The organism is Photorhabdus asymbiotica (assembly GCF_003634575.1).
Classification (GTDB): Bacteria; Pseudomonadota; Gammaproteobacteria; order Enterobacterales; family Enterobacteriaceae; genus Photorhabdus; species Photorhabdus asymbiotica.
Genome location: NZ_RBLJ01000005.1, coordinates 1 through 230,686 on the forward strand (window position 1 = coordinate 1; position 230,686 = coordinate 230,686).

The 230,686-nt window shown below is 42.6% G+C and carries 210 protein-coding genes, 2 tRNA genes, 3 rRNA genes, 5 pseudogenes and 1 riboswitch (1 of these 221 cut by a window edge); of the genes and pseudogenes, 113 read left to right on the forward strand and 107 right to left on the reverse strand.

The window, feature by feature from the left end:
• Window positions 1–68: 68 nt before the first annotated feature.
• The 7 genes and pseudogenes from BDD30_RS24390 to BDD30_RS19655 all read left to right on the forward strand — a co-directional run.
• A pseudogene (locus BDD30_RS24390) lies at window positions 69–203 on the forward strand (hypothetical protein); the annotation flags it as partial.
• 376 nt (window positions 204–579) lie between these two features.
• The gene (locus BDD30_RS23785) at window positions 580–771 is read left to right on the forward strand and encodes a hypothetical protein (RefSeq protein ID WP_339977782.1); all 192 of its coding nucleotides are present in this window, start codon (window positions 580–582) and stop codon (window positions 769–771) included.
• Window positions 772–875: 104 nt separating this feature from the next.
• Window positions 876–1,091 (forward strand): hypothetical protein, encoded by a 216-nt coding sequence (locus tag BDD30_RS23790; RefSeq protein WP_170152971.1) that lies wholly within the window; start codon window positions 876–878, stop codon window positions 1,089–1,091.
• A gap of 156 nt (window positions 1,092–1,247) precedes the next feature.
• Window positions 1,248–1,466, forward strand: a complete 219-nt coding sequence (locus BDD30_RS23795; protein ID WP_249039947.1) for a hypothetical protein — start codon at window positions 1,248–1,250, stop codon at window positions 1,464–1,466.
• Window positions 1,467–1,564: 98 nt separating this feature from the next.
• Window positions 1,565–1,852: a DUF1240 domain-containing protein gene (locus BDD30_RS19645; RefSeq protein ID WP_339977477.1), complete on the forward strand. Its 288-nt coding sequence runs from the start codon at window positions 1,565–1,567 to the stop codon at window positions 1,850–1,852.
• Between the two features lie 177 nt (window positions 1,853–2,029).
• Window positions 2,030–2,236, forward strand: a complete 207-nt coding sequence (locus BDD30_RS19650; RefSeq protein WP_012776601.1) for a hypothetical protein — start codon at window positions 2,030–2,032, stop codon at window positions 2,234–2,236.
• Between the two features lie 17 nt (window positions 2,237–2,253).
• Window positions 2,254–2,334: a hypothetical protein gene (locus BDD30_RS19655; protein ID WP_249039937.1), complete on the forward strand. Its 81-nt coding sequence runs from the start codon at window positions 2,254–2,256 to the stop codon at window positions 2,332–2,334.
• A gap of 278 nt (window positions 2,335–2,612) precedes the next feature.
• On the opposite strand, the gene metA is transcribed toward BDD30_RS19655, so the two are convergent.
• Window positions 2,613–3,554: a homoserine O-acetyltransferase MetA gene (gene metA, locus BDD30_RS19660; protein ID WP_012776600.1), complete on the reverse strand. Its 942-nt coding sequence runs from the start codon at window positions 3,552–3,554 to the stop codon at window positions 2,613–2,615.
• Window positions 3,555–3,824: 270 nt separating this feature from the next.
• Between metA and BDD30_RS19665 the strand changes: the two are divergent.
• A pseudogene (locus tag BDD30_RS19665) lies at window positions 3,825–3,947 on the forward strand (IS30 family transposase); the annotation flags it as partial.
• A gap of 190 nt (window positions 3,948–4,137) precedes the next feature.
• Here the strand turns inward: BDD30_RS19665 and rrf are convergent.
• From rrf to BDD30_RS19685, 4 genes are all read right to left on the reverse strand, one after another.
• Window positions 4,138–4,253: ribosomal RNA gene (gene rrf, locus BDD30_RS19670) — 5S ribosomal RNA — on the reverse strand.
• 135 nt (window positions 4,254–4,388) lie between these two features.
• A 23S ribosomal RNA gene (locus tag BDD30_RS19675) occupies window positions 4,389–7,410 on the reverse strand.
• A gap of 189 nt (window positions 7,411–7,599) precedes the next feature.
• Window positions 7,600–7,675: transfer RNA gene (locus BDD30_RS19680), tRNA-Glu, on the reverse strand.
• A gap of 82 nt (window positions 7,676–7,757) precedes the next feature.
• Window positions 7,758–9,302 (reverse strand): 16S ribosomal RNA (locus BDD30_RS19685).
• The 16S, 23S and 5S rRNA genes sit together here with 1 tRNA gene alongside, the layout of an rRNA operon.
• A gap of 582 nt (window positions 9,303–9,884) precedes the next feature.
• Between BDD30_RS19685 and purH the strand changes: the two genes are divergently transcribed.
• Together purH and purD are read left to right on the forward strand one after the other, a co-directional pair.
• Entirely contained in the window at window positions 9,885–11,474 is a 1,590-nt protein-coding gene (gene purH, locus BDD30_RS19695) for a bifunctional phosphoribosylaminoimidazolecarboxamide formyltransferase/IMP cyclohydrolase (RefSeq protein ID WP_041381496.1), read from the forward strand.
• A 21-nt stretch (window positions 11,475–11,495) separates the two neighbouring features.
• Window positions 11,496–12,779 (forward strand): phosphoribosylamine--glycine ligase, encoded by a 1,284-nt coding sequence (purD, locus tag BDD30_RS19700; RefSeq protein ID WP_012776596.1) that lies wholly within the window; start codon window positions 11,496–11,498, stop codon window positions 12,777–12,779.
• An 18-nt stretch (window positions 12,780–12,797) separates the two neighbouring features.
• Here the strand turns inward: purD and BDD30_RS19705 are convergent, their stop codons facing one another.
• The 6 genes from BDD30_RS19705 to nudC all read right to left on the reverse strand — a co-directional run bounded on the left by BDD30_RS19705 (window position 12,798) and on the right by nudC (window position 17,246).
• The gene (locus BDD30_RS19705) at window positions 12,798–13,439 is read right to left on the reverse strand and encodes a DUF1481 domain-containing protein (protein WP_041381495.1); all 642 of its coding nucleotides are present in this window, start codon (window positions 13,437–13,439) and stop codon (window positions 12,798–12,800) included.
• A 65-nt stretch (window positions 13,440–13,504) separates the two neighbouring features.
• Entirely contained in the window at window positions 13,505–13,777 is a 273-nt protein-coding gene (gene hupA / locus BDD30_RS19710) for a nucleoid-associated protein HU-alpha (RefSeq protein ID WP_012776594.1), read from the reverse strand.
• Window positions 13,778–13,963: 186 nt separating this feature from the next.
• Window positions 13,964–14,554 carry a YjaG family protein gene (locus tag BDD30_RS19715; RefSeq protein ID WP_012776593.1) on the reverse strand — a complete coding sequence of 197 codons (591 nt, stop codon included), beginning with the start codon at window positions 14,552–14,554 and terminating at the stop codon, window positions 13,964–13,966.
• A 76-nt stretch (window positions 14,555–14,630) separates the two neighbouring features.
• Window positions 14,631–15,299, reverse strand: a complete 669-nt coding sequence (gene nfi, locus BDD30_RS19720) for a deoxyribonuclease V (RefSeq protein WP_012776592.1) — start codon at window positions 15,297–15,299, stop codon at window positions 14,631–14,633.
• Between the two features lie 5 nt (window positions 15,300–15,304).
• On the reverse strand, window positions 15,305–16,369 hold the full coding sequence (gene hemE, locus BDD30_RS19725) for a uroporphyrinogen decarboxylase (RefSeq protein WP_041381494.1): 1,065 nt from the start codon (window positions 16,367–16,369) through the stop codon (window positions 15,305–15,307).
• A gap of 109 nt (window positions 16,370–16,478) precedes the next feature.
• Window positions 16,479–17,246: an NAD(+) diphosphatase gene (gene nudC, locus BDD30_RS19730; protein ID WP_041382657.1), complete on the reverse strand. Its 768-nt coding sequence runs from the start codon at window positions 17,244–17,246 to the stop codon at window positions 16,479–16,481.
• Between the two features lie 105 nt (window positions 17,247–17,351).
• Between nudC and BDD30_RS19735 the strand changes: the two genes are divergently transcribed.
• The gene (locus BDD30_RS19735) at window positions 17,352–18,014 is read left to right on the forward strand and encodes an HAD family hydrolase (protein ID WP_012776589.1); all 663 of its coding nucleotides are present in this window, start codon (window positions 17,352–17,354) and stop codon (window positions 18,012–18,014) included.
• 105 nt (window positions 18,015–18,119) lie between these two features.
• On the opposite strand, the gene BDD30_RS19740 is transcribed toward BDD30_RS19735, so the two are convergent.
• Genes BDD30_RS19740 through BDD30_RS19750 form a run of 3 tightly spaced genes read right to left on the reverse strand, consistent with a single transcriptional unit; the run spans window position 18,120 to window position 21,369 of the window.
• Entirely contained in the window at window positions 18,120–19,589 is a 1,470-nt protein-coding gene (locus tag BDD30_RS19740; protein ID WP_041381493.1) for a gluzincin family metallopeptidase, read from the reverse strand.
• Window positions 19,577–20,131 carry a DUF6817 domain-containing protein gene (locus tag BDD30_RS19745; protein WP_012776587.1) on the reverse strand — a complete coding sequence of 185 codons (555 nt, stop codon included), beginning with the start codon at window positions 20,129–20,131 and terminating at the stop codon, window positions 19,577–19,579. The genes BDD30_RS19740 and BDD30_RS19745 overlap by 13 nt, the downstream gene beginning before the upstream one ends.
• Entirely contained in the window at window positions 20,128–21,369 is a 1,242-nt protein-coding gene (locus tag BDD30_RS19750) for an MFS transporter (protein WP_012776586.1), read from the reverse strand. Before BDD30_RS19750 ends, BDD30_RS19745 begins: the two co-directional genes overlap by 4 nt.
• Before the next feature lie 283 nt (window positions 21,370–21,652).
• Window positions 21,653–21,778, forward strand: a riboswitch (TPP riboswitch).
• 108 nt (window positions 21,779–21,886) lie between these two features.
• Between BDD30_RS19750 and thiC the strand changes: the two genes are divergently transcribed.
• From thiC to BDD30_RS24820, 10 genes are all read left to right on the forward strand, one after another.
• The gene (thiC, locus tag BDD30_RS19760; protein WP_012776585.1) at window positions 21,887–23,824 is read left to right on the forward strand and encodes a phosphomethylpyrimidine synthase ThiC; all 1,938 of its coding nucleotides are present in this window, start codon (window positions 21,887–21,889) and stop codon (window positions 23,822–23,824) included.
• Window positions 23,808–24,479 carry a thiamine phosphate synthase gene (gene thiE, locus BDD30_RS19765; protein ID WP_012776584.1) on the forward strand — a complete coding sequence of 224 codons (672 nt, stop codon included), beginning with the start codon at window positions 23,808–23,810 and terminating at the stop codon, window positions 24,477–24,479. The genes thiC and thiE overlap by 17 nt, the downstream gene beginning before the upstream one ends.
• On the forward strand, window positions 24,469–25,218 hold the full coding sequence (locus tag BDD30_RS19770) for a HesA/MoeB/ThiF family protein (RefSeq protein WP_012776583.1): 750 nt from the start codon (window positions 24,469–24,471) through the stop codon (window positions 25,216–25,218). Before thiE ends, BDD30_RS19770 begins: the two co-directional genes overlap by 11 nt.
• Window positions 25,215–25,415, forward strand: coding sequence for a sulfur carrier protein ThiS (thiS, locus tag BDD30_RS19775; RefSeq protein WP_012776582.1), 201 nt, complete (start codon window positions 25,215–25,217; stop codon window positions 25,413–25,415). Before BDD30_RS19770 ends, thiS begins: the two co-directional genes overlap by 4 nt.
• 1 nt (window position 25,416) lies before the next feature.
• Complete coding sequence (locus BDD30_RS19780) at window positions 25,417–26,184, forward strand: thiazole synthase (protein WP_012776581.1); 768 nt, start codon at window positions 25,417–25,419, stop codon at window positions 26,182–26,184.
• A gap of 14 nt (window positions 26,185–26,198) precedes the next feature.
• On the forward strand, window positions 26,199–27,323 hold the full coding sequence (gene thiH / locus BDD30_RS19785) for a 2-iminoacetate synthase ThiH (protein WP_012776580.1): 1,125 nt from the start codon (window positions 26,199–26,201) through the stop codon (window positions 27,321–27,323).
• Window positions 27,324–28,017: 694 nt separating this feature from the next.
• Entirely contained in the window at window positions 28,018–28,497 is a 480-nt protein-coding gene (locus BDD30_RS19790) for a hypothetical protein (protein ID WP_012776579.1), read from the forward strand.
• Between the two features lie 383 nt (window positions 28,498–28,880).
• On the forward strand, window positions 28,881–29,357 hold the full coding sequence (locus tag BDD30_RS19795; RefSeq protein ID WP_012776578.1) for a carbohydrate binding domain-containing protein: 477 nt from the start codon (window positions 28,881–28,883) through the stop codon (window positions 29,355–29,357).
• Window positions 29,358–29,664: 307 nt separating this feature from the next.
• Window positions 29,665–30,150, forward strand: coding sequence for a hypothetical protein (locus tag BDD30_RS19800; protein WP_012776577.1), 486 nt, complete (start codon window positions 29,665–29,667; stop codon window positions 30,148–30,150).
• A 133-nt stretch (window positions 30,151–30,283) separates the two neighbouring features.
• Window positions 30,284–30,409: a hypothetical protein gene (locus BDD30_RS24820; RefSeq protein WP_282958057.1), complete on the forward strand. Its 126-nt coding sequence runs from the start codon at window positions 30,284–30,286 to the stop codon at window positions 30,407–30,409.
• Here the strand turns inward: BDD30_RS24820 and BDD30_RS19805 are convergent.
• From BDD30_RS19805 to BDD30_RS19825, 5 genes are read right to left on the reverse strand one after another with little or no spacing between them, the layout of a single operon-like run.
• Complete coding sequence (locus BDD30_RS19805) at window positions 30,369–30,950, reverse strand: DUF1349 domain-containing protein (protein WP_012776576.1); 582 nt, start codon at window positions 30,948–30,950, stop codon at window positions 30,369–30,371. The two genes, BDD30_RS24820 and BDD30_RS19805, sit on opposite strands and share 41 nt — an antisense overlap.
• A 14-nt stretch (window positions 30,951–30,964) precedes the next feature.
• The gene (locus BDD30_RS19810) at window positions 30,965–32,116 is read right to left on the reverse strand and encodes an MFS transporter (protein WP_012776575.1); all 1,152 of its coding nucleotides are present in this window, start codon (window positions 32,114–32,116) and stop codon (window positions 30,965–30,967) included.
• Between the two features lie 60 nt (window positions 32,117–32,176).
• Complete coding sequence (locus BDD30_RS19815; protein ID WP_012776574.1) at window positions 32,177–32,809, reverse strand: HAD family hydrolase; 633 nt, start codon at window positions 32,807–32,809, stop codon at window positions 32,177–32,179.
• A 13-nt stretch (window positions 32,810–32,822) separates the two neighbouring features.
• Window positions 32,823–33,884 (reverse strand): zinc-dependent alcohol dehydrogenase, encoded by a 1,062-nt coding sequence (locus tag BDD30_RS19820; RefSeq protein ID WP_012776573.1) that lies wholly within the window; start codon window positions 33,882–33,884, stop codon window positions 32,823–32,825.
• Entirely contained in the window at window positions 33,884–35,134 is a 1,251-nt protein-coding gene (locus tag BDD30_RS19825) for a class-III pyridoxal-phosphate-dependent aminotransferase (protein WP_012776572.1), read from the reverse strand. Before BDD30_RS19825 ends, BDD30_RS19820 begins: the two co-directional genes overlap by 1 nt.
• A gap of 656 nt (window positions 35,135–35,790) precedes the next feature.
• On the opposite strand from BDD30_RS19825, the gene BDD30_RS19835 reads away from it, so the two are divergent.
• Window positions 35,791–36,987: a multidrug effflux MFS transporter gene (locus BDD30_RS19835; protein WP_012776571.1), complete on the forward strand. Its 1,197-nt coding sequence runs from the start codon at window positions 35,791–35,793 to the stop codon at window positions 36,985–36,987.
• Window positions 36,988–37,123: 136 nt separating this feature from the next.
• Here BDD30_RS19835 and malT read toward each other — a convergent pair whose 3' ends face one another.
• The gene (malT, locus tag BDD30_RS19840) at window positions 37,124–39,838 is read right to left on the reverse strand and encodes an HTH-type transcriptional regulator MalT (protein ID WP_012776570.1); all 2,715 of its coding nucleotides are present in this window, start codon (window positions 39,836–39,838) and stop codon (window positions 37,124–37,126) included.
• Window positions 39,839–40,260: 422 nt separating this feature from the next.
• On the opposite strand from malT, the gene malP reads away from it, so the two are divergent.
• From malP to BDD30_RS24410, 6 genes are all read left to right on the forward strand, one after another.
• Window positions 40,261–42,663 carry a maltodextrin phosphorylase gene (malP, locus tag BDD30_RS19845; RefSeq protein WP_012776568.1) on the forward strand — a complete coding sequence of 801 codons (2,403 nt, stop codon included), beginning with the start codon at window positions 40,261–40,263 and terminating at the stop codon, window positions 42,661–42,663.
• A gap of 9 nt (window positions 42,664–42,672) precedes the next feature.
• Window positions 42,673–44,760 (forward strand): 4-alpha-glucanotransferase, encoded by a 2,088-nt coding sequence (gene malQ, locus BDD30_RS19850; RefSeq protein ID WP_012776567.1) that lies wholly within the window; start codon window positions 42,673–42,675, stop codon window positions 44,758–44,760.
• Window positions 44,761–45,715: 955 nt separating this feature from the next.
• Entirely contained in the window at window positions 45,716–46,000 is a 285-nt protein-coding gene (locus tag BDD30_RS24395) for a hypothetical protein (protein ID WP_012776566.1), read from the forward strand.
• A 72-nt stretch (window positions 46,001–46,072) separates the two neighbouring features.
• Window positions 46,073–46,480, forward strand: coding sequence for a Tox-REase-5 domain-containing protein (locus BDD30_RS24400; protein WP_049795178.1), 408 nt, complete (start codon window positions 46,073–46,075; stop codon window positions 46,478–46,480).
• A gap of 12 nt (window positions 46,481–46,492) precedes the next feature.
• Window positions 46,493–46,630 carry a hypothetical protein gene (locus BDD30_RS24405; protein WP_012776564.1) on the forward strand — a complete coding sequence of 46 codons (138 nt, stop codon included), beginning with the start codon at window positions 46,493–46,495 and terminating at the stop codon, window positions 46,628–46,630.
• Window positions 46,631–46,803: 173 nt separating this feature from the next.
• Window positions 46,804–47,214 carry an Imm52 family immunity protein gene (locus BDD30_RS24410; RefSeq protein WP_012776563.1) on the forward strand — a complete coding sequence of 137 codons (411 nt, stop codon included), beginning with the start codon at window positions 46,804–46,806 and terminating at the stop codon, window positions 47,212–47,214.
• A 511-nt stretch (window positions 47,215–47,725) separates the two neighbouring features.
• On the opposite strand, the gene BDD30_RS19870 is transcribed toward BDD30_RS24410, so the two are convergent.
• A complete protein-coding gene (locus BDD30_RS19870) occupies window positions 47,726–48,604 on the reverse strand; it encodes an arginase family protein (RefSeq protein ID WP_012776562.1) in 879 nt (292 codons plus the stop codon).
• A 289-nt stretch (window positions 48,605–48,893) separates the two neighbouring features.
• Here BDD30_RS19870 and BDD30_RS19875 point away from each other — a divergent pair, with 289 nt between their 5' ends.
• Complete coding sequence (locus tag BDD30_RS19875; RefSeq protein WP_012776561.1) at window positions 48,894–50,909, forward strand: LTA synthase family protein; 2,016 nt, start codon at window positions 48,894–48,896, stop codon at window positions 50,907–50,909.
• 191 nt (window positions 50,910–51,100) lie between these two features.
• Here BDD30_RS19875 and malG read toward each other — a convergent pair whose 3' ends face one another.
• The 3 genes from malG to malE all read right to left on the reverse strand — a co-directional run bounded on the left by malG (window position 51,101) and on the right by malE (window position 54,886).
• Window positions 51,101–51,991: a maltose ABC transporter permease MalG gene (gene malG / locus BDD30_RS19885; protein ID WP_012776560.1), complete on the reverse strand. Its 891-nt coding sequence runs from the start codon at window positions 51,989–51,991 to the stop codon at window positions 51,101–51,103.
• Between the two features lie 12 nt (window positions 51,992–52,003).
• On the reverse strand, window positions 52,004–53,560 hold the full coding sequence (gene malF / locus BDD30_RS19890; protein WP_012776559.1) for a maltose ABC transporter permease MalF: 1,557 nt from the start codon (window positions 53,558–53,560) through the stop codon (window positions 52,004–52,006).
• Between the two features lie 126 nt (window positions 53,561–53,686).
• Window positions 53,687–54,886, reverse strand: a complete 1,200-nt coding sequence (malE, locus tag BDD30_RS19895) for a maltose/maltodextrin ABC transporter substrate-binding protein MalE (protein WP_012776558.1) — start codon at window positions 54,884–54,886, stop codon at window positions 53,687–53,689.
• Window positions 54,887–55,270: 384 nt separating this feature from the next.
• Between malE and malK the strand changes: the two genes are divergently transcribed.
• The 3 genes from malK (at window position 55,271) to malM (ending at window position 58,744) form a co-directional block, all read left to right on the forward strand.
• Window positions 55,271–56,380, forward strand: coding sequence for a maltose/maltodextrin ABC transporter ATP-binding protein MalK (malK, locus tag BDD30_RS19900; RefSeq protein WP_041381491.1), 1,110 nt, complete (start codon window positions 55,271–55,273; stop codon window positions 56,378–56,380).
• Between the two features lie 36 nt (window positions 56,381–56,416).
• Window positions 56,417–57,703, forward strand: coding sequence for a maltoporin (locus BDD30_RS19905; RefSeq protein ID WP_012776556.1), 1,287 nt, complete (start codon window positions 56,417–56,419; stop codon window positions 57,701–57,703).
• A gap of 120 nt (window positions 57,704–57,823) precedes the next feature.
• Window positions 57,824–58,744, forward strand: a complete 921-nt coding sequence (gene malM / locus BDD30_RS19910) for a maltose operon protein MalM (protein WP_012776555.1) — start codon at window positions 57,824–57,826, stop codon at window positions 58,742–58,744.
• A 78-nt stretch (window positions 58,745–58,822) separates the two neighbouring features.
• Here malM and waaB read toward each other — a convergent pair whose 3' ends face one another.
• From waaB to BDD30_RS19945, 7 genes are all read right to left on the reverse strand, one after another.
• Window positions 58,823–59,896: a lipopolysaccharide 1,6-galactosyltransferase gene (gene waaB, locus BDD30_RS19915; protein ID WP_012776554.1), complete on the reverse strand. Its 1,074-nt coding sequence runs from the start codon at window positions 59,894–59,896 to the stop codon at window positions 58,823–58,825.
• A gap of 10 nt (window positions 59,897–59,906) precedes the next feature.
• Window positions 59,907–60,686 (reverse strand): PIG-L family deacetylase, encoded by a 780-nt coding sequence (locus BDD30_RS19920; RefSeq protein ID WP_012776553.1) that lies wholly within the window; start codon window positions 60,684–60,686, stop codon window positions 59,907–59,909.
• A 90-nt stretch (window positions 60,687–60,776) separates the two neighbouring features.
• A complete protein-coding gene (locus BDD30_RS19925; protein ID WP_012776552.1) occupies window positions 60,777–61,559 on the reverse strand; it encodes a hypothetical protein in 783 nt (260 codons plus the stop codon).
• A complete protein-coding gene (locus BDD30_RS19930) occupies window positions 61,552–62,190 on the reverse strand; it encodes a nucleotidyl transferase family protein (protein WP_012776551.1) in 639 nt (212 codons plus the stop codon). Before BDD30_RS19930 ends, BDD30_RS19925 begins: the two co-directional genes overlap by 8 nt.
• Window positions 62,191–62,471: 281 nt before the next feature.
• Window positions 62,472–63,632 carry an aminotransferase class V-fold PLP-dependent enzyme gene (locus BDD30_RS19935; protein WP_012776550.1) on the reverse strand — a complete coding sequence of 387 codons (1,161 nt, stop codon included), beginning with the start codon at window positions 63,630–63,632 and terminating at the stop codon, window positions 62,472–62,474.
• Window positions 63,614–64,288: a hypothetical protein gene (locus BDD30_RS19940; RefSeq protein WP_012776549.1), complete on the reverse strand. Its 675-nt coding sequence runs from the start codon at window positions 64,286–64,288 to the stop codon at window positions 63,614–63,616. The genes BDD30_RS19935 and BDD30_RS19940 overlap by 19 nt, the downstream gene beginning before the upstream one ends.
• Window positions 64,289–64,299: 11 nt before the next feature.
• On the reverse strand, window positions 64,300–65,178 hold the full coding sequence (locus tag BDD30_RS19945) for a hypothetical protein (RefSeq protein WP_012776548.1): 879 nt from the start codon (window positions 65,176–65,178) through the stop codon (window positions 64,300–64,302).
• Window positions 65,179–65,608: 430 nt separating this feature from the next.
• Between BDD30_RS19945 and BDD30_RS19950 the strand changes: the two genes are divergently transcribed.
• Complete coding sequence (locus BDD30_RS19950) at window positions 65,609–65,746, forward strand: hypothetical protein (RefSeq protein WP_211338303.1); 138 nt, start codon at window positions 65,609–65,611, stop codon at window positions 65,744–65,746.
• 244 nt (window positions 65,747–65,990) lie between these two features.
• Here the strand turns inward: BDD30_RS19950 and BDD30_RS19955 are convergent, their stop codons facing one another.
• From BDD30_RS19955 to fkpA, 22 genes are all read right to left on the reverse strand, one after another.
• The gene (locus BDD30_RS19955; RefSeq protein ID WP_012776546.1) at window positions 65,991–66,320 is read right to left on the reverse strand and encodes a type II toxin-antitoxin system PemK/MazF family toxin; all 330 of its coding nucleotides are present in this window, start codon (window positions 66,318–66,320) and stop codon (window positions 65,991–65,993) included.
• Window positions 66,320–66,577, reverse strand: a complete 258-nt coding sequence (locus BDD30_RS19960) for an AbrB/MazE/SpoVT family DNA-binding domain-containing protein (protein ID WP_012776545.1) — start codon at window positions 66,575–66,577, stop codon at window positions 66,320–66,322. Before BDD30_RS19960 ends, BDD30_RS19955 begins: the two co-directional genes overlap by 1 nt.
• 232 nt (window positions 66,578–66,809) lie before the next feature.
• Window positions 66,810–67,013, reverse strand: a complete 204-nt coding sequence (locus BDD30_RS19965; protein ID WP_012776544.1) for a helix-turn-helix domain-containing protein — start codon at window positions 67,011–67,013, stop codon at window positions 66,810–66,812.
• Between the two features lie 134 nt (window positions 67,014–67,147).
• A complete protein-coding gene (locus BDD30_RS19970; protein WP_012776543.1) occupies window positions 67,148–67,429 on the reverse strand; it encodes a helix-turn-helix domain-containing protein in 282 nt (93 codons plus the stop codon).
• Window positions 67,416–67,739, reverse strand: a complete 324-nt coding sequence (locus BDD30_RS19975; protein WP_041381490.1) for a type II toxin-antitoxin system RelE/ParE family toxin — start codon at window positions 67,737–67,739, stop codon at window positions 67,416–67,418. Before BDD30_RS19975 ends, BDD30_RS19970 begins: the two co-directional genes overlap by 14 nt.
• Before the next feature lie 371 nt (window positions 67,740–68,110).
• Complete coding sequence (gene rpoC / locus BDD30_RS19985) at window positions 68,111–72,331, reverse strand: DNA-directed RNA polymerase subunit beta' (protein WP_041381489.1); 4,221 nt, start codon at window positions 72,329–72,331, stop codon at window positions 68,111–68,113.
• Between the two features lie 130 nt (window positions 72,332–72,461).
• Window positions 72,462–76,490 (reverse strand): DNA-directed RNA polymerase subunit beta, encoded by a 4,029-nt coding sequence (rpoB, locus tag BDD30_RS19990; RefSeq protein WP_012776541.1) that lies wholly within the window; start codon window positions 76,488–76,490, stop codon window positions 72,462–72,464.
• Between the two features lie 338 nt (window positions 76,491–76,828).
• Complete coding sequence (gene rplL, locus BDD30_RS19995; RefSeq protein WP_012776540.1) at window positions 76,829–77,194, reverse strand: 50S ribosomal protein L7/L12; 366 nt, start codon at window positions 77,192–77,194, stop codon at window positions 76,829–76,831.
• 63 nt (window positions 77,195–77,257) lie between these two features.
• Window positions 77,258–77,755, reverse strand: a complete 498-nt coding sequence (rplJ, locus tag BDD30_RS20000) for a 50S ribosomal protein L10 (RefSeq protein WP_012776539.1) — start codon at window positions 77,753–77,755, stop codon at window positions 77,258–77,260.
• A 309-nt stretch (window positions 77,756–78,064) separates the two neighbouring features.
• On the reverse strand, window positions 78,065–78,766 hold the full coding sequence (gene rplA, locus BDD30_RS20005; protein WP_012776538.1) for a 50S ribosomal protein L1: 702 nt from the start codon (window positions 78,764–78,766) through the stop codon (window positions 78,065–78,067).
• Between the two features lie 3 nt (window positions 78,767–78,769).
• Window positions 78,770–79,198, reverse strand: a complete 429-nt coding sequence (gene rplK, locus BDD30_RS20010) for a 50S ribosomal protein L11 (protein ID WP_011144821.1) — start codon at window positions 79,196–79,198, stop codon at window positions 78,770–78,772.
• Between the two features lie 154 nt (window positions 79,199–79,352).
• On the reverse strand, window positions 79,353–79,898 hold the full coding sequence (nusG, locus tag BDD30_RS20015) for a transcription termination/antitermination protein NusG (RefSeq protein WP_012776537.1): 546 nt from the start codon (window positions 79,896–79,898) through the stop codon (window positions 79,353–79,355).
• Window positions 79,899–80,282 carry a preprotein translocase subunit SecE gene (gene secE / locus BDD30_RS20020; protein WP_012776536.1) on the reverse strand — a complete coding sequence of 128 codons (384 nt, stop codon included), beginning with the start codon at window positions 80,280–80,282 and terminating at the stop codon, window positions 79,899–79,901.
• A gap of 274 nt (window positions 80,283–80,556) precedes the next feature.
• A complete protein-coding gene (tuf, locus tag BDD30_RS20025; RefSeq protein WP_012776534.1) occupies window positions 80,557–81,741 on the reverse strand; it encodes an elongation factor Tu in 1,185 nt (394 codons plus the stop codon).
• A 70-nt stretch (window positions 81,742–81,811) separates the two neighbouring features.
• Window positions 81,812–83,920 carry an elongation factor G gene (fusA, locus tag BDD30_RS20030; protein WP_012776533.1) on the reverse strand — a complete coding sequence of 703 codons (2,109 nt, stop codon included), beginning with the start codon at window positions 83,918–83,920 and terminating at the stop codon, window positions 81,812–81,814.
• Between the two features lie 80 nt (window positions 83,921–84,000).
• Complete coding sequence (gene rpsG, locus BDD30_RS20035; RefSeq protein WP_012776532.1) at window positions 84,001–84,471, reverse strand: 30S ribosomal protein S7; 471 nt, start codon at window positions 84,469–84,471, stop codon at window positions 84,001–84,003.
• Between the two features lie 96 nt (window positions 84,472–84,567).
• Complete coding sequence (gene rpsL, locus BDD30_RS20040; RefSeq protein ID WP_011144815.1) at window positions 84,568–84,942, reverse strand: 30S ribosomal protein S12; 375 nt, start codon at window positions 84,940–84,942, stop codon at window positions 84,568–84,570.
• A gap of 136 nt (window positions 84,943–85,078) precedes the next feature.
• Complete coding sequence (gene tusB, locus BDD30_RS20045) at window positions 85,079–85,366, reverse strand: sulfurtransferase complex subunit TusB (protein WP_012776530.1); 288 nt, start codon at window positions 85,364–85,366, stop codon at window positions 85,079–85,081.
• A 20-nt stretch (window positions 85,367–85,386) separates the two neighbouring features.
• On the reverse strand, window positions 85,387–85,746 hold the full coding sequence (tusC, locus tag BDD30_RS20050) for a sulfurtransferase complex subunit TusC (RefSeq protein ID WP_012776529.1): 360 nt from the start codon (window positions 85,744–85,746) through the stop codon (window positions 85,387–85,389).
• A 9-nt stretch (window positions 85,747–85,755) separates the two neighbouring features.
• Window positions 85,756–86,151 carry a sulfurtransferase complex subunit TusD gene (tusD, locus tag BDD30_RS20055; protein ID WP_012776528.1) on the reverse strand — a complete coding sequence of 132 codons (396 nt, stop codon included), beginning with the start codon at window positions 86,149–86,151 and terminating at the stop codon, window positions 85,756–85,758.
• Window positions 86,151–86,873, reverse strand: a complete 723-nt coding sequence (locus BDD30_RS20060) for a helix-turn-helix transcriptional regulator (protein ID WP_036773599.1) — start codon at window positions 86,871–86,873, stop codon at window positions 86,151–86,153. The genes tusD and BDD30_RS20060 overlap by 1 nt, the downstream gene beginning before the upstream one ends.
• A 288-nt stretch (window positions 86,874–87,161) precedes the next feature.
• Entirely contained in the window at window positions 87,162–87,926 is a 765-nt protein-coding gene (gene fkpA, locus BDD30_RS20065; RefSeq protein WP_041381488.1) for an FKBP-type peptidyl-prolyl cis-trans isomerase, read from the reverse strand.
• 251 nt (window positions 87,927–88,177) lie between these two features.
• Between fkpA and BDD30_RS20070 the strand changes: the two genes are divergently transcribed.
• Complete coding sequence (locus BDD30_RS20070; protein WP_041381487.1) at window positions 88,178–88,396, forward strand: protein SlyX; 219 nt, start codon at window positions 88,178–88,180, stop codon at window positions 88,394–88,396.
• 477 nt (window positions 88,397–88,873) lie between these two features.
• Here BDD30_RS20070 and BDD30_RS20075 read toward each other — a convergent pair whose 3' ends face one another.
• From BDD30_RS20075 to kefG, 6 genes are all read right to left on the reverse strand, one after another.
• Window positions 88,874–89,188 (reverse strand): YjeO family protein, encoded by a 315-nt coding sequence (locus BDD30_RS20075; RefSeq protein ID WP_012776524.1) that lies wholly within the window; start codon window positions 89,186–89,188, stop codon window positions 88,874–88,876.
• Complete coding sequence (locus tag BDD30_RS20080; protein WP_012776523.1) at window positions 89,185–89,889, reverse strand: hypothetical protein; 705 nt, start codon at window positions 89,887–89,889, stop codon at window positions 89,185–89,187. The genes BDD30_RS20075 and BDD30_RS20080 overlap by 4 nt, the downstream gene beginning before the upstream one ends.
• A 214-nt stretch (window positions 89,890–90,103) precedes the next feature.
• Window positions 90,104–90,688, reverse strand: a complete 585-nt coding sequence (gene slyD, locus BDD30_RS20085) for a peptidylprolyl isomerase (RefSeq protein ID WP_041381486.1) — start codon at window positions 90,686–90,688, stop codon at window positions 90,104–90,106.
• An 88-nt stretch (window positions 90,689–90,776) separates the two neighbouring features.
• Window positions 90,777–90,980: a YheV family putative zinc ribbon protein gene (locus tag BDD30_RS20090; protein WP_012776521.1), complete on the reverse strand. Its 204-nt coding sequence runs from the start codon at window positions 90,978–90,980 to the stop codon at window positions 90,777–90,779.
• 11 nt (window positions 90,981–90,991) lie between these two features.
• The gene (kefB, locus tag BDD30_RS20095) at window positions 90,992–92,797 is read right to left on the reverse strand and encodes a glutathione-regulated potassium-efflux system protein KefB (protein WP_012776520.1); all 1,806 of its coding nucleotides are present in this window, start codon (window positions 92,795–92,797) and stop codon (window positions 90,992–90,994) included.
• Window positions 92,798–92,800: 3 nt separating this feature from the next.
• Window positions 92,801–93,352, reverse strand: a complete 552-nt coding sequence (kefG, locus tag BDD30_RS20100) for a glutathione-regulated potassium-efflux system ancillary protein KefG (RefSeq protein ID WP_041381485.1) — start codon at window positions 93,350–93,352, stop codon at window positions 92,801–92,803.
• A 121-nt stretch (window positions 93,353–93,473) separates the two neighbouring features.
• Between kefG and BDD30_RS20105 the strand changes: the two genes are divergently transcribed.
• Complete coding sequence (locus BDD30_RS20105; protein WP_041381484.1) at window positions 93,474–95,399, forward strand: ABC transporter ATP-binding protein; 1,926 nt, start codon at window positions 93,474–93,476, stop codon at window positions 95,397–95,399.
• A 378-nt stretch (window positions 95,400–95,777) separates the two neighbouring features.
• On the opposite strand, the gene BDD30_RS20110 is transcribed toward BDD30_RS20105, so the two are convergent.
• The 8 genes from BDD30_RS20110 to BDD30_RS20145 all read right to left on the reverse strand — a co-directional run bounded on the left by BDD30_RS20110 (window position 95,778) and on the right by BDD30_RS20145 (window position 100,510).
• Window positions 95,778–96,671: a LysR family transcriptional regulator gene (locus BDD30_RS20110; RefSeq protein WP_041382655.1), complete on the reverse strand. Its 894-nt coding sequence runs from the start codon at window positions 96,669–96,671 to the stop codon at window positions 95,778–95,780.
• A gap of 568 nt (window positions 96,672–97,239) precedes the next feature.
• Window positions 97,240–97,641 (reverse strand): DUF1240 domain-containing protein, encoded by a 402-nt coding sequence (locus BDD30_RS20115; RefSeq protein ID WP_041381483.1) that lies wholly within the window; start codon window positions 97,639–97,641, stop codon window positions 97,240–97,242.
• A 47-nt stretch (window positions 97,642–97,688) separates the two neighbouring features.
• Window positions 97,689–98,090 carry a DUF1240 domain-containing protein gene (locus BDD30_RS20120; protein WP_012776515.1) on the reverse strand — a complete coding sequence of 134 codons (402 nt, stop codon included), beginning with the start codon at window positions 98,088–98,090 and terminating at the stop codon, window positions 97,689–97,691.
• Between the two features lie 16 nt (window positions 98,091–98,106).
• The gene (locus tag BDD30_RS20125; RefSeq protein ID WP_041381482.1) at window positions 98,107–98,508 is read right to left on the reverse strand and encodes a DUF1240 domain-containing protein; all 402 of its coding nucleotides are present in this window, start codon (window positions 98,506–98,508) and stop codon (window positions 98,107–98,109) included.
• Between the two features lie 47 nt (window positions 98,509–98,555).
• On the reverse strand, window positions 98,556–98,957 hold the full coding sequence (locus tag BDD30_RS20130) for a DUF1240 domain-containing protein (protein WP_012776513.1): 402 nt from the start codon (window positions 98,955–98,957) through the stop codon (window positions 98,556–98,558).
• Between the two features lie 47 nt (window positions 98,958–99,004).
• The gene (locus tag BDD30_RS20135; RefSeq protein WP_012776512.1) at window positions 99,005–99,406 is read right to left on the reverse strand and encodes a DUF1240 domain-containing protein; all 402 of its coding nucleotides are present in this window, start codon (window positions 99,404–99,406) and stop codon (window positions 99,005–99,007) included.
• Window positions 99,396–100,082, reverse strand: a complete 687-nt coding sequence (locus tag BDD30_RS20140) for a hypothetical protein (protein ID WP_231849176.1) — start codon at window positions 100,080–100,082, stop codon at window positions 99,396–99,398. Before BDD30_RS20140 ends, BDD30_RS20135 begins: the two co-directional genes overlap by 11 nt.
• A 227-nt stretch (window positions 100,083–100,309) precedes the next feature.
• On the reverse strand, window positions 100,310–100,510 hold the full coding sequence (locus BDD30_RS20145) for a hypothetical protein (protein WP_041382653.1): 201 nt from the start codon (window positions 100,508–100,510) through the stop codon (window positions 100,310–100,312).
• Window positions 100,511–100,900: 390 nt separating this feature from the next.
• Between BDD30_RS20145 and BDD30_RS20150 the strand changes: the two genes are divergently transcribed.
• The 5 genes and pseudogenes from BDD30_RS20150 (at window position 100,901) to murP (ending at window position 105,634) form a co-directional block, all read left to right on the forward strand.
• Window positions 100,901–101,380 carry an Hcp family type VI secretion system effector gene (locus tag BDD30_RS20150; protein ID WP_012776510.1) on the forward strand — a complete coding sequence of 160 codons (480 nt, stop codon included), beginning with the start codon at window positions 100,901–100,903 and terminating at the stop codon, window positions 101,378–101,380.
• Window positions 101,381–102,095: 715 nt separating this feature from the next.
• Window positions 102,096–102,535, forward strand: a pseudogene (locus BDD30_RS24415) (DUF1016 N-terminal domain-containing protein); the annotation flags it as partial.
• 33 nt (window positions 102,536–102,568) lie between these two features.
• Complete coding sequence (locus BDD30_RS24420; RefSeq protein WP_249039952.1) at window positions 102,569–103,165, forward strand: PDDEXK nuclease domain-containing protein; 597 nt, start codon at window positions 102,569–102,571, stop codon at window positions 103,163–103,165.
• An 81-nt stretch (window positions 103,166–103,246) separates the two neighbouring features.
• Window positions 103,247–104,152 (forward strand): N-acetylmuramic acid 6-phosphate etherase, encoded by a 906-nt coding sequence (gene murQ, locus BDD30_RS20165; protein ID WP_041381481.1) that lies wholly within the window; start codon window positions 103,247–103,249, stop codon window positions 104,150–104,152.
• Window positions 104,153–104,182: 30 nt separating this feature from the next.
• Window positions 104,183–105,634, forward strand: coding sequence for a PTS N-acetylmuramic acid transporter subunit IIBC (gene murP, locus BDD30_RS20170; RefSeq protein ID WP_012776506.1), 1,452 nt, complete (start codon window positions 104,183–104,185; stop codon window positions 105,632–105,634).
• 23 nt (window positions 105,635–105,657) lie between these two features.
• Here murP and tauD read toward each other — a convergent pair.
• The 3 genes and pseudogenes from tauD to BDD30_RS20185 form a co-directional block, all read right to left on the reverse strand.
• A pseudogene (gene tauD, locus BDD30_RS20175) lies at window positions 105,658–106,212 on the reverse strand (taurine dioxygenase); the annotation flags it as partial.
• A gap of 78 nt (window positions 106,213–106,290) precedes the next feature.
• Window positions 106,291–107,055 (reverse strand): annotated as a pseudogene (tauB, locus tag BDD30_RS20180) (taurine ABC transporter ATP-binding subunit).
• A gap of 195 nt (window positions 107,056–107,250) precedes the next feature.
• On the reverse strand, window positions 107,251–107,859 hold the full coding sequence (locus BDD30_RS20185) for a LysE family translocator (protein WP_012776504.1): 609 nt from the start codon (window positions 107,857–107,859) through the stop codon (window positions 107,251–107,253).
• Window positions 107,860–107,961: 102 nt separating this feature from the next.
• Between BDD30_RS20185 and BDD30_RS20190 the strand changes: the two genes are divergently transcribed.
• The 3 genes from BDD30_RS20190 to BDD30_RS20200 are packed head-to-tail and all read left to right on the forward strand — an operon-like array spanning window position 107,962 to window position 110,047.
• A complete protein-coding gene (locus BDD30_RS20190) occupies window positions 107,962–108,942 on the forward strand; it encodes a hydrolase (RefSeq protein WP_012776503.1) in 981 nt (326 codons plus the stop codon).
• Window positions 108,939–109,157 carry a YheU family protein gene (locus BDD30_RS20195; protein WP_012776502.1) on the forward strand — a complete coding sequence of 73 codons (219 nt, stop codon included), beginning with the start codon at window positions 108,939–108,941 and terminating at the stop codon, window positions 109,155–109,157. Before BDD30_RS20190 ends, BDD30_RS20195 begins: the two co-directional genes overlap by 4 nt.
• A 20-nt stretch (window positions 109,158–109,177) precedes the next feature.
• Window positions 109,178–110,047, forward strand: coding sequence for a phosphoribulokinase (locus BDD30_RS20200; protein WP_012776501.1), 870 nt, complete (start codon window positions 109,178–109,180; stop codon window positions 110,045–110,047).
• 125 nt (window positions 110,048–110,172) lie between these two features.
• On the opposite strand, the gene BDD30_RS20205 is transcribed toward BDD30_RS20200, so the two are convergent.
• Complete coding sequence (locus tag BDD30_RS20205) at window positions 110,173–110,580, reverse strand: OsmC family protein (RefSeq protein WP_012776500.1); 408 nt, start codon at window positions 110,578–110,580, stop codon at window positions 110,173–110,175.
• Window positions 110,581–110,901: 321 nt separating this feature from the next.
• On the opposite strand from BDD30_RS20205, the gene crp reads away from it, so the two are divergent.
• Window positions 110,902–111,534 (forward strand): cAMP-activated global transcriptional regulator CRP, encoded by a 633-nt coding sequence (gene crp, locus BDD30_RS20210; RefSeq protein ID WP_004240730.1) that lies wholly within the window; start codon window positions 110,902–110,904, stop codon window positions 111,532–111,534.
• A 48-nt stretch (window positions 111,535–111,582) separates the two neighbouring features.
• On the opposite strand, the gene argD is transcribed toward crp, so the two are convergent.
• Together argD and BDD30_RS20220 are read right to left on the reverse strand one after the other, a co-directional pair.
• Entirely contained in the window at window positions 111,583–112,794 is a 1,212-nt protein-coding gene (gene argD / locus BDD30_RS20215; RefSeq protein ID WP_012776498.1) for a bifunctional acetylornithine/succinyldiaminopimelate transaminase, read from the reverse strand.
• A 121-nt stretch (window positions 112,795–112,915) separates the two neighbouring features.
• On the reverse strand, window positions 112,916–113,491 hold the full coding sequence (locus BDD30_RS20220; protein WP_041381480.1) for an aminodeoxychorismate synthase component II: 576 nt from the start codon (window positions 113,489–113,491) through the stop codon (window positions 112,916–112,918).
• Window positions 113,492–113,732: 241 nt separating this feature from the next.
• Between BDD30_RS20220 and BDD30_RS20225 the strand changes: the two genes are divergently transcribed.
• Window positions 113,733–114,083, forward strand: a complete 351-nt coding sequence (locus BDD30_RS20225; RefSeq protein ID WP_012776496.1) for a YcgJ family protein — start codon at window positions 113,733–113,735, stop codon at window positions 114,081–114,083.
• Between the two features lie 94 nt (window positions 114,084–114,177).
• On the opposite strand, the gene ppiA is transcribed toward BDD30_RS20225, so the two are convergent.
• Entirely contained in the window at window positions 114,178–114,747 is a 570-nt protein-coding gene (gene ppiA, locus BDD30_RS20230; protein WP_012776495.1) for a peptidylprolyl isomerase A, read from the reverse strand.
• Window positions 114,748–115,054: 307 nt separating this feature from the next.
• On the opposite strand from ppiA, the gene yihA reads away from it, so the two are divergent.
• Window positions 115,055–115,681 (forward strand): ribosome biogenesis GTP-binding protein YihA/YsxC, encoded by a 627-nt coding sequence (gene yihA / locus BDD30_RS20235; protein ID WP_041381479.1) that lies wholly within the window; start codon window positions 115,055–115,057, stop codon window positions 115,679–115,681.
• A gap of 85 nt (window positions 115,682–115,766) precedes the next feature.
• On the opposite strand, the gene spfP is transcribed toward yihA, so the two are convergent.
• A complete protein-coding gene (gene spfP / locus BDD30_RS25150; protein WP_438361642.1) occupies window positions 115,767–115,814 on the reverse strand; it encodes a small protein SpfP in 48 nt (15 codons plus the stop codon).
• A gap of 627 nt (window positions 115,815–116,441) precedes the next feature.
• On the opposite strand from spfP, the gene BDD30_RS20240 reads away from it, so the two are divergent.
• Complete coding sequence (locus tag BDD30_RS20240; protein WP_041381478.1) at window positions 116,442–117,758, forward strand: RCC1 domain-containing protein; 1,317 nt, start codon at window positions 116,442–116,444, stop codon at window positions 117,756–117,758.
• A gap of 63 nt (window positions 117,759–117,821) precedes the next feature.
• Here the strand turns inward: BDD30_RS20240 and polA are convergent, their stop codons facing one another.
• From polA to BDD30_RS20255, 3 genes are all read right to left on the reverse strand, one after another.
• On the reverse strand, window positions 117,822–120,611 hold the full coding sequence (polA, locus tag BDD30_RS20245; RefSeq protein WP_012776492.1) for a DNA polymerase I: 2,790 nt from the start codon (window positions 120,609–120,611) through the stop codon (window positions 117,822–117,824).
• 377 nt (window positions 120,612–120,988) lie between these two features.
• On the reverse strand, window positions 120,989–121,612 hold the full coding sequence (gene dsbA, locus BDD30_RS20250; RefSeq protein ID WP_041382651.1) for a thiol:disulfide interchange protein DsbA: 624 nt from the start codon (window positions 121,610–121,612) through the stop codon (window positions 120,989–120,991).
• A gap of 20 nt (window positions 121,613–121,632) precedes the next feature.
• The gene (locus BDD30_RS20255; protein ID WP_012776490.1) at window positions 121,633–122,625 is read right to left on the reverse strand and encodes a serine/threonine protein kinase; all 993 of its coding nucleotides are present in this window, start codon (window positions 122,623–122,625) and stop codon (window positions 121,633–121,635) included.
• Between the two features lie 396 nt (window positions 122,626–123,021).
• Between BDD30_RS20255 and mobA the strand changes: the two genes are divergently transcribed.
• Entirely contained in the window at window positions 123,022–123,615 is a 594-nt protein-coding gene (gene mobA, locus BDD30_RS20260) for a molybdenum cofactor guanylyltransferase MobA (protein WP_041381477.1), read from the forward strand.
• Window positions 123,612–124,133, forward strand: coding sequence for a molybdopterin-guanine dinucleotide biosynthesis protein MobB (mobB, locus tag BDD30_RS20265; protein ID WP_012776488.1), 522 nt, complete (start codon window positions 123,612–123,614; stop codon window positions 124,131–124,133). Before mobA ends, mobB begins: the two co-directional genes overlap by 4 nt.
• Window positions 124,134–124,213: 80 nt before the next feature.
• On the opposite strand, the gene BDD30_RS20270 is transcribed toward mobB, so the two are convergent.
• The 6 genes from BDD30_RS20270 to BDD30_RS20295 all read right to left on the reverse strand — a co-directional run bounded on the left by BDD30_RS20270 (window position 124,214) and on the right by BDD30_RS20295 (window position 130,909).
• On the reverse strand, window positions 124,214–125,632 hold the full coding sequence (locus tag BDD30_RS20270) for an amidohydrolase family protein (RefSeq protein ID WP_012776487.1): 1,419 nt from the start codon (window positions 125,630–125,632) through the stop codon (window positions 124,214–124,216).
• 415 nt (window positions 125,633–126,047) lie between these two features.
• Window positions 126,048–126,221, reverse strand: coding sequence for a hypothetical protein (locus BDD30_RS20275; RefSeq protein WP_387795422.1), 174 nt, complete (start codon window positions 126,219–126,221; stop codon window positions 126,048–126,050).
• 121 nt (window positions 126,222–126,342) lie between these two features.
• Window positions 126,343–127,257: an Rpn family recombination-promoting nuclease/putative transposase gene (locus tag BDD30_RS20280; RefSeq protein WP_012776485.1), complete on the reverse strand. Its 915-nt coding sequence runs from the start codon at window positions 127,255–127,257 to the stop codon at window positions 126,343–126,345.
• A 165-nt stretch (window positions 127,258–127,422) separates the two neighbouring features.
• Window positions 127,423–128,775, reverse strand: a complete 1,353-nt coding sequence (gene gorA / locus BDD30_RS20285; protein ID WP_121302794.1) for a glutathione-disulfide reductase — start codon at window positions 128,773–128,775, stop codon at window positions 127,423–127,425.
• A gap of 110 nt (window positions 128,776–128,885) precedes the next feature.
• Window positions 128,886–129,728: a 23S rRNA (adenine(2030)-N(6))-methyltransferase RlmJ gene (locus BDD30_RS20290; RefSeq protein WP_012776483.1), complete on the reverse strand. Its 843-nt coding sequence runs from the start codon at window positions 129,726–129,728 to the stop codon at window positions 128,886–128,888.
• Window positions 129,729–130,390: 662 nt separating this feature from the next.
• Window positions 130,391–130,909, reverse strand: a complete 519-nt coding sequence (locus BDD30_RS20295; RefSeq protein ID WP_012776482.1) for an Hcp family type VI secretion system effector — start codon at window positions 130,907–130,909, stop codon at window positions 130,391–130,393.
• Between the two features lie 927 nt (window positions 130,910–131,836).
• Here BDD30_RS20295 and tssB point away from each other — a divergent pair.
• The 22 genes from tssB (at window position 131,837) to BDD30_RS20410 (ending at window position 159,195) form a co-directional block, all read left to right on the forward strand.
• Window positions 131,837–132,334, forward strand: a complete 498-nt coding sequence (gene tssB, locus BDD30_RS20300) for a type VI secretion system contractile sheath small subunit (protein WP_012776481.1) — start codon at window positions 131,837–131,839, stop codon at window positions 132,332–132,334.
• A gap of 23 nt (window positions 132,335–132,357) precedes the next feature.
• On the forward strand, window positions 132,358–133,836 hold the full coding sequence (tssC, locus tag BDD30_RS20305; RefSeq protein WP_012776480.1) for a type VI secretion system contractile sheath large subunit: 1,479 nt from the start codon (window positions 132,358–132,360) through the stop codon (window positions 133,834–133,836).
• A gap of 6 nt (window positions 133,837–133,842) precedes the next feature.
• A complete protein-coding gene (tssE, locus tag BDD30_RS20310) occupies window positions 133,843–134,283 on the forward strand; it encodes a type VI secretion system baseplate subunit TssE (protein WP_012776479.1) in 441 nt (146 codons plus the stop codon).
• 2 nt (window positions 134,284–134,285) lie between these two features.
• The gene (tssF, locus tag BDD30_RS20315; protein ID WP_012776478.1) at window positions 134,286–136,115 is read left to right on the forward strand and encodes a type VI secretion system baseplate subunit TssF; all 1,830 of its coding nucleotides are present in this window, start codon (window positions 134,286–134,288) and stop codon (window positions 136,113–136,115) included.
• Window positions 136,079–137,131, forward strand: a complete 1,053-nt coding sequence (gene tssG, locus BDD30_RS20320; protein ID WP_041381476.1) for a type VI secretion system baseplate subunit TssG — start codon at window positions 136,079–136,081, stop codon at window positions 137,129–137,131. The genes tssF and tssG overlap by 37 nt, the downstream gene beginning before the upstream one ends.
• Window positions 137,132–137,137: 6 nt before the next feature.
• A complete protein-coding gene (gene tagH, locus BDD30_RS20325; RefSeq protein WP_012776476.1) occupies window positions 137,138–138,424 on the forward strand; it encodes a type VI secretion system-associated FHA domain protein TagH in 1,287 nt (428 codons plus the stop codon).
• On the forward strand, window positions 138,424–138,978 hold the full coding sequence (tssJ, locus tag BDD30_RS20330; protein WP_012776475.1) for a type VI secretion system lipoprotein TssJ: 555 nt from the start codon (window positions 138,424–138,426) through the stop codon (window positions 138,976–138,978). The genes tagH and tssJ overlap by 1 nt, the downstream gene beginning before the upstream one ends.
• Window positions 138,979–138,980: 2 nt before the next feature.
• On the forward strand, window positions 138,981–140,333 hold the full coding sequence (gene tssK / locus BDD30_RS20335) for a type VI secretion system baseplate subunit TssK (RefSeq protein WP_012776474.1): 1,353 nt from the start codon (window positions 138,981–138,983) through the stop codon (window positions 140,331–140,333).
• The gene (icmH, locus tag BDD30_RS20340) at window positions 140,333–141,103 is read left to right on the forward strand and encodes a type IVB secretion system protein IcmH/DotU (RefSeq protein WP_012776473.1); all 771 of its coding nucleotides are present in this window, start codon (window positions 140,333–140,335) and stop codon (window positions 141,101–141,103) included. The genes tssK and icmH overlap by 1 nt, the downstream gene beginning before the upstream one ends.
• 10 nt (window positions 141,104–141,113) lie before the next feature.
• On the forward strand, window positions 141,114–143,753 hold the full coding sequence (gene tssH / locus BDD30_RS20345) for a type VI secretion system ATPase TssH (protein WP_012776472.1): 2,640 nt from the start codon (window positions 141,114–141,116) through the stop codon (window positions 143,751–143,753).
• Entirely contained in the window at window positions 143,750–144,550 is an 801-nt protein-coding gene (locus tag BDD30_RS20350) for a Fis family transcriptional regulator (protein WP_012776471.1), read from the forward strand. Before tssH ends, BDD30_RS20350 begins: the two co-directional genes overlap by 4 nt.
• A complete protein-coding gene (gene vasI / locus BDD30_RS20355) occupies window positions 144,547–145,194 on the forward strand; it encodes a type VI secretion system-associated protein VasI (RefSeq protein ID WP_012776470.1) in 648 nt (215 codons plus the stop codon). Before BDD30_RS20350 ends, vasI begins: the two co-directional genes overlap by 4 nt.
• A 5-nt stretch (window positions 145,195–145,199) precedes the next feature.
• Entirely contained in the window at window positions 145,200–146,627 is a 1,428-nt protein-coding gene (gene tssA, locus BDD30_RS20360; protein ID WP_041381475.1) for a type VI secretion system protein TssA, read from the forward strand.
• Window positions 146,624–150,169, forward strand: a complete 3,546-nt coding sequence (tssM, locus tag BDD30_RS20365) for a type VI secretion system membrane subunit TssM (protein ID WP_012776468.1) — start codon at window positions 146,624–146,626, stop codon at window positions 150,167–150,169. The genes tssA and tssM overlap by 4 nt, the downstream gene beginning before the upstream one ends.
• A gap of 52 nt (window positions 150,170–150,221) precedes the next feature.
• Window positions 150,222–151,568 carry a VasL domain-containing protein gene (locus BDD30_RS20370; RefSeq protein WP_012776467.1) on the forward strand — a complete coding sequence of 449 codons (1,347 nt, stop codon included), beginning with the start codon at window positions 150,222–150,224 and terminating at the stop codon, window positions 151,566–151,568.
• A 33-nt stretch (window positions 151,569–151,601) separates the two neighbouring features.
• Window positions 151,602–153,566 carry a type VI secretion system Vgr family protein gene (locus BDD30_RS20375; protein ID WP_012776466.1) on the forward strand — a complete coding sequence of 655 codons (1,965 nt, stop codon included), beginning with the start codon at window positions 151,602–151,604 and terminating at the stop codon, window positions 153,564–153,566.
• 2 nt (window positions 153,567–153,568) lie between these two features.
• Window positions 153,569–154,564, forward strand: coding sequence for a DUF4123 domain-containing protein (locus tag BDD30_RS20380; protein WP_012776465.1), 996 nt, complete (start codon window positions 153,569–153,571; stop codon window positions 154,562–154,564).
• 33 nt (window positions 154,565–154,597) lie between these two features.
• Complete coding sequence (locus BDD30_RS20385) at window positions 154,598–155,908, forward strand: hypothetical protein (protein WP_012776464.1); 1,311 nt, start codon at window positions 154,598–154,600, stop codon at window positions 155,906–155,908.
• Between the two features lies 1 nt (window position 155,909).
• A complete protein-coding gene (locus BDD30_RS20390) occupies window positions 155,910–156,602 on the forward strand; it encodes a hypothetical protein (RefSeq protein ID WP_012776463.1) in 693 nt (230 codons plus the stop codon).
• A gap of 614 nt (window positions 156,603–157,216) precedes the next feature.
• Window positions 157,217–157,474: a hypothetical protein gene (locus tag BDD30_RS20400; RefSeq protein ID WP_041381474.1), complete on the forward strand. Its 258-nt coding sequence runs from the start codon at window positions 157,217–157,219 to the stop codon at window positions 157,472–157,474.
• Window positions 157,475–157,529: 55 nt separating this feature from the next.
• Complete coding sequence (locus BDD30_RS20405; protein WP_147408143.1) at window positions 157,530–158,387, forward strand: hypothetical protein; 858 nt, start codon at window positions 157,530–157,532, stop codon at window positions 158,385–158,387.
• Window positions 158,388–158,748: 361 nt separating this feature from the next.
• Window positions 158,749–159,195, forward strand: a complete 447-nt coding sequence (locus tag BDD30_RS20410) for a hypothetical protein (protein WP_012776460.1) — start codon at window positions 158,749–158,751, stop codon at window positions 159,193–159,195.
• Here BDD30_RS20410 and BDD30_RS20415 read toward each other — a convergent pair.
• On the reverse strand, window positions 159,152–160,183 hold the full coding sequence (locus BDD30_RS20415; RefSeq protein ID WP_041381472.1) for an IS630 family transposase: 1,032 nt from the start codon (window positions 160,181–160,183) through the stop codon (window positions 159,152–159,154). The genes BDD30_RS20410 and BDD30_RS20415 overlap by 44 nt on opposite strands.
• Before the next feature lie 45 nt (window positions 160,184–160,228).
• Between BDD30_RS20415 and BDD30_RS20420 the strand changes: the two genes are divergently transcribed.
• Window positions 160,229–160,816 carry a hypothetical protein gene (locus BDD30_RS20420; protein ID WP_041381471.1) on the forward strand — a complete coding sequence of 196 codons (588 nt, stop codon included), beginning with the start codon at window positions 160,229–160,231 and terminating at the stop codon, window positions 160,814–160,816.
• 297 nt (window positions 160,817–161,113) lie between these two features.
• Window positions 161,114–161,263, forward strand: a complete 150-nt coding sequence (locus BDD30_RS23800) for a hypothetical protein (RefSeq protein ID WP_158307049.1) — start codon at window positions 161,114–161,116, stop codon at window positions 161,261–161,263.
• 61 nt (window positions 161,264–161,324) lie between these two features.
• On the opposite strand, the gene BDD30_RS23950 is transcribed toward BDD30_RS23800, so the two are convergent.
• Window positions 161,325–161,471: a hypothetical protein gene (locus tag BDD30_RS23950; protein ID WP_012776458.1), complete on the reverse strand. Its 147-nt coding sequence runs from the start codon at window positions 161,469–161,471 to the stop codon at window positions 161,325–161,327.
• 619 nt (window positions 161,472–162,090) lie between these two features.
• On the opposite strand from BDD30_RS23950, the gene BDD30_RS20435 reads away from it, so the two are divergent.
• The 10 genes from BDD30_RS20435 (at window position 162,091) to BDD30_RS20475 (ending at window position 172,427) form a co-directional block, all read left to right on the forward strand.
• Entirely contained in the window at window positions 162,091–162,783 is a 693-nt protein-coding gene (locus tag BDD30_RS20435) for a hypothetical protein (RefSeq protein ID WP_012776457.1), read from the forward strand.
• A gap of 295 nt (window positions 162,784–163,078) precedes the next feature.
• Complete coding sequence (locus BDD30_RS20440) at window positions 163,079–163,348, forward strand: type VI secretion system PAAR protein (RefSeq protein WP_012776456.1); 270 nt, start codon at window positions 163,079–163,081, stop codon at window positions 163,346–163,348.
• Window positions 163,349–163,520: 172 nt separating this feature from the next.
• A complete protein-coding gene (locus BDD30_RS20445) occupies window positions 163,521–165,491 on the forward strand; it encodes a type VI secretion system Vgr family protein (protein ID WP_012776455.1) in 1,971 nt (656 codons plus the stop codon).
• Window positions 165,491–166,417 (forward strand): DUF4123 domain-containing protein, encoded by a 927-nt coding sequence (locus BDD30_RS20450; protein WP_012776454.1) that lies wholly within the window; start codon window positions 165,491–165,493, stop codon window positions 166,415–166,417. The genes BDD30_RS20445 and BDD30_RS20450 overlap by 1 nt, the downstream gene beginning before the upstream one ends.
• A gap of 22 nt (window positions 166,418–166,439) precedes the next feature.
• Window positions 166,440–168,038: a hypothetical protein gene (locus BDD30_RS20455; protein ID WP_012776453.1), complete on the forward strand. Its 1,599-nt coding sequence runs from the start codon at window positions 166,440–166,442 to the stop codon at window positions 168,036–168,038.
• Window positions 168,039–168,093: 55 nt separating this feature from the next.
• Entirely contained in the window at window positions 168,094–169,071 is a 978-nt protein-coding gene (locus BDD30_RS20460; protein WP_231849172.1) for a hypothetical protein, read from the forward strand.
• 186 nt (window positions 169,072–169,257) lie between these two features.
• Window positions 169,258–169,386, forward strand: a complete 129-nt coding sequence (locus BDD30_RS25120; protein ID WP_387795244.1) for a hypothetical protein — start codon at window positions 169,258–169,260, stop codon at window positions 169,384–169,386.
• A 4-nt stretch (window positions 169,387–169,390) separates the two neighbouring features.
• The gene (locus tag BDD30_RS20465; protein WP_387795243.1) at window positions 169,391–169,693 is read left to right on the forward strand and encodes a hypothetical protein; all 303 of its coding nucleotides are present in this window, start codon (window positions 169,391–169,393) and stop codon (window positions 169,691–169,693) included.
• Window positions 169,694–169,793: 100 nt separating this feature from the next.
• Window positions 169,794–171,296, forward strand: a complete 1,503-nt coding sequence (locus tag BDD30_RS20470; protein WP_012776450.1) for a hypothetical protein — start codon at window positions 169,794–169,796, stop codon at window positions 171,294–171,296.
• Between the two features lie 153 nt (window positions 171,297–171,449).
• Window positions 171,450–172,427 carry a hypothetical protein gene (locus tag BDD30_RS20475; RefSeq protein WP_231849171.1) on the forward strand — a complete coding sequence of 326 codons (978 nt, stop codon included), beginning with the start codon at window positions 171,450–171,452 and terminating at the stop codon, window positions 172,425–172,427.
• A gap of 202 nt (window positions 172,428–172,629) precedes the next feature.
• Here BDD30_RS20475 and BDD30_RS20480 read toward each other — a convergent pair whose 3' ends face one another.
• The gene (locus tag BDD30_RS20480; RefSeq protein ID WP_012776448.1) at window positions 172,630–173,358 is read right to left on the reverse strand and encodes a LuxR family transcriptional regulator; all 729 of its coding nucleotides are present in this window, start codon (window positions 173,356–173,358) and stop codon (window positions 172,630–172,632) included.
• Window positions 173,359–173,863: 505 nt separating this feature from the next.
• Here BDD30_RS20480 and BDD30_RS20485 point away from each other — a divergent pair.
• Window positions 173,864–174,451: an inclusion body family protein gene (locus BDD30_RS20485; RefSeq protein WP_121302796.1), complete on the forward strand. Its 588-nt coding sequence runs from the start codon at window positions 173,864–173,866 to the stop codon at window positions 174,449–174,451.
• A gap of 385 nt (window positions 174,452–174,836) precedes the next feature.
• Here BDD30_RS20485 and BDD30_RS20495 read toward each other — a convergent pair whose 3' ends face one another.
• Window positions 174,837–175,565 (reverse strand): LuxR family transcriptional regulator, encoded by a 729-nt coding sequence (locus BDD30_RS20495; RefSeq protein WP_012776445.1) that lies wholly within the window; start codon window positions 175,563–175,565, stop codon window positions 174,837–174,839.
• Window positions 175,566–176,045: 480 nt separating this feature from the next.
• Between BDD30_RS20495 and BDD30_RS20500 the strand changes: the two genes are divergently transcribed.
• The 12 genes from BDD30_RS20500 (at window position 176,046) to BDD30_RS20560 (ending at window position 191,520) form a co-directional block, all read left to right on the forward strand.
• Window positions 176,046–176,561, forward strand: coding sequence for an AidA/PixA family protein (locus BDD30_RS20500; RefSeq protein ID WP_012776444.1), 516 nt, complete (start codon window positions 176,046–176,048; stop codon window positions 176,559–176,561).
• A 36-nt stretch (window positions 176,562–176,597) separates the two neighbouring features.
• Entirely contained in the window at window positions 176,598–177,149 is a 552-nt protein-coding gene (locus BDD30_RS20505; RefSeq protein WP_012776443.1) for an AidA/PixA family protein, read from the forward strand.
• A gap of 667 nt (window positions 177,150–177,816) precedes the next feature.
• Window positions 177,817–178,338 carry an AidA/PixA family protein gene (locus BDD30_RS20510; protein WP_012776442.1) on the forward strand — a complete coding sequence of 174 codons (522 nt, stop codon included), beginning with the start codon at window positions 177,817–177,819 and terminating at the stop codon, window positions 178,336–178,338.
• 30 nt (window positions 178,339–178,368) lie between these two features.
• On the forward strand, window positions 178,369–178,941 hold the full coding sequence (locus BDD30_RS20515; RefSeq protein WP_012776441.1) for an AidA/PixA family protein: 573 nt from the start codon (window positions 178,369–178,371) through the stop codon (window positions 178,939–178,941).
• 754 nt (window positions 178,942–179,695) lie between these two features.
• Window positions 179,696–180,292: an AidA/PixA family protein gene (locus BDD30_RS20520; RefSeq protein ID WP_012776440.1), complete on the forward strand. Its 597-nt coding sequence runs from the start codon at window positions 179,696–179,698 to the stop codon at window positions 180,290–180,292.
• Window positions 180,293–180,990: 698 nt separating this feature from the next.
• Window positions 180,991–182,658 carry a ShlB/FhaC/HecB family hemolysin secretion/activation protein gene (locus BDD30_RS20525; RefSeq protein WP_012776439.1) on the forward strand — a complete coding sequence of 556 codons (1,668 nt, stop codon included), beginning with the start codon at window positions 180,991–180,993 and terminating at the stop codon, window positions 182,656–182,658.
• A 61-nt stretch (window positions 182,659–182,719) separates the two neighbouring features.
• Window positions 182,720–187,162 carry a hemagglutinin repeat-containing protein gene (locus BDD30_RS20530; RefSeq protein WP_012776438.1) on the forward strand — a complete coding sequence of 1,481 codons (4,443 nt, stop codon included), beginning with the start codon at window positions 182,720–182,722 and terminating at the stop codon, window positions 187,160–187,162.
• A gap of 306 nt (window positions 187,163–187,468) precedes the next feature.
• The gene (locus tag BDD30_RS23285) at window positions 187,469–187,690 is read left to right on the forward strand and encodes a hypothetical protein (protein ID WP_147408144.1); all 222 of its coding nucleotides are present in this window, start codon (window positions 187,469–187,471) and stop codon (window positions 187,688–187,690) included.
• A gap of 511 nt (window positions 187,691–188,201) precedes the next feature.
• Window positions 188,202–189,197, forward strand: coding sequence for an inner membrane protein YhjD (yhjD, locus tag BDD30_RS20545; protein ID WP_041381468.1), 996 nt, complete (start codon window positions 188,202–188,204; stop codon window positions 189,195–189,197).
• Between the two features lie 55 nt (window positions 189,198–189,252).
• On the forward strand, window positions 189,253–189,459 hold the full coding sequence (locus BDD30_RS20550) for a 2-hydroxymuconate tautomerase family protein (protein ID WP_012776434.1): 207 nt from the start codon (window positions 189,253–189,255) through the stop codon (window positions 189,457–189,459).
• Between the two features lie 412 nt (window positions 189,460–189,871).
• Window positions 189,872–190,630, forward strand: a complete 759-nt coding sequence (locus BDD30_RS20555; RefSeq protein ID WP_012776433.1) for a 2OG-Fe dioxygenase family protein — start codon at window positions 189,872–189,874, stop codon at window positions 190,628–190,630.
• The gene (locus BDD30_RS20560) at window positions 190,630–191,520 is read left to right on the forward strand and encodes a LysO family transporter (protein WP_012776432.1); all 891 of its coding nucleotides are present in this window, start codon (window positions 190,630–190,632) and stop codon (window positions 191,518–191,520) included. Before BDD30_RS20555 ends, BDD30_RS20560 begins: the two co-directional genes overlap by 1 nt.
• Before the next feature lie 321 nt (window positions 191,521–191,841).
• Here the strand turns inward: BDD30_RS20560 and BDD30_RS20565 are convergent, their stop codons facing one another.
• The 7 genes from BDD30_RS20565 to dppA all read right to left on the reverse strand — a co-directional run bounded on the left by BDD30_RS20565 (window position 191,842) and on the right by dppA (window position 200,204).
• Window positions 191,842–193,326 (reverse strand): insulinase family protein, encoded by a 1,485-nt coding sequence (locus tag BDD30_RS20565; RefSeq protein WP_012776430.1) that lies wholly within the window; start codon window positions 193,324–193,326, stop codon window positions 191,842–191,844.
• A gap of 142 nt (window positions 193,327–193,468) precedes the next feature.
• Window positions 193,469–194,203, reverse strand: a complete 735-nt coding sequence (locus tag BDD30_RS20570; RefSeq protein ID WP_041381467.1) for a HAMP domain-containing protein — start codon at window positions 194,201–194,203, stop codon at window positions 193,469–193,471.
• 234 nt (window positions 194,204–194,437) lie between these two features.
• Window positions 194,438–195,457 carry a dipeptide ABC transporter ATP-binding subunit DppF gene (gene dppF, locus BDD30_RS20575; RefSeq protein ID WP_012776428.1) on the reverse strand — a complete coding sequence of 340 codons (1,020 nt, stop codon included), beginning with the start codon at window positions 195,455–195,457 and terminating at the stop codon, window positions 194,438–194,440.
• A complete protein-coding gene (gene dppD, locus BDD30_RS20580) occupies window positions 195,454–196,434 on the reverse strand; it encodes a dipeptide ABC transporter ATP-binding protein (RefSeq protein WP_012776427.1) in 981 nt (326 codons plus the stop codon). The genes dppF and dppD overlap by 4 nt, the downstream gene beginning before the upstream one ends.
• A 12-nt stretch (window positions 196,435–196,446) precedes the next feature.
• Entirely contained in the window at window positions 196,447–197,349 is a 903-nt protein-coding gene (dppC, locus tag BDD30_RS20585; protein ID WP_012776426.1) for a dipeptide ABC transporter permease DppC, read from the reverse strand.
• A gap of 11 nt (window positions 197,350–197,360) precedes the next feature.
• Entirely contained in the window at window positions 197,361–198,380 is a 1,020-nt protein-coding gene (gene dppB / locus BDD30_RS20590; RefSeq protein WP_012776425.1) for a dipeptide ABC transporter permease DppB, read from the reverse strand.
• Between the two features lie 216 nt (window positions 198,381–198,596).
• The gene (gene dppA / locus BDD30_RS20595) at window positions 198,597–200,204 is read right to left on the reverse strand and encodes a dipeptide ABC transporter periplasmic-binding protein DppA (protein ID WP_012776424.1); all 1,608 of its coding nucleotides are present in this window, start codon (window positions 200,202–200,204) and stop codon (window positions 198,597–198,599) included.
• A gap of 921 nt (window positions 200,205–201,125) precedes the next feature.
• Here dppA and BDD30_RS25125 point away from each other — a divergent pair.
• Window positions 201,126–201,527 (forward strand): type II toxin-antitoxin system RelE/ParE family toxin, encoded by a 402-nt coding sequence (locus tag BDD30_RS25125; protein WP_012776422.1) that lies wholly within the window; start codon window positions 201,126–201,128, stop codon window positions 201,525–201,527.
• Between the two features lie 382 nt (window positions 201,528–201,909).
• Here BDD30_RS25125 and BDD30_RS20605 read toward each other — a convergent pair.
• From BDD30_RS20605 to glyQ, 3 genes are all read right to left on the reverse strand, one after another.
• Window positions 201,910–201,986, reverse strand: a tRNA-Pro gene (locus BDD30_RS20605).
• Window positions 201,987–202,172: 186 nt separating this feature from the next.
• A complete protein-coding gene (glyS, locus tag BDD30_RS20610) occupies window positions 202,173–204,242 on the reverse strand; it encodes a glycine--tRNA ligase subunit beta (RefSeq protein WP_012776421.1) in 2,070 nt (689 codons plus the stop codon).
• Window positions 204,243–204,251: 9 nt separating this feature from the next.
• On the reverse strand, window positions 204,252–205,166 hold the full coding sequence (gene glyQ / locus BDD30_RS20615; RefSeq protein ID WP_012776420.1) for a glycine--tRNA ligase subunit alpha: 915 nt from the start codon (window positions 205,164–205,166) through the stop codon (window positions 204,252–204,254).
• Between the two features lie 195 nt (window positions 205,167–205,361).
• Here glyQ and BDD30_RS20620 point away from each other — a divergent pair, with 195 nt between their 5' ends.
• The 3 genes from BDD30_RS20620 to BDD30_RS20635 all read left to right on the forward strand — a co-directional run bounded on the left by BDD30_RS20620 (window position 205,362) and on the right by BDD30_RS20635 (window position 208,998).
• Window positions 205,362–205,919 (forward strand): DNA-3-methyladenine glycosylase I, encoded by a 558-nt coding sequence (locus BDD30_RS20620; RefSeq protein WP_012776419.1) that lies wholly within the window; start codon window positions 205,362–205,364, stop codon window positions 205,917–205,919.
• Between the two features lie 809 nt (window positions 205,920–206,728).
• Window positions 206,729–207,982, forward strand: coding sequence for a valine--pyruvate transaminase (locus BDD30_RS20630; RefSeq protein ID WP_012776418.1), 1,254 nt, complete (start codon window positions 206,729–206,731; stop codon window positions 207,980–207,982).
• Between the two features lie 695 nt (window positions 207,983–208,677).
• A complete protein-coding gene (locus BDD30_RS20635; RefSeq protein WP_012776417.1) occupies window positions 208,678–208,998 on the forward strand; it encodes a YceK/YidQ family lipoprotein in 321 nt (106 codons plus the stop codon).
• 68 nt (window positions 208,999–209,066) lie between these two features.
• Here the strand turns inward: BDD30_RS20635 and BDD30_RS24825 are convergent, their stop codons facing one another.
• Both BDD30_RS24825 and BDD30_RS20640 read right to left on the reverse strand, forming a co-directional pair.
• Entirely contained in the window at window positions 209,067–209,189 is a 123-nt protein-coding gene (locus BDD30_RS24825) for a hypothetical protein (protein ID WP_269450443.1), read from the reverse strand.
• Between the two features lie 72 nt (window positions 209,190–209,261).
• Complete coding sequence (locus BDD30_RS20640; protein WP_012776416.1) at window positions 209,262–210,551, reverse strand: YidR family protein; 1,290 nt, start codon at window positions 210,549–210,551, stop codon at window positions 209,262–209,264.
• Window positions 210,552–210,685: 134 nt separating this feature from the next.
• Between BDD30_RS20640 and BDD30_RS20645 the strand changes: the two genes are divergently transcribed.
• On the forward strand, window positions 210,686–211,303 hold the full coding sequence (locus tag BDD30_RS20645) for a trimeric intracellular cation channel family protein (RefSeq protein ID WP_012776415.1): 618 nt from the start codon (window positions 210,686–210,688) through the stop codon (window positions 211,301–211,303).
• Here the strand turns inward: BDD30_RS20645 and ligB are convergent.
• Complete coding sequence (gene ligB / locus BDD30_RS20650; RefSeq protein WP_012776414.1) at window positions 211,297–213,033, reverse strand: NAD-dependent DNA ligase LigB; 1,737 nt, start codon at window positions 213,031–213,033, stop codon at window positions 211,297–211,299. The two genes, BDD30_RS20645 and ligB, sit on opposite strands and share 7 nt — an antisense overlap.
• Window positions 213,034–213,345: 312 nt before the next feature.
• Between ligB and BDD30_RS20655 the strand changes: the two genes are divergently transcribed.
• The 9 genes from BDD30_RS20655 (at window position 213,346) to BDD30_RS24445 (ending at window position 221,585) form a co-directional block, all read left to right on the forward strand.
• Window positions 213,346–213,606: a type II toxin-antitoxin system CcdA family antitoxin gene (locus tag BDD30_RS20655; protein WP_081461551.1), complete on the forward strand. Its 261-nt coding sequence runs from the start codon at window positions 213,346–213,348 to the stop codon at window positions 213,604–213,606.
• Window positions 213,606–213,929, forward strand: a complete 324-nt coding sequence (locus BDD30_RS20660) for a CcdB family protein (protein ID WP_012776412.1) — start codon at window positions 213,606–213,608, stop codon at window positions 213,927–213,929. The genes BDD30_RS20655 and BDD30_RS20660 overlap by 1 nt, the downstream gene beginning before the upstream one ends.
• Before the next feature lie 510 nt (window positions 213,930–214,439).
• Window positions 214,440–214,640, forward strand: a complete 201-nt coding sequence (locus BDD30_RS20665; RefSeq protein WP_231849170.1) for a type II toxin-antitoxin system RelE/ParE family toxin — start codon at window positions 214,440–214,442, stop codon at window positions 214,638–214,640.
• Window positions 214,641–214,759: 119 nt separating this feature from the next.
• Entirely contained in the window at window positions 214,760–214,834 is a 75-nt protein-coding gene (locus BDD30_RS20670) for a hypothetical protein (RefSeq protein ID WP_249039953.1), read from the forward strand.
• Window positions 214,831–215,109, forward strand: coding sequence for a helix-turn-helix domain-containing protein (locus tag BDD30_RS20675; RefSeq protein ID WP_012776410.1), 279 nt, complete (start codon window positions 214,831–214,833; stop codon window positions 215,107–215,109). The genes BDD30_RS20670 and BDD30_RS20675 overlap by 4 nt, the downstream gene beginning before the upstream one ends.
• 643 nt (window positions 215,110–215,752) lie before the next feature.
• Window positions 215,753–216,082 (forward strand): hypothetical protein, encoded by a 330-nt coding sequence (locus BDD30_RS20680; protein WP_012776409.1) that lies wholly within the window; start codon window positions 215,753–215,755, stop codon window positions 216,080–216,082.
• A gap of 379 nt (window positions 216,083–216,461) precedes the next feature.
• Entirely contained in the window at window positions 216,462–218,087 is a 1,626-nt protein-coding gene (locus BDD30_RS24435) for an RCC1 domain-containing protein (protein WP_012776408.1), read from the forward strand.
• 1,269 nt (window positions 218,088–219,356) lie between these two features.
• On the forward strand, window positions 219,357–219,818 hold the full coding sequence (locus BDD30_RS24440) for a hypothetical protein (RefSeq protein WP_249039948.1): 462 nt from the start codon (window positions 219,357–219,359) through the stop codon (window positions 219,816–219,818).
• 1,305 nt (window positions 219,819–221,123) lie between these two features.
• The gene (locus BDD30_RS24445; protein ID WP_231849168.1) at window positions 221,124–221,585 is read left to right on the forward strand and encodes a hypothetical protein; all 462 of its coding nucleotides are present in this window, start codon (window positions 221,124–221,126) and stop codon (window positions 221,583–221,585) included.
• A gap of 292 nt (window positions 221,586–221,877) precedes the next feature.
• On the opposite strand, the gene BDD30_RS20705 is transcribed toward BDD30_RS24445, so the two are convergent.
• Entirely contained in the window at window positions 221,878–222,315 is a 438-nt protein-coding gene (locus BDD30_RS20705; RefSeq protein ID WP_012776405.1) for a type II toxin-antitoxin system HicB family antitoxin, read from the reverse strand.
• Between the two features lie 31 nt (window positions 222,316–222,346).
• A complete protein-coding gene (locus tag BDD30_RS20710; protein ID WP_036778383.1) occupies window positions 222,347–222,529 on the reverse strand; it encodes a type II toxin-antitoxin system HicA family toxin in 183 nt (60 codons plus the stop codon).
• A 274-nt stretch (window positions 222,530–222,803) separates the two neighbouring features.
• Here BDD30_RS20710 and gmk point away from each other — a divergent pair, with 274 nt between their 5' ends.
• The 3 genes from gmk to spoT are packed head-to-tail and all read left to right on the forward strand — an operon-like array spanning window position 222,804 to window position 225,892.
• Window positions 222,804–223,427 carry a guanylate kinase gene (gene gmk, locus BDD30_RS20715; RefSeq protein WP_012776404.1) on the forward strand — a complete coding sequence of 208 codons (624 nt, stop codon included), beginning with the start codon at window positions 222,804–222,806 and terminating at the stop codon, window positions 223,425–223,427.
• 54 nt (window positions 223,428–223,481) lie between these two features.
• A complete protein-coding gene (gene rpoZ / locus BDD30_RS20720) occupies window positions 223,482–223,757 on the forward strand; it encodes a DNA-directed RNA polymerase subunit omega (RefSeq protein ID WP_011144672.1) in 276 nt (91 codons plus the stop codon).
• Window positions 223,758–223,774: 17 nt separating this feature from the next.
• On the forward strand, window positions 223,775–225,892 hold the full coding sequence (gene spoT, locus BDD30_RS20725; protein ID WP_012776403.1) for a bifunctional GTP diphosphokinase/guanosine-3',5'-bis pyrophosphate 3'-pyrophosphohydrolase: 2,118 nt from the start codon (window positions 223,775–223,777) through the stop codon (window positions 225,890–225,892).
• 22 nt (window positions 225,893–225,914) lie between these two features.
• On the opposite strand, the gene BDD30_RS20730 is transcribed toward spoT, so the two are convergent.
• From BDD30_RS20730 to BDD30_RS20745, 4 genes are all read right to left on the reverse strand, one after another.
• Window positions 225,915–226,340, reverse strand: coding sequence for a hypothetical protein (locus BDD30_RS20730; protein ID WP_041381465.1), 426 nt, complete (start codon window positions 226,338–226,340; stop codon window positions 225,915–225,917).
• Window positions 226,341–226,375: 35 nt separating this feature from the next.
• Complete coding sequence (locus BDD30_RS20735; RefSeq protein ID WP_012776401.1) at window positions 226,376–226,867, reverse strand: CaiF/GrlA family transcriptional regulator; 492 nt, start codon at window positions 226,865–226,867, stop codon at window positions 226,376–226,378.
• 129 nt (window positions 226,868–226,996) lie between these two features.
• A complete protein-coding gene (locus tag BDD30_RS20740; RefSeq protein ID WP_012776400.1) occupies window positions 226,997–228,337 on the reverse strand; it encodes a hypothetical protein in 1,341 nt (446 codons plus the stop codon).
• A gap of 147 nt (window positions 228,338–228,484) precedes the next feature.
• Window positions 228,485–230,686 carry the 3' portion of a fimbria/pilus outer membrane usher protein gene (locus BDD30_RS20745; RefSeq protein ID WP_231849167.1) on the reverse strand. Its footprint extends 534 nt past the window's final position, so only the last 2,202 of its 2,736 coding nucleotides appear in the window; its start codon lies beyond the right edge, outside the window; it ends in the stop codon at window positions 228,485–228,487.

Below are 230,686 nucleotides of genomic sequence, written 5' to 3' on the forward strand. Positions count from 1 at the left end.
ATCTTGATTATATTCTATGGACTGAACAAAAATAAAACAGCAAGTCAAGAGAAAAATTATTCGTCCAATACCTGCCAGAGAAACTAGATGCTTTAAAAAAATGGTGTGAGCGGTTGGATATGCTAGCGGGTAATTATGAGAATATGGTTTTAATCAGTAGTAAAAGCACACAGGATTATTTCTACAACGTTAAATTTAGGTGATGATGCTAAAGGCTTCCTGCTGTTCTATACCCTATGGATTTCAAGATGCATCGCGACGGCAAGGGAATGAATCCCCGGGAGCATAGATAACTATGTGACCGGGGTGAGTGAGTGCAGCCAACAAAGAGGCAACTTGAAAGATAACGGGTATAAACGCAGAGACTTGTAATCTCCCTTATATAAAGTTTTGACGTTAAATACGCACTCTATACACCAATAATTAACAGTAAAGGTGAACAGATCGCGCAGTTGAGAGGGAAAAAATACTTTTTAAGGAGTATATTCTGGCAGGAATTAAATTGTTTTTGTTGACCCTGCTTGTTATATAAACCAAGATGTCAAAATAATTAACATTAAACTGGTGTAAGGAGGACACATGACATATAAGAAATATGATCCCAGTGTGGAAGGTTACATGGGGGATTTTTTAAGGGGGAATGTGGGGATTAATCAGCTAAAGCCTCAACATGAATTTTTTGATGCTATAGGGTTAGAAAAGGTATTAAGTGATAATACCATATATATTGCCCTTCTCATTCCAGAAGAAGCGGTGGAGTATTCTAAGTGATATCAATCCTTTTTCACCAACAAAGCCAAAAATAAAATTAAATAATTACCATGAGAAGGTTTTTACTGTTACCGATTCCATTTCACCTTTTACCGGAAATATACATGATTTTTTTTGGATTTTCCGCGATTGTCCGAGAGTTTAAAAGTATAGGGATCACCGCAACGGAATATTTCGATAAAAATGGCAAGTGTTATATAAAAATATCAGGTCATGCAGGTCCTAGACGTATTATTACCGGAACACGATACGGTGCTAACAATCCTAAAATGTTGGCGATGGGTATAGAACAACAAGGTCTTAATTCAAGTTATTGTTAAAGGAGTTAAATTCTGCATTATCTTTTCTGTTATGTATCGAACGATTGAAGCTGTTTTTAAAGATGAATATACCTTAGCGGATTTTATTGGCAACATAACTGTTGACATGGCTAAAACTGCCGTTATAGCAGCTACTTCTTGGGCTGTGGGTTCATTTTGACTACTACAGCTATTTTAGGTGGTAGTATTATTGCCGTTGCTGGAATAGTTATTCTTATTGGATTTGGAGTTGCTGTTGGTTTAGAAATTCTCGATACAAAATATGGAATAAGTAAAAAGTTAATAGAGTTAATAAAAGAGGAAATGAAAAGAAAACCAAAGTCACCAGAAGGAAATTTACAACATGTATTTAACAGCTTAGGTAAAATAAAGTGAATAATAAGTATGTAAAAATCACATACGGAACAATATTATTGCTAGTAGTCACATCTATAATGTACTTAGTGAGTGACTGTGTTTTTTCATTAATTTTAATGAAAGAAAAAATAATATTTTCTGGCCCTATTGTTATGTATTTCATTTCCTTTAATATTCTATGCTATATCAGGTTCTATTTTTTCTTTGTTTTTGATCGATTGCCGAAACTTAATAAGCTGATTATCAGATATTTAACTATGCTGATGATTGCATCATTTATCGTTAGTTTTCCTATCTCTCTTTATGTTAACTATAAGTTAAAAAATGATGGTTATTTAACATGTGACAAAATATCGTGGATGTCACCAACAACTTACGTGAAAAATTTATCACTTTGTGAATGAAAGCTTTTGTAAATATTCCGTCCTCATGTTTTCCTATGTTTAGCCTCTGAAATTTAGAGGCTTTTTTATTATTTATCATGATGTTAAATCGTGTTTTAAACACATAAAAATTTATCACAAAACACCGCGGAAAAATTACCTGAATTGCGCCAGCAAAAAACCGATCTGACTAGTTAAATGCATTCCCTTCTCACTAAGGCGGAATACGAAAAGCGTTCGATAAGCGATGACAAAGCAAAACAATTTGACGAACTACGCCCCCTGAATGCTGAAATTGCCCGCTATGAGGTACTTGCTGGTGAAGAACGTTCCCGAATGAGTAATCCTGTTCAGAGAGGTGATCGCCTCAGCAATAAGGAGAATAGATTATTGCGAGCAGCCTAGGAATACATCCCTCAGAAATTTGGCCGAACCAATATTTTGATGATAATGGGCATTCCATCAAACGAATTATTCGAAAATTTTCTACTGAACAGCCCTGATATGATTAAACCATGTTCTGAGGATTACTATATATTCCTGAATCATGAAACCAAAAATGCGTCATCGTTGATGTTCTCATCTTATGCCGCATTTACGCGATTTTATGGCTATTCATGTATATACCCATTATCTTTCAAGTTACCTCTTTGTTGGCTGCACTCACTCACCCCAGTCACAGAGTTATCTATGCTCCCGGGGATTCGCTCCCTGGCCGTCGCGATGCATCTTGAAATCCATAGGGTATAAATACTTATATTAAATACAAAATAATGACATCTTAATCATATGAATTTATTAAATTTATATCAAAATTAATCAGATCATATGGAGTGATCTGATACACATAATAATTCAGCCAGTTGGAAAATAATAAATGCCCATGGCTACGCCATGATGCCAGCGGCTTTCTTTCTGGATTATTATCCGGGAAATAATTTACTGGGATCTTTGGATCTAAATCTGCTGCTAAATCACGTAAATATTCACTAGCCAATGTTTCACTATCATACTCAGGATGGCCGGTGACAAATACCATACGTTTATCTTTACTGGCCAACAAGTATGCCCCTGCTTCTTCAGAGCTGGAGAGAACTTCCAAATCAGTATGTTCACGAATAATATGCTCAGGAAAGTCTGCATAGCGGGAATGAGGGGCAAAAAAAGATTCATCAAAACCACGAGTCAATAATGCCAGAGGGTCCAAAGTAGAGTGAGAATAAACACCGGATAATTTCACTTCTCTGGTAAATTTAGGCAAACCATACAAAATATTCAACGCAGCTTGTACAGCCCAACAGATAAACAAAGTAGAAGTCACATGCTCCTTTGCCCAACTAATTATTCTTTCGATCTGTCCCCAATATGCCACATCTTCAAATTCAACTAATCCCAACGGAGCACCAGTGACAATTAAACCATCAAAATTTTGGTGCTTTATCCGTTCAAAATCACAATAAAAATTGTCTAAATGCTCAGCAGGCGTATTCCTACACTTGCGGTTATCTACTCTGAGCAGTTGAATGTCTACCTGTAAAGGCGAATTGGATAACAATCGTAAAAATTGATTTTCAGTCTCAATTTTCTTTGGCATCAAGTTAAGCAGCAATACCTTTAACGGACGTATATTTTGAATATTTGCACGAGTAGATGTCATCACGAACACATTCTCATTTCGTAAAAAATTCACTGCGGGTAGTTCATCCGGTATACAAATTGGCATGCTATGACCTCAATTTTTATCCATTTATACGCTTAGACTTCTAGACAGCTAAATCTAACTAAGTATTAACCGAATGTCGAGGCTTTACAAGTAAGCTGAAATTATTTCATTTTTGGTCATATCATGATGTTCAACATGACAAAAGTTAACAAATTTTTAATATTTAAAATTAAAAATAATTTACAATATATTTTTTACATAGAAAAATTATAAGGTAGGTTGATTCAATTCCAGGGTAAAACATCCCAGGATTCAATGATAGAAAGCCGTAAAATAACGCCGGAAGTGAGAAAATGGATAAAGCGGTTAATTTGGAAAGAATTAAGTCCTGAACAGATCGCTGATTATTTGAAGCAACATAAAGGGATATTTTTGCATCATGAGACGATTTATATGGCTCGACAATGTTAGCCTCATTCAGACTGGATAACCATGGCAGGATGAACGCGGGGAGACAAGAATCGCAGAGCAAGATGGATTCGTCCGCTCACCTGGCCCCATACGGATCGCAGTAGTAACCCGGTATCCCCCCCAATACGCAAAAAACCCCCAGCACACGCTGAGGGTTTCCATGGTATATCAAGCCTGGCAGTGTCCTACTCTCGCATGGGGAGACCCCACACTACCATCGGCGCTACGGCGTTTCACTGCTGAGTTCGGCATGGGGTCAGGTGGGACCACCGCGCTATCGCCGCCAGGCGTATTCTGTTTTACTCCGACCGTTGCGACGCTCTCTCCCGCAACCACCGGAACCAATCTCTGAACAAGCTGAAATTCATCTCTCTTCTGACAGCTGTCCACTGTCTTCTGACACCAAAACACCTTCGGCGTTGTAAGGTTAAGCCGCTCGGTTCATTAGTACTGGTCAGCTCAATGCATCGCTGCACTTACACACCCAGCCTATCCACGTCTTCGTCTTAAACGTTCCTTCCGTGACTCAAGTCAAGGGAAGACTCATCTCAAGGCAAGTTTCCCGCTTAGATGCTTTCAGCGGTTATCTCTCCCGCACTTAGCTACCGGGCTATGCCATTGGCATGACAACCCGTACACCAGCGGTGCGTCCACTCCGGTCCTCTCGTACTAGGAGCAGCCCCTTTCAATCTTCCTACGCCCACGGCAGATAGGGACCGAACTGTCTCACGACGTTCTAAACCCAGCTCGCGTACCACTTTAAATGGCGAACAGCCATACCCTTGGGACCCACTTCAGCCCCAGGATGTGATGAGCCGACATCGAGGTGCCAAACACCGCCGTCGATATGAACTCTTGGGCGGTATCAGCCTGTTATCCCCGGAGTACCTTTTATCCGTTGAGCGATGGCCCTTCCATTCAGAACCACCGGATCACTAAGACCTACTTTCGTACCTGCTCGAGCCGTCACTCTCGCAGTCAAGCCAGCTTATGCCTTTGCACTAACCTCACGATGTCCGACCGTGATTAGCCAACCTTCGTGCTCCTCCGTTACTCTTTGGGAGGAGACCGCCCCAGTCAAACTACCCACCAGACACTGTCCTCAGCCCGGTTCACGGGCCCAAGTGAGAACATCGAACATTCAAGGGTGGTATTTCAAGGTCGGCTCCATGCAGACTGGCGTCCACACTTCCTAGCCTCCCACCTATCCTACACATCAAGGCTCCATGTTCAGTGTCAAGCTATAGTAAAGGTTCACGGGGTCTTTCCGTCTTGCCGCGGGAACACTGCATCTTCACAGCGAGTTCAATTTCACTGAGTCTCGGGTGGAGACAGCCTGGCCATCATTACGCCATTCGTGCAGGTCGGAACTTACCCGACAAGGAATTTCGCTACCTTAGGACCGTTATAGTTACGGCCGCCGTTTACTGGGGCTTCGATCAAGAGCGTCGCCTTGCGGCTAACCCCATCAATTAACCTTCCAGCACCGGGCAGGCGTCACACCGTATACGTCCACTTTCGTGTTTGCACAGTGCTGTGTTTTTAATAAACAGTTGCAGCCAGCTGGTCTCTGCGACTGGCTTCAGCTCCAGAGGTCAACTCCTTCACCTAATGCCAGCGTGCCTTCTCCCGAAGTTACGGCACCATTTTGCCTAGTTCCTTCACCCGAGTTCTCTCAAGCGCCTGAGTATTCTCTACCTGACCACCTGTGTCGGTTTGGGGTACGATTCAATATGACCTGATGCTTAGAGGCTTTTCCTGGAAGCCGGGCATCAACCACTTCACCGCCGTAGCGGCTCGTCATCACGCCTCAGTGTTCACAGAAGAGCGGATTTGCCTGCTCCTCCCACCTACCCGCTTAAACCGGGACAACCGTCGCCCGGATGGCCTAGCCTTCTCCGTCCCCCCTTCGCAGTCACATTCAGTACAGGAATATTAACCTGTTTCCCATCAGCTACGCTTTTCAGCCTCACCTTAGGGGTCGACTCACCCTGCCCCGATTAACGTTGGACAGGAACCCTTGGTCTTCCGGCGAGCGGGTTTTTCACCCGCTTTATCGTTACTTATGTCAGCATTCGCACTTCTGATACCTCCAGCAGGCCTCACGGCGCCACCTTCCACGGCTTACAGAACGCTCCCCTACCCAGCGACACTTACGTGTCGCTGCCGCAGCTTCGGTGCATGGTTTAGCCCCGTTACATCTTCCGCGCAGGCCGACTCGACCAGTGAGCTATTACGCTTTCTTTCAATGATGGCTGCTTCTAAGCCAACATCCTGGCTGTCTGGGCCTTCCCACATCGTTTCCCACTTAACCATGACTTTGGGACCTTAGCTGGCGGTCTGGGTTGTTTCCCTCTTCACGACGGACGTTAGCACCCGCCGTGTGTCTCCCGTGATACCATTCTTCGGTATTCGCAGTTTGCATCGGGTTGGTAAGCCGGGATGGCCCCCTAGCCGAAACAGTGCTCTACCCCCGAAGATGAACTCACGAGGCGCTACCTAAATAGCTTTCGGGGAGAACCAGCTATCTCCCGGTTTGATTGGCCTTTCACCCCCAGCCACAAGTCATCCGCTAATTTTTCAACATTAGTCGGTTCGGTCCTCCAGTTAGTGTTACCCAACCTTCAACCTGCCCATGGCTAGCTCACCGGGTTTCGGGTCTATACCCTGCAACTCATTTCGCCCAGTTAAGACTCGGTTTCCCTGCGGCTCCCCTATCCGGTTAACCTTGCTACAGAATATAAGTCGCTGACCCATTATACAAAAGGTACGCAGTCACCCCACCCCAAAACGCTCCACTGCTTGATTGTTGTGTTGGGCGTCGCTACCGCTCCGCCAACCGCGCATCAGTGATGCCGTTATGCATTTTGTGCACCACGCAAAGCGAAACGCTTTGGTGGTGGGGCTCCCACTGCTTGTACGTACACGGTTTCAGGGTCTCTTTCACTCCCCTCACCGGGGTTCTTTTCGCCTTTCCCTCACGGTACTGGTTCACTATCGGTCAGTCAGGAGTATTTAGCCTTGGAGGATGGTCCCCCCATATTCAGACAGGCTTTCTCGTGTCCCGCCTTACTCGTCGAACTCACAGCCACCCCCACTTCAAGTACGGGGCTATCACCCGCTATCGCCGGCCTTTCCAGACCGTTCCTCTGAGACGGTGGCTGATGCTGGTTCTGGGCTCCTCCCCGTTCGCTCGCCGCTACTGGGGGAATCTCGGTTGATTTCTTTTCCTCGGGGTACTGAGATGTTTCAGTTCCCCCGGTTCGCCTCATTAACCTATGAATTCAGTTAATGATAGTGCACCGCAGTGCACTGGGTTTCCCCATTCGGACATCGCCGGCTTATCACGCTTCATATCAGCTCACCGACGCTTTTCGCAGATTAGCACGTCCTTCATCGCCTCTGACTGCCTAGGCATCCACCGTGTACGCTTATTCGCTTAACCTCACAACCCGAAACTGTCTCGGATTGTGCAGCTTGAGAGACTCGTCAATAATACCTCGGTGATATTATCAACAGTTTCAATTTTTCAGCTTGTTCCAGATTGTTAAAGAGCTTATATCGCTAAACCGATTCTTAAAATCCGCTTAAAGATACATCAACGACCACGCCTTTCACCCGTCGTCCCGCAAGGTGGCGTCCCCTAGGGGATTCGAACCCCTGTTACCGCCGTGAAAGGGCGGTGTCCTAGGCCTCTAGACGAAGGGGACCCGATAGTCAGCTTCGCAGACGCACCCGTGCTCTACTTTCATCAGACAATCTGTGTGAGCACTGCACTCAACGCATCTCAGGTAAGGAGGTGATCCAACCGCAGGTTCCCCTACGGTTACCTTGTTACGACTTCACCCCAGTCATGAATCACAAAGTGGTCAGCGCCCCCCTCGCGGTTAGGCTACCGACTTCTTTTGCCACCCACTCCCATGGTGTGACGGGCGGTGTGTACAAGGCCCGGGAACGTATTCACCGTAGCATGCTGATCTACGATTACTAGCGATTCCGACTTCATGGAGTCGAGTTGCAGACTCCAATCCGGACTACGACAGACTTTGTGTGTTCCGCTTGCTCTCGCGAGGTCGCTTCACTTTGTATCCGCCATTGTAGCACGTGTGTAGCCCTACTCGTCAGGGCCATGATGACTTGACGTCATCCCCACCTTCCTCCGGTTTATCACCGGCAGTCTCCTTTGAGTTCCCACCTCAACGTGCTGGCAACAAAGGATAAGGGTTGCGCTCGTTGCGGGACTTAACCCAACATTTCACAACACGAGCTGACGACAGCCATGCAGCACCTGTCTCAGAGCTCCCGAAGGCACAACCTCATCTCTGAGGTCTTCTCTGGATGTCAAGAGTAGGTAAGGTTCTTCGCGTTGCATCGAATTAAACCACATGCTCCACCGCTTGTGCGGGCCCCCGTCAATTCATTTGAGTTTTAACCTTGCGGCCGTACTCCCCAGGCGGTCGATTTAACGCGTTAGCTCCGGAAGCCACAGCTCTAGGCCACAACCTCCAAATCGACATCGTTTACAGCGTGGACTACCAGGGTATCTAATCCTGTTTGCTCCCCACGCTTTCGCACCTGAGCGTCAGTCTTCGTCCAGGGGGCCGCCTTCGCCACCGGTATTCCTCCACATCTCTACGCATTTCACCGCTACACATGGAATTCTACCCCCCTCTACGAGACTCTAGCCAACCAGTCTTAGATGCCATTCCCAGGTTGAGCCCGGGGATTTCACATCTAACTTAATTGACCGCCTGCGTGCGCTTTACGCCCAGTCATTCCGATTAACGCTTGCACCCTCCGTATTACCGCGGCTGCTGGCACGGAGTTAGCCGGTGCTTCTTCTGCGGGTAACGTCAAAATTTAACCCTCTTCAGGCCAAACCCTTCCTCCCCGCTGAAAGTACTTTACAACCCGAAGGCCTGCTTCATACACGCGGCATGGCTGCATCAGGCTTGCGCCCATTGTGCAATATTCCCCACTGCTGCCTCCCGTAGGAGTCTGGGCCGTGTCTCAGTCCCAGTGTGGCTGGTCATCCTCTCAGACCAGCTAGGGATCGTCGCCTAGGTAGGCCATTACCCTACCTACTAGCTAATCCCATCTGGGTTCATCCGAGGGCGTGAGGCCCTTTCAGGTCCCCCACTTTGGTCTCGCGACATCATGCGGTATTAGCCACCGTTTCCAGTGGTTATCCCCCGCCCTCGGGCAGATCCCCAGACATTACTCACCCGTCCGCCGCTCGTCAGCAAAAGTGCAAGCACTTTCCTGTTACCGCTCGACTTGCATGTGTTAGGCCTGCCGCCAGCGTTCAATCTGAGCCATGATCAAACTCTTCAATTTAAAGTTTGATGCTCAAAGAATCGTCCTGTTAGTTCGTAATGAATTAACTGTTGTTCACTCTTCAAGACTTTAAAACGTATTTTTTGTGATACCGTCTTGTGAGTGCCCACACAGATTGTCTGATTAATTGTTAAAGAGCAGGCCAAATCAAAAATTAATATTCTCGGTCAGCCGGGCTGCGTATATTACGCCGTTTGCCCGCAGAGTCAAGCCCTTATTGGCTTTTCTCTGCCTGGCCTGACAACGTTTATCAGCGTTGTGTCGGTCAGTGGTGGCGCATTATAGGGGATTCTTCGGTGCTGGCAATAATTATTTTGAAAAAAATTTATCGTTTGATTAATTCCACAGCAAAGCTCTACTTTATACCTACTTACCAACAGATTTATCCACATATGGCTAGTTGAATGAAAATTTATCGAGCATCACGCAAACGTTTTCGTTACAATTCGGTGGTTAAAATCATCAAGTGATTTTATCTGACTATATTGAAATGTTATTGCAGTACTCATTTTTTCTGTCCTGATATAGTGGGTTCTTCCCAATAACATGTTACTGCCTCATAAAATCCAAGGGATCAAACCAATGCAACAGCTTCGTCCAATCCGCCGTGCCCTGCTGAGTGTTTCCGACAAATCAGGGATTGTTGAATTTGCGAAAGCCTTATCTGAACGCGGTGTTGAATTACTCTCTACTGGTGGTACAGCCTATTTACTCGCTGAGTCAGGTCTGAAGGTTACTGAAGTTTCAGATTACACTGGCTTTCCTGAAATGATGGATGGTCGCGTTAAGACATTGCATCCTAAAGTACATGGCGGAATCCTTGGTCGCCGCGGGCAAGATGATGAAATCATGACGCAGCATCAAATCTCACCGATCGATATGGTGGTTGTGAATCTATATCCATTTGCTCAGACCGTTGCTAAACCAAATTGTACTTTGGCTGATGCTGTCGAAAACATTGATATCGGCGGTCCAACTATGGTTCGCTCTGCGGCTAAGAATCATAAAGATGTAGCGATTGTAGTTAATAGTAATGATTATGAAAAAATCATTGAAGAGATGGATAACAATCAGGATTCACTAACACAATCAACCCGTTTCAATTTAGCAATCAAAGCATTTGAACACACTGCTGCTTATGACAGCATGATTGCTAACTATTTTGGCAAACTGGTTGCTCCTTATTATGGTGATACAACTCAACCATCAGGACGTTTCCCTCGTACTCTGAATTTGAATTTCATTAAAAAGCAGGATATGCGTTACGGTGAGAACAGCCATCAGGACGCTGCTTTCTATATAGAAGAGAATCTCTCTGAATCATCTATTGCAACTGCAACTCAGTTACAAGGCAAAGCGCTTTCTTATAACAATATTGCAGATACAGATGCAGCTCTGGAATGCGTTAAGGAATTCGTAGAGCCAGCATGTGTGATTGTTAAGCATGCTAATCCATGCGGTGTAGCAATTGGTAAAGATATTCACGAAGCCTATGATCGCGCATTCAAAACAGATCCAACCTCTGCTTTTGGTGGCATTATTGCTTTTAACCGCGAAATTGATACTAAAACCGCACAAACCATTATCGACCGCCAATTTGTAGAGGTGATTATCGCTCCCTCAATAAACGAAGAGGCATTACCATTACTGGCTACCAAGCAAAACATCCGTGTTCTGATATCTGGTAAATGGGAAACCCGCATTGCTGGCCTTGATTTCAAACGTGTTAACGGTGGTCTGCTGGTACAAGATCGTGATCTTGGTATGGTAACAGCCAATGACCTGCGTGTAGTTTCCAAACGCCAGCCAACTGAGCAAGAAATGAAAGATGCTCTGTTCTGCTGGAAAGTCGCTAAATTTGTTAAATCCAACGCAATTGTTTACGCAAAAAATGATATGACCATCGGAATTGGCGCCGGCCAGATGAGCCGTGTCTATTCTGCAAAAATTGCCGGGATTAAAGCAGCTGATGAAGGTTTAGAAGTTCAGGGATGCGCAATGGCATCTGACGCATTTTTCCCATTCCGCGATGGTATTGATGCAGCTGCCGCTGTCGGCGTGAGCTGTGTTATCCAACCTGGTGGTTCAATCCGCGATGACGAAGTCATCGCAGCAGCTGATGAACACGACATTGCCATGATCTTCACTGGTATGCGCCATTTCCGCCACTAATCGATAACAGGAGTTAACTCAATGAATATTTTAATTATTGGTAGCGGTGGACGCGAGCATGCTCTGGCATGGAAAGCGGCGCAATCTCCTTTAGCTGATAAGATCTATGTTGCTCCGGGAAATGCAGGGACGGAGCTGGAAAATCATCTAGAAAATATTGATATCTCAGCAACAGATATCGACGGCCTGTTGGCATTTGCACAAAGCCATGATATCGAGCTGACTATCGTTGGCCCTGAAGCACCACTGGTAATGGGTATTGTCGATGTATTCCAAAACGCGGGACTGACTATCTTTGGCCCAACTCAGGCAGCCGCTCAGTTAGAAGGTTCAAAAGCATTCACCAAAGATTTTCTGGCACGCCATAAAATCCCAACTGCTGCTTATCAGAATTTTACAGAAATCGAACCTGCTCTCACCTATCTGGATAAAGTCGGCGTTCCCATTGTCATAAAAGCAGATGGACTCGCCGCCGGTAAAGGTGTGATTGTTGCTATGACACGGGAAGAAGCACGGTCCGCAATAAAAGATATGCTAGCCGGAAATGCATTTGGTGATGCCGGCCACCGAATTGTTATTGAAGAGTTTTTAACTGGCGAGGAAGCGAGTTTTATCGTTATGGTCGATGGTAAGAATGTCATTCCTATGGCGACCAGCCAAGATCATAAACGCGTAGGTGACGGTGATACTGGCCCAAATACTGGCGGAATGGGCGCCTATTCACCAGCACCGGTAGTCACCGATGAGATCCACCAGCGTATTATGGAAGAGGTTATTTATCCTACCGTTAATGGTATGGCTGCTGAAGGTCATGTCTATACGGGCTTTCTTTATGCTGGGTTGATGATCAATCAGGATGGAGAGCCAAAAGTGATTGAATTTAACTGCCGCTTTGGTGATCCGGAAACCCAACCGATTATGATGCGTATGCATTCCGATCTGATTGAACTTTGTCTGGCTGGTGCAAAAGGCGAGCTTGCTGGTAAAACATCTGATTGGGACAAACGCCCGGCTCTGGGCGTGGTGCTGGCTGCAAACGGGTATCCCGCTGATTATCACAAAGGTGATATTATTCATGGCTTGCCTCAACAGGAAAATGGAAGCAACAAAGTTTTTCATGCAGGCACAGCATTGCAGGATAATAATGTTATTACCTCAGGTGGGCGTGTTCTATGTGTTACAGCATTAGGAGAAACCATTGCTAATGCACAGAAAAATGCTTATCAGCAGGCAGAACAGATTACATGGAATGGCTGTTTTTACCGCAAAGATATTGGATATCGGGCCATTAATCGGCTGAAGTAACCCCAAAACTGACGGAGGTCAAAGGCTATCCTTCGTCGGTTCCCAACGGCAAAAATCATTATTTGCCACCAACAGTAATTCACGGCCAGCAGAAGCTTCCAACCAGGCAATTGTTAATTGGCCGTAACTGTTTTTTTCGCGCTGTTCAAGCCATGACTTCGCATAAGGCTCAAACTCAACGGAAACCGTTTCACCCGAACAAGTAGTGACCTTGCCGTTATTCCAGTGACCTTGCATTAAGCGCACATTGCCTACTATCAGCGCATCACTTAATTCAAGAATCCGCTTGGCGTCAAACCGCATACGAACAATATCATCATTGGAAAGTCGTTCACGACGTGTTTTTAACCGCTTCTGCATAAAAATCACATCGCCGAATTTATCCAAACGAAGTTGTTCAGCCAGTGGATTCTCATCATTCAGAATTTCACGGCGAATTTGGCGCAAATCCCCCTGCTTATATTCGTAAAAAGTGACGATGGTATTTTCATTACGGTAAGGGCTATAAACACTCATCAGAACCAGAGGTTTATTATTTTGATCGTTGAGGCGCCACAAGCGAACAACACCATCATCTGCGATGAATCCACTTGCACTAAAAAGAGGTTCTTTAAGTTGATTGGTACAGGCGCTGAGCGCGAAGACGAATCCTAGTGTCATCAGCCCCTGACGAACCAACAAAAGGGGATGAACACCCCTTCTATTTTTTCTTTTTTGCAACGAAATTATTTAACTGCGTCTTTCAGCGCTTTACCAGCAGAGAAAGCAGGTACATTTGCAGCCGCGATTGTAATTTCTTTACCGGTTTGAGGGTTACGACCAGTACGCTCTGCACGGTGGTTAACTTTGAAAGTACCAAAACCAACCAGCTGTACTGAATCACCCGCTTTCAGGGATTCGGTGATTGCATTCAAAGTTGATTCCAAAGCAGCTTTTGCCTGAGCTTTAGTCAGGTCTGTACTTTCTGCGATTGCATCAACTAATTCAGTCTTATTCATAGATTATCCTTACAGTGTGTTTATCGTTTGCAAAGCATCGAGTGCGACGGATATGCCGAATAACAGCACCCCTGCATACACGCACCGATAGCCACTTCTTTTCACCCCCCAAATGTAGAACAGAGTGGGGGCAAAAGTGAAGCCTTTGAACATGGCATTTAAAGCATTAAATCACGTTTTTTCACTTTACTGCGTTAAATTTATACCAATGTTGCTAATTGCTGACTCCCGGAGGTCAGCTTTCAATCCTTTAATCAACTCAATATCCCGCTCTTCACAGCCGGCTAATAAGCGATAAATCTCCCATTGAATATCCCATTCTTCTTCAATGGCAGGTAATTCTTTCAATTCTTCATCGGTCATTTCTTTCCCGGCCCGCGTCATTTCAAGCATAGCAACAGTACGAATTGAAATTTCACTCACTGCAATGGCATGCATCAATGTTTCACCGCTCAGACGAGAATGGATAATTTCCCCTAATGCAATACACGCATCAATTGCCGGGTATACACCGTAAATATCGTAATCGTCTGCTGATGGAATAATCTGCTCTAACTTTTCCAGCTGATTATCAAAATTAACCTTAGCATCTTTTACAACTAATATTTCCCACACCAGATCCAAAATACGGCGGTAAAGAACAGGTTCTGCAAACCCAGTCTGACAACAGAACATTTGGTAATTTGGATACATCCGTTCGCATAAACTCGCCATAAAGGTCAAATGCTGCCAACTTTCAAGTTTTTCCAGCCGTAAATGTATCGGGTTTCGTAACATTATTTCTTACTCATTATGCATAATGTGCTCCGCAGTTTACCTGAAATTCAGGAATATCCACACGTTTACACCCAATTTAAGGATTTTTCTGCATTATTTGTTTAAAAAAAGCCCTATTTGAGGCTATACCATCCGCCCAGCGGGTTGTTTCCGGCAGACGATAGCCTTTCACACAACGCTCCACCCATAGCAACGCACTATTAAGACTGATTTTATGCCCTGTGGAAATATACAATGGATTACAACGTTTTTTACTTCGCCATACCCAACCAATCTGTTCCTCTTTATCCATTAGAGGCTGACAACTGCCAGGCTGCTCACCCAATGGCTCACTTTCACCACATAAACGACGTTTTGCCACACCGATTGTCGGAACATTCGTCAGTAAACCAAAGTGGCTGGCAACACCTAAACGGCGTGGATGAGCAATACCATGACCGTCCACCATCACCAGATCAGGTGTATGTTTCAGCAACTGCCAGGCAGCCATCAATGCAGGATATTCACGGAAAGAGAGTAAGCCAGGAATATAAGGCAGCGTAGTTTCAATTCTGGCCATCTGATATTCCACCAGCTCAAGCTCAGGGTAAGAGAGAACAACTATCGCTGCGCGGGTAATTCTTCCCTGCTGTTCAAAGCCCACATCAGCACCAGCAATCAGTTTTGGTGAGGAAAAATCATCATAACAGATAACCTGCTGAGCCTTTTCTATTTGTTCCTGACGTAATGCTTTTGTGTTGATCATATTTTTTACTGATGATATTTAGCTGAAAGTTTATGTACCGCCTCAACAAATACACCAGCGTGTTCTGGCAGTACATCCTGATGGATACCATGACCAAGGTTAAAAACATGACCAGAACCCACACCAAAACCTTGCAAAATTGTTAAAACTTCCTGTTCAATCCGTTCTGGAGAAGCATATAGCATGGATGGGTCCATATTGCCCTGCAAAGCCACTTTATTCCCCACACGACGACGAGCATCGGCAATATCTGTCGTCCAATCCAAACCAAGAGCATCACAACCGGTTTCAGCCATTGCTTCCAACCATTGCCCACCACCTTTGGTAAACAGTGTTACCGGCACACGACGACCTTCATTTTCACGGATCAGACCATCAACAATCTGATGCATATAACGCAAGGAAAACTCACGATAATCCCGGCCAGTCAGCACTCCTCCCCAGGTATCGAAAATCATCACAGACTGAGCGCCGGCTTTAATTTGGGCATTAAGGTAAAGGATGACGCTATCTGCCAGTTTATCTAGCAATTGATGCATTACAGCCGGTTCGGCATACATCATTTTTTTAATTTTAGTGAATGCCTTGCTACTACCTCCTTCCACCATATAAGTCGCCAACGTCCACGGGCTACCGGAGAATCCAATCAAAGGAACCTGACCCGCCAGTGTCTTACGGATCACACGTACTGCATCCAACACATAGCTCAACTCCATTTCAGGATCAGGAATTGGCAGTTTTTCCACATCGGCACGACTTAAAATGGGAGATTTAAAACGCGGGCCTTCGCCTGCCTCAAAATAGAGCCCTAACCCCATTGCATCAGGAATAGTGAGAATATCAGAGAAGAGAATCGCCGCATCTAGCGGATAACGTCGTAAAGGTTGCAAAGTGACTTCGCAAGCAAGTTCAGTGTTTTTACATAAAGAAATAAAATCACCGGCTTCAGCGCGAGTAACTTTATACTCAGGCAAGTAGCGGCCAGCCTGACGCATCATCCATACAGGTGTAACATCAACGGGTTGGCGTAGTAAGGCTCGCAAATAGCGGTCGTTTTTCAACTCATTCATGACAGGCTCCATTTATTTATTGGCCGCAATATTATCTGACTGCAATGATTAGGACATCCATTGTAACATGACAGATAAATCTCTCCCGTTGAATCGCGCCAACTATACATTACGCATTTCGGCACAGCACAACCGTATCTTCAATCAACCGACGGGCAATAGTATTGTGTGGTGGAATCAGTGGCAATTGGTCATAGTGATACCAATCTGCACTAATCAATTCTTTCGGATCATGACAAATTTCACCACTTTCATAATCAGCCAGAAACGCCATCATTAATGAATGAGGGAAAGGCCATGGTTGGGAAGCGACATAACGTAAGTTGCGAATTTTAATATTACTCTCTTCCATTACCTCACGGGATACTGCTTCTTCGAGTGTCTCACCAACTTCAACAAACCCAGCGAGCACAGTATGTATACCGCTACGATGGTGCTGATGTTGGGCCAATAAAATCTGATCATCACGACGAATACCGACAATAATACAAGGCGCAATTTGCGGATAATAACGCTCGTGACAGTGGTGACACAGACAAGCCCATTCACTGACACTATGGTGCATTTCATTACCGCAATAACCACAATATTGGTGAGAGCGATAAAATTCCGCCAATTGAACACCCCGGCCAGCTAATTGAAACAATCCGCGCTCACTTGAAATAATTTCCCGTAGCGAAACCATATTGGAAGACATTTTTTGACGAATAAGCCAAACTTTCTCCCCCTGCCACTCACCAATAGGCAAGGCTATTTTTCCTTGCAATGACCATTGAGCCGCTATTCCAAAAGGTAATTCACCTTTAGGGAGCCAAATACGATTCTCATTGCTGATAATCCACCAGCCTCGTTCTATACCTGTTACTTGTTGTTGCATCATCATTATGACATCTTACTGGTTATAAATATCTGTATAAATCATACGCTTTTTAGTTAAAAAAGCGTGTTCTTGTTACTTATTTATCACGAGGAACACGATACCATGTCACAACTGCTTGCAGTATTTGATCTAGATGACACCTTAATTTCCGGTGATTCCAGCGCTATATGGACAGAGTTTCTATGGGAAAAAGGTATCATTACTGATCCAAGTTTTATCGAAGCAGATAAAAAAATGATGGCTGATTACAACGCTGGTTCACTGGATATGAGTGGTTATCTGGCATTTAGCCTGCAAACACTGCATAAAGTTCCACAGGAACAAGTTGATCTTTGGCTGGCTGAATTTATTAATGAAAAAATCAAACCTCGATTTTATCCGCAAGCCAAAGCGCTTATTACTGAGTATCAACAGCAGCAAGTCCCAGTTATGATCATCTCAGCCACAGTCTCTTTTATTGTGAAAAAGATTGCTATCGAATTAGGTATTCACACTGCTCTGGGCATTGATATGGTGGTGGAAAATGGCTGTTATACCGGCCAAATAGACGGTATTGCGACTTTTCGGGAAGGTAAAGTAAAACGGATAAAACAGTGGCTGGAACAACAAAATAATTATCCTGAAATTATTCGTTTTTACAGTGATTCAATTAATGATCTGCCAATGTGCCAATTTGCTGATGAGGTAATTACGGTCAATGCCGATGCCCGTTTAAAAGCCGAAGCACAACAACATGGCTGGCAACAATTAACCTGGTCATTGTAAATACTTTCAATCAGTAAGGGTTGTAGTTTTCATAATCCCTTCTATACTACTGTTTACTTTCTTGTCGGAGTGCCTAGCGTAAGCTGCTTTGCCGTATTATATTAATTAGATAATCATTGAGTGTATTGCGTTATTTAACATCTCTGCATTCGTATAGTAATCCAAAATACAGGTTGGAGGTATAGTGGCCGACAAGGAGTGTGCCACTATATTATTCAGAGGATATAGGCTGTATGCCCCTTCCCTCCCACCTGAAATGATGTGCTCAAGATAAACAGGCTTAGTTTGTATGGTAGGATAATTGAAGAAACACGGAGAGCCGTTTATCAATTTCTCAGGAGTAAGATCGGATATAGCCACGCCACTGTGAAGATAAAAATCGATAAACGCGAATTCTATCTGACGCATCTCATCAAGAACATCCATACAAATAAAATTATCGAAAACCATTTTCTGTGATTCGTTCATAGCCGTATTGCAAACCAGTTCATTTAAAAAAATATGTTCAGATAACTGACTTGGTATTTCAATAGTTGCGCGGAAATCACTGTGATAAAGACCTCCATTAATGCTAGACATACCGATACTAATCAGATGACCAATTTCATGAACCACCGTTTTTATTTCAGCGATTCCCAGTGGTTGATGAAATAAGGCAGATTTTAGATAAGTGGTTGATACAGAGCTATCAAAAATTTCGTCACAGGATATTGCTGTCACTGTACATTGTATTTGACATACTTGTATGACAAAACAAAATGAACGATCATTATGAGTTGATACACGAATAACATACCTATTCATCGACTCATGCTCAATACTAAAATGTGCCTGGCTATGCTTATTAAAGTAAGTGAAAATCAACCCGAGTATTTCAGACAAGTGAAAATTAAAACATGGCAACGATAGTCTATTTACTAGATTTTTCTGGTACATACGGAATGTGGCTGGATCAGTGAACTGTTTTACATCAATTCCAAAGTGATCACAAAGAGCTTTTAATGAACTTATAAGTTTATGATAATAGATTTCCAAAGTGTTCTTAACATTCTCAGGATCCTTATTGAAAAGATAATTACATTTATATGAAGCAAAATCTTTATACCCTAACCTTTGCACAAAATAATTTCTTGCTCCAACCATTTTATCTATAAGATAAAAAATTTTATTTAAAACTTCCTTATTCACATCATTAATCGAGTGTTTAACTTCATATGCTATATGTAGATTATCTATATTATTGCAATCGGAAAAAAATGATTTAAGGTGATGCTTATCTGTAGATATAAAATTCATACCACTAATATCAGACAGTAATTTATCAGTTAAAAACCTAATAATATTTTTCAGATTTTTAATTTCATTAAAAACATTAACATTACCATTATATATTCCATGCCCAATATAAATATCTTTGGCGAACCCCTCCCAATTTGGAATATGAATGACACAATCCGCTAATTTTTTCTCAAGTTGGCTGAATGTCAAGAAAAAATTATTATGAGATATCTGTTCAAGAATATATTTATCATGCAAAATAGCCATTTCTGAATGAATAGAATTTATGTTCTGCATGATAAACTCCAAAACCTATTAAAATCAATTTGTATACCATGACAACAATAAGATAATATCGGGAATAACTTCTTAAGATGTTCCCTTGCATCTTGGTATGTAAAAATGCCTTTCTTTTCTACACACCATATTATCTGTTCAAGTATGTCAGCGACAATAATGTTAGCCAAATTAGAGAATATATCTTCAGGAATTGAAATATCTTCAGTCTGAGATCTTAGTGTTACAACATCATCATTCTTTGATATATTATCATAATTTTTTACATAATGAACTTCCCCATAATAATAAATAAGTAGTTCAACATCTTTTCCAACAATTTGTCGTAATTGTTCTCTATCTTTATAACTTGCACCGGAGTTATTATATATTGAATTTTCATCATATATAGAATGTAACATTCCTGCATTACATACTGATTCTTCACAACCATATTTATTTAACAATTTAGCAGTATTAACCAAGTGTGACGAATGATGACGATCGTATATCTTGTCTTTATCAATTTGGTAAAACTTTTTAACTTTTGTCAATATGCTCATAAATCACCATAATTTTTATCATAAATAGAATCTATTTCTTCTTTATTTTTACTAAGTAAATCATCAAACATAGGAATATATTTCAGTAATAGAGCAACAACACATATTAGAAAACCACCAATAAGAAGTACAATAGAATAATTCCATTTTTCTATTATCATAGAGAAAAGGATGAAACCAAAAGGATTTCCTAACCCAATAAAAGCAGTATGAATGGTCTGTATTTTTACTCTATGTCTTTCAGGTATAGCAATGGAACGACTGGATTCTATACTGATATTATTCAGTACAACAGATACTCCAATTAAAAAAGCCAAAAGACACCATACAATATGGCTGATGAAGAAAGATAAACCGACCAAACATAATCCTATCATGAAAAATGAGAAAATAACGGTACGTACTTTACCGTATATTTTTTCAAAATAGGATTGGAAAAATACTGAAGCACAGATTGCACCAATAGCAGCACTCGCTTCTATTATTCCGATCACAATAGCACTTGAATGTTTTACTGACTCTACAAAATATGGAATAACAAGAGAAGAAAACGGAACCAGAATCATATTCACTAACAGTGATGAAAGGGCCCAATACGGCTCAAAACGATAACGAAAGAAAAGTCTTAGGCTGTTAAGTGCAGAAGAAGGATTATATTCCTTCTTCTGTAAGATCCCTATCCCCCGATTGTTTATTCCATATAAAATGTATACGGATAGGACAATTAACCCACATAACGTCCATGTCATATTAATTATCCCTATAACTTCATATCCTGCCATTCCTAAACCGATACCAAACACATTCAGAGACGCCTGCAACAAAAATGTCTTACGATATGCCTCATCAAGTTCATGTTTACTGACAATAAATGGGATATAAGCATTCACAACAGGAGAATAAAGAGCATCGATTAAGCCAAGTATAATACTAATGATGAAGAAAAAATATATTGACCCATCGTAACTAATGTTATAAAGGTAATATATTGTTAAAAAAAGAAATATAAGATTGAGTGCAACGAGAATTTTTTTCTTATCAAGATGGTCAAAAAGGTGTGACAGAACAAGCCCTGAAATAGTTCTTGAAAGAAAATAAACAAAAAGAAAATACGAAGACAATATTAGATGGTTACTCTTAATAAGACTTAAAGTGACCAGAGCTACAATTATTCGTGAACTCAAAATATATAATGCTTCCGAAGATCGTATTTTCCAAAAATCATCATTTAACTTCACTGGGAATAATCCTATTCATTTCTCGCTGATACTATCTTCGATAGCATGCCCGATTAAAAAAATTTTTCCATTTGTTCACTAAAAAATTAATAAACATGAGAAACTGATCACAAAATAATCAAAGCCATGAAAGACTGATCACAAAATAATTTTGTGATTACTATCAATATCCGTTTAAAAACCCAAGCACAACAACATGGCTGGCAACAATTAACCTGGTCATTGTAAATACTTTCAATCAGTAAGGGTTGTAGTTTTCACAATCCCTTCTATACTACTGTTTACTTTCTTGTCGGAGTGCCTAGCGTAAGCTGTTTTATCGCAGCATACACAGGCTGAGACCGTTAATTCGGGATCCGCGGAACCTGATCGGGTTAAGACCCGCGAAGGGAACAAGAGTAATCAATCGCTGTCGGCTCACTCGGTTTTCTTACCAAGAGTCCATCCAGCCACCAATTATTACTCCCTGCGAGCTCCAGACAAGCAACTTTCCCAATAACACTGTTAGGAATTTGCTATGTCTCATAATACTGTTATCCCTACAACCGATATCTCGCCAAAACCCAATCCGGCACGCCCACGTAAAGCACAACGCGATGCCGCTCAAGAATTTATTAATTCTATTCAAGGGGTGACATTCCCAAAGTCACGACGAATTTATCTTCAAGGTTCCCGTGACAATATCCAAGTTCCAATGCGTGAAATTCTGTTATCTCCCACGTTAATCGGTGGAACCAAAGAAGAACCTCAGTATGAGGAAAACGAAGCTATCCCGGTTTATGATACTTCCGGCGCTTATGGCGATCCTGATGCCAAATTGGATGTACATGTTGGATTAACTAAACTGCGTCAACAATGGATCAACGAACGCCAGGATGCTGAACCGGTGACTACCCTCAGTTCCGATTTTACCCAACAACGTCTGGCAGATGTCGGTCTCGACCATTTACGTTTCCATCATCGCCCTCACCCATTAAAAGCCCGTAAAGGCAAATGCGTTACTCAGCTACATTATGCCCGTAAAGGCATCATCACACCGGAAATGGAATTTATCGCACTACGGGAAAATATGGGCCGCGAACGTATCCGCGGTGATGTATTACACCAACAACATGCTGGTCAAAGTTTTGGTGCTCAATTGCCGGAAAACATTACGCCAGAATTTGTCCGCCAAGAGGTCGCCGCTGGCCGGGCAATCATTCCCGCCAATATCAATCATCCTGAATCAGAGCCGATGATTATTGGTCGCAATTTTCTGGTGAAGGTTAATGCCAATATCGGTAACTCTTCTGTAACGTCATCCATTGAAGAAGAAGTGGAAAAACTAATCTGGTCCACTCGTTGGGGAGCAGATACAGTAATGGATCTCTCTACTGGCCGTTATATCCACGAAACTCGCGAATGGATCTTACGTAACAGCCCGGTTCCTATCGGTACAGTCCCTATTTATCAGGCACTGGAGAAAGTCAATGGCGTAGCGGAAAATCTCACCTGGGAAATATTCCGTGATACCTTGTTGGAACAAGCAGAACAAGGGGTAGATTACTTCACCATTCATGCCGGTGTATTACTGCGCTATGTACCGATGACAGCCAAACGTCTCACTGGGATCGTTTCCCGTGGTGGCTCCATTATGGCGAAATGGTGTCTATCTCATCATCAAGAAAACTTCCTCTACCAACATTTCCGTGAAATATGTGAAATCTGTGCCACCTATGATGTTTCTCTATCATTGGGAGATGGCCTGCGCCCAGGTTCTATTCAAGATGCCAATGATGAAGCCCAGTTTGCAGAGTTACATACATTAGGTGAACTAACCAAAATTGCCTGGGAATATGATGTTCAGGTAATGATCGAAGGCCCCGGACATATCCCTATGCAAATGATCCGCCGCAATATGACGGAAGAATTGGAACATTGTCACGAGGCCCCTTTCTATACCCTTGGTCCACTGACGACAGATATTGCACCGGGTTATGACCATTTCACATCTGGTATCGGTGCCGCCATGATCGGCTGGTTTGGCTGCGCTATGCTCTGTTATGTCACACCAAAAGAACACCTCGGCTTGCCAAATAAAGAAGATGTTAAACAAGGGCTGATTACCTACAAGATTGCCGCCCATGCCGCCGATCTCGCCAAAGGTCATCCGGGGGCACAAATCCGCGACAATGCTATGTCCAAAGCGCGTTTTGAGTTTCGTTGGGAAGACCAGTTTAACCTGGCGCTCGATCCCGATACCGCACGGGCCTATCACGATGAAACCCTGCCACAAGCCTCCGGCAAGATTGCGCATTTTTGTTCCATGTGCGGGCCAAAATTCTGCTCGATGAAGATTTCTCAGGAAGTTCGCGATTATGCTGCCGGTATGGAACAGATGTCTGAAGAATTCCGCGCTCGCGGCAGCGAGTTATATCACAGTGCAGGAGGTGCATCCCATGAACAATCTGCCTAACTCGCCATTCGCCTCAACTGAATACAAATTGGGTCTGTATCCGGTCGTGAATTCGCTAGAGTGGATTTCCCGTTTGTTAAAAGCAGGCGTCACCACAATTCAGTTGAGAATTAAAGATCTGCCAGAAGCTCAGGTGGAAGAAGATATTCAGCAAGCCATTCTGCTCGGTCGTCAGTATAACGCTCGTTTATTTATCAACGACTACTGGCAACTAGCAATAAAGCATGGCGCTTACGGTGTTCATCTGGGACAAGAAGATTTAGTTACCGCTGATCTGAACGCCATCCAAAAAACAGGATTGCGGTTAGGAATTTCTACCCACGATGAACAAGAGCTGGCACGAGCAAAATCTCTGCGCCCGTCTTATATCGCTCTCGGCCATATTTTCCCAACCACGACTAAAGTGATGCCATCTTCCCCACAAGGACTGAAGGCACTGAAACGTCAGGTAGAAAACACACCAGATTATCCCACTGTCGCTATCGGGGGCATCTCTCTTGAACGCGTACCGGATGTCATTGCAACGGGAGTTGGCGGTGTGGCGCTGGTCAGTGCGATCACTCAAGCAAAAGATTGGCGTCAGGCAACGTCACAACTACTTCAACGGGTTGAAGGCATTGAGTCGAAGGTATTAAGAGGTTCTTATGCTGAATGATCAAGAATTTATGCGTTACAGCCGACAACTACTGTTGGAAGATATTGGCCCTGAAGGGCAGGAAAAACTGAAATCCAGCAGTGTACTGATTGTTGGTCTGGGGGGGTTAGGCGCTCCTGCATCTCTCTATCTGGCTGCTGCGGGTGTGGGAACAATTTATCTCGCTGATAATGATCAATTGCATATCTCCAATTTACAACGGCAAATACTCTACCGTACTGAAGATATCCCTTCCGCAAAAGTAGAGCTTGCAGCCAATCAACTCAATGCGCTAAATCCACTGATAAAAACAACAGTATTTAATCAACGTCAGGATGTGGAATCCCTGACAAAAATCGTGAAACAGGTCGATTTAGTTCTCGACTGCTGCGACAACATGGCAACCCGTCACGCTATCAATGCCGCTTGTGTGGCAGCGCGAAAACCATTAATCAGCGGTAGTGCGGTCGGATTCAGTGGCCAACTGATGGTGTTTGAACCCCCTTACCCTCACGGCTGCTATACCTGTCTCTACCCTGAGCAAGAAGAACCCCAGCGAAATTGCCGGACTGCGGGTGTATTAGGTCCAGTCGTTGGTGTTATCGGCACATTGCAGGCACTGGAAGCCATCAAAATGTTAACCGGGCTTCCCTCTCCATTAAGCGGCAAACTCCGGTTGTTTGATGGTAAACAACAAAGCTGGAGCACATTACAACTCAGCCAGTCACGGCAATGCCCAATTTGCGGGGATATAGCATGAAAATTACGGTAAACGACCAAACAATAGAGATTACCGCTCCTCTGGTTGTACAACAATTGCTGGAACAACTTGGGCAGATGCAACCGGGAACATCACTAGCCATTAACCAAACCATTATTCCGCGTTCTGAGTGGAATACGTATCCGGTTAATGATGGGGACAGTATCCTTTTATTTCAGGCGATTGCAGGAGGTTGATATGTTAAAAATCGCTGATACTACATTTAATTCCCGTCTGTTCACCGGTACCGGTAAATTTGCTAATTCAGATTTAATGATTCAAGCGATAAAAGCCTCTGGCAGTCAACTCGTCACTATGGCAATGAAACGCATTGATCTACAGCGAGGCAATGACGCTATTCTGACACCACTGCAAAAACTCGGTGTTAAATTACTGCCGAATACTTCTGGAGCAAAAACTGCCGAAGAAGCACTATTCGCTGCCCGTCTGGCCCGTGAAGCGCTGGCAACAAACTGGATAAAACTTGAGATCCATCCTGATGTGAAATACTTATTGCCAGACCCGGTCGAAACACTTAAAGGCGCTGAAATGTTGGTCAAAGACGGGTTCGTCGTTCTGCCATATTGCAGTGCTGATCCGGTTTTGTGTAAGCGTCTGGAAGAAGTGGGTTGTGCTGCGGTCATGCCTTTAGGCGCGCCAATTGGCTCTAATCAGGGACTACTCACCCGAGATTTCCTGCGAATCATTATTGAGCAAACACAAGTACCCGTCATTGTTGATGCAGGAATCGGCGCACCAAGCCATGCACTGGAAGCGATTGAACTAGGTGCGGATGCTGTATTAGTTAACACCGCTATTGCCGTTGCACGTAATCCAGTGAAAATGGCTCAAGCCTTCAGAGTGGCAATTGAAGCGGGTGAGCTATCCTATGAAGCTGGCCTGGCAAACCCAAAACAACATGCTGTTGCATCCAGCCCATTGACTGATTTTCTGGGGGTATTCTAATGACCAATAATCTTATGAATAATAGTTTCAGTCACCGCTGGCGACAATTAGATTGGGATGACATTACCCTACGCATTAATAGTAAAACTTCTCAGGAAGTTGAACAGGCATTGAGCAACAGCAAATTAAATTTAGATGATTTAATGGCACTCCTCTCACCAGCAGCGAAACCATACATAGAACCGCTGGCACAACGTGCACAAAAGCTGACTCGTCAACGTTTCGGTAATACCGTTGGTTTTTATGTACCACTTTACCTCTCCAATTTGTGTGCCAATGATTGCACTTATTGCGGGTTCTCAATGAGTAACCATATTAAACGCAAGACACTAAATAAAGATGAAATTATTGCAGAATGTCAGGCAATTAAAGCCCTGGGTTTTGACAATCTGCTATTAGTCACTGGAGAGCATCAAAACAAGGTAAGTATGGATTATTTCCGTCGTTATCTGCCACTTATCCGCGAACATTTCAGCTCAATAATGATGGAAGTCCAGCCCATGACACAGGAAGAGTACTCAGAATTAAAAACTTTGGGGCTAGATGGTGTGATGGTTTATCAGGAAACTTATCATGAACCAACTTACCTGTTGCATCATCTACGGGGTAGAAAACGGGATTTTCACTGGCGATTAGAAACACCCGATCGCCTTGGCCGTGCAAAAATCGATAAAATTGGTTTGGGAGCACTGATTGGTCTTTCTAATCATTGGCGGACAGACTGCTATATGGTGGCAGAACATTTATTCTTTCTGCAACGCACATACTGGCAGAGCCGTTACTCTATTTCATTCCCACGTTTGCGACCTTGTGCCGGAGGTATTGAACCTGCATCGCTGATAAGTGAAGCAGAACTGGTACAACTGATTTGCGCTTTTCGTCTATTTGCACCAGAGGTAGAACTTTCTATTTCTACTCGTGAATCCCCATTCTTCCGCGATCACGTCATACCGTTGGCAATCAACAATGTCAGTGCCGGTTCGAAAACTCAACCCGGTGGTTACGCAGATAATAGCCATGAAGAATTAGAGCAATTTACTCCGCATGATAACCGTTCTGTCTATCAGGTCGCGGACGCATTAATTAAAGCCGGGTTACAACCTATTTGGAAAGATTGGGATGGTTATTTAGGTCGATAATCTAATTTTCTTTCTTCTCAAATAATTCAATTTTAGATAAAAGCCTTTTACAGGCAATAACTTCAGGGAATAGATTTAGTATAAACAACTGTCTGGTACTGATACCAGACAGTCATATACCCGTCATCTTTCAAGTTGCCTCTTTGTTGGCTGCACTCACTCACCCCAGTCACATAGTTCTCTATGCTCCCGGGGATTCGCTCCCTTGCCGTCGCGATGCATCTTGAAATCCATTGGGTATATATAATAATTCCCCAGATCATGATTAACCATAAAATAATTTACATTTAAAATATCCCTCCTGAATATAAAATAAAATATTCCATCTCTATAAATATAACCAATATTGTAAAATTTATTTCAATCATTAATAGCCTATTGTAATAAGACCATTTTATACATAGTTTTTCCCGCCACACATATATATCCCTCACAAATATAAGAATATAAGAATATAAGAATATAAGAATTCAATTTATACCTATATCGAATAAAGAGAAAATACTATATTTAATGTATATGTCTGAGTATATCTAAATTTTTTATTATTTATTCTCTATTAATTTATACAAAGTATAATTCTTAATTAATAAAAAACACGATTGAATATTTCCCTGTCATTGATAAAGTGCACACCGAGCAATAAAATGCTTAATAAAAATCAAATTTATTACCATTCAAAGAGAACTAATATATGAATATAAAAGAAATCCTGGATAATATAGACTATTCTGGTCAGGTAAATTCAAATAAAGAATTGGTTAATGGTTCATTTAATGAAGGATATAAAGGCTGGATAATCCCAAACCCTGAAAAGATAAAAATCTTATCTGAGAATGGAATTAATTTTCTCAGAATCCAGAATGATCCTAGTTTTGAGGCCGTTTTTCAAATTATAGAAGGATTGGAACCCAACGTTAAATATAAACTGACAGGTAAAGCACGCCTATCAAAATGGAAGATATATGATGGTTCACTAGCTATTTTTGGTTTACACAATGATACACTCGGTCCTGTAACTTTTGTTACAGACACTCAGTATTTTAAAACCGGTACTGTAGAATTAAGTGCAGATGCAGAGGGGCTTCTGCGTGTTTTCTTGATAAAAACCCAAGTTGAGGACATATCAGCAGTAACCGCTGATTTTACTGGTTTCATTTTTGAGAAAGCTTAATATAGCTAGCTTTGATATCGTTTGACATCTTAATGCCTGAAGCTCACTACTCCGGGCATTTTAATAATGTAGTTTCAATACTACAGCCATAGATATTACCTCATTATTCACTCTACTTTTTCTCTCAATGTGACTAATATTTCAACATAACATTTCTGCAACAATGAACTTTGCCACGAGCAACAAATTATTAGCCTACAGAAACACCTATCATGATAAGCGCTTATAACTCATTTATTCTTTTATTAATTCATACAAATTACAACTCACCACCAACAAAAAATACAATTGAGTATTATCCCATTATTGATAAAGTGCCCCCCGAAAAACAAAGCGATTCAAGAAATTAAATTCATTTCTATTTATTTAAAAAGGACTAATATATGAACGTACAAGAAATCCTGAATAACGAAGACTATTCTGATAATAAGAAACACTCTTATAAAGAACTGGTTAATGGCTCATTCGAAGAGGGATATAACGGTTGGAGAATCCCCGCCCCTGAATCAGTAGAAATTTTATCTGAAAATGGCATTCACTTTATCAGAATTCAAAGTGTTACTGGTTCTGGCGTCATTGATCAAATTATAGAAGGATTGGAACCTAACACTAAATATAAGCTAATAGGTACAGCGCGCGTGTCAGCAGAATGGGCCTCATCCGCTTATTTTGGTTTACAGAGTCGCACCGATGGCCCTAACTCTTTTGCTGTAAACAGCACCAATTTTACAACTGGCTCAATAGAATTAAGCACAGACCAAGAAGGACTTTTACGCGTTTATTTATTGAAAGACCAAGTTGGCCATCGCCCAGATGGAGAAACCGCTGACTTTACCGGTTTTGTTTTAGAAAAAGCTTAAATATTTAACTTCAAAGTAGTTTGACATTAAAACACACCCGGAACAGGAAGCTCCGGGTGTTTTAATATTGGTTAAGAAAATAAAATCATAAATTAATATTTTGATTGAAATATAGTTCAATTATTTTAAAATAAATTCCCATCGAAATAATTTAGCCATCTCATTTATTTTTACATTAATTATCACAAAATTAATATTCAATCAAAAAACATGATTGAATATTTTTTCATTATTGATAAAGTGTTTGCAGGAAAAAATTATTAAGCAAAATTAAATTTGATTGTTATTCATTTAAAAGGACTAATATATGAATATAAAGAAAATGCTACATAGCGCAGATTATTCTGATACAAAAAACGCTAATAAAGAACTGGTCAATAGTTCATTTAACGAAGGATATCGTGGCTGGAGAATTCCAACCCCTGAAACTGTAGAAATTTTATCTGAGAATAGCATTAATTTCCTTAGCATCCAAAGCTATTCCAGCTCTGGTGTCATTGATCAAATTATAACAGGGTTGGAGCCGAACGTTAGATATAGACTGACAGGTACAGCACGCTTATCGACAAAACAAATACCACAAAGGGCTTTATCAGCTTATTTTGGTCTACAGAATCGCACATTTGGCCCCGAATCTTTTGTCGTAAATAACTTCAATTTTACGACCGGTTCAGTTGAATTAAATACAGATGAAGAAGGGCTTTTACGTGTTTACATGCTGAAAGACCAATTTGTAGGACTTCCAGAAGAAGCAACCGCTGACTTTACCGGTTTTATTTTAGAAAAGGCTTAAGCATTTGACTTTGATATATCACACCCGCAGCACATTGCTCCGGGTGTTTTAAAGCCTACCTCAATATACCCAATAGATTTCAAGATGCATCGCGACGGCAAAGGAGCGAATCCCCGGGAGCATAGATAACTATGTGACCGGGGTGAGTGAGTGCAGCCAACAAAGAGGCAACTTGAAAGATAACAGGTATAGACGTAATTCTTCGAAAATAGCCCTAACTAACTTAAATCATGCAATGGTTTTTTTATTGGCGGTGTAAGCCTGAAATCAGAAAACCGCACTTGTAATCCGTGCCGTTCTGGAGAACAACACATTGCGCCAATAAAGACGCGTTGTTTACCCTTAAAAAAAGGAGATAGTCTTAATAGTGGCCATAGTAAACCATCAATAGAATATTGAAGTCTTAAATACCCTTCTTCACAGGTCAGGCGTAACCAGAACTTATTGCAGTTACCGGGAAATATTCCCATAGACCAATCAGAATGATTACGTGTTAATACACTGCCAATCGTGGCCTGACCATCAGAATATTCAACCCCCCCCTTCAGCCAATGTTTTTCATCGACTAATAACATAACCCCCGCTTGATCATATAAATGTTCAAAACATCCTTCAATACAGAGTTGAAAGGTGAAATCATCCTCAATATAACGACCAAAAACATGACCATTATGACGTTCAAAACCATACCATGTTTGTTGCCAAAAGTCGGTTTTATGATCTGTGGTGACATCAAGCCAGTCGCTTCCACATTGCCAATCAGCTGGTTCATTAAGCCAATGATATTGTGACAAACTCATAGAAACTCCTTCTGTTATCTTCCGCTTGAATGAATAAATTTATATCCTGCAAGTAAGGAAACAGAGAGTAAAGCAACACAAGCAAAAGCACCATGTAATGTCACAATATGCGCTAATCCACCAATAATTGCAGGTCCCAGCAAGATCCCTGAATATCCCATAGTAGAAACTGCAGCAACTGCCAACGAGTCAGGCATAATTTTCTGTTGGCCAGAAGCGGTAAAAAGCATTGGAGCAATATTAGATAATCCTGCTCCAACCATTAAGAAAGAGAGTCCCAGTATTATTGCAGTTGATGCTGAGTAAATAAGGATAAATCCAAAAGTCGCTAATAAAGCACTACAGATAAAAATTCGTCTGTGTCCATAAAGGGCAATAATCCTATCACCCAAAAAGCGACCGGATGTCATAGCAATAGCAAAAAGGGTATAACCTACCCCAGCCTGATGGCTGCTAATATTATGCACGCTGGTTAATAATATACCGCTCCAATCCAGCATTGAGCCTTCCATAATATAAGCAACAAAACAGAGAAAGCCCAACAAAATAACGACTCCACGAGGTACAGCAAAGAATGGTGTATTTCCCGATTCTGCTTCGTTTAATAATCCACTCCATGCAGGCAGCAGCAACAGAATAATAAGCAACACCGCCATGATCATCACTTGAAAAGGTGATACTCCCAGAGACAATAATGCACTAACCGAGCCAGCACCGGCTATTCCCCCCAGACTGAACAACGCATGAAAACCAGACATGATTGGCCGCAGAGCCATTTTCTCAACCATGACAGCATGGATATTTACCACAACATCCATTGCACCAATGCCAGCACCAAAGATAAATAGAGCGCAAGCCAGCGTCAGCGGTGTCGGTAATACGCTTAGCCCTGGCAACATCAATAGCACCAACAAGGTACATAAAGTAAAAATTTGTCGGCATCCGAAACGTGCTGCTAGCATTCCAGCCATCGGCATCATAATGAAAGAACCAACACCGAATGCCAGCATCAATAACCCCATCGCACCATTATCAAGTTGCAGGCGTTCTTTAGCTAAAGGAATAAGGGGTGCCCAACTTGCAAGGCTAAAACCCGCAATAAAAAAAGCGGCACGGGTCGCCATGATGGGCTGTTTTACCAAAGAGACAATATTCTGATCAGACAACTCATGTTCCTTCTATGTAAATAAAAACGCCCTCCGATATAACTCACGGAGGGCATTAAATTACGCAAAATTAATCTTAAAAAATTGTGGAATATCTGTCAGCGCCCCAATAATACGGGTTGCTTGCTGATATTGCTCTGCAGCGGATAACGCATGAGGCCAGGCATATATATAGGGAATGCCTGCCTGTGTTGCTGCTGTAATCCCTAAATCGGTATCTTCAATCACTAATGTCTGATGAACATCCATAGATTTCAATTTCAACATAGCAAGATAAGGATCAGGATGAGGCTTCGTTCTCACAACATCGTCGCCAGAGATCAAAACCGGGCTTTCGCGCAGCTCTAACAATCCAAGATTAGCCAGACATACTTCCCGCGGCGCAGTAGAGACAAAACCAAAAGAGATATTATGCTGTTGTAACGCCGATATCAGCCCAGAAATTCCTGGACGAAGATAACTTTTAGACAGCTTATCCTTATAAACAGAGACAATTTGGGCAGTGATCTCTTTCTGCTGCTGAACTGGAACCCCAATATAATCCAGCGTTTCCTCTAAACTCAGACCAATAAGTTGCTGCGGTTGTACATGATGCGTGTAATCAGGTGCCAAAGCACAAAGAACATCAAAGTGCAGTTGTTCACTATCAACGATGACCCCATCAATATCAAAAATCACATTAAATTTATCCATGTGAAAAATTCCATTATTTGAGATCAGAAATACGGATCAGTACCTTACAGTTTGGGGTAGAAAGCGGTTTTTGGGTTTTGCCCGCAATATCGCAACCAACAGTGAGAAAAGCCTGCAAGTAATCATTAAAATCAAAGATCTGACTGACCAGACGACCTGCCGGAATAACGCCATCACGGATCATGGTATAAGCACGTTCAAAACTGTTATTCAGAGAGTCAATCGAACCAATGACTGAAAGGCTCTTATCGGCGATTTTAAGGATATCAAGGCTGGCATGTTTATCTTTAAGTGCAACATTCAGCAATTTCCCTCCGGGAGCCAAATGTTCGAAAACATATTCGGTTAACTGGCCGGTCGTATCCACACACAGATCGATAAGCGCTGATTTGTCACCATATTGTTGTGTTAAAGCTTCATCAAAATCAGTGTACAACTCACATTCTGGTGGTAAATTTTCTCTGGCAAACTGAACACGACTTTCGTTTTTCTCGACCATGAAAGCCTTAACACCTCTGGCGTGTAAAGCCCAAAGATAAAGCATTCCCATTGGACCTGCACCGGTGACCGCAGCACGAATATTCGTGTGAGTGATAGCCAGCTTGTCAACTCCGGTTAATGTACAGCTAAGTGGCTCAGTCAGAGATGCCTCTTCCATGCTGACATGATCATCAAGTTTTATCAGGGAACTCTCTTTAGCCAGATACTGCTCAGCAAATGCCCCGTCATAGGAAACTCCAGCTTCGGTTCCCAATTTCTTCTCACAATGATTTAGGTTTCCTGTCTGACACATCCGACAGTGTCCACAGGAATAAGTTGGGTTGATGACAACACGGTCACCCACATTAAAACGAGTCACACTCTTTCCTATTTGAGCGACAACCCCCGTTGTTTCATGACCCAGAGTCGTTCCCGGAATGGCAACAGGATAAGAGCCGGTGATAATTCCAACATCTGTACCACAAACGCCACACACCGCAATATCAACAACAACATCATCAGACTCAACACAGCGTAACGATTCAACATCCCGGATTTCAACATCCCACACCCGATTAAATTTAAGTGCTTTCATTATGCTACCTCCTTGTTGTCCAGCATTCCTAAAGTCAGATCAGCAAAAGTTAGATCAAGTTTATGCAGAATTTCGTTTAAATGTGCCTGAGTACAAATTAACGGCGGACGAACTTTAAGTGCACGGCCTTTGCCATAACGAGAGCCACGGATAATCAAGTTATGAGAATTCGCAATTGCAATCGCTTGTGCCGCAAATTCCGGTGATGGCGTATCAAAGCCAAACATATAACCAACGCCCCTAACACCAGTAATTTCTGGATATTTATGTTGTAATGCTAATAAGCCATCACGCAAATAAGCTTCGTTACGCTGCACATTCTCCAAAACATGTTCATCTTCGATAATATCGATAATTTCGTTGAGAGCCGTTAATGAAAGGGGATTAGCGCCTGATGTACTGGAATGTTCGAATGATTCCAAGACATCCAATGAACTGCGCATCAGCACACCACCGGTAGGAATACCGATACCACCAGCACCCTTAGCGAAAACAATAATATCTGGCTGTAGCTCTTTAGCGTAACCGGTTGAAGCGAAAAACGTCCCTGTGCGTCCAAACCCGGTCTGCACTTCATCTGCGATAATAATAATATTATGTTTATGGCAGATCTCTCTGATCTTACGGTAAAAATCGACAGGGAAAACGATATTTCCACCATTTCCTTGAATAGGCTCAATGATTAAGCAGGCAATATTGTCATTTGAACCCAATTGAATAAATTGTTCCAGGTCAAAATACTGATTTGGCTCTGTGTCCGGCTCCAATTCAGACATAACACTGGCAGGAGTCGGAACTTTTAAAGAACCATCAATATTGACATGGAAATCTTTAATTCTAAAAGCATTACCCGAAATTTGCGCTGTGGCTAAAGACTGGCCATGATGAGCCAAAAAGAAAGAAATAACCCCTGACCGACCTGTTGCTTTTTGCGCAATACGAATTGCACACTCAACCGCCCCAGAACCGGAAACATCACGCAACCATATCTTATTAATGCCTTCAGGGGTATGTTTAACTAATTTTCCCAAAATATATTGGGACATTTCATGAGTATAAGCTGAACTCAAATGTGTACATCTATCGATCTGCTGTTTTAATTTTTCTGCTATTCTGCGATTAGTGTACCCAAGTGGAAGGTTAAACGTTCCCGAAGCTGCATCAATATACTTTTCACCATCTATTTCCAGATACGGACCGTTTCCAACAAAGCGAGAAAGCATATCTTCAAACCGTTTTCCATTTTCCATGATTTTATTACCTTAATTAACCATTTCTAACTATAAGAAAGCACAATAATCCATAACAGGTAAGAGAATATTGACTTAAAATTAATTTATATCAACAAAAAACCTACAAACACCTAAAAAACATTTAAAAAATTAAAGTATTTTGTATAAAATACATTATTGTTTTGAATGAATAGTCAATTGCAGCAGAACTGCTGGTTCATATGGTTAGTGGCAAGAAATTCTGTTCAAAATCCGGCAAAACTGTGCCAAAGATTTTCCATCTTACGACGCAGCTACAAGTGATAAGGGCATTTTATAACCTAAAGCTATTCTCTGATAGGTGATAAAATGTACTAAAAAATTCCTGTTCACTTCTGAATTTGTCAGAAACAGTGTGCTTTTTCTCTAAAGATAGCCAGACTCTCGATCGATATAAAATACCCACACAAGCTAGTTGGTTTACACCAGTGAATTGCTCGTATAAAGTTCAGTCTTTAAAAAAAGTAAAGGGTTTAGTCCGTGCGTGATCCTTGAACATGTCTATCGCCTGCTTGAAATGACTTGCCAATAGTATGGTGTATCCAAGATCTTTGATCGTGCTAACGAATGAATTCCACTGAGCCCATTTGCTAATAAAACCACCACCACTTATTTGAAATATCAAAAGAATACACATGCGAAATTACATTCTTCTACTACTTAGTCTGGTACTTTTTGGACCACTAGGTATCGATCTATTTCTACCTACAATTCCTGCCATCGCTAAAGATTTTCAGGTTAATAATGAAGTTATTCAGTCGACGATTTCTTTATTTCTGTTGATTATGGGGCTAGGACAATTAATCGCCGGGCCACTGGTGGATAAATTTGGCCGTCGGCCTGTTGCTTTAATGGGTATCACTTTATACATCCTTGGTTCTGCAATCGCAGCGCTTTCAACCAATTCCGAAATTTTTACCGCTGCGCGGATTATTCAAGGATGCGCTGTCTGCTGTACCAGTGTCGTCTGCATCAGCGGTGTACGCGACCGCCTGAACGGTGATGAGGCAGCTAAAGCCTACGGTTTTCTCAACAGTACATTGAATATTGTTCCTGCTTTGGCCCCATTGCTCGGTGGCTTATTAGCCGAAATTTTTAATTGGCGGGCACCATTTTGGTCTCTGGTCTGCTACTCCGTTATTGTATTGTTCATTATTGCCACCTGGCTGCCGGAAACGCGCCCTGCAAACACCAAGCAAATTCATGGGCTTCCACTGAAACAATATTATCAAATTCTCAGCAATGCTCGATTTATGCATTTTGCACTGGTTAACGCCGTTATCATGGGAATAGTGATTACTTACGTTTCATTTGCACCAACGGTACTCATGACCGAAGGCCATATTTCACCACTAATATTTTCATTGATTTTTGGTGGCAACGGACTCTGGACTATGATCGCTTTCCTGATCGCCAATAAAATCATTCATCGAGCTGGCCGCCCTTTCTGCTTACTGTTAGGTTCAATTCTGATAGCACTGGGCAGCCTGTCTCTGTTTTCAGGAATATATCTGCTACCAAACGTAGCCAGCCAACACTGGTTAAGTTATATGTTGCCAGTTGCTTTCGCTTGCGCAGGTCTTGCGTTTGTTATGGGACCCGCAACCAGTTATGCACTGGAACCTTATTCTAACGAGGCAGGAATAGCTTCTGCATTGGCAGGATTCATCCAAATGGCTATTGGCTCCATCATCTCGTTGATAGCGATGATATTACCATTTCCCCCCAAACAGTCTCTGATGCTGGTGATGCTACTCGGTGCCATGTTAGCGCTATCCGCACGTTCACTCAGTCGCAGCCTTAAGGGACAAATCGTCTCTCTAAGGTCTTAACAGCCATCACACAGAAATGTATCACGACGCCGTAAAGTGACTTTGCACACCAGAATAAACGGGAAAATGAAGAAGAAAGCACATCAAGTCAGCTGTTCTTATTGGCCTGATTCTTCACAAATCCTGTACCGCCGTGTCACACACCTAGCCCCATCATCTGCATCAGTTGCTGCGCCTGCTGAATCGCATCCTGGCGATTCGCAATGCCCAGCTTCTGATACAGATTTCGTATATGAGTCTTGATAGTTGTCGTTGCTACATCCAACTCTGCCGCAATTTGATCATTACTGTAACCTGAGTAAATTAGCCCTAAAACCTGCCACTCACGCTGCGTAAGTGGACTATTACGAATAAGCTCTGGAACATCAGGATGTGTCAGCAATTGTGTGACAAAACCTTCGTCAAAATGAGCAAATTTGTGGCGATGTTGACGATTGATATCCCGCAGAATACGCTGTGCCCGGTGCAACTCCAGTTCAGACAGCGTACTAAGTTGAATAAGCTGGCGTAACTGCTGGGCCATCAATTCACCTTCAATCACAAAATGGCTGACAAATCCTGTACGATTAGCCAAAGCCAACGCCTCTATAAGGACACTCTGTGCTTCACTTTTGCGCCCGGTATGCCAGTAAAGCAAATTGCACAACAGTAGATTACGGTTCAGATCGCTTATTAATTGCAATTTTCTCGCATGTCGATTCAGTGTATCCAAAATGGGTTCTGCTTCATCATACAAACCAAGTAGGATCTGAGCACGAGCGATATTACGCCACTGGCCCTGATTAAAATGATTACTCACGCTTTCTGGTCGCTCAGTCTGTGCCAACCACCGAATGGCGGCACTTTTGTCTTCCATACTCTGCCAAATGATAACGCGTAGTTTGTCAGTATTTGTTCGCCAATCCCTATGATATTGCCCATTATTCAATAGGTTTTCACAACGAGCCAGATAACGGCGGGCATTATCAATATCTCCCCTAGTCAAAGAACATTTAGCGAGTTGCGTTAGGCACTGCAACTGCTGCTGAGGTTGGAAATTAGCTAACACTTCCAAGCCACGACGCGCTGCCTCTTCGGCTTCATCAAGACGAGACCAGCACCACAAAAGCTGTGAGCGGATACGTAACAGAAACTCATGCATCGGAAGCTGCTCCAGATGCTGTTCACGAATCAATTCAAATGCCTTGTTCTGCGTTTCATAAGCCGTCTGCAAATATCCCTGAGCTAATAAAATCTCACTTTGCTGCAACAGCGCCCACAACGCGTAGTGATGGACCTGGAAACGACGTGCAAGCTGCTCGGTTTGTTGCATCCGCATCAATGCATCAGCCAACTCACCTTTACAATGTAATACTTCACCTTCCACGGAAGTCGCAACAATACGGCTATATTGATTCTGGGGAAGCAGTGCCGCCAAAGCTTGTTTCGCTAATTTATCAGCCATCTCTGGCTTGCCGCTGTTCATAGCCACCTGGGCCCGCAATGCGTCGAATTCAGCCAATAGATCCGGCTCAATAGCAATTTGTTTCTGTTGCAGTGCTTGTTCCGCTTGGTTCAACAGTGTATTGACCTCTGAGTAACGGTGCTGGCTCTGGGCCAACCAAGCCTGAAGTAGCACCAGACGCGGACTCTCCAACAGTTGCTCATAAGGCAACGCATTCATGCACTCTTCCAGCAGAGATAGTTCACTGTGGTTAAACAACGCCCAGGCATGTTGCAACAAAATATCTCGTAACATAGCAGTATCACCCGCAGACAAGGCATGATGAATAGCCTCACCCGGATATCCCTGTGCCAACCAACCCTCTGCGGCAGCACGGTGCAACTCTGACAATTGCAACGCCATTTCCCACTGACAGCGTTGACGTAAAAATGAAGCAAATAGTGGATGAAAGCGAAACCATTCGCCAGAATCATCCATCCGTTGGATAAATAACCCCTGACGCTCAGTTTCTTCAAGACGTTGCTGACCATTCTCCTCACCGGTAAGACGAACAATCAAACCATCATTCATGGAACGCAAGATAGCGCTACGCAACAAAAATTCACGCGTTGACTCATCTACCTGATTCAGTACTTCATCCACCAAATAGTCGGAAAGATGGCTGGCATTAATACCCGACAAGCGTTTAGCTGACAGCTCAGCCGCATCACATGACTGCCGCGCTGAAAGGGCAATAAGCTGAAGCGCTGTCGCCCAACCAGCCACTTCGTTGCATAGACGCTTACAGTCGTCGGCGTCAAGCGATGTGGTCAAACGTTTGTCAAAAAATTGTTGGGTTTCCTGATAATCAAAAGCCAGTTGCTGACTGTCGATCTCCAGCAATTGCTCACGCACGCGCAGGTTGGCAACCCCAAGAGAAGGCAAATTACGCGATAAGATGGTTAAGGTAAGATTTTCAGGCTGGTGGCGTAGGAAAAACCGCATGGCCTCATGAATAACGTTATTCATAATTAGATGATAATCATCAATCACTAAAAAAATCGGGCGCCGCCACTCATTGAGTTCAATAAAAAGTTGAGCAAAGAGAGCCGGTAAATTGGCATATTGGTGTTTTTGGGCCAACACTTCACTTTTAACACAATGCCCCTGCGTAGCTTGTTGTAAAGCTGCGATAAGATAACTAGCAAAACGTTCCGGTTGGTTATCGCTTTCATCCAACGAATACCATCCCAGATTATCTTGTTCAGCCGCCCATTGAGAGACTAAGGTGGTTTTGCCATAACCTGCCGGACTGGTTATCAAAACAAGACGATAATTAGGCGACTCATTCAACCTGATTAACAAGCGCTTACGCACAACCGTATTATTCAGGCGAACAGGACGACTCAGTTTTGATGGGATAAGCATTGATTTCCGTGCCCAATAAGAAGCAATAAGTAAAACCTGTGCTGAAACCGTGTGTCATGATTTAGGTAATTTATTTCACGGCTCGCAATAATGCCATTAATCAGCCCAACCAAATTTAGTGAAATACACAGCCTTTGCAAACAGGTTTGCGCCCCCCATGTATTAAGTTGCGCACCCTATCACATTCTTGAACAGCAAATTCCATCTTCCACTTATAAGTTATGGAAGCAATTAGCAAATTTCCTTATCGATTCCCGGACAGAAAGTGGATTTAATAGGTGCCAAAATGAAGCAAAATATGATTACTGACTACGCCCTTTTACTCCTCCCTGACTAATACCTCTCCAGGATGATGCTTTAGATCCTGAGAGCATTCAGCATAGTGTCTAAATTTTCCTTTTCAGCTACAGGATGAAGACTCCATGCAACAGTCCAGATTAGATAAAGCCCAGTTTCAGGCTGCTCTGACACGTCAATGGCAGCGCTTTGGCCTCGGTTCAGCACAGGAAATGACTCAGCATCAGTGGTGGCAAGCCGTGAGTATGGCCCTGTCAGAGCTGCTGCCTGCATGCCCTGTCATCAATCATTCCGACCAACAACGCCATGTGAACTACATCTCCATGGAGTTTCTGATTGGTCGTTTAACTGCAAACAATCTGCTTAACCTTGGTTGGTATGAAGACGTTCAGAATTACCTGGCAGAAGAAAATATCGTCCTGAGCGATCTTCTGGAGCAGGAAACAGACCCTGCATTAGGCAATGGTGGACTAGGACGGCTTGCCGCCTGTTTTCTCGATTCTATGGCCACCGTTGATCAGCCCGCAGTTGGTTATGGCCTGAATTATCAATACGGCCTGTTCCGCCAGTCTTTTGAGCAAGGACAACAGATTGAAAAACCAGACAACTGGGAGAGAGAATCCTATCCTTGGTTCCGCCACAATACCCAGTTGGATGTTGAAGTTAATATTGGTGGCAAAGTCGTTAAAACCGCTGATGGAGGCGAAACCTGGATTCCTGAATTCACCTTGATTGGAGAAGCCTGGGATCTACCGATCATTGGTTACCACAACGGCGTTACCCAACCATTGCGCCTGTGGCAAGCAACACATGCTGATCCATTTGATCTCTCTCAATTCAATGACGGGCAGTTCCTGAAAGCAGAACAGCAAGGTGTTGAAGCCGCTAAACTGACGAAAGTTCTCTATCCGAACGATAATCATCAGGACGGAAAACGCTTACGTCTAATGCAACAATATTTCCAGTGTGCTTGCTCCGTAGCAGATATTCTGCGCCGCCATCACCTGGCAGGCCGCAAAACAGAAGATCTGCCTAAGTATGAAGTTATTCAGCTTAATGACACCCATCCAACTATCGCTATTCCCGAAATGATGCGTATTCTGCTGGATAAACACCAGATGAGCTGGGAAACCGCATGGGAGATAACCAGCCATACTTTCGCCTATACCAACCACACCCTGATGCCAGAAGGTTTGGAACGCTGGGACGAGGCTCTAGTCAGCCACCTGCTGCCACGCCATTACAGCATCATTAAAGAAATTAACTACCGGTTTAAAAAACTGGTGGATACAGCCTGGCCCGGCGATCAAGCCGTATGGGAAAAATTAGCTGTACATTATGACCGTCAGATACGGATGGCGAATCTTTGCGTTGTCGCGGGCTTTGCCGTAAACGGAGTAGCAGCGCTGCACTCACAACTCATCGTTAAGGATCTGTTTCCTGAATACCATCAACTATGGCCGAATAAGTTTCTCAACGTGACCAATGGCGTTACCCCACGTCGCTGGCTCAAACAGTGTAACCCGGCACTGTCAGGACTGCTTGACCGTACACTTAATCGTGAATGGGTTAACGATCTTGATGCCCTTAAGGCTCTTGAACCCTATGCAGATGACTCTGCTTTCCGCGAAGAGTACCGAGCTATCAAACAAAACAACAAAATCCTGTTATCCAATTACGTCAATAAAGTAATGGGACTCAAGCTAGATCCAAACGCCATTTTTGATGTGCAAATTAAACGCTTACATGAATATAAACGCCAGCATCTGAACCTGTTGCATATCCTATCGCTCTATAAACAAATTCAGGAAAATCCGGCGCTGGATATCGTGCCCCGTGTGTTCCTATTCGGTGCGAAGGCAGCGCCAGGCTACTATCTGGCAAAAAGCATTATCTCCGCGATCAATCAGGTCGCAGAAAAGATTAATAACGATCCTATTGTCCGGGATCGCCTCAAGATCGCCTTCATCCCCGATTATAAAGTTTCCGTTGCAGAGCTCATGATCCCAGCCGCTGACGTTTCAGAACAAATCTCCACCGCCGGTAAAGAAGCTTCCGGTACTGGCAACATGAAACTGGCACTAAATGGGGCACTGACTATCGGCACATTAGACGGCGCAAATGTTGAAATTGCCGAACAGGTAGGAGACGACAATATTTTCATCTTCGGGCACACCGTAGAAGAAGTGAAAGCCTTGAAAGCTGCTGGTTACGATCCACTGAAGTTACTTCAGGAAAATCAGCATCTGGACAACATACTCAAGTCGCTGGCTAGTGGAGAATTCAGCTACAGCGATAAACACGCATTTGACATGCTATTGCACAGTCTCATTGATGGAGGCGACCCTTATCTGGTACTGGCTGATTTTGCTACATACTGCGATGCGCATAAACGGATCGATACCTTGTACCGCGACACTAAAAGCTGGACACGTAGCGCTATTTTGAATACAGCCCGGATGGGCATGTTCAGCTCTGACCGGACAATCCGTGATTATCAGCAACGTATCTGGCAAGCAAAGAGATAAGGAAGAATCATGGAGGAGAAAAGCCTCGATCATTTAGCGACCGAGGCTGGCATTGTCGCCAGCTATATTAATGCTTATGGAAAACTGCAAGCAATTCCAGCAGAAACCAGATACCACCTATTAGATGCCATGAACATCAACAAACCGGCCAGTGCGCCGGTTTCCCCCGTGCCAACAGTGAAAGTCTTCACTCAAGGACAGAACTTCGCTATCACGTTAAAAAACGAAGGGGACTACCAATGGCAGATACAAACGGAACAAGGAGAAGAATTTCAGGGACATTGCAGCCATAAACTGATACTCCCTAATACGCTTGCGCTGGGGTACCATCGCCTCACTCTGACACAAGGAAGCCAATGCTGGCCGATGCAGATTATCGTGGCGCCCAAACGCTGTTATGAGCCAGATGTCCTGCTAAAGGGGGAAAAACTCTGGGGTGCCTGCGTGCAACTCTATACTTTGCGTTCAGAAACCAATTGGGGAATCGGGGATTTTGGCGACCTGAAATACATGCTAAAAGAAGTGGCGACACGGGGAGGTGCCTTCATCGGGTTGAATCCATTGCATGCTTTGCATCCGGCCATGCCAGAAAGCGCCAGTCCTTACAGTCCCTCTTCACGCAATTGGCTCAATATCATTTATATTGATGTTAATCAGGTTGAGGATTTCAAATGTAGTGAAGAAGCGCAGAGGTGGTGGCAAGCACCGACAACTCAGCACATATTACAACATGCCCGCAATGCGGAATGGGTGGATTACACCACAGTTACAGCATTGAAAATAGCAGCGCTGCATCTAGCATATCAACAATTCAATACCCGTCCAGAAATTGATTCTCAACAGGTGTCTTTTCGCCAATTTATTATTCAAGGCGGAGAATGTCTTTATTATCAGGGAGTCTATGATGCCCTGCACTACCAGCTATACGCTGAAGATAGTGCCTGTTGGGGCTGGCCGATGTGGCCGGAAAAATACCGCGATCCGCACGGCGAAGCCGTACAAGCATTTTGCCAGTCTCACCCGCAGGAAGTGGAGTTCTTTATCTGGCTACAGTGGCTGGCTGATACTCAACTTGCAGACTGCTTTGCACAGAGCCAAGCAAGTGAAATGCCAATTGGACTTTATCGCGATTTGGCCGTAGGCGTAGCCGAAGGAGGATCGGAAACCTGGTGCAACCGGAATGTCTACTGCCCCAAAGCATCAGTGGGAGCGCCACCGGATGCGCTGGGGCCACTGGGTCAAAACTGGGGTCTACCCCCGATGAATCCTCATGTTTTGCAAACCCAGGCTTACCAACCTTTCATTAATTTGTTGCGCACAAATATGACCCACTGCGGCGCGCTACGCATTGACCATGTTATGTCAATGCTCAGACTCTGGTGGATTCCCTATGGCGAAACCGCCGACAAAGGGGCATATGTACACTATCCAGTTGATGATCTGATGGCAATTCTGGCATTAGAAAGTCAACGCCACCGTTGTTTGGTCATTGGTGAAGATTTGGGGATTGTGCCGGAAGAAATTGTGAGCAAACTACGCGATAGCGGCGTTTATTCTTATAAAGTTTTCTACTTTGAGCGTCATAGCAATGGGGAATACCGCGCACCTGAGAATTACCCGATACAAGCAATGGCGACCATAACCACTCATGATTTACCTACTTTACGTGGATTCTGGCAAAGCGACGATTTGACACTTGGGGAATCACTCAAGTTATATCCAGATAGAGACCTGCTTCAAGAGTTATATACCGAACGTCAAGCCAGCAAACAAGGATTACTAGAAGGCTTACATCGTCACGGCTATATCCCAGAACACATCAGCCGCATTGCAAAAGAGGTAGCAATGTCACCCGCGATAAATCAGGGATTACATCGTTACATTTCTCATAGCACCTGCTCACTGCTGGGGTTGCAACCCGAAGACTGGCTGGATATGGATAAACCCGTCAATGTTCCAGGTACGGTAATGGAATATCCTAATTGGCGACGTAAATTGAATACCACATTGGAAATCATGTTTGATGATGATCATGTCAACCAATTGCTGAAAGATGTAGATAAATGCCGTAAAAAAGCCGGAACGGCCAGAAACTAAATGCCGTAACGCCTGTTTTTCCTGCACAGGAGTTACTTTTTCAGCTTAATGACTTTGATAAACTGATAATTTTCACAGATGGTTTTAATCTAAACCATCTTTGAGATTGCTGCATTTTCACCAATGATAAATACAGTTGTTAAGAAAAGACGTTTTTTATCTGTCAGTATGTTTTAACGTTGAAAAAAATCATCTTGTAAAAGCAATAATGTCATTAAGACTCGCCGTATTTATTGAACTATTTCAGCAATGCTACACAAGTGAAATCGGCCATCCACCGACCATTCGTTAATCGATGGCCTCCCATGTTTTATTGGCATCTCCGTCAACAGCAAACTAATACGCAGATCAAATGTTAATACTGCTATATACCTAATAGATTTTGAGTTGCAACGCGGCGGCAAGTAAGCAAATCCCTTGGAGAATAGATAATTATATGATTGGGGTGTGTGAAAGCAGCCAACAAAAGCAGTAACTTGAAAAATAACAGGTATAGGCTGATCTTATCTGCATTCGGCCATATAAACCGTTAATGATCAAATATCGCCGAATTTCATATCCAATTTTTTTACTGAATTCTTTGATTAACAAACCATCCAATTGTCTCTTTTTCAATCGAAAAATTTAGGTTATATTGCAGTTCGATGACTCAAAATAGGTAACAACTGCTTATGATCAATGACTTTAATTTGAAACGAACCGGACTGATATTAACTCTCACGGTTAGCAATCTCCCAGAGAAAACGATTAAAAGAAGCTTACGATTATTTGCTGACGCTAAACTTCCAGGAGAAACATGTTATTCGGGCTTATTTATATCTGGTGGTCTTTAATCCCAATTTTCAGAATGCTTCACCAATAAAGGATACATTTGAATGTTACAGTCAGAATCCAGAGCAACAGCTTAAGGGTTTTCTTTATATTACAGAAAATAAGATGAGTAGGAGACGTTAATATGCCAATACCCTTACTAGCCCCAGTCGCAGTGGGTGCTGCTGAATATGTTATTACTGCCTGTACCGGAGTATTAATTGCGGTTGGCGTGATGGAAGCAGGTAAAAAGAGTTCAGTGGAAGATGATGACAACATTATTCGGCATCAGAAAACAGATTTTGTGATAAGCCCTGAAATCACGGATGAAGATCGCAATGTCGTTTGGAGTGAGGAAGCCCATGCCGATTTTTGGGAAGATGATGACCTGAATGATGGTCCGGTTGATACCTCTGCGGTTCAAACCTAAACAGCTACAAAAACAGAAGCCTGTGAAAGCGCAGAAAAGCAGAAAACGTGTAAAGCATGCCTGGCTATTCCGGTGACAAGTGAAAAATACCGCAAAGTCAGTCGCTGGAGCGCTATTACCATTAACTATCAGCGATTTATTGCCAAAACCCGATACGACCCAACGGCGCAGATGATTCAGGAATTCCAATGCCTGAAAGTGACATTTGATGGTTGGCAACCGATGTATTGCCGCTTTCTGGAAGCCAAGGCGCGGTATGACCAGTTTTTTAAGGATAATAAACCTAAAAAATGGTGGGTAGGCCGTTATTCAGCTAGAAACCAAGCAGAAAGGCATCAAACAGTTTGTGATGCACTGGAAGGGACGCCTCATGTGGAATGGCATTTTTTACAGCCCATCAGTTATGGATATTTTAAGGTACTGTTTAGTAAATATAAAAATATCAGTGTCCACTATACCCCCTGCAACAGTTTAATTTAATCCGAGGTCGGCATGGCGATAATCCGTTTAGAAATCAATGTATATTATGAGCAACAGGAAACCATTACTGTTGATACAGCATTAATGGACTTATTTAATATTACACAGCAAATTGACATCTTCTTTGGGCAAAAAAAACTTGGTATTTAACCGGCTTCTCTCGAAAACAAGCTTTACAACATGTCGTATTTGATGAGAAAGGGCCGACTGAAGTTGCTACAAAGAGTTTCGAAAGGGATTACAAGAAAAACTTTCCAGCTCTTATTACTGGTATATGGGATGGGGAAAAGGATGAATTATCTAGCGGCATAGATTATAGCAAAATGCCAAATGTTCGTCCTAACTGGGTTTGGTTGCAATTGAATCTAAATATTGACAGTCATCAATTTGATATATTGCGGTTAATTAATCTGGTTAGCTACTTAGCCTTGAGCCGTAATTCACCCTATATTCAGGTAGAGTCAAATGAATATACATTAAAAGGCAAACAGGTTTTCCCTGACCGCCTCAGTGTTGGCTGGATGCTTTATCAACCCAGAGTCATTGATAAATCCTATCTTCCTATGGCGGAAGATGTGATTCCTGTTTATCAAAATAATGAACAAACTGGTACATTGATTATCACCAAGAAAGGAATTTTTGATGGTCAAAATCAGGATGATATTGATAAATCCAATGATGTTGAAATTCAGTTGGTGAATTTAGGATTACTGCCATTAATTACGGAGATTTAAGGGAAAAATATTATTTCCCGATGGTCGAACAATAAAAGACTTTAATGATAAAGACGTTATCCTGTTGGGTGATATAACAGATCATAGCGATAAAGGTCTCAATTAATAAAACAATCTCTTTTCCCACAGGAACCAATTTTAATAACATTTTCAACTGGCAATAAATTTTTTTATAAATCCACTAAATCACCGATCATAAAAAATCGGTATAACAAAACCCCCAGACCAATAATTTAACAGAATACGAGCTGGGTTATTTGATTTAGACTATGCCTCTTTTAGCCTTTAGGTCGTAAAACATCGGCGTTCGCGAGTGACGCGATGAAGCGCGACGTAATGAACGATTGCTACCCCGTCGGGGCGGATGTCATTGCGCGAGCAACAGATAAAAAAGCCAAAGCTGGATAAGCATAAATCCATAGCCGACCAGCTTTGCGGCAGCTTCTGTCGGACGGGGAGCAATCACCAAATCTACGACGTGGTTATCGTCATCACAAAGCAATCCGATATTTCAACTACCAGAACGCCCTATTAAAGGAAGCTGTTCAAGCATATCTTTAAGATTCATAGCATCCCAGGGAAGGTGTTCTGCAATCCCAACCCCAACAACTTTAGCCCGAGAGGCTGCCTTCTGGACCAGAGTTAGCACATCGGGAATGTTAAGTTTACCTTTTGCGATACCATCGAAATCATGCTCACAGGCCCCCGGACGGGCAAACAACACAGAACGGAAGTTATGGTAGTCCAATACATCCAAATCAATATGAATTGCCAGACATTCGATTTTTTCTTCTTCAATCCACTGCATCACTGCCGCGCCTCCTGCTCTAACCTCCTCCGGAGAACAGGTTCTGATTGCGTTATCAGCAATAAATTTTTTCTCATATTCCAGCGGACTGTGTATTCCTGCGATCATAACTCTCTGGGAAGATACCGGGCGGGCCACTGTAGTTGTCAGATCAGGATCACCATTCCCCATCAGTGCGCCAAGAACATGAGCGTGAGCGTACTGAAATTGAGCGGGAGTCATAACATCCGGATGTGAATCAATCCACAGTATCCCTAGCTTCTCTCCCCATCTCTCACTCAACCAAGCAAAAGGTGCGAGATCGACAAGACAATCACCACCAAACATGACGATATTATCTGGCTGATATTCGTGAATAATTTTCCAGACGCTATTCAGCTGAGTTTTTAGTGCTTCCCTACCGATGATGCCATTTTCTACCGAAAGGGGACTGGCAGGTCCAAGGACAGGTACATGAATAACAGGTACATCCGTTTCCGGTGCAAGCCAGTTCAACATTTCTGCACCAAATCTGTATGCCGGGTTATTTCCCCCCTGCCACTGTGGCATCACCAATCTGATAGTATTTGAGCGGTTAGTCATTATTACTCCTTTGCATATATGTAAAGTATATTCAAAACCAGCGAGGCTAACGCTTCGTCGACATGCTTCTCCCGCCTTATATCAGCAAAAGTCCCCTTCCGGGGTAAAGGATAGTTTACAATCTGAACCATCCTTACAATCGCCTATATCTGTCCAATGACTTCTTTACTGCAAAAAATGTCAAATAAAATAACCTAATGGGATAAGCAGTAACTTGTTGATATAAGATTAGGATCTTTACCAACTAAATATCAAATTATTCTTACCAATCTATTATTAAGAAGGCACTATGTGGTTTTGCAGATTTAAACAGGCTTTTATCGCTCTTTTACTGCCTTGGCTGTTAGCTGTAGCTACACAAATGACAGGAAGGATCTTCCTTCTCTTCACTTATGGCAGTCATCAACTCTTTGCAGATTCTTTTCAAGATGTAGAAAGAATGTTCTGGATTGGCGGGTTATTTGATATCCGTATTGCCAGTCTGCTGTTCGTTCCCTGTCTGCTGCTTGCCAGCTTATTGGCCATGAATAACAATAGCTTCAACATATGGCAGCGTTTTTGGCCATGGTTAGCAACAATACTAAATACACTGATTGGAGCTTTGACTGTAGGTAATATTTACTACTATGCCACTTATGAACGGTCGATCGATCTTTTCATTTTCGGTTTGGTGGAAGATGACACAACAGCCGTGCTGCATACCCTGTGGAATGATTATCCTGTCATCCGTGGCTTGCTTAGCTTAGCTCTATTCGCAGTTATCGTTTTCCGACTTTGTCTCCTCTGGCAACACCGCCTTATCCAACGCATAGAACGCAAAACCAGCCTGCCAACTTCTGCCATAGCAACACTGACTATTCTCGCTATCTGCTTCGTTGGAATGCGCGGTTCCATCGGTACCTTCCCATTACGTCAATCCAATACACAGGTTTCAGAAGTTAAAATGCTTAACATGCTGACACCTAACGGCCCGATGGCGCTAAACTGGGCCTTCAATGATCATTACAAAAACAGCTATTTCCCAGAAGCAACAGATGAACAAGGTAATAGATTATTAAGCCAGTTTCTGGATAAACCCACTCCCACTAGTCTGTCGCCGTTTATGGCTAAAACCACCGATAATCTCGTCGCTCAGAAAAAACCACCCCATGTCATATTTAACGTGATGGAAAGTATGGGCTATCACCTACAAAGCCTCGATCGTCCAGATCTTGATGTTTTTGGTGCCCTGCGCCCGCATTGGCAAAATGACTGGCGTTTTGACCGTTTCGTTTCCGAAGGAGATGGCACTATTGACAGTTTAAGCCGTTTCTTTATTCGCAGCCCGAACAGTGCAATCAGTCAGTCCACAGCCCAGAATCTCGACTTCACAAGTAATATGTTTAAGCCCTATCTGGCAAACGGCTACAAAATTATTTTCGTTACATCAGGTAATGGCGCATGGCGTAATTTAAATCAGTTCCTGCCAAATCTGGGCGTCAGTGAATTTATTGATCAAAATGGGCTAAAAAAACGTTACCCAGAAGCCAAATTCGATACTTGGGGTGTACCTGATGAATTTATGTTCCGTTATATTAAAGAACGTTTAACTCAGGCAGAAAAGGACAGAGAACATGTTCTGATTATGTCGTTATCTACTACCCATCACCCCCCGTATAAATCACCAGAAAACTATAAGAAAACGGATATTAAGCTGAACGATATAGAGAAACAGCGCTTAAACCATCTGGCTAGTGGTAATGAGCTACAAGAGGTTTTCCATACTCTGCGTTATACCAACGATCAATTGGGACAGTTTATCAGTTGGGTGAAATCCCAGTCACTTGCCGCCCATACCATTATTGCAGTAACCGGTGACCATAATATACGAGGTATCGGCTATCCAGATGCTCATGAACTGGCAATCGGCCATGGTGTACCATTTTATCTCTACGTACCATCCGCTTATCGCCAGAATACGGTTTTTGATGCGACCAGAGTCGGCAGTCATAAAGATATCTGGCCAACTCTCTATCATTTAAGTTTGTCAAATACGGCTTATTACCGTACCGGTTGTGATTTACTCGCTGAACATCTAGATCCTATCTGGTGCCAGGGATATAACCCGGAAGTGATTATTACACCGCAAGGCAGCTACATCATGATAGGCAAAGGTGAGTTTCGACCGTGGGCAAACCAGAAAGGATTATTATTAGGTGAACCCCAGCCAATGACAGCAGACCAAACCAAACAGTTCCAACGTTGGCAGGTATTTACCGATCTCCTGTCATGGCAATTAAATCGTCAAGTTCACCACCAGCAATAATTGATACTTCCACGAATCCCTTTAATCTCAATCTATTAAAGGGATCTATACCCGTCCTCTTTCAAGTTGCCTCTTTGTTGGCTGCACTCACTCACCCCAGTCACATAGTTCTCTATGCTCCCGGGGATTCGCTCCCTTGCCGTCGCGATACATCTTGAAATCCATAGGGTATATACTGGTGAATATTGCGATTAGCCTTTTACTCCCCCGGCGGTCAAACCACTGACCAGCCAGCGCTGAGCAATCAGGAAGACGATGGTAATAGGGAGTGCTGAAAGCACAGCAGCGGCGGCAAAATCTCCCCAAAGATAGTTCTGTGGGTTAAGGTATTGCTGCATCCCCACCGCCAAAGTGTAATTGTTCACATCTCTGAGAAGCAGCGAGGCAACCGGCACTTCCGTAATGACACCAATGAAGGAAAGAATGAATACCACTGCCAGAATCGGTACCGAAAGCGGTAGCAGCACCATGCGGAAAGCTTGCCACGGTGTCGCGCCATCAAGCGCAGCCGCCTCTTCCAAAGAGCCATCAATGGTTTCGAAATAACCTTTAATCGTCCAGACATGCAACGCAATGCCCCCCAGGTAGGCAAAAATCACGCCGCCGTGGGTATTAAGGCCGATAAACGGCACATATTCCCCCAAACGATCAAACAGGGCATATAACGCCACTAAGGAAAGTACAGCCGGGAACATCTGAAAAATTAACATGCCTTTCAGCAAGGTACTTTTACCGCGAAAACGCATACGGGCAAAAGCATAGGCGCAGGTAGTTGATAAGGTAACAATACCTACGGCGGTAATAAAGGCGACCTTAACCGAGTTCCAAAGCCACAGCATAACCGGGAAAGGGGGCGGTGTAACACGACCATCCGGTGACACCACACTGTAACCCAATGCTAATTTCCAATGCTCCCAGGAGATACTTTCCGGGATCAAACTCCCTGTCGCAAAGTTCCCCGGCCGCAGGGAGATAGTAATAACCATCAGCAACGGGAATAAGATTATGGCAATAAAGGTTAACATCAACAAATGTGTCGCCAACAAACGCCATTTCTGTGATTTGGATTGAACCATCGCCATTGCATTCCCTCCTTAGTCAAATTTAATGCGGGTGGCTTTCAGGTTAATAATCGCCAATGCACCAACCAGCAAAAAGATAACTGTGGCTATCGCCGCAGCCAGACCAAAGTCCTGACCACTACTGCCGTCAAAAGCAATACGATAAGTGTAGCTCACGAGTAAATCGGTATAGCCAGCTGGCGCCGTGGTGCCAATGCGATCTGGCCCGCCAAGAGTTAGCAACTGAATCAGAACAAAGTTGTTGAAGTTAAAAGCAAAACTGGCAATCATCAACGGAGTCAACGGTTTAATGAGTAACGGGAAAGTAATCTTGAAAAAGTTCTGCAACGGGCCCGCACCATCTATCGCCGATGCCTCATACAGATCGTCTGGTATTGCCTTCAATAATCCCATACAAAGGATCATCATGTAGGGATATCCCAACCAGGTATTCACCACAATTAGCATGGTTCGCGCCATTGTCGGATCGGCAAACCAGGCAGGTTTAAGACCAAACAAACCGTTAAGTAACAAATTGATTTCACCAAAACTCTGGTTAAATAACCCTTTGAAAATCAAAATAGAAATAAACGATGGCACGGCATAAGGCAAGATCAACAGCATGCGATAAATAGCACGACCTTTCAGCGCTTCCCATTGCACAATACAAGCCAGAACCATGCCAACAGCAACCGTCAGCACCACAGTGAACAGGGCAAAGACAACTGTCCAAACAAAAATGGCAAGGAACGGTTTCTGAATCCCCTCATCCTGTATCACCCGCAGGAAATTTTTCCAGCCGATGGAAATAGTAAATCCCGGCGTTAAAGTTTCACTCCCCCATTTTCCCTCAGCATTAATAGACTGATAGAACCCCGTATCCATGTTGGGTCGATAAAGCATTCCAGTTTGGTTGTTGGTGAGGGTCTCACCATCTTCCGCAAGAGAGTATTGAGGATTTACACCAGAAAATTGACGCAGCGAACTCATTTTCAGCCGATTACCATCCGGCAAAACAACAACTAACCGGTTCAGTACCTGTCGATTCTGAGTGATAACACGCAATGTTGCCGCTTCACCGTCTGGAATGTTGTCCTGTTCAGACACATGCAGCGTAGTCTCTTTTATTGCTGACAACGCAAACGGCTCAGATACCAGTTGCTTAGTCTGGTCTGGTACGCTCAGAGCCAAAACCCACAGATCTGATTTTGGGTAGAGCTTAAAAGTAAATGTTTGCCCTGACTGATACTGACGGCTCATCAGGACAGATTGTGCGCGTTCAAAAGTCAGTTGATTGGTACTACTGTAGTTGGTAAAGGCGATAGCAATAGTGCAAATAAGCGGAAATAATACAAATAATCCCATGCCTGCCACACCCGGATAAGTATAGCGCCAGGCATAAGTATTGCGGTTGGCAAAAACGTAAATACCTGTTCCTAACAATACCAGTGTCAGGATTGCGAATAGATATTCTCCCTGTGAGTACATCAATACCACCAGATAACCGGTAAAAAGTGTACACAAGCTCACTGCAAACCATTTCAGAGCAGAATGCTGCCACCATGATGTTTTTTCGAGCGTCGCTGACATAATGCTCTTCCTTTTTACTACGACGTAACAACTTTGCGGATAGCTTGATCAAGCTTCCTGCAAACAGGCATCCTTACTGGTTGCAGGAAAGAGACACCCTTCAAAAAAAGAAGAGCGCCCAACGGGTTATTTAGTCATACGGGCTTCCGCATCACTTAATGCGGCATCAACAGTCTGGCGACTAGTTAACGCATTAACAACAGCATTGCGCATGGCATACCAAAAACTACTCATTTGCGAGATGTTCGGCATGATTTCACCATTTTTAGCATTTTCCATCGTGGCAGCAATGCGAGGGTCTTTAGCCAGAATATCGTGATAGGATTTCAGTGACACAGCCCCCAACGGTTTATCTTTATTCACCATCTCCAAACCGTCGTTGGTCAACAAATAGTTTTCCAAGAATTCCTTCGCTAGCTCTTTATTCGGACTAGCCGCATTGATACCTGCCGTCAATACACCGACAAACGGCTTGGATGGTTGGCCATTAAAGGTCGGCAACAACGCGACACCATAATTTATCTTGCTCTTGTCGATGTTGGCCCACGCCCATGGACCATTGATGGTCATCGCTGTTTCACCTTTGTTGAATGCAGCTTCAGCAATAGAATAGTCGGTATCCGCGTTCAGATGCTTATTTTTCACCAAATCTATAATAAAATTCAGTCCTGCTTTAGAACCCGCATTATTAACCCCGACGTTTTTCGCATCATATGAGCCGTTTTCCATTTTGAACGCATATCCTCCGTCCGCAGCAATAAGCGGCCAGGAGAAATAAGGCTCTTGCAGATTAAACATAATGGCACTTTTGCCTTTGCTCTTCAGTCCCTTATCCAGAGCTGGGATCTCTTCCCAGGTTTTTGGTGGTGTCTTCACCAAGTCTTTATTGTAGATAAGAGAGAGGGCTTCAACCGCAATAGGATAACCAACCAATTTACCGTCATGACGCACAGCATCCCAGGTGAATGGAAACAGTTTGTCCTTAAGATTTTGATCCGGCGTGATTTCTGCTACCAACCCAGACTGTGCGTAGCCACCGAAGCGATCATGAGCCCAGAAAATAATATCCGGCCCATCGCCAGTTGCTGCAACCTGCGAATATTTCTCTGCAAGCTTGTCTGGATGTTCAACAGTTACCTTGACGCCCGTATCTTTTTCGAATTTCTCACCGACTTGCGCCAGGCCATTGTAGCCTTTATCACCATTGATCCAGATAACCAACTTACCTTCCTCTATCTTTGCAAAAGCAGAGGCAGACAACACGAGTGTGGTTAAGGCAGAAAGCGCTAAGGTACGAGCGCCTACTTTCAAGGTTCTTTTTGTCATCATTCCATCCTTTACTTTATAGTTTGAGTAGATTCAGGGTGAACTGTTTTGTTACGTTAGCGGAGAGTGAAGGGCTAGTGTGCAACCAACGATAGCAAGACTCATCCTCCCCGACTCTACTCCCTACCCGGAATGGCTGTGATCTCTATTCCAAAAACAGAAGAACCGTGCCGTTGACCACAAAAAGGGGCATCTTTTTTTGCGATAAGCATCACAATTTATCCAGTAGCTCATACCTAACCAACTCAACAACGCTTATCTCATCCTCCTGACTCCTCCCCCATAAAAAACTTGAGCATGGATGATTTACTCACCCGTTATCTTACACACACTCTGGTTTATTATTTTTCACCGCGAGTTGCGGTGATAAGTCCGGGGGAACACATGTCGAGTGTCACACTACGTAATGTATCGAAGGCTTATGGTGAAACCATTATTTCTAAGAACATCAACCTTGAGATACAGGAAGGAGAGTTCGTAGTTTTTGTCGGTCCATCAGGATGCGGAAAATCGACAATATTAAGGATGATTGCAGGTCTGGAAGATGTAACTTCCGGTGATTTGCTGATCAATAACATCCGCATGAATGACATCCCACCCGCCAAACGCGGCGTTGGGATGGTTTTTCAGTCTTATGCACTGTATCCCCACCTGTCTGTTGCAGACAATATGTCATTCGGCATGAAGCTGGCGGGTGCCAAAAAAAGTGATATTCAGCAACGCGTAAAGCAAATTGCGGAGATGCTGCAACTTGCTCACTTGCTTGATCGCCGCCCTAAAGCGCTATCAGGCGGGCAACGTCAACGTGTCGCTATTGGCCGTACTTTGGTTGCTGAACCCAGTGTTTTTCTGTTAGATGAACCACTTTCCAACCTGGACGCTGCACTACGTGTCCAAATGCGCATTGAAATCTCACGCCTGCATAAACGATTGCAACGCACAATGATTTATGTCACCCACGATCAGGTTGAAGCAATGACGCTGGCCGACAGAATCGTAGTACTGGATGGTGGAGATGTTGCCCAGATTGGCAAGCCTCTTGAACTTTATCATTACCCTGCTAATCGCTTTGTTGCCAGCTTTATTGGTTCACCCAAAATGAATTTCCTGCCAGTTAAAGTCACGGCTACCGCCATCGATCAAGTGCAAATTACTCTGCCCAATCGCCAGCAAATCTGGCTGCCCGTAGAAAGCCGAGGGGTGAAAGTAGGCAGTAATGTCTCTCTGGGAATACGCCCAGAACATCTTCTGCCAAGCGATATCGCCGACGTCACGTTGGAAGGCATAGTGCAAGTTGTCGAGCAGTTAGGGAATGAAACCCAGATTCATATTGGAATCCCATCTATTCATCAGAATCTGGTTTATCGCCAGACTGATATTGTGCTTGCGAAAGAAGGATCGACCTTCACTATCGGATTACCTCCCCACCGCTGCCATTTATTCAGGGAAGACGGAACGGCGTGTCAGCGTTTGCATAAAGAACCCGGTGTTTAAGCCAGAGCCAATCAAAAAACGACAGGAGAATAACTGATGAAATCAATGCATATCTTACCTATCTCACTAACAGTTATGGCTGGATTACTGTCCATGCAGGCATCAGCCGTAGAATTCCACGGTTACGCCCGCTCTGGTATTGGTTGGACTGGCAGCGGCGGTGAACAACAGTGTTTCCAAAGCACTGGTGCGCAGAGCAAATACCGTTTAGGTAATGAATGTGAAACCTACGCTGAACTTAAGCTAGGTCAAGAGCTATGGAAGGACGGCAATAAAAGTTTCTATTTCGATACCAACGTGGCTTATTCCGTAGCGCAACAAAATGACTGGGAATCTACCGACCCTGCTTTCCGCGAGGTAAATGTTCAAGCGAAGAACATCATCGATTGGTTACCGGGTTCAACGTTGTGGGCAGGTAAACGCTTCTACCAACGCCATGACGTGCATATGATCGATTTCTACTATTGGGATATTTCTGGTCCGGGCGCTGGTCTGCAAGATATTGATCTCGGCTTTAGCAAGCTCTCTCTGGCCGTCACCCGCAATACCGAATCTGGCGGTTCCCATGGCTGGATTGCTGGTCAACGCAATCAAATACCCACCTCCAATGATGTCTACGATATACGCCTATCCGGCCTGGAAGTTAATCCAGGTGGTAATCTGGAGCTTGGTTTTGACTATGGGCGCGCCAATGCGCGAGACCACTACCACCTTGACCGTCATGCGTCCAAAGATGGCTTCATGTTTACCGCCGAGCATACACAGAGCATGTTAGGAGGCTTTAACAAATTTGTCGTTCAATATGCCACCGATTCTATGACCTCCCACAATAGCGGTCATTCCGAAGGTGCCAGCGTAAACAATGACGGCCATATGTTACGTATCCTCAATCACGGAGCCGTTAATCTCGCAGAAAAATGGGATTTGATGTACGTCGCGATGTATCAGGATACTGACCGTGACAATAACAACGGTAATACATGGTATACGGTTGGTGTGCGTCCAATGTATAAGTGGACACCGACGATGAGCACCTTAATGGATATTGGTTACGATAATGTAAAGTCCCAGCGTACCAATGACACCAACGATCAATACAAAATCACATTAGCCCAACAATGGCAGGCTGGTGATAGCATCTGGTCCCGTCCAGCTATCCGCTTATTCGCCACCTATGCAAAATGGGATGAAAAATGGGGTTATGCAAATAAAAACAAAGGTTACACCAATGGCGTAGCCTACCGTGATACATCAATGCATAAATTCAGCCGTGGCAACGATGATGAATTTACCTTTGGCGTGCAATTCGAAGCCTGGTGGTAATGCCGTTAAACTTTGAATTTAAGATAAGTAGAGTTATTTAGCCACTAACTAGCGCTTGGACTGATACACATTTTGCCCGTGAGTGTCAGTCTCTTTTTTTCAACCGGACAAAGGTAAAAAATGAAAATCAAACTGCTCTCATTTTGTCTTAGCACCTTACTCTGTAGTGCAATTCCTCTGATTGGGTACGCCACACCTATCACCACAACAAATAAAGCAACTACAGCAGCCCTGGATGCCATTGCACCTTACCTATCAACAACAGCGCTGCAAAAACTGAATTGGCAACCAGTTAACACCAACGATACACAGACCATCACCCTCAATGCCACATCCCAACAACTCAATGAAGGTGATATCCAAGGGCCAATAGCTGCATTCGCGCTGCCGGCAAACCGGGGTTCATTGGATATTGCACTAAGCAGCTTAGTGAAAGATAAACAAGTTTATGTGCCAAACGTTTTAGTGTTTGATCAAGAATTACGCCCTGCTGCATTTTACCCAAGTAGTTATTTTCCATATGAACGCCCAGGAGTCATGTCCACAGATCGGCTAGAGGGCACGTTAAAATTGACGCCAGCGTTAGGACAACAGCAAATTTATGTACTGGTCTATACCACACGTACCGATTTGCAGAAATCCACACAAATGATTGATCCAGCTAAAGCTTATGCTCAAGGAGTCGGTAATGCTGTTCCCGCTATTCCAGATCCCGTAGCCCACCATACGCAAACAGGTACGTTGAAGCTGAAAGTGAGATCAGAACAAAACGCCGGCAACATTACGATTGGTCAAGTCTTCTCAACTCCGGCACAACAACCCACTATTGTCGGGCCAACACAAACCACCGTAACACCATCTACTCCGCAAAAAGTTAAACCAGTCCTGAGTGATACAGAACGTTATTTCAGTGATGCAATTAAAAAAGAAATCAGTAAAGGCAACATTGATAAGGCACTCAAACTATTAGATGAAGCGGAACGCCTTGGATCTTCAACTGCACGAGAAACGTTTATCAACAGTATCAAAAATAAGGGATAAAACATTTTACAAAACAAATGCTCTCCGAAAAGGAGGGCATCAGGTTTAACGCTTATAATATTTTCCGACCCGGGATACTTATGACTGAAGTGATAAAGCTTTAGTGATCCTTAACAGGAAATTATTTTCGTAAAGAAAGGCAATAGAATTTTTTATTGCATGATGATCTCTTATTTTGCTTCCATCAATAATAAGTTGTAATTTTTTAGACAACTCAAGAATATTACCTGATTTATAAAGTTCACCATTTAAACTATTGATGATATCGTTCGGGCCACATTTACAATCTGAACTTATACAATAGATACCATAGGATATTGCTTCCGCTAATACCATACCAAAACCTTCATATTTTGATGTTAAAATAACAGCTGATACTTCTTTTATATTATCCATAACAAATTCCCACGGCTGCTCTTTCCAACCGTGCCAAATAATATTGTTATTTATATTAAGTTGTGAAGATAATTCTTTTAAAGAATCCACATCCTCACCAGAACCTAGCATATGTAATTCCCAATCACCATGTAACTGTGCAAGAGCTAAAAATAGTTCAGTTAAATTTTTCGACTTATAAGCAAGAATTCTTCCAACATATAAAAATTTAGCTATATGTTTTGGTTGAGGAATTATCAAGGAGTTCATCTTGATAGGATTGAAAATAAGATGAAGCTTATCCATTTTTATCCCAAAGGATAACATTTGATCTCTTAAACCAGAACTGATTACAAGGTGCTCGTCAGCACAACATAAATCTTTAATTTTCTGTGGGGTAGGATTCCTAATGGAGGTATGCAGCCAAGAATAAGTTCTTAGCGGAAGATTGATTTTTTCACAAGAAAGTCGAGCAATATTGCAAGATGTAGTATCTAAACTTATTAGAATTTCTGGTTGGAATCTTTTTAATATCAAAGACAATTCATATGTAATATCTTGACGAGATTCGTCACTGTTTGACGCTAAGGCGATATGCTTAGCATTAGATAACCAAGCACGATTTTCAATTTTGTTTTTCTTATTTAAGGATATGAAAAAAAAATTAATTCCAATGTTGCCTCGGTCAATCAAATTCATTAAATTTGAACATACTGTTTCTACCCCACCATATCCATTCAGGAAAAGATCATGGTATATTATAAATATTTTTTTCATTATTAATCCTTTACTTAATTAACCAAAAACGCTCTTGAGTTTTAGCTTTATTAATAGAGTGATGATATTTTCTCAATGAGATTAAAAGATTTAATTTATTATCAAATAGAGGCTCTAATTGAGATTCATAAAAAAGAATATTTTGCATCTTTTCTTTTAAATTAATATCCACCAATATAGCATGCTTATCAAATTTGTTATTTCTTAATAAAGCGCTTTCTAAATTATCGGGATGAATAATAGGATATTTCCCTAAAACATAGGGAAAATCTTCATACAGTAATATTTTAAACTTACGTGGACCTTTTATGTTATATACCAGATTGTTTATTATGATATGGTCTACATGTCGACCTATTCCCAAAGGAGCATATATATAATCAGGTTGATAATTTAACAATGTTTTATTAATGAGATCTTCGGCCATATCAGATGCATTGTCTGATTTATGTATCTGACCACTATAAATCATGACGGAATTTTTATACATAGGTTCACTATATTGATCGGTTCTGTAAATACAATCTAAAATTTTACCATGTATTGGAATCGCTGATAATTTATTGCAAAAAGCGATATCCTCATTAGCTCGCTTTGAATAAAATTTTATAAATGAATTCATATTATCATTATGTTCAGAATGTAAGTAATGAGATATAAGATTCTCGTCATATTCAGTAAAAAATGTTAAAACAACCACCTTTTGATTTTCTGAAACTAATTTATGTATTAAACCGCCAGCACTTAAAGCCACATCATCTAAATGGGGTGATAAAAATAGATGTATCATTTTAAATCTCCATGAAAATGCTGTTATACCTGTTATCTTTCAAGTTGCCTCTTTGTTGGCTGCACTCACTCACCCCGGTCACATAGTTATCTATGCTCCCGGGGATTCGCTCCCTGTCCGTCTCGATGCATCTTGAAATCTATTGGGTATATATTTTATTTCCATGAGTACAATATAAATAGCGGCGAGATCAATGCGTATCCCATCCCTGTTTTTTATAAAATCTGAGTTGTCAATGTTTGGTTTTTCTTGAAATTGAACTCTTTCATCATTGGCATAAAACTCTTTCATTATATCAAACCAGCCAGCATGGATTCTTTTTGCTGCAATTTCTATTATATTGTCATTGTGTCCTAATATTGTTATTAAATCAGAAAAAATAGCATCATTTGTAGAAAGCAGGATCTCATAATTAAAATTATCAGATATGATATTATCGTCGTATAAATAAATATCTTTTATTACTTCTGATATAATACTCAAGTCACTCTTTATTAACCTTTTTTCAAACTTCTTTTCTTTTTCAGTGAATGCTTGATAAGGTTTTAAGAAATTAATTTGCAAGTTGTACTCAACTTCAAGTTTTGTTATTGAGTCTTGCATAGCGGTCTTATTATCGACTAAATATTTTGCACACCATAGGTCGTGTATACAAGAGGCAAGAATATCTAAATTGCCATCCTGTTCCAAGAACGAACATATTTCATAAAATAATTTTATTTGCAAATTATTTAACTGGGAATTTAAAGATCTACCATCGGGATTAAAGATAAATGAAGCTTGCTTTAATCTTCTTTGAATCTCTTTAGTTAAGTATATTGAATTTAAATTAATTTTTCCATCTAGCAATTTTTTATTATTTTCTTTACTCATAATCTCTCTCCTTTCTTTTGTTCATTAATCTTATTTCCGTTGATGAAATATCTAACCGAAACAAATTTTCTGGAATAGATTCAAATAAAAACCGGTGTTCATTTTTAATATTTACCAAATCATGAATTGTATGATATTTATTATTAAAAAAACGTCCAGCTACCAGAAATCTGCAATCATTATTCTTAATTGTCATCAGAGATTTTTTTAATCCTTCTTCACCTCCATAATAAATAGGGTTATTAATTTCTTGACATAAATCAGCTCCAATTACGAAAATTGCTCCCTGATAAATATACGATTTTTCAGTAAAAAATTTAGCGTCGCTTAAAATTATATCACCTTTCCCTTTGAATTGTCTTATCCTTTCAAAAATTTCATCGGTTGAAATTGTAAGTTTTACCGCATTCTTGATTGACAGTTCATAATAGGGTTTTCTTTTAGTCATCGCTGTGGCAATTTCTTTTAATTGTTCATGGCCTTTATGAAGTGGATTAAAAGAACCAGATAAAATTAAAGTATCTTTCCAGTCTATGTTAGTATTATTAAAGTCTCCATTTCCATCAATATGTATACAATTCAACTTACCATTAATTAAATCAATTAGATAACGCTCATTCTTATTAGGCATATTAATATATATTCTCAGATGCTATTGTTGTTAATTAAATGTATATCACTTCCTTATGAATTTACATATTTCTGAATTTCTATCATTGTATTATTCACCAATGGTAATTAATGACACATTTTCATTCTCTTGAAATAAATATTAAATTGATTTCTCTGGAATTCAATTAGCCATTTGTCAGTAGTAACTTCTTGTGTTTTAACATTAAGACCTCAGCTTTAAATATCTTACTTGCAGTTTTATTTATCACTAAATTGCCTAAATTATCTGAATCACTCTCATTAATTATAAGTATTTCCTGCATAATTTTCCTCAGTGATTTCAAGTAAGGCCAATTTTATTTTTAAAATATCTTCCATTGTATGCGACGTATCAAGGCTAACCCTAACCGCACCATCAGGATAAGTTCCAAATTTTTTATGGGCTAATGGTGCACATTGCAATCCAGGACGGGTAATAATATTATATTTATTTTCTAGTATATAAGAAACTTCTCCGGGATGATAACCTTCTACAGTAAAAAGAATTGTTGGCAATCCGATTTTATGTTTACAGATTAATTTGATCTTCTTTAATTGTGATAGTTCATCGATAAGATTTATTCGCAGAGTTTGTAGTTGATTTTGAATGTTTTTTATCCCGATTTTTTTTAAACGCCTTATGGACGCCAGCAATGAAAGTATGCCAATCGTATTTTGTGTTCCTGATTCATACTTGTATGGTATTCCAGTTGGTTGTGTTGTTAATCTTGATAATACACCTGTCCCACCCTGAATTAATTCATTATGAGAAAATCCATTATCAAGAATAAAATATCCCCCAATACCTGATACCCCTCCTAAGCTTTTATGCCCGCTGAAAACAAGATAATCAATATTACCTTTCGACAAATCAATTGCTTGTGAACCAAAAGATTGTGAGCCATCGACTAAAACCATCGCACCATATAGATGTGCCAATTTCCCTATTTCATCTATATTACAAAATGTACCAATCGTATTGGAGCAACTATGAACCACTAATAGTTTAGTTTTCTTATCCTTTAATAAAAATTCCAAATGCGACATATCAATTTCACCATCTGTCACATCGATCAATTGACTACTTACCCCAATATCTTTTAAATGTTCTATAGGTCTAAGTACTGAATTATGCTCTAAATGGGTAGTAATGACATTATCACCCGGCTTAAGTGTACCTTTTATACATTCGTTAAGTGAGTACGTTGCTCCTGAGTTAAAAATGACTGTTCCATGGCCATTTAGCCCAATCTGTTCAATGAATTCATACCTACACTCTTCAATAAGTTCCGTAACCTTTTTAGATTGTTGCGATAAAGATCGCCCTGGAGTTACGCCAAGAGTATCTAAATACATATTTATTATGTCTTTGACTTCTTGTGACTTTGGCCACGAGGTAGAAGCTACATCTGCATATAACATTCTTCAATCTCCATATGATTCTTAATATATAATTTGAATTTTTTAGCCGTCGCATCCATCTCATTTATTCCTTCATTAACTCTCCAATCCGATCTTTCTGGCACATTTAAACTATTTGCTAATACTGTTCTTATCATTCCTCTCTCAATAAAATCCGATTCACCTATCGTAAAAATATATTTATTACCACTATCTTCAACGTAGATATAGGGACCCACCTCACCAAATATCTTAAGTTCATCCAATGAGTCTATTGTATGGATTTTAAATTGATTCTTTAATTTATTATGAAGATCAATCGCGGTAGGGAAACAACATAAATGCGCATGATAACAGTACTTTTGATTTGGGTCCATGACGATACAGCCACCAGCTCGTCCATTTTCATAGCAAAGAGGATTGCTTATATTGTAATATTCGCGATAAAAATCATTTATTATATTCTTAAATTTTTTCAGCTCTTTTATTGCTTCTTCATCGTATATTTCTGCAAAGCACCGGTATCCTCCTAAATCATTTTCACATTTATTGGTGGCAATTATTATATAGCCTTCAATTATCTGGCCTTTAGGTACGAACACATAGAAATATTTTCCTTGTAAAAGTATTTTATCTTTTTCAAAGGAAGATTCTGGGTGACAAAAAATACATCCCATTTTTAACTCCTTTATCGTTTGTCAATTCTACTGATAAATATATTTTCATGAAATAAATTGAAATCTTCTTCGGTATGCCAGGCAATCATCATGCTAAATTTATTTATAATGCTATGTTTATTCAATCTACTTTGTAGTTCAGAATAAATAGGATTTGGTAAGATTATTCTGCATTTTTCCCTAATAGCAAGACAAGAATCAACTACAGATATAATTGTATCGGAAGCAGTGTTTGATAAACCTATTACCTCTACCGTGGTATCATCAAAACCTAATATCGCCAATTCTTTCCCAACCGTTAACAGCTTAATATCCCTGTAGTGAGGACACTGCTTTGAGTAAGCAATCCAATTATTATTTACTTCCCTGCCGAAAAAATTGATTTTATTAATATTATCTATTTCATTGAAATCTCTCAGGTCTACATCGATTTTAGTACATCCTTCTACGACTATTTCTGTAAAATCAAAAACGTCCACTCTGCTACATAGGTATTTTTCGAAAATCTTTGCATAACATTTGATCTTTCTCTCATCTGAGTAACAAACCGTCGCATCTACATCATTACTATGTGTTTGTTTAGCACTTTCTATTATCAAAGTTCGTGATTTTATACTTTCATCTATGCCAAAATCACTAAGCATATTAATGGATACTCGTCTATGTTTAAGACTAAACTCACACTTTCTTGTTATAAGAATTGATAAATATATATCGTTTCTTTTATACAGAAATGCTTTTATCTCACTAGAAAGATTATATTTCTTTTCTTCCATATTTTTCCAAATAAAATAATACAAGCTGCCTACATCACGCTTATAAAAATTATTTATTAGGATATAATTCTCTTCCGTTATATCTTCATATTTCAGGTTTATTCCACTCTCCATTATTTTGCCCCACTACTTATATTGGCGACAATTTCTTTTCATTTTCAGTTTATATTCATTTCCTAGTATATGAACCACGAAATATTGTATTTTATGACCTGTATCATGATTTAAAGACCCAACAGGAAAAAAACTGCGATTATTTATCCTGAAAAATTAAATTGAAATCTGCTCTAATCATGCAAGAACACAGGTAAAAATAGGTGATCTAAAAGAATAATCTTTCATAAATTCTATATGATGGGACTTTAAATAAAATAATTATATTGACCAGACCCTTGAATTAAATACGATGAGCTATTTCTGCATACAGAATAATATCCCTTACATAGCCAAGGTGATTTTGCCGGTACCAAATTTATATACCCAATAGATTTCGAGTTGCAGCGCAGCGGCAAGTGAATGAATCCCCAGGAGCATAGATAACTATGTGACTGGGGTGAGTGAATGCAGCCAACAAAGCAGCAACTTGAAGGATGAAGGGTATAGAATACTTAATCATCAGTGTATACCCTATGGATTTCAAGATGCATCGCGACGGCAAGGGAGTGAATCCCCGGGAGCATAGCAAACTATGTGACCGGGGTGAGCGAGTGCAGCCAACAAAGAGGCAACTTGAAAGATAACGGGTATATATTCCGATGAGCATAAGCGATGCTTGATAAGTCTGACACGAACCTCCGCAAGCAGAAACGACGATTTTCGCCACTTTGAGTTCGTCGATACCCTGCGGAGGGAACTGGATATTAAATAGAAAGACGTTCAAGTAGATGAATATTCTTATTCTTCGGTGCTCATTGTACTATCCCTATCTATGAAATGATGACTTTAGTTAGTTCAGTCACTTTGTCGATGATATCTTGAGGCGCTTTCTCAATAAATTTGACCTGACGATCCGAAAAATCTAAGGATTTTACCTGATGAATAAGAATTGCCCCTTGGATAGATAACTCTTCGGGTAAGACCACTTCTAACTTCATTCCCCTCACTGTACTGGTGATTGGGGCCACAACAGCAAATCCAGTATGTTCGTTAAACATTTTACGAGAGATCACGAACGCAGGGCGGCGCTTCATGATTTCCTTTCCCGCGCTCGGATCAAAGTCTAATGAAACAATGTCTCCTTTGTCTGGTACGTACATCAAATCACTTCCTTGCCAACAGGATTAACGTCGATCCATTCTCTATCCTCGTCTGTTACCGTGAAACATTCTTTAGGACTTCCGGCTAACAGTGATTCCAGCGTCAACTCTTCTTCGATTGGTGTGAGCACAATTTTGTTATCCTGAATTGATAAATCTAACTTTGAACCAGTATGCAGGCTAAGTGCTTTCACAATAGCCTTTGGAAGGCTAACAATATTAGCGCCGCCAGATTGGCGAATGACAACAGCAGTCATGTCTATCTCTCCTTTTTTTACGTTATACTAGAGTATAACAACACATTTGTGTTTTACAGACATAAAACTCTCTTGAAAAGATAAACTCGTTTGGCTGTGACTGTTCCCTGCCCGACTGAACATGAAGATTCCCACTTCATTGGCTGTCGCTCATGCTTGATAAGTCCGACACGAACCTCAATGGGCAGAAACGACGAGCTCCGCCACTTTTACTGAGGCAATGCCATAATATTTAAGGGTCATTATCAGGCTGTTCGATTTTAGCAACAGTTGGTTGTTTGATCCCAAGCACAGTTGCTAGCTCAGTTAGTGAAACATCACGGACTTTGCGGATCTGATAAAGATCTATTTCCCGCTTCCTTTCACCAACTTTTTTAGCAATCCTACGGTGGCTTTCAGGGCTGCGTTTTTCAAGCAATTCATCAAGTGTGGCCATATTCAGTTTTCCAAGATAGGTTGGAAATTAATTCACACGATTATTTTACCTACTGCTTTTACAAGAATTTCATTAATAGAGTCAAAGTATGAAAGGAAGGGTTAGTCATGCCCCTAACCCCATAGCACAGAGAATTACAACGTAATTTGTGGGTTCTGGATACCACAGGCTTGCGCATAGCGCACTAATGTTTCTATACTAGCTTTTGTCACATTATTTTCCATTTTCGTCACCGTTGGCGGCGTAACCCCCATTCTTTCCGCGACTTGCGAGCGAGTAAGTCCAGCAAACTTACGCCACTCTGCAAGTGTTTCTTGCAATCTTTCTTTACGTTCTTCAGCTTCATAAGCGGCTTTAAATTCAGAGTCTTTCATCATTTCTGCCAGAATCTCTGAATGTGTCTTATACTTCTTCATGTTTCATTTCCTCCAGTCTGCGAAATGCTAAAGCCATCTCACTTTGTTTGATTTTTTGTGTTTTCTTTATATAAACTCGCAGCATATATATTTGTTTTCCTGTCTGATACACCCATAATCCGCGTGCTATATCTCCCCCCATTGTTCGAATTTCGTAAAGACCATTTCCTAAATGTTTTGTGTCTGATTCACGTAGTAAGCGAGGATCTTTTTCCAGCTTTCCAATCAACCTTATAAGTTTTACCCCTACTTTTGCTGGCAAAGACTTAATTTCTTGTTCAGCCTCATCATGATATTTAACTATAAACACTCTTATTTCCTCCTAATGCAAAAAAATTAATCCAAAGGATAATTTTCATCAAGAGGAAAATTGCATTTTAATGAAATATTACTTCTGTTTTGCTTTGTGCCGGTAATAAGACTGGAGATGAGAAACGATTTTATGAAACGATGATTCCGATTGCTGACCATGGCCAAACGATTGTGAGGAACAAAATCTTCAAGTGAACTCTTTTCGGAAAGAAAAATTTAAGGAGAGGATTTTTAACGAGGCAACAAGCTCCATTTTGTGAACGGAACTCGATTAAAACAGAGCACCAAGTCAAAAATTAGCAGGTTATCAACAAGTTGAAATGCCCTCCAAAAAAGGAGGGCATTTAATTAACTAGCGTGTTCTAAGAATTACTTCTTATCGCTACCAAAACCAGCATTTAATAGTTCTGCCAGGTTCGCAGTTGCTTCATCTACACTGACCTGCGGTGCTTCGGAAGCTTCGTTCAACTGACGACGACGCATACGATCCCGATGATAAGCATAACCAGTACCAGCTGGAATCAAACGACCTACGATGACGTTCTCTTTCAAACCACGCAGCTCATCACGTTTACCAGCAACCGCAGCTTCAGTCAGTACGCGGGTCGTTTCCTGGAACGATGCCGCAGAGATGAAGGATTCAGTTGCCAGAGACGCTTTAGTAATACCCAACAGATCACGGCCATAAGTTGCAGGGACTTTACCCTCCTGTTCCAGCTTACGGTTTGCCACTTTAACGCGGGCATATTCAACCTGTTCGCCTTCCAGGAACTCGGAACTACCTGCACTTTCAATGGTTGCTTTACGCAGCATCTGACGAACGATAACCTCAATGTGTTTATCGTTAATCTTAACCCCTTGCAGGCGGTAAACTTCCTGAACTTCATTGGTGATGTAACGGGTAACCGCATGAACACCACGCAGGCGCAAAATATCGTGTGGAGATTCAGGACCATCAGAGATCACGTCACCACGTTCAACCACTTCGCCCTCGAACACGTTGAGCTGACGCCATTTAGGAATCATCTCTTCGTAAGCATCACCACCATCCAATGGGGAGATAACCAAACGGCGTTTGCCCTTGGTTTCTTTACCAAAGGAGACAATACCACTAACTTCAGCCAGAATAGCAGGCTCTTTCGGACGACGTGCTTCGAACAAGTCAGCAACACGCGGCAGACCACCGGTAATATCTTTCGTACCGCCGGATTCCTGAGGAATACGTGCTAACGTGTCACCAGCCGAGATGCTGACGCCATCGTCCAATTGAACAATTGCTTTACCTGGCAGGAAGTATTGAGCAGGCATATCAGTACCTGGGATCAATACATCATCACCATTGGCATTAACAATTTTCAGTGCCGGACGCAAGTCTTTACCACTACCAGTACGCTCTGCACTATCCAGAACAACCAATGAAGACAGGCCTGTCAGTTCATCAGTCTGACGAGTAATAGTCTGACCATCTATCATGTCAGCAAAACGGATGATACCGGATACTTCACTGACAACTGGCATGGTATGTGGGTCCCAGTTAGCAACGGTTTCGCCACCGTTAACTGCCTCACCATCACCCTTACCGAGTACCGCACCATAAGGTACTTTATAACTTTCTTTAGTACGGCCAAATTCGTCAATCAGACACAGTTCAGTGTTACGGGAAGTAATCACCAGCTTGCCTGCGGAGTTCATCACGGATTTAGCATTAAACAGTTTCAAGCTACCTTTGTTACGAACTTGAATACTGGATTCGGCTGCTGCACGAGATGCCGCACCACCGATGTGGAATGTACGCATCGTCAACTGTGTACCCGGCTCACCGATGGACTGAGCCGCAATAACACCAACAGCTTCACCTTTATTGATGATGTGTCCGCGAGCAAGGTCACGACCATAACAGTTTGCACAAACACCAAAGTCAGTTTCACAACTTACAACAGAACGTACTTTAATGCTGTCAACGGAGCTCTCTTCTAACAGATCACACCATTTCTCATTCAGCAAAGTGTTACGTGGCACCAGAATGTCAGCCGTACCTGGTTTCAGAACATCTTCCGCCGTCACACGACCCAATACACGCTCACGTAGTGGCTCTTTAACATCACCACCTTCAATGACCGGCGTCATCAGAATACCGTCGTGAGTACCACAGTCGTCTTCTGTAACAACCAAATCCTGTGCCACGTCAACCAGACGACGAGTCAGATAACCGGAGTTCGCTGTTTTCAGTGCGGTATCCGCAAGCCCTTTACGAGCACCGTGGGTTGAGATGAAGTACTGGAGTACGTTCAAACCTTCGCGGAAGTTTGCTGTGATTGGGGTTTCGATGATGGAACCGTCTGGTTTAGCCATCAAACCACGCATACCCGCCAACTGACGGATCTGAGCGGCAGAACCACGCGCACCGGAGTCAGCCATCATAAAGATGCTGTTGAAAGAAACTTGTTGTTCCTCTTCACCGTCACGGTTAATCACAGTCTCGGTTGACAGGTTTTCCATCATTGCCTTAGCAACACGCTCGTTTGCTGCGGCCCAGATATCGATAACCTTGTTATAACGTTCACCGGCTGTCACCAGACCAGACTGGAACTGTTCCTGAATTTCAGCAACTTCCGCTTCCGCTTCTGCAATGATCCCCGCTTTTTTCTCTGGGATAACCATGTCGTCGATACCAACCGATGCACCTGAGCGTGCAGCGTAGGCAAAGCCGGTATACATGATTTGGTCAGCGAAGATAACGGTTGGTTTCAGACCCATCACACGGTAACAGGTGTTCAACATCTTGGAGATAGCTTTTTTACCCAATGGCTGGTTAACCAGTGAGTAAGGCAGGCCTCTTGGTACAATCATCCACAGGATTGCACGACCAATGGTCGTATCAACCAGACCAGTGCTGGTAGTGATATTACCTTCACCGTCTTTCACTTCTTCCGTGATACGGACTTTGACACGGGCATGCAAAGAAGCCAGACCTGCACGATATACGCGTTCAGCTTCTTTAGGGCCAGTCAAGACCATGCCTTCGCCTTTCGCGTTAACACAGTCACGAGTCATGTAGTACAGACCCAAAACAACGTCCTGGGATGGAACGATGATTGGCTCACCACTCGCTGGAGACAGGATGTTGTTGGTAGACATCATCAGCGCACGCGCTTCTAACTGGGCTTCCAGTGTCAGCGGTACGTGAACAGCCATCTGGTCACCGTCGAAGTCGGCGTTATAGGCCGCACACACCAGTGGGTGCAATTGAATCGCTTTACCTTCGATCAGAACCGGTTCGAATGCCTGAATACCCAAACGGTGAAGTGTCGGTGCACGGTTCAGTAGAACCGGGTGTTCACGAATAACTTCATCTAGGATATCCCAAACAACCGCTTCTTCACGTTCAACCATCTTCTTGGCTGCTTTAATGGTGGTCGCTAAACCACGCAATTCCAGCTTGCCGTAGATAAATGGCTTGAACAGCTCCAGTGCCATCTTTTTCGGCAGACCACACTGATGCAGACGCAGGTAAGGACCTACGGTGATAACAGAACGACCGGAATAGTCAACACGTTTACCTAACAGGTTCTGACGGAAACGACCCTGTTTACCCTTGATCATATCTGCCAGGGATTTCAGAGGACGCTTGTTAGAACCAGTAATTGCACGACCACGACGACCGTTATCCAGCAAGGCATCTACCGCTTCCTGCAACATACGTTTTTCGTTGCGAACAATGATATCCGGCGCTGCCAGATCCAGCAGGCGTTTCAAGCGGTTGTTACGGTTAATAACACGACGATAGAGATCGTTCAGATCCGAAGTGGCAAAACGGCCGCCATCCAGTGGAACCAGTGGACGTAAATCCGGCGGCAGAACTGGCAGAACCGTCAGCACCATCCATTCTGGTTTGTTGCCAGACTGAATAAAGGCTTCCAACAGTTTAATACGTTTGGTCAGCTTTTTACGTTTAGTTTCAGAGTTAGTTTCATTTAACTCTTCACGCAGCGTTTCACACTCATTTTCCAAATCGAGATTTTTCAGCAAAGACTGGATAGCTTCTGCGCCCATCTTCGCATCGAATTCATCACCAAACTCTTCCAGCGCATCCAAGTATTGCTCTTCTGTTAGGATCTGACTGCGTTCCAAGCTGGTCATACCGCCTTCTACCACCACATAGGATTCGAAGTACAGTACACGCTCAATATCACGCAGCGGCATATCCAGCAACAAACCGATGCGAGATGGCAATGATTTCAGGAACCAAATGTGTGCAGTCGGAGAAGCCAGTTCAATGTGACCCATACGCTCACGACGAACTTTAGTTTGGGTAACTTCTACACCACACTTCTCACAAATTACACCACGGTGTTTCAAGCGCTTATATTTACCACACAAGCACTCATAGTCTTTTACCGGTCCGAAAATACGGGCGCAGAAAAGGCCGTCACGCTCAGGTTTGAACGTGCGGTAGTTAATAGTTTCCGGCTTTTTCACTTCACCAAACGACCACGAACGGATCATATCTGGTGAGGCCAGAGCAATTTTGATCGCATCAAACTCTTCGGTCTTAGTTTGCGCTTTCAGAAACTTCAATAAGTCTTTCACGAAATGGCTCCTGTCGGAGTTAGACCTGTCAGGAGAGCGACCCATGTCACTCCCCCCTATAACCAGTGCAACCACTGGCTGGTAAACTGCCCGTCATATCCATTCAGGGCAGTACCAGCGGGAATACGATTTACTCGTCTTCCAGCTCGATGTTGATACCCAGAGAGCGGATCTCTTTCAACAATACGTTAAAGGATTCCGGCATACCTGGTTCCATCTGGTGGTTGCCATCCACGATGTTTTTATACATCTTGGTACGGCCGTTAACATCGTCGGACTTGACGGTGAGCATCTCCTGCAAGGTGTATGCAGCACCATATGCTTCCAATGCCCACACCTCCATCTCACCGAAGCGTTGACCACCGAACTGCGCTTTACCACCCAGCGGTTGCTGGGTAACCAAGCTATACGAACCGGTTGAACGAGCGTGCATCTTGTCATCCACCAAGTGATTCAGTTTCAACATATACATGTAACCAACGGTAACCTGACGTTCGAATTGTTCACCGGTACGACCATCAAACAGAGTAATCTGACCAGAAGTTGGTAAGTCACCCAGTTTTAGCAGCTCTTTAATTTCTTTCTCTTTCGCACCGTCAAACACCGGTGTCGCAATTGGCATGCCTTTTTTCAGGTTTTCTGCCAGACGAAGAACTTCTTCATCAGAGAAAGTGTTCAGATCAACTTTCTGACGGGTTTCATCACCCAAGTCATAAGCTTTCTGGATAAATTCACGCAGTTTGGCAACTTCCTGCTGTTGTTTCAGCATTGCATTGATCTTGTCACCAATACCTTTCGCAGCCATGCCCAAGTGAGTTTCCAGGATCTGACCAATGTTCATACGTGATGGTACGCCCAGTGGGTTCAGTACGATATCTACCGGAGTGCCGTTTTCATCGTAAGGCATATCTTCGATCGGGTTGATCTTGGAGATAACACCCTTGTTACCATGGCGACCTGCCATCTTATCACCAGGCTGAATTTGACGTTTAACCGCCAGATAAACTTTAACGATTTTCAGTACGCCAGGTGCCAGATCATCGCCCTGAGTGATCTTACGACGTTTAGCATCCAGTTTTTTCTCGAACTCAGCTTTCAGTTCGTCATACTGTTCAGCCAACTGTTCTAACTGATTCTGTTTCTCTTCATCAGCCAGCCCCAGTTCCAACCAACGCTCACGAGGTAGTTTGTCAAGTTTTTCAGCTTCTATACCACCAGAAACCAGTACAGAACGGATACGCGCGAACAACCCTGCTTCAAAAATTTGCAACTCTTCTGTCAGGTCTTTCTTAGCCTGACGCAATTGCATCTCTTCAATTTCCAGAGCACGCTTATCTTTTTCTACTCCGTCACGGGTAAATACCTGTACGTCGATAACCGTACCGGATACGCCATTTGGTACGCGCAGAGAAGAGTCTTTAACATCAGACGCTTTCTCACCGAAGATAGCACGCAGTAGTTTTTCTTCTGGTGTCAGTTGGGTTTCACCTTTAGGTGTCACTTTACCAACCAGAATGTCGCCGCCGGTCACTTCTGCACCAATATAAACAATACCGGATTCATCCAATTTGGAGAGTGCAGCTTCACCCACGTTAGGGATGTCAGCGGTGATCTCTTCAGGCCCTAATTTGGTATCACGAGATACACAAGCCAATTCCTGAATATGAATGGTTGTAAAGCGATCTTCCTGAACAACACGCTCAGAAACTAAGATAGAGTCCTCGAAGTTATAACCATTCCATGGCATGAACGCCACGCGCATGTTCTGACCCAGTGCCAACTCACCCAAATCAGTGGATGGCCCATCAGCCAGTACATCACCGCGTTCTACTGGTTCAGCCAAAGAAACACACGGCATTTGGTTAATACAGGTGTTCTGGTTAGAACGGGTGTATTTAGTCAGGTTATAGATATCAATACCTGCTTCACCCGGATACATTTCATCTTCGTTTACTTTGATAACGATACGAGATGCATCAACGTACTGAACCACACCACCGCGTTTAGCTACAGAAGTTACCCCTGAGTCAACCGCTACCGCCCGTTCCATGCCTGTACCAACCAACGGCTTATCAGCACGCAGAGTAGGAACAGCCTGACGTTGCATGTTTGCACCCATCAATGCACGGTTTGCGTCATCATGTTCTAGGAATGGGATCAAGGAAGCACCAACCGAAACCACTTGCTGGGTAGAAACGTCCATATATTCAACTTGTTCACGGTTGAATAAGCTAGATTCACCAAAGTTACGGCAAGTTATCAGATCTTCAACAAAGTGGCCTTCATCATCTAATACGGTGTTTGCCTGCGCGATAACGAAGTTACCTTCTTCAATCGCAGACAGATAATGAATTTCATCAGTTACAACGCCGTCACGAACCAAACGGTATGGGGTTTCAAGGAAACCATACTCGTTAGTCTGTGCATAAACCGACAATGAGTTAATCAGGCCGATGTTCGGACCTTCCGGGGTTTCGATTGGACATACACGGCCATAGTGAGTTGGATGTACGTCACGCACTTCGAAGCCCGCACGCTCACGAGTCAAACCACCTGGGCCCAACGCAGAAATACGGCGTTTGTGGGTAATTTCAGAAAGCGGGTTGTTTTGGTCCATAAACTGAGACAGCTGGCTAGAACCAAAGAATTCTTTCACTGCGGCTGAAATCGGCTTAGCGTTGATCATGTCCTGAGGCATCAGAGTATCCAAATCACCCAGAGACAGACGCTCTTTAACTGCGCGCTCAACACGTACCAAACCAACACGGAACTGGTTTTCTGCCATTTCCCCAACGGAACGGATACGACGGTTACCTAAGTGGTCAATATCGTCGACTTCACCTTTACCATTACGGATATCAATGAGTTTTTTCATGACATCAATAATGTCATCTTTACTCAGAATACCAGAGCCTTCAACTTCTTCCCGGCTCAGTGAACGGTTGAACTTCATACGACCAACCGCAGAAAGATCATAGCGATCTTCTGAGAAGAACAGATTTTCAAACAGATTTTCTGCCGCTTCACGGGTTGGCGGCTCGCCAGGACGCATCATGCGATAAATCTCAACCAAAGCACTCAAGCGGTCATTGGTTGGATCAACACGTAGTGTCTCGGAAATATACGCACCATGATCTAAGTCGTTGGTGAACAAGGTTTCGATAGATTTGTGACCAGCCTGACTCAAACGTGCCAGCAGATCCAAAGAGAGTTCCATGTTAGCAGCACAGATAATTTCACCTGTATTGACATCAATGTAGTCTCTTGCAACAACTTTACCCGCGATGTATTCAACAGGAACCTCAATACGGTTCACGTCGTCTTTTTCTAACTGGCGGATATGACGTGCGGTAATACGACGGCCTTTTTCAACATAAACCTTGCCGTTTGCTTCAATATCAAAAGAAGCAGTTTCACCGCGCAAACGTTCTGGTACCAGCGTCATTTGCAGCCTGTTGTCACGAATTTCGAAAATCGTTTTACTGAAGAACAGATTCAAGATCTCTTCAGTGCTGTAATCCATTGCACGCAGAATAATAGTTGCCGGCAATTTACGACGGCGGTCAATACGTACAAATAGGTTATCTTTTGGATCAAATTCGAAATCTAACCAGGAACCACGGTAAGGGATAATGCGTGCGTTATACAGCACCTTACCGGATGAGTGTGTTTTACCCTTATCGCTATCAAAGAATACACCAGGACTACGATGTAACTGGGAAACAATAACCCTTTCAGTACCGTTGATAACAAAAGTACCATTGTCAGTCATGAGTGGAATTTCACCCATGTAGACTTCTTGTTCTTTAATGTCTTTGACCGTGCCTTCCGGTGCTTCACGTTCATAGATAACCAGACGCAATTTAACGCGCAGAGGTGCAGAATAAGTTACACCGCGAATCTGGCACTCTTTAACATCAAACACTGGCTCACCAAGACGGTAGCTCACGTATTGCAGCTCCGAACTGCCGCTGTAGCTCTGAATTGGGAATACAGAACGGAATGCTGCTTCTAAACCATTCTGGCCTTCTGGATCTTGCTCGATAAACTTCTGGAACGAGTCAAGTTGGATAGAAAGGAGATAAGGTACGTCCAACACTTGGGGACGCTTACCAAAATCCTTACGAATACGTTTTTTCTCGGTATAGGAGTAAACCATAGGGTTCCTCAGCTCGCTGATCAGTGACCCACTCTGCCCGCCCTAAAGGACAGATCTTTACGACACTATTTTTTCGAACAGAAAATTGAATTATTTTCCGTAATACTCATTACTATTACTCTTAAATCATTTCATTGCGTTACCTTACTACCGAGCTACCCGAGTGGATCGTAGCTGAGAACGCAGTATATTAAGTCGTCAATAGGAAAAAGTATTTGGGGTTAATTAGTAGCCAAATAGTGGAAATGCTAATAATACCCTACAGCGCAAAAAGGCTGGTGACCAAAAAATCACCAGCCGTCAGCCTCTAAAGTCAGGCTGCTAACTTAAAACTGAACTTACTTGATCTCAACAGAAGCGCCTGCTTCTTCCAGAGATTTTTTCAGTGCTTCAGCGTCATCTTTGCTGATAGCTTCTTTCAGTACAGCCGGAGCGCTCTCAACCAGATCTTTTGCTTCTTTCAGACCCAGGCCAGTTGCTCCACGTACTGCTTTGATAACAGCAACTTTGTTACCGCCAATAGCGGACAGAACAACGTCAAACTCGGTTTTTTCTTCAACAGCTTCAGCCGCACCAGCAACAACAGCTACCGCTGCCGCAGCAGAAACGCCGAATTTCTCTTCCATTGCAGTGATCAGCTCAACAACATCCATAACGGACATTGTGGCAACTGTGTCCAGAATTTGTTCTTTAGTGATAGACATAACAAGTGTTCCTAAAATTCAGAAATAATTTATACGTTAAAAAGCACGAGAGGGGCCTGGCAATTAAGCCGCCTCTCTCTTCTCGCGTAATGCAGCCAGAGTACGAACCAGTTTGCCTGCAACGGCTTCTTTCATGGTTGACATCAGGCGTGCGATTGCTTCTTCGTAAGTTGGGAGTGTTGCCAAACGGTCAATATTGGCCGCAGAGATAAACTCACCTTCAAAGGCTGCTGCTTTAATCTCGAATGCTGGATTCGCTTTCGCGAACTCTTTGAACAAACGAGCAGCGGCGCCCGGATGTTCGTTAGAGAAAGCAATCAAGGTTGGACCAATAAACGCTTCTTTCAGGCACTCATAAGCAGTACCTTCAACCGCACGGCGGATCAGTGTGTTACGCACAACACGGATGTAAACGCCAGCTTCGCGACCTGCTTTACGCAGTTCAGTCATTTTATCTACGGCAACGCCACGGGAATCCGCAACAACCGCAGACAGCGCGCCTTTGGCTACTTCGCTGACTTCAGCAACAATCGCTTGTTTGTCTTGAAGATTTAGTGCCATTAGCTTCTTGCTCCTGGATTAACCGGGAAAAACCCGGAACTCACATCACTCATAACACCTCAAAAGTGCTTGAGCTCTAAAACACGGTGAGCAGAATCCAGAAATGAATTTCATTTGGCTCTGTCACCGTCTACGCAGGAATATTAAGTAATCAATTACACCTGCGGTCTTGGACGGGGCTTGGATTAGGCCAAGCTCCAACCGAAAATTTTTTGTTCAACTAATAAATAATCTACCAGCTAAACATAAGGCGCCAAATTTTAGACAAATCTGACGCCAAGGTAAAGCAATAATCACATTCAGCTAAAATTAAGCTGAAGCGGTCAGACCAGATTGGTCAATTGCTACACCTGCGCCCATAGTCGTGGACAGGCTAACTTTCTTAATGTAAACACCTTTAGCAGAAGATGGTTTGGCTTTTTTCAGCGCAACCAGCAAAGCTTCCAGGTTTTCTTTCAGTTTGTCAGCGTCGAAGTCAACTTTACCAATGGTAGTATGGATAATACCGTTTTTGTCATTACGGTAACGAACCTGGCCTGCTTTAGCATTCTGAACAGCTTCAGCGACATTAGGCGTTACAGTTCCCACTTTAGGGTTTGGCATCAAACCACGTGGACCCAAAACTTGGCCCAACTGGCCAACAACGCGCATCGCATCTGGAGATGCGATAACAACGTCAAAGTTCATTTCGCCTTTTTTAATCTGCTCAGCCAGGTCTTCCATACCTACCAGCTCAGCACCAGCCGCCTTAGCAGCTTCAGCGTTTGCACCCTGGGTAAATACAGCGACGCGAACAGAACGGCCTGTACCATGAGGCAATACAGTTGCACCACGAACGTTTTGATCAGATTTACGCGCGTCGATGCCGAGGTTAACAGCAACGTCAACACTTTCTACGAATTTAGCAGTAGCCAATTCTTTCAGAAGAGCAACGGCTTCGTTAATGTCATACTGCTTAGTTGAATCCACTTTTTCGCGGATTGTGCGCATGCGCTTGGTCAGTTTAGCCATCGATTAACCCTCCACTACCAGGCCCATGGAACGAGCAGTACCTTCGATTGAACGCATCATTGCGTCAACGCTAGCACCAGTCATATCCGCAGCTTTAGTTTCAGCAATTTCACGAATCTGAGCGCTGGTTACTTTACCAACTTTATCTTTGTTCGGTTTGCCAGAACCAGATTTAATACCCGCTGCTTTTTTCAGCAGAACAGCTGCCGGTGGGGTTTTAGTTACGAAAGTGAAAGAACGATCAGAATAAACTGTGATCACAACAGGAATTGGCAGACCTTTTTCAATGCTATCAGTTTTAGCATTGAACGCCTTACAGAATTCCATGATGTTAACACCCTGCTGACCCAGAGCAGGACCTACTGGAGGGCTTGGGTTAGCCATACCAGCCGCAACCTGCAGCTTGACATAGGCTTGTACTTTCTTAGCCATTGATAATTTCCTCTATGTGGGTGATATCGCCTATTTAAAAGGCTCCCCTGTTATTTCAGCCCCGCCTTTTCAGGCCAAGCCACTAAAAACAAAAGGCGCGGAATTGTATATTGATTTCCCGCCTATTACAAGCCAGAGAAGATACAGCTAAAAATTAAACTTTCTCTACCTGACTGAAATCCAGCTCAACCGGTGTCGCGCGACCAAAGATAGAAACCGATACTTTCAGGCGGCTCTTCTCGTAATCAACTTCTTCCACAACACCATTGAAGTCTGCGAATGGGCCATCGCTGACACGAACCATTTCGCCTGGCTCGAACAATGTTTTTGGCCGTGGTTTATCACCAACCTGCTGAAGACGATTCATAATCGCATCAACTTCTTTATCGCTGATTGGTGCCGGACGGTCAGATGTGCCACCGATAAAGCCCATGACACGTGGTACGCTGCGAACAAGATGCCATGTCGCATCGTTCATAATCATTTGTACCAGCACATATCCAGGGAAGAATTTACGTTCACTCTTGCGACGCTGGCCGCTACGAATCTCAACAACTTCCTCTGTTGGCACCATCACTTCGCCAAAAGAATCTTCCATATCATGCAATTTGATATGTTCACGTAAAGATTGTGCAACACGACCTTCAAACCCGGAGAATGCCTGTATGACATACCAACGTTTTTTTGGGGAATCTGACATTTAGAACCTCAGGCCTGTAATAAATGAAACTAAACGCACCAGGATACCGTCAAGACCCCAGAGGATCAAAGACATCAATGCAGTGACTGCCGCAACAATCAAAGTCGTGTGCAGCGCTTCCTGGCGAGTTGGCCAAATGACTTTGCGCATTTCAATGCGGGCTTCACGAGCGAAAGCCAATGTGGTTTTACCTTTTGCAGTCCAAAGCGCAGCCGCTCCCGCAAGAGCAACAATAACAACAACTGCTATCGCACGCAGAGGAAGACTATACTCTCGATAAAGGTAGTTCCCAACAATAGCAACCGTCAATAAAACTGCTACTAATAGCCATTTCACTACCTCAAGACTGCGCCTGCTCCCTTGAGCATCGGTATTCGCACTCATAAACCAACCTGTAACTATGATTTAATATAGATAGCCAGCTTGCCTCGCAAGAGCAAAACAAATCAGACCGAACCAAAAAATTTGAGTGATTGTATCTGACTTGGCACCATAATTCAGTATGGCATTACATATCTGAGAGATATATAGCCAATTCGTTGCATCAGAGCCTATCTCACCAATGATTAAAAACAACCATTGATGAGATAGGTTCTTTATAAAACAACGTGCAAAAAGGGCATCTGTTGATGCCCTTTTAGAGTAATCACATCAAAAATTATGCGATAACTTTAGCAACAACACCAGCACCCACTGTACGGCCACCTTCACGGATAGCGAAACGCAGACCTTGATCCATTGCGATTGGCGCAATCAGGGTCACTTTCATCTGAATGTTATCACCTGGCATTACCATTTCTACGCCTTCTGGCAGTTCAATGGTTCCTGTCACGTCAGTTGTACGGAAGTAGAACTGTGGACGGTAGCCTTTGAAGAATGGCGTATGACGGCCACCTTCATCTTTGCTCAGAATATAAACTTCTGATTCAAATGTGGTGTGTGGCTTGATTGAACCGGGTTTTGCCAGTACCTGGCCACGTTCGATTTCGTCACGTTTTGTACCTCGCAGCAGAACACCAACGTTCTCACCTGCACGACCTTCGTCCAGCAGTTTGCGGAACATTTCTACACCCGTACAAGTGGTCTTCGCCGTATCTTTGATACCCACGATCTCAACTTCTTCACCCACTTTAACGATACCGCGCTCCACACGACCGGTCACCACGGTACCACGGCCTGAGATAGAGAATACGTCTTCGATTGGCAGCAGGAATGGCTGGTCAACTGCACGCTCTGGTTCTGGGATGTAGCTGTCCAGCGCTTCGGCCAGCTCAAGGATTTTATCTTCCCACTCTGCCTCACCTTCCAGTGCTTTCAGCGCAGAACCACGGATAACTGGGGTATCATCGCCTGGGAAATCGTACTGAGACAGCAGCTCACGCACTTCCATCTCAACCAGTTCCAGCAGCTCTTCGTCGTCTACCATGTCACATTTGTTCAGGAATACGATGATGTAAGGAACGCCTACCTGACGACCTAACAGGATGTGCTCACGAGTCTGTGGCATTGGACCATCAGTCGCCGCAACTACCAGGATCGCGCCGTCCATCTGAGCCGCACCGGTGATCATGTTTTTTACATAGTCAGCGTGGCCTGGGCAGTCAACGTGTGCATAGTGACGGCTTGGGGTATCGTATTCTACGTGAGAAGTAGAAATGGTGATACCACGCGCTTTTTCTTCTGGTGCGTTATCGATCTGGTCGAATGCACGAGCGTTACCACCGTATTTTTTTGCCAATACAGTAGTAATTGCAGCAGTCAGGGTAGTTTTACCATGGTCAACGTGGCCGATAGTACCAACGTTAACGTGCGGTTTTGTACGTTCAAATTTTTCTTTAGACACGACTCTATTCCTTAGTATCGCTCCCTCATTATTGGGAGGGAGCTGAATCTAGATATTAAACCCGAAAAACTTATTTAGCTTTACGAGCTTCGATAATAGCCTGAGCGACGTTGCTCGGCGCTTCATTGTACTTCAGGAACTCCATGGAGTAAGAAGCACGACCTTGGGTCTGAGAACGCAGGTCAGTAGCATAACCAAACATTTCAGATAATGGTACCTGAGCACGTACGGTTTTACCGGTAGCAATGTCTTCCATACCGTCGATCATACCACGACGACGGTTCAGGTCACCGATAACGTCACCCATGTAATCTTCTGGAGTTTCAACTTCAACTTTCATGATAGGCTCCAGCAGAACTGGTTTCGCTTTCATGAAGCCTTCTTTGAAGCCCATAGAACCTGCGATTTTGAACGCCATTTCAGAAGAGTCAACTTCGTGGTAAGAACCATCGAACAGCGCGACTTTAACGTCAACAATCGGGTAACCGGCCAGAACACCATTTTTCATTTGTTCCTGAACACCCTTATCTACCGCAGGGATATATTCTTTAGGAACAACACCACCAACGATTTCGTTAGCAAATTCGTAACCTTTGCCACCTGGTTCCATTGGCTCAATACGCAGCCACACATGGCCAAACTGACCACGACCACCAGACTGACGAACAAATTTACCTTCTTGTTCAACAGTAGAACGGATGGTTTCACGATAAGCAACCTGAGGTTTACCAACGTTCGCTTCAACTTTGAATTCACGACGCATACGGTCAACCAAAACATCAAGGTGAAGCTCACCCATACCAGCGATAATCGTCTGACCAGATTCTTCATCGGTAGACACGCGGAATGATGGGTCTTCCTGAGCCAGACGACCTAAAGCGATACCCATTTTTTCCTGGTCAGCTTTAGTTTTTGGCTCAATAGCAACAGAGATTACTGGCTCTGGGAATTCCATACGCTCCAGAATGATTGGTGCGCTGATATCACAGAGAGTATCACCTGTTGTCACATCTTTCAGACCAATCGCAGCGGCGATATCGCCGGCACGAACTTCTTTGATCTCTTCACGTTTGTTAGCATGCATCTGAACGATACGACCAAAACGCTCTTTTTTGTCTTTCACTGGGTTAAGAACGGTATCACCGGAATTAACAACACCAGAGTAGACGCGGAAGAAGGTCAAGTTACCAACGAATGGGTCAGTAGCGATTTTAAACGCCAATGCCGAAAATGGTTCTTTGTCGTCAGAATGACGCTCTGCCGGCGTATCTTTACCGTCCGGCAGAATACCTTTAATGGATTCAACATCCGTTGGTGCTGGCAGATATTCAACAACCGCATCCAACATTGCCTGAACACCTTTGTTCTTAAATGCAGAACCACAGGTAACCAGGATGATTTCGTTAGTCAGAACACGATGACGCAGACCAGCTTTGATCTCTTCTTCAGTCAGTTCTTCACCACTGAGGTATTTTTCCATCAGCTCTTCTGATGCTTCCGCAGCGGCTTCAATCAAGTTGTTACGCCATTCTTCAGCCAGATCCTGCATATCAGCCGGGATATCTTCATAAGTGAAGGTAGTTCCCTGATCTTCATCGTTCCAGTTGATGGCTTTCATTTTCACCAGGTCAACAACACCGGTGAACGCATCTTCTGCACCAATGGCTAATTGCAGAGGTACTGGGTTTGCTGCCAGACGAGTTTTGATCTGCTCAACAACGCGTAAGAAATTCGCCCCCATACGGTCCATTTTGTTAACGAACGCGATACGTGGAACTCTATATTTATTCGCCTGACGCCATACGGTTTCAGACTGTGGCTGAACACCACCAACAGCACAATAAACCATTACGGCACCGTCAAGCACACGCATGGAACGTTCTACTTCGATGGTGAAGTCAACGTGTCCTGGGGTGTCGATAATATTGATACGGTGCGCGTCAAACTGCTTAGCCATACCTGACCAGAAAGCAGTTGTTGCTGCGGAGGTGATGGTAATACCACGCTCCTGCTCCTGTTCCATCCAGTCCATAGTAGCAGCGCCATCATGAACTTCACCGATCTTATGGTTTACACCAGTGTAGAACAGAATACGTTCGGTAGTGGTGGTTTTACCGGCGTCGATGTGTGCACTGATACCGATGTTACGGTAACGTGCAATGGGTGTTGTACGAGCCATTTGATTCCTCTATTCCTAGGACGTTCAATTTAAATCTGGGCAGCAAAATAGCCGCCCAGGGCATCATCACTACAATAGGATTACCAACGGTAGTGTGCGAACGCCTTGTTAGCTTCTGCCATACGGTGAACGTCTTCACGTTTCTTCACAGCAGAGCCTTTGTTCTCAGCTGCATCAGATAATTCGTTCGCCAGGCGCAGGGCCATAGACTTATCACCGCGTTTACGAGCAGCATCAACGATCCAACGCATTGCCAGAGCATTACGACGAACCGGACGAACTTCAACTGGAACCTGATAAGTAGAACCACCAACACGGCGGGATTTTACTTCCACGGTTGGACGCACGTTATCCAGTGCGAGCTCAAATGCTTCCAGATGTTCTTTACCAGAACGCTGAGCCAGGGTCTCAAGCGCACTATATACAATTGCTTCTGCAGTAGATTTTTTACCATCTACCATCAGGATATTAACAAATTTGGCCAGTAATTCAGATCCGAACTTTGGATCTGGCAGGATTTTACGTTGACCAATTACACGACGACGTGGCATGGAAATACTCCGTTTCGAATTCAGGGTTGTCCAAAACTCTACGAGTTTATTTTGACATTAAAGTGAAAATGTTTGGCCTTACTTAACGGAGAACCATTAAGCCTTTGGCTTCTTCACACCGTACTTAGAACGACCTTGTTTACGGTCTTTAACACCGGAACAGTCCAGTGCACCGCGAACAGTGTGGTAACGCACACCTGGCAAGTCTTTAACACGACCGCCACGGATCAGAATTACGGAGTGTTCCTGTAGGTTGTGGCCTTCACCACCGATGTAGGAAGAAACTTCGTAACCGTTAGTTAAACGCACACGACATACTTTACGCAGTGCAGAGTTTGGTTTTTTAGGAGTGGTGGTATATACACGAGTACATACGCCACGCTTCTGCGGGCAAGCTTCCAGAGCAGGAACATTGCTTTTTGCAACCTTCATGCTGCGGGGTTTGCGCACCAGCTGGTTAATAGTTGCCATTATTAAAAAAACTCCTGGTTTTTTTGCTTCGTAAACACGGATTAAATCTCTTGTTTGCCCTGACGGCAAAACACGAGGACGCGGAATTTTATGGCTGACTCGCCGGGGTGTCAAGAAATATACAGTGTTTCTCTGACTACCAGGCGAATTGTTGATGGTGTTTTACCGTCAGGTTAACAAAGTCAGTATAGTCGATCACTTGTACTTTGTCTGAAACCTGACCTAACAACCCTCGCGCCTCAATATCTTCTTTCAGCGCATATAATGTGATACCACTGTTGATCAACGTCGGAAGATAGCGATTAGCCTCAATCCCTGCCAATACACCATCCTGAATAAACAATATATCATCACCACCAGTAAGCAGATTGAATATCGCATTGAAGTCACATTGATAAGGCGATCGGCTAACAGTATATAACATATCATCGTCTCTCAAATAGCTCAAAATGTCAGCACAACATCATAGCCAACCAGTTTTTCACGAATCGTTTCTATTGATAATACTTCCACATCCAGAATAAAACGGCTAGCCGAGCTTAATCCTCGCATGACAAGATCTTCCTGGCACAAATAACATGCTTCAATATCGTATAAAGGTAAGACCTTAAAAGTAGCAATATAGTTTCTGGCCAGCACTCTGTCAGGTCGTTGATCCGGCAACAGCTGGAATACACCGTCAGAAATAAAAAATACACCAATATGTTCAGTTAATGCCGAAGTTGCCAGTAACGCATCTAACCCTTCTCTGCCCCCCGCATTACCATGAGGTGCTTGAGTGAAGACAAAAGCAATTTTTTTCATTTTTGCCTCTTAGAATTGCACCACACGGTCACAAGTCAACATGGCTTCAGCCAGCGTTCCCAAGCCACTTAATTCAAACCCTTCAGCCAGGTTTGCTACAGGTAAATTCAATTCATTAGCCTGCTGAGTATCGAGGACACCACGGCGAAGGGCCGCAGCAACACAAATGTGCATACCAAACTGATGCTCTGTTGCCATCATTTGCCATGCACTAACCAAATTGAATTCATCACTGGCTGGAGCGGTCAATTGATTGCCGTTATAAACACCTTCCCGATAAAAAAATACCGTATTGAGTTTATGTCCCATCGCAATCAAAGTTTGTGCGAATTGGTAAGCACTGCTGGCTTGCTGGGTGCCATATGCAGGTCCCGTTACCAGCAGACAATAAGACAGAGAAGGCATTACCGCTCAGGCCCTAAACATTCACCATTTTTAAACTGGCGAATATAGAGATAAACAGTATGTTTAGAAATATTTAAACGCTCAGCAACCTGGTTAATGGCGTCTTTAATATCAAAGATACCTTTCTCGTAGAGATTCAAAACCACCTGCCTGTTTTTGGCATTATTGGATACGTTGCGATCAATATTAACTTCTTCAATAGTATATTCCAGAGTTTGTGCAACCAAATCATCCACTGATGAGGCAAAATTTACATTTGGTGCGACATCATGTGTTTCCTCTGGAATAAATGTTTGAATAATTTCAGAGAAAGGCACATCAAGGTTCATATTAATGCACAAAAGACCAATCACTCTGCGGTTCCGATTCCGGATCGCAATAGTCACTGACTTCATCAAAGAACCACTTTTCGCCCGGGTAAAATAGGCTTTGGACGCACTACAATCTTCATCTGTAATGTCATGCAACATACGCAGAGCAAGATCAGTAATAGGTGAACCTATTTTACGACCTGTATGTTCTCCATTAGCTATTCTGACAGCTGAACATTTAAGATCTTCCAGTGAATGAAGGACAATCTCGCAATGCCCACCAATCAGCATAGCCAAGCCATCAACTGCAGCTTCATAAGACTTTAAAATTTCGTGATCCGTTTCAGTAAACGGTTGGTTTTCCAGTAAATCAATATCACTGGCATCACCAGATAATAGCGGGTTAGACATTAAATACACCATCCTTCAAACGCAGAAAACGTTTTGCTAAAAACACAACGTAATAAACTTATAAAAATTTCTTGTGAAAATTCAACTAGTACAACCTGCACAGAGATCTCAGTCAAAGATCTTTGCATCACATCAGATATTGACGTTAAAACCACACGACATCATCGTCAAGCCATCGCCGCTCAGACATTTGGCCTATATCACAGCTTTCAGTAACAAAAAACCGTTGACAGAATCTCTACCAACGGTTTTATCTATACAATTCATCAGAAATATTTAGCTAAAAGATTACTTAGCTTTAGTATCCGCTTTCACATCCAGTAACTCAATATCAAATACTAATGTAGAGTTCGCTGGAATACCTGGGACACCCGCTTTACCATAGGCCAACTCTGGTGGAATAACGAGTTTAATTTTTCCACCTTTTTGCACTTTCTGCAAACCTTCTGTCCAACCTGGGATAACACCGTCCAGACGAATAGAAAGTGGTTCATTACGCTTATAGGAGCTATCAAACTCTTTACCGTCAATTAACGCGCCTTTGTAATTCACCACTACCGTGTCACTAGCCACAGGTTTTTTACCATTGCCTTCCTTTTCTATTTTATATAAAAGGCCGGTTTGGCTCTTAACGACGCCTTTTTCCTTGGCAAATGCTTCACGATATTTAGCCCCTTTAGCTTCATTATCGCTGGCTTCTTTTTCCATCTTAGCTTCAGCCGCAGACTTCACTTTGCCTTCAAATGCACGCAAAGTATTTTCAATTTCACTGTCAGTCAATTTGCTTTTGTCTTTAAAAGCATCTTGCACACCTGCCAACAATTGATCTTTATCCAATGGGATACCCAAAGATTTCTGCTCTTTCAAGGTGTTTTCCATATAACGCCCTAAAGATGCGCCCAGAGCATAAGCATTTTGCTGATCTTCTGTTTTAAATGCGCTATTCAGTTCTATACTACTTTGATTATCTGCTTTGGCCGCCAGTACCTGGGGAGCACTGAAAACCATCGCCAGTGTAGTGGCGAGCAAGGTAACTTTAAACAATGATTTCATCTGTTTCTCCAATAACTTTGGGGGATATTTACCATCAGCAAAAATTATGCAATCGAGTCACTATAACTGCCCACAGCAGTACAACACAATATTTGCTGCTTTTAGTGCCCCAAAACTATTGAGACAACATTAATGAAAAGAGGTTTCATAACAACCGTATTCCACAGAATATTCTGGGCATAATGAGTTACTCTTAATTAATATGAAGAGACTAAAACGGATAATACACAGCCTGGTAATGGGAGAAAATCATGGATCTATCAGAGTTTGAACAACGGCTTGAGCATTTGGAAAGTCGCTTTACTTTTCAGGAAAATACTATCGAAGAGTTGAATCAGGTGGTCACTGAGCAGCAAATGGAAATGGCTAAATTAAGAGAGCATTTGCGGTTGATGACAGAGCGGTTGAAAGCCACTCAGCCGTCAATGGTGGCTTCACCGTCAGAAGAGACTCCTCCACCTCATTACTGATTTTACAAACGCCAATTACCATCAAGCAGATTTATACCCTTCATCCTTCAAGTTGCTGCTTTGTTGGCTGCGTTCACTCACCCCAGTCACATAGTTATCTATGCTCCTGGGGATTCGTTCACTTGCCGCCGCTCTGCAACTTGAAATCTATTGGGTATATATAATAGAAGTCCGACTCCCGGCAAACAGCGAATATTTTGTCGCTGTAGTCGGGTTTTGGCGATATTATTAAAGAAATACTCATTCACCAAAATACTCGTCATTTTGATTCTTTAAAACTTCAGACCAAATATACGGAATATTACAGATAGAATATGGATGACTTTATCTATACCCTTCATCCTTCAAGTTGCCTCTTGATTCGCTCCCTTGCCGTCGCGATGCATCTTGAAATCCATAGGGTATATATCGCCATACAATTAGTTTCGTTACGCTAGCTAATAGATAAATTATCATTAATTGGATATTCAAGTTATTCTAAATACACACAATCAACCTGATAAAAAATCTCCAAACCCAATATGCCAGTAAAACTACGGATATTACATTAAAAAAAAGTGACTTAAATCTCTTTTTAGCCGCATGATAAAATAGTGGAAACAAAAACAGCAAGGATACTGGAGCATCAAAATCTCTTGTATCATCTACAACCAGTGCATTATAAACATCACATATATTCTTTATGTCTATACCATCTATATAATATTCCTTTTCGAAATACGACATCATATATATGAATAACACACAGAAAAAAACATAGCCAACAATTAATACTGTGGATAGTTTATTCACTCTGAGATTCCCATAATTTGATTTATAGAATTTCTTTTTCTTAAAATACTTCTTCCATATTCGCTATATATTCTCTCTGGTGTACCTTTTTCAGCATTTATTGATTTAATAAAGTCCTCTTTATTCCTTGCTGTCCCTCTGTTATAACGAGAACCTGCCAGAATTAATTGCTCATCATTTAATTTTTCTGTGTCTATGCCTGGGTAATCGTAAAGTATGAGTTCTCGGAGATGTCTGGCAACAATTTTAATATTAAAATCATCAGCCAATAAACAATTCGCTAATTGTAATTGCTGCGTTGTCGTCAATGTAGATGGATCTATTCCCATTGTTTCTGCCGCAGCACGAAGTTGAATTGCCAATGCCCCAACAGATGTCGAATTTGAGTACGAATTATTCCCCCTAAATTTATCTACTATCTGACGATATTGCAGTACACCGTAGGCTTTTATTCTATCTGGCTTGCCTCCCACCTCTGCAACCGCCACACCAGCGAGTAATAATACAGGGATTTTTTCCTGATGAGCATAGTGGATTATTTTTTCTCTGTTATATTCAAGATAGGCAATTTTATACGCCCATAAATAAGCTTCTCCGGTTAAATATTTCCAGTTATTCGGCAGGAGCTTATATCGAATACCATCGACAGCGGTAAATTTTGGAAATCCCAATTCATCTACGGTGCAGTAAGGATTTTTCATATGCTGTTCTCCTTGCTTTGAAAGAAATACCAACTCACGAACATTGCCCCACACCACTCATGTAGTACGGGGCAAAGAATATCGCAACGACAGTAAACGAATTCCGTATCTGACTTCAAAAAGAACGTTATCTACTGTAATCGCTGGTGCATATCTTCCTGCTTGTCATAATTGACAGCTGATGATGTGTGCGTTAACACAACATCTTCACTTATTAGTGGCAACCGCCACCACCGCAGCATCCGTGTCCTTCATTATTATGGTGGTGATGACCGTCGTCATGGTTATGGCCATGACCACCACAGCAACCACCCTCGCCATGCTCGTGACCATGTGCACCGTGAACATGACCATGAGCCAGTTCTTCTTCAGTCGCTTCACGGATAGCAATGATTTCAACATTGAATTTCAAGTTCTGACCCGCCAGCATATGGTTACCATCAACCACTACATGCTCATCTTCAACCGCAGTGATTTCTACGGGTACGGGTCCCATATCAGTATCAGCCAGGAAACGCATGCCAACTTCCAGTTCATCAACACCAACAAAGACATCTTTTGGCACACGCTGAACCAGATTGTCATCATATTGACCATATGCATCATCAGCTTGCACGCTGACATCAAAACTCTCACCAGCCTCACGGCCTTCCAGCGCTTTTTCCAAACCGCTGATCAACGAACCACGGCCATGCAGATAATCCAACGGCGCACTTACCGGTGACTCATCAACTAAAACACCGTCTTCTGTTCTTACTTGATAAGCCAGGCTGATTACCAAGTCTTTTGCTACTTTCATGACATCTCCTACCCGTGGGTCCAAAAATTTTTACCGATTGTAACGGAATTCTACGCCTCTGTACTCACCTGCATTAAAATTCACACAATTATTGTGGTGTAAAAATACCAATAACCTGCTCCTGCTTTCTAACATGGGAGGTGACTTTCTCATCAGTTTGGCGCTGTTGATGACCACAATGGATACATTCCACCACATCCACCTGATCTTCCTGCCACATTGCCAATGTGTCCTGAGAATGGCATTCCGGACAGACAGCCCCAGCAATAAATCTTTTTCGGCTTACTGACATATTTACTCCACCTATTCATATTCATTCCAACCATCCGGTTGACGACGCTCATTCAGCATTTCCCGTTCAAACAACTCTTCCAGTTCTCGCCGCGCCTCTTTTATACGGGATATATGAGCCACATCACCATGCAGCTGTGGCATCAGTTCTCTCAGCATCCGCATATCTAATCGCTGAAAGTGTTGTTTTGCACGATGAGCCTTATGCGGATGCATTCCCAACCCAACTAGCGTCTTACGCCCCAATTCCAACGCACTGGAGAAAGTTTCACGGGTAAAATTTTCCACCCCACTTTGTAGCAGCTCATGCGCTTCCAGACGTCCTCTGGCCCGCGCCATAATATGCAGATTCGGGAAATGTTTCTGGCATAAATGCACGATCATCATGGTATTTTCTGGTTCATTACACGTGATAACAATCGCTTTGGCTTTATCTGCACCTGCCGCACGTAGCAGCTCTAATTCAGCCGCATCACCATAATAAACTTTGTAGCCATAACGCCGCATAGTACTGATAACACTGACATCACGTTCCAACACTGTTATGCGGATTTTATTCACCATTAGCAGGCGACCAATGACCTGTCCAAATCGGCCAAACCCCACTAAAATCACCTGCGGCTCATTATCTTCCACAAATGGCTGTTCATCCGTTTCATCCTGAGCATTATAACGACGGGCTAAAATAGCATCTATCAATTGCATCACCAGCGGCGTTGTCATCATTGATAGTGTTACCACTACCAACAACAAAGCCATCTGATCACTATTAAGGACGTTCTGGCTCAGTGCAGCAGAAAACAGCACAAAGGCAAATTCACCGCCCTGACTGAGTACGCCGGAAAATTGCAAGCGGGATGAATTCCGTAAACCAGAAATCAAGGCAATGAGATAAAGAACGATGCCCTTTACGACGACCAAAACCAGCACACCAAGTAGCACATCCGTCAGATGTATCAGTAGTACTCCTAAATTTAAGGACATACCTACCGAAATAAAAAACAGCCCTAACAGCAAGCCCTTAAACGGTTCAATAGATATTTCCAGTTCATGGCGATATTCACTATCGGCCAGTAATACCCCTGCGATAAAGGTTCCCAGTGCCATGGAAAAACCCAGCACCTCCATAAACAGCGCCGAGCTAAGGACAACCAGTAATGCCGCCGCAGTAAATACCTCACGTACTCCTGATCTTACAACCAGACGAAACAGCGGACGTAACAGATAACGACCTCCTAGCAACATGCCAGCAAAAGCGGCAATTTTCAGCATGATCCGATACCAGTCACTGGATGCGGTTTCACCGGCCAGAAGCGGGATCAATGCCAAAGCTGGGATCACAGCAATATCCTGAAATAGCAAAACTGAGAAACCAAGCTGCCCGCCCTCATTGCGGTTCATACCTTTCTCTTTCATCAGCTGCAAAGCCATTGCCGTTGAGGACATCGCCATACCGATACCACCGATAACCGCCGCCTGCCATGCAAAATCTGTCAGATATAAAAGTGCGGCTAACACCCCCGCCGTCAGAATAACCTGAGCTGCACCGACACCAAAAATAGATCGCCTGAGTTGCCAGAGTTTAGAAGGGTTAAGCTCAAGGCCGATGATAAACATCAGGAAAACGATCCCAAGCTCAGAGAAATGAAGAATATCATCAACATCCCTGATAAAGCTTAGTCCCCATGGACCAAGGACGATCCCTGCCAATAAATAACCTAATACTGCTCCAATCCTGAATTTCTGTGCGATGGGTACTGCCACTACAGCAGCAAATAAAAACAATATACTGGCACTTAGTTGCGCTGAATGCTCCATAGGCTATAACCCTCCTAATGGCAATGGCGATTTGAGCCACTCACGATAAGCATTAGCATGGATGGCAAGAAATTCTGGTTTTTGACGACGTGCCCAATAAATCACCATTGGCGGTAACCAATGCATACGGCACATAGATGCTGTCTGTTCAAAAGGGCGAAGAATCTCTTCCATCGGATAGAGGTTATAACCATCAGGCTGGAAAGCCCCTTCTGGCTCTCCGGTTGTGATCACTGAACGCCAATATTTCCCCTGTAGCGCTAACCCAGTAATACCACTGGCAAATCCCCGTGTCAGCACACGATCCATCCACTCTTTTAATAAAGCAGGACAACTGTAAGTATATAGAGGATGTTGAAAAACAATCACCTGATGCTCACGCAACAGTTGTTGTTCATAATGAACATCAATAAAAAAATCCGGATAAGCTCCGTATAAGTCGTGAACCGTAACATGCTCTAAATCCAGCACAGGTTGTAACAAAACGCGGTTTGCAACTGAATCCTGTGACTCCGGATGGGCATACAGCAGCAGGACTTTAGGCGGCTGTAACATCATTCCCCCCTCAAGAACGTGTCAGGACACGTATTTTCCGTTACCATGCATACAAAGTTATAAAACCGGACGCTTATTGTCCGTTATTCTTAATTTAACATATTATATACAAACGACACGTATGATTGTTTTCTCTTCATTACAAATTCGTCGCGGAACGCGTGTTCTGCTGGACAATGCCAGCGCCACAATCAATCCCGGACAGAAAGTAGGTCTGGTAGGGAAAAACGGCTGCGGCAAATCTACCTTACTCGCATTACTAAAAGATGAGCTTCAAACTGAAGCCGGCACATTCACTTTTCCCAATAACTGGGCATTAGCTTGGGTGAATCAGGAAACACCCGCACTGGAAACGCCAGCATTAGAATATGTTATTGATGGTGATCGTGAATTCCGTCAATTAGAACAGCAATTACAAATAGCCAATGAAAAAAATAATGGCAATCTAATCGCCCATCTACACAGTCAATTGGACACGATTCAAGCCTGGACTATCCGTTCAAGAGCATCCAGTCTACTGCATGGTCTGGGTTTCTCTCAAGAACAGCTTGATCAACCCGTGCGTGCATTCTCTGGCGGATGGCGTATGCGCCTTAATTTAGCCCAGGCATTGCTCTGCCGTTCTGATTTATTGTTGCTTGATGAACCCACTAACCACCTTGATCTGGATGCGGTTATTTGGTTGGAAAAATGGCTAAAAAGCTACCCCGGAACCTTAATCCTTATCTCCCATGACCGGGATTTCCTGGACCCAATCGCCGACAAGATCCTCCATATTGAGCAACAGTCTCTGTTTGAATACAGCGGCAATTACTCTTCTTTCGAGCGTCAACGTGCAACCAAACTGGCACAACAACAGGCGCTCTATAAGAGCCAACAGGAGAAAGTCGCCCATCTGCAAAGTTATATTGACCGTTTTCGTGCTAAGGCCAGTAAGGCTAAACAAGCTCAGAGCCGTATCAAAATGCTGGAACGGATGGAGTTAATCGCTCCTGCTCATGTTGATAATCCGTTCCATTTCAGTTTCCGTAAACCGGAAAATCTGCCTAATCCATTACTGAAAATGGAAAAAGTCAGTGCCGGCTACGGCGAACGGACCGTGTTAAGTTCGATCAAATTAAATCTGGTTCCCGGCTCCCGCATTGGTCTGCTTGGGCGTAACGGTGCAGGTAAATCCACGTTGATTAAACTGCTTGCTAATGAACTGAAATCTCAGGGTGGAGAAGTAGAATTAGCGAAAGGCATCAAGCTGGGATATTTCGCCCAACATCAGTTGGAATATTTGCGTGCTGATGAATCGCCATTACAGCATCTAGTCCGTATTGCGCCACAGGAAACAGAGCAGCAACTTAGGGATTATCTGGGTGGTTTTGGTTTTAAGGGCGATCAGGTTACTGACCCAAGCGGGCGTTTTTCCGGGGGAGAAAAAGCGCGTCTAGTTTTAGCATTGATGGTTTGGCAACGCCCTAACCTTCTGTTACTTGATGAACCAACGAACCATCTCGACCTGGATATGCGTCAGGCACTAACGGAAGCATTAATTGACTTTGACGGTGCATTGGTTGTGGTTTCCCACGACCGGCATTTACTACGCTCAACAACAGATGAGCTGTATTTGGTTCACGATGGCCGGGTAGAATCTTTCAATGGCGATTTAGAAGATTATCAACAATGGCTGACAGATCAACAGCGCCAACAAAATCAGCAATTACGTGAAAGCAGTGATAAGGAAAGGGAACCTTCCAGCAAAAGTGCTCAAGAGAGAAAAGATCAAAAACGGCGTCAAGCTGACTTCCGTAACCAAACGCAGCCATTGCGCAAGCAGTTAACTAATCTGGAAAAACAGATGGAGAAACTGAGTGACGAACTGGTTGTATTAGAAAATCAGCTTTCAGACAGCGCTATCTACGATAACAGCCGTAAAACCGAATTGACTGAGTTTCTACAAAAACAAAATCAGGCCAAATCAAAACTGGAAGAAACTGAATTAGAATGGATGGAGATTCAGGAACAACTTGAGCAAATGACTCAAGAATTTAATGGATAAAGATTTTCACCAATGACATTTAATAAAGCGGATAAAATAATCCGCTTTATTTTTCACTAAAATCAATAAATCACATAAAATTTCCATCTTATTCTTTTAAATTTATAGCTTATAATTACATTTCCTTTAATTTATATATCCTTGTTTTTAACCCCATTCATTCTCACTATACTTCATAATAAAATTACATAAAACCGTTTATTTTCTCTTTAAACAATAACAATTAGCAAATAATATTTACATTTAATATATTGAGATATTACTGAAGATAATTTTTATATTTAAACAAATAACCACTATATTTAACCCTTACAATTTTTTAATAAAACTGCATTAAATAAATTTATAGTAAAAACAATATTATACCAATTTTCTTATTCATATATTATCAATCAATAAAGAAAATAGTTCTGTTTCATTTATTAGTCCACTATCGATAACTGGACTACATAAAATACCAAAATCAATCTCCATATCAGTTTCCAGCACTTCTAATAAATTCAAATATTGTGATGGAATTGAACGAATCACTTTTTGCGGAATTAAGGAAAAACCATTATGTTTAATTATTAATTCAGTCATTACCATAATATCATTAGTTTTCAATATTAAATTCATATTGCTATTATCGTAAATAGAAAATATGTTAATACCACCAGTGAAATCAATTGGTATATCACGCTCATCCGTGCTGATAAGCTGATATAACGATGCCATTTCAGTATTTAATTCTGCAGAATTATGCTGCCAATTGCTGTCTTTTTTAAAAAGGTAAACAAGTTTCTCAGTAAAAATTTTCTTTGGTATCAGTGATGAAGTGAATGGTAAGGGAACGATGGCGATATGTAATAAGCCAGATTTTAACAGACTCATTTGCTGTTCAAATGTCAGACCGGTCATTAGTACGAGAACGACTTTTTCCTGTTTACCTAAAAAAAACTGCTCTTTCATTTTTCCAGAATTATAAATAGAAAAACAAGAGCTAACATAAAGATAATGTGGCGCATCGTCTTGTAAATCGTGATTAACCTGAGTCTGAAATTGCTCAAAATGACCCAGTAATTTCTGGGCATTCTCAAAAGTTTTTTGGCCAAAATCAGTTAACCGGGTACCACCTGGTCCTCTGGAAAATAAAAGAGCACCAAACTCCTCTTCCAGAGCATTAATTCGCTTAGTCAACGCAGGTTGTGAAATATGTAATATTTGAGAAGCCTTATGATAATTTAGTGTTTCAGCTAACACGATAAAAGCTTTGAGATTACGTATATCCATATCTCCACCATTAAGGTTTATACCCTTCATCCTTCAAGTTGCTGCTTTGTTGGCTGCGTTCATTCACCCCAGTCACATAGTTATCTATGCTCCTGGGGATTCGTTCACTTGCCGCCGCACTGCAACTTGAAATCTATTGGGTATATCTTTAATACTTTCTTACTGTTACTATTTCAATAATTAACTAAATAATTTAAACTTAATTAAATAGAGATTAAACAACAATAATAAGATGATCAATTAATTTATTAAAAACATGAGTGACATATAAGCATTATATTTGTAACCATATATCCTCCCAACTCTCTAAGATAAATGAGTAAATGACTCATTTAAATAAAACGCATTAAAAAATAATAAATCTCCTATTTTTAGGAATTTTCCTATAGCAATGCTTATGCTCCCTATGATAACGATTTCCAATTATCCAGATAACCAGTAAACGTTATTCTGAAAATATAGTTATTAATCTTATTTTTAAAATATCCTCATTTAATTTAAAACCAAATTTACATTTATAACTTAATTGAATGATTTAAATAATCACCTTATAAAACTAAAATTAAAATTAATCACACAGCTTAATGTCTTTTACATAGGTATTTGGTGACATCCAGGATATTCTTGGGCATATTAAATAATTATCACTTCTTAATTTATAATTTACATATAAAGACGTGGGAAAACTTAAAAAAAACAAAAAAACCCATATCGAACCTAAATATTTCACAAAACCATCATGATATTTAGGATAATAACCAGTTACATTAACAAAAACAATAAAAAATACAGCATAGGAAATTAAAGGAAAAGAACAAAATACAATAAATACACTGCTCGAAAATGTTATTTTATCATCCATTTTAACTAAAGAGATCAAATCATTTCCTGAAAAAAAGAAAGACACTAACGTTAAAATGAAAATAGCAAGAGCACTGATAATACGTACAATCTTTCTTTTATTTTCCATAACGACCCCAATTATGAAGAAATTGATTAAAATTAAATTCAATAATATTAATCACATAGCTTGATATCTTTTACATAGGTATTTGGTGACATCCAAGATATCCTTGGACATACCAAATAGCCATCACTTTTTAATTTATAATTCACGTATAAAGATGTAGGGAAACTTAAAACAATTGAAACAATAGCTATCGAACAAAAATATTTGTTAAAGCTATCATGATGTTTTGGATAACGACCAACTACATTAACAAAAACAACAAAAACCATATAATATAAAACCAAAGGAAAAGAAAAAAATGTCATAAAAACACTGCTTGAAAATGTTATTTTTTCATCCATTAAAACCAACGAGATCAAATATTCACTTACTATAAACATAGAAAACGACATCAAAGACAATATGAAAATCGCGCAAATAATGTGTATTATTTTTCTTTTATTATCCATGGCTATATCACTCATATTAATCACACAATTTAATATCTTTTACATAGGTATTTGGCGACATCCAGGATATCCTTGGACATACCAAATAACTATCACTTCTTAATTTATAATTTACATATAAAGATGTGGGAAAACCTAAAAAAAATGAAATAATAGCTATCGTCCCAAAACAGTTAACAAAACCATCATGATGCTTTGGAGAACGACCAGTTATACTGACACAAATAACTGCAACCATATAATATAAAACCAAAGGAGAAGAAAAAAATATTATAACAACACCACCTGAGAATGTTATTTGTTCATCCATTTCAATTAAAGAAATTATATTTTCTCCTGTCAAAAAGAAAGTGGATAAAGCTAAAATAAAAATAGCAAGAGCGCCGATAATATGTAGAATCTTTCTTTTATTTCCCATAGTTTCCCCAGGAATGAAGAAATTGATTGAAATTAAATACAATAATATTAATCACATAGCTTGATATCTTTTACATAGGTATTTGGTGACATCCAAGAGATTCTTGGACATACTAAATAGCCATCACTTTTTAATTTATAATTCACGTATAAAGATGTAGGGAAACCTAAAAAAAATGAAATAATAGCTATCGTCCCCAAATATTTGTTAAAACCATCATGATGTTTAGGATAACGACCAGTTATATTAACAAAAATAACAAAAATAACATAATAAAAAACCAAAGGAGAAGAAAAAAATATCATAAAAACACCACTTGAGAATATTATTTTTTCATCCATTTTAATTAAAGAATTTAAATTCCCTCCCGTCAAAAAGAAAGTGAATGACGTTAGAATGAAAATAAAAAGAGCGCAGATGATATGTATAACCTTTCTTTTATTTCCCATAGTTTCCCCAGGTATGAAGAAATTGATTTAAATTAAATTCAATAATATTAATCACATAGCTTGATATCTTTTACATAGGTATTTGGTGACATCCAAGAGATTCTTGGACATACCAAATAATTATCACTTCTTAATTTATAATTTACATATAAAGATGTGGGAAAACTAAAAAAAAACAAAAAAACCCATATCGAACCTAAATATTTCACAAAACCATCATGATATTTAGGATAATAACCAGTGACATTAACAAAAACAATAAAAAATATAGCATAAGAAATTAAAGGGAAAGAACAAAATACAATAAATACACTGCTCGAGAATGTTATTTTATCATCCATTTTAACTAAAGAGATCAAATCATTTCCTGCAAAGAAGAAAGACACTAACGTTAAAATGAAAATAGCAAGAGCACCGATAATGCGTACAATCTTTTTTTTATTTTCCATAACGATCCCAATTATGAAGAAATTGATTGAAATTAGCTTCTAGTATTCTCGGTTTTCTCTCCATTTCTTTTTTAATTAAATTAATAATAGTTTCGCTAATTTTGAATTTTGTATCCAAAACATTAAGTCCGTATACCGTTACAAAACCTACACCAACCACAATACCAGCTACAAAAATTACACTAGCACCAGCAACAGATGTAGCTAACATCAAAGACCCAATAGCCCAAGAAACAAAGGCTGCTACTACTGTCTTAGCCAAATCTACCGCAATATTACCTAAGAAATCAGCCAATGTGTATTCGTCCTTAAATATAAACTCAACCGTTCGATAAGCCGCAGAAAAGAATATACTGAACTTCATTCCTTTAACTATGCCACTATTTAATCCTTGTTGCCCTATCCCCATAGATATCATCTTCATGTTAGAAGCTCTGTATCTTGAAGCAGTAATAATCTTTCTAACTCCCGCATAGCCTGAAATTTTAATATATTTTTCACCATTCTTGCCAACATACTCTGTGGCTTTAATCCCTAATCTTTTAAACTCTCTGACTACATTTATAAAGTCAAAAGCATCATGTATATTACTGGCATATGATGATATTGGATCTGCAACTGAGAATACCTTCTTCATAAATGGACTTTTGGGTTTTGGCGAATCAATATCTTCCAAAACATTTTTCGCTTCATCCAATGAGAGCAGGACAATATATGTTGTATTCTCTCCTAACTGCTTCTCAAGGCCAATAGCATCAAAGAACTCATGTTGGGGGTTTTAAGTGATCAGTCCCAACATGCCCTCTCAGGAAATCCCCCATATAACCTTCCCAAGAAGGGTTGTATTTTTTGTATGTCATCGTGCAACTTCCTCTAATATTCTTAGAATTAAAAATCGTCACATCAGTGTTTCACGGACGGCATTTCCAATTTGAGTAAAAGAGTACGACCATCTGAAGCTCTCATATTGATCATATGAGTTTCAGTTGACGACATCAATTGAAAACATAACATCATCATTAATGCCAGTTTCTCATCTGGAACTAACGGGCTATTCACTAATGCATTATCTAATTGCTGTAATAACAGATCTCTATCGTCCATACGGTTAAACTCATTAATCATCATTATTAGAGCATAACACTATATTACATAAGAAATAGCCATGTCTATTATATAATAGCAAAACGTTAAATAAACGTGGAGCGTCCGCAGTTGGCGCTGCATAATACCAAAATAACGCCTGATTTATAAGTTTGAAAATGATAATAGAAAACTAAGAAAAATATTTTAAATGCCATTTTATAAGAACTGCTATTGTAAAAGGAATCCCCTCGAACAAACATGTAAATCGAGTCAAGCCTTCATGATTTTGGAAAGAAATTCGATATTGAACTATTAGTTTTTTTATATTTTAATGCTATGGTTATACTTCCACAGCCTGGGCAAATAGCTTCAGATCGTTTATACAAAGCACTTGTATGGTGACTATTTATGTCTTATATGACTTACTTATCGTTAAATGGTAAGAAACAAGGTTTAATTTCTGCTGGTTGTTCAACTCTGGATTCGATAGGAAACCGATACCAAAAAGGTCATGAGGATCAAATACAGATATTGAGTTTAAATCACATGATAACTCGAGAACAACATGTCAATCATCACCCAGTTCAGTTCATCAAACCTGTAGATAAATCATCCCCATTATTATCAGTAGCAATCTCTTCAAACGAACTACTGCATGCGGTTTTTCTCTTTTATAGAACCAACACCGCTGGTCAGTTAGAACTTTTTTATGAGGTCAAATTAACAGAAGCGAGCATTGTTGACCTTTCTTGCACTTATCCACATTCGATAAATGATAATGAGATGATGCCGTATGAAAAAGTCTTTCTCAAATACAAATCTATATCCTGGAATCACGTGATCGCAGGTACATCTGCCTATAGTATATGGGACGATAGAGTTTATTGAAAATAAGCTAAACATATATGAATATATATATATTAAAACCGCTGACAAACCTCGCTTAAAATAGCGAGGTTTATTTTTTTATTATGAAAAACATTCTGACTAATTTTCCCCATTAAGCCAATTTGATCGTCCAAATAGGCAGTGTTTTTAACATGTCGGTAATCTCCGTCTGGTTAACCAAACTTAATTGAGACAATATATCGGATAGAAAACCAGCACTTTGTCAATAATCTGTAAACTTATAGTTTACATTTATTTGTCAATTTTACTGGAATGCGAGATCCAAGAACAGAAAGAACGAGTTGATATTTATGTGTCAAAGAAAGAGAATCTGATTTATATTAACTAATGGGTATTTTATCCCTTTGTAAATAATGTAGAATACCAAATAGAAACCCATATTTTGACGTATTCGGGTTTCACGCTTCTATCTAGAAGTTCCCAAAATACATATTCATAATGTGATCATTTATACCCAATAGATTTCGAGTTGCAGCGCGGCGGCAAGTGAACGAATCCCCAGGAGCATAGATAACTCTGTGACTGGGGTGAGTAAAAGCAGCCAACAAAGCAGCAACTTGAAGGATGAAGGGTATATAAATTAATAGTTTATATTTGTTTAACTGAGTGAGGGTTTTGGCATTTCCACGCTTGTGCAGCAACTGGGTCTTGTCCGCTGCACCATCTACAACATACTGAAATAAGCAAGATAATCATGACATCAGAACTACAGATTTACACCTCGTTACTCACCGATGTAAAGGAACGGATACGCGGTGGTCAGCTTAGGGCAGCTCAGTCCATCAATGCTGAACTGATCCAGATGTACTGGGACATTGGTCACATGCTGCATGAACGTCAGAGACAACAGGCGTGGGGGCAAGGATCATCCCGAAGCTGGCACGAGATATTGCTAATGAATTGCCAGAGGTCAAAGGCTTCTCAGAACGGAACTTGAAACGCATGCTGCGTTTCTACCGAGAGTACGCCTTTCCTCCAGAGATGAAGCAACAAAGCAGAATCTATTCTTCCGGAAAACCCGTATCGGCAATTGTGCCGCAGCCTGTGGCACAATTGCCGTGGGGTCACAACATTCTGCTGATTGAGCGGATAAAGGATCAAACGGAACGATTCTGGTATGCAGAACAGATTCAGAGACAGGGGTGGAGTCGTGACTCCCTGATTCAAATGATCAAAGGCAATGCTTATGCCCGGCAAGGCTCAGTTGTCAGTAACTTCAAGAACCGGTTATCTGTATCTCAGTCTGAATTGGTACAGCAAACCCTGAAGGACCCCTATGTTTTCGATTTCCTCACCCTGTCAGAACCCTTTAAGGAACGGGAGCTGGAAATGGGGCTACTCAAACACCTTGAAAAATTCCTGCTCGAACTCGGAGAAGGCTTTGCTTTTGTTGGGCGCCAATATCGTATTACTGTAAGCGAACAAGATTACTACATTGACCTGCTTTTTTATCATCTGACTTTGAGGGCTTTCGTTGTGATCGAGCTGAAACGAGGGGAGTTTAAACCTGAACATGCCGGTAAGATGAATTTCTATTGCTCGGTAGTCGATGAAAAGCTGCGGCATTCCACTGATCAACCTACCATAGGCTTGATTTTGTGCCAAACTAAAGACCGGATACTGGCCGAATATGCTTTGCGCGGTATTCAAAAACCAATTGGAGTTTCAGATTACGAATTAACCCGTGCATTGCCAGAAGACTTGAAATCCAGCCTGCCAAGTATCGAGGAACTAGAAGCTGAACTATCACAACCATCGACATAAGAGCATCAGCACCATCATCAAGCCCTTTAAATCTTGGTACATTTCACGCTATCTGCCTTTTATATTTCCTTGGAAAACAACATGAAAATTAATCTCCACAATATGGTTACAGAAAGTCGCAATCCAGCCAGTGCTAACATTGATACTTTACCAACCCTTGAAATGTTACAAGTCATTAATGATGAAGATAAAAAGGTCGCACTAGCTGTAGAACAAACTTTGCCACAAGTTGCTAAAACGGTAGACAAAATTGCCGAAGCATTTCATCAAGGAGGCCGTTTAATCTATATCGGTGCGGGTACATCTGGCCGGTTAGGAATTCTGGATGCCAGTGAATGCCCTCCAACTTATGGCACTCAACCAGAACAAGTGATTGGCTTGATCGCCGGAGGGCATCAAGCCATCTTGAGGGCCGTTGAAAATGCAGAAGATAACCGACAACTGGGCGAAAATGATCTTAAGGCACTACACTTTAACTCAAAAGATGTACTGGTCGGTATTGCCGCCAGTGGCCGTACACCTTATGTTTTGGCCGCCATGGTGTACGCCAAATCAGTTGGCGCTACCGTCGCCTGTATCAGCTGTAACCCTGATAGCCCGATGACACAAGCAGCCGATATTGCTATCACCCCCGTCGTTGGGCCAGAAACCGTCACTGGTTCATCACGTATGAAAGCAGGTACTGCACAAAAGCTGATCCTGAATATGCTGACCACCGGTGCCATGATCCGTACTGGTAAAGTTTATAGCAACCTGATGGTGGATGTAGCAGCAACAAATGCCAAGCTGATTGAAAGGCAGAAAAATATCGTTATGGCCGCCACGGAATGCAACCGTGAACAAGCTGAGCAAGCATTAGCTGAATGTGCTGGACATTGTAAAACCGCCATTGTGATGATTCTGGCCGGAATAGATGCTCAACAAGCAACAGCTTTACTGAAAAAGCATCACGGCTTTATTCGCCCAGCAATCTCAACCATTCGGTAACTGTTTCTCTTTTGAGAAGGAGTCAATAACATGGCTAAAATTAATCAGACAGTCACTGTTCAGATCCTTAATGCCATCGGCAATGCAGGTAATGTTATCCAATGTAGCAACTGTATGACTCGCCTGCGACTGACACTGCGTGATCAAACCCAAGTGGATAAAGCGGCACTGAAGCAAATCCCCAATGTGCTGGGCATTATCGAAAGCGATAATCAGTTTCAAGTCGTCCTTGGACCAGGAAAAGCACAAGCAGCGGCTGACATAATGAACAAACTGCTGGAATCTTCTAGCCATGTACCACAGCCTGAGCAAAACCACGCTAATTTAACCGATATTGCCTCCGCGAATAAAAGACATCTGAAAGAAAAGCAAGTTAGCGTTGTACATAAATTCCTGACAAAATTTGCCACGATTTTTACACCACTCATTCCCGGTTTCATTGCCGTTGGTCTGCTTCTGGGCGTTGCCACTTTACTTGAGCAGATAGCCATGCAGGGCGCTCAGTCCCCTAATACGGTGTTGGTTGAAATCATCGGTTATATGAAAGTATTCAGTAAGGGAATGTTCAGCTTTCTCAGTATTCTGATTGGCTATAACGCGCAAAAAGCATTTGGTGGCTCTGGTATAAACGGCGCGATTATCGCCTCGCTGTTTGTGCTGGGCTATAACCCGGATGCCACCAGCGGTTTCTACTCTGGTATCTCCACTTTCTTTGGTTACAGTATCGATCCACGCGGCAATATTATCGGCGTTCTGATCGCCGCTATTCTGGGTGCATGGGTAGAACGACAGGTTCGCAAGATCATTCCAGACAATCTGGATATGATCCTCACTTCAGCGATTACCCTGCTGATCATGGGAGCCATTGCCTTTACGCTTATCATGCCGCTGGGAAGTTATCTATTTAGCGGCATGTCATGGTTGTTTCTCCATCTCAATGGTAACCCTTTTGGTACAGCGATATTGGCAGGACTGTTTCTACTCGCTGTTATGTTTGGTGTTCATCAAGGGTTTGTTCCGGTCTATTTCGCACTTATGGATGCACAAGGCTTTAACTCTCTGTTCCCAATCCTTGCCATGGCAGGTGGCGGACAAGTTGGTGCTGCCCTGGCGCTGTATATCAAAGCTAACAAGGATTCTCTGCTACGCACTCAGATAAAAGGTGCCATTATTCCAGGCTTTCTCGGTATCGGTGAGCCGTTGATTTACGGGGTCACACTGCCACGAATCAAACCCTTTATCACCGCCTGTTTGGGAGGCGCTGCCGGTGGTTTCTTTATCGGTTTAGTCGCTTATTTAGGATTACCTGTTGGACTAAATACGGTTTTTGGTCCATCTGGATTGGTAGCACTGCCGTTGATGACCTCCAACAACGGTATTTTTGTCGGCATGGCCGTGTATGCTACCGGGCTGGTGGTTGCTTATCTCAGTGGTTTTGTACTGACTCTGCTATTTGGCCGTAAAAATGTTGATTTGACCTGATCAATAAGAGCGCATGACTTCCTTCATGCGCCCTCATTCTCTTTTCCAAAATAACGGGGCTTATCACCCAGAATCGTTGCTCGGTGCATAATCCTACGCTGAGGCAGATAATCCGCATTAGCATAGTGCTGAGTCACCCGGTTATCCCAGATAGCAATATCATTCTCCTGCCAGCGCCAACGTACCTGAAACTCAGGTTTCGTAATATGAACAAACAGAAAGTTCAAAATTGCTTCACTCTCCTTATCACTGAGTCCCACAATCCGGGTAGTAAAGCCCTCATTAACAAACAGCGCCAAACGATCAGAGACAGGGTGCGTTCTGACAACTGGATGTAACAGGGGCGGGTTTTTCTCCTTACCCACTAACCAGCGTTGATACTCTTCTTCAGAACCGCGATGTCGATGTTCAGGAAAAGATTTAACGAAATCATGTTCCGCCTCAAGCCCTATCAGCAATTTTTTGAAAGGTTCTGACAATGCCTCAAACGCAGCGATCCCGCTGCACCACAGCGTATCTCCACCAAATGGCGGGACTTTTTTAGCCGCCAGAATCGCGCCCATCGGTGGCGTTTCAATAACAATCCGGCGGGAATCGGCTTAAAACGTTTTTTGCTCTTTTTCAGCAAAATTGCCACCTCACTTTCTGATAAAAACTTATATCGACACCGTCTTGTGTCTGAATACCCGTTCCAAAACATATTCACGGCAGGTAATGAAATCAGGATCAGATTTAATACTGCGGCTGTGTTCTCCATCAGCAAACCGTTGACCAAAATCGAGGGTAATATGTTCAACAATCCTTCCAGGAGAAGATTCTAATAAGTACAATTGATTAGCCATAAATACCGCTTCTTCAATATCGAGAGTAATCAACAAGCACTGTTTTTTACTGTCACGCCAAATAGTCAGCAATAATTCCTGCATCTGCTCTCTGGTATAGGCATCAAGCGCAGCAACCGGCTCATCCAGCAGTAATAATTGAGGTCCAACCGCCAATGCACGGGCAATACCAACCCGCTGCCGCTGACCACCAGACAGTTGCCAGATGTAATCATCTTCATGATCACTCAAACCGACCTGATGAATGAGCTGCCGGGCGGTATCCTGTCTCTGTTTTTAGGCATACCAGCAAATCTCAGCCCCAATGCAACATTGTCCAAAACATTCAGCCATGGCATCAATCCTTCATCCTGAAACACCACGCCACGCTCTACGCCAGGTCCGGTTACTGGTTTACCATTCAGCCAGATATCCCCTGAATAAGGTGTCAGAAAACCCGCGATCAAATTCAACAAGGTTGTTTTGCCACAACCGGATGGCCCGGATTACGACAAACTGCCCCGCTGTAATATCAAAAGTGATATCACGAAGAACTTCTTTGTCCTGATATCTGGCCGTTAACCCGCTAATTTGTAGCATCGTTGCCCCTTGCCACCGTTAATAAAACAGCACTCCTGACAAATTTATCTGTCACATAATCCTGGTAACTATCAGTAACTTGAGCAATCTTGCCTTGCTGTTGCAGAAATTCTGATTAAGTGTTGTAGATATTTGCCAAAGCAAAAAAGAATGAATAAATATGCTTTATAACTAAAATGAAATTAATGTATTGAATTACCCAAGCCAAATTAATGGCACACAAGCTGCCGTCAATATTCCCATCATGATATTGAAAATAAACCATGCATTACGGCTACGAAGTAATATTCCAATCAGCGAACCAAAACCCGCCCACACGATACTACTCAGAAAACTTATTAATACCATTGCGCCACTAATAACTATGATGGAATAGAGATACTGTTCACCAGCAATACTGTAGCTACCAACCGATCCCAATCCTATTAACCAAGCCTTCGGATTCAGGAACTGTAATAACCAGCCCTGATACCACCGCACTGGCTTGATAACAGCGTTATCTTTGGTATCCAGACGCCGGTAACTGGCAGTTACCGTTTTCCATGCAAGCCATAGCAAATAGAGGCTACCCGCAATTTTCATTATCGTGTGGATAGCTGGGTAAACTAACAATAATGCCGCTATACCGAACGCGGACAAATATAAAATAGTCTGCATTCCCAACAGAATGCCGAATATCAGTCCCAAAGAGCGAATAACACCAAAATTAGCACCCGATGACGTCAACAACATGTTGTTTGGACCAGGTGTAATGGAAGAAATAAACAAAAAAGTTGTTAATGAAAGAATCAAGCTTGTTGTCATGAATAGTTACCTTTCATCCTGAATATTGGCGTTTCCCTTTCACAGAAAATATCAGTATGTTATTCACCATACAAGATAACTAATCATTAAATCGGAACCATTATGTCTGATATCTTTCGTCCTCTAACCGGTGCCAGTAATCCACATTTGCAAACATTACTCCCGCGTTTAGTGCGGTGGTATCCTGCATTACAGCCATACTGGCAACGACTTAATCTGCCAGATAACGATTTTGTTGACCTAGCATGGAGTGAAGATCCAACAACCGCGGCCCACAAGCCACGGTTGATCTTGTTTCATGGGCTGGAGGGAAGTTTCAATAGCCCCTACGCCAACGGTTTGCTCCATATCTGCCAGAAAAGAGGCTGGCTTGGGGTTGTCATGCACTTCCGCGGATGCAGTGGTGAACCGAATCGCCAGAAACGTCTCTACCACTCAGGCGAAACAAATGATGCCCGTTATTTTTTAAACTGGTTAAAACAGACCTACGGTGATGCTCCAACTTCAGCAGTAGGTTATTCAATTGGAGGTAATGTACTGGCTTGTTATCTGGCAGAAGAAAAAACAAACGCCCAAGTCAATGCGGCAGTCGTTGTTTCCGCTCCCCTGATGCTGGAAGCCTGTTCCAACCGGATAGAAAGAGGATTTTCTCAAGTTTATGAGCGCTATCTACTTAACAGTCTGAAACGCAATATTACCCGCAAATTGCTACGCTACCCAAATTCACTACCAATCAATCTGTCTCAGGTAAAAAGATTGAAACGCATTCGGGAATTTGATGAAATTGTCACCGCTAAAATCCACAATTTTAAAGATGCAGTCGACTACTATCGCCAATGCAGTGCGTTACCACGTCTGCCTGACATTACTGTGCCATTGTTGATCATTCATGCCAAAGACGATCCCTTTATGGCACCGGAAGTCATTCCTGATCTCAAAACTTTGCCCAAGAATATTGAATATCAAATGACAGAACATGGTGGGCATGTCGGCTTTGTGAGTGGTTCGTTTAAGAAGCCACAAATGTGGTTGGAACAACGTATTCCAAGTTGGCTGTCATCTTATCTGGAGCAACCACAATGATTATTCCATGGCAACAACTGGCGCCAGAAACTCTGCTAAATTTGATAGAGAGCTTTGTCTTGCGGGAAGGCACTGACTATGGCGAACATGAAAAATCGCTCGAGCAAAAAGTCGCTGACATACGCCGCCAGTTAGAACAAGGGGATGTTATGCTGGTGTGGTCTGAACTGCATGAAAGCATCAATATTATGCCGAAAGGAATGTTCCATCCTTAACATTATGGAGTTTACTGTTTATGTCAGCCAAACATCCGATTATTGCGATTACCGGCTCCAGCGGAGCCGGAACAACTACAACGAGTTTAGCTTTCCGTAAAATTTTCCAGCAACTTAACATCAGTGCAGCACAAATAGAGGGCGACAGTTTCCACCGTTACACCCGTCCTGAAATGGATGCAGCAATTCGTAAAGCCAAAGAACAAGGCAGACATATCAGTTACTTTGGGCCAGAAGCCAATGATTTTGGCATGCTGGAAAAAACCATGCTTGACTACGGTGCAACTGGTGAAGGCCGTTGTCGGAAATATCTCCATACTTATGACGATGCGGTTCCTTACAACCAACTACCCGGTACATTTACTCCATGGGAATCCCTACCTCAAAAAACCGATGTGCTGTTCTATGAAGGTCTGCATGGCGGTGTTGTCACACCACAACATAACGTTGCCAGTCATGTCGATCTGCTGGTGGGGGTTGTGCCGATTGTCAACCTTGAATGGATACAGAAGCTCATTCGTGATACCGGAGAACGAGGACATTCACAGGAAGCGGTGATGGACTCCGTTGTTCGTTCTATGGATGATTATATCAATTACATTACGCCACAATTTTCGCGAACACATATTAACTTTCAACGTGTCCCTACCGTTGATACCTCCAATCCATTTTCAGCTAAAGCCATTCCATCACTAGATGAAAGTTTTATTGTCATCCGTTTCCGTGATCTGACTCAGATTGATTTCCCATACCTTCTATCAATGCTACAAGGCTCATTCGTTTCAAGTATCAATACTATTGTGGTTCCGGGCGGAAAAATGGGACTGGCAATGGAGTTAATTATGACACCATTAGTACAACGATTACTGGAAGGGGAAAAGATTTGCTGATCAAAACCGAGGATAAATTCAAGAAATCTAGGATCTGAATTCACATAGTTACATTATTCAGTTAATAAAACAGGTAACTGAAATATTAGTTACCTGTCGTTATTTTTTAAGCGATAAATAATACCTTAACCTACATCTTTAATTTCAAAACTGTGGGTAATTTCAACTGACTTTCCCAGCATCAACGAAACAGAGCAATATTTTTCTGCGGAAAGCATAACTGCACGCTCAACCGCTTTATCTGTTAAATCTTTGCCTGTCACAATGAAATGCAGATTAATATGAGTAAACAAGCGGGGCGCTTCTTCACGACGGCGGGAAGTTAGTTTGACTTCACAATCTATTACGTCATATCTACCTTTCTGCAAAATAGAAACAACATCAATCGTACTACAGCCACCGGCGGCCATTAATACCATTTCCATTGGACTTGGTGCCTTATCACCGGCATTTCCATCCATCATTATCTGATGACCCGAAGACGACTCCCCCAAAAGAGATAACCCTTCAACCCATTTTACCCGCGCTTGCATAATCCCCCCTTAAACCATTTTTTGCATCAAAATCTACTCTTTCGGTATTAAACTGGCAATCTAATGCGCAGTTCATTATGCTGAAACAATACAAGACAAGACATAAACCTTTTCCTATGCTACAAACAGAAGCAGGTCAGGTATATATTAGGTTAGGATCAATACTCAGGGTTCAAATTTTAGATAACCTATATAAAACTTTTACCTGTCGGTTTTTCAACAAACTAATATGTTAAGCTAGTGTCTTTATAAGCCAGCCTGACGAGAAACTTTTAGATTCTCGTGTTATTTAGGCAGCGATAACAACAGAGGATGAAGCGAATGGTTCTCGGCAAGCCACAAACAGACCCTACTCTTGAATGGTTTTTGTCACACTGCCATATTCATAAATATCCATCTAAAAGCACGCTTATTCATCAAGGCGAAAAAGCAGAGACGCTTTACTACATCGTAAAAGGCTCTGTTGCAGTTTTGATTAAAGATGAAGAAGGCAAAGAGATGATCCTCTCCTATTTAAATCAGGGAGATTTCATTGGCGAACTTGGATTATTTGAAGAAGGGCAAGAGCGTACAGCCTGGGTACGGGCCAAAAGTGCCTGTGAAGTGGCTGAAATTTCTTATAAAAAATTCCGCCAACTGATTCAGGTAAACCCGGATATTCTAATGCGTTTATCTGCCCAAATGGCAAGCCGTTTGCAAACGACTTCTGAGAAAGTCGGTAATCTAGCCTTCCTGGATGTTACCGGTCGGATTGCTCAGACCTTGCTAAATCTGGCGAAACAGCCAGATGCTATGACCCACCCGGATGGGATGCAAATCAAAATCACACGTCAGGAAATTGGCCAAATTGTTGGCTGTTCCCGTGAAACGGTTGGTCGTATTCTGAAAATGCTGGAAGATCAAAACCTAATCTCCGCACACGGCAAAACAATTGTTGTTTACGGTACACGTTAACACCTGATTAATCAGCGCACTATACTGCGCTGATTTTTCTTGTGCTTGTTACACCAACTGACTAATCGCCTTTTCCAACCGTTCCATTCCTTGAGCAATCTCTTCTTCACTGATAATCAATGAAGGTGTGAAACGCAGTACATCACTGCCAGCACTTAGCAACATCAACCCATTTTCAGCGGCCAGTTGTAGGATATCTTTAGATTTCCCCTGATACTTCCCTTTTAGTTCCGCACCAATTAGTAATCCTTTTCCACGGATCTCACCAAATACGGAATATCGCTGATTAATACCGTTCAAAAAATTCACAATTAAATTGTGACGTTTTTCAACTCCATCCAAAACCTCTGACGTATTGATAATATCAAATGCAACATTTGCAACTGCACAAGCCAGCGGATTACCACCGTAAGTCGTACCATGAGTTCCCGGCACCATAACCGAGGCAATATTCGCGGTGGTCAGCATGGCACTGACAGGAAAACCATTTCCTAGTGCTTTCGCTGTAGTGAGAATATCCGGCACAACATCATAATGCATATAAGAAAACAGTTTGCCGGTACGTCCCATCCCACTTTGTACTTCGTCAAACACCAGCAACACCTGATGCTTATCGCAAAGCTCACGCACCCCATGAATAAACGCAGACGTGGCCGGAGTCACTCCCCCCTCTCCCTGAACAGGTTCCAATACAACCGCACAAGTATGGTCATCTATGACAGCCTTTACCGCCGCTAAGTCATTAAAAGGCACATGAATAATATCTGCGGGTTTTGGCCCAAAGCCATCAGCATATTTTGGCTGACCACCAACAGAGACTGTAAAAAAGGTACGACCATGAAACCCCTGATGGAACGCAATAATTTTGGTTTTATATGGGCTGTGGCGGGTAATTGCATAGTGACGAGCCAGTTTAAATGCCGCTTCATTCGCTTCTGCGCCTGAATTAGCAAAAAATACCCGTTCAGCAAACGTGACATCAATCAATTTCTGAGCCAATATCAAAGCCGGTTCGTTGGTGAAAATATTACTGATATGCCAAAGTTTCTCCCCTTGCTGCTTCAAGACATCTACCAACGCAGGGTGACAATGCCCCAAAGCCATAACAGCAATACCACCCGCAAAATCAATGTACTCCTTCCCTTGCTGATCCCATACACGACTCCCTTGCCCTTTCACCGGTATAAACTGTACCGGTGAATAAATTGGTAACATGACCTGATCATATGTATTTCTATTTACTACGACATGTTCTGTCATTTTCCCACCCGATTCTTATATACATGATTTAATAGTGAAAATATAATCACAAAATATGCATAAAAAATCAAAGATGGGCAAATGAAAAAGATGAATAAATAAAGAAATTATCGGTATCTGGTTAATATCTAAGAAAATTACTCAGTAGCTGATGTCCTTGCTCGCTGAGAATACTTTCTGGATGAAACTGCACACCTTCCAGAGGCAGCGTGCGGTGGCGAATGCCCATGATTTCATCTACATTGCCGTCATGCTGGCTCCATGCAGTAACTTCAAATGAAGCAGGCAGCGTTTCTGCGGCAATCACCAACGAATGGTAACGGGTCACCGTTAATGGCCGGTTAAGCCCTTTAAATACACCTTGCTGATTATGATGAATAGCAGAAGTTTTCCCATGCATGACTTCTCTGGCTTTTACCACACTGGCCCCGAATGCTTGCCCAATTGCCTGATGACCAAGACACACACCCAAAATCGGCAATCGACCCGCAAAATGTGAAATCGCAGCCAGAGAAATTCCTGCTTCATTTGGCGTACAGGGGCCTGGGGAAATAACAAGATGAGTGGGAGACAATCTTTCAATATCTTCAAGCTGTAATTCATCATTGCGCTTGACTAAAACATCTGTTCCCAATTCACAAAAGTATTGATATAAGTTATATGTAAAAGAATCGTAGTTATCTATTATTAATAACATGGGAAACAATCCTACTCATTTATCGCTGTATTTGTTGCCCTGCCACTCCTGCAATTTATTTATCATGAACAACATGATTTCAGGTAAAACGGCCTAAAGACAACGGGGCGGCTATCATAGCACATCAACATTTGTAGCATAGCACAACAAAATCAATGGCTATTTTTCATTCAACAAACTTACTCTCTCACCTACAAAACATATGCTCTATTCTGATATTCCATAAGTAAAGGTAATTGTTATGAAGACAAAACTGATTATAGCATCTCTTTTTTTACTGTCTTTCCCCACACTAGCCACAACTAAGGTTGCCAATATTTTCTTCCCAGTAAAAGGAGTGATTTGCGATAAAAAAGGAGAATACTGCGCTGATCAGGAAGGCTTATCACTAAAACTCACCGAGAAATATTTAGGAAAAAAAGCCTCGAAACGCCTAAAAGATATGATTGGTGACGGAAAGTATTTTGACTCTTCATCATACACTTTAAGTAATGGTGTACACTGTGCGAGTAAAGAGAGGAAATGTTATAAAGATAGGTATTTTCCACGAAGCGAAGAAAATAAAGAATTTACCCAAAAGATGTATGAATAATAGCGAAACTGGCCTTCATTTAATGCAGGCCAGTTTTTCAATCTGATGAAAATGAACCGGAAGATCAAAAACTACCACAGCCAAGGTAATAAAATTAAGGAATAATCTCCGCAGACAGAATAACAACCGGTTTAACTGGTACATTCTGATATGGACCAACATTTTCGGTTTTCACTTGAGAAATTTTATCTACAACGTCCATTCCTTTTACGACTTTACCAAATACTGCATAACCAAAATCACGCTGACCATGATCAAGAAAAGCATTATCCGCTACGTTGATAAAGAATTGGCTGGTAGCACTGTCTTTATCGGCGGTACGCGCCATAGAGATAGTTCCGCGTAAATTACGCAGCTTATTATTCGCCTCATTTTTAATTGGCGCTTTCGTTGCTTTCTGCTGCAAATCTTTGGTAAAACCGCCACCCTGAACCATAAATCCTGGAATAACCCGATGGAAAATTGTATTGTTGTAATAACCCTCGTTAACGTATTCAATAAAGTTTTTTGTTGTAATCGGTGCTTTTTGACTATTTAATTCCAGTTCAATATTACCCTCTGTTGTCGTCAGCTTTACATGAGTTTCACCCGCAGCCAAAGCCAAAGGTGCCATCGCGCTCAGAGAACATGCAGTTACAAGCGTCACTAAAATACGTTTAAACATTCTGGGTTCCTATAACTATTAAGGTCAACAACACAAGCTGCATCAATTCTAATAATCTCCTCAGCATCGTGCTCAATATTTACTTACATTTACGCTATCAATCGAATAGTGCTTTGGATAAGAATTAATCTTCTCACAATAGGTCAGATTTTATTTCACAAATAGAGCAGTTACTGACGGCAAAATAGCGGATTTGGCTCAATCCATCAGAAATATGTCATTATTTTTAATCCTGTCAACAAGCAGCGGCTATCGGTATAATCCTCTTTGCCATATATTCAGTGCATTTCTCAGGGAGATAATCATTTTGACCATCAAGAACTACAACTATCATATGACCCGTTTTATCACGAGCGCACCTGATATTCGCCATTTGCCTCAGGATGTGGGCATTGAAGTCGCGTTTGCCGGTCGCTCGAATGCAGGTAAATCCAGTGCTCTGAATGCCCTGACAAACCAGAAAAACCTTGCTCGTACCAGTAAAACACCGGGCCGTACTCAACTGATCAATTTATTTGAAGTCGAGGAAGGCATTCGCCTGGTTGATTTGCCAGGTTATGGCTACGCTGAGGTACCGGAAGAGATAAAACGTAAATGGCAAAAAGCACTGGGTGAATACCTGCAAAAACGTGAATGTCTACTAGGACTCGTCGTATTGATGGATATTCGCCATCCACTGAAAGATCTTGATCAACAGATGATCCAATGGGCGGTGACAATGAATGTACCGATTATGGTGTTGCTGACTAAAGCCGATAAATTGACATCCAGCGCCCGTAAGAGCCAGTTAATTAAAATACGTGGAGAATTGGCCAATCTTAATGGGGATATTCAGGTGGAATACTTCTCTGCCTTGAAAAAGATCGGGATTGACAAGTTACAGCATAAGCTGGACATATGGTTCAACCAAGCAGCTGTTCAGACTGAACAGTGACATCTTATCCAGCCTTTCCTTACTTTAATCTATTAAATGCAGACAAAAAAATGCCCCAGTCAAAATTGACTGGGGCAGCTAATATTCAGCTAAATCCGATTACGTGAAGTAAAAGGTCTGAAAGATAGAACATCTTACCTCTGTACCCTACGCCGGTAACTCTACCCTATTTCATTTCTTAGAAAAAGCTTTTTTGTAATTTATTTTCAACAATTACCTCGATTCAGCTTAGATTTTTGACGCTTTTACCGCCATTAATTGTAGTTTAATTACATATTTATGCGATCTAGATCTAATGTGCATCGAACAACACAATAGCCTACATCCGGCAAGTACAAAAATCATTACATGAGTTATATTTAGTTTACAGAAACACCTATGCACATCCCCATCTAATAACGACTTTCAATTACCTATATATACATCTAACGAGTAATATTACTTAATGAAAAAATGGAAATTGTCCTATTTTATCTACAGCTGAAACCATTTTTCGCCGTCGTCAATGAAACAGTGAATAATGTACAAAAAACATTCCGTTAATGGAATAAAATTATGACAAGAACACATTTTAAACTGTCTCTCAATTTCTGACTTTTATTACACTTTTTAAATTTATCTATTAATATTAATTAGTGAAAATATAAAATCCAAATAACAACCATAATTCAGCTGTTTTGTGGTGAAAAATTCCCATGTCAAAGTGCAAATCACTTATATGGGAAAAATAAATCCGATACGACCTTACCAGGAGAACAATATGAATCAACATAACGATTTCTCAGCGGACACGGATGTCGGAAACCGCCTCACAGAAAGGAATAATGAATACAACATCTATAACAATAATAAAGATAGCACTGTCGTCGCTAATGAAGCCGCCGCTGCCATGTTGCTGCAAAATAGCAACGTAATCGCCTGGGGATTGCCAAACTTTGGCGGCCAGGTTCCCCCGGAAATTGCCCAACTACAGGATATCGTCAGCCTGTGTGCAACAGGAAGCGCATTCGCCGCCTTACGGCTGGACGGCAGTGTGGTCGCTTGGGGCAACCCAAATGTTGGCGGCAATGTTCCGCCCAATATTGCCGAATTACGGGATATTGTCAGCCTAAGCTCAACAACCTACTCATTCGCCGCCCTACGGGCAGACCGTAGCGTCGTCGTTTGGGGAGATCCACGTTATGGGGGACAACTCCCACCAGAAATTGCTGGATTGCAGGATATTGTCAGCCTTCATCCAACAGTTAATGCTTTTCTGGCTCTACGGGCTGATCGCAGCGTCATCTCTTGGGGAAAACCCTGGGAGCCACCTCCTCCTGCAATTGCTCAACTACGTGACATCGTCGACTTGTCTATTACAACCGGAGGATTCACAGCCTTTTCTGCCTTGAGGGCAAACCGCAGTGTCGTCTCCTGGGGATACAATCTGAATGGCGGCAAACTTCCACCCGAAATTGCCCAATTACAAGACATCGTCAGCTTGAGTTCAACAGGATTCTCATTCGCCGCCCTGCGGGCAAACCGCAGTGTCGTCGCCTGGGGAGAGGCTAGTGGTAGCGGCACAGTTCCGCCAGAAATCGCTAAATTACAGGATATTGTCAGTCTAAGTGCAACAGGAGATACTTATGCAGCCTTGAGGTCAGATCGTAGCGTTGTCGCCTGGAGATTTCCTCTTAATGGCGGCCAAGTTCCGCCAGAAATTGCCAAGTTAAAAGATATCGTCAGCTTGCATCCAACGGCAAGCGCGTTCGCAGCCTTAAGAACAAACCGTAGTGTCGTCGCTTGGGGTAATGCGTATAGTGCCGGCCAGGTCCCACCCGAAATTGCCCAATTACAGGACATCACCAGCCTAAGTGCAACAAGCAGTTCATACGCAGCACTGCGTGCGAACCATAGCGTCGTCGCCTGGGGATGGAAGGAGGGTTATACAGGCAGCCCAGTCCCACCCGAAATTGCCCAATTGCGGGATATCGTCAGCTTGACTGGAACCGGAAATACATTCGCCGCCTGGCGGGCAGATGGTCGCAGAGTAGCCTGGGGAGGCTGGGAGAATAAACCACGAGGTGAATACAATTAATTGAAATTAAAAAAGGCTGAACTAAATACCTCGGTTCAGCCTATCGCTTATTAAGACGGCATATTAGTGTGCCTGATCCCAGTTGTCACCGATACCCACATCTACTTGCAAAGGAACATCAAGAACCACGCTCTTCTCCATCAATTCACGAATTTTCTGTTCTGTATTTTCAAGTTCTGATTCATGAACCTCAAATACCAGCTCATCATGAACCTGCATAATCATACGAACTTTCGGCGCTTCACTGATAATCCAGTCATCCACCGCAATCATTGCTTTTTTGATGATATCCGCCGCAGTTCCCTGCATTGGCGCGTTAATAGCTTCACGCTCTGCTGCCTTACGACGCGTACCATTGCGAGATTTGATATCTGGCAAATAAAGACGACGACCAGCTAGCGTTTCAACATAACCCTGTTCTTCCGCCTGTTCACGGGTACGCTCCATATACGCCAATACGCCAGGATAACGCTCAAAATAAAGATCCATATAGCGCTGAGCTTCTCCACGCGGAATACCTAACTGACGGGAAAGACCAAACGCACTCATACCGTAGATCAAACCAAAGTTAATTGCTTTAGCACTACGACGCTGTTCACTAGTTACCTGTTCCAACGGTACATCAAAGACTTCTGCCGCCGTTGCCCGATGAATATCTTGCCCTTCAGCAAAAGCCTTCAACAACCCTTGATCCTGAGATAAATGAGCCATAATCCGCAACTCAATCTGAGAATAGTCAGCGGCCATAATCCGATAACCTTCAGAAGCTATAAATGCCTGACGAATGCGGCGGCCCTCTTCATTACGGACAGGAATATTTTGCAAATTAGGATCACGTGAAGAGAGACGCCCTGTTGCTGTTACTGCCTGATGATAGGAAGTATGAACCCGTTTGGTCAGCGGATGGACCATCTGTGGTAATTTATCTGTGTAAGTGGATTTCAGTTTTGCCAACCCACGATGCTCTAAAATTACTTTCGGTAACTCATGGTGATCCACCAACTCTTCCAGCACTTCTTCATTAGTAGATGGTGCACCACCTGGCGTCTTCTTCACGACTGGCAGATTCAACTTTTCAAATAATATTGTCTGTAACTGTTTTGGCGAAGCCAGATTGAAAACCTCACCTGCCAATTCATGTGCTTCTTTTTCTAACTCATCCAAACGAACAGCGATCTCTTTTGAATGCTCAGCCAAAATATCTGAATTAATCAGTACGCCTGCACGTTCCATACGGGAAAGTACCATTATCAATGGCATTTCTGTTTCCAGGAACACTTTTTCCAATGCTGGAACTTTCTCCAATTGCGGCCAAATAACCTGATGCAGCTGCAAAGTGACATCTGCATCTTCTGCGGCATACATTGCAGCCTGTTCCACCGGAACCTGATTAAAAGTCAGCTGATTTTTACCTTTACCGGCAATTTCTTCAAACGTCGTGGTCTTATAATTCAGATGACGTTCAGCCAGACTATCCATATCATGCCGCCCCATACCTGCAACGCTGTTGAGCACATAAGATTCCAGCATAGTATCGTAAGCGATACCTTGCAGTTCAATGCCATAGCGAACCAGAACACCGCAATCAAACTTAATATTTTGTCCGATTTTCAACAGGTTGCTATCTTCAAGCAGAGGCTTTAATGCTGCCAGTACAGCATCTCTATCAAGCTGCTCTGGCGCACCCAGATAGTCATGTCCCAGAGGCAAATAAGCCGCGTCTCCGGCGGTTATCGCAAACGACATACCCACCAGATTAGCTGTCAAAGTATCAAGGCTGTCAGTTTCGGTATCAAAAGCAAAAACTGGCGCTCTTTTAAGTTTCTCAATCCACTCGTCAAAGCTTTTCTGATCAAGAATCGTTTGGTAGTTATCAGAAGGTAGCGTTGACGAAACAGATTCACTTTCAACCGAGGCTGAGTCATCACTGCCGGTCGATGCCAGCTTTTTATCCTTAGCAGCCAACCAATCGCCATTTGCCACGTCACTCAACCAACGTTTAAATTCATAACGTGAGAACAACTGATGTAGTTTCTCTGTATCCGGTTTTGCAACTGATAGCGCAACACAGGTTTTATCCAACTCAACGTCAGTTTTGATAGTTGCCAATTTATAAGAGAGATAAGCCACATCTTTATGCGGTTCTAGCTTATTCGCCAGCGTTTTTGCTCCCCGGAAACTTAGCCCCGCAATTTTATCCAAATTGGCAAAGATATCATCTATACCACCAATCCCTTGCAATAACCCTAGTGCAGTTTTCTCCCCTACACCAGGTACGCCAGGAATATTGTCTGAAGAATCCCCCATCAGCGCCAGAAAATCGATAATCAACTCTGGCGGAACACCATATTTTTCAACGACTTCTTCTGGTCCCAGAATAGTGTTATTCATGGTATTGATCAGTGTGATATTCGGCGTTACCAATTGCGCCATATCCTTATCACCAGTGCTGATAAGTACCGAACGCCCCTCTTTTTCCGCCTGTAACGCCAAAGTCCCAATAACGTCATCAGCTTCTACCCCCGGAACCACCAGCAATGGTAGCCCCATAGCTTCGACCAGCTGATGTAATGGTTCTATCTGCGCACGCAGATCATCTGGCATAGGAGGACGATGAGACTTATATTCAGCAAACAATTCATCACGGAAAGTTTTACCTTTGGCGTCGAATACCACCGCTACATGGCTCGGTTTATATTGCATGACCAGACTACGTAGCATATTCAATACGCCATACATAGCTCCGGTAGGTTCGCCTGTACTATTGGTTAGTGGAGGGAAAGCATGATACGCGCGATAAAGGTATGAGGAACCATCAACCAAAATCAGGGGATTGTCTGCTATCTGAGCCATAAGTCTTCTTCATTTACTGTTACGGGTATAAAGGAATAGGATGCCACAGCAAGGAGCAGGAAACGAATTTTGTATGAACTTTCTTTACTGAGAACAAATTCAGCTATTCACATCTTACTATAAATTCTGTGGATAACTTTGTGTATAAATATTATAGGTTTTATTTTAATATTGATCGTTGATAAAAAATACTTATCAACTACATGTAAAAATCAATAACTTATAACCTGAGTCATTAAATTGTCATATTACCTTATAGATCACAGGGTTGTGGATATAACCAGAGTTTGTCTTATAAAAAAGTCTTTCGAACCTGCATTGTGCCAAAGCTTCTCACTTTGGCACATACCCGTATTATTCTATTTCAGTCGTTAACATTATTTCTGATTTAACAAAAAGTTAACAACATCTGAATATGATTTCGCATAATTATCATCAGAAGTTGCATCGATACCGTTATTTCTCACCATATATTTGCCGTTAACAAACATTGCTGGTACACCCCGCAGCTGCAAATCTTGAGCGGCTTTTTGCTGCTTAACAACTAAAGATTTCACAACAAAACTGCTCATAGCAGCATCATAATCCTCAGCAGTTACCCCTGCTTTGATAAAAGCATTACGAATATCGTCCGAGGTTTTAATAGTCTGGGTTTTCTGAAGCCCCTCAAACAGTACCGGGGTCACTTTGTCTTCAACGCCCATTGCTATTGCAACAGCCCAAGCTGTCGTCAGTTCTTTACCCAATGGCCCTAAAAAATCCACGTGATAACGGACAAGTTTTGTCCCTGCCGGCAAATTCTGTTTCACAGTCTGAGGAACTTTGAAAGTCTCTTCAAATTGATAACAATGAGGACAATAGAAAGAAAAGAATTCCAACACCTGTGGTTGATCTGCCACCGGCGATTTTAGTTCAACAAACTCAGTCCCTTCAGTGAAATTAGCAGCAGAGGCACTAAATGCCATCACCATTCCTACTAAAACTAACCAAAACTTTTTCATAACTATCTCCATGATAAACATTAATACATTGGGCTAAGCTGCAAAGGTGGCTCCTGTAACAGCTTAATCTGTTCAGAAAAAAGTGACGTCTGTTTTAACCAAAAATCTGTGTCTGTCATCCAAGGAAATGCCTTAGGAAAAGCAGGGTCCTGCCAGCGACGAACAACCCATGCCAAATAATGGACCATTCGCATAGCCCGCAGTGGTTCTATTAATGACAACTCTTTCGGGTCAAAATTCGTAAACTCATTATAAGCTTCCAACAGAGTATCTAACTGTAATAGCTGTTCCTGACGAGAACCATGAAGTAACATCCATAAATCCTGAATTGCCGGGCCGTTACGCGCATCATCAAGATCAACAAACCAAGCTTCGTCACGCCACAGGATATTACCCGGATGGCAGTCACCATGAAGCCTCAATATTTGCCACTCCTCGCGCCAATTTGATTCCACGACATTTATCAGATCATCTAATATAGCTAAAAATTGTACTTTATGGGCCGAAGGAACCCATTCACATTCAGCCAAAAGCTGTCGTGGCCGATACAGATACTCATTTAACCCGATAGTTGGACGAGTTGTGAATTTTTGCTGGTAACCAATTTGATGAATTCTACCCAGTAAACGTCCTACATCTTCCAACTGAAAGAGATTATCAGATTCATATTGGCGGCCACCGATGCTTGGGAAAACAGCAAAAAAGAAATCCTTAAACGTCAGCACAGTTTGCTGATCAAATACCAGAGGTGCCGCAACAGGTAAATCAGCCTGTTGCAGAGCCAGGGAGAAATCATGTTCTTCCTGAATTTGCTGCCGATCCCAGCGCAATGGCCGATAAAATTTCACAACATAACGTTTACGCCTTTCATCTGTAAATTGATAAACACGGTTCTCATAACTGTTTAATTCTGTCAGCCCGGAATCTATATATAGCCCAGTCTGCATCAATGCATCCATAATCAAATCCGGTGTTAATTCCCGGAAATTAAAAGCCGCCTGATTCGTTAGCACACCCTACTCTCTTGATTAATCTGTAATAACCCCACGAACATGCAATAGCCAGTTTTAAAATCTACTTCATTATCTTTTTTTAGCACCGGAATTTATGCCATTGCCTCTAAGCCATGTACTTTCAAGTGATAAATCAAAAAACATCATCGGTCAAAGCTCATAGACTTCATTAAGCCGATGAGATTGCACATCAAATTTCCTATAAACAGAAACCTATACAAATTAGCAGGGATAGCTCCCCAGAGAAAGAATTGCTCTGTCAATAAGCGTAAAGGTCTCTCTCTTATCAGTCAGTTATACAGCAATACTTGCTTTAAAAACGCTAAGTTAAGCTCAGATAACCCATCCGAAAAAGGTTATATTGATGGAAACAGGCGCGTTATCGATAGAAACACTATGCAACCAAAAATAAGCGGTGTAATCCTCGCAGGCGGTCGAGCGACTCGTATGGGTGGGAATGATAAAGGGCTAACCCTTTTAAATGGGCTCCCCCTATATCAACATATTGCAAATAAGTTACGCCCACAGGTAGATGAATTAATTCTCAGTGCTAACCGGAATCTGGAAATTTACCGCCAAAGCCGTTATCAGGTTGTCACTGATTTAACACCTGATTTCTCTGGGCCATTAGCGGGAATGTTAGCAACGCTGAAATCGGCTAGTCACGATTGGGTGGTATTTGTTCCTTGTGATGTGCCGGATTTTCCGGCTAATTTAGTTGCCCACTTATGGCAAGGTAAGCAACAGGCGATGGCAGCCTACGCAGCAGATGATGGTAACCGTACTCACCCCACTCTAGCTTTACTACACCGCAGTTTAGTATCCCAATTAAGCAATTATCTGGCCGATGGTGATCGTAAGCTGATGCTGTTTATGCATAAAATTGGCGCAACAGCCGTTCAATTTGCTGATAATCCAATCGCTTTTACTAATCTGAACACCCCAGAAGAATGCCAAAACTGGGAGCATATACAGGAGATCAAAAAATGAGTACAAAGCCACCTCTTCCGTTACTTGGTATCACAGCATACAGTGGTACAGGAAAAACTACACTTCTCAAGAAAGTGATCCCGTTATTGCGCCAACGGCAAATCCGAGTCGGTCTGATAAAGCACACACACCATGATATGGATGTAGATAAACCGGGCAAAGACAGTTATGAACTGCGCAAAGCCGGCGCAAAACAAACTTTGGTCGCCTGTCAGCAACGTTGGGCATTAATGACAGAGACATCAGATTCACCGGCATTGGATCTGAGCTATCTTGCCAGCCGCTTCGACTCAGATTCTTTAGATCTGCTCTTAGTGGAAGGCTTCAAAGATGAGCCAATTAATAAGATCGCACTATACCGCCGTATTATTAACCGACCATTAAACGATCTTATTGATCAACATGTGATTGCTGTTGCCAGTGATGAAAAATTGGAGATAGCCCTGCCGCAGCTGAATATCAATCAACCTGAACAGGTCGCTGACTTTATTATGAATTGGCTGAATATCGAACATTAAATAGTTTCCGCCTATGATGCAGAACATAAGAGAACACTGGAACATTAGGTAAAAGACCAAGAAGAACCATTGCAAAATAATTATCCATTTATTTCACCTTCTCTGGATAGCCTGACCACTGTACCCGCCACTAGACGTCCTTGATGAAATGTTGCCTGACGGGCAGGCACACGCGCCACCGCTTCAGCAGAACAACTGGCTGCTACCAGAACAAATTCAGCCTTATCACCCACCTGTGGCCAAACACGCTGGCCCCGATCGTTAAGCGGTAACACACCACCAGTAGCAATAGCCATAGCACGAGAAAGATGATATTCGTCTGAACCACGGTACAACTGCGCGTACAAATTAGCCTTTTCTAACATGTCACCAGTGCCGAATGGAGACCAGTGATCGATCACGCTGTCAGTACCAGTCATGATAAACACCCCTTTGGTTCTGAGTTGCGGCAATGGCATCATCAAGCTGCCGATCGGCACTGTAGAAGCGATAGTAATTTGCTGCTCTGCCAGGCGAGAAGCAGTTTCTAGCAGCGCACCTGCATCCAGCGTGGTCAAAGCAAAGGCATGACTAATTGTCACCTTGCCACGCAAATTGGGCGTTTTTTCCACTGTATCAATCATGTAGTTCATAGCAGCAACACCGGCTGGGCTGCTCTCATGCAAATGAATGTCTACACCAGCATTATTGTCCAACGCGATCTGGAACATGGTATCTAGTGATTTCTCCATTGCAGCATCCACATTAGTCGGGTCCAACCCACCAACATATTGCACTCCCATTTGCATCGCCTCACGCATCAACCTTTCCACTTTAGAGTGCAATAAACCGTGCTGCGGGAAGGCAACTATCTCACAAGTGAAATCATCACGATGGTTCTCCAACGCATACTGCAAATGTTCTAGACTCTTCAGACCACTAACTGGATCGATATTACAATGGCTGCGCGCCACCGTACTACCCTTAGATTGTAGCAGAGCAATTAGTCCCTCCGCCCGCTGCTGAGAAGTAGGTAACAGCTTGGGAATCAAAGTCTCTTCCAGGGCAATCATATCCATGATAGTTTTCCTTTGGCGCGGTCGCGGTGCTTGCCACGGACCACCGTAGAAAGTCTTGTCCAAATGGATATGCATATCGCGAAAGGCGGGCAACAACAATTGCCCTTGCGCCTGATAGCACGGCAGGTTCATGTTAAACAACGTATCAGCAGCATGAATAGCCACTATCCGACCATCTTTGATTTCCAACGTATATAATGCGGTGCGAGTGCCAATTACTGTATCGTCGTCATACTCAAATCCCTCCTCCAACAACACATCACTCAAATAATAATGACGATCGGTAAGAAAGGTAGTTTGCACCTGCGATGTACCAGATAAAACAGTTGATGGCCTCGCTTGGGCGATCCCTCCGGTCAGAGAGATAACCGCGCAAGCAGTAGTGAGTTTGCCAGTTTGACCAAGAAAATCTCTGCGACTTTGATGTTTAAGTTTTTCCACATTCAATTCCTTACTTAAAAAATCGCCTCAAAAAATGCCAGGCAAATATGAATCTTGAAAGGATATTTTCGAGAATCTAAAACATATATAGATAATTTTCCAACATAACCTACTCTCACAATATTGCTGTGTAATGATTATGGAAAGCTTGATGAGTCATATGGATAAGGAAGCGTTTATTCTGGTTTTCCAGAAAATCAATAAAGAGGATAGGGTTTTTAACGGAGTTTTGCTGAGATTTTCCAAAGCTGTCCTAATGTAATTCGGCAAACATATTATTATTTTCGGCGGCTTGTAGCAGGAGTTAATAAAGCCTTCTGATGTTCACCGTAGTAGGCCAAATACGCCCTTGAACCTATAGTGCATTTGAACACGAATCCTTATGCTTATACCGCTAAAGGATTCACCGCACAAATTAACGGCGTATTCGCTCAAACTCTCCCTGGTTCAGTCCGGTAGTTTTCATTACTATTTTACGATCGATTCCGATGCTTAGCATTGCATGTGCAATTTTTAGAGCAGCCTCTTGAAATCCTTCTTTACGCCCTTCCTGACGCCCTTTCTGCTCCAGTTTCTGCGCTATCGTCATCAATTCCCCCTATATTTCAAGAACTACTTAACCAGTGACCCAATAAAGCCCCTGTATCGGAGGTATCTCCCGCTAATAAAAAGTAGTTTAATACGCTTTTCAACAGATTATCCGTATTGAATTAGTAATGTATTTGTTCAAGCTCTTTCCTACTCAGACCAGTGGTCTTCATCACGGTTTCGCGATCAATTCCGATGTTTAGCATTGCATGAGCGATCTTTAGAGTCGCTTCTTGACGTCCTTCTTGACGCCCTTCTTGACGCCCTTCTTGACGCCCTTTATGTTCCAGTTTTTGCGCTATCGTCATCAGCACCTCCTCATACTTCGGGGACTGTTCTGCCAGTCGCCGGATAAACCCCTCTGGATCGGCGGTATCTCCCGCCTGTAACAAGTAATTTAACACGCTTTTCAACTGCTCATCGGTATAGTAGTCATACGCTAGCAGCACAACCAGCTCTTGCAACCGCTCTGCCATATCACGCTGTCGGATATGCTTTTGTACCATCTCCAACAATGCAATCCGTTTGTGCGTCAAGATTTCATCGTCCGGGATCACCGTCACATCCACTAAGGGAAACATAGTGGAATAGACTTCCTTTGCCAAAGCCGGATCATTAAAGCAATCGAACCAGTTGGTACTCCATGGATACGGACGTGTTTTCCCATGATAGAACAAGATCGGGATAACCAATGGTAATTTTTCATGTCCCTGTTCCAGATGTCGCTGCATTGCTGAAATACTGTAGCGCATCAGCCGGAACGCCATCATCTTGTCTGGAGAACTCTGGTGTTCGATCACGCAATACACATAACCATCACCCTGCGCCGTTTTCAGCGAATACAGGATATCGGAATAATGCGCACGTAGATCATCCTCAATAAACGACTCTGGTTCCAACCGGAGTGTACCAAGATCACAAACTGCCCGTAATCCTACCGGCAAGTGTATCTCCAGAAAGTCCCTAGCGGTATCCACATGACTTAAAAATTTTTTAAAAACAGCATCATGTGGCGTTGGTGTATTTTTTCTCTTCATAGATGAAATGGTAGCATACTTTCTTTTATATTGAAGAAATATTAAGCAAAAAAGCAGCTCCCACGCTTATCCTTAAGAGAGATTGATAATCTAAAGGCCGGATGAACCGGCCTTTGAAAGTATTTTCCAGAGGAAAAAAAGGATAAAGGTAAGTTTTCGGCAACATCACCGCATCGTGACAAATTCTTCCGCCGCAGTTGGATGAATTGCCACAGTGTTGTCAAAGTCTTTCTTAGTTGCCCCCATCTTCAATGCAACAGCAAAACCTTGCAACATTTCATCCATCCCAAAACCGATACCGTGAATGCCAACAATCTTCTCCTCCGGCCCGACACACACTAATTTCATCCGGCATGGTTGGCGATGTTGAGTGACTGCGGTATACATCGCAGTGAAAGAAGATTGATATGTTTTCACCTGATCTTCACCGAACTGCTCTTTCGCCTGAGGTTCAGTTAACCCCACAGTCCCAACCGGTGGATGACTGAATACAACTGTTGGAATATTCGTGTAATCCAAATGCTCTTCCGGCTTATTATTAAACAAGCGTTCAGACAGACGCCGACCGGCTGCCACTGCAACAGGCGTTAATTCCACCACTCCCGTATTATCACCTACAGCATAAATGCCTGTCACATTGGTGTTTTGGTATTTATCAACCTTGATATAACCTTTTCCATTCAATTCAACACCAGTTACAGGCAGATTCAAATTATCCGTTGCTGGTTCACGGCCAATAGCCCAGATTAGGGTATCAACTGTCTGCTCTTTACCATTTTGTAGTTGCAAAGTCAGACTACCATCGGCATTTTTAATCACCGCTTTTGGTACAGATTCAGTATGTAAAGTAGGCCCTTCAGTATTGATAACTTCCAATAATGTTTCAACAACCATCGGGTCAAAAGAACGCAACGGTGCATGTTGACGTACAAACAAATGAGTTTCACTGCCAAGTGCATGCAATACGCCAGCAATTTCCACCGCAATATAACCGGCACCAACAACCGCAACCCGTTTTGGCATCTCTTTCAGCTCAAAGAAACCATCAGAATCAATACCATATTCAGCTCCTGGCACATCAGGACGTATAGGGCGACCACCTGTCGCAATCAAAATATGATCTGCGGTGATTTCTTCACCATTTACTTCGACAGTATGTGCATCAACAAAACGGGCAAAACCTTGGATCACATCAACTTTATTTTTATCCAAACCACGTTCATAAGATTGGTGGATACGATCAATATAAGCAGTACGACTGGCAATCAGAGCCTTCCAGTTAAAGCGGTTAACTGTAGTATCAAAGCCGTAATCTGGCCCGTACTGGTGGATAGACTCAGCAATTTGTGCCGCATGCCACATCACTTTCTTCGGCACACAACCCACATTGACGCAAGTTCCACCCAATGCCTTAGCTTCAATCAGGGCACATTTTTGTCCGTACATAGCCGCACGGTTAATTGATGCTATGCCGCCGCTACCGCCACCAATCGCTATATAGTCGTAATGTTTGCTCATCTGGATTGTTTCCATCTAATCAGTTTAGGAGAGTTAATATCCTAAGCCTATTATGGCAAAAAATATCAAATAGTTGTGATGGTTCTATCTCTCGTTGCCATTGTTAAAAGCTATTCTGGTGCAATCCATTTAACCATAGTGTGACCAATTCCTTCCGGCACCAGAACCCGATGTAACCACGGCAATACTGATTTCATCTGCTGTTCCAGCTTCCAGGGTGGATTAATCACTATCATACCAGAGGCAGTCATCCCCCGTTGATCGCTATCAGGCCGGACAGCCAGCTCGATTTGCAGAATACGGCGAATACCCGTTGCTTCTAGATCTTTAACCAAGCGTTTAATCTGCTGGCGTAATACCACCGGATACCACAACGCATAGACACCTGTTGCAAAACGTTTATAGCCTTCCTGAATTGCCTGTACAACCGCCTGATAATCAGATTTCAGTTCATAAGGTGGATCAATAAGAATAAATCCACGGCGGCTTTGAGGGGGCAACTGTGATTTTAATTGCTGATAACCATCTTCACGCACAACCCTAGAGCGGTTATCACGGGAAAATTCATTACGTAATAAAGGAAAGTCACTCGGATGCAGTTCAGTCAGATTGAGCTTATCACTCTGGCGTAACAAATGTCGGGCAATTAAAGGCGACCCCGGATAGTAACGTAAATTGCCACTCGGATTCAGTGCAGCCACTGCACTCATATAAACTTTCAATTCCTGCGGTAAATCTTCACGTTGCCAGACACGAGCAACCCCTTCCAGATACTCACCGGTACGTTCAGCATATTCACTGCTGAGTTGATAACGACCTGCGCCGGCATGAGTATCTAGATAGAGAAAAGGTTTTTCCTTTTCTTTAAGCGATTCAATGATCAAGCTTTGTACAGTGTGCTTCAGCACATCGGCATGATTACCGGCATGGAAGCTGTGACGATAACTAAGCATTAGGTTTAAGACCCCAGAGTAGAGATAGAGATTGCCTGCCAGATGAGTAACTGACAACTAAAAACCCATCTCAGTAGATGAGATAGATGGTAAGGCATCATTATAGCCCTATTAGTGATAAAAATGGCAAAACTCTGAATCCCGAAAACCAACCCCGTCATATTAGTAACAATTTAGGATAAGTGGAAAATTTTGTCAGGACAAAATATGACGTTCACGAAAATGATATTATCTTCCCTGCAATAATCATAAGCAATTCTTACCAATGATAAATAACCAAAGGTCGTGAGATCAAAAAACAGACATTGAGTAACAACTGGAATATGAAAATTTTCATAAGTGATACTTATCATGTTGTCAATTGGAACAAATACTGAAAAACGTTTACGCCTACTACGACAAAGAAAAATAGCCAAATAAAGAACAAAAAAGCGGTGGAGAGAAGAAAATATAACTAAGTATTAGCAAAAACATTAAATAATATCGTTAAATAATACCGTTAAATAAACATGTAAAAAAATAGAAAATAAAAACAGGAAAACAAAGAAACAAACTGAAAAAAATTGAAGATGGTTATTAGCAATCTTCAATTTCAATAAAGAAAAATTAAGATTTTCAGCCAATGGAGAAATACTCCATTGGCTTAATGATTATATTACCTATCAGGCAACAATAGGTGCGCGCCAGTCATCTGCACCAGAAGTACCCGCAGTTGTATGTTCCCAAGTAATCTTACGATAAGACAAAGAAACACGAACTAACTGAGTAAATTCAGATTTTGTTGGGTCCTGACAATGTGGCATTTTACAATCAATGTCGATAATAGTGGCATCTTCCAACTGAGTAGTGAAGAAATGCTCTTGTTTTCCTTCAACAGAAGTGCGGTACCATTTCAATTCCACTTTTGTCAACATTTCACCAGAAGCCAATGCATTATAAAGCAGTGGAACAGATTTATTTAATGCAACTGTGAAACGGAATGGTTTATGAGCACGCTGACCCGAAGGCTGACCAGATTGAGGATCAGTTGGTACAGTAACTACGTGGTCAAATTCCTGAACCAGCATTTCATCCTCGTGTCCCTGAACGAAAATATTACCCACTGATTCAGCAGTGAATGAGCCAGCAGTAATATTGCCCTGGGTTTTTCCAGTGATGGAAATATAACATGGAGTTGGCATGAAAATATCCTTTTAAGAGATTGTGTAAACATTAACGTAGCATTCATATTACTTTCAATAGTGATTATTTCATCTGGGAAAAAATCACTTATAAACACATTGAACGCTGAAATGAATAATAAATACCAATCAGCTCATTTCAAAATAAAATCTAAATTGCAAAATATCACACCTCTCACAAGCAAATAAAAATATTAAAATTAACACCATATAGACACAAAAAACCAAAAAATACAAAAAATTAAGAATAATCAACCAAATGGAATAATTTTACTTAGCGTCAAAATCACATATCCATATGAAATATAATAACTTTAATAAATCAAACTAAAGTTATTTTTTGGTCAATTATAAAATGATAAGTAGATCAAAAAAATCAACTTTATCACTTAGTTAATCACGGAAATAACATTTACAATGCGAAATTAATTCCAAGATGTAAATGAAAATACACTTAGAAACACTTTTTTACACAATGAAACAAAAAATCATTAAACTTTCATGAATACAAAGAAATAGATACTACTCTTACCTATATAGTGGGATTTAATAAATGTTCAAAAAAGGCACTAAAGCGTAAATTATTGCCAAATATAATAAAATTATCAAATGGCTGAATAAGAAGGTATATCTACATATGTTTTAGCTTTACAATAAAAAAACAAAATGCGAAACTCTGCTTTGCAGAGTGGTCTGTAATTGATGCTATTGCTAGATGAGTAAGAATATTCTGAATTCGTCTTTATCTATATGCTAATAAAAGTCGATTAACTATCCAATTCAATACAGCGAATCCCCCGTTATTTTATCTGCGGGAAATTTTATGTTCTCTGTCACATATAGGTAGGTATCAGGGGCAATTCTCTCATCAATATTGTTATCAAACAATTCCTAATTGCCTAATTGTATTACCCGAAGGATTTTAATATGAGTAAAAATAGCCCAGGTAGTGTAGCGCCAAAGGAAAGGATTAATATCAAGTATGTTCCTAATACCGGCGATCAAGTCGCAGAAATCGAATTACCACTTAATCTACTTATCGTCGGTGATCTGAAAGGAACAAAAGAGGACACACCAATTGAAGAGCGGCAAGCTGTTTCTGTTCACAAAAATAACTTTAATGCCGTGATGAATGAAGCAAATATCAACCTAACATTCAGTGTCCCCAATCGCCTCAACGATAATAATGGAGATGACCTGCCAGTTAACTTAGAAATAAAATCACTAAATGATTTTTCACCCGATAACGTAGCCAAGAAAGTTCCTGAATTAAATAAACTTTTAGAATTGCGTGAAGCTCTTGTCGCCCTAAAAGGGCCACTGGGCAATATTCCAGCATTCCGCACCCGTTTACAGGAATTACTGGGTGATGAAAAAGTGAGGGAACAACTTCTAAAAGAACTTGAAATTGTCAACCCAAAGTAATTGGCTAAAAAGGAGTTTTTAACATGTCTTTACATGAAGAGAGCAGTACAACATTAGCCCCAGGCTCCACTACCTCTTTGCTTGACGAAATCATGTCTCAGGCAAGAATGACGCCAGAAAATGACGGCTACCATATTGCAAAACAAGGTGTTGCCGCTTTTATTAGCAGCATTTTGGATACAGGCTCTAACGAGGAACCTATCAACAAGCTTGTGGTTGACAGAATGATTGTTGAGCTTGATAAAACGCTCAGCACTCAGGTCGATGAAATCATGCACGCTAAAGAATTCCAGGAACTGGAATCATCATGGCGTTCACTGAAGTTATTAGTTGATCGTACAGATTTCCGTGAAAACATTAAGATCAACATTATCCATGCCACCAAAGAAGAATTACTGGAAGATTTCGAGTTCTCACCAGAAATCATTCAATCAGGCTTATATAAACATGTTTACTCAACCGGTTATGGCCAGTTTGGTGGTGAACCTGTTGCCGCAGTCATTGGTAACTATGCCTTTAGTAATAGCTCACCGGATATCAAACTGATGCAATATGTCAGTGCGGTTGGAGCGATGGCTCACGCGCCATTCCTTTCTTCCGTTGCGCCTGATTTCTTTGGCATCAGCAGCTTTACAGAACTGCCCGCAATTAAAGATCTAAAATCCGTTTTCGAAGGTCCAGCACACACTAAATGGCGTGCACTACGCGAATCTGAAGATTCACGTTATCTCGGACTGACAACGCCACGTTTCCTGTTACGTCTGCCATATTCAACGGTGGAAAACCCAATTAAGAACTTTAACTATCAGGAAGACGTCAGCAAAGATCACGAACATTTCCTGTGGGGCAATACCGCTTATCTGCTGGCAACCTGCCTGACAGACAGCTTCGCCAAATATCGCTGGTGTCCGAACATTATCGGTCCACAAAGCGGTGGTACTGTTAGCGATCTACCGGTTCACCTGTTCGAAGCCATGGGGCAAATCCAAGCCAAGATCCCAACAGAAGTTTTAATTACTGATCGCCGTGAATTTGAATTGGCGGAAGAAGGTTTTATCACCCTGACGATGCGTAAAGGCAGTGACAATGCCGCATTCTTCTCTGCCAACTCAGTTCAGAAACCCAAAGTGTTCCCAAATACGCGCGAAGGGAAAATGGCGGAAACCAACTACAAATTGGGTACTCAACTGCCATATATGTTCATTATCAACCGCCTTGCACACTACATCAAAGTGTTACAGCGCGAGCAAATTGGTTCCTGGAAAGAGCGTCAGGATCTAGAGCGTGAGCTAAACACCTGGCTGAAACAATACATCGCTGATCAGGAAAATCCACCAACTGATGTCCGTAGCCGTCGTCCTCTGCGCTCCGCCCAAATTCAGGTTTTGGACGTGGAAGGAGATCCAGGTTGGTACCAAGTGGCAATGCAAGTTCGCCCTCATTTCAAATATATGGGTGCGAGCTTTGAGTTGTCATTGGTAGGACGATTGGATAAGGAATAATGAGTCATGGCTGCGCTGTACAGTTGGAATAGAGAGGGCTCTGCCAGCTTGTTTGAGCGTATTCAGGGGAAGAACTCCGGTTCTTCCCGCCAGTCCAGAATGCGTGAGCTACTTAACTCCGTAAAACGGCACCTGAATAATATTCTCAATACCCATCCAGGTGCTTGCCAGAGCGCGGTTGATCTCGGCGTTATTGATCTCAATGATGCCACAACCACTGCGACTGACTTTAAACAGAGTATTGAACAGGCAATAGAGCACTGCATCAGAAATTATGAACCAAGAATATCGTCAGTCTCTGTCAGCGCAATCCATGATGACAGTGACCCACTGCTGTTAAGTTTTCACATCAGTGCCCAGGTATCCCTGGATGATATTCATGACGTTGTTGAATTTAACATTCAACTGGATAACAACCGGCGTTATTGCCTAGAGCGGACTCAATAAATATGTCACTTGAAAAATACTTCAGAGAGGAATTGGATTACCTGAGACAACTGGGGCGTCAAGCCGCAATTGAACATCCTCATCTCGCTTCATTTCTATCTGAACAAGGCTCTGATCCGGATGTTGAACGTCTGTTGGAAGGTTTTGCATTCCTGGCCGGTAACTTACGAGCAAAAATTGATGATCAATTCCCTGAACTGACTCATGGCTTATTACACATGCTATGGCCGAATTATCTACGGCCAACCCCCAGCATGACCATTATCCAGTACACACCCGATGAAAGCGTTGTCACAAAAGCCACGCAGATTAAACGCGGAGTTCAAATCAAAAGCCATCTGCTGGCGGATGATGACGAAGATATTTACTCAACTAATACCGATCCTAACAAAGCAGAAAGAGACAATCGCTGTACTTTTACTTTATGCCGTGATGTCTGGCTGTTCCCAATGTCAATCCGGGACATTTCCGTTAATAACAGCAATGAACAAGGTGTTATCGGTTTAAATTTTACCTCAAAGACAGAACTCAACTTACAAGAATTACAACTTGATAAGCTACGTTTTTATCTGAGCGGTGACGATTACAGCAGTACACAACTCTATTTCTGGCTTAGTTACTACCTTGAAGACGCAAAACTCACCGTAGGCGATATCACCATTCCATTGCCGGATTTTGATTTCGTTCCAGTTGGCTTTAACCGGGAAGATGCCCTGCTGCCTTATCCCAAAAATTCCTATATGGGTTATCGCATCTTGCAGGAGTATTTCTGCTTTTCTGAAGGTTTCTTGTTTTTTGATGTCACTGGCTTCCCTAAATTACCGGCAAATCTTAAAGCCAAAGATTTCACGCTGAATCTCTATTTCTCAGAGGCACTCCCGCCGGAAGTTAAAATCCGTCAAGATAGTTTTCGACTACATTGTGTTCCAGCAATCAATCTTTTCACCATGGATAGCGAAGCTATTCGATTAGATAACAGCCAAGCTGAATACCCACTGAGGGCTAGCTATAGTCATCCTGATCGCTATGATATTTTCTCCGTTGATAAAGTAGAAAGCTGGCTACTTAATGCCGATGGTACACCCAACCGCGCCAGGGGTAGTGAACGGGTCTACGTTCCATTTGAAAGTTTTCATCACCAAATCGAACACGAAAGTGAACTCAATACCCGCTATTTCCGCATCAGGGTCAAAGAATCCCCTTTCCGCAAGGGGCTTGAGCACTACATCTCTTTTGTTCGTGGTGATGAATCTCAACTCCTGTTAAATAATGAAAATGTCTCTGTCAGGTTGACCTGTACCAACCGTGAACTGCCACTGCAACTACGAGTGGGTGACATTAATTTTCCGTCACTGGGCAGTCCGTCATTTGCAGCATTCCGCAATATCACCCGCCCATCTGTTCCACTTTATCCATTAATGAGCGGTAAATTTCACTGGTCTCTCATTTCCAATATGTCGCTGAATTATATGACATTGTTGGATAAGGACGCACTAAAGCAAGTACTGAGTACCTATGATCTGCCGAGTCGACATAACCGGCAGTCATCGCGGTCATCCCAAAAACGGCTGGATGCAATTGAACGAATTGAAACTCGACCAATAGACCGCCTGTTAAGAGGGCTTCCTGTGCGGGGGCTGGAATCAACATTGTATATCCAACAACAGGCTTTTAGCTCTGAGGGTGAGCTCTATCTGTTCAGCACCATACTGTCACGCTTCTTTGCATTATATGCCAGCATCAATTCCTTCCACATATTGAAGGTGATCAACTTAGATAATCAGGAATGTTATCAATGGCCGGAACAGATAGGTCAACATGCGTTGATGTAATAGGTAAAAACCCGCCAGAAAATCTGGCGCCGGATTTATCAAAATATAACTTTTACCAGTTGGTCGAGTTACTCAACCAATTGGCGGTAGCGTGGGAAAAAACAGGGCAGACCAATCGCCCTGACCGAGAATCAATCCTCTTCAAATCCAGTGCAAGCTTAGCTTTTCCAACCAGAGATGTTGTCTCTGTGAAACGTACCGAGCAAGGTCGTTTTCAGGTAGAGGTCTCCTTTCTTGGGCTACATGGCAGCCAGTCGCCTATGCCTGGTTATTACCTTGATTCGTTGGCATGGGAAGAGGCTCAAGACGAAAATCGGCTGACTAATTTTCTGAATATTTTCAATCATCGCTCAATCGTCATGCTTCATCAGATCTGGCGGAAATATCGCTATTACATCTGTTTTGACAAAAACGGAATGGATGATTTTTCTCAACGCATGTTCGCTTTAGTCGGACTTGGCAGCGATGTGAACCGCTCTCATCTGCAAATCAATCACAGCAAAATGCTGGCCTACGCAGGTCTGTTAGCCAGCCCTGGCCGATCGCCGGAAGTGATATCCAGTCTGGTTTCACATTGCTTTGATCTATCGGATGTCACGGTACATGGCTGGCAAATTAGAAAAACCACCATCGAGACATCACAGCAAAACCGCCTGGGTGGACTATTGAAAATAAGGGGCCAGAAAAAAGGGATTGAACAATCCGTACTGGGCAGAAACTTCTTTCTCGGTTCTTGGGTGAAAGGTTGCAACGGTAAGTTTCTGCTATGCATCAATAATCTCTCCCGAGAACACTTCCTGTCATTTCTCCCGGACGGCAAAAATTTCCTACCACTAGTGATGTTTATTTGTTTTGTCCTGCGTGATCAATTGGCCTGGGATCTACGTCTTGGACTAGCCGAAAACCAGGCAGATGGCATGGTACTTGGCACGAAACAAAACAACAGCTTGGGGTGGACCAGCTTTCTCGGCAAACCAGAGAAGAAACCCTTTATCACTATTTCAGTTGGCAGATAAAGCATTATGGAAAAACAACAACCAACCCTTTCATTAAGAGTGCTCAACAGCGATCAACTGGAAAGCGGTAAATCTGCCAGTTGCTTGTTCTCCATTCAAGGTGGCACAGTCGGTAGTAGCGAAAGCCATCTCTGGTCCGTTCAGGATCAACAGGGCAATATCAATCCGTCACAATTTACTATTCAGTGGCGTGATGGTGCATTCTGCCTGCACATGATCGCCGGCCCCCTATTTGTGAATAAATCACCACTAACTCCGGGGGCCGGCCTGATCCGACTGCAACAAGCGGATGAAATTACCATCGGTAAGCTAGTGATCAAAAGCCATATCAGTTTTTCCGACGCAGATCGGACTGATCCAATGATGGTATCACCGGAATCATTGGTCTCCAGCTATAGCAATCCACTGGACGCCATGATGGAAAAATCACCCGTTCAGGATAGCGCTTTCACAGAACATCATTCTCCGGCACCAACAATAAACCATGATTTCAGTCACGACCCACTGAAGGTCCTCGACAGCGAAACACTAACCACACAGAACCAAACATCAGTAACTAACGAGGTAGACCAAAGCCTGCAACAAGGCCATTACCGCACACCATTATTTTTCTCTCCCCTCTCAGATAACAGAGGCAATGCTATGGATCGGGATTTTGTTGATTTACCGAGTATCTCTTCACCTTTAAGTGAACAATATCAAGATATGGAACAACAGCACGTTGCTATCACACCACTGATGCGAGGGCTAAACACACAATTACCTTTGCATAATAGCCAGCAAGCCAACGACTTCCTGGAAGAAATGGGTAAAACCATGAAAGCAGCAATTGAAGGTTTACTGGCATTACAGCGTACACAGCATGGTCTGCGTGATAAACAACTGCGCCCTATCGAAGATAATCCGCTACGGCTAAATATGGATTACAACACCACCATGCAAGTGATGTTCGCTGATCAGAAAAGCCCGGTACATCTTTCAGCGCCATCAGCCGTCGCTGAAAGCTTACAGAACCTGCAATTACACTATCAGGCTAACCGGATTGCGATTACTGCCGCATTGAACACTATGCTGGATGCTTTCTCACCAGAGCACCTACTTAGCCGTTTTGCCCAGTACCGCCGCAGTAATGAGACCCAGGAAAAAGATTCCACCTGGGCATGGGAAATGTACACCAGTTACTACCGTGAATTGGCTTCCAGCCGTCAACAGGGATTCGAAAAGCTGTTTAGTGAAGTTTACGAACAAGCTTATGACCGCGCTCTACGCCAAGGTTTAGAGGATAGCCAGTAATGAAGCGCTCCGGTAATACCTCATGGTCTGGCATATGGCTTGTATTGCTGGCAGCGCTCGTGTTAAGCGGTTGCAGCGGTGCATGGCAGGCAACGAAGAAAGTCGGACAGGTTGTCTGGGACCCATCAACTCCTGTCGGTCAACCGGCGGATTTACCTTCCACTGCTGCGATCACTTTGCTGGCAGAGCCTGACATCAACCCCAATAAAAATGGAGAAGCCACTCCGGTTGAAATACACCTGATTTATCTCAGTGAAGATTCCCGTCTGCTTGCCGCCGATTATGACCAGCTTAAAAGTGACGAATTAGATAAAGCGCTGGGGAAAAATTACATCGACCATCAGGATTACACCTTATTGCCGGGGCAATACAAACCACTACCCGTCATCCCGCTGGAAAAAAAGAGCCGTTACATCGGCGTCATCGTTCGTTATGCCGATATCAATCAATCTGAATGGAAAAAAGTCATCCGAGTGAAAGACACGGGGCAGCAATACAACATTCTGGTGCACATCAGAGCGAACGAAGTTGAACTTAGAAAAGAGGAACAATAATTATGCCAGGTAAAAATCGGGTGATTTGGCGTGAAGGATTATTCATCAAGCCACAACATTTCCAACAACAACAAAAACATAATGACTATTTAGCTCACAACCGCCTGACGTCCCTCACCAGTTATGGTTATGGCTTCAGTTCTCTGACTATTGACAAGGATCTCCTCGCACTGGGACGCATCGGTATCATCGAAGCCAGCGGTATCATGCCAGATGGTACCGTGTTCTCTGTTCCATATCAGGATGCCATTCCCCAGCCTCTTGATGTCGTGAATCTCCACGAAAACAATAGCAAAGATATCTATCTGGCACTGCCAATAGCCAGCGATACCCTCAATGAAATTTCCCACCCAGAATCCAATAATGCTGGGGCGATGCGCTACCGCGAACATGTCAATGATATCCGTGACCTACACACGGATGGCGGTGATGTCAGCCAGATTATGCTGGCACAACTGACACCGATTTTGAAGCAAGGTTCAGAAGATCTCAGCGCTTTTACCGTACTTCCTCTATGCCAGATAATCGAAAAGCTTCCGACGGGAACCATTATCTTGAATGAAGATTTCGTGCCAACCTGTACGTCTATCAATGTTTCCTCCAAACTGAAAAGTTATATGGATGAAGTGGATAGGGCACTGATAGAACGGGCCAGATCACTCGCTAACCGGATCGGTTCTCCCGGTCAGCAAGGGGTAGCAGATGTTGCTGAATTTATGATGCTCCAGTTAGTTAACCGGATTCAGCCATGGTTTACCCACTACGCCAGACAAACCATTCTGCATCCCGAACACTTCTTCACCCAGTTGATCCAAACCTGTGGTGAACTGAGAACATTCACACATGAATCCCGTCAGGTGGGAGATATACCGGAATATAATCACGACAGCCTGACTGATACATTCCATCAAGTCATGCGTTCCATGCGTGAAGCAATGGGTGTTGTCCTGACCCCACGTGCGATCCCAATTAAGCTACAGACTCAGTCAAATGGCATCCGAGTAGCAAATATCCATGACCGAGATGTATTGACCAAAGCAGATTTCATTCTAGCCATCCGCGCAGAAGTCCCACAGGAGCAATTACTCCGCCAGTTCGTTAAGCAGACCAAAATCGCATCTCAGGAAAGAATCCGCGAAATGGTCAGCGTTCAGTTGCCTGGCGTAGGACTGATTCCGCTTCCTGCCGCTCCGCGCCAATTGCCTTATCACGCCGGCTACACCTATTTCCGTTTTGATCAACAAGGTGCGGCATGGCAAGACATTCTCAAAGGCACCTCCATTGCCTTCCATGTTTCAGGTGATTTCCCCGGATTAGACCTGCAATTCTGGGCAGTCAGAAATGGGAGTGACTAATGAAGAACGAAGCTATCAACGACAACGCCATTCTGATGCAAGTAGAAACTGATACGACTTTGCACCGTCAGTATCAGTTACCGTTGCGCGGAGAAAGCCTAAACCCGATGATTGATGCCGCAACACCGCTGCTCGGTATGGTCATGCGTCTAAAAGACATGGGTGATGAGGCGCTACCGGACCAGCTTTATCAGCAAGTCGTCACTGATATCCAGGCAATCGAACAATTTTTACAAACCAAAGGTTATGAACCGGGCGCAATTGTCTCTTTTCGCTACATGCTCTGTACTTTCATTGATGAAACTGCACTGGGTCATGGCTGGAACAGCCAGAACGGTTGGTTGCAACAATCTCTACTGGTGCAATTCCACAATGAAACCTGGGGTGGTGAAAAAGTCTTTGTGCTGCTGGAGCGTTTGATGGGTGAACCTCAACGTTATCAGCATCTGCTGGAATTTATCTATCTCTGCTTCTGCCTCGGCTACCGTGGTCGCTACAAAGTGAGTTCGCAGAAAGGGGATGATTTTGAACGTTTATTCCGCCGGATACATCAACAGTTACACGCGCTGCGGGGCGAAGCACCACCAACCATTCTGCACAGTAATGCCAACGAGCAGGACAGCCGCTACCGTTTGGGTAAGCGACTGACTATCAAACACCTCTTCTGGAGCGGTATTGGTCTGCTCGCCGTGGTTTATGGCTTTTATGCTGTCCGGCTGCACAACCAAACCCAGAACATATTACAACAGCTAAATAATTTACTGAGTTAGGAAAGAACCGATGATCCAGATTGATCTCCCCACATTAGTTAACCGCTTAAATCCGATGACTCGGCATGCTCTGGAAACGGCGGCAGCGCAGTGTGTCAGTCAGCAGCAACCTGAGATCACGGTCTCTCAGCTACTGTTGCAGATGATCAACACACCTCTCAGTGATGTCAGAGCGATCTTCAGTCAAGCCGAAGTAGACAGTGACTTGCTGAAAGAACAACTTGATCAGATGATTCCTCACCATCAGGCGATGGTACAAGCTTACCCCAACTTTTCACCCATGCTGGTGGAATGGCTACAGGATAGCTGGCTGTTAGCATCAACCGAGATGCAGCATCAGGAATTACGCAGCGGTGTCATGCTGATGACATTATTATTCAGCCCATTACGCTACCTGACGCCCCAATCTGCCCGTTTGCTATCGGGAATTAACCGCGAATTACTGCGCCAGAATTTTACGCAATGGACAGCAGGTTCCGCCGAACAACCGGTTGTAGAAAACGATAAAAACGGACAAGGCAGAAACGCAGCCAATAGTGACAGCCTTCTCGCCCGTTTTACCCAAAACATGACAGAACAGGCTCGTCAGGGAAAACTCGATCCAGTTCTGTGCCGTGACACCGAAATCGACCTGATGATCGATATTCTTTGCCGCCGACGTAAAAATAACCCCATTGTGGTAGGTGAAGCGGGCGTAGGTAAAAGTGCGCTGATTGAAGGACTGGCTTTGCGCATTATCGACAATCAGGTACCGGAAAAATTACGCAACAGTGAATTGATGACACTGGATCTGGGGGCATTACAAGCGGGTGCGGCGGTAAAAGGTGAATTTGAAAAGCGCTTCAAAGGCATCATGAGTGAAATCAACCAATCGTCTGTACCGATTATTCTATTTATCGATGAAGCTCATACGCTGATTGGTGCAGGTAATCAGCAGGGCGGACTGGACATCTCTAACTTGCTGAAACCCGCTCTGGCACGTGGTGAATTGAAAACTATCGCCGCAACCACTTGGGGCGAATACAAAAAATATTTTGAAAAAGATGCTGCCCTCTCTCGCCGTTTTCAACTGGTCAAAGTGGCTGAACCCACAGCGGAAGAAGCCATTATCATTATGCGTGGCCTGCGGGCAATTTATGAACAATCTCATGGCATATTGATCGATGACGAAGCACTGAAAGCCTCCGCCGTATTAAGTGACCGTTACCTCTCAGGTCGCCAGTTACCCGATAAAGCTATTGACGTATTAGATACCGCCTGTGCCCGCGTTGCCATCAATCTGACTTCACCTCCACGTCAGATTTCCGCACTGAAAAATCAGCTCCACCAGCAGCAAATGGAATCGGATGTGCTGACAAGAGAGCAACACATGGGGCTGAACCAACATACTGATAGACTAGAAGAACTTCAGCAACAACAGCAGGAAACGGCAGAAAAACTGGCTGAACTGGAAACCAGTTGGCAACAACAACAGCAATTGGTTCAACAAGTTATTGAACTACGCCGTCAACTATTAACAAACGAAACAACCGATAAAACCGAAGAGAACGAGACACCTGCGGAAATCGTGACTGAAGAATTGGTTGCAAAACTGTCTGAACTTAATCAACAACTGGAACAGTTACAACAACAGCAAACACTGGTTTCCCCTCATGTGGATAAAAACCAAATTGCGGCAGTTATCGCCGAATGGACAGGCGTTCCCCTTAACCGTCTGTCACAGAGTGAATTATCCATTGTCACTGAACTGCCAACCCATCTGGGGCAAAGCATCAAAGGACAGCAACTAGCTATCAAATGCCTGCATCAACATCTATTAACTGCCAGAGCAGACCTGCGCCGTCCTGGTCGCCCACTGGGGGCCTTCCTGCTAGTGGGGCCAAGCGGTGTCGGTAAAACTGAGACCGTTTTACAGCTTGCGGAATTAATGTTCGGCGGACGTCAGTACCTGACCACCATCAACATGTCCGAGTTTCAGGAAAAACACACCGTTTCTCGCCTGATTGGTTCACCGCCAGGCTATGTTGGATATGGAGAAGGTGGCGTACTCACCGAAGCTATTCGCCAGAAACCTTATTCCGTCGTCCTACTTGATGAAGTGGAAAAAGCGCATCCTGACGTACTCAACCTGTTCTATCAAGCATTCGACAAAGGCGAACTGGCCGATGGCGAAGGCCGAGTGATTGACTGCAAAAATATTGTCTTCTTCCTGACATCCAACCTTGGCTATCAAACTATCGTTGATAATGCTGATAAACCGGAAGAGATGAACGACCTGCTCTACCCTGAACTGGCGGCATTCTTCAAACCGGCATTACTGGCGCGAATGGAAGTCGTGCCCTATCTGCCACTGGGATATGACACCCTGAAGACCATCATTCAAAGCAAACTAGCTCGCCTTGATAACCTGTTGCGCCAACGTTTCAATGCTGAAGTAACCATCAGTGATGACGTGATCGAAGAAATACTGCAACGAGCAACCCGTGCTGAAAACGGTGCACGTATGCTGGAATCGATCATTGATGGCGCTTTGTTACCACCGCTATCTCTGCTATTGCTGCAAAAAATGGCTTCAGGAAAACAAATTAGCGCCATCCAGCTAACCGTTGATGAACATAAATTCAACGCGGTGGTTGAGGAGCTCCAATGAAACAACGGCTGAAAAGCGCATTAGCGTTACTGGAAAATGACTCTATTGAGCAACTGGTTCACCACTTTCTTCAGGTGAATCACCAACGCCAGCGTTTTGATGCCTTGCTGGTCTCTCTACTTAATATGAATGAAAACCGTCTGGAATGTTATCGGCTGCCAGCCCCAAACCAGATAAGTGCCTTACAACTGGATGTCAGTATCGGCGATATCAACCATCCGCTGGTGCAAATTATGTATAAAGGCACACCCATGACATGGGAATCACTCAATCAAGGGGTACGAGTAGACAATCAGAACTTTCGTACCTTTATAGAAGAGCTGCCCCACCGCTGTGGTTTGCATGCTATCCCATTGTTCAACTGCAACGGACAGGCATGTGGTGTAATCGCTGTTTTCGCCGAAGATGTTAATCGTTTTGCTGATGATAAAAACATGTTTTACATCTACTGCCATGTCATGCAGCACCGGCTGAAAAAATTACAGGAGTTGGAACAACTACGTGAACAATTGCGCCAAATTCGTCAAGTTTTTCAAACTCAACGCCAGAAAGAAAAACAGCTTGATGAACTACTGGCTTCGTTGAGCACCACTGCGGAGAACAAAACATCGGCCAACATCTCTCACGATTACAGCAAAATCGACAACCTGCCTCAGGCCCTTGAAGAGTTTGAATGTGCAGTATTGGTACAACGCCAACACATCTATGGCGATAACACCAAACGAATTGCAGAAAGCTTAGGCATTGCGCCACGTACACTGACCTACAAGCTGGCAAAATACAGGTGTAAATTATGAGTTTCTTTTTACTTGTCAGTTCATTAATTGCATCCCTGACTGGCACGCCTGAAATTCAGCCAGCTCAGGAAACCACCACAGCGCCCTCGCTACCGACCTTACTGCAATGCCGTTCAGAACCTTCACCGCTGATCAGGCTGGATTGCTATGACCGTCTATTAGATAAAGTGGATAGGGCTGCTGTCATTCCGTTAGAAAAAACTGGCCCGGCCTGGCAACAAGCCATGGAACAGGAAATGAAACGGACTGACCACTCAACTGGTTTTATCACTACCCAATCCAAAGGAATACCGACCCGCGTCATACTCACTACACCTGCGCTCGGCGTTCCACCTCCACGACCGGTACTTGTGTTGAGTTGTATCGATAGCATTACCCGGATACAAGTCGCCCTGACTACGCCACAAGACAATGGCTCGGTCATGATTTCGACCGACGTAACCCAATTCAGTGCTGACTGGTTTTTGCGCGAAAATGGTTATCTGCTGGAATCCAGCCGTGGGATACCGGGCATTGAAACACTCAAACGACTGATGACAGGTGACACCCTGACCATCAAAACCAGCAACGGAAACCGGATGACATTCAACATTTCTCAACTGGAACAGGCGGTGAAACCCTTACGCTCCGCCTGTCGTTGGTGATCCCAATGGATATCAGGAAACAATTCGACTGGCAGGGACTCCTGCTAACACCGCTATCAGATGAACTGACCAGCAAGGAGCTGGATGAGAACGAACCTGCCTGGGAATATATTGATGGTGAAATGATTAAGCTGGGATCACTGGCCCATTCCACCATTAACATTGAAGAAATCCAGCGCCAGGCGCTACAACTATTCAGCGAAAAAAGCAAAGATTTCAGGCTGATGGTTCACCTGTTGCGGACACTACAACACAGTGGCAACCCCGCAGAGCTAATACTGGCAATGGAACTGCTGGCCGATTACATCAAACATTACTGGCAGCCCGCCTGGCCACAAAAACCCTTGCTCAAGCGCCGTCTGGCACAACAGGTTATTAAACGCTTTGACTCCGCTCAGGCCAGCTTCTGTGAACAAGCGGATGAAACTCAACGGGAAGAAGCGCAAGGCGCACTCGCTCATCTGGCGCAATGCTGGCATACCGATGAACCTGCATTGGCTAAAGAGATCGATCAGTTACGTTCTCGTTATGCCCGCAAACCGACACCAAAGCCGGTAGCAGCGCCCGCTGAACCAACAGAAAACACGGCACAACCTACCATTTCCCCAGCGCTGACCCCAGCACCGGACATCGCGGTAGACAGCACCAGTGAAAAAGCCTGGAAACAGACGTTGCTGACCGTGGCCGATCTGCTGTGCGAACGCCAGCCTGACTCCCCTACAGGTTACCGGCTGCGCCGCTACGCGACCTGGCACACACTGACTACTGCACCGATCGCCAACGGCGAAGGCAAAACTCCACTGGCGCCTATTTCAGCAGACCGTACCGCGGATTATCTGGCGAAACTGCCCGCTGCCGATAAGCCTTTACTGCAACAGATAGAGCAGAGCCTGACCCTTGCCCCTTACTGGCTTGACGGACATGCTATCGCGGCTCAAGCCGCTGAGAAACTGGGTTATACCGCAGTTGCCAGCGCTATCCGCGATGAACTGAAAGCATTTCTTGACCGCTTACCCATTTTACAGACCTTATATTTTTCCGATATGAGTCCATTTATTTCAGCTGCAACCCTGAACTGGCTGCACCCCCCAGCAACCGCTGCGGGCAACGGCGGCTCCACTCAGGATCAAGAGGCTATTTGGCAATGTTTCCAACAACATGGACTGGAAGCAGCACTCAACGCCGCAGAACAACATCAGCAACAACTGACTGAGCCTCGAGATCAGTTCTACGGTCAACTGCTTACAGCACAATTGCTTGAAAAGGCGGGTATGACCGCCCTGGCACAACAACATTACCGGCATCTATTGCAGGCAGGACAGCACATGTTACTCACCCATTGGGAACCCGGCCTGTTGGCAGGACTGGCAGAAAAAGCCTCAATTAACTGCACCTCAAAGGATACGGCAGCAAACAGGAGTGTTAACCCATGAACTGGCTCTCTCTTCTTCTAAAAAATATCAAAAAACCGACGATGCCGCGTCTGCCACCTCTCAAAGCCACATTCTCGCTGATACTGGCTCTCCTGCCCTGCCTGGCCCTTATCTGGATATGGTGGTGGGGGCCTGGCTGGCAATTCAAACAAACTTACCCGCTGGAAAATCTCTCTGCCCGCTGGTTGGCAACCGCAATCATCATCTTTATGGTGCTGGGTTTTGTCGGCACAAAAATCTGGCGTCGCTTGCAACAGCTGGAAAAATTAAAACTGGATGTGGAATTGAAAGTGGTTGATCCAGTACTGACCGATATTGCTCGTCAGGACAGCTACCTCAACCACTGGAAAGCGCAACTTCAACGCCATCTCGGCACCTGGGATTACCTTTATCAACGCCCCTGGTACCTCATGACTGGCAACACTGGCAGCGGCAAAACTTCGCTTATCCAGGAAGGTTACAAATTAACTGACATTGCCGCGCCAGACGCTCTGAAAGGAGAAGACGGTCTTCCACTGCACCTGCGCTGTTGGCTAGGGGAAAAAGCAGTCATTCTCGACCCAGACGGTTTCCTCATTGACCAAACAGCCATGTCGGATAGCGATAAGCCTCAACTGCCCGCCCGCCTGTGGCAAGCCCTGCTTACCTGGTTGACCGAAAACCGTCAGCGTCAGCCCCTTAATGGTATTATCCTAACAGTGGATACCCACCGTTTACTGACCGACAACAAAGAACAGCGTGAACGGTATATCGCAGCGCTCCACCTGCGCCTGCAAGATCTGCGGTTAACCTTACACAACCATCTTCCCTTTTATCTGGTACTGACTAAACTCGATTTGCTACATGGCTTCGGTGCCGCATTCCAATCACTGGACAGACCGCAGCGCGCGCAGATCCTGGGGGTCACTTTCAGCCTGAACGCCGCGGATGAAGACGGCTGGCGCACCGAGCTAGCACAATTCTGGCACCAGTGGATGCAGCAACTTAACGCCGCGATGCCGGATATGATGCTCAACAAAGTGGATAGCAGCCAACGCGGCCCGCTATTCAGCTTTACCCGTCAAATTCAAGGACTGCACAGCTATCTGGTACAGCTACTGGATGGCTTGCTCTACAACGGCGGACCGGCACAACCTGGGCTGCGCGGCGTTTATCTCACTTCGTCGAAACAAATCGGTCAGATGGATGACCCCTTCACCCAATCTGCCGCCGTGCAGTATCATCTGGGACCTCAGGCATTTCCAACCTGGCCGGTCGCCGATACCGCCCCCTATTTCACTCGCGCGCTGTTTGAAGAGGTCCTGCTGGCCGAGCCCAATCTGGCTGCGGAGAACCGACTCTGGTTAAGTCGGAACCGCCGAAAACTGCTGACCTTCTCCACCGCCGGCTCAGTCGTGGCACTGGCCCTATGGACCGGTTGGCACTACTACTATCAGAAAAACTACCGGGCCGGCGAAGAAGTCCTGACGCAGGCTAAAAACTTCTTATCTGTTCCCCCACCCAAAGGGGAAGACCGCAACGGTAATTTACAATTACCGCTGCTCAATCCTGTCCGGCAGGCCACCCTTGCCTACGGTGATTACCATCATAAAGGGCTGCTCGCCGATATGGGGCTCTATCAGGGCTCGGACGTCGGTCCGTATGTCGAAAGTACCTATCTGCAATTGCTGTCCCAGCGCTTCCTGCCGGCCCTGATGAACGGCCTGCTGGATGACCTAAACAACGCCCCCAAAGGCAGTGAAGAAAAACTGGAAGTACTGCGTATCATACGGATGCTGGAAGATGGCAGTGGCCGCAATAAATCGCTGGTTGAACAGTATATGCAGGAACGCTGGAGTCGCACCTTTAACGGCCAACGTCCGGTGCAGGAACAGCTGTTAACCCATCTGGACTACGCTCTGGACCACACCGACTGGCGGGCCGCACGGGAAGCTGGTGACCCAGCAGCTATCAGTAGCTTCGCGCCTTACAAGCTTCCACTCACTAATGCCCAGAAGGAACTCAGTCAGCTTTCCATTTACCAGCGGGTCTATCAGAACCTGCGCCTTAAAGCCCAGGACTCTCTGCCACCGCCGCTCAACCTGCGCGACCAGATAGGTCCTAGTTTTGACAGTATCTTTATCGCCAATAACGACAAGCAACTGATTATCCCTCAGTTTCTGACAATGAATGGTCTAAATAACTACTTCGTTAAACAGGACGACCAGCTGATTGACCTCACCGTGATGGACAGTTGGGTGCTGAACCTGTCACACAACGTCCAGTACAGCGAAACTGACCGTAAAGAAATCCAACGACAAATCACCGAGCAATATCTTGGCGATTACACCGCCACCTGGCGCAGCGCTATGAACAATCTGGATATCCTCGACTTTACCGATATCCCACAGGCCATCAGTGCCATTGAGCAAGTCATCAGTGGGGAACAACCAATCAGCCGGGCGCTGCAAATCCTCAGCGACAACACCCGCCTGCCAGTGATTAACGATACCCTACCCGCCAAAGAGCAACAGCAGTTACGCGATGCACCGGACTACCGCCTACTGGTGCGTATCAACCGCGAATTCGCCCCGGAAACTGCCGTATTGATGGAATACGGTGAAAAAAACAGCACTCTACAGGAAGTTTACCAGAAACTGACTGCACTACACCGTTACCTGTTGGCTATCCAGAACGCACCGGTGCCGGGCAAAGCCGCCCTAAAAGCGGTCCAGTTGCGACTTGAACAGAACAACAGTGACCCAATTTTCGACGTGCAACAACTGGCGAAAAACCTGCCGGAACCGCTGAACCGTTGGGTTGGTGAACTGGCCGAACAGGCATGGCGTGTAGTCATGATGGAAGCCGTCCGCTCATTAGAAGTCGAATGGCATGACTCCGTAGTCAAACAGTACCAGACCTATCTGGCCGGACGCTATCCGTTCAACCCGGATGCCACTCAGGATGTCCCACTCAGTGAGTTTGACCGCTTCTTCCGACCGGGTGGAACACTCGATGCCTTCTATCAACAGAACCTGAAACCATTTGTTGAAAACAACCTGACCTACAGCGACGACGGCAAACAACTTATCCGCCCGGACGTGCTGGCGCAACTGAAACTGGCCGACCGTATCCGCGACACCTTCTTCACCCCGCAAAACGGCCTCGGTACCCAGTTTGCCATTGAGCCTATCAGCCTGACTGGCAACAAACGCCGCAGCCTGCTCAATCTCGACGGTCAGTTACTTGATTACGCCCACGGTCGCAGCAGCATCGTGCATTTGGTCTGGCCAAACTCCATGCGCTCTGGGGTAGAAAGTCAACTCACACTGATACCAGATACCAGCGGCAAATCCCCGCGTTCAATCAGCTTCACCGGCCCATGGGCCCAGCTGCGACTGATTAACAGCGGCAAACTGACCAACGTGCGTCAGGATTCGTTTGATGTGCTGTTCTCCGTTGATGGCGGAGATATGACTTACCGTATCTACGTAGATGAATCCGACAACCCGTTTGCCGGTGGCCTGTTCAGCCGGTTCAAACTGCCTGACACCCTCTATTAATCAAAAAAGACCTGTTCCCCGTGCCGGCGGGGGCAGGTAAGGATAAACTGCCATGAGTGAAAACCCTGAAAACCTGATTATCCGTGCCGGCGGTAACCCAATGAACCTGCCGGCGTTCACCGCAATACGTGAAGAAATCAATAAAATTAACCATCCCTCTCAACCCGCAGTAAACTGGCAACTGATTGAATCGCTGGCCCTGACCCTGTTCCGCTCCCACGGCGTCGATTTACAAAGTGCGATTTACTACACCTTGGCCCGGATGCAGCTGAGCGGTCTGGCCGGTTTTACCGAAGGCTGCGAATTGCTAGCTGGCGTGATTGTCAGTCAATGGGATGAACTATGGCCGCCCCAGCCGACGGTGCGAACCGAGATGCTCGACTGGTTTAACACCCGCAGCGGCAACGCCCTGCGCCAGCACGATTACACTACGCGCGACCTGCGCATGATTTACCGGGCAGAGCGGGCCTTACAGCTGATCGTTGACCGGCTCCAGCAATCCGACCTAAAACGTCTACCCAAAGTTGAAAACCTGCTGTGGTTTTTCCAAAACACCGCGAAAAAACTGGAAAATACCCGCATCATCCCCAAACCTGCGGCTAAACCGGTACAGATGCCGCCGCTGGTCTATCTGGCTAATACCGAGCCGGAGCCGGCTGAACCTGAAGCCGACTATGATGCCAGCTATGACAGCAATCAGCCTAAAGTGCAGGTCCGTTTTCCTGAGCCACCACCCCGGATGAGTGCTTTACAGGGCTTCGGGCTGGGTGCATTGCTGGGAATATTTGTCCTGACCGGCAGCTGGCTAGGGTTTTACAAACCCTTACAACAACAGCTCACCGCCCTGACTGGAACACAAGACGGTGCGAGACTGAACTGGTTATATCAGCCCGACCTGCAAACCTATGAACAACAGTTAACCCGGTTAGCAGATACCTCACCGCTGGTCGTGTTGCAAAATGCTGAACAACTAACCGATATAGCGCAGAAAACCTGGCCACTGGACAACAAGCAACAACATGAAACTGACCGCTGGCAACAATTACAGGCCGTAAGACTGGAGAACGCGCCGGTACAGGGCAGCTGGCACCAGACCCGAAATCAACTCCAGCAACTGGCCGATAAAATCCTTGAGCAGGAACGTAACCGGGGCAGTTTCACCCTCTCTTACCTAAAAACGGCTATCTACCAGATTCAGAACAGCCACAACCGTGAAGTGCCGCTGGAAGAGCTGTTACGCCAGTTCTCTGCGGCGATAGAACAAGGACAGACCGTCTCACCAGCACTGATAAAAAAGACCGATGACCGCTTTAACGCTCTGCTGAGTCGTTACTACGCGTTACAAAAAGACGCCGGACTGACCACACAAAAACAACCGCTCAATCCGTTAAGTCAATAAACACCACATGACAACATCATCAAGAGGCAAATAATGGCAGATTCAGGACTGGTTTTTACCCTCTCCGTGGGTAACCTCCCAGCTCACACTTTTGCAGTCGTTGAATTTACACTGAATGAAGCACTCTCGACACCCTTCAGTCTGGACGCCACACTCACCAGCGCTGACCCGGATATCAACTTTAAGGATGTTCTGGACAATTCCGCCACCTTCTCCGTCTACCGTGACGGACTCCCGGAACGCGAAGTCACCGGCATTGTCACCCAGTTTGAACAAAGCACCGCCGGACGCCATCGCAGTCATTATTCCCTGACCCTGCAACCCGCACTCTGGCGAGCCGGATTACGCGTCAATTCCCGGATTTTTCAGCATCAATCCATTACCGATATTATTGACACCCTGCTGAAAGAAAACGGCATCCGGGATATTGTTTACACCCTCGGCTATGAACATCCCGAGCGGGAATTCTGCGTCCAGTACGACGAAAGCGACCTGGCCTTTCTTCACCGCCTGTTAGCCGATGAAGGCATTTTTTATTACTTCGAGTTTAACCAAGGTAAAAACGGCCAGACCATTTTCTTCGCCGATTCCTGTCTGGCTCTCGGTAACCGCTTTTCCGTCCCCTATAACCCGGAACCCGATGTGCTGGGCAGGCAGGGCAGTATCCAGCAGTTCCGCTGGCGTGAACAGGTCGGGATTCAGGGCATTTCTCTGCGCGACCGCACCTTTAAAAACCCGCCCTGGACCGCAGAATATCACTTTTACGAGTCCAAATCGGCCAATCAGCGTACCGATTTAACCAGCTATTATCACTACGATTTCCCCGGGCGTTATAAAGATGAACGCGGGGAACACATGAGCCGTTATCGTCTGGAAGCCTTACGCCGCAATGACCTCCTCGGCCATGCACACAGTGACTGCTTTTTCCTCTGGCCGGGCCTCATGTTTACCCTCTCTCATCACCCCAAAGAGACATTTAATGTTCCGTGGCAGGTCATCAGCATCCACCACCATGGCCGGCAGCCCCAGGCCGATGAAACCCGCTCCGGTGACACGGGAACCACGCTGACCAACCACTTTACCTTTGGCGACCGTGACCGTTCCTGGCGGCCTTCCCCCTACCCCAAACCCCGCATTGACGGCCTGCAAGTAGCAACCGTGGTCGGCCCCGAAGGCGAAGAGATCTTTTGTGACGAGTACGGCCGGGTGCGGGTACAGTTTGCCTGGGATCAATATGGTCAGTTTAATGACCAGAGTTCCTGCTGGATACGGGTCAGTCAGGCATGGGCTGGCAAAGGCTGGGGCATGATAGCCATCCCACGCGTGGGGCAGGAAGTGCTGGTGGACTTTTTACATGGCGATCCGGACCAGCCCATTATCACCGGACGCGCTTACCATGCCAGCAACCTCCCTCCCAACCGCCTGCCGATGGCTAAAACCCAGATGTCAATCCGGTCAAAAACTCACAAAGGAGAAGGCTTTAACGAACTGCGGTTTGAAGATGAAAAAGACCGGGAAGAGGTATTTATCCACGCCCAGAAAAACCTGGCCATTCAGGTGCGCAATTCCCGGGACGAGCGGATTAACTACAACCGCACCACCAGTATCGGCCACGATGATGAACTGGTGATTGCCCACAACCGCAAAATAACCGTGGAAGGGCAACAGGAGCATAAAACGACCGGAAGTTATATCGAGTTAATCGAGCGGGACAAAAATCTGGTTATAAAAGGCGATGATATCAGATCAGTTGCAGGTACATTAGGTTATCAAGCCGAAGGGGATATCACCATAAAAAGTGATACCCGGATAACTTTACGGGTCGGTAACAATTTTGTTGTCATCCATCATGGGGGGGTAGATATAAAAGGGACTGCAATAAATTTAAACTCAGCGGGAAGCCCAGGTGATGTTTCTTTACCTGCCATGCCTTCAGTTTTGAAAGCCGCCGCCGCGCTCGGTATGCCATTTGTCGCCCACTGTAGCTCAAAGGAGTGATCATGGAAAAAGTAAATTATTATGCAGTCATTGATGGGGCGCTAATGCATGATTTATACGATATGTTGGAACAATTAAATCCGATCGCATCTAGCTTATATACAAACATCTCCAATAAAGAAGAACAAATAAACTCACCCCACCTCGTTGAATTAACTCAACCCGTTAAAGTCTGGCTATCGAGAAAAAAAGATCCCTGGGGGCTGTATTTATTATCAACATATCCATTTGAAAAATTACGACAGCATCTCAGAAAATATTTGCAGGTCTTTATTCCTACTGAAAAAAAACCCGTATTTTTTCGATATTATGACCCCAGGGTATTCTGGATTTTTATTGACATCTTAAGCCATGATGAGCTTAACCGGTTTCTATCACCTATAAAGAAAGTCATCAGCTACCACCACGGAATATATAGAGAAAGCACTCCGTTTGAATACAATAGCGAAGAATCTTTTCAGAATAAGGATAAATTCTTCAAAATAACCCCAAAACAATATCAGATTTTTAATGATAAACATTATGAACAATATATTGTAGCGCTGACACACCATATGCTTGCATACTGGTGCGACATTTTCCTGTCTGAAAAAAATGTGCCTGATGATATATTTTACGCGTTAGAGAACAAAAATCCCAATGAGAAATTTGAAGATATTTCTGAGTTCCTGATGATTTTTCCCGATGAATATTACATGATAAATAAAGCGGCTATTGATAGGATCAACAGCAAAGTATACTATATATACTACAGCTCTCTTCATGAGAAATATCGGGAAATAAACAATTTTGTAGTAGATATCTACGCATTTTGTCAACAGAATAATATTATTGATGATGTTTCAATAAAGACACTAATGAAACTGTGTATTATAAAAGAAATTTTATCAGCCAACGATATTCCCGAGGGATGGCTACATCATCTAATGAATAAAGATGAACCCGGTTTCTATAATGTTAAGATTGTTTCTGAACTCAATAAAAGAAACATCATATAAAGAACCATCAGATAACATCTAAAAGGAGTCAATATGACAACATTTAATGCAGGAAAAGCCTGTGCAACCTGTCCCCCCGAAGAATATAAAGAAGTTATGAAACAGGGCATATACAGCCAGCAAATAAAGCTTTATAACAATAATGAAGTTTCAATACCATTAGAAAACATTCCTTATTATATCCGAATTGAAAAAAACAAACATATAATATCGGGAAAAACAGATGACAAATTTTTGACTGAACGAATATACACAAAAGAAGCAGAAAATATCCGTATCGTTGTTGGGCGTGATGCAGGGAAATTACAGCGCAGAAAAAGTGAATATATTACAAACGCTAAGTCATCCTCAACGAAAACGGCCTTAAATAAACCGACATACGAGGTAGAATATTCAATCTGTGGTTATGATTATATCAGCGTTGTCGCCGCCAGAACGGAAGGCCCGGATTATTCATTAAGTGGTGTGACTAGAGGATTTTCCGCCCCAATAGGTAACCAGTATATGTTTATTAATCAGGGAATAAGGCAACTGGGCGAATACCCTGCAACAACACCGGATTATAAAATACAACGTATTCTGGTTGTTTTTACATTAGGGTATACTAACCATGATATTAAGGTTATTAATCAGTACACGCAAGATAAAGGTGGAAGAATTGTTTATGTCAGAAATTCAGATGAACTCGTGCAATTTTTGTCTGAGCGAAAGAGTAAAAAAAGACTCATTAAACAGTTAGATATATTCTCTCACGGCATCATATTGAATATCCCTTTTCATTTCTATGCTGAAAATATCTTTAGTGGCTATAATGATCCAGCAGGTGATTTCACACTGGAGAAAATTATGCAGATTGATGAAAAAATCTTTGATTATGATGCTGTCGTTACTTCCTATGCATGCAGAACAGGCATCGCTGTTGATGAAGACGATTTCACAAATACCGATCCGGGCTATGAACATAGTCTGGCTCAATTAATGGCAGATACCTGGGAGGTCGAAGTCCGGGCATTTGCCATGCGCAGTCATTATGGCAAGACTTATGGCACTAAAACAGAAATAAACGAGGCAGAAAAGCATCGCGAGGAGATTATGAAATATGACAAGGACTATCGTTATTATACGAATAATAAGCATCTTAACCCAAAACTTAAAGAACCAACTAGACCCAAAAATTACGAAAAGTATAAAAAACAAATTGAAAGTATAAAGGTAAGAGATGACAATATTGATCAAGGTGGCCCAATAGATCCACATGGCGCATGGCATAAACCCGGAACTGCAGAGAGCCCAAAAGGGTTGCCCAAAGGTTTACGAACCTACCTGCCCAGAAGATGGGAATAATATGAAAAAAATTTATCTTATTATCATCCCTTTCTTTATTATGATCTGTTTTTTTTGGTTATGGAATGAGATTAATATGAAAAATAAAATGGCAATATTTGTGAATAACCCCGACCCCAACTACCTGTATGATAAAGTCTGGTTTGATGCCAGCAAATGGTTAAATAGTGGCGATTATATTAAAATAAATGATTTTTATTTAATAAAGCTGAAACCTATAAACCTTAATCAGGTTAAAAACTCAGAGTATTTTATGTATTATGACATATATTATAATATACGTCATAGAACTTATGGTGATCTGGATAGGTCTGCCAATTTTAATGAATTAGTCCAAAAGGTGATAGGCTCGACAGATATTCAGGGAGAAACGGATGCAAAGACAGATGTTGAAGGCACAGAAAGATTATCCAAGCTTATATCACGCCCGGAATATGAATATCTCTATAGCCGATTTGATAAGGAGAAACGACAGCCGGTTATTGATAGCCTACTGGTCAGTTTTTCTTACAAAGACCAAAAATATGAAATGGTAATCAGTGCTGTTATTGATGAAGAAGACGAAAAAGATCAGTTCCCATACAGTGATATCCTACTGGCCCGAGGCATTCAGCACTATGGATCTTTTTATAAAGCAAATGATTTATTAACTTATAAGCTGTATCTGGAAGAAAAACAGAAAGAGAAAAAATAGCCTTATTCATGATGACCACTAATGTCTGGGTAATTATGGCAACAGATATCAGTGATAAATGAAGCACTCAGTCCGCTATTGAGATCTATTATCACTCGATAACAACATAAAAATACAAATAACAAAGAGGGCCTTGCCCTCTTTATTCAATAAACGAATCATCATTATGGTAATAATATAATAAAATTTTATCGTGTTGCCATTTATATGATGGTAGAAGATAACAAACCTAATTCCCTTAACGATGAAATCAATTAGTAAAGGCTGTGCCTCCAATAATTCTCAGTGTCCGATTGGTGATATTTATGATGATAATGCTTTTCAATACATTGCCCGATTTCCTCCAGCTCAACCGTATAAAGGGAAAATTGCTTACCAATTGCCTACCGGGAGTTTCTCATTAGAGGAAAATCATCCTATCTTATCCGAGTGACCGAGTGCGCCGGGGAGCAGTTTGTTCCCAAAAAAATTAATATTCACAATGAAATAAAAAACATTTTCGTGGGTAAAAAGCCGGTCTTTTTCACTGCTATCAATTTAGTGCTTCTTGAGAAATTTGAGGTGGTGTCCGGTATTGGGCTGTAGAAGGGTATTTTAAGGCCAGTGCTGAGATTATGGCTGAAGTGTGTGTTGCATTAGATGACAGTCGGAAAGATAAGCTGGATCTGGTCTTTTACCATGAGGGGATTAAAGCCAAAGCCAGTGTGGGTTATAACGCTAGGGTTGGTGGAAGTAGCACACCACGTAGTGGGAAGCTTAATGTTTCTGATTCAATAGCAATTCAAAGTGTACAGGATGAAGATGAAAAAGAGTGGGTGCTTCAAGAGCCGTTATCTAAAGAAAAATCGACGTACAGGGTATCTTTTGGGTAGTACCTTGCTAGCGTTATTATTGATGGTAAATTCTTCGATATCGGGAAAAACAAATATGATTGAATATAAATATCTTTTGTCGTTTAAAAGCCATCGTAGTCTCTGTGTGGCAAGAGTTAATGGCGTGATGGCCCTAGATAATGTCGGGTCAAAAACAGGCACACAATCCAGTGGCTTTAATGTTACGGCCTTTGTCGAAAATGGTCAGAACACAATGGAATTGCTGATGGGACAGAAATCTTTTGATAACGATACAGAAAGATTTCATCCTGAATCCTGGTGCGAAGCGACCCTCACTAAAGCGTCTCCGTATGGTGATAAAGATGAAGTGATCAGCCATATCAAGTTGACTGTCGACGACAAAGGCAATGTAACAACTCGCGAATCGCAAAGCCAGTTACCGAATGGCAAACCTGGCTTTGATTACACAGCCATGTCGAAAGTAGAAGCAGAAGAAGGGCTTTTTGCCGCACAGAAAACCTTTACGCTCAGTGGATTACCGGATTGGATGTGGACAAAAGCGCGGCCCGTTTCGGAAAAAAATGATATAGAAGCGATAAAAAACTTCTATCTGGAAATCAGCAATACCTTACATCAACGAGATTTAAATAAATTATGGAAAATGAGTCAACCCGCCTGGGAAGAATGGGCGATAGGTGAAAATAGCCGCCCAGAGACTTTCTTTAATTCATTCGGTTTTAAAGAAATATTAGATGATAAAAATTATATTGTCAGAGCACCTGACTGGAGCCGATATAAGCTGATCAGTTATAAAGAAGGACGATTGTTCCGGCTGGAAGAGGGGGCATTAGGCAGCTCACCTCTTGTATTAGATAATAAAGCGACGAATAAAAATTTTGAGTACAACCCTTATTTATCCATTATTAACGGCAAAGTGATGATTGCCCGTTAAATAAAATCATGGTAATTATTCAGCCTAAGATAAAAATCATCTTAGGCTGAAAATAACAATCTTCCGCAACAATCATTTATACAGCAATATGTTTTCTCCAAATGATATTCAAAACAAATCGGAATAACAGGCTATTTATGAACTATAACCAAAAAAAAATCGAAATTCATTAAGATATGATATTCAAACTTAGGCGTTTATTTCTATCACAGAGAAAAAATGCCCACTTATAAATAAAACAAAAACCTATAAATATATAAAAACAAGTCAAGTAAGTTAGCAAAGTGAAAATATGGCTCTAATTAAAGAGAATGTTATAAAGATTTATTTTTTGATTTTTTATTTAAAATAAAGTGACATCATGTTTAATTATAAAAATTTTCTGGCCGTGTTATTATTTACATTACCAATAACCGGATCTTCCAAAGAGAGTGAAAACTCTATAAATAACAAGATTGAACCTACTGATTATAGATTAGAAATTGAAGTTAATAAATGCTCAATAGAATTATTTATCAATGGAATGAGGGTCCTTTCATACTATGATAAAGAACCGATGAATACACTAATCGGCATAGGTGAATATCTGAAACCTAAAAATAATACAATACAATTCTATACTTGGCCATCAAATAGAAAAAAAGATATTTTCGATTCCGGTTCAAAATGTAACTTCACACTAGAAGCAAGAAATAGATTCGAAACTCCTGATCTAAAACCAGTTATGAGTATAAAATACAATCCTAATGATAATATATACCCGCTTAACTTGAAGATGCAGGATTCAGAATCTGAAAATTGTCATTAATACGGCGTGACAGACTCCCGGCAAGTTCCGGTAATATTTCCGTAAAAAAGTGATGTATTGCCTGCCTGAACAAGGCCGCCGAGGCGAAGTAACGATTATTTCTGACTTGTTCATTCATCACTTTCCACAGCCTTTCTATCGGGTTCAGATTTGGGCTGTAGGGCGGTAAGTAATGAAGTTCAATATTCATCACATAAGCCCAGTCTTTCACCAACTCACTCCGGTGATAACCGGCTCCGTCAAGGATAATATGAACCTTCTGACTGACCGGATAGGTTTCACGCAGGGCAATGAAGAATTCTGCGATGTGATAACTGTCGATACGATCATATTCGTGTACGACTGTTTTGCTGATATCGGCCAGATTCAGGGCTCCCATCAGGTTCAGACGGGTACGGCTTCCCGTGGTTTTCACTACGGTTTTCTGGCCTTTACGCATCCAGCCATAAGCCAGTTTCGTCCCCTGAGTGGGATGGACGCCATCAATGAACAGGATGGGCTCATTGTCTCCGGCTTCCTGCTTGAGTTTCCCGTAGGTTTCTATAAAGGCCCGCTGCTGTTCCGCGTTGAACTTGTGTGGCACGCCGGTCGGTTTTTTATAACTAAATCCATTGTGGTGCAGCCATTTATTCATGCCGGGAACGGTGTAACTGATATTCCACGCTTCTTTGACAAGGTGGATAACCGCCTGTGTGGTGGGCAGAAGATTCGCGGTCAGATAAGCGATAAGTTCCTTCGTCTGTGTTTCGCTGAGGTGGCTCTGAGAGCCGCCATTGTCGGGCTTGAGTTTGCGGTGATTAAGGTAATCGCTGATATGACGATTAACGGTCATTTCATGCAGGCGCAGGGCCTGAGCGATCATGACAGAGCTCCAGCCCTCAGAGGCCAGCAGGACCGCTTTGATACGATCACACTCCCGCTTATCACGGCAGGTGTGATGAAGGTGTTCAAGTTCGGCTTTTTGTTCGTCGGTAATGAATATTTTCATGACGGATACCCTGAACCTCATTTGGGCGAAAATCAAGCAGTTTCAATGAGCACGGGTATAGAACATAATATCTCTGACTCATCTCTTGACATAAAATCGGAAAATGAACAATTGGCGAGATTATTAGGCCGCAACAAGATAAATCATAACAACGAAAAATACTATTATGAGTATTCACAACAATTTGATATAAAAAACGATTACCCTGTATGGAACTGGGTAAATTCATATCAATTTTCAAAAGAAAATAACGTTATAGATTCACTACCAGAAAAATATCAATCAGCGCTTATTTCTGCTTATAAAGAATATTGGGCGTTATTAAAAAGCAAGGATCTTAAAGGATTGAAGCAACTGCATAAAGAATTCCTGGATGAATCAGTCAGAGCTAATGGTGGCAATAATGATGATTATTTTTCATCAATAGGATTAGATGAAATTATAGATTCATCTGATCTTAAACTTTTACCTTTAGATTTTAGTCAATCTAAAATTGATATTTCTCTTGATGGCCGGGTTGCTTTTATGTCTCCCTCACCACTTGTATTTATTAACAAAAATAACAGTAAAAACAAGACACTATTAAATCCAAAATATCGGTTCGATGGAAATAAATTTATTTTAACCCGATAATGATATGAAAAACAAAGAGGGTTTACCCCTCTTTGAATAATAGATAATATTACCTCTAGAGCTTAAAGCAAGATTCAAGGTACTATCTTTAAAAGGTACAAATACCATAACAGGGGGAGGTAAAACAGCACTGTCAGCAGGATTGAGATGTGATAATTCAGGTTTAGGGATTTATTTTTCACATGAGGGAATAAAAGCTTATTTTGAAGTGGAAGTCAAAGTTGGATATATACCCAATAGATTTCGAGTTGCAGCGCGGCGGCAAGTGAATGCATCCCCAGGAGCATAGATAACTATATGACTGGGGTGAGTGAACGCAGCCAACAAAGCAGCAACTTGAAGGATGAAGGGTATATACAAAAAGAAAATAAATCAGTTAGTAATACAAAAGTAAGAAGCAAAAATTCAGGTATAAACCTAATTAAAAACCGATGTGATGATATGTGATAAAGATGAATTTTTCCCATTTTTATTTTATTGATTTTTAAAGAAAATATATTATTCGTAGTTATGAAAATTTTCTAACCATATTATTATTAAAATTACCCATAACCGGGTTATCTAAAGAATCTAAAGAATCTAAAGAATCTAAAGAATCTAAAGAATCTAAAGAATCTAAAGAATCTAAAGAATCTAAAGAGAGTAAAAATCCCATGAATAATGAAGTTGAACCTATTAACTATAGACTAGAAGTCAAATTAAATAAATATTCAGCACATTTAATTATCAATATTAGAGTTAGATACATTTTTAAACTCGGCTGATTTTCAAATTTTACCTTTAGCATTTAGCCAATCAAGAATTGAATTATCCCTTGATGGTCGGGTTGTTTCTATGTCACCCTCACCACTAAATTTTATTGATAAAGAAAATAATTCAAAGTTTTCAATAAATCCCCAATATCGTTTTGATGGAAAAATTTATTATCACTCGATAACAACATAAAAATACAAATAACAAAGAGGGATTTGTCCTCTTTATTCAATAAATCAATTATTACTCAGAGATAAACAACAAATTGACAGTATAATGGCGAGAAATTAAAACACCTGTGAAATAACCGAATAAAACCATATAACATAAATCGAGTATAACCACTCACCCAATAATAACTGCATATATACCCAATAGATTTCAAGGTGCATCGCGACGGCAAGGGAGCGAATCCCCGGGAGCATAGATAACTATGTGACCGAGGTGAGTGAGTGCAGCAAACAAAGCAGCAACTTGAAAGATGACGGGTATAGATTGAAGAATATCCTCTTCCACATAATATGAAAAAAATTTATCGTATTGCCATCACCCTATTGATTGTTATTGGTTCTCTTGGGTTATGGCATCAAATTAGTCTAAAAAATAAAATGGCAATATTTGTGAACAACCCCGATCCCAGTTATCTGTATGATAAGGTCTGGTTTGATGCCAGCAAATGGTTAAATAGTGGCGATTATATTAAAATAAATGATTTTTATTTAATAAAATTGAAACCTATAGATCTGAATCAAGTTAAAAACTCAGAATATTTTATGTATTATGACATATATTATAATATACGTCATAGAACTTATGGTGATCTGGATAGGACTGCCAATTTTAATGAATTAGTCCAAAAGGTAATAGGCCCAGCAGATATCAAAAAAGAAACCGATGCAAAGACAGATCTTGAAGGCACAGAAAGATTATCCAAACTCATATCGATCCCTAGATATGAATATCTCTATAGCACATTTGATAATGAGAAACAGCAACCAGTTATTGATAGCCTACTGGTCAGTTTTTCTTACAAAGACCAAAAATACGAAATGGTAATAGATGCTGTTATTGATGAAGAAGACAAAAAAAATCAATTTCCGTACAGTTATATTGCGTTAACAGAAAGCATCCAACACCATGGATCTTTTTACAAAGCAAATGATTTATTAACTTATAAGCTGTATCTGGAAGAAAAACAGAAAGAGAAAAAATAATCTCGTTCATGATAACCAAGCATATTTAGGAAAACTACAACGGGTATTTTAGTCAATCAAAAATTAAACTTCCCTTTGATAGTCGGATTATTTCCATAACTCTTTTATTAATCAGACTTGTTAATAAAGAAAGTCACTCAAAGTTTTCAATAATCCCTCAATATTATTTTGATAACGAAAAATTTATTACAACTCGCTAATGACATGAAATAAAAAGAAGTTTCCATCCTATTTGATTAATAGGAAATTTATTCTTCAAAATAAACTTATATTTCTCTTAAATAAGGAAAATACAATGGGAAATGCAGTAAAAATAGGTGATATCGGTACAGCACATGATGATTGTGAAGCCACACCGGTGATTTCCGGCTCCTCCAGTGTAAAAGCCGATGGGATTCCTCTCGCCCGGCAAGGCGATAGTTTAGCCTCGCATTCCTCTCATCCCCGAACCATTGCAGGCGGCTCCAGCACAGTTTTTATTGACGGCAAACCCGCGGCCAGAACCGGTGATGCCGTCAGTTGTGGCGGCGTGGTCATAGGTGGCGGCAGCGTCAATATTGGTTAAACGGGCCGACCACAACCACGAAGTGCCGCTGAAAGCGCTGCTGCGCCAATTCTCCGGCACTGATTAGTCGTTACTCCCCCTGCAACAAACAGCCGGACTGGCTGCCCAAAACCAACCGACTAACCCGTTAAGCACATAAACATCGCATGACCATGTCATCAGGAGGCAAATAATGGCAGATTCAGGACTGGTTTTTACCCTCTCCGTAGGTAACCTCCCAGCTCACACTTTTGCAGTCGTTGAATTTACACTGAATGAAGCACTCTCAACACCCTTCAGTCTGGACGCCACACTCACCAGCGCTGACCCCGACATCGATTTTAAAGATGTCCTGGATAACGCCGCTACCCTCTCCGTCTACCGTGACGGACTACCCGAACGCGAGGTCACCGGCATTGTCACCCAGTTTGAACAAAGCACCACCGGGCGCCATCGTACCCATTACTCCCTGAGCCTGCAACCCGCACTCTGGCGGGCCGGATTACGCGTCAATTCCCGGATTTTTCAGCATCAATCCATTACCGATATCATTGACACCCTGCTGAAAGAAAACGGCATCCGGGATATTGTTTACACCCTCGGCTATGAACATCCCGAGCGGGAATTCTGCGTCCAGTACGACGAAAGCGACCTGGCTTTTCTTCACCGCCTGTTAGCCGATGAAGGCATTTTTTATTACTTCGAGTTTAACCAAGGTAAAAACGGCCAGACCATTTTCTTCGCCGATTCCTGTCTGGCACTCGGTAACCGCTTTTCCGTCCCCTATAACCCGGAACCCGATGTGCTGGGCAGGCAGGGCAGTATCCAGCAGTTCCGCTGGCGTGAACAGGTCGGGATTCAGGGCATTTCTCTGCGCGACCGCACCTTTAAAAACCCGCCCTGGACCGCAGAATATCACTTTTACGAGTCCAAATCGGCCAACCAGCGTACCGATTTAACCAGCTATTATCACTACGATTTCCCCGGGCGTTATAAAGATGAACGCGGGGAACACATGAGCCGTTATCGTCTGGAAGCCTTACGCCGCAATGACCTCCTCGGCCATGCACACAGTGACTGCTTTTTCCTCTGGCCGGGCCTCATGTTTACCCTCTCTCATCACCCCAAAGAGACATTTAATGTTCCGTGGCAGGTCATCAGCATCCACCACCATGGCCGGCAGCCCCAGGCCGATGAAACCCGCTCCGGTGACACGGGAACCACGCTGACCAACCACTTTACCTTTGGCGACCGTGACCGTTCCTGGCGGCCTTCCCCCTACCCCAAACCCCGCATTGACGGCCTGCAAGTAGCAACCGTGGTCGGCCCCGAAGGCGAAGAGATCTTTTGTGACGAGTACGGCCGGGTGCGGGTACAGTTTGCCTGGGATCAATATGGTCAGTTTAATGACCAGAGTTCCTGCTGGATACGGGTCAGTCAGGCATGGGCTGGCAAAGGCTGGGGCATGATAACCATCCCACGCGTGGGTCAGGAAGTGCTGGTGGACTTTTTACATGGCGATCCGGACCAGCCCATTATCACCGGACGCGCTTACCATGCTAGCAACCTCCCCCCGAACCGTCTGCCAATGGCTAAAACCCAGATGTCAATCCGGTCAAAAACTCACAAAGGAGAAGGCTTTAACGAACTGCGGTTTGAAGATGAAAAAGACCGGGAAGAGGTATTTATCCACGCCCAGAAAAACCTGGCCATTCAGGTGCGTAATTCCCGGGACGAGCGGATTAACTACAACCGCACCACCAGTATCGGCCACGATGATGAACTGGTGATTGCCCACAACCGTAAAGTGACCGTGGAAGGCCAGCAGGAGCATAAAACGACCGGCAATTATCTTGCCCAGATCGACGGTGACAAGGCATTGCAGGTCAAAGGCGATGTGGCCCAAAAAATCCAGGGCATATTCAGTGTTGACGCCAACGGCGACCTCACCGTACAGAGTGGCAGCAAAATCAGCCTGCGAGTCGGCGGGAATTTTATCGTCATTCATGCCGGGGGCGTTGATATCAAAGGCCCGGCCATTAACCTCAATTCCGGTGGCAGTCCGGGGGACTTATTGCAACCGGCTAATCCGGCGATTTTACAGGCCGCCGCCAGTGCCGGCTCCATGTTCGTGGCGCACTGCCCAATGAAGGATAATCAATAATGGCCGAAGAAAAACATTATGCCGTCATTGACGGCGCCGCTGAACCCCGACTGTTTTTTATTCTGGAACATTTTGATCCGCCCGTGACCTGTCTGTATGACGAATCTTTACAGCCTGAACTCTTGAAGGTCGCCCCGTATCTGGTGGAGGTAACTGAGAAAGTCGGGCTTTTTCTGGCCGAATGGGAGACCCCCTGGGGCATATTCCTTCACTCGCAGGCTGATATGAGGACACTGCGCCAGCATCTGCGTAAATACCTCCAAGTCTTATTGCCCGATCAGGCTAAGCCGGTGTTTTTCCGGTTTTATGACCCACGCAATATCTGGGATTTTCTCAGTGTGCTGAGTGACTGGGAAATTCACTGTTTTCTTGGGCCGATAGATAACATTGCAACGAACTATGCTGGCATTGACAGGCAGGATAATTTTCACACCGCCAGAAAACCATTTCCCGCCGAAGCACGCTCCAGACAAAAAATGTTGAAAATTACACAAGAGCAATATGCTCATTTCAACCATCTCTTCGAGCAAAGATATATTAATAAATTGACGCATTTTATTAATGAAGTGAGTTACTATCATGAAGCCGATGCAATGAATATGCCCCATTCCGTCCTTTCAGCTCTCTCAGACAAGATATTAATCAACCCTCTGCCTGATATTTCGTCTGCTCCAAGCCATATCAATGAAGAGGCATTAATACGTCATCAAAACCTGGCAGAAGCATGTTTTTATTTTTGTCAAGATAACGAAATCACCGATGAACGTTCTATCCGGGGATTTCTCTATCTGCTGATGGAAAGACGCATCGATCAGTTTCAACACATCCCGTCAACATGGTTAGCCCAACTCCGCGATAATCAAGGGCCAGGTTATTATCGAATGGAAAAATTATTAACAAGCGAATTAGGATTTATTCCCAAATAAACTGATTAATCAGGTAATCGATATGACTCAACAAAGTACTTCTCCCCCGGCCGGGGCTGCTTGCATGACATGTAACAACCCCGATCCCTGTCTCTGTGAAATCAGTGTCACTTTTGAGAAGAAAACTCAGGTCTGGCCTAAAAAGCCCTCAATCAACATGAACCTTGTTGATGATGGGAAAGGACAAACCGGGACGATACAAATTGCAGAAAAGTGTGATCACACCAAACATCAAGCTGTACTGCTTGGGGGACCCAAAGAGAAAACATTAAAATTTAATACGCCTGAAAAGGTCACGTTATTCTACAAAGAGCATTTAGAAGACACCGATATTGAAAGCAGTCTGGAGAGCATCGTGTCTTATCTGTCTAATATTGCCAATCCTAGCGATATGTACAAAGCTCCCCGATATTATAAGCTCGTGACAGAAGCCTGTACGGGTCGTCAAAAGTACGTGACGATCGCGGTTTACCCCTCGGTCAGGTTTATGGTCTCGGTAGGATTCGGCTTTGACTTTTCCCATGGTGAACGGCCCATTAAAGAACGGCGTGATGAACAGAGAAAAGCCCGTCGGGCCATGGAAAATGTCAAACCTAAAGATGGTAATAAATTGCGTGGAGGGTGGACCGTTCACACAGATAAATTTTACCTGACCAGAGAGACAACTCTGAGCGTAGAGTACGCGTTAACCGTTCAGGATATGGATTATTCGAACAAATTTGCCAAAGCCAACAAGGTCAGGAAAACCCGGGAGAGTTTAGATGCCATCAATCGGGTCGAAAAACTGCTGGGATACACTAAAAAATACCTGGCGCCCGCTCCTGATTCAAAAGGTAAAGGCACCCATGATTACCAACTGTTTGACCTCAAAATTGCCCCCATCAACATCGGGCTAGCTTATGCCTATGACCGAACTGCCTCGGTCGATGACAGTACCCATTTTGTGGGTTTCAGTGCCGCCCCGTTTATGGGCATGACCGCCAAACTGGATCTTATCCAAATGGGTGCCGCTTATTGCAAGATAGACACAATCGCCGCCAAATTTCGGAAAGCCATAGAGCGTAAGAATGCGAATGACAAAAATTACTTAGAGATTGAATGTTGCCTTATCTTGACCTGCAATCTGTCCTTTCAGCTGGGCGCTGCCTATAAAAGCAAACAATGGACTTTTGATGCCGGTGATAAAAATGATCTGAAATTAAGTCTGGAAGGAAAAATAAATGCCGCCTTTAAGACCAAGATTATGATAATGGAAGTTGCGCTAAATGCGAAAGGTGCTGTCAAAACTGCGGCAGGTTTTAAATTCGATCAACATGATAAGGGGATCGATCTCGTCGGTTACCACGATGGGATTACGGCTGAAATTGAGGTAGAAGCTGATATAGAAGCTGATGGGAAGGAAAATTCTATTGCTAAAGTCAAGAAAAAGTGGGTCATTGCCGATCCACTAAAGGCCAGCGAATCACCGTTAAGAATTAGTCTGCTAGGGGAACAACGGCCAATTACCCGGCCAGAGACGGTTCCAGGTGCTGAAACAACACCGTGGGAAATGGGTTATAACCCTAAACCTAAGCTGGATAATATCCCATTTATCAATTCGGGATTCCCAGGAATGAGATAAAAAAGGATCAGAAATGAAATTAAAATTGTTATTACTATTATCAGGAGTGCTTGTTATGTCCAGTGCTAACGCAGATGAACCCAGACTCTATATTCGCAGCGTATTTGATATCCAGTATGCCTTTTGTGATATTAAAACCAATGGCGTAACGGGGTTCAGTAACCGTAATTCAGCCCTGGGAGGGCGAGGATTTGGTACTGGAAGCACTGGCTCTATGCTATTAATGGCCAATGGCGAAAATGAAATTAGCCTGGAGTTCGGAGCACTAAGCTGGTTTTCCCAAGATAAACTGTCAGATAAAGCCCGTAATCATTTCAACCCTGAAGCTAAATGTCAGTTAGAGTTAACCGCCATGCGCGGTAAAAACAACCAGACTCTGACCGCGATTGAAGTAACGATTGATGAAAATGGTCAGCCCGTGGCAACAAAATCAAAGGATGAACCCAAATACGCCACTATCAGTACACCGGTTATACGCCATGTAATACAGGCGGATAATGTAGAAGCCGGGCATATAGAGAAACAATATTTTGATCCAACAGAATATCCACCTAATATGACCCTATATCGGTTTAGTCGTAATGTGAAAATCAGTGGCTTACCTGACTGGGAATGGATTAAAGCAACGCCTTATACCGATACACCTGAACAACGTCAGCAACTGCAACAGGCTTATATGGCTGTCTGGCAAGCCTATAATGCCAAAGATGTGAATACTATTCGTGAACAACAAAAAGTTGCATTACAAGCTTGGGCTTGGTCAACCGGTGAAAATGAAGAGAGCATTTTTACTGATCAATCTGTTTACAGTAATATCAAAACAAAAAGCTTCAGAATGATACCGATTAACTGGAATGATTACAGCGTCCAGATAATGAATCGGGGCAAAATGGTCAAGTTAGTAAATAAGTCAATTTTAGAATATTCCCCAATATCCTACCACTACGTTGATGATGAGGATGGCGAAACGGTTCTATCTACTATTTCACCTATTTTCTCATTAATTAACGGTCGCTTTGTCCAGGTAATTTAATGGATAACAATATCGGGTTATTTAACCCGATATTTTTTCTTAATGAGAAAAGCAGTAAAAAGCAGGCTATCAAATACAACATATAATCATGGTAGCACCACACTAAAAAAGAACTTTAAGGTAAAACAATGAAATTAAAAAGGCTTTAACGAACTGCGGTTTGAAGATGAAAAAGACCGGGAAGAAGTGTTGATTCACACCCAGAAAAATCTGGCCATTCAGGTGCGTAATTCCCGGGTCCAGACAAAAAATGTTGAAAATTACACAAGAGCAATATGCTCATTTCAACCATCTCTTCGAGCAAAGATATATTAATAAATTGACACATTTTATTAATGAGGTGAGTTACTATCATGAAGCCGACGCAATAAATATTCTCCATTCTGTCCTTTCGGCTCTCTCAGACAAGATATTAATAAACTCTCTACCTAATATTTCGGCGGCTCCAAGCCATATCAATGAAGAGGCATTAATACGTCATCAAAACCTGGCAGAAGCATGTTTTTATTTTTGTCAAGATAACGAAATCACCGATGAACGTTATATCCGGGGATTTCGCTATCTACTGATGGAAAGACGCATTGAGCAGTTTCAACACATCCCGTCAACATGGTTAACCTAACTCCGCGATAATCAAGGGCCAGGTTATTATCGAATGGAAAAATTATTAACAAGCGAATTAGGATTTATTCTCAAATAAACTGATTAATAAGGTAATTAATATGACCAAACAACGCATTTCTCCCCCTGCTGGGTCTGCTTGTATGACATGTAACAACCCCAATCCCTGTCTCTGTGAAGTCAGTGTCACTTTTGAGAAGAAAACTCAGGTTTGGCCTAAAAAGCCCTCAATTAACATGAACCTTGTTGATAATGGGAAAGGACAAATCGGGACGATAAAAATTACAGAAAAATGTGATCATGCCAAACATCAGGCTAAATTACACGGGGGACCAAAAGAGAAAACTTTAAAATTTAATACGCCTGAAAAGGTCACGTTATTTTACAAAGAGGAGTTAAAAAGCATAGATATTCAAAACGGCCTGAAGAGCGTCGCATCTTATCTGTCTAATATTGCCAACCCCACCGACATGTACAAAGCCCCCCGATATTATAAGCTAGAGATAAAAGCCTGTACTGGCAGTCGAAAATACGCGACGATCGCGGTTTACCCCTCGGTCAGATTTATGGTCTCGGTAGGATTCAGCTTTAATCTTTCCTATGATAAACGGAGTATTAAAGAACGGCGTGACGAACAGATAAAAGCCCGTCAGGCTATGGAAAATGTCAAACCTAAAAATGGCAATAAACTGCGCAAGGGGTGGACCACTCGCACAGATGAATTTTCCCTAACACGAGAGACAAAACTGAAGGTAGAATACGCCTTGACCGTTCAGGATAAGGATTATTCGACCTCATTTATCAACACCAAACAAGCTAAGGAAACCAGGAAAGATTTAGATGCCATTAGCTTGGCCGAAAAGCTGCTGGGATACACGAAAAAATACCTGGTACCTGCTCCCGGCTCAAAAGGCAAAGCTTCCCAGAATTACGAACTACTTAATCTTAAGCTTACTCCGAGCAACATCGGGCTGGCTTATGCCTATGACCGAACCACTTCAGTCGAAGACAGTACCCATTTTGTAGGTTTCTACGCTGCACCACTTATGGGCATGACGGCCAAACTGGACCTTATCCAACTGGGTGCCACTTATTGCAAAATCGAGTTTCTCGCAGCTAAATTCCGGCAAGCTCTAGAACGTAAAAATGCGAATGATAAAAACTATCTGGAGCTTGAATGTTGCCTTATTGTAACCTGCGACCTGTCTTTTCAGCTGGGTGCTGCCTATAAAAGCAAGCAATGGACTTTTGATGCGGGTAATAAGAATAATCTGAAATTAAGTCTGGAAGGAAAAGTGAGTGCGGCATTTAAACAAAAAATTCTTATTGTAGAAATTGCGCTAAATGCGAAAGGGACTATCAAAACTGCGGCAGGTTTTCAATTCGATCAACATAATAAGGGGATCGATCTCGTCGGTTACCATAATGGAATAACGGCTGAAATTGAATTATCTGCGGATGCAGAAATCGGTAGGAAGAAAAAAGCGTCGAAAAAAGCCAAAAATAAATGGACATGGGTTATTGCCGATCCGCTAAAGGCCAGTGAATCTCCATTAAGAATTAACGTACTAGGAAAAGAACGACCTATTACCGTCCAGAAATAATACACGGTAAACAGTAATGAGGTCACAATGAGTTATGCCGCTCACTTTAAACCTAAGCTGGATAAAACTCTATTTATCAATTCGAGATTCCTAAAAATGCAAGGATAAGAAATGAAATTAAAGCTGTTATTACTATTATCAGGAGTGATTTTTATGTTTAACGCTAAAGCAGATGACCCCAGACTCTATATTCGCAGTGTATTCGATATCCAATATGCTTTCTGTGATATTAAGACCAACGGTGTAACAGGATTCAGTAACCGTAATTCGGCCCTGGAAGGGCGAGGGTTTGGTACCGCCAGCACGGGTTCTATGTTGTTTATGGTAAACGGAGAAAATGAAATTAGCCTAGAATTCGGTGCCCTAGGTTGGTTCTCCTCAGATGAAATGTCAGATAAAGCCCGTAATCATTTCAACCCTGAGGCTAAATGTCAGTTAGAGTTAACCGCCATGCGCGGTAAAAACAGCCAGATTCTGACAGCGATTGAAGTAGCGATTGATGAAAATGGTCAACCCGTGGCAACAAAATCAAAGGATGAACCCAAATACGCCGCTATCAGCACGCCGGTTATACGTCATGTAATACAGGCCGAAAGTACAGAAGCCGGACATATAGAGAAACAATATTTTGATCCCAAAGAGTTTCCACCTAATATGACCTTATACCGGTTCAGTCGTAATGTAAAAATCAGTGGCTTACCTGACTGGGAATGGATTAAAGCAACGCCTTATACCGACACCCCAGAACAGCGCCGACAACTACAGCAGGCTTATATGGCTGTCTGGCAGGCATATCATGCCAAAGATGTAAATACTATCCGGGAACAACAAAAAGTCTCGCTGAAAGCCTGGGCCTGGTCAACCGGTGAAAGTGAAGAAAGCATTTTCACTGACCAATCCGTTTACCATGATATCAAAATAAAAAGCTTCAAAATGATACCAATTAACTGGGACGATTACAGAGTTAAGATAATGAACCAGGGTAGAATGGTCAGACTGGTAAATAAATCTGATTTAAGAAACTCTCCAATATCCTACTATTACGTTGATGATGAAGACGGTGAAACTGTTCTGGCTACTGTCGCACCTATTTTCTCATTAATTAACGGTCGCTTTGTCCAAGTAATTTAATGGATAACAATATCGGGTTATTTAACCCGATATTTTTTCTTAATGGAAAATTTAATAAACATTGCTAACATCCGTAGACCGCATGGTGATTATAAATCGACACAAATACAGGGAAACCCCCTATCAATCTATTCAAGTAATAATATTAATAATTCAGATTATTTTATAAGGTAAAAATATAATAATTTCTTATTGAGATTAGTTATATATAGCCAAGTAATACAGCTTTCGCTATTGCCTGGAATTTGTTTCTACAACCTAGTTTCTTAACAATATTCATTAGGTGAAAATCAACAGTACTTTTAGTGACACAAATGGTTAATGCAATCTCACTTGATGTCATCCCATCTGCTGTATACCTCAATACTTCTAATTCTCTATTTGAAAATGAAGTTTCATCTACATAGAAAAACTGCAAATACTTTGTATGTGATGTCAAATATCTTATTATCCTAATATATACTCCTAAAATTTCTCCACTGCATTTATACATTGTCTCGTTATCAATGTGTCCGTCTTTCCCGGCAACAGAAAATATTCCGTAAGTTCCTGAAAATGCCGGAAGCCCAAATGTGATCCCAGAGCGAAATCCATGTTTCTGGCTCACATACCAAAGTTCTTGCCCATTGGATTCTGAAAAAAAATCCAAATCCCATATTTTTGAAAAAGAAGGTGGAACAGGTCGAAAATTTAGAGTTGGATCAATCATCCAATACTTTCTTTCGATATAAAGATTTCGCCAAGATTCATGATAATTATTAAAGAAATACACTTCACGATTAGATATCGGAAAGCGTGCCTTTAATATAAGGGAGAACAAACTAAACCCTGAAATTTTGTTAATAATTTCAAAAACTTCAGACACAAAATGAGCATCTACATCCAATTCATGAAATTTATAGGGTAAGGTATAAGACCGATAAACATTCATTTAACGCCCTCTGAAAAATTAAGAATATTGATAGTAAATCCCAATATTTATTATAGTAGCAAAATTTATATTTAATAAAGAAAATAATAATTTGTTGTTATATAGAAGCAAGTTTTGACCAGCCACAATGTATTATTCGTAAATGAGAGAAATTATATCAATAGGATTAAAATGTTAATCACCATGGGAAATAATATATATATAAAAACATATTACAGTCACATTAAGCCATTTCCAAGGTAATTTAAAAAATCATTTAACATATTAATCTAAAGTTTTTGTTTTTTACTTTTTATAACAATAAATTAACTAAAATATTGAACTATAAAATCAATACCTAATAAATATATGAGTAATTTTTCCGTATAAACTATGATTTATACCAGTAGCTGTTTCAACTTTAATAGTTAATTATATAAAAAGAAAGTTATTAAAATAATAATAAGTAATCAAAATAACCTTGCAATTCTGAATAAATAATTTAAATATGTAAAGAGGTGTTATGATGAATGAAATCATTCAGGGTAAAGATAATATTACAGCTAGAAACTCTGTCACTGCTGATGTGACCTTTGTTATTGATGTTGATTCAATCATTGAGTATCTTCATACTAATAATATTAAAAACTCTCTGGACCCTAAAAATCCAATAACTATCCGTCAGCATGTATATATAGCTAATTATACTCCAGAACTTGGACTGAAAGTGGCGAGTTCATCTGGTGCTCGGGTCACTGTTCCTATTAATGCAAATATTAGATGGAGGGCGACAACTGTATCTAATAATTTCGACTATACGATTATACTATATAAATTCAAAAAACTGAGTACCGGAGAAGATGTCATCTCCGTCCCATCACAAATATGGTCACAGAACCCTATAGGCAAAAAAGTTCCAATGGTCCCCTCAGGAGTTAATGCAGATAAGGATGAACCTACGGTAATTTTTATTGAATCTAAAGATAGTTATTTCCAGGCAACAGCTCATAAACCTGGTGTAGAACAATATACATGGTTTTTTGCCGCTTATGACGGCACAAAGCTTCTGGGTTATTATCGATACGATCCATATGTTGAAGTAACTAATAGTTAAACACTTATATGCTGTAATTTCTCACTGGAAAATTATCAAAATAATTTTCCAGTATTTTTATTTTACACGGTATATACCCTATGGATTTCAAGACGCATCGCGACGGCCAGGGAGCGAATCCCCGGGAGCATAGATAACTCTGTGACCGGGGTGAGTGAGTGCCGCCAACAAAGAGGCAACTTGAAAGATAACGGGTATAAAATATAGCTCGATATCTATAACAAACATTGAATAAAGAACAAGCAGAACTGTGATATTACAATTCTGCCCGAGGAGAAGAGTATTTGATTGAACGAGTTTTTCGATCTTAAAAAATATCATTTCCATTTTACCCGGTAAAACTATTGCTAATCTCTATTCACTGCTGTGACAATAAAACCTACAATTATATATACCCAAGTAACGCAGCTTTAGCAATTGCCTGAAATTTATTCCTACAACCCAACTTCTTAACGATATTCATTAGATGAAAATCAACCGTACTTTTAGTTACGCAAATAGTTGACGCAATCTCACTGGAGATCATGCCATCTGCGGTATACCGTAGCACCTCTAATTCTCTATGCGAAAATGAAATTTCATCTATGTAGAATGTTTGTAAATACTTTGTATGTGATATCAAATATCTTATTATTCTAATATATACCTTCAGAATCTCCCCACTACATTTATACATTGTATCATTATCAATGGGCCCATCTTTCCCTGCAACAGAGAATATTCCATAAGTTCCCGAAAATGCCGGCAGACCAAATGTGACCCCAGACCGAAACCCATGTTCCTGCGTCATATACCAAAGTTCTTTCCCATTGGATTCCGCAAAGAAATTCAAATCCCATACTCTTGAAAAAGTAGGCGGTACAGGCCGGAAGTGTAGAACAGGATCGATCATCCAATACTTTTTTTCTATATAAAGCGCCCTCCAAGATTCGTGATAATTATCAAAAAAATACACTTCACGGCCAGATACCGGAAAGCGGGTCTTTAATACAAGAGAGAACAACCTAAATCCTGATATTTTGTCAATAAGTTCACAAATTTCATCTATAAAATAAGCATCTACATCTAATTCATGAAATTTATAGGGTGAAATATATGGTCGATAAATATTCATTCAAATCCCTCTTAAATAAAAATTCAGAATATTGATAATGAGCTCTAATATTTATCATAGTAGCAAAATTTTTATTTGATAAGTAAAATTTTTATTTATTGTGATAAAGAAGTACATAATCAGATAACATAAAATTTTTTGCCCATTAACTTGAAAAATTATAATAATGTAGTTGAGTTTTCTATAATCAAGCCAAACATCATATATAATAGACACAAACCCTTCTTAAGAGAATATAAAACTATTTTTAATCAATATAAAAATACACTTTAATATATTATATAAAAACCCAATTGTTTTTAATTTAAAAACAATAAGTTAATAGGAAGATTAGCTATATCTAAGAGATGCCTCAGAAATATATAAGTAATTTATTGGTATAAACTATGATTTATACCAGTGGTTATTTCAGGATTAATAATTGATCATTAAGTGACAGAAAGATCTTAGAACGGCTTAGTCCAATAAAGGAGTACAGAAATGAGTGAAATTGTGGATGTTCTTGTTTGCGTAGATGTTAATTCTATTATTAAGGAATATTCTTCCTTGAGCAACACTCCTAATTCTCCTACAAAAATAGATAATAAGTTCATTCGCCATATAACTAGCAATAGCAATACTTATCTACCGGAGAAAAATGCCACAGGAGAATTAAAAATAAAGATTAATATTGGTGATACTATTAAGTTAAGGGTTATGTCTCTAACACAACAATTTGAATATGGTATATATCCACATAAAATAGTAATGCTACCCGAAAAAAAAGTCACACTAAATGCCTCTGATAATTACAGTTACACTCTTTATCTAGATAAAAGTGAAGATAGTTCAGATATATGTGGAAAGTATGAGAATCAACAGACAGTGGATAACTACATAGAATGGAAAAGTCAAACTAGAGGACAAATATCATTTTACTGTGTTCTGTATATATATAATGTGAAGATGAAACTTAATAAATATATTTTTTACGATACTAAGATTAATGTTTTATAAATTAAAAAATTATCATATAATAGTGAGGATAATATTATGAATGACAAAACCAGTTTTAGAAAAATTAATTCCATTGATATTCTTGTTGCTGTTGATGTAAAATCTATCGCAAATGACATTGGCAAAATCAACTCAAAATTGAGCCAAGATTGTAAAAAACCAACCCCAATTGATGATAAATATTTTTATTATATTACTACTCAAGATCAACAATACACTCCCAAGGATAATGCCACAGGTAAGACTATAATTACAGGAAAAGTAGGCGATTCTATTAGATGGCGGGCTACGAGTCTCTCTGCTCAAAATAACCATCAAGTATTTTTATATCATATGAAAGCACTATCAAATGCAACTTATACTTCTTCACCAATTATTAATAAATTATCTAGTGACATTTATTTTTCAAAGGAAACAATAAATCCTAAGACTGTCTGCACTCCCTTTACAGCTATGTACATTTCTTATCTAGAAACTACGTTGCTTAGCCCAGGTGACGTCCAATATATATCCTATATATCTATATATGATAACAATAACTCTCTGATTGGTTATTGCAGTCATGATCCACTTATTCATATTATTTAATTTAATAACCAGATCCGTTAATCTCGGGCACTAGTACTATCTACTAATCATCTAAATACAATAACTTTTCATACGATCCGATTAACAAGTATATCTTTCAGGCATGACGGTCAATTGCTATATTTCAACATCTTCCTACAAAAAGAAAATACATTATGAAATATAAACAATTGACCTATAAAATAAGATATTGGAATACAAAACACACAATGAATTATTTTAATCTATAGTAAAATCATTTTCACTTATTATACAGATGCACATAGAATCATTGGTTTATTATTTACTCTGATTCATAAACAAATAGAAAACTCAGAACTATAAGATCCTTAAAAACCGCTTATAACCGCTTTAATCAGCACTCAGAATTAGAAACAATTAATATTGTTTTAAACAAAACACACTCAAGATCTAATATCCCCCTAAAATAATACCAATGAAATTCTAACAGGCCAAACTCAAATATATAATTTAATTATTTAAAAATATAAAAGGTAAATTTAACTATTATCTAATACATCCATTAATAAATATATAAGCCATTTTCTTTTATAAACTATGATTTATACCAGTAGCTATTTCATATTTAATATTCCATATTTAATATGTTAGACAATTACTAAACAGTCTAACACAACATAACTCTCTATAATCAAGGAGAATAAAAATGAGCGAAGGTATAGATATTATGGTTTGTGTAGATGCAAACGCTATCGTTCAAAGATATAATTTGAGCAAGAGGTCTGACCTCCCTACAAAATTAGATAAAAATAACAAATACTTATATTACATCACTGGCAATGGGAATATTTATGCTCCTGGAAATAATGCCACAGCATGGACAGCTGTAAAAGTTGATAGTGGTTCTGTTATTAGGTGGAGGCCCTCATCCTTGTCACAACAATTTGAATATACAGTACTCCTATATGAAATGAAAGGTGATGCTATTAGCAAAGGAATTATTGATAGTCCTTCTATGTACTCTGGTGATATTACTATTCCTTACCTAGCTTTTGATAATGAAGAAACTATATCTACAATATATAAACAAGATAACGTAAGGCAGTACTATCATCAATCGACAGCTGAGAATAAAGGTAAAGGTTCATGTAATTGGTCTATGATGATATATAGAAGAGAAAGTTTAATGGGGTATATTTCTCATGAATTTTCAATTGAAATTATGTAAATCTATAAAACTAATAGTTGGAAAAATATTATGAACAGCATAGAATATATTCCTTCAGAAGATCGTTCTTTCAAACCTATTGATGTCATTGTCTGTGTCGATGCACAAACTATCGAAGATGATATCACTGCTGGTAAACTAAAATTAAGTAAAACACAAAACTCTCCGACCGGAATTAGTAACAAATATTTTTATTATATTACTTCTCAGAATCAATTATATGCTCCCAAGAACAATGCCACAGGTGAGCTAGAAATTACAGATAAAGTTGGCGGTATAGTGAGATGGAGAGCATCTAGTTTATCCACCCAATTTGATTACCAAGTATTTTTATATCATATGACAGGTTCAGGGGTTAATACTTACATCTCCTTACCAACCCTTATAGAAACAGATTTTAACATCGTCGTTCCTGAACAAAAGGGGACAGGTTTACCTAATCACATATACCCAGTTACATTTAAACCGAGAAGGGTTTATCACCAACAATCTACGTTGCTTAGCCCAGGCAGAGCACAATATACATGGTATATATCTATCTATAATAGATGGAATAATCTCATAGGTTATTGTACTCATGACCCATTCATTAATATAATTTAATTATATGTTAATTTCTCACTGGAAAATTGTTTTGATAATTTTCCAGTATTTTTACTTCCCACGTTATTGAATATATATAATAAACATTAATTCATATACCCTATGGATTTCAAGATGCATCGCGACGGCAAGGGAGCGAATCCCCGGTCACATAGCTAACTATGTGACCGGGGTGAGTGAGTGCCGCCAACAAAGAGGCAACTTGAAAGATGACGGGTATATAACAATAAAATACGATTTATCATAATAAGTACAACATCATTTAGAATGGATGTTTATTCTTGTTAAATAATTAGTTACCTGTAAACTTTCAGAGATATTTAATGCATCAAGTCAATCTCCAAACCATATCAGTAATTTTCTTATATAAACTATGATTTATATCAGTAGCGATTTCAGTCTGAATGGTCAATTATTAGGTGATAACTAACTCTTCAAATATCTTAGTTCAATGAAGGAGCAAGAAATGAGTAATATTGTAGATATTCTTCTTTATGCAGATGCCAAATTTATTATTAAAAGATATTGGAGATAACATTAGATGAAGAACAATATATTTATCACAATAATTTGAGTATGCAGCGATTTTATATAACATGATAAAATAATTATTGACGGTATTATAACAACTCCAGAATTAAATTTTTACCTAATATCTAATTATCAAAAACAAAGGGATTCATTAGAGTGATAACGAATTATTAAAATAATTTTCCAATTCATAAAAAATTCAAATATATAAAGAGGTATTATAATGAGTGACATAATTCAAAATAGATATGATTCGGTTGACGGTAGAGTGGTTACAGCTGAGGTTATCTTTGTTATTAGTGTTGAGGATATTCTTGCTTATCTTCATAACCATCAGATCGATCCCAAACTGTATTTAGATTCAACAAACCCATATAGGCTCAATAGCGGTGTATATATCATTAGTTACACTCCAACGCTTGGAGTACACGGAATGCACGCTTCTTGTTCATCTGGCGAACACATAAAAGTGCCTGTAGGTTCGAACATTAGATGGAGGGCGACAACTATATCTGATAACTTCAATTATACTGTTGTATTGTATAAATTCTATAAATTGCATTCATCAGGAGACGATATTATCTCGCCCCCATCAAAAATATGGTCACACACCTCAAGTAAAATAATTCCAGCCCTTCTATCTGGAGTAAATGCCAATGAAGATAGTCCTAAACTAGAGTTTACTGAAACCAACGATCATTTTTTTCAAGCAACAGCCCTCACTAAAGGTAAAGAACAATATACATGGGCTTTTTGTGTCTATGATGGGGAAGATCTACAAGGGTACTTTAAATACGATCCATATATTAAAGTAATATAACAACTAAATATTTAAACACAAAAGACTATCACTGGAAAATTATCAGAGTAATTTTCCAGTTATTATATCCTTATTTTTCTCAGTTTTATCCTATACCTGTAAAAATATAAAGTTATATGACAATGAAATTTAAGAATACTATATGGTTATAAAATAAAAATTCTAGCAGACAAAAAATTTTTATTTCCACCCATCAATTCAACAATCTTCCGACAATTATTCCACTCCAAATTCAGATAATATTCTTCCTATTATTCTTTTTCCCAACAAAAAATCACCTATAACAACTATCACATTAGGCATTATCATTCTTTAAGCCCAAAAACTCTGAATTAAAACTTAGCTTATCATTACTGATTTAGCTTAACTCCTCCTTTCTTTAAAGATTTTCCTAATGGAAAAATTCTATTACCCAATCAAAATAACCACCTATTACTTATTCCACTTAAGTTAATTCATTAATAAGCAACAAAATAAGTGTTCTTATTAACTCATTATTATCCCAATAACCAACTAATTGAAATTTCTAATAGAAAATCAAGATATAAAAGAAACGTAACTCGTTAATCAGAGCATGATATAACCTGGAATATGCTTTAATAACTAATCAGTTAGCCAATACGCATGTAATTACCCATCAGGCTAAAACCCCATATTTATGTTTTATGGAATAAAATATCATCCTTATCGGTGAATGTATGATAAAAAGAATATCTATTTTAATATTGTGGTGTATTTCCTCCCAAATAACCGCTTCACCAGCAGAGATAAATGATATTCTGCCAATGACAGAGGCCAGGAGAACGTTGCAAGAGAGTTCTCGGGAAATTAACCAATTAATAGAACAACGCCGATATCAGCAATTAAAACAGCAGGCTAATACCGTCCCTGAATCAACACCTGCGCCTGTATTGCCGGAATCCAGGCAGTGCCTGCCATTAACCGGGGTTTACCTTAAAGGGGTTTCTCTTCTCTCTGTACGAGATTTAAATACTCTCAGCGCTTTGTCCCCAGAGTGTATCAGTAGTCATGATATCAACCGACTTAGCCATGAACTGACTCGTCTCTATATCAGTAAAGGCTATGTCACTGCCCGTATTCAGTTTATTGCTCCCGATGCAGATGGCGAGTTAGGGTTAAATGTTGTCGAAGGTTTTATTGAGAAAATCGAAGGCGGTGATCGTTGGGTTAACAGCAATATGTTGTTCCCCAGTCTGGAAAAACAACCTCTTAATATCACGCAACTTGATCAGGGTTTGGATCAGGCTAATCGGTTACAGTCCAATAAAACGACGCTGGATATTTTGCCAGGGACAGTTAATGGTGGTTCCATCATTAAACTGCATAATCAGCACAGTAAACCCTGGTTGCTGAATGTCACCACCGATAATTATGGACAGAAAAGTACCGGGAAATGGCTGGCTCGCACAAACGCCAGTTTCGATAGCCCGTTGGGTTTATCTGACTTTATCAGCTTGAATGCCAGCAGCACGTTGGATAGCCCATCCAATCGATATAGCCGCGCCGCTACCCTACTCTATTCAGTACCCTACGGTGCAGCAACATTCAGCGGATTTGGCAGTTATTCCCAATATGCCAGTCATCCCTATTTGCAAAATAAAACCGTAAAAATCTATGGGAATACGCAGCAATTTGGGATGCGTTCTGATTTTGCCTTCTATCGCAATCAATCTCAGATTAATACGGTCAGCGGGCAGCTTATTTATAAGAATTACAATAATTACATCAATGAATCCAAGATTGGTGTCAGCAGCCAAACGCTAAGTGTATTTGAACTCGGTGTTAATCATTTACAAATCATCCCCACCGGTTTAATCACTCTGAATCTGAGTGTTGAACAGGGTTTACCTTGGTTCGGTGCACAAACTTCCACAACTGATCTCGATAAACAATTCACCAAAGGTAAGTTGATGGTCAACTTGCATCAGCGTTTTATGTTGTTCAACTCCCTTTATCAACTTAATAACCTGCTTTATGGGCAATACAACCGGAGCGGTCTGCCCGGTGTCGAATGGCTGAATATCACTGATCGGAATGCGGTACGGGGATTTAGCAAAAACACGCTATCCGGTGATAACGGCTGGTATCTGCAAAATACGCTATCCCGGACGTTCCCGATTGCTAACAGTACATTATCAATGCGTATCGGTATTGATGTCGGCCAAATCCACGGCTATCGCAGCCCTCTAGGCTGGCAAAGCAGTGCCGGAATAAGCACCGGAGCCACGCTGAAATATCAACGCATGGTATTTGATATCGAAGCCAGTCGTGGGAAATGGCTTTCCAACCACAAAGCAGTCGATGAACCCGTTCAAGTTCTAACCCGTTTTTCTTACACCTTTTGATGCTTTTCAGCAGTACCCAATGTTGCACACATAAATATAAATAATATATAGAGACTCATGTATGAAAAATAAAAAATTTAAGTTATCTCCTACTGGCAAGCTTGCCGCTTCCATGGCAATCATCCTTGTGTCCTGTTCTACCAGCTTTGCTAACGACATCGTCGGTGGCGGCGATTCGGCACATCGTCCCGATATTTTAGCTATCGAAGGTAAAGCAACGGTTATAAATATCGTGCCCCCTTCCCCGTCCGGGCTGTCACATAACCAATATTTGGATTATAACGTCGGCCACGCTGGGGCCGTTCTGAATAACGCTTTGCAGGATGGCCAATCACAATTAGCGGGTCAACTCGCGGCTAACCCCAATCTGAATGGCCAAGCCGCCAGCCTGATTCTGAATGAAGTGATCAGCAGGAATCCTTCCCTGTTATTAGGTCAACAGGAAGTCTTCGGCATAGCCGCAGATTATGTGTTGGCAAACCCGAATGGCATTACGTGTAATGGCTGTGGTTTTATCAATACCAACCAAGCTTCTCTGGTCGTCGGTAATCCACTGGTGGAACAAGGCAATCTGCAAAGTTTTAATACTTTTAATAATCAGAATGGCTTGAAGATTAAATCAGATGGCTTAACCGCCAATGCGGTTCTTAATCTCATTGCCCCCAAAATTGACAATCGGGGCACTGTCACAGCTCAAAAACAGATTAATGCTATCAGTGGTGCAAATAAAATCTCAGCCACAAGAGACGTGATCGATTCTCAGCAAGAATTGACTGGCGTACTGGATAGCTATTATCTCGGCAGTATGCAAGCCGGACGTATCCATCTGCTCAATACCGCCAAAGGCAGCGGGGTCAATCTACAAGGCTCTCTTACTGCAAGTAACGAGATTATTGTTGATGCTCACGGCAACCTTAATTTAGAAGCTGCGCACCTACAAGGTGGAAATATTGATCTTCTGGGCGATAATATTGAGGTAAAAGGTAAAGTCAGCGAATCGAAATATAATCGTGACGGCAGTAATAATTACCAAAGCTATTTTCGCAGTGTTTATACCAATGATAGTAAAAATAGCCAGTCAATTACTCGTACTAAATTAGCAGGTAAAAATATTTCACTGGTTGCTAATAATAATCATCAGATTACAGCCACTGATATAGTGGGTGACGATGTTAATCTCAGTGGTGCCAATCTGACTTTAGATGGACAGCAATTAAATCAATCCACTAAGAATATTGATAACCAACGGGGTTATTCCTGGCGATATGAGGTTACTAAGGAGAGTGAAAAACAGCATCAAGCAGGAAACAATATTCAGGCTAAAAAAAATGTGGTTTTAAACGCGACAGAAGGTGACGTTAAGATCCTTGGCAGCAAAATAGATGCTAAAGATAAACTGGCGATTACCGCGAAAAAAGGTGTCCAAATTGCTGGTCTGACTGAAACAGAAAAAACGTCTGAAACAGGTTACAAAAAAAATCACACCGCTAAATTGCAGACAGGAAGTTGGGAAGAGAGTAAACAAACTCAGCGTCTGATCGCCAGTGAATTACAAGCAGGAACTGATCTTAATATTAAGGCAGGAACCCAAGCCGACATTCTTGGCGCTAAAGTCCACGCAGGTCAAAATATGACTGTGACCGCCGGTCAACAACTGCAAATCGATGTTCAAAAAATCTCTGACAACCGTATTGTACGTGATGATAAAAAATATTGGGGCGGTATTGGCGGGGGCGGTAATAAAGATAACAGTGAGTTGAAAGAAACCAGTCATGCATCTGAACTGACTGCCAACGGGCGTTTATTGCTGTCAGGCCAAGAGGGTATATCCATTACCGGCAGTAAAGTCAAAGCGGATCAAGGTGCTTTTGTTGATGCCAATAGTGGCAAATTAACTATTGATAATGCGGTCAGTCATCTCAATCAGAAAATTGATGAGCGAACGGGAACCGTATTCAATATTACCAACAGCTCACAAAAAACTAATAGCAAGCAACAGAAATCCCATGGCAGTGAATTAGTTTCTGAGGCGGATCTTAAATTACTCGGTGATGAAGATTTCAATATCATTGGCAGTCAGGTAAAAAGTGCCGGTGCGCTCAATCTGAAGACAGCCGGTAATATCAAGGTACTTTCTTATGGCGAACAGCAACAGGTTGATAAACAAAACACCTCGTTGGATCTACAAAGCCACTTCCAACCAAAGGCAGATAAACAGTATCGTGCCGGAGTAGGTATTGAACATACCAGTAATAGCCAGAAAAATCAGACGGTCATCCAAAAAGCTTCCACCTTGAGCGGAGGAAGTATCACTCTCGATACTGATAAAGACGTCATTCTCACTGGTTCTAATCTGGTGACAACCAAGGGTGATGCTAAGATCAGCGGAGCAAATGTTCATCTGTTAGCGGCGGAAGGCAAAAAATCTGAAGAGAAATTTCAGAGCAACAAGCACGTTGGTGTCTATCTTACAGGCGGAATAGATAAAGTAGGCTCAGGTATCTATGGTGGCTATGAAGGCAATAACAGCAATCATACCAACAGTACCGCTGTCGTTTCTGGTTCTCAGATCGCAGGTGATCTGAATATTAAAGCCAATGGTGAATTGATTCAGGAAGGTACTGACCATAAAGTCAGTGGTACTTACACCGCTGAGGCAGGTAAAGTCAGCAATTTGGCCACATCCAATACAGAATCACATTCCAATAATAAACTACAAGTTGGCACCGATATTGGCGTCAATATCGATTATAGCGCTGTCACCCGCCCGGTTGAGAAAGCAGTAAAAGACCCCGTTAAAGCCGCTCTGGATGGCACGTTCACCAAGAAAGGTACCCCTAATCTGGGAGCAGATCTTGCAGCCAACGGCAATAACATCCAGACTGAGGACAAAAAGTCTGAAGCGGTTGTAACATCTGTCCAGGCCAGCAATGTCGTTATTAAAACCAATGGCGAACTGTATGATCAAGGCACTCAGTACCACGCCAACAAGGGTAACGTTACATTGGAAGCCGGCAACCATACCAGTGAAGCAGCGCAGAATCGCCACGAAAGTCGTCACAATGAAACCAGCGGCAAGGCTGACCTGCGGGTTTATACCACAACCGGCGAAGATATCTCCGCGAATGGTAAAGGCAAAGGTGGCACACAAAGCAGCTATACTGCCACAACCCAATCTGTCACCAGCAAGATTACCGCAGAAAATGACATTAATATCCGTGTCGATAGAGATGCTGAATATCAAGGCACATCTTTGGATGCCAAAACAGGTAAAACCAACATAGACGCTGGAGGTGATATCCGTTTTGATCATGCCGCCAACAGCACAACGAAAACCTCGACTGGCTATCACGGTGAAGCTTCTGCTAAAGGCGGAAACTCCCCAGAAGGCAAGAATATTCACATTGGTCTTGGTGGCGGTTATAACACCGATAGCAAAAATAGCAGCACAGCTCAGGTGAGTAAGATTGACGGTCAGCAAGGTGTCAACCTGAACGCAGGTAATCATTTGACACTGAAAGGCTCAGAAGTAACAGGCAAGCAGATCGATCTGAAGGCTAAACAAGGTAATGTTGAATTGGTATCTGCTCAGGATCGAGTGAATAACGACGGTTGGGAATTCAATCTGAAAGGCAACGGTGGTCATTCAAACTCCGTCAAAAAAGCGGAAGATGACAGTACAACTACCACCACAAAACAGAGCTTTGGTGGAGAACTCAAAGCCGGAGTTGATCGCCTGCAAGCAACAACTCACCATAATAGCCATATTAAAGGTGAAAATGTCGTTATCAACAGTGGCGGTGATACAACAATTAGCGGGGCACGGATAGACGCTGATCAAGTAACAGGTAACATTGGCGGTGACTTGCGGGTCGAAAGCCGTAAAGACACTGAACATGGGCTGAATGTCGGTGTTGATGCGGGTCTTAATTACGCGAAAGAATCCAAAGTAAAAAGCGACGATCTACCTAAAGATGAGGCAACGAAAGATAGTCCACCTCAGGATGATTCATCTAAAGACGATATATTGAAAGATGATCCAACTAAAAATCCAACAGAAGAGCCACAACAGAAAGGATTGCAGGAAAGGCTGACCTCCGCATTTAACACTATCAATAATCTTAAAGGTATTAATGGGGTTACAGGTAAATTCAAAGGCAATGTCGATATCAAAGATCGGGAAAGTGTCAGTGAACAATCCGTTATTTCCGGTAATCAGGGAGTTAATCTGGATGTAAAAGGAAATACACATCTGGTCGGCGGGCAGATTGGTAGCGAGAAAGGTAATGTCATTCTTAATACCCAAAATGTAGAACAACAATCTGTCACCGGCTATGACAATGGTAAAGGAGGTAACATTGCATTACCTGATTCTGTTAGCGGAATTGTCAAAGCCGTTCAAGAAGGTGTATTGTCCGGTAAAATACCTTTGGTGAAAACCTATAGTAATGAAACCGAAAATGGTATGACTAATGGTGAAATAATTAATCATAAGTCTCAGTAATTTTTTCTTTTCTAAAAGATCCTTCAAATGGAGGATCTTTTTATTGCCGTTGATATTTCATAACTCATATTCTTTTCAGCAGATGAGCAAGGCAAACCATCTTTAACAGTTGACCATCCAATACAAATATTTTATATATCAAATCATAAGATAATAAGCCACCTTGATGAAGGTGGTTTTTAAATAAAGCCAGCATCAATATTTTTTTATTTCCTTTAAAATTTGGTAAATATTCTCTATACCCAATAAATTTCGAGTTGCAGCGCGGCGGCAAGTAAACGAATCCCCAGGAGCATAGATAACTATGTGACTGGGGTGAGTGAAAGCAGCCAACAAAGCAGCAACTTGAAGGATGAAGGGTATATACCAATAGAACATTCATCATCTGAAGCTAAAGTCGTTGTTATGAAACTGAGTCTATCCCTAGATTTGTTGGTAAATGTTACATTTGCCTATAAATCGGCTGAGATAAATAAATATCATCAAACTCATGTTTATCATTCAGTACTTTTCCCCTTTCAGCCTTAGCTATTTCACGTTGTAAAATAATAGCTACTTCACTTTTATTTAATTTCTCAGAAAGAATTAATGATGTTTGCGTTTTATCGAAATCGATATTATGTCTATCAATACCAAAGTCATTCAAACTATTCGCAGTAAGCTGGGTTGCCCATCCATTTATATCTGAACAATCAGGTCCCGCTGCAATAGCAGATATTGACAGTGACAACATAGTCACAGACATTAATATTATTCGACCGTTAAATCGTGATCGCCACTGCACCCTATTTGTTTCTTGGTTATTGTTTCAATGGTCAAGATTACACTTATATGATTAATAAATGAAAGGTTAAATTTTGTCCGTGACTGTCGCCTGGAAAATCAGCATTACCGAAAGTTTATCGGACCACATTCTCCCCGTTAAACTGACAACATATCACTTTGATAAAAGCTCACATTTGACAACGGAATCATCTCGTAGAAATATGGCACTATGAGATCACTCATATTTATTCAAAGTAACTATTTGAGGCTATACATGCCAAAGGATGCAGAAAGACAGGAAATAGCAGAACATCAGCCGGAAAGGTTATCCAGAACACCTTTAGAGAAGGGAATTCATCACGGTAAAACAGCCATTTCTCTGACTGTCAGGATAGGAAATTATATCCGCAATATTCCTGTCGTCGCTCACTTTATTCGCGCAACTCTGCGCTTTAATGATCGAATGGGTAATCAGTTTGGTGCCGCAATAACGTATTTTTCATTCTTATCTCTTATCCCAATCCTGATGCTCTCTTTCGCCATTGCAGGTTTTATTCTTGCCTCTAATCCCGATTTGCTGGCAAAACTGATCAATGGGATCGCAAACAGTATTAGTGATCCGACATTAGCCAATACACTGAAAAATAGTGTCGATACCGCAATTAAACAACGTACTACTGTGGGATTAACCGGTTTAGCCATTGCACTTTATTCCGGTGTGAACTGGGTAAGTAATTTACGCCAGGCTATTCTCGCGCAATTTCACCCTGTTTGGCTGCGTAATCAGGAAGATGAAAAGAAGATCTATTTTAAATATATTCGTGATGCCATTTCTCTGATTGGGCTACTGTTAGCGCTGGTTATCACTCTATCACTGACTTCTATCGCCGGTTCCGCACAGGCAATCATAGTCGAAATATTAGGATTAAGTGGCATTGAATGGCTGCGACCATCCTGGTTTCTGATTGGTTTGGCAATTTCTATTATCGCCAATTATCTACTGTTCCTGTGGCTATTCTGGGTGCTACCCCACCACCAGCCAGAACGCAAGGCTCTGTTGAAGGGGACGCTGATGGCAGCTATCGGCTTTGAAGTTATTAAATATATTATGACTATGACGCTGCCACGCCTCGCCAGCTCCCCTTCTGGTGCCGCGTTCGGCTCAGTTATCGGTCTGATGACATTTTTCTATCTCTTTGCCCGTTTAACGCTATTCTGCGCTGCCTGGATAGCCACCGCAGATAATAATCAAGATAAAAATACCGAATAAATATTCCCAGGCAGATCTCATCTGTCAATTAATAACCGATGAAAAGGAGCTGTTTATGCCGTTTGTTAATATCAGAATTACTCGTGAAGGTGCTACAGCAGAACAAAAGAAGCAATTGATTGAAGGAGCCACTCAGTTACTGGTCGATGTATTGGGTAAAAATCCTGCAACAACCTTTGTTATCATTGATGAAGTCGAAACGGATAACTGGGGAATCGGCGGTCAGAATGTGACTGAACTTAGAGCTGCGGCTAAAAAATAGCTCAACTTTAGTATGATCAGGGCGGTATTTCCACTGAGGTATCCCCATAAAACAAGCATAGAGTTTTGTGATCTTATTGATTGTGCCAACCAATGAGATAACTCTATGCCTGTTTGTTCATTATGTCAGACATTTTTCCGGAATGCGCTTATTCCTCTGCATATCCTATCGTCAAAGAACCATCATTGACTGACTTTTATCCCGGTAATGTAACCCTTCCTTTATGTAACTGACAGCATCACAGATACCAAATAAACATTAGTAAACCTACTAAATTTTGGACAAATTTTTACCTCGTTTCTTGTCTTATATTTAGTTATGTACCTGTTAATTCGAAGTTAAAATAATTATAGACATAATATTTATTCTTGATATCATAACATTACAATAAAACATAAATTTTTTTAATAAAATGCAAAACAATAACTTAAAATCCGAAGGCTTTTCCCACTATCAATTAAATCTGGAGTATTCAGAGAAAGATAAAAGTAACTTATTAAATGAATTCAGCAAATTGGAGCCTGACGCTTATGCTCCTGACAAAGTTTCCCGATTTCGTCGGTATGGAAATGCCATCATTATCCCATGGTTAAAAGAACCTAAGTTGTATTGGCTACCAACAGTAAAAGATGATAACGGTAATAATCTATCTGGTTATGATCAAGGAAGTAACAATCCAGAACACAAAAACATGAGATATTTTAGTGCATTAAGTGATGAAGTAAAAAATAACGCACTATTAGAGAGTATAATTCTTGACGATTTTAAGAGTACATTTGGGTTAAATGATCATTATCTACCCATATATGTTGGAATACATTTTGTTAAAGTAAAATGTACGGATAATAAACTGCCTGGATTTAGTTCTCCTGACTGTTTCCACCAAGACGGTGAGCCTTTTACGTTTGCTCATTTAATAAACAGAAGTGAAAATATCGATGGCGGAATAAATTATATAGGAAAAGTTTCAGCCCGAAATAAAAAAATAGAAGATGTGAGTGATGACGAAATAATCAGTCAGTTCACATTAGAAAATTTCCTAGAGAGTTTCGCGGTTTGTGATGAATTAGTCAGCCATTATATATCTCATATTACGTTAAAAGAAGACGATGGAGAGGCAGAAAGAAGCATGATCCTGATAGACTTCTCAATGACTAAACAGGATATATAATGAAGGAGTCAATCACTTCAATTCTTATTATTTGTTTTTTACTAGCTCTAGGCTTTTTTCTTGGTAAATTAATCAAGGAAAATATCAAGGCAAAGTTAGTAGGAAGCATAACTATGATAGTGATGCTACTACTTTTCATGATGGGAATTGAATTAGGTGAAGTTTTCATAAACAGTAACCTGGGAACATCAATTATCATTGAGTCCATAGTGTTATCTTCTTTAATATCAATATCAACATTCTTGATATTATTTAAAAGAAAATTTTGCCAGATTGAAAAAAAAGAGAAACAATCATTCTTAGATCCATTTATTGGGTGTTTTAAAGCTATAATGTTTTTCTGCTTAGGCGTTTTGGTTTATAAGTTTACACATCTATCCTTAGCAGAACACAATATATCGAGTAATTATGCGTTATACACGTTGATATTACTTGTAGGGTTAGATTTGGTTAATTTCAGCTTTAAAGATATAAAAATTAACCACATAAAAATCCCTATTTTCACTATCGCGGGTACTGTTATCGGTGCCCTGATATTTTCTATGTTGACTGACTACTCTATCAGTGAGTCTATGTTAATATCTAGTGGATATGGATGGTTTTCATTATCTGGTCCTATGGTTACATCAATGACAAATCCTCATTATGGATCTTTGTCTTTCATGACTGATCTATTTAGAGAAATATTTAGTATATTCTTTCTTTATTTTCTTGGAAGAAGTTACCCTCAAGGTGCAATAGGGATATCTGGTGCAGCAGCATTAGATTCAGCTCTACCATTTATTAAAGAGAATTGCACTAATGAGGATATTAAATATGCAATCGCAAGTGGATTTGTACTAACGTTGTTAGCACCATTATTTATATCAGTATTTGTTGGATTAGTTTGATTTTTTTAGCTCTCCGTTCTCCTGCTTAAAATAAGCAGGAGAGCGTGCTATAACCATATTTATCCTGTAAAGCCCTCCTCTAACACAATATTGTGTCGTATCTGCTTGCCGCGCATGATGATACTCTGCGTAATCGAGAATACCTTTCGAAATAAAGACAGAAAAAACCACCGTTCAAAGGATCGCAAACCACGCCCATCGCTGAAAGAACAGGGACGAGCGTTAGCCCGGACACCATGGCTGATATTCATAATACAACACAATATACAGCCTGACAGATAATGAAAATCTACAGCCGAAGAACGCAGTCTTCTATACCTTTCAAGAAGCCTTTTCTTCCGGCTTGGATACCGGCGGTTGTGCCGGAGGATCAACTTTATCCGGCGCAAGTAACATTATCTGATTAAAGCTATTTCTTAACTGGTTCACATCCATCTCTGCCTCCCCTTTTGGCTGAATCAGAACAAATGCAACCTCTTGTGAAAGGATATGTTTTAGTTCATGGTTAAGCATTTCAGGTGTCAAGGAAGCCAAAAAAGCTTGCCTCAAGCGCTGATACTGTTCAGGGGCAATATCCACAACATTACTTTGTTGGGATAAGAGGCGCTGATTAATCAGAATATCCGTGCTGGTATGGCCGTACATGGCAAATAATTGCTTGAGCTGTGTCTGTTTCTGCGCATACAGCTCATCAAACTGCCCTTTCGGCAATCCTTTATCACGCAATGTCACCAACTCAGCTGCCAGATATTCCATTGCTGGCTTTAGATTACCTGCCGTGGTATTGAGATTCAGAGCACAACTCGCACGTTGATACTGCACTTTGCAATCCAAGCCCAATTTCAGCGCCTTATCATTTTTCTTCTCTAGCCCCAGTTGCAGGTAACGATAAAGTGCCTCTCGGGTAATATCACTGATCCAATAATGGCTAAGCACTTGCGAATCATTAATCGGCTGCCAATTGAGATCCCAAATCAGGGATAAAGTATCTTCTTTCTTTTTATCGCTAATGATCCCGATTGTTTCCGGTTTCATTGGTGACAATGTTGCAACAGTTGCTGGAGTATGGCGCTTACCTTTCAATGATGAAAACGACTGGCTAATATTTTCTGGTAGCGCACGGCTATCCACGTGGCCCGCGACATACAGCGTCATCATATCAGGGGTATACCACTGCCGGTAGAACTGCTTAAGTTTATCCAGGTCAACAGGGTGAGCAGCACTCTGAGCCGGATCATGCCCTAACAAGGTTGAACCTTTCAGACGTCTACGCCACACCGGGTCCTGTATATCCGGTGGATAAGTTGCTACCGATGTATTGGCCATTTTCATGGCATGTTGCAAGGTTTCTGGCGTAAATGCCGTTTTACCCGCAGCATCAGCCAACCAACTTAACGCGTTTTTCAGTAGTTCAGGATGGTTATGTGGCAAGCTCAAGCTATAGAGGGTGAAATCATATGAAACAATAGCAGGAGGCAGCGGGTATTTCGGATCAATAGCGCTGTTCCATAGCTGTTCCAATTTGACAGAAGATAAGCTTTTACTACTGAACAGAGCGACTTTAGGAATCAACCAGGTATAACCTGCTTGTTGGGTTTTCTCCGCTAGAGAACCTGTTTTCACGACCAGACGCAACTGTATTCTGTCGTTAGGACGTTGTGGCGTTTGCAAAATTTGCCAGTTAAAACCGTTCTCCAGCTTACCCTGTTTCCAGGCAGGGTCAGGTTGCAGGACTTCTGCCTGCGTCTGGCCTGCAACGACCAGCATTATCCCACCAATAAAATAACGAATTTTCGTACCCTGCATGTGAACCCCTATACGATGTCTATCCTTGGTTTTAGCCTTCTATTGATAACGGAATATGTTCCCCTTAACCAATAACAATCGGTAGAAAAAGCAAAAACCTGAATTTTAACAGGCGAGACCCTGTCAGGATTATAATTGAGGGTTAGACCTCAAACCGCCCAGGATGGTTTCTTGATGACGGAAGTTTATGCTTATCAAATTGACGATTATATCCCCTGATCAGCAGGCCCAGCTCATCATCCTGATGGTGTTTAGGGCAAGTCATTGGCTCCGGTGGTTGATCGTTATTAAGATCCCGTGCAATGTCACGCAATGGGTGCACAATAATCCGGTTAATACACCAGCTTATTGATACCGTAAGAATAAGTGCTAGCAATAAATAAGCTGTCAACATCAGAGCCAATGTATTCATAGCAAAACGATATACCCGGTTGGAATCCACTTGCAAAATCAAATGTCCCAACGGCTTGGCGTTTGCTGGTACTGAACCATACGCATAAAGAGGGATACTCACCTCGACAGGTATCCCAAAAACACGTTTAGCCAGTTCTGGAATCGGACGATGGGTGGCAAAATTCAATCGTATCACCCGGATATTCTCCGGTAACACCACATCTGCCCGCCCTAAAATACCCGCAGTACGTAGCCCTATCAGCAACTCTTTTGCTTTACTGAGATCGGACCTGAGTAGTGCTTCTGTTAACGGTACCTGCACCTGGACTGCTGCATTATTAAGCTGGCTGATATAATCATCTTTACGTTGCTGTATAAGATGGCATAACTGAATAGCAATAAAAATAGCAATGGTCACCAGCGTGACGCCGGTCACTGCGGCCATCTGTTTAATGGTTAACGAACGTTTGACACGCAATTTCATTTTCACTTAAACCAATGCCTATGGGATATTGCAGTTATAACATGCCATCAATGAAATTGAGTATACTTGATTTTACTACTAACGATCCCTGTTTCACTTATCCAAGTCGTTATTTTTCAGAAATAATTACCTTTTATAGCTATCTAAACTATTAGAAATACACCAAAATATTTACATGGTGATAATGGCGAACCCATTATCACCAAAATTTCTTATTGAATACTTACTAAGCCATTATTCCATAGCAACATTTTCATCCTGATCAACCGCAAAACAAGCAATCAGTTGATCACCATGTTGATTCAGTTTTGGCTGAAGCTGAGTACACATGCTCAGTGCCCGGCGACAACGGGCCGCAAATGCACAACCGGGTGGTGGATTCATGGGGCTTGGCAGTTCACCTGTCAGTTTTATCCGTTCACGGCGTAATTCAGGGTTCAACCTCGGCGTTGCTGATAACAACGCCTGCGTATAGGGATGACGTGGGTTACTGAAGATCATCTCCTTACTGCCTTTTTCCACACAACGGCCAAGGTACATCACCATTACCTCATCAGCGATATGCTCGACCACAGATAAGTCATGAGAAATAAAGACATAAGACAGTCCCAAATCTTGCTGTAAGTCCATCATCAGATTTAACACCTGTGCCCGCACCGATACATCCAGCGCAGAAACTGGCTCATCTGCAATCACTACATCTGGGTTCAACATCAACCCACGAGCAATCGCAATTCGCTGACGCTGGCCACCAGAGAACATGTGCGGATAACGTCCGTAATGTTCGGTTTTTAGCCCCACTTTCTCCATCATCTGCAACACCTTCTCTTTACGCTCATGTGCACTCAGTTTGGTATTGATTAGCAGTGGCTCCTCCAGGATTTGCCCCACTTTCTTACGTGGATTAAGTGAACCATAAGGATTTTGGAACACAATCTGGATCTTCTGACGACGTAACTTTTCAGCTTCCTTATTGGGTACCAGTAAATCCTGTCCCTGATAATAAAGCTCACCCTCGGTCGGCTTTTCAATCATCGTCAGCAGCCGCCCTAACGTGGATTTACCACAACCAGATTCACCAACAACCGCCAGCGTTTTTCCTTTCTCCAGTTCGAAAGAGACACCATCCAGTGCTTTTACAATACGGGCAGGTGAAAAAAGTCCCCCTTTGATCGGGTAATATTTTTTCAGTTCCGCCGCTTTTAATAACGGTACTGTCGATGTTTCCCGTTCCTGATAAGTCTGTTCACTCATATTGTCGGCCTCCCCGCATCGTCCAACGGCATATGACATTTCACCTGACGTTCCCCTACCGTTCTTAATTCCGGCTCCACTTGATGACAATAGTCATCAGCATATGGACAACGAGGATTCAGCAAGCAACCGATAGGTCGGTCATATTTCCCCGGCACAACACCCGGTAAAGAGGCAAGACGGGATTTATCCGCAGCAAATTCAGGTAATGCTCTGAGCAACGCCTGAGTATACGGATGGCGTGGCGCCCGAAAGATTTCTGATGCTTTGCCAGATTCCACAACCTGCCCGGCATACATCACGATAATATGATGAGCCGCTTCCGCAACTAATGCCAAATCATGAGTGATTAATACCAGCGCCATATTTTCCCGTTGTTGCAACTCCAACAACAGTTCAATAACCTGTGCTTGAATGGTGACATCCAAAGCTGTTGTCGGTTCATCAGCGATCAGCAATTTTGGTCGGCAAGCAATTGCCATTGCGATCATAACCCGTTGACTCATACCACCAGATAACTGATGCGGATAAACATCCAAACGCGAGGCAGGATCGGGAATACCAACCAATGTCAGCAAATCAATCGCCCGCTGACGGCGGGTGCGACGGTTACCGCCCTGATGCACTTTCAGCGCTTCCATAATCTGATATCCAACGGTATAGCAGGGGTTTAGACTGGTCATCGGGTCCTGGAAGATCATCGCCACTTCCGCACCGACCAATTGGCGGCGCTCTTTCTCGGAGATTTTGGTCAAATCACGCTGATTAAATTCCAGTTTGTCAGCCATCACCCTGCCCGGATAATCAATCAATCCCATCACCGCCAATGAACTCACTGATTTACCAGAGCCGGATTCTCCAACAATCCCGACAACCTGACCCTGTTCAACACGGTAGCTGATGCGGTCAACGGCGCGGAATGGTGCCTCTTCTTCACCGAAGTGAACCGATAATTTTTCTACATTTAACAGTGCCATTTCGCTACCTCGCTACTGCTTGAGTTTAGGATCAAGTGCATCACGCAAACCGTCACCCATCAGGTTAAATGCCAACACTGTCAGCAGAATTGCCAATCCCGGGAATGTCACCACCCACCAGGCACTTTGTGCAAACTGCAATACATCAGACAGCATCGTTCCCCATTCTGGCGTGGGTGGCTGTGCCCCCATTCCCAGAAAACCTAACGCAGCCATATCGAGAATGGCATTAGAAAAACCTAGAGAAGCCTGCACAATCAACGGTGCCAGACAGTTAGGTAAGATATTGACAAACATCTGGCGCATGGAACCAGCACCCGCCACTTGTGAAGCTGTGACATAATCGCGATTCACTTCCACCAGCACCGCAGCGCGCGTTAAACGGATGTAATGTGGCAAAGCGACAAAAGTTAGCGCCAGCGAAGCATTGACAATTGATGGGCCAAATATTGCTACTAACACCAGAGCCAACAATAAGCTTGGCAATGCCAGCATAATATCAACGATGCGCATGATGATAATATCCACCACACCACCGAAATAACCTGCCAGCACGCCCAGCATAACTCCCATAAGCAGGGATAACACCACTACCAGACAGCCCACCAGCAATGAAAGCCGGGCGCCATACATCAGGCGTGAAAGTAAATCACGCCCAACATCGTCAGTCCCCAGAATAAACTGCCAGCTTCCCCCTTCCTGCCACACCGGTGGCGTCAGCAAGGAATCACGGAACTGCTCAGCCGCACTATGTGGAGCAAGTACCCCAGCCAATAGCGCAATGAGTAACATCAGTACAATATAAACCAGGCCAACAACCGCCCCTTTATTGCGCTTGAAGTAATACCAAAACTCCTGTACCGGCGTCATAATCTTAGGCGCATTATTTGCTACAGGCTCAGTCACTTGAGACATAATGTGCCCCCCTATTTCTTATGACGGATACGCGGGTTAACAATGCCATACAGCACGTCAACTACCAGATTTACCAGGATGATCATGATCGCCACCAGCAATACACCTCCCTGCACCACCGGATAATCTCGGCGTTGAAGGGCATCGATCAACCAGCGCCCCAGCCCCGGCCAGGAGAAGATGGTTTCTGTCAGGATTGCCCCTGCCAGCATAATACCCACCTGCAAACCGATGACAGTCACCACTGGCAGCAATGCATTGCGCAGAGCATGAACCACAATCACCCGGATACGGCTCAAACCTTTAGCACGCGCAGTACGGATATAATCCTCACCCAACACTTCTAACATAGAAGAGCGGGTCATACGGACAATAACCGCCAACGGAATCGTTCCTAAAACAATAGCCGGCAAAATCATATGCATTATGGCATCTTTGAAATCGCCTTCTTCTCCCCAGATAAGGGTATCAATCAACATAAAACCCGTCAGCGGATTGCTATCATCAAGGAAAACGCTGTCGCTTATCCGCCCGGATACCGGAGTCAGATCCAATTGGACAGAGACCAACATGATCAACATGATCCCCCACCAGAAGATCGGCATGGAATATCCGGTTAGGGAAAGCCCTATCGCAGTATGATCAAAAACCGATCCACGCTTGACTGCGGCCAGTACTCCAACCGGAATACCCACCGCAATAGCGAACAACATGGCGCATACCCCCAGTTCGAGGGTTGCTTTGAAACGGGGAACAAATTCTTCCCACACAGAGATGCGACTTTTCAGGGAGATACCAAGATCTCCGTGTAATACACCATTTACATAATGAAAGTATTGCTGCCAGAGTGGCTTATCCAGCCCCATTTCAGCCATTAGCTGAGCATGGCGCTCAGCAGATATTCCACGTTCCCCAGCCATAATTGTCACCGGGTCTCCCGGGATCATATGGACAAAAGCAAAAGTCAGCAAAGTAATGCCGATAAACGTTGGGATCACCAACCCCAGACGTCGGAGTATGAACTGCAACATATCCCAAACTCTCTTTTTTTAAATGCCGGTTACAGCTCTCAGGCCGCTTGGCTTGATAAGGGGGAGGACTTTCCCCCTTTCGCTCACTACTCAATGAACTGCTTGCCTCTACTGGTTTGTCAGCCTTTCCCCAGCGATGACTGATAGCCAGGGAGAAGTCACCATCTCCGTTAAAAAATCAGGAAGATGGCCTATTACAACCGAGTAAAAACCAGATTATTCAAGAGATACGTTGCTGAAAATATGCCTGCCCAGAGGATCAACGACATAACCTTTCACCTCTTTACGTACCGGTTCATAAACCGTGGAGTGAGCGATAATCAGCGCCGGAACCTGTTCGTGCATCACAGCCTGAGCCTGCTTATAAAGTTCAACACGTTTAGCATGCTCAGAAGCGATCCGGGCTGGCTGAATGGCATCTTCAAACGGCTTGTAACACCATTTAGAGTAGTTGGAACCTCGTTCTTTGGCTGCGCAACTAAACAAAGTTGCGAAGAAGTTATCTGGGTCACCATTGTCCCCCGTCCAACCCATCATCACAATCTGATGTTCGCCATCTTTAGCCCGTTTTAAGTATTCACCCCATTCATAACTGACAATTTTGGCCTTAACACCAATTTTCGCCCAGTCAGCTTGAACCATTTCAGCCATACGGCGAGCATTCGGGTTATACGGGCGTTGTACTGGCATTGCCCACAGGTCGATAGCAAAACCATCGCTCATCCCTGCTTCCTTCAGTAACTGCTTCGCTTTTTCCGGATCGTATTGGTAATCTTTCAGCGCATTGTCATAACTCCACATCGTTGGTGGAATCAGATTTTTGGCTTTCTGACCAGCGCCTTGGTAAACCGCATCAATGATAGCGTCTTTATTAACCGCCATTGCCAGCGCCTGACGAACTTTGACGTTATCCAGCGGCTTTTTGGTGACGTTGAAAGAAACATAACCAACATTCAGACCTGGCTGTTCCATCAAGACAATATCTTTATCCTGCTTCATACGAGCAATATCCGCTGGATTTGGATATGGCATGATCTGACATTCATTTTTCTGTAATTTTGCATAACGAACGGATGCATCAGGAGTAATAGAGAAAACTAGCCGGTCAACTTTGGCTTTATCTCCCCAGTATTCTTTGAAGGCTTTATACAGAATGCGAGAATCTTTCTGATATTGCACCAACTGGAACGGACCTGTACCAATTGGATTCAAATCGACTTTCTCCGGTGTACCGGCTTTCATCATCTTATCGGCATATTCTGCTGACAGAATAGAGGCAAAATCCATCCCTAAGTCAGCCAGAAATGGCGCTTCCGGGCGGCTCAGTTCAATCCTGACCGTATAATCGTCTACTTTTTCAACCTTATTGATCATCTCACCCATACCCATGCCAATAAAATACTCATAGCTGCCGCCTGACACCTTGTGATATGGATGGTTTGCATCTTTTTGCCGCATGAAAGTATAAATCACATCATCCGCATTGAATTCTCGGCTTGGTTTGAACTCTTTATTACCGTGCCACTTAACGCCTTTACGCAGATGAAAAATGTAAACTTTACCGTCATCACTAATATCCCATTTTTCAGCCAAACTCGGGATAATTTCAGTTTTTCCTGTTTCGAAATCAACCAAACGGTTATACAACGGTCTGGAACTGGCATCATAAGTTGTGCCCGCGGTGAACAGTTGTGGGTTAAATCCTTCTGGTGAACCTTCAGAGCAGTAAACCAATGTTTTTGCCTGAACGCTGGCAGTGACTGCCAATGCAATTAAGCTGATCCCTAGCTTTAATAACCCAGTCTTTTTAGAGGAAGTTGTCATTCTCTTGCACTCCATTTGTGATGTTGTTGTGTACAGCCAGAACCTGCATTGTGTTTCAGGCACCGTGCTGTTGGGTTTTGTTATTATTTTCGGTTTATCAATTAAACAACTGTTGTCTCTTGCGTCAATAAGATCTCAACAGATGTCATCAGCAACAGGAAAACACAAAGGAAACCTATTATTAACATAATTAGCACAAAAACATGACGCAATGCACGTTTTGTAGCCAAATAGACCATAATAAGGCAATAGTTACAGCATGAGTAACTATTAAGCGATACGCAAAATTTGTGGTTGAGTGCTTAATTAGTAAACGATTATTTCAGTGAAAAAGGTTAAAACTGGTACAAAATATTGTGTGCCAAATAAAATTGGCACCTGAAAAGTGAATTAAATAAGTGTAATACTAATCATACAAATCAATATAAAAACCTGTTAGTGGTTTATTTAATTTTATAACTTCTGGCGGCACCCATTTTATTAATGATATTACCAGCAAACATATACCCAATAGATTTCAAGTTGCAGCGCGACGGCAAGTGAACGAATCCCCAGGAGCATAGATAACTATGTGACTGGGGTGAGTGAAAGCAGCCAACAAAGCAGCAACTTGAAGGATGAAGGGTATAGAACAGTTCCGTAATACCCAAACCCGCATCCATTTCATTCTGCAACTGGCTACTTCAAGGCTAAACAGCAGTTTTTCAACGTATCGCTCGATGAAGCCAGCAACGCCAGCTAAAAACCATAATCTCTAAATGGAACGTAGACGAACGCGAAACAAAAAGCGTGTTACTAATATGCTCTGTTTCGCTTGATCCTTTTTAAGACTGAACGGGATCTTTCAGGATCTGACCGGGCTTACTCATATCATCTTTAGGTTATGCTATACCTTATAGGACATAGGAAAAGGGCTATTTTGTGTTTGAACTGATCTTTCACCCTGAAGCACAACAAGAAATATTAGACCTTGATAGTGCTATGCAAGGTAAAGCGTTCGCTGCACTGGATAAGCTTGAGTCACAAGGTAATCAGTTGCGTTATCCGCACACTGATATTATTCAGGATGGCCTTTTCGAGTTAAGAGCTGGCAAAAAGGATATTACACGTACCTTTTTTGCTTTTGCTAAGGAAGAACTACAGAAGCTTTTGGCTGATATGCGCCGTCGAGCTGGCATAAACAGCACTCAAGTTGCTGAACGTATGGGTATCACTCAGCCAGCCGTAAGCAAATTAGAAAAAAACGCCAGCAAAGCCAGTATTTCAACACTTGAACGGTACGCTGCGGCGTGTGGTGCCAGTATCAAAATAGTCATAGGCTAATTATTAGGCTATGAGAATGAAGGGGAAAAAAATTAGGAGAGGATGAAATAAAGAATATGATTCGGTCAACACTGGAAAATGGTGGATATTTTCCTGAGCCAGCCGAAATACAAGCCTAATTACTCAGCCAAAGATAAGGTTATTTTATCTCGATAATTATGAATTAGATAATTATCGATTATTCTCCGAACAGAAATTTCCTATAAGAAAATCAATCTTTGTTATTCCATTATTGATCATCTTAACATTGTCAATGTGGTCACAATGAGATAAAAAACCATGTAAAAGACAATAACGACAAAAAGCCTTACAGCAATCACTGTAAGGCTTTTCTAATTCTCTTAAGTCTGCGGACTTACTCAACATCCCCAAACTATAAATTTGGTCGGCGAGAGAGGATTCGAACCTCCGACCCACTGGTCCCAAACCAGTTGCGCTACCAAGCTGCGCTACTCGCCGAAAACGAGGCGCATATTACTGCGCTCATTATAGGCCGTCAATACCTTTTTGATAATCATGGGTTAGTTGTTGATAAAAACAGCATGAACACCGCGTAGCTCAATTGAGCTACGAAATTAATATAAAAGGATATTTAAGTTCCGACGACTGCATGTCACGACCGCCGGAACTGGCTATTTCAGGTCATTATTGCAGTAATGAAATATCAGCAACTTTCAGGAATAATTCACGCAATTCACTTAACAAAGTTAAGCGATTCACTCGCACCTGCTGGTCTTCATCCATTACCATCACATTGTCAAAGAAAGCATCGACAACTTCACGTAGGGAGGCCAACTCAACCAGCGCTTCCTGATAACACCCCTCAGCAAACAAAGGCGCCAACTTATCTTGTAAAACCACCAGATGCGTTGCCAGTTTCACCTCTTCAGGCGCTTTCAGCACAGAAGCACTGACTTTCTCATTCAATGTCTCTTCAGACTTCGCCAGAATGTTAGAAACGCGCTTATTCGCAGCGGCCAGCGCTGTCGCTTCATCCAATGTACGGAAATGAGTCACCGCCTTAACGCGGGCATCAAAATCAGCGGGTTGGGTTGGACGACGGGCCAACACAGCCTGAATGGTATCAATGCTGTAACCTTGTTCCTGATACCAGGCACGGAAACGGCCAAGCATAAATTCCACCACGTCATCGATGACCTTGGCATTCGTTAGCTTGTCACCATACAAACGAACCGCTTCTTCCGTCAGTGTCTGCAAATCCAGCGGCAATTTTTTCTCAACGATAATACGCAGAGCACCCAGCGCAGCACGACGCAACGCAAATGGATCTTTATCGCCTTTTGGATGCTGACCAATGCCAAAAATACCCGCCAGAGTATCCATTTTGTCCGCAATGGCTAACGCACAAGAAATGCCGGTGGACGGCAATTCATCACCAGCAAAACGCGGTTGATACTGCTCATTCAGTGCCAGAGCAACCTCTTCCGCTTCACCGTCATGACGGGCGTAATGCATTCCCATCACACCCTGCGTATCGGTGAACTCAAATACCATGTTGGTCATCAGGTCACATTTAGACAACAGACCAGCACGGGTAGCATGATTCACATCAGCACCGATTTTCTCTGCAATCCAGCCAGCCAGCGCCTGAATACGATCCGTTTTATCACGCAAAGTACCAAGCTGTTTCTGGAACAGAACTGTTTCTAACCGAGGCAGATTATCTTCCAGACGCTGTTTACGATCCGTCTTAAAGAAAAATTCCGCATCAGCCAAACGTGGACGAACTACTTTTTCGTTGCCAGAAATAATTTGCTGTGGATCAGAAGATTCAATGTTGGCGACAAAAATAAAGTTCGCCATCAACTTGCCAGCATGGTCGTAAACTGGGAAGTATTTCTGGTCACCTTTCATGGTGTAAACCAATGCTTCCGCTGGCACTTCAAGGAATTTTTCTTCAAATTTCGCCGTCAGCACAACCGGCCATTCAACCAACGAAGTGACCTCTTCCAACAAGCTGTCACTAATATCAGCAATCCCACCCAATTTAACTGCCGCTTGTTCTACATCCTGCTTAATCAGCGCTTTACGAGTGACATAATCCGCCATCACTTTACCGCGCTGCTGCAAAATTTCTGGGTACTGTTCCGTATTATCAATCGTAAACTCAGATTCACCCATAAAACGGTGACCACGAATGACACGAGTGGATTTAATGCCCAGAATGTCTCCCTCAATCAGTTCATTACCGAATAACATGGTAACGGTATGAACCGGACGAACAAACTGAGTCTCTTTATCACTCCAACGCATCAATTTGGGAATTGGCAACTTACTCAGCGCATTGTTGACCATACCCGCCAATAGCTCTTTTACGCTGAGGCCCTTAACCAGCGCGCGATACAATAACCATTCGCCTTTATCTGTCACTAAACGTTCAGCCTGAGCAGCCGTGATACCACAACCGCGAGCCCAACCTTCAGCCGCTTTTGTTGGTTTACCCTCAGCATCAAATGCTTGAGCAATCGCCGGACCGCGTTTCTCTACTTCACGGTCGGCCTGAGCTTCATCCAGATTAGCAACTTTCAGTGCCAGACGGCGTGGAGTTGCAAACCAGCTCACCTCACCATGCGCCAAATTCGCATTATCCAACTCCGCTGCAAAATTGGCGGCAAATGCTTCAGCCAGTGAACGAAGAGCCTTCGGCGGCAACTCTTCTGTGCCGATTTCCACCAGGAAAGTCTGTTGAGTCATGACAGCCTCTTAGTTCTGATTCTTTTTACACATAGGGAAACCCAACGCCTCACGGGAGGCATAATACGCTTCTGCAACAGCTTTGGTTAGGGTACGGATACGCAAGATATAACGCTGACGTTCAGTTACTGAGATAGCTTTACGGGCATCCAGTAAGTTGAATGTATGACCCGCTTTGAGAATACGTTCATAAGCAGGCAGAGGCAGCGGTGTTTCTAACGCCAGCAAATCCTGAGCTTCTTTTTCATATTGTTCAAAGCAGGTAAACAGGAAATCCACATCGGCATGTTCAAAGTTATAGGTGGATTGTTCCACTTCATTTTGATGATAAATATCGCCATAAGTGGTCTTACCCAGCAGGCCATCGCACCAAACCAGATCATAAACACTGTCTACGCCTTGGATATACATTGCCAGACGCTCAAGGCCATAAGTGATCTCACCGGTGACGGGTTTACACTCAAGGCCGCCGACCTGTTGGAAGTAAGTGAACTGAGTCACTTCCATCCCATTGAGCCACACTTCCCAACCCAATCCCCAGGCGCCCAACGTTGGGTTTTCCCAGTTATCCTCAACAAAACGGATATCATGAACCGTTGGGTCCAATCCCAGCTCTTTCAGAGAGCCCAGATATAATTCCTGAATATTGTCTGGTGAGGGCTTAATAATGACCTGAAACTGATAGTAATGTTGTAAACGATTCGGGTTTTCACCGTAACGACCATCCGTCGGACGGCGGGAAGGTTGCACATAAGCCGCAGCAATTGGCTCTGGGCCAAGTGCACGCAGGCAAGTTATTGGATGAGAAGTACCAGCGCCAACTTCCATGTCCAATGGTTGGACAATGGTGCAGCCCTGGCGTGCCCAATAATCCTGTAATGTCAGGATCAGCCCCTGAAAGGTTTTGGTATCAAACTTTTGCATGTTGGATTCGCACGCGATACATATGAATTTGAAAGGAAGTGGGTCAGTATACCCTTTGACCTTAAGATATACAGCCCTGAATTAACGTTCAATTCGGCCCTAAAATAAAAAAATCCTCATCTGGCTACTTTACTTGTATGTATATACAGTTAAAGTGTGATCGATTCTCAACCAACAGCACAGGAAATCACAACGATGGAATTGACACGCTGTCATTGGGTCACCTCTGATCCTGAGTATCTGGCTTACCATGACAATGAGTGGGGAAAACCCCAAAAAAACAGTCAAAAGCTGTTTGAAATGATCTGCCTGGAAGGGCAGCAATCTGGGTTATCTTGGCTGACTATCCTGAAAAAACGTGAAGGCTACCGTAAATGTTTTCACCAATTTGACCCGGTAAAAATCGCCGTCATGAATGAAAATGATGTAGAACGGTTAATGCAGGATCGCACTATTGTCCGTAATCGTGCCAAAATTAACGCGATTATTAACAACGCGCTAGCATACCTTAAAATGCAGCAACAAGGAGAAGAATTCAGTGCTTTTATCTGGCATTTTGTCGATAACAAACCCATTATTAATCAGTGGAAAACCATCACAGCGGTACCGGTAAAAACAGAGATTTCAGATGCATTATCACAAGCGCTGAAAAAGAGAGGTTTTAAATTTACCGGCAGTACTACTTGTTATGCATTTATGCAGGCTACTGGTTTAGTCAATGACCATATAACAAGCTGTCTATGTCGAAAATGAATTCAGTTAATGACGATTGCACTATAGCTGCTCACCGCTGTCTCTGCATTTTTTTAACCGGTTGGCTGATTTTAACATCTCAACTAACACCACTTGATTTTCAGCAATAAATTTTCGAGCAAGTTTATGTTGAAAACCAACACGGGCATTGACTATTTTTTCGTGACATTTTGCTATTCAACATCGGGTTTTCGAGTTTAAAACAGTGTATACCAAATAGATTTCAAGATGCATCGCGACGGCAAAGGAGCGAATCCCCGGGAGCATAGATAACTATGTGACCGGGGTGAGTGAGTGCAGCCAACAAAGAGGCAACTTGAAAGATAACAGGTATAAAACAAGTTTAATCTGACGTATTTAAGGTATTGTAATTTTGCATAATATACCCAATGGATTTCGAGTTGCAGCGCGGCGGCAAGTGAACGAATCCCCAGGAGCATAGATAACTATGTGACTGGGGTGAGTGAAAGCAGCCAACAAAGCAGCAACTTGAAAGATGAAGGGTATAAATATAAATGCCAAATAACACTGCCAATAACCCGATTCACATTCTGTTAAATCATTCATTGCCGAATTTTTTATGATCGATTATTTAACTGTTTTATAGGGCCAGAATTTGCGGCAGTTTTTGCTAAAATTCAATTGAATAATAAAGCTGGATGTTAACTAAACCATTTAACACTTATTTGAAATGCCAAATTAAATATTAAATAACCAATAGTCATAATTTTCCCGATTGCACGCCGATTGTACGCGGAGTATGGTGTTATATCTCCTAACCCAAACACATACTGATAACGAACGTGGCTATGATTTTTTCTCAATTTGGTAACAAATTCACACAAGATGCAGGCATAACCCGCCTGATGAATGATCTTAATCAAGGGTTGAGGACTCCCGGTGCGATTATGCTAGGCGGCGGCAACCCGGCACATATCCCAGAAATGGATGACTATTTTCAGCAATTACTCACTGAAATGGCCGCAAACGGTCAACTGGCTGACACGCTATGTAACTATGATGGTCCTCAAGGTAAAGATACGCTCATTCAAGCGCTGGCAAAAATGTTACGCGAAAAGTTTGGTTGGGAAATTGGCACACAAAACATTGCCCTGACCAATGGCAGCCAAAGTGCATTTTTCTATCTGTTTAACTTGCTTGCTGGGCGTAGTGAAGATGGCTCTATTCGTAAAGTGCTGTTCCCACTGGCACCAGAATATATTGGTTATTCCGACTCAGGACTAAATGACGATTTATTTGTTGCCAATAAACCCAATATTGAATTATTACCAGAAGGTCAATTCAAATATCACGTTGATTTTGATCATCTGAAAATTACCGAAGATATTGGTTTGATTTGTGTTTCCCGTCCAACCAACCCAACCGGTAACGTCATCACCGATGAAGAACTACAACGGTTAGATCGCTTGGCCCAACAACATCAAATCCCACTGCTGATTGATAATGCCTATGGCGTCCCCTTCCCAAGTATTATTTTCAGCGAGGCCACGCCATTGTGGAATCCCAATATTATTCTGTGCATGAGCTTATCCAAATTAGGTCTACCGGGTTCACGCTGCGGAATCATTATTGCTAACGATAAAATCATCAATGCTGTCAGTAACATGAATGGCATCATCAGCCTTGCACCTGGCGGGGTAGGCCCAGCAATCGCATTGGAAATGATCCGTCGCAATGACCTGCTTCGTTTGTCACAGGAAGTTATCCGCCCGTTCTATCAGCAACGCGTTCAAGACGTTATTCATATTATCCGTCGTTACTTACCAACAGAACTCTGCCTGATTCATAAACCAGAAGGCGCTATTTTTCTGTGGCTGTGGTTTAAAAACCTGCCCATAACAACAGAAATGCTTTATCAAAGACTGAAAAAACGCGGTGTGCTAATGGTTCCAGGTCACTATTTCTTCCCCGGATTGGAGCAAAACTGGCCGCATGCTCACGAATGTATGCGTATGAACTACGTTCCTGACCCAACAAGTATCGAAAAAGGCATTGCAATTCTGGCGGAAGAAATTGAACTGGCACATCAACAAGCAGCCTGAAATTAACAATAAAAAGCTCCTGCTGGGAAATGCAGGAGCTAAATGACAACGAGGACTTTTACATGATTATTATCAGAGTTTGTAGGATGTTTTATGCATTAAGAAGAAGAGAATAACATTCCTTATTTATCCACTCTTCTTAAGCAGTACCTATTTAATCAGAAAATTATAAATCCAATGGCTTGAATAGGCCGGTTTTTGTGCGTTTACTGAAGGCTAATGCAAGGCTGCCGATCTGTTCCAACAAATTTCACATACAACCCGCCAATCATCGGGTAAAAAATGGCAACAATTAAGTGTATTAGCTCAGACCAAATCACCTGATCCTTAAATGATGGTTTGAATTGGTTTTTTATTCATCAGAAGAACGAAAAAATCGTGTGACATAAAAAATTCACTATTCTCAGGTATTAATGCTATGTTCAATGTTGCATAACGTGATTATAGTGACTGATATATACCCAATAGATTTCAAGTTGCAGCGCGGCGGCAAGTGAACGAATCCCCAGGAGCATAGATAACTATGTGACTGGGGTGAATGAAAGCAGCCAACAAAGCAGCAACTTGAAGGATGAAGGGTATAGAATCCCTTAGCTAAGCTCTCCTAGTAAATATTAGTCACCCAACAGGTAACAGAGTAACTTAGTTAAAGTGGAATGTTCTGGCTATTTGACCATACGAGATCAATAGAACCGATGAAGAGTAATAAATTAATTCTACTTTGCGTCACATTAGGATGGCTGTTAATCAGCGGATGTACCAGCATCATGACGCATTCAGGACCTAGCCGCGGTTATTATCCCGGCACCAAGGCAAATATCGAAATGCTGAAAGATGATAATACTGGCTGGGTAGTGAGACCATTGCTAGCGATTGATCTCCCTTTTTCTGCACTGTTAGATACCTTTTTATTACCTTATGACTATATAAAATCTGATGAGGATCAGTCAGCAAATTCACCAAAAGAACGAATTGAAAAAATAGAAAAAGCACAAAATCAGCCTAAAACCAATTAATCATTCGTTCTGGTTGATTAATTGCCACCAGTGGATAGCCAACTGGTAACAAATATACCCTTCATCTTTCAAGTTGCTGCTTTGTTGGCTGCGTTCACTTGCCGCCGCGCTGCAACTCGAAATCTATTAGGTATATACCCTTCATCCTTCAAGTTGCTGCTTTGTTGGCTGCTTTCACTCACCCCAGTCACATAGTTATCTATGCTCCTGGGGATTCGTTCACTTGCCGCCGCGCTGCAACTTGAAATCTATTGGGTATATATTTATTTGAGTCCGGTTTCTACCAGGAAAATTTGCGTATAGCCATCAACTTCACGCATAAAGGCAACATGACGGCTATCAGGTGAAATCACAACTGCCTCCGCAGCAGGTGCTTTCTCGGTACGCTTTGTCAAACGTTGCATTTGACTATTTTGCACATCACACAGCATCACACTGTTATCACAAATAAAAACAACATACTGACCGCTTCGATCCCAACTGAAAGCAGATTGAATACCATAACTACCCTTCGTTATCTGACGTGGCTTTCCACCATTTGGCGATATTGTCCACAGTTGGACAATGCTATTGTCATCTTTCATCAAAAAACCAATCTGTTCGCCATCCGGTGAAGCCCGCAACCAGTGACGTGGATTATTCACTACTCCCGGCCAACGTTTATGATTGGTAAATGTCAGACGACGTTGCATAACATTAGCAGGCGGTGCCGGTAATGTCGTTTCCGTACCTTCCAGCGGTTTTTCCCCTGCAATTGCATAATCAGTGTCCTGTTCGGGTAAATCAACGATATAGATTTCCGGTACCTTTTCCCCTGTTGCAGAAATGGTATCGCCAATAAATGCCAACGCCCAACGCTGCCAATTTCCATCCTCTTTACAATACCCTGCTTGACCTACCCAACACTCTTCATAGGCACGGTTAATCTCATCACTACCTGGCTCCGGCTGAGACTCTGTACTACTGACAACAACGGAGAAATAGTTACCATCATATTCACGAGGATGTTGTTTAGGCGGTTCAACTGATTTGAGAGGCACAGCAACAGCGATATTACGTAAATCCAGCGCTGGATCAAGCTCATGCATAACATGGTCGTTATAAGTAAAACTCAAACGGCTGCCATCCGGGCTGAATACATGAACGTGACTGCCCCCGCGCAACGCTCCCGGAGTATAAGGGGCAGTAATATCCATTGCATCCAGCGTAACCGCTTTTCCCGGCGCATCCTCACTGACAATCACGCCCCGCCGATGATGAAAATCATAATGCCATTGCTCATCTGGGAATTCAGGCCCATGAATAAACGCATACCGGACAGGTTCGGTTGGGCTGACTGTCACCACGCCAACATGAGCGCCCTCTTCGGCCTGATAGATAATGTCTGATTTACCACTGTGTACATGAATTTTTTCTATCGTTAAACCGGTAAAAGAAGCACCATGGGGACGAACATCATACGCTAACCACTGGCTGTCTGGTGTCCAGACATTAATATTAGTAAGCTGATGGCTGCGATTGTCAAACGTGATTTGCCGTTCCTGAAAGTCCATTGCATTATCCTTACATCAGGTTTTTTCGAATAAAAAATACTAATCTGAAATAGATGGAACTAAAAAATTTCAGTCGAGACTTTACCATTTCGACATTACCCTTATCTTTTTACGCTGTGCATATCGAATAATCTATGTTACTGAGTGTTCTTTATATCATTGGTATTACCGCTGAAGCGATGACCGGAGCTTTAGCCGCAGGCCGCCGTAAAATGGATATGTTCGGCGTGATTATTATTGCTTCGGTAACTGCCATTGGTGGTGGCTCCGTTCGGGACATACTTCTTGGGCACTATCCTCTCGGTTGGGTTAAGCACCCTGAATATATTGTCACCGTCGCCTGCGCCGCCGTAATCACCACTTGGGTCGCTCCCATGATGAAGCATTTACGCCGTCTGTTTCTTATTCTTGATGCCATTGGCTTGATTGTCTTCTCCATTATCGGCGCGCAGATTGCGCTGGATATGAACTATAGCCCAATAATCGCCTCCATTGCTGCGGTTATCACCGGTGTTTTCGGTGGCGTGTTACGCGATATGCTATGTAACACCATTCCGTTGGTTTTCCAGAAAGAGATTTATGCTGGTGTCTCTTTTGCCGCCGCTTGGTTATACATCGGCTTACAGCACACGCCACTACCGCAAAACAGCATTGTTCTGATTACTCTAATCGCCGGCCTGACAGCAAGATTGGTTGCTATTCGCTACCGCCTTGGATTACCTGTTTTTAATTATGAACACTCTGATCACTGATTCATACTAACGGGGTTCGGACCAGCCCCGTTTTCCCGGCCAAAGCCCTTTATTCCTGATACCGACAGTTTTTCCGCGATGGCTTTAATCCGCGTATCATTGACAAATTCAGATAACTTTTTCAATTGCCCGGAAGTCAGCTGTTGCTTTAACTGCGCTTCAGCTAATTTCTGCTCCAGTTGCTGCCAGTGATCAACATCGTTAGACAACTTATCCATATAAGGCACTCCAATGCCTTTCATCCAATAGGAAAAAGGTTGATTTTTTGCCTTACTGAATTGTGAATAAATAGCCTGTGCTCGTTTATCTCCGATTCCCGGTAAAGCGGCAATATCTTGCACTGAGAGCGTTAACCAACTGGTTAAATCAGTGACTAATTTCTGTTCGGTCAGCATTGCCCAACTACCGCTACTGACACCTGTCATATGCAAATGTTCACCAAGCCATTTCAGCCGGGCATTAAACTGTTGTTCGCAACCTGCCGTTAACGTCAGGCAACTCAACGCATGATAACGCTGCTTATCGGGTGGCTGAATATCCTGGCGCTCTTTAATCCGCCACACCACCTGAGCTAATTTCGGGATACCATGACCCGCCAGCGTAAGAGTCACCCGATCCCCCGGTAACACATCCAACTGTTGCCAGCGACGGACTGAACCAATATTGACTCGGCTGACTTGTCGGTCATCCAGCTTTACCTTATCCAGACCAAGCACAACTGAGATTTTGCCCGTTCTACCAATAGTAAAACTCACTTCCCTGACTTGTGTGACCTGATGGCGTAAAGGGTGTTTCCATGCCACAGCCCAACTGTTAGATCCAGACCGCCACTGATTTCCTTTAGGTTCAATTTCCTGTTTCAGCACGATACCGTCTGTAGCAAAAGGCATAGGTTGTTCAAAATAATGCATCCGCAGTTTCTGTACCTGTTCTGGCCTCTCTATTTTATGGCTGTAGCGAAGCGCTAATGGAAACCCCATATTCGCTAATTTCTGCAATTTACCGTCCATATCAACAGGACCATCAGGCCAGCTCCAGATAAACACACCGACTTGCTTTAATTCTGGCGAATGCTCCTTACGCATCATCAACCCCGCAACACGATTACGTGCACCATCACTGCCAGAGGATTGCTGTATATGCCCGTTTTTATGCAGAAAAAGCTCCCCTTGCAATACCATATAAGGCGGTGCATTTTCTATCTCTTGGGGAATCTCGGAGATATATGGGCTTTTCGCCGTCCAATCTACGCCTTCAGAGCCATTACCCCGGCTGATTAATGAAACTAATTTCCCTTGCTGGTAAACCAATGTTACCGCCACACCATCAATCTTTGGCTGTAACCAGACAGGTAATCTGCCGTGCAGCCATCGGTTAATTTCCCGTTCGTCTTTCAGTTTACTTAATCCGGTATGAGCAACTGGATGAACCAGCTTATTATCGGGAAAAACTGTTGCCGGAAAATCTGAATGAGGCTCTTGTTTCAGACAAAGTTGCCAATGAATTAGATCCGCCATTAATTGATCATAAACTTCATCATCGATCTCGCTGATCCCTTTTTGACGATAAAGCTGATCCCATCGAGCCATCTGTTGCATCAGGCTTTTTGTTTCACGTTGCAATTTGTCCTGCGACCATGCAGGACAATCTTTCTCTGTATTCAATGTCTCAGTTGCAACTACCGGTGTACTGAAAACAATAAACAAAATCAATATCAATAAATTAAGCATCCGTTGCTCCTTGGCTATCCATGCATAACGGCAAAATAGAGGATAAATAGATGCTGTCCAAGGCAGAGATAATAACTTTGCGAAGCGGTTCGAAGAATAACTGCCTGAACCCCCAAAGTAACAGACTTTTTTATATACTGCACAAAACAGATAATTACGGTGAGAACCTGACTTATTTAACTATTAATTGCATTGCTTATTGCATTGCAATTAATAATTAAATTCTAAGTCTTTCAAGAAGCAGGATACTTGATTGTTTTTCCGTTACCCATCATACTTATGCGCATACCTTTGCGCATAGGAGTAAACACCATGAATACCGTTACCTCTCCCCGTAACAGCATCAAAAGAAGCACCAAAAGAAGCACCAACGTGTACCTGACGGCTTCACTGGTCGATAAAGCCCATAGTATGGACATGAATCTCTCAGCAACACTAGATATTCTTCTGGCGCAGGCTATAAAAGCTAAACAGGATGAGAGAGAGAAAGAGAAAGAAGATATGCAGGCTATGAACATATTCATGGCGAAAGCTGGAATGCTCACAGACGATGAATTTTTCGGGAGCCTGTAATGCCACAGCAATTTGATGTGTATCGTAATCCATCGGCCAAAACAAACAGACTTTGGCCGTTTTACCTTATTATCCAGAATGATTATTTTGATGATTTAACAACAAGGATTATTGTTCCTCTGGTATCTAAAAATGACATTAGCCTCAACCAGAAAAGAATCACCCCTCAGGTGGTCATTAATAATAATAGTTATTATATATTTACACCGGCAATAACGTTTCTGGATGCAAAAAAAATCAACAAATCAGATTTTGTATGCAACGTAGCCTCATCCAGAAATGAAATTATCTCAGCCCTCGATGCCATCATAACGAACACCTGAACCCGCAAAGAGAAGAAAGATAACTAGAACCGTCAGACCCCTTCGTGCGGAGCATGTAAAAAATACCCGCTCAATCCGGGCAATCTTTCTCTGTATTCAATGTCTCATCGGCAACTATCGGTGTACTGAAAACAATAAACAGAATCAATATCAATAAATTAAGCATCCGTTGCTCCTTGGCTATCCATGCATAACGGCAAAATAGAGGATAAAGAGATGCTGTCCAAGGCAGAAATCATAACTTTGCGAAGCGGTTCTAAGAATAACTAACTGAAATCCCAAGGTAATGGACTTTTTTATATACTGCATAGAGTAGATATCATGGTGAAAACCTGATGTATTTAATATTTGGTTCAGAGCTGCAATCAACAATCTCCGCCACTCGGGTTTTCATCGAAAACAGAGGTTTGACAACTTACAAACTTATCATATAAGATAAGTTTAAGGGCAATATTGAATATGAACTGGAACATTGAGTTCTATGATGGTGTCGAGGGTGTGATCCTAGATATGCCACCCGGAATTCAGGCACGTATACTAAAACTGCTTGAGCTCATTGAAGAATATGGCGCTAATCTTGGAGAGCCACACACTAAGCCAATAGGAAAAGGCCTATTCGAGATTCGAGCCAAAGCGCAAGAAGGTATTGGACGCGGATTGTTTTGCTATACCCTATGGATTTCAAGATGCATCGCGACGGCAAGGGAGTGAATCCCCGGGAGCATAGCGAACTATGTGACCGGGGTGAGCGAGTGCAGCCAACAAAGAGGCAACTTGAAAGATAACGGGTATATCTACAAGGTCCAAATATCATTGTCCTTCATGCGTTTATTAAGAAAAACCAGAAGATATCTAAAAAGGATCTTGATCTCGCTTATGAACGAATGAAAGAGGTTACAAAATGAGTAGCTTAAAGTCTCTAAAATCCAAAGCATTAGCTAACCCAGATGTAAAAGCTGAGTATGATGCGCTAGAGCCAGAATTCGAACTAATTAATACTCTATTACGCATGCGGCATGCTGCTGGTTTAACTCAAAATCAAGTTGCACAGCGTATGGGAACAAAAGAAGCGAATATTTCCAGGCTTGAAAAAGGAAATGGAAACCCAACACTTAAGACACTATTGAACTACGCCAAAGCTTGCAATTGTAAACTGCATTTTGGCTTCAAAACAACTTAATCCAAACGATATGAAAAACATCTTTCGGGGGTTTTTCATATTTGTTTTCTTTTATAGCAGTCTTTCGGGTGAACAACGGAGAGTTAGCAGGAAAAGCCTCGATACCAAAGCACATAATGATACGATTAGTTAATTTACTAAGTAATATTTTGTTATTGCGAGCTATTAATCAATGATTTAACCAAATATAATGACTCAGCCTATCACATATTAATTTTATCGTCCCCTGTCATTACCAAAATAAACCTTCAAATAAATATCAAAATAAAATAACTCCACCAAACAATTTGGAAAAAAATATTACAACCATCACCCTAGTGATTTTTACTCTTTGCTTTACAGTTAATACTTAGTAAATTAAGTAACATATTTACGTATTAATTAGTAGCCATAAATATGTACATTTCCTCTAAATTCCGTCGTTCAAGCCTCATAATTTTAACCTTCATCACTTATCGATAAAAAATAATCTAAAACCAACTACCAAAAAATCAATTTAGTATTAACCTAAAGTTATTAGCCGATAACCTCTCTCTAAGTTGCAATATAAAATCAGCTTAACCCGCAAAGGATAGGTTTTATGGCATAAATTCCCCTGTGGGTAAAAAGATCAATCCGATATCACCACCATTAGGAGAACAATATGAATCAAAATAACGATCCCTCACCAAACATCGATACTGGCAGTAATCCTACAAAACAATATTGGCAACCAAACAGGAGTAATCATGCTGATAATAATACGCCTATCGCCTCTACCAGAGGGGCAACCGCCATGTTATTACCAAATGGCAGAGTGATCGCTTGGGGAAATGACTCCAGTAGTCAAATTCCACCCGACATTGCCCAATTACAAGATATCGTTAGCCTAAGTGCATCAAGACACTCATTTACCGTACTGCGGGCCGATGGTCAGAGAGTTGGCTGGGGGTCGACTGGTGACAATAAATTACATTATGAATACGACTACTAGTTAATCCATTGAGCAGAGATTTTACGGTACAGACTGCCTGTGGGTAAGGTCAATCCAATACCACCTTAAATTTAGGAGGGTAATATGAATCCAAACGATTTCTCCTCAAATATAAGTGCCAGCAATACTCTTATACCCAATGGATTTCAAGATGCATCGCGACGGCAAGGGAGCGAATCCCCGGGAGCATAGATAACTCTGTGACTGGGGTGAGTGAACGCAGCCAACAAAGAGGCAACTTGAAAGATGACGGGTATATATAAATGCAATCTGTAATGATGGCCTGCACGGATAACCCGATGCAGAAAATAATCATCTAAATTAAGGAGCGCCCTTAAAAGGCCAAGGCAATCTGGCCGGGATAGGGTTATCACAAAGAATGAAAATTTTTAATATGCCAACCGGGGAACAATCCCCGTCAGAATATCCGATGAATACTGAAAAAACGTTCATTAATAGAGTAAAGCAGGGTGTTGGCCGAATAGCGGTTCGCTATCGCCGGTGGTCGGCATGGGTGATGTGCGTATCTATAGGGGCGCTTTTTTTCACCTCGGTATTGGCTGCTACTGAATACCCCAGTAAACCAACACCAGACCTAGGGTACCCCGCGACTCCCCCCTGGGACGCAGAATACATATTCAAATCTCTCGGGCAGCCAATAATCAATGGGAAAGACAACAAGGCCTCCATCACCTCCACTTACACCGCAACCGCCATGTTATTAACAAATGGCAGAATAGTCGCCTGGGGAGATGAGGGCGGCGGCGGCTCTATACCGCCAGAAATTGCCAAATTACAGGATATCGTCAGCCTGAGTTCAACAGGTTATGCATTCGCAGCCCTGCGGGCAGACCGTAGCGTGGTCGCTTGGGGAGATGAGAGGTATGGCGGCACTCTTCCAGAAGAAATTGCTAAATTACAGGATATTGTCAGCCTGAGTTCAACGAATTATGCTTTCTCTGCCCTACGGGCAGACGGTAGTGTAGTCGCTTGGGGAGATCAGAAATATGGCGGCAAATTACCAGCAGAAATTGCTGAATTAAAGGACATTATAAGCATAAATTCAATACATAACCTTTCGGATCATGTCTGTGCAGCCTGGTGGCCAGACCGTAATCAATTCTATTGCGGAGATGACAACCGTGGCAAACACAAATTCAATGCAGTATATAACTTCACAAATGATACCTTTACCGCCCTTAGGGCAAACGGCAGCGTGGTTTCTTGGGGAAAAGTCCGAGTTCCGCCCGATATTGCCAAATTACAGGATATTATCAGTCTGAGTGTAATAAATAATACTTTCATCGCCCGGCGAGCAGACCTCACAGTAGTCACCTGGCCCGGATATTCGATACCGCCTGAAATTGCAAAATGGCAAGATATTGTCAACCTAAGTATAACAACTTATGCTTTAGCCGCCCTGCGGGCAAACCGCAGCGTAGTCGCTTGGGGACATCAAGACTATGGCGGCCAAGTCCCACCAGAAATCGCCTCATTACGGGATATTATCAGTCTAAGTGCGACAAATGGCGCTTTCGCCGCTTTGCGTACAGATCGCAGTGTCGTCGCCTGGGGGGAGCCAAGCTCTGGTGGTCAGATTCCACCCGAAATTGCCGCATTAAAAGATATTGTCAGCCTATACTCATCAAGAACCACATTCATAGCCCTACGGGCAGACCGCAGTGTGGTCTCCTGGGGTACTATCAGTGTCCCTCCTGAGGTTGCCAAATTAAAGGATATCGTCAGCCTGAGTACAACTGATCTTGATGATTCCTCACGAGGTCATTATGCTTTCGCGGCTCTACGAGCAAATCGTAGCGTGGTCGCTTGGGGGTTCAAAGAGCTTAATATCCAGATACCACCTGGAATAACCCAACTACAAGATATCATCAGCCTAAGTGCATCCAGCAGCGCATTCACCGTCTTACGGGCAAATGGTCAAAGATTAGCCTGGGATCTGTTGGATATGGGAGACAATATAGTACATAGCGAATATGATGATTGATCCCTTGTTATTATGAATGACTAAAAAACACGAAAACCAAGGCTGAGCCATAATTCCTCGGTTCAGCCTATCTTTTATTCCATTTAAAATATCAACTTACCTACCCCCTGTTATTACCAATATCAACTTTCAAATCACGTTCAAAAGACAATAACTTTATGAAATAGTTTGAAAAATAAATATTAAAAATCTCAAAATAACTAATTCTTTATAAACCATATAGAGTGAAAATTACGACAACAACTTAACAATCTTTTATTTCCTGCCTAACAACTAATTGTTAGTTAATCAAGTTACTCATTCAAGTAATAATAGCCATAAAGATGTATATCCCCTCTAAATTATTCTGCCTAAATCTCATTATTATTACTCTTATCATTTATCTGTAAAAATGACCTTAAAAACCACCATCAACAATCAACTTTAGCGTTAACCAATAGTTATAGACTGATAATCTTTTATTATCACATTCTGTTAATTTTTTGCTTTCTCTATTATCTTTTTTTTAAAGAATTGCTAAACTTATTTATGTCTTATTAGCCGCAATAGAAAATCAGCGTAATCCGCAAGGGATTAAGTTTTACGGTATAAGCTCGCTTGTGGGTAAAAAAGGTCAATCCAATACCACCTTAAATTTAGGAGCGTAATATGAATCCAGACGATTTCTCCTCAAACATAAGTGCCAGCAATTACTCTCATATGAATGCAATCTGTAATGATGGCCTGCACGGGTAACCCGATGCAGAAAATAATCATCTAAATTAAGGAGCGCCCTTAAAAGGCCAAAGCAATCTGGCCGGAATAGGGTTATCACAAAGAATGAAAATTTCTAACCTGCCAACCGGGGAACAATCCCCGTCAGAATATCCGATGAATACTGAAAAAGCGTTCATCAATAGAGTGAAGCAGAATGTTGGTCGAAATCGCCGGTGGTCGGCATGGGTGATGTGCGCGTCTATCGGGGCGCTTTTTTCCACCTCGGTATTGGCCGCTACTGAATGCCCTAAAGTACCAGTAAAAGACCTAGGGTACCCTGCAACTCCTCCCTGGAACCCAGAAGTCCTATTCAGAGCTCTCGGGCAGCCAATAATCAATGGGAAAGACAACCAAGGTAAGCCGGTTCATTACCCAGCAAGGGGGTCCACTAACTTAGTGGGTGTCTTTCCACCAGTAGTTGATTATGATTTTCCAACGCCGACAGGCGATTTAAAGTTAAAAGACGGTCTGTTTTGGGTTAGCGCCCCAAACAGAATCTTCAAGGTTCCACATGTGGTCACAGGTAAGTATCACTGTAAGATGATTGCCAAACGTAAAGATGGAGCGCCCGGGCGAGCCACAGCAACCCTTGAGACAGATGCTGTCGTTGCAAATCATATCATCCACCGATTTCAAGGAGACAAAAATGTTCTGGAATCTAGCGTGACAGACCTGGTTTATACAGTAACCTGCCGAGGGACCGGATTTTCATGGGAGCGTAAACCCGAAGAGAAATTTGAATGGGAAAGTGTGTGGGACAACTCGGTGCCGTTAATTAGAATGCAAGACCTTTGTAATTGGGTTCATAATGTTGCTTTCTGGACGCCACCAAGCGACAATCCGAATGATCGGTTTAAAGACCCGGCTGTCCTAAGGCCGATGAGTGCGGAAAGTGCTGACTTGAAGAAATCAGATGCCAACGCTACCCCAGATAATCTATCCGGGACGAAAAGAGCGGATAGCGGCAATAAATAAAAATCGTTAACAGAACAGCCGGGGAACAATCCCCGGTTGAGCACGCAATAATTGTTATTAGGAGTGACTAAAAAACACGAAAACCAAGGCTAAACCATAATACCCGGTTCAACCCATCGCTTATTCCGTTTTAAATATCAACTCACCCACCCGCTGTTATTACCAATAATCAACTGCCAAATAAATCTCAAAAGACAATAACTTTACGAAATAGTTTGAAAAATAAATATTAAAAATCTCAAAATAACTAAGTTTTTATAAACCATATAAAGCGAAAATTACGACAAAAACTTAACAATCCCTTATTTTCTTTCTTACAATTAACTGTTAGTTAATTAAGTTACTCATTCAAGTAATAATAGCCCAGAATATGTATATCTCCTTTAAATTCTTCTGCCTAAATCTCATTATTATCACTCTTGTCATTTAGCTGTGGGAAATAATCTTAAAACAATCAACTGTAGCGTTAACCTACAGTTATCAACCGATAACTATTAGTTATCACATTCTTTTAATCTTTTTATATTTCTATTACCTTTTTCTTAAAGAGTTGCTAAACTTATTTATGTCTTAATTAGTCGCAATAGAAAATCAGCGTAATCCGCAAGGGATTCAGTTCTACGGTATAAGCTCCCCTGTGGGTAAAAAAGGTCAATCCAATACCACCTTAAATTTAGGAGGGTAATATGAATCAAGACGATTTCTCCTCAAACATAAGTTCCAGCAATACCCTTATATGAATGCAATCTGTAATAACGGCCTGCACGGGTAATCCGATGCAGAAAATAATCATTTAAAGAAGGAGGACCCTTAAAAGGCCAATGCAATCTGGCCGGGACAGGGTTATCACAAAGAATGAAAATTTTTAATATGCCAATCGGGGAACACTCCCCATCAGAGTATCCGATGAACACGGAAAAAACGTTCATCAACAGAGTGAAGCAGAATGTTGGTCGAAATCGCCGGTGGTCGGCATGGGTAATGTGCGCGTCTATCGGGGCGCTGTTTTCCACCTCAGTATTGGCCGCTACTGAATGCCCTAAAGTACCAGTACAAGACCTAGGGTACCCTGCGACTCCTCCCTGGAACCCAAAAGTCCTATTCAGAGCTCTCGGGCAGCCAATAATCAATGGGAAAGACAACCAAGGTAAGCCGGTTCATTACCCAGCAAGGGGGTCCACTAACTTAGTGGGTGTCTTTCCACCAGTAGTTGATTATGATTTTCCAACGCCGACCGGCGATTTGATGTTAAAAGACGCCAAGTTTTGGGTTAGAGCACAAAACAGAATCTTCAAGGTTCCACATGTGGTCACAGGTATGTATCACTGTAAGATGGTTGCCAAACGTAAAGATGGAGCGCCTGGGCGAGCCACAGCAAACCTTTATACGGATGCTATTGTTGTAAATCATGATACCCACAAGTTCCAGGGAGACCAAAACGTCATGGAATCTAGCGTGACAGACCTGGTTTACACAGCAACCTGCAAAGGGGCTGGATTTTCATGGGAACGTAAACCCGAAGAGAAATTTGAATGGGAAAGTAAGTGGGAAAACGGGGTGCCGTCAATTGAAATGCTAGACAACTGCCATTGGATTCATAATGTCGCTTTCTGGACGCCGCCAGACGATAATCCAAATGATAAGTTTAAAGACCCGGCCGTCCTGAGACCGACGAGTGCGGAAAATGCTAACCCGAAGAAGTCAGTCCCCCATGATAACCCAGATAATTTCCCCTGGAAGAGAAAAGCAGATAGCAATAATCAATAAAGATCATTAATAAAACAGCCGGGGAGCAATCCCCGGTTGAATATCCAAGCAATACAGATAATAGACCGAGTTATCATTCATCTTATTTGCTATTAATCTGAAATATCAGAATATTTAATTCCAGTTATTATACTGATTTGCTAATAAAAATTAAAAACGATAACTCAAAACTTCAAATGAAAAATCAACAACCAATATCGCTCACACTTAATCATATTATCCGCTTACTTGTTCATGTTACTCTTTCAATTACTTTCATTCGCAAAATATCTCAACTTATGTGATATTTTATTTAATGATGTAATGTAGTATTAACGACTATATCTAGCTTTCTATTTAACTGATGCAAAGCCAATTCAACAACTTCAACCTTTGATGAATGTTCAACATCAAGAAGCCGATCAATCTGCGGCCCCTTTTGTCCCAGCCGTCGAGCAAGATCGGCTTTGCGTGTTCCTGTTTCTACCATTGCATTATGCAATGCCACTTTCATTACGACGAGAATAGGAAGAGTGACGATGTATTCACCTGCCTCCAACATGGATGCTTCAGGTATAGGCCGACGTTTGTCAATTTCTATAGAAATAGCCGTAACCAACCCATCAATAGATTCTAGAAGAGCTTCGTCAACTGAGTCACCGACTGAGTTGAATAAGGGAAGATCACGACAACTTGCCACATAACTTCCTGTCTCTTCGTCATATTCTAGTTTTATAGGATAATTAAACATAGTACCTCTCTTTAAGATAGATAACCGGAACTTAAAGCCCCAGATCCTTCATTATTTTCTTCCTCAATGGTTCAGGAATCTCTTTGGAACCATGATCGGGGAAAACCGACGATTTACCGTTTATGGATACCTTTCGGTGGCTTCCTCCACCCCTAGCCTTCTCTATTAGAACTCCTTGAGAAATTAGCCATCGGCGGAACTCACTGTATTTCATCCACACCTCCTTTTCGACCAAGCAATCATGACACATAAAACAGCAAATACAACATTTTTGTTTCATTTAACAACAGTTATGATAACTCATAGAGCAAAATTCTAAGCAAAGAACTCCCCCCTAACGATACAAAATACCCATTAGCAATCCTTCGCCAACAAAATTTCGGCTGAAATGCATCGGCAACGCGACTGTGTGAGCGGGTATGTGTATACTGTTATAAGAATTTTATTCTGCTTTATTTAATTATTATCCAATCAACCAAGATACCACCATGATCCAAGGTACGTTATATATTGTCTCTGCGCCAAGCGGAGCGGGTAAATCAAGCCTGATTCAGGCTTTGTTAAAAACTCAACCTTTGTATGATACTCAGGTTTCTGTTTCTCATACCACGCGTGCAATGCGCCCCGGTGAGAATCATGGTGAGCACTATTTTTTTATCACGGAACAAGCTTTTCGCCAGATGATCGATAATAACGAATTTCTGGAACACGCCCGTGTTTTTGGTAATTATTACGGTACATCCCGGAAAGTGATCGAAGAAACTCTTGCCAGTGGGGTTGATGTTTTTCTTGATATCGATTGGCAAGGAGCACAGCAGATCCGCAAACAAATGCCATCTGCCCGTAGCATTTTTATCCTGCCGCCGTCAAAAGAGGAGCTTTGTCGCCGTCTGCGCGGCCGAGGTCAGGACAGTGAAGATATTATTGAAAAACGTATGGAACAAGCGGTTGCAGAAATGGTTCACTATAACGAGTATGATTATTTAATCGTTAATGATGATTTCAATACGGCATTGGCCGATCTGCACACCATCATCCGTTCAGAACGCCTGCATCGGGAGCGCCAGGCACAACGGCATGATGCTTTAATCAGCAAATTATTGGCAGACTGAACCAAGTTTCAGTATCATGCCCAGTCATTTCTTTACCTGTGGAGTCGCACACATATGGCACGCGTAACTGTTCAAGACGCTGTAGAAAAAATTGGTAACCGTTTTGACCTGGTGTTGGTCGCCGCTCGTCGAGCACGTCAACTACAAACAGGCGGTAAAGACCCGCTGGTTGCGGAAGAGAACGATAAAGTGACCGTTATCGCTCTGCGTGAAGTGGAAGAGGGGCTGATTAACGGTAAGATCCTGGATGTCCGTGAGCGCCAGGAACAACAAGAGCAGGAAGCAGCAGAAATGCAAGCGGTTTCTGCTATCGCGGAAAGTCGTCGTTAATCCACGGTAGGTCTGCCTTGTATCTGTTCGAAAGCCTGAATCTGCTTATCCAGAAATACCTGCCTGAGAGTCAAATTGAACTCCTCAAGCAGGCTTACTCTGTTGCGCGGGATGCTCATGAAGGGCAAACCCGCACCAGTGGCGAACCCTACATTACGCACCCGGTTGCGGTTGCTTGTATTCTGGCCGAGATGCGTCTCGACCATGAAACACTGATGGCCGCTTTGTTGCATGATGTGATTGAAGACACGCCCGCCACCTTTCAAGATATCGCCCAACCTTTCGGCCCGGTGGTCGCCGGGTTAGTTGAAGGGGTTTCCAAGCTTGATAAGTTGAATTTTCGCGATAAAAAAGAGGCACAAGCAGAGAACTTTCGCAAAATGATTATGGCGATGGTGCAAGATATCCGTGTCATTTTGATCAAACTGGCAGACCGTACCCATAATATGCGCACTCTCGGGGCGTTACGTCCAGATAAGCGCCGTCGTATCGCCCGGGAAACGTTAGAAATTTACAGCCCCCTGGCTCATCGTCTGGGTATTCACCACCTGAAAACTGAGTTAGAGGAACTCGGGTTTGAAGCCCTCCACCCTAACCGCTATCGTGTTATCAAAGAGGTGGTAAAAGCGGCCCGTGGCAACCGTAAAGAGATGATCCAGAAAATTCTGTCTGAAATTGCCGGCAGGCTGGCCGAAGCCAATATTGAGTGCAAAGTCAGCGGCAGGGAAAAACATCTCTATTCTATCTACCGGAAAATGCACCTCAAAGAGCAGCGTTTCCATTCCATTATGGATATTTATGCCTTTCGGGTCATCGTTAACAATGTTGATATCTGCTATCGCGTTTTGGGGCAGATGCACAGCCTGTATAAACCCCGCCCTGGTAGAGTCAAAGATTACATTGCTATCCCCAAAGCTAACGGCTACCAATCGTTGCATACTTCCCTGATTGGTCCTCACGGCGTACCCGTTGAAGTCCAGATTCGCACCGAAGATATGGAACAAATGGCTGAAATGGGCGTCGCGGCACACTGGACTTACAAAGAACAAGGTGAATCCGGTACAGCGGCCCAAGTCCGTGCTCAGCGCTGGATGCAAAGTCTGCTGGAATTACAGCAAAGTGCCGGCAACTCTTTTGAATTTATCGAAAGCGTTAAATCTGATCTGTTTCCTGATGAGATTTACGTTTTCACCCCGAAAGGGCGTATCGTCGAGCTACCCGCGGGCTCTACCCCGGTTGACTTTGCTTACGCTGTACACACCGATATTGGTCATGCCTGTGTCGGTTCGCGAGTTGATCGCCAGCCCTATCCACTATCTCAATCGCTGACCAACGGCCAGACAGTGGAAATTATTACCGCGCCGGGCGCGCGACCAAACGCAGCCTGGCTGAACTTTGTCGTCAGTTCAAAAGCGCGCGCCAAAATTCGCCAATTGCTAAAAAACCTTAAGCGCGAAGATTCAATTGGGCTAGGCCGCCGTTTGCTAAATCACGCATTGGGTAACGGGAAAAAACTGGTTGATATTCCACCGGAAAATATCAATAAAGAGTTAACGAGAATGAAACTCGTGACAATCGATGATCTGCTGGCTGAAATCGGGCTTGGCAATACCATGAGTATCGTCGTCGCCCGCAACCTGCTAGGTGCGCAAGAAAATACCGCCAGCACCAGTAGTCATAACAGCGGAGCACGTAAATTACCCATCAAAGGCGCTGACGGTGTACTTATTACGTTTGCCAAATGCTGTCGGCCCATCCCCGGCGATCCGATTATCGCCCATATCAGCCCCGGTAAAGGGTTGGTTATCCACCATGAATCCTGTCGTAATATTCGTGGCTATCAGAAAGAGCCTGAGAAATTTATGGCGGTAGAGTGGGATAAAGAGATTAACAGCGATTTTATTGCTGAAATAAAAGTGGATATGTTTAACCATCAAGGGGCGCTGGCAAATTTGACCGCCGCCATTAACGCGGTAAATTCCAATATTCAGAGCATGAATACAGAAGAGAAAGATGGCCGGGTTTACTGTGCTTTTATCCGGCTGACCACTAAAGACCGTATTCAATTAGCAAATATTATGCGCAAAATCCGAATTATGCCGGATGTGATGCGCGTCAGCCGTAACAGAAACTAAACTGAATAGATTGCCCTGTTATTCAGAGAACCTGCTTCTGATTATTATTTTCTGCACCGGGTAACCCGTGCAACTCAGCCGGTGAACAGCCAACAGTGCTATTCACCGCAAACCCACAAGACAGCATCAAAGATGACGACACATCACCCTGGTTCTCAAAAAGTAGACCAACCAATACGGAATCAATCTCATCCAATAGGTGGCCTAACCAACCCTCCTCCCCTACACCAAACATCAACACCAGCCCGATAACAATAAACAACAGTGGCACGATCCAGGTTCGACACCAATAAGCTAATAGCATACGGGGATACAAAGAGTGGCGAATCTTATTCCCCAGTAACAACCCACCGACAGTAAGTAACACGACAATGATAACCAGTACTACCCGACTTATCAGCATCCCATAGGGCATCCCACACAGAATCGATAAAAATTCGTCCTCCATTATGTCCCGCCAGACAACCACATGTGTCATATACTTTAGGAAATAAACGGACCACAAGCGCGTTGCAAAAACCAAGTGCGCATATGATGAATCCGTGCTGATGTCAGGGAACTGGCCGACTTCACCGTTTTTGTCACCAGTATCTGGTTCCTCTGGGGCATAGGTTTAGCGACTGCCGTAACAATCAACATCAGACGCCGACTCCTGCGTTTTTCACGAAAAAAGACTTTTTCACAGGAAATCACATCACGCCGCTCATTGTAGATATAATTCATCACATCCCTTGCCCGGCGTTCTGACACCCGAAACACCTGACTAATTTCATTTTTGGTAAATCCGCGCCCCTTCAATAATCCCCAATACGCGACCGCCAGGTACAACGGTGTATCATTCAAGTGAGACAAGCAGACAGGCAGACGAAAATCCCCATGATTACTCTGCTTGCCGGTAATCGTCTGACTGCCAGGCAAATCGGTCTGGTTGCCGCTCATCTGAAGCAGCACTGAATCATTAACATTGATTGTCATTTTACTCTCCCCTGGTGACTAACTGGTCAATCTGTTACCACATGAGAAATGAAATAGTGTGATTTATTGAGATGAAGCACTCGGGCGACTAAGCCCATGCCATATTTAAATACCCTGCCATCGTAGGCGTTATCGCACGACTAACGTTACGTTCATAGTGGTCTGAAATTCACCAGAAGTACCAGGATCTAACGCCTTTACTTGCCAAAGTTGCACATTAAATCGGTTTTGAGAGACATAGGTGTTTGGCGTATTACCCACAGTAAAATACAGAACATCCGCCGGGTTAGTTGGAGGACCAAATTTTACTGGCCTGTCTTTCACGTTTGGCGCCGCCAACTGAGTATTCCCGCCTATCACATTCGGCACCACCTTTATCCTCAACGCGTTATCGAAGTTAGGCACCACGATACTTTCATTATTATCAGCTAGCTGTGAGGCAGAAAACTGCAAAGTGGCCACTCCGCCAGTACTATTCTTATCGCTTACAGTGCATATAATGTTCATAGGAAAAAATGGGGTATACTCGTCGCTGAGTGAATTTGTTGGAAGCAGTGCTGGATATGGCCCGAGCGACCGAAGAACCTCTCCCATCGGCACTACACCCACAAAAGCGCCTGGGGTGCCAAAATCTAAGCCGCAAACCGGCGGGTCCAGTACTGTTACCGGGTCTTTGATAGGCGGAAAGCGTGGTTTGGACCACGACATGAACTCCTCTCCATCAGCCAAAATACTTAAAATTGGTGCGTTATCGTCACTATCAAATTCGACTTTTTCATCAGGATTCCGCTGCCATGAAAAATTTACCCCACGACAGGACACATCAAAATCGAGGTCGCTTATCCTTCCCTCTGCTATATTCTTATCATCCTGATTATTAGGATTTTCCGGCTGGAAATATAATGGTTGAGAAAGATTTTCATTGGGGTATGGCTTATCAAGACTCACCGTAAAGTGTTGAATGGCTGTTCCTTCAATAGGATTCTTAGTATGGTAATAATGAGATTTGGCTATAATTGTACATTCGTAACTGCCTGACACCACTCTAGGGACTTTAAAAATTTCCCCGCGCCCTGCTCTGAGCTGGAACCGGACATCCTCCAGAAATTTCTGATCATACGAGGTGGTTTTACTCGCTATCCTCTTCCTATAAAACGGAAACACATCTAATGTCGCTTTACCCGCTGCCGGGTAAGTGATTACTCCATCACTGCGCTTTACCATCCGCTCAGGCCCCAAGACTTTCAAGGTCGTATCAGCGTTCCAATTTAGTGACTCGGCAAACACTGAGGGAGAAGAAAAGATAGCCACCACGGATAGGCATATCATTGCCACCCATATCGGCCACTTACGACAACAAACCGCCATCCAACCAATATCCTGTTTTAGCTTGTTAATAAACGTCTTCTTCGTATTCATCGGCTGCCCAACCGGGAGTAACTTCCCGGTTGCTATATTAGAAATTTTCATTCGTTGATATCACTCCATCCCGGCCAGATTACACTCACCTTTCAGAGGTTCCCCTCTAATTAACTATGCCTCTAATAACTATGCCTCTAATAACTATGGTTTTCCGCATCAGGTTATCAGCGCAGATCCACAACATTCCGCCTCATCTTAACGGCAGGTTTCGTTCAATTGCCTCATGGGACTCCAGCTCTTATCTTTCTTCGCTTTTACCGGAGGAGGCCCCAGGTTAAACACCACCTCACATTGACTATCCGGCGCGCTGCCCCACTTCACTTTGAGTACCCCGTTGGGGGGCATGCCGCTCAGGTACACTTGTCCGCCTTCCCCGACTATCGCCGCCAGATTTGTTGTTGTATCCCCTTTAAGCCTCGCCATTGCTCCAAACGGTACCGGCTTACCGTGATAGAGCAAATTCATCAGCAATTGCTGCCCGATACGCACGGGGTAATCCACCATCACAACCGCCCCTTTCGTCGGGAATACGTTCTTGCTACCCTGTGCCATATCGGCCCCCTCCGGCAGCGATGACGGATCTAAACTGATACTATTACGGCTGTAGGTCTGAGCATAAGGCACCACCGCATATCCCCAGCGATTAGTCGAAATCGAGTCGGAGTTCATCACACGAATACCGCCAACCCCCGAGGTCCGCACCAATACCGCAGCATCACCAACCCGCGATGTCAAAGTGACGCCATGCTGATGGGCGATCAATCCGCCACTAACCCCGTAGTTCACACCTCGCCCTCCCGACGAATCGTAGTTGTATCCCAAACTGGCCTGCCCAAGGGAGCCACGGTATCCCATTGACACTGAACCGCTGTTCCCCTGCCCTTTATTAGCCTGACTTTGCGATACACTCCAAGACAAGCTATTGTCATCCAGCAATGAACCGCCCAAACCTAACTGGTTACTGCTGCGCCCGGTACTATCATGGAACAAGCTATAATTGGCGTAGGCATTGTTCAGCGCTGCATAGGAGCCGAACAGACTGAGAGGAATGTTGACGTTCAACGAGACTTGCCGGTTCTCAGGCCAGTCGCCGTTGCCACGTATGCGATCAATGCTGTAATTGAGTCCCCAGCCCACACGGTAGAAAGAACCATTCAATCCCATCGACAGGGTGGTGTTAGTTTTAGAACTGCCCCAGTAGTTATCCCGCTGACCACTGAGCCACAGGGAATAGTTACCCGGCAATGACTGGCTCAACCTCATTTGCCAACTGCTACGACGTCGTTGAGACATCCAGGAAGGGAGTTCCCCCCAAACCGTGTAACCTTGGGTATTAACATCGGAAAAACTAAGGTAATTACGTGTGGAATAGCGGTACGCAGTTAAATCCACCGTCGTGCCAGAGGTCAGCATACTTTTCGAATATTTAGCGCGGTAAGATTCTCCGCGCTGGATGTCAGCCATATTTTTCAATCTGGCCCGAGAAGTGGTGATATCCGCAGATAACGCCCCCATCATACCAAGGGAAAGCCCGGTCCCCAGCGCTGCGGACTGGTACGATTGCGCAACCAAACCACCACCGTATACCGTGACGTTGCCGGGCAGACCATAAATCATGGAGACCATGCCGAATACTGGCTTATGCCCGCCACTACTATACCCACTACTGTGATAGCGCCCTGCTGCCGCTTCATACTTGAATTGACCCTGCCGCAACATCATCGGCAGGCTAGAATAAGCCTGACTGAACCCATGATGGGTACCATCAGCCTCGGTTATCGTTACCTGCAAATCCCCGCCGGTACTGCTACCCACCAAATCCGTGATACGAAATGGACCTGGCGCGACATTGGTTTGATAAATGACACTGCCATTTTGCGTCACCGTCACCTGAGCATTAGATTTAGCTATCCCACTGATAATTGGAGCAAAACCACTCTGCCTACCCGGTATCATCGAATCACTGGTGGCCAGCCCAATCCCACGATAAGGGAAACCATCAAATACCTGACCCGCCACACTGCCGGTCGAAGTATCCCCTATCGTCAGATCACTGCGTAACGCCACCACATCCCGCTGCAAATAGGTTTGCAGGAAGTTCCATCTTTGCTGGGATTGAGTGGTTTTTTTCATTGCGTCATTAAGTGAGTCATACCGGTTATAAGTTTGAGTACTATAAGAATAGGTCGCCGTGTTACGAAGACGCCAAGCCCCCAGATTCAATCCAGAATTGAAGCTACCGAATAAGCTCTGATTAGCCTGTTTATTACCAAACTGTGAACGTCGATTCTGACTGCCATTAATACTGTAATTCAATATAAAAGCCGGGATGCCCTCTTGCCATAACTTCGGATCAACCTGACCATTGGCTGAAGGCTTCATCGCTATTTGGGGGAT

Bases quoted from the DNA above. Each gene is read 5' to 3' on its own strand.
- BDD30_RS23785 (WP_339977782.1), top strand. From the start codon at position 580: ATGACATATAAGAAATATGATCCCAGTGTGGAAGGTTACATGGGGGAT.
- BDD30_RS23790 (WP_170152971.1), top strand. From the start codon at position 876: ATGATTTTTTTTGGATTTTCCGCGATTGTCCGAGAGTTTAAAAGTATA.
- BDD30_RS19645 (WP_339977477.1), top strand. From the start codon at position 1,565: ATGAAAGAAAAAATAATATTTTCTGGCCCTATTGTTATGTATTTCATT.
- BDD30_RS19650 (WP_012776601.1), top strand. From the start codon at position 2,030: ATGCATTCCCTTCTCACTAAGGCGGAATACGAAAAGCGTTCGATAAGC.
- metA (WP_012776600.1), bottom strand. From the start codon at position 3,554: ATGCCAATTTGTATACCGGATGAACTACCCGCAGTGAATTTTTTACGA.
- purH (WP_041381496.1), top strand. From the start codon at position 9,885: ATGCAACAGCTTCGTCCAATCCGCCGTGCCCTGCTGAGTGTTTCCGAC.
- purD (WP_012776596.1), top strand. From the start codon at position 11,496: ATGAATATTTTAATTATTGGTAGCGGTGGACGCGAGCATGCTCTGGCA.
- BDD30_RS19705 (WP_041381495.1), bottom strand. From the start codon at position 13,439: ATGACACTAGGATTCGTCTTCGCGCTCAGCGCCTGTACCAATCAACTT.
- hupA (WP_012776594.1), bottom strand. From the start codon at position 13,777: ATGAATAAGACTGAATTAGTTGATGCAATCGCAGAAAGTACAGACCTG.
- BDD30_RS19715 (WP_012776593.1), bottom strand. From the start codon at position 14,554: ATGTTACGAAACCCGATACATTTACGGCTGGAAAAACTTGAAAGTTGG.
- nfi (WP_012776592.1), bottom strand. From the start codon at position 15,299: ATGATCAACACAAAAGCATTACGTCAGGAACAAATAGAAAAGGCTCAG.
- hemE (WP_041381494.1), bottom strand. From the start codon at position 16,369: ATGAATGAGTTGAAAAACGACCGCTATTTGCGAGCCTTACTACGCCAA.
- nudC (WP_041382657.1), bottom strand. From the start codon at position 17,246: ATGCAACAACAAGTAACAGGTATAGAACGAGGCTGGTGGATTATCAGC.
- BDD30_RS19735 (WP_012776589.1), top strand. From the start codon at position 17,352: ATGTCACAACTGCTTGCAGTATTTGATCTAGATGACACCTTAATTTCC.
- BDD30_RS19740 (WP_041381493.1), bottom strand. From the start codon at position 19,589: ATGCAGAACATAAATTCTATTCATTCAGAAATGGCTATTTTGCATGAT.
- BDD30_RS19745 (WP_012776587.1), bottom strand. From the start codon at position 20,131: ATGAGCATATTGACAAAAGTTAAAAAGTTTTACCAAATTGATAAAGAC.
- thiC (WP_012776585.1), top strand. From the start codon at position 21,887: ATGTCTCATAATACTGTTATCCCTACAACCGATATCTCGCCAAAACCC.
- thiE (WP_012776584.1), top strand. From the start codon at position 23,808: ATGAACAATCTGCCTAACTCGCCATTCGCCTCAACTGAATACAAATTG.
- BDD30_RS19770 (WP_012776583.1), top strand. From the start codon at position 24,469: ATGCTGAATGATCAAGAATTTATGCGTTACAGCCGACAACTACTGTTG.
- thiS (WP_012776582.1), top strand. From the start codon at position 25,215: ATGAAAATTACGGTAAACGACCAAACAATAGAGATTACCGCTCCTCTG.
- BDD30_RS19780 (WP_012776581.1), top strand. From the start codon at position 25,417: ATGTTAAAAATCGCTGATACTACATTTAATTCCCGTCTGTTCACCGGT.
- thiH (WP_012776580.1), top strand. From the start codon at position 26,199: ATGAATAATAGTTTCAGTCACCGCTGGCGACAATTAGATTGGGATGAC.
- BDD30_RS19790 (WP_012776579.1), top strand. From the start codon at position 28,018: ATGAATATAAAAGAAATCCTGGATAATATAGACTATTCTGGTCAGGTA.
- BDD30_RS19795 (WP_012776578.1), top strand. From the start codon at position 28,881: ATGAACGTACAAGAAATCCTGAATAACGAAGACTATTCTGATAATAAG.
- BDD30_RS19800 (WP_012776577.1), top strand. From the start codon at position 29,665: ATGAATATAAAGAAAATGCTACATAGCGCAGATTATTCTGATACAAAA.
- BDD30_RS19805 (WP_012776576.1), bottom strand. From the start codon at position 30,950: ATGAGTTTGTCACAATATCATTGGCTTAATGAACCAGCTGATTGGCAA.
- BDD30_RS19815 (WP_012776574.1), bottom strand. From the start codon at position 32,809: ATGGATAAATTTAATGTGATTTTTGATATTGATGGGGTCATCGTTGAT.
- BDD30_RS19820 (WP_012776573.1), bottom strand. From the start codon at position 33,884: ATGAAAGCACTTAAATTTAATCGGGTGTGGGATGTTGAAATCCGGGAT.
- BDD30_RS19825 (WP_012776572.1), bottom strand. From the start codon at position 35,134: ATGGAAAATGGAAAACGGTTTGAAGATATGCTTTCTCGCTTTGTTGGA.
- BDD30_RS19835 (WP_012776571.1), top strand. From the start codon at position 35,791: ATGCGAAATTACATTCTTCTACTACTTAGTCTGGTACTTTTTGGACCA.
- malT (WP_012776570.1), bottom strand. From the start codon at position 39,838: ATGCTTATCCCATCAAAACTGAGTCGTCCTGTTCGCCTGAATAATACG.
- malP (WP_012776568.1), top strand. From the start codon at position 40,261: ATGCAACAGTCCAGATTAGATAAAGCCCAGTTTCAGGCTGCTCTGACA.
- malQ (WP_012776567.1), top strand. From the start codon at position 42,673: ATGGAGGAGAAAAGCCTCGATCATTTAGCGACCGAGGCTGGCATTGTC.
- BDD30_RS24395 (WP_012776566.1), top strand. From the start codon at position 45,716: ATGCCAATACCCTTACTAGCCCCAGTCGCAGTGGGTGCTGCTGAATAT.
- BDD30_RS24405 (WP_012776564.1), top strand. From the start codon at position 46,493: ATGGCGATAATCCGTTTAGAAATCAATGTATATTATGAGCAACAGGAA.
- BDD30_RS24410 (WP_012776563.1), top strand. From the start codon at position 46,804: ATGCCAAATGTTCGTCCTAACTGGGTTTGGTTGCAATTGAATCTAAAT.
- BDD30_RS19870 (WP_012776562.1), bottom strand. From the start codon at position 48,604: ATGACTAACCGCTCAAATACTATCAGATTGGTGATGCCACAGTGGCAG.
- BDD30_RS19875 (WP_012776561.1), top strand. From the start codon at position 48,894: ATGTGGTTTTGCAGATTTAAACAGGCTTTTATCGCTCTTTTACTGCCT.
- malG (WP_012776560.1), bottom strand. From the start codon at position 51,991: ATGGCGATGGTTCAATCCAAATCACAGAAATGGCGTTTGTTGGCGACA.
- malF (WP_012776559.1), bottom strand. From the start codon at position 53,560: ATGTCAGCGACGCTCGAAAAAACATCATGGTGGCAGCATTCTGCTCTG.
- malE (WP_012776558.1), bottom strand. From the start codon at position 54,886: ATGACAAAAAGAACCTTGAAAGTAGGCGCTCGTACCTTAGCGCTTTCT.
- malK (WP_041381491.1), top strand. From the start codon at position 55,271: ATGTCGAGTGTCACACTACGTAATGTATCGAAGGCTTATGGTGAAACC.
- BDD30_RS19905 (WP_012776556.1), top strand. From the start codon at position 56,417: ATGAAATCAATGCATATCTTACCTATCTCACTAACAGTTATGGCTGGA.
- malM (WP_012776555.1), top strand. From the start codon at position 57,824: ATGAAAATCAAACTGCTCTCATTTTGTCTTAGCACCTTACTCTGTAGT.
- waaB (WP_012776554.1), bottom strand. From the start codon at position 59,896: ATGAAAAAAATATTTATAATATACCATGATCTTTTCCTGAATGGATAT.
- BDD30_RS19920 (WP_012776553.1), bottom strand. From the start codon at position 60,686: ATGATACATCTATTTTTATCACCCCATTTAGATGATGTGGCTTTAAGT.
- BDD30_RS19925 (WP_012776552.1), bottom strand. From the start codon at position 61,559: ATGAGTAAAGAAAATAATAAAAAATTGCTAGATGGAAAAATTAATTTA.
- BDD30_RS19930 (WP_012776551.1), bottom strand. From the start codon at position 62,190: ATGCCTAATAAGAATGAGCGTTATCTAATTGATTTAATTAATGGTAAG.
- BDD30_RS19935 (WP_012776550.1), bottom strand. From the start codon at position 63,632: ATGTTATATGCAGATGTAGCTTCTACCTCGTGGCCAAAGTCACAAGAA.
- BDD30_RS19940 (WP_012776549.1), bottom strand. From the start codon at position 64,288: ATGGGATGTATTTTTTGTCACCCAGAATCTTCCTTTGAAAAAGATAAA.
- BDD30_RS19945 (WP_012776548.1), bottom strand. From the start codon at position 65,178: ATGGAGAGTGGAATAAACCTGAAATATGAAGATATAACGGAAGAGAAT.
- BDD30_RS19955 (WP_012776546.1), bottom strand. From the start codon at position 66,320: ATGTACGTACCAGACAAAGGAGACATTGTTTCATTAGACTTTGATCCG.
- BDD30_RS19960 (WP_012776545.1), bottom strand. From the start codon at position 66,577: ATGACTGCTGTTGTCATTCGCCAATCTGGCGGCGCTAATATTGTTAGC.
- BDD30_RS19965 (WP_012776544.1), bottom strand. From the start codon at position 67,013: ATGGCCACACTTGATGAATTGCTTGAAAAACGCAGCCCTGAAAGCCAC.
- BDD30_RS19970 (WP_012776543.1), bottom strand. From the start codon at position 67,429: ATGAAGAAGTATAAGACACATTCAGAGATTCTGGCAGAAATGATGAAA.
- rpoB (WP_012776541.1), bottom strand. From the start codon at position 76,490: ATGGTTTACTCCTATACCGAGAAAAAACGTATTCGTAAGGATTTTGGT.
- rplL (WP_012776540.1), bottom strand. From the start codon at position 77,194: ATGTCTATCACTAAAGAACAAATTCTGGACACAGTTGCCACAATGTCC.
- rplJ (WP_012776539.1), bottom strand. From the start codon at position 77,755: ATGGCACTAAATCTTCAAGACAAACAAGCGATTGTTGCTGAAGTCAGC.
- rplA (WP_012776538.1), bottom strand. From the start codon at position 78,766: ATGGCTAAACTGACCAAGCGCATGCGCACAATCCGCGAAAAAGTGGAT.
- rplK (WP_011144821.1), bottom strand. From the start codon at position 79,198: ATGGCTAAGAAAGTACAAGCCTATGTCAAGCTGCAGGTTGCGGCTGGT.
- nusG (WP_012776537.1), bottom strand. From the start codon at position 79,898: ATGTCAGATTCCCCAAAAAAACGTTGGTATGTCATACAGGCATTCTCC.
- secE (WP_012776536.1), bottom strand. From the start codon at position 80,282: ATGAGTGCGAATACCGATGCTCAAGGGAGCAGGCGCAGTCTTGAGGTA.
- fusA (WP_012776533.1), bottom strand. From the start codon at position 83,920: ATGGCTCGTACAACACCCATTGCACGTTACCGTAACATCGGTATCAGT.
- rpsG (WP_012776532.1), bottom strand. From the start codon at position 84,471: ATGCCACGTCGTCGTGTAATTGGTCAACGTAAAATCCTGCCAGATCCA.
- rpsL (WP_011144815.1), bottom strand. From the start codon at position 84,942: ATGGCAACTATTAACCAGCTGGTGCGCAAACCCCGCAGCATGAAGGTT.
- tusB (WP_012776530.1), bottom strand. From the start codon at position 85,366: ATGTTATATACTGTTAGCCGATCGCCTTATCAATGTGACTTCAATGCG.
- tusC (WP_012776529.1), bottom strand. From the start codon at position 85,746: ATGAAAAAAATTGCTTTTGTCTTCACTCAAGCACCTCATGGTAATGCG.
- tusD (WP_012776528.1), bottom strand. From the start codon at position 86,151: ATGCCTTCTCTGTCTTATTGTCTGCTGGTAACGGGACCTGCATATGGC.
- BDD30_RS20060 (WP_036773599.1), bottom strand. From the start codon at position 86,873: ATGTCTAACCCGCTATTATCTGGTGATGCCAGTGATATTGATTTACTG.
- fkpA (WP_041381488.1), bottom strand. From the start codon at position 87,926: ATGAAATCATTGTTTAAAGTTACCTTGCTCGCCACTACACTGGCGATG.
- BDD30_RS20070 (WP_041381487.1), top strand. From the start codon at position 88,178: ATGGATCTATCAGAGTTTGAACAACGGCTTGAGCATTTGGAAAGTCGC.
- BDD30_RS20080 (WP_012776523.1), bottom strand. From the start codon at position 89,889: ATGAAAAATCCTTACTGCACCGTAGATGAATTGGGATTTCCAAAATTT.
- slyD (WP_041381486.1), bottom strand. From the start codon at position 90,688: ATGAAAGTAGCAAAAGACTTGGTAATCAGCCTGGCTTATCAAGTAAGA.
- BDD30_RS20090 (WP_012776521.1), bottom strand. From the start codon at position 90,980: ATGTCAGTAAGCCGAAAAAGATTTATTGCTGGGGCTGTCTGTCCGGAA.
- kefB (WP_012776520.1), bottom strand. From the start codon at position 92,797: ATGGAGCATTCAGCGCAACTAAGTGCCAGTATATTGTTTTTATTTGCT.
- kefG (WP_041381485.1), bottom strand. From the start codon at position 93,352: ATGTTACAGCCGCCTAAAGTCCTGCTGCTGTATGCCCATCCGGAGTCA.
- BDD30_RS20105 (WP_041381484.1), top strand. From the start codon at position 93,474: ATGATTGTTTTCTCTTCATTACAAATTCGTCGCGGAACGCGTGTTCTG.
- BDD30_RS20110 (WP_041382655.1), bottom strand. From the start codon at position 96,671: ATGGATATACGTAATCTCAAAGCTTTTATCGTGTTAGCTGAAACACTA.
- BDD30_RS20115 (WP_041381483.1), bottom strand. From the start codon at position 97,641: ATGGAAAATAAAAGAAAGATTGTACGTATTATCAGTGCTCTTGCTATT.
- BDD30_RS20120 (WP_012776515.1), bottom strand. From the start codon at position 98,090: ATGGATAATAAAAGAAAAATAATACACATTATTTGCGCGATTTTCATA.
- BDD30_RS20125 (WP_041381482.1), bottom strand. From the start codon at position 98,508: ATGGGAAATAAAAGAAAGATTCTACATATTATCGGCGCTCTTGCTATT.
- BDD30_RS20130 (WP_012776513.1), bottom strand. From the start codon at position 98,957: ATGGGAAATAAAAGAAAGGTTATACATATCATCTGCGCTCTTTTTATT.
- BDD30_RS20135 (WP_012776512.1), bottom strand. From the start codon at position 99,406: ATGGAAAATAAAAAAAAGATTGTACGCATTATCGGTGCTCTTGCTATT.
- BDD30_RS20145 (WP_041382653.1), bottom strand. From the start codon at position 100,510: ATGGACGATAGAGATCTGTTATTACAGCAATTAGATAATGCATTAGTG.
- BDD30_RS20150 (WP_012776510.1), top strand. From the start codon at position 100,901: ATGTCTTATATGACTTACTTATCGTTAAATGGTAAGAAACAAGGTTTA.
- BDD30_RS24420 (WP_249039952.1), top strand. From the start codon at position 102,569: ATGATCAAAGGCAATGCTTATGCCCGGCAAGGCTCAGTTGTCAGTAAC.
- murQ (WP_041381481.1), top strand. From the start codon at position 103,247: ATGAAAATTAATCTCCACAATATGGTTACAGAAAGTCGCAATCCAGCC.
- murP (WP_012776506.1), top strand. From the start codon at position 104,183: ATGGCTAAAATTAATCAGACAGTCACTGTTCAGATCCTTAATGCCATC.
- BDD30_RS20185 (WP_012776504.1), bottom strand. From the start codon at position 107,859: ATGACAACAAGCTTGATTCTTTCATTAACAACTTTTTTGTTTATTTCT.
- BDD30_RS20190 (WP_012776503.1), top strand. From the start codon at position 107,962: ATGTCTGATATCTTTCGTCCTCTAACCGGTGCCAGTAATCCACATTTG.
- BDD30_RS20195 (WP_012776502.1), top strand. From the start codon at position 108,939: ATGATTATTCCATGGCAACAACTGGCGCCAGAAACTCTGCTAAATTTG.
- BDD30_RS20200 (WP_012776501.1), top strand. From the start codon at position 109,178: ATGTCAGCCAAACATCCGATTATTGCGATTACCGGCTCCAGCGGAGCC.
- BDD30_RS20205 (WP_012776500.1), bottom strand. From the start codon at position 110,580: ATGCAAGCGCGGGTAAAATGGGTTGAAGGGTTATCTCTTTTGGGGGAG.
- crp (WP_004240730.1), top strand. From the start codon at position 110,902: ATGGTTCTCGGCAAGCCACAAACAGACCCTACTCTTGAATGGTTTTTG.
- argD (WP_012776498.1), bottom strand. From the start codon at position 112,794: ATGACAGAACATGTCGTAGTAAATAGAAATACATATGATCAGGTCATG.
- BDD30_RS20220 (WP_041381480.1), bottom strand. From the start codon at position 113,491: ATGTTATTAATAATAGATAACTACGATTCTTTTACATATAACTTATAT.
- BDD30_RS20225 (WP_012776496.1), top strand. From the start codon at position 113,733: ATGAAGACAAAACTGATTATAGCATCTCTTTTTTTACTGTCTTTCCCC.
- ppiA (WP_012776495.1), bottom strand. From the start codon at position 114,747: ATGTTTAAACGTATTTTAGTGACGCTTGTAACTGCATGTTCTCTGAGC.
- BDD30_RS20240 (WP_041381478.1), top strand. From the start codon at position 116,442: ATGAATCAACATAACGATTTCTCAGCGGACACGGATGTCGGAAACCGC.
- polA (WP_012776492.1), bottom strand. From the start codon at position 120,611: ATGGCTCAGATAGCAGACAATCCCCTGATTTTGGTTGATGGTTCCTCA.
- dsbA (WP_041382651.1), bottom strand. From the start codon at position 121,612: ATGAAAAAGTTTTGGTTAGTTTTAGTAGGAATGGTGATGGCATTTAGT.
- mobA (WP_041381477.1), top strand. From the start codon at position 123,022: ATGCAACCAAAAATAAGCGGTGTAATCCTCGCAGGCGGTCGAGCGACT.
- mobB (WP_012776488.1), top strand. From the start codon at position 123,612: ATGAGTACAAAGCCACCTCTTCCGTTACTTGGTATCACAGCATACAGT.
- BDD30_RS20275 (WP_387795422.1), bottom strand. From the start codon at position 126,221: ATGACGATAGCGCAGAAACTGGAGCAGAAAGGGCGTCAGGAAGGGCGT.
- BDD30_RS20280 (WP_012776485.1), bottom strand. From the start codon at position 127,257: ATGAAGAGAAAAAATACACCAACGCCACATGATGCTGTTTTTAAAAAA.
- gorA (WP_121302794.1), bottom strand. From the start codon at position 128,775: ATGAGCAAACATTACGACTATATAGCGATTGGTGGCGGTAGCGGCGGC.
- BDD30_RS20290 (WP_012776483.1), bottom strand. From the start codon at position 129,728: ATGCTTAGTTATCGTCACAGCTTCCATGCCGGTAATCATGCCGATGTG.
- BDD30_RS20295 (WP_012776482.1), bottom strand. From the start codon at position 130,909: ATGCCAACTCCATGTTATATTTCCATCACTGGAAAAACCCAGGGCAAT.
- tssB (WP_012776481.1), top strand. From the start codon at position 131,837: ATGAGTAAAAATAGCCCAGGTAGTGTAGCGCCAAAGGAAAGGATTAAT.
- tssC (WP_012776480.1), top strand. From the start codon at position 132,358: ATGTCTTTACATGAAGAGAGCAGTACAACATTAGCCCCAGGCTCCACT.
- tssE (WP_012776479.1), top strand. From the start codon at position 133,843: ATGGCTGCGCTGTACAGTTGGAATAGAGAGGGCTCTGCCAGCTTGTTT.
- tssF (WP_012776478.1), top strand. From the start codon at position 134,286: ATGTCACTTGAAAAATACTTCAGAGAGGAATTGGATTACCTGAGACAA.
- tssG (WP_041381476.1), top strand. From the start codon at position 136,079: ATGGCCGGAACAGATAGGTCAACATGCGTTGATGTAATAGGTAAAAAC.
- tagH (WP_012776476.1), top strand. From the start codon at position 137,138: ATGGAAAAACAACAACCAACCCTTTCATTAAGAGTGCTCAACAGCGAT.
- tssJ (WP_012776475.1), top strand. From the start codon at position 138,424: ATGAAGCGCTCCGGTAATACCTCATGGTCTGGCATATGGCTTGTATTG.
- tssK (WP_012776474.1), top strand. From the start codon at position 138,981: ATGCCAGGTAAAAATCGGGTGATTTGGCGTGAAGGATTATTCATCAAG.
- icmH (WP_012776473.1), top strand. From the start codon at position 140,333: ATGAAGAACGAAGCTATCAACGACAACGCCATTCTGATGCAAGTAGAA.
- tssH (WP_012776472.1), top strand. From the start codon at position 141,114: ATGATCCAGATTGATCTCCCCACATTAGTTAACCGCTTAAATCCGATG.
- BDD30_RS20350 (WP_012776471.1), top strand. From the start codon at position 143,750: ATGAAACAACGGCTGAAAAGCGCATTAGCGTTACTGGAAAATGACTCT.
- vasI (WP_012776470.1), top strand. From the start codon at position 144,547: ATGAGTTTCTTTTTACTTGTCAGTTCATTAATTGCATCCCTGACTGGC.
- tssA (WP_041381475.1), top strand. From the start codon at position 145,200: ATGGATATCAGGAAACAATTCGACTGGCAGGGACTCCTGCTAACACCG.
- tssM (WP_012776468.1), top strand. From the start codon at position 146,624: ATGAACTGGCTCTCTCTTCTTCTAAAAAATATCAAAAAACCGACGATG.
- BDD30_RS20370 (WP_012776467.1), top strand. From the start codon at position 150,222: ATGAGTGAAAACCCTGAAAACCTGATTATCCGTGCCGGCGGTAACCCA.
- BDD30_RS20375 (WP_012776466.1), top strand. From the start codon at position 151,602: ATGGCAGATTCAGGACTGGTTTTTACCCTCTCCGTGGGTAACCTCCCA.
- BDD30_RS20380 (WP_012776465.1), top strand. From the start codon at position 153,569: ATGGAAAAAGTAAATTATTATGCAGTCATTGATGGGGCGCTAATGCAT.
- BDD30_RS20385 (WP_012776464.1), top strand. From the start codon at position 154,598: ATGACAACATTTAATGCAGGAAAAGCCTGTGCAACCTGTCCCCCCGAA.
- BDD30_RS20390 (WP_012776463.1), top strand. From the start codon at position 155,910: ATGAAAAAAATTTATCTTATTATCATCCCTTTCTTTATTATGATCTGT.
- BDD30_RS20400 (WP_041381474.1), top strand. From the start codon at position 157,217: ATGGCTGAAGTGTGTGTTGCATTAGATGACAGTCGGAAAGATAAGCTG.
- BDD30_RS20405 (WP_147408143.1), top strand. From the start codon at position 157,530: ATGATTGAATATAAATATCTTTTGTCGTTTAAAAGCCATCGTAGTCTC.
- BDD30_RS20410 (WP_012776460.1), top strand. From the start codon at position 158,749: ATGTTTAATTATAAAAATTTTCTGGCCGTGTTATTATTTACATTACCA.
- BDD30_RS20415 (WP_041381472.1), bottom strand. From the start codon at position 160,183: ATGAAAATATTCATTACCGACGAACAAAAAGCCGAACTTGAACACCTT.
- BDD30_RS20420 (WP_041381471.1), top strand. From the start codon at position 160,229: ATGAGCACGGGTATAGAACATAATATCTCTGACTCATCTCTTGACATA.
- BDD30_RS23800 (WP_158307049.1), top strand. From the start codon at position 161,114: ATGACTGGGGTGAGTGAACGCAGCCAACAAAGCAGCAACTTGAAGGAT.
- BDD30_RS23950 (WP_012776458.1), bottom strand. From the start codon at position 161,471: ATGGGATTTTTACTCTCTTTAGATTCTTTAGATTCTTTAGATTCTTTA.
- BDD30_RS20435 (WP_012776457.1), top strand. From the start codon at position 162,091: ATGAAAAAAATTTATCGTATTGCCATCACCCTATTGATTGTTATTGGT.
- BDD30_RS20440 (WP_012776456.1), top strand. From the start codon at position 163,079: ATGGGAAATGCAGTAAAAATAGGTGATATCGGTACAGCACATGATGAT.
- BDD30_RS20445 (WP_012776455.1), top strand. From the start codon at position 163,521: ATGGCAGATTCAGGACTGGTTTTTACCCTCTCCGTAGGTAACCTCCCA.
- BDD30_RS20450 (WP_012776454.1), top strand. From the start codon at position 165,491: ATGGCCGAAGAAAAACATTATGCCGTCATTGACGGCGCCGCTGAACCC.
- BDD30_RS20455 (WP_012776453.1), top strand. From the start codon at position 166,440: ATGACTCAACAAAGTACTTCTCCCCCGGCCGGGGCTGCTTGCATGACA.
- BDD30_RS20460 (WP_231849172.1), top strand. From the start codon at position 168,094: ATGTCCAGTGCTAACGCAGATGAACCCAGACTCTATATTCGCAGCGTA.
- BDD30_RS20470 (WP_012776450.1), top strand. From the start codon at position 169,794: ATGACCAAACAACGCATTTCTCCCCCTGCTGGGTCTGCTTGTATGACA.
- BDD30_RS20475 (WP_231849171.1), top strand. From the start codon at position 171,450: ATGTTTAACGCTAAAGCAGATGACCCCAGACTCTATATTCGCAGTGTA.
- BDD30_RS20480 (WP_012776448.1), bottom strand. From the start codon at position 173,358: ATGAATGTTTATCGGTCTTATACCTTACCCTATAAATTTCATGAATTG.
- BDD30_RS20485 (WP_121302796.1), top strand. From the start codon at position 173,864: ATGAATGAAATCATTCAGGGTAAAGATAATATTACAGCTAGAAACTCT.
- BDD30_RS20495 (WP_012776445.1), bottom strand. From the start codon at position 175,565: ATGAATATTTATCGACCATATATTTCACCCTATAAATTTCATGAATTA.
- BDD30_RS20500 (WP_012776444.1), top strand. From the start codon at position 176,046: ATGAGTGAAATTGTGGATGTTCTTGTTTGCGTAGATGTTAATTCTATT.
- BDD30_RS20505 (WP_012776443.1), top strand. From the start codon at position 176,598: ATGAATGACAAAACCAGTTTTAGAAAAATTAATTCCATTGATATTCTT.
- BDD30_RS20510 (WP_012776442.1), top strand. From the start codon at position 177,817: ATGAGCGAAGGTATAGATATTATGGTTTGTGTAGATGCAAACGCTATC.
- BDD30_RS20515 (WP_012776441.1), top strand. From the start codon at position 178,369: ATGAACAGCATAGAATATATTCCTTCAGAAGATCGTTCTTTCAAACCT.
- BDD30_RS20520 (WP_012776440.1), top strand. From the start codon at position 179,696: ATGAGTGACATAATTCAAAATAGATATGATTCGGTTGACGGTAGAGTG.
- BDD30_RS20525 (WP_012776439.1), top strand. From the start codon at position 180,991: ATGATAAAAAGAATATCTATTTTAATATTGTGGTGTATTTCCTCCCAA.
- BDD30_RS20530 (WP_012776438.1), top strand. From the start codon at position 182,720: ATGAAAAATAAAAAATTTAAGTTATCTCCTACTGGCAAGCTTGCCGCT.
- yhjD (WP_041381468.1), top strand. From the start codon at position 188,202: ATGCCAAAGGATGCAGAAAGACAGGAAATAGCAGAACATCAGCCGGAA.
- BDD30_RS20550 (WP_012776434.1), top strand. From the start codon at position 189,253: ATGCCGTTTGTTAATATCAGAATTACTCGTGAAGGTGCTACAGCAGAA.
- BDD30_RS20555 (WP_012776433.1), top strand. From the start codon at position 189,872: ATGCAAAACAATAACTTAAAATCCGAAGGCTTTTCCCACTATCAATTA.
- BDD30_RS20560 (WP_012776432.1), top strand. From the start codon at position 190,630: ATGAAGGAGTCAATCACTTCAATTCTTATTATTTGTTTTTTACTAGCT.
- BDD30_RS20565 (WP_012776430.1), bottom strand. From the start codon at position 193,326: ATGCAGGGTACGAAAATTCGTTATTTTATTGGTGGGATAATGCTGGTC.
- BDD30_RS20570 (WP_041381467.1), bottom strand. From the start codon at position 194,203: ATGAAATTGCGTGTCAAACGTTCGTTAACCATTAAACAGATGGCCGCA.
- dppF (WP_012776428.1), bottom strand. From the start codon at position 195,457: ATGAGTGAACAGACTTATCAGGAACGGGAAACATCGACAGTACCGTTA.
- dppD (WP_012776427.1), bottom strand. From the start codon at position 196,434: ATGGCACTGTTAAATGTAGAAAAATTATCGGTTCACTTCGGTGAAGAA.
- dppC (WP_012776426.1), bottom strand. From the start codon at position 197,349: ATGTCTCAAGTGACTGAGCCTGTAGCAAATAATGCGCCTAAGATTATG.
- dppB (WP_012776425.1), bottom strand. From the start codon at position 198,380: ATGTTGCAGTTCATACTCCGACGTCTGGGGTTGGTGATCCCAACGTTT.
- dppA (WP_012776424.1), bottom strand. From the start codon at position 200,204: ATGACAACTTCCTCTAAAAAGACTGGGTTATTAAAGCTAGGGATCAGC.
- glyS (WP_012776421.1), bottom strand. From the start codon at position 204,242: ATGACTCAACAGACTTTCCTGGTGGAAATCGGCACAGAAGAGTTGCCG.
- glyQ (WP_012776420.1), bottom strand. From the start codon at position 205,166: ATGCAAAAGTTTGATACCAAAACCTTTCAGGGGCTGATCCTGACATTA.
- BDD30_RS20620 (WP_012776419.1), top strand. From the start codon at position 205,362: ATGGAATTGACACGCTGTCATTGGGTCACCTCTGATCCTGAGTATCTG.
- BDD30_RS20630 (WP_012776418.1), top strand. From the start codon at position 206,729: ATGATTTTTTCTCAATTTGGTAACAAATTCACACAAGATGCAGGCATA.
- BDD30_RS20635 (WP_012776417.1), top strand. From the start codon at position 208,678: ATGAAGAGTAATAAATTAATTCTACTTTGCGTCACATTAGGATGGCTG.
- BDD30_RS20640 (WP_012776416.1), bottom strand. From the start codon at position 210,551: ATGGACTTTCAGGAACGGCAAATCACGTTTGACAATCGCAGCCATCAG.
- BDD30_RS20645 (WP_012776415.1), top strand. From the start codon at position 210,686: ATGTTACTGAGTGTTCTTTATATCATTGGTATTACCGCTGAAGCGATG.
- ligB (WP_012776414.1), bottom strand. From the start codon at position 213,033: ATGCTTAATTTATTGATATTGATTTTGTTTATTGTTTTCAGTACACCG.
- BDD30_RS20655 (WP_081461551.1), top strand. From the start codon at position 213,346: ATGAATACCGTTACCTCTCCCCGTAACAGCATCAAAAGAAGCACCAAA.
- BDD30_RS20660 (WP_012776412.1), top strand. From the start codon at position 213,606: ATGCCACAGCAATTTGATGTGTATCGTAATCCATCGGCCAAAACAAAC.
- BDD30_RS20665 (WP_231849170.1), top strand. From the start codon at position 214,440: ATGCCACCCGGAATTCAGGCACGTATACTAAAACTGCTTGAGCTCATT.
- BDD30_RS20675 (WP_012776410.1), top strand. From the start codon at position 214,831: ATGAGTAGCTTAAAGTCTCTAAAATCCAAAGCATTAGCTAACCCAGAT.
- BDD30_RS20680 (WP_012776409.1), top strand. From the start codon at position 215,753: ATGAATCAAAATAACGATCCCTCACCAAACATCGATACTGGCAGTAAT.
- BDD30_RS24435 (WP_012776408.1), top strand. From the start codon at position 216,462: ATGAAAATTTTTAATATGCCAACCGGGGAACAATCCCCGTCAGAATAT.
- BDD30_RS20705 (WP_012776405.1), bottom strand. From the start codon at position 222,315: ATGTTTAATTATCCTATAAAACTAGAATATGACGAAGAGACAGGAAGT.
- BDD30_RS20710 (WP_036778383.1), bottom strand. From the start codon at position 222,529: ATGAAATACAGTGAGTTCCGCCGATGGCTAATTTCTCAAGGAGTTCTA.
- gmk (WP_012776404.1), top strand. From the start codon at position 222,804: ATGATCCAAGGTACGTTATATATTGTCTCTGCGCCAAGCGGAGCGGGT.
- rpoZ (WP_011144672.1), top strand. From the start codon at position 223,482: ATGGCACGCGTAACTGTTCAAGACGCTGTAGAAAAAATTGGTAACCGT.
- BDD30_RS20730 (WP_041381465.1), bottom strand. From the start codon at position 226,340: ATGGAGGACGAATTTTTATCGATTCTGTGTGGGATGCCCTATGGGATG.
- BDD30_RS20735 (WP_012776401.1), bottom strand. From the start codon at position 226,867: ATGACAATCAATGTTAATGATTCAGTGCTGCTTCAGATGAGCGGCAAC.
- BDD30_RS20740 (WP_012776400.1), bottom strand. From the start codon at position 228,337: ATGAAAATTTCTAATATAGCAACCGGGAAGTTACTCCCGGTTGGGCAG.